Origin of the sequence: Vibrio crassostreae, from assembly GCF_024347415.1 — a bacterium.
Classification (GTDB): domain Bacteria; phylum Pseudomonadota; class Gammaproteobacteria; order Enterobacterales; family Vibrionaceae; genus Vibrio; species Vibrio crassostreae.
Genome location: NZ_AP025476.1, coordinates 1,845,489 through 2,076,174, shown reverse-complemented (window position 1 = coordinate 2,076,174; position 230,686 = coordinate 1,845,489). Strand labels below are relative to the sequence as shown.

At 45.4% G+C, this 230,686-nt stretch carries 146 protein-coding genes, 4 pseudogenes and 1 riboswitch (2 of these 151 only partly in view); of the genes and pseudogenes, 97 read left to right on the top strand and 53 right to left on the bottom strand.

Translation table 11 applies throughout. The annotated features are described in order from the left end of the window. From OC193_RS09225 to OC193_RS09205, 5 genes are all read left to right on the top strand, one after another. Positions 1 to 9 carry the 3' end of a phage tail protein gene (locus tag OC193_RS09225; RefSeq protein ID WP_017101206.1) on the top strand. The gene continues 360 nt to the left of window position 1, outside the view, so only the last 9 of its 369 coding nucleotides appear in the window; the start codon falls outside the window, past its left edge; it ends in the stop codon at positions 7 to 9. Continuing rightward, complete coding sequence (locus tag OC193_RS09220; RefSeq protein WP_048666405.1) at positions 6 to 209, top strand: hypothetical protein; 204 nt, start codon at positions 6 to 8, stop codon at positions 207 to 209. Before OC193_RS09225 ends, OC193_RS09220 begins: the two co-directional genes overlap by 4 nt. Continuing rightward, the gene (locus tag OC193_RS09215) at positions 209 to 1,183 is read left to right on the top strand and encodes a hypothetical protein (protein ID WP_048666404.1); all 975 of its coding nucleotides are present in this window, start codon (positions 209 to 211) and stop codon (positions 1,181 to 1,183) included. The genes OC193_RS09220 and OC193_RS09215 overlap by 1 nt, the downstream gene beginning before the upstream one ends. Position 1,184: 1 nt before the next feature. Then, complete coding sequence (locus tag OC193_RS09210; protein WP_048666403.1) at positions 1,185 to 2,420, top strand: tyrosine-type recombinase/integrase; 1,236 nt, start codon at positions 1,185 to 1,187, stop codon at positions 2,418 to 2,420. A 78-nt stretch (positions 2,421 to 2,498) separates the two neighbouring features. Next, the gene (locus OC193_RS09205) at positions 2,499 to 2,786 is read left to right on the top strand and encodes a MarR family transcriptional regulator (RefSeq protein ID WP_048666402.1); all 288 of its coding nucleotides are present in this window, start codon (positions 2,499 to 2,501) and stop codon (positions 2,784 to 2,786) included. 6 nt (positions 2,787 to 2,792) lie between these two features. On the opposite strand, the gene OC193_RS09200 is transcribed toward OC193_RS09205, so the two are convergent. After that, positions 2,793 to 3,023, bottom strand: coding sequence for a hypothetical protein (locus OC193_RS09200; RefSeq protein WP_048666401.1), 231 nt, complete (start codon positions 3,021 to 3,023; stop codon positions 2,793 to 2,795). A gap of 376 nt (positions 3,024 to 3,399) precedes the next feature. Between OC193_RS09200 and OC193_RS09195 the strand changes: the two genes are divergently transcribed. Then, complete coding sequence (locus OC193_RS09195) at positions 3,400 to 4,716, top strand: hypothetical protein (protein ID WP_048666400.1); 1,317 nt, start codon at positions 3,400 to 3,402, stop codon at positions 4,714 to 4,716. Positions 4,717 to 4,785: 69 nt separating this feature from the next. Here the strand turns inward: OC193_RS09195 and OC193_RS26050 are convergent, their stop codons facing one another. Together OC193_RS26050 and OC193_RS09190 are read right to left on the bottom strand one after the other, a co-directional pair. Next, the gene (locus tag OC193_RS26050; protein WP_080968107.1) at positions 4,786 to 5,055 is read right to left on the bottom strand and encodes a phage antirepressor N-terminal domain-containing protein; all 270 of its coding nucleotides are present in this window, start codon (positions 5,053 to 5,055) and stop codon (positions 4,786 to 4,788) included. Positions 5,056 to 5,258: 203 nt separating this feature from the next. Continuing rightward, a complete protein-coding gene (locus OC193_RS09190) occupies positions 5,259 to 5,846 on the bottom strand; it encodes a phage antirepressor N-terminal domain-containing protein (protein ID WP_053085072.1) in 588 nt (195 codons plus the stop codon). 431 nt (positions 5,847 to 6,277) lie between these two features. On the opposite strand from OC193_RS09190, the gene OC193_RS09185 reads away from it, so the two are divergent. The 7 genes from OC193_RS09185 (at position 6,278) to OC193_RS09155 (ending at position 11,617) form a co-directional block, all read left to right on the top strand. Further along, a complete protein-coding gene (locus OC193_RS09185; protein WP_048666399.1) occupies positions 6,278 to 7,195 on the top strand; it encodes a hypothetical protein in 918 nt (305 codons plus the stop codon). 237 nt (positions 7,196 to 7,432) lie between these two features. Then, positions 7,433 to 9,361, top strand: coding sequence for a threonine--tRNA ligase (thrS, locus tag OC193_RS09180; protein WP_048659527.1), 1,929 nt, complete (start codon positions 7,433 to 7,435; stop codon positions 9,359 to 9,361). Between the two features lie 83 nt (positions 9,362 to 9,444). Continuing rightward, positions 9,445 to 9,915 carry a translation initiation factor IF-3 gene (infC, locus tag OC193_RS09175; RefSeq protein WP_017063602.1) on the top strand — a complete coding sequence of 157 codons (471 nt, stop codon included), beginning with the start codon at positions 9,445 to 9,447 and terminating at the stop codon, positions 9,913 to 9,915. Positions 9,916 to 10,019: 104 nt separating this feature from the next. Next, positions 10,020 to 10,214, top strand: a complete 195-nt coding sequence (rpmI, locus tag OC193_RS09170; RefSeq protein ID WP_004738430.1) for a 50S ribosomal protein L35 — start codon at positions 10,020 to 10,022, stop codon at positions 10,212 to 10,214. A 42-nt stretch (positions 10,215 to 10,256) separates the two neighbouring features. Further along, complete coding sequence (gene rplT, locus OC193_RS09165; RefSeq protein WP_004733517.1) at positions 10,257 to 10,610, top strand: 50S ribosomal protein L20; 354 nt, start codon at positions 10,257 to 10,259, stop codon at positions 10,608 to 10,610. 211 nt (positions 10,611 to 10,821) lie between these two features. Next, complete coding sequence (yqfB, locus tag OC193_RS09160; protein WP_048663543.1) at positions 10,822 to 11,139, top strand: N(4)-acetylcytidine aminohydrolase; 318 nt, start codon at positions 10,822 to 10,824, stop codon at positions 11,137 to 11,139. A gap of 40 nt (positions 11,140 to 11,179) precedes the next feature. Further along, positions 11,180 to 11,617: a hypothetical protein gene (locus OC193_RS09155; RefSeq protein ID WP_048663542.1), complete on the top strand. Its 438-nt coding sequence runs from the start codon at positions 11,180 to 11,182 to the stop codon at positions 11,615 to 11,617. A 120-nt stretch (positions 11,618 to 11,737) separates the two neighbouring features. Here the strand turns inward: OC193_RS09155 and OC193_RS09150 are convergent, their stop codons facing one another. From OC193_RS09150 to OC193_RS09130, 5 genes are all read right to left on the bottom strand, one after another. Then, complete coding sequence (locus tag OC193_RS09150; RefSeq protein WP_048663540.1) at positions 11,738 to 12,976, bottom strand: leucine-rich repeat-containing protein kinase family protein; 1,239 nt, start codon at positions 12,974 to 12,976, stop codon at positions 11,738 to 11,740. Between the two features lie 114 nt (positions 12,977 to 13,090). After that, a complete protein-coding gene (locus OC193_RS09145) occupies positions 13,091 to 14,665 on the bottom strand; it encodes an ABC-F family ATP-binding cassette domain-containing protein (protein WP_048663538.1) in 1,575 nt (524 codons plus the stop codon). 491 nt (positions 14,666 to 15,156) lie between these two features. Then, positions 15,157 to 15,735: a TetR/AcrR family transcriptional regulator gene (locus OC193_RS09140; protein WP_048663537.1), complete on the bottom strand. Its 579-nt coding sequence runs from the start codon at positions 15,733 to 15,735 to the stop codon at positions 15,157 to 15,159. Beyond that, on the bottom strand, positions 15,732 to 17,168 hold the full coding sequence (locus tag OC193_RS09135) for a coniferyl aldehyde dehydrogenase (protein ID WP_048663536.1): 1,437 nt from the start codon (positions 17,166 to 17,168) through the stop codon (positions 15,732 to 15,734). The genes OC193_RS09140 and OC193_RS09135 overlap by 4 nt, the downstream gene beginning before the upstream one ends. 234 nt (positions 17,169 to 17,402) lie before the next feature. After that, a complete protein-coding gene (locus tag OC193_RS09130; RefSeq protein WP_048663535.1) occupies positions 17,403 to 18,107 on the bottom strand; it encodes a class I SAM-dependent DNA methyltransferase in 705 nt (234 codons plus the stop codon). A gap of 442 nt (positions 18,108 to 18,549) precedes the next feature. Here OC193_RS09130 and speA point away from each other — a divergent pair, with 442 nt between their 5' ends. From speA to OC193_RS09115, 3 genes are all read left to right on the top strand, one after another. Next, positions 18,550 to 20,439 (top strand): arginine decarboxylase, encoded by a 1,890-nt coding sequence (gene speA, locus OC193_RS09125; protein ID WP_184957545.1) that lies wholly within the window; start codon positions 18,550 to 18,552, stop codon positions 20,437 to 20,439. Next, positions 20,439 to 21,365: an agmatinase gene (speB, locus tag OC193_RS09120; RefSeq protein WP_017105806.1), complete on the top strand. Its 927-nt coding sequence runs from the start codon at positions 20,439 to 20,441 to the stop codon at positions 21,363 to 21,365. Before speA ends, speB begins: the two co-directional genes overlap by 1 nt. A 661-nt stretch (positions 21,366 to 22,026) precedes the next feature. Next, on the top strand, positions 22,027 to 39,936 hold the full coding sequence (locus OC193_RS09115) for a retention module-containing protein (protein WP_048666398.1): 17,910 nt from the start codon (positions 22,027 to 22,029) through the stop codon (positions 39,934 to 39,936). A gap of 70 nt (positions 39,937 to 40,006) precedes the next feature. Here the strand turns inward: OC193_RS09115 and OC193_RS09110 are convergent, their stop codons facing one another. The 5 genes from OC193_RS09110 to OC193_RS09090 form a co-directional block, all read right to left on the bottom strand. Next, positions 40,007 to 40,771, bottom strand: coding sequence for a transporter substrate-binding domain-containing protein (locus tag OC193_RS09110; RefSeq protein ID WP_048663531.1), 765 nt, complete (start codon positions 40,769 to 40,771; stop codon positions 40,007 to 40,009). Between the two features lie 300 nt (positions 40,772 to 41,071). After that, a complete protein-coding gene (locus tag OC193_RS09105; protein WP_048663527.1) occupies positions 41,072 to 42,838 on the bottom strand; it encodes a sodium:solute symporter family protein in 1,767 nt (588 codons plus the stop codon). A 782-nt stretch (positions 42,839 to 43,620) separates the two neighbouring features. Further along, a complete protein-coding gene (locus OC193_RS09100) occupies positions 43,621 to 44,247 on the bottom strand; it encodes a bifunctional 4-hydroxy-2-oxoglutarate aldolase/2-dehydro-3-deoxy-phosphogluconate aldolase (RefSeq protein WP_017069898.1) in 627 nt (208 codons plus the stop codon). Between the two features lie 73 nt (positions 44,248 to 44,320). Continuing rightward, positions 44,321 to 45,253 (bottom strand): 2-dehydro-3-deoxygluconokinase, encoded by a 933-nt coding sequence (gene kdgK / locus OC193_RS09095; RefSeq protein WP_048666397.1) that lies wholly within the window; start codon positions 45,251 to 45,253, stop codon positions 44,321 to 44,323. A 34-nt stretch (positions 45,254 to 45,287) separates the two neighbouring features. Beyond that, positions 45,288 to 45,623, bottom strand: coding sequence for a cupin domain-containing protein (locus OC193_RS09090; RefSeq protein WP_048659514.1), 336 nt, complete (start codon positions 45,621 to 45,623; stop codon positions 45,288 to 45,290). Between the two features lie 333 nt (positions 45,624 to 45,956). Between OC193_RS09090 and OC193_RS09085 the strand changes: the two genes are divergently transcribed. The 3 genes from OC193_RS09085 to OC193_RS09075 all read left to right on the top strand — a co-directional run bounded on the left by OC193_RS09085 (position 45,957) and on the right by OC193_RS09075 (position 51,958). Continuing rightward, positions 45,957 to 48,155, top strand: a complete 2,199-nt coding sequence (locus OC193_RS09085; protein WP_048659513.1) for a heparinase II/III domain-containing protein — start codon at positions 45,957 to 45,959, stop codon at positions 48,153 to 48,155. 2 nt (positions 48,156 to 48,157) lie between these two features. After that, on the top strand, positions 48,158 to 50,326 hold the full coding sequence (locus OC193_RS09080) for a heparinase II/III domain-containing protein (RefSeq protein ID WP_048663525.1): 2,169 nt from the start codon (positions 48,158 to 48,160) through the stop codon (positions 50,324 to 50,326). 750 nt (positions 50,327 to 51,076) lie between these two features. Beyond that, positions 51,077 to 51,958, top strand: coding sequence for an NAD(P)-dependent oxidoreductase (locus tag OC193_RS09075; RefSeq protein ID WP_048659511.1), 882 nt, complete (start codon positions 51,077 to 51,079; stop codon positions 51,956 to 51,958). A gap of 527 nt (positions 51,959 to 52,485) precedes the next feature. On the opposite strand, the gene OC193_RS09070 is transcribed toward OC193_RS09075, so the two are convergent. Next, positions 52,486 to 53,775, bottom strand: coding sequence for an MATE family efflux transporter (locus tag OC193_RS09070; protein ID WP_048659510.1), 1,290 nt, complete (start codon positions 53,773 to 53,775; stop codon positions 52,486 to 52,488). A gap of 204 nt (positions 53,776 to 53,979) precedes the next feature. Next, a complete protein-coding gene (locus OC193_RS09065) occupies positions 53,980 to 54,702 on the bottom strand; it encodes a FadR/GntR family transcriptional regulator (protein ID WP_048663524.1) in 723 nt (240 codons plus the stop codon). A gap of 457 nt (positions 54,703 to 55,159) precedes the next feature. On the opposite strand from OC193_RS09065, the gene OC193_RS09060 reads away from it, so the two are divergent. The 5 genes from OC193_RS09060 to OC193_RS09040 all read left to right on the top strand — a co-directional run bounded on the left by OC193_RS09060 (position 55,160) and on the right by OC193_RS09040 (position 60,136). Continuing rightward, positions 55,160 to 55,879, top strand: coding sequence for a FadR/GntR family transcriptional regulator (locus OC193_RS09060; RefSeq protein WP_048659508.1), 720 nt, complete (start codon positions 55,160 to 55,162; stop codon positions 55,877 to 55,879). Positions 55,880 to 56,092: 213 nt separating this feature from the next. Then, entirely contained in the window at positions 56,093 to 57,955 is a 1,863-nt protein-coding gene (locus tag OC193_RS09055) for a DUF294 nucleotidyltransferase-like domain-containing protein (RefSeq protein ID WP_048659765.1), read from the top strand. Continuing rightward, positions 57,955 to 58,671, top strand: a complete 717-nt coding sequence (locus tag OC193_RS09050) for a 3'-5' exonuclease (RefSeq protein ID WP_048663523.1) — start codon at positions 57,955 to 57,957, stop codon at positions 58,669 to 58,671. The genes OC193_RS09055 and OC193_RS09050 overlap by 1 nt, the downstream gene beginning before the upstream one ends. Positions 58,672 to 58,787: 116 nt before the next feature. Further along, a complete protein-coding gene (locus OC193_RS09045) occupies positions 58,788 to 59,297 on the top strand; it encodes a helix-turn-helix domain-containing protein (RefSeq protein WP_048662683.1) in 510 nt (169 codons plus the stop codon). Then, positions 59,294 to 60,136 carry an IS3 family transposase gene (locus tag OC193_RS09040; RefSeq protein WP_123961588.1) on the top strand — a complete coding sequence of 281 codons (843 nt, stop codon included), beginning with the start codon at positions 59,294 to 59,296 and terminating at the stop codon, positions 60,134 to 60,136. The genes OC193_RS09045 and OC193_RS09040 overlap by 4 nt, the downstream gene beginning before the upstream one ends. A 103-nt stretch (positions 60,137 to 60,239) precedes the next feature. Here the strand turns inward: OC193_RS09040 and OC193_RS09035 are convergent, their stop codons facing one another. The 3 genes from OC193_RS09035 to OC193_RS09025 form a co-directional block, all read right to left on the bottom strand. After that, positions 60,240 to 60,965, bottom strand: a complete 726-nt coding sequence (locus OC193_RS09035; protein WP_048659506.1) for an oligogalacturonate-specific porin KdgM family protein — start codon at positions 60,963 to 60,965, stop codon at positions 60,240 to 60,242. A gap of 852 nt (positions 60,966 to 61,817) precedes the next feature. Further along, the gene (locus tag OC193_RS09030) at positions 61,818 to 63,371 is read right to left on the bottom strand and encodes a methyl-accepting chemotaxis protein (RefSeq protein ID WP_048662169.1); all 1,554 of its coding nucleotides are present in this window, start codon (positions 63,369 to 63,371) and stop codon (positions 61,818 to 61,820) included. A gap of 510 nt (positions 63,372 to 63,881) precedes the next feature. Next, on the bottom strand, positions 63,882 to 64,493 hold the full coding sequence (locus OC193_RS09025; protein ID WP_048662170.1) for a toxin-antitoxin system YwqK family antitoxin: 612 nt from the start codon (positions 64,491 to 64,493) through the stop codon (positions 63,882 to 63,884). Between the two features lie 522 nt (positions 64,494 to 65,015). Between OC193_RS09025 and OC193_RS09020 the strand changes: the two genes are divergently transcribed. Together OC193_RS09020 and OC193_RS09015 are read left to right on the top strand one after the other, a co-directional pair. Further along, positions 65,016 to 66,788, top strand: a complete 1,773-nt coding sequence (locus OC193_RS09020) for a sodium:solute symporter family transporter (protein ID WP_048662171.1) — start codon at positions 65,016 to 65,018, stop codon at positions 66,786 to 66,788. A gap of 145 nt (positions 66,789 to 66,933) precedes the next feature. Continuing rightward, a complete protein-coding gene (locus OC193_RS09015; protein ID WP_048662172.1) occupies positions 66,934 to 68,550 on the top strand; it encodes a polysaccharide lyase 6 family protein in 1,617 nt (538 codons plus the stop codon). 129 nt (positions 68,551 to 68,679) lie between these two features. On the opposite strand, the gene OC193_RS09010 is transcribed toward OC193_RS09015, so the two are convergent. Further along, positions 68,680 to 69,174, bottom strand: coding sequence for a peptide-methionine (S)-S-oxide reductase (locus OC193_RS09010; RefSeq protein WP_048662173.1), 495 nt, complete (start codon positions 69,172 to 69,174; stop codon positions 68,680 to 68,682). Between the two features lie 239 nt (positions 69,175 to 69,413). Here OC193_RS09010 and OC193_RS09005 point away from each other — a divergent pair, with 239 nt between their 5' ends. The 3 genes from OC193_RS09005 to tnaA all read left to right on the top strand — a co-directional run bounded on the left by OC193_RS09005 (position 69,414) and on the right by tnaA (position 74,455). Further along, positions 69,414 to 70,526 (top strand): YcjF family protein, encoded by a 1,113-nt coding sequence (locus tag OC193_RS09005; protein WP_048662174.1) that lies wholly within the window; start codon positions 69,414 to 69,416, stop codon positions 70,524 to 70,526. Next, positions 70,513 to 72,201, top strand: a complete 1,689-nt coding sequence (locus OC193_RS09000; RefSeq protein WP_048662175.1) for a GTPase family protein — start codon at positions 70,513 to 70,515, stop codon at positions 72,199 to 72,201. The genes OC193_RS09005 and OC193_RS09000 overlap by 14 nt, the downstream gene beginning before the upstream one ends. A gap of 781 nt (positions 72,202 to 72,982) precedes the next feature. Then, positions 72,983 to 74,455 (top strand): tryptophanase, encoded by a 1,473-nt coding sequence (tnaA, locus tag OC193_RS08995; protein ID WP_048662176.1) that lies wholly within the window; start codon positions 72,983 to 72,985, stop codon positions 74,453 to 74,455. 100 nt (positions 74,456 to 74,555) lie between these two features. Here tnaA and OC193_RS08990 read toward each other — a convergent pair whose 3' ends face one another. Continuing rightward, complete coding sequence (locus OC193_RS08990) at positions 74,556 to 75,440, bottom strand: LysR family transcriptional regulator (RefSeq protein ID WP_048659497.1); 885 nt, start codon at positions 75,438 to 75,440, stop codon at positions 74,556 to 74,558. A 228-nt stretch (positions 75,441 to 75,668) separates the two neighbouring features. Between OC193_RS08990 and OC193_RS08985 the strand changes: the two genes are divergently transcribed. Beyond that, on the top strand, positions 75,669 to 75,908 hold the full coding sequence (locus tag OC193_RS08985; protein ID WP_048659496.1) for a hypothetical protein: 240 nt from the start codon (positions 75,669 to 75,671) through the stop codon (positions 75,906 to 75,908). Positions 75,909 to 76,132: 224 nt separating this feature from the next. Then, positions 76,133 to 76,450 carry a Dabb family protein gene (locus OC193_RS08980; RefSeq protein ID WP_170960825.1) on the top strand — a complete coding sequence of 106 codons (318 nt, stop codon included), beginning with the start codon at positions 76,133 to 76,135 and terminating at the stop codon, positions 76,448 to 76,450. A gap of 93 nt (positions 76,451 to 76,543) precedes the next feature. On the opposite strand, the gene OC193_RS08975 is transcribed toward OC193_RS08980, so the two are convergent. Further along, positions 76,544 to 77,752, bottom strand: coding sequence for a DUF3103 domain-containing protein (locus tag OC193_RS08975; RefSeq protein ID WP_048662177.1), 1,209 nt, complete (start codon positions 77,750 to 77,752; stop codon positions 76,544 to 76,546). Between the two features lie 425 nt (positions 77,753 to 78,177). Then, positions 78,178 to 78,726, bottom strand: coding sequence for a DUF3332 family protein (locus OC193_RS08970; RefSeq protein WP_026084404.1), 549 nt, complete (start codon positions 78,724 to 78,726; stop codon positions 78,178 to 78,180). Positions 78,727 to 79,048: 322 nt separating this feature from the next. Here OC193_RS08970 and OC193_RS08965 point away from each other — a divergent pair, with 322 nt between their 5' ends. Then, positions 79,049 to 79,948 carry a LysR family transcriptional regulator gene (locus OC193_RS08965; protein WP_048662178.1) on the top strand — a complete coding sequence of 300 codons (900 nt, stop codon included), beginning with the start codon at positions 79,049 to 79,051 and terminating at the stop codon, positions 79,946 to 79,948. 139 nt (positions 79,949 to 80,087) lie between these two features. On the opposite strand, the gene OC193_RS08960 is transcribed toward OC193_RS08965, so the two are convergent. Beyond that, entirely contained in the window at positions 80,088 to 81,911 is a 1,824-nt protein-coding gene (locus OC193_RS08960; protein WP_048662179.1) for a M4 family metallopeptidase, read from the bottom strand. Between the two features lie 636 nt (positions 81,912 to 82,547). On the opposite strand from OC193_RS08960, the gene OC193_RS08955 reads away from it, so the two are divergent. Together OC193_RS08955 and OC193_RS08950 are read left to right on the top strand one after the other, a co-directional pair. Continuing rightward, positions 82,548 to 83,795: a DUF3644 domain-containing protein gene (locus tag OC193_RS08955; RefSeq protein WP_048662180.1), complete on the top strand. Its 1,248-nt coding sequence runs from the start codon at positions 82,548 to 82,550 to the stop codon at positions 83,793 to 83,795. A gap of 146 nt (positions 83,796 to 83,941) precedes the next feature. Continuing rightward, on the top strand, positions 83,942 to 84,826 hold the full coding sequence (locus OC193_RS08950) for an AbiTii domain-containing protein (RefSeq protein WP_048662181.1): 885 nt from the start codon (positions 83,942 to 83,944) through the stop codon (positions 84,824 to 84,826). Positions 84,827 to 84,857: 31 nt separating this feature from the next. On the opposite strand, the pseudogene OC193_RS08945 reads toward OC193_RS08950, so the two are convergent. Then, positions 84,858 to 84,956, bottom strand: a pseudogene (locus OC193_RS08945) (IS110 family transposase); the annotation flags it as partial. 91 nt (positions 84,957 to 85,047) lie between these two features. On the opposite strand from OC193_RS08945, the gene OC193_RS08940 reads away from it, so the two are divergent. From OC193_RS08940 to OC193_RS08885, 12 genes and pseudogenes are all read left to right on the top strand, one after another. Then, positions 85,048 to 85,497, top strand: coding sequence for a GNAT family N-acetyltransferase (locus OC193_RS08940; protein ID WP_048662182.1), 450 nt, complete (start codon positions 85,048 to 85,050; stop codon positions 85,495 to 85,497). Positions 85,498 to 85,535: 38 nt separating this feature from the next. After that, the gene (locus tag OC193_RS08935) at positions 85,536 to 86,426 is read left to right on the top strand and encodes a hypothetical protein (RefSeq protein ID WP_048662183.1); all 891 of its coding nucleotides are present in this window, start codon (positions 85,536 to 85,538) and stop codon (positions 86,424 to 86,426) included. A 198-nt stretch (positions 86,427 to 86,624) separates the two neighbouring features. Continuing rightward, entirely contained in the window at positions 86,625 to 88,043 is a 1,419-nt protein-coding gene (locus OC193_RS08930) for an SLC13 family permease (protein WP_048662184.1), read from the top strand. A 6-nt stretch (positions 88,044 to 88,049) separates the two neighbouring features. After that, entirely contained in the window at positions 88,050 to 89,405 is a 1,356-nt protein-coding gene (locus OC193_RS08925) for an ATP-binding protein (protein WP_048662185.1), read from the top strand. Further along, entirely contained in the window at positions 89,392 to 89,865 is a 474-nt protein-coding gene (locus tag OC193_RS08920; protein ID WP_048662187.1) for a response regulator, read from the top strand. The genes OC193_RS08925 and OC193_RS08920 overlap by 14 nt, the downstream gene beginning before the upstream one ends. 452 nt (positions 89,866 to 90,317) lie before the next feature. Continuing rightward, positions 90,318 to 90,817, top strand: a pseudogene (locus OC193_RS08915) (opioid growth factor receptor-related protein). A gap of 198 nt (positions 90,818 to 91,015) precedes the next feature. Beyond that, positions 91,016 to 91,471, top strand: coding sequence for a hypothetical protein (locus OC193_RS08910; RefSeq protein ID WP_048662190.1), 456 nt, complete (start codon positions 91,016 to 91,018; stop codon positions 91,469 to 91,471). Positions 91,472 to 91,584: 113 nt separating this feature from the next. Then, positions 91,585 to 92,259, top strand: coding sequence for a hypothetical protein (locus OC193_RS08905; protein ID WP_230682694.1), 675 nt, complete (start codon positions 91,585 to 91,587; stop codon positions 92,257 to 92,259). A gap of 202 nt (positions 92,260 to 92,461) precedes the next feature. Further along, entirely contained in the window at positions 92,462 to 92,929 is a 468-nt protein-coding gene (locus OC193_RS08900) for a cold shock domain-containing protein (RefSeq protein WP_048662191.1), read from the top strand. Positions 92,930 to 92,976: 47 nt separating this feature from the next. Beyond that, positions 92,977 to 93,483 (top strand): GNAT family N-acetyltransferase, encoded by a 507-nt coding sequence (locus tag OC193_RS08895; protein WP_048662193.1) that lies wholly within the window; start codon positions 92,977 to 92,979, stop codon positions 93,481 to 93,483. A gap of 85 nt (positions 93,484 to 93,568) precedes the next feature. Next, positions 93,569 to 94,000 (top strand): annotated as a pseudogene (locus tag OC193_RS26020) (GNAT family N-acetyltransferase); the annotation flags it as partial. Further along, a complete protein-coding gene (locus OC193_RS08885; protein WP_048662219.1) occupies positions 93,998 to 94,480 on the top strand; it encodes a tetratricopeptide repeat protein in 483 nt (160 codons plus the stop codon). The pseudogene OC193_RS26020 and the gene OC193_RS08885, both read left to right, overlap by 3 nt. A gap of 44 nt (positions 94,481 to 94,524) precedes the next feature. On the opposite strand, the gene OC193_RS08880 is transcribed toward OC193_RS08885, so the two are convergent. Continuing rightward, on the bottom strand, positions 94,525 to 94,971 hold the full coding sequence (locus tag OC193_RS08880; RefSeq protein WP_048659477.1) for a hypothetical protein: 447 nt from the start codon (positions 94,969 to 94,971) through the stop codon (positions 94,525 to 94,527). 84 nt (positions 94,972 to 95,055) lie between these two features. On the opposite strand from OC193_RS08880, the gene OC193_RS08875 reads away from it, so the two are divergent. Further along, positions 95,056 to 95,493: a MarR family winged helix-turn-helix transcriptional regulator gene (locus tag OC193_RS08875; protein WP_048659476.1), complete on the top strand. Its 438-nt coding sequence runs from the start codon at positions 95,056 to 95,058 to the stop codon at positions 95,491 to 95,493. Between the two features lie 132 nt (positions 95,494 to 95,625). Here OC193_RS08875 and OC193_RS08870 read toward each other — a convergent pair whose 3' ends face one another. Together OC193_RS08870 and OC193_RS08865 are read right to left on the bottom strand one after the other, a co-directional pair. Continuing rightward, the gene (locus OC193_RS08870; protein WP_004733563.1) at positions 95,626 to 96,654 is read right to left on the bottom strand and encodes a methionine synthase; all 1,029 of its coding nucleotides are present in this window, start codon (positions 96,652 to 96,654) and stop codon (positions 95,626 to 95,628) included. A 69-nt stretch (positions 96,655 to 96,723) separates the two neighbouring features. Beyond that, positions 96,724 to 97,701, bottom strand: a complete 978-nt coding sequence (locus OC193_RS08865) for a DUF1852 domain-containing protein (RefSeq protein WP_048662194.1) — start codon at positions 97,699 to 97,701, stop codon at positions 96,724 to 96,726. Between the two features lie 318 nt (positions 97,702 to 98,019). Between OC193_RS08865 and OC193_RS08860 the strand changes: the two genes are divergently transcribed. The 3 genes from OC193_RS08860 (at position 98,020) to OC193_RS08850 (ending at position 103,515) form a co-directional block, all read left to right on the top strand. After that, on the top strand, positions 98,020 to 98,829 hold the full coding sequence (locus OC193_RS08860) for a sulfite exporter TauE/SafE family protein (RefSeq protein ID WP_048662220.1): 810 nt from the start codon (positions 98,020 to 98,022) through the stop codon (positions 98,827 to 98,829). Between the two features lie 221 nt (positions 98,830 to 99,050). Continuing rightward, on the top strand, positions 99,051 to 100,055 hold the full coding sequence (locus tag OC193_RS08855; RefSeq protein ID WP_048662195.1) for a metal-dependent hydrolase: 1,005 nt from the start codon (positions 99,051 to 99,053) through the stop codon (positions 100,053 to 100,055). A 370-nt stretch (positions 100,056 to 100,425) separates the two neighbouring features. Further along, on the top strand, positions 100,426 to 103,515 hold the full coding sequence (locus OC193_RS08850; RefSeq protein WP_080968106.1) for an HD domain-containing phosphohydrolase: 3,090 nt from the start codon (positions 100,426 to 100,428) through the stop codon (positions 103,513 to 103,515). A 65-nt stretch (positions 103,516 to 103,580) separates the two neighbouring features. Here the strand turns inward: OC193_RS08850 and OC193_RS08845 are convergent, their stop codons facing one another. Continuing rightward, positions 103,581 to 105,059 carry a carboxypeptidase M32 gene (locus OC193_RS08845; protein ID WP_048662197.1) on the bottom strand — a complete coding sequence of 493 codons (1,479 nt, stop codon included), beginning with the start codon at positions 105,057 to 105,059 and terminating at the stop codon, positions 103,581 to 103,583. Positions 105,060 to 105,370: 311 nt separating this feature from the next. Between OC193_RS08845 and OC193_RS08840 the strand changes: the two genes are divergently transcribed. Further along, entirely contained in the window at positions 105,371 to 106,006 is a 636-nt protein-coding gene (locus OC193_RS08840) for a LysE family translocator (RefSeq protein ID WP_048662221.1), read from the top strand. 145 nt (positions 106,007 to 106,151) lie between these two features. Here the strand turns inward: OC193_RS08840 and OC193_RS08835 are convergent, their stop codons facing one another. The 4 genes from OC193_RS08835 to OC193_RS08820 form a co-directional block, all read right to left on the bottom strand. Then, on the bottom strand, positions 106,152 to 107,630 hold the full coding sequence (locus tag OC193_RS08835) for an aerolysin family beta-barrel pore-forming toxin (protein ID WP_048662198.1): 1,479 nt from the start codon (positions 107,628 to 107,630) through the stop codon (positions 106,152 to 106,154). 550 nt (positions 107,631 to 108,180) lie between these two features. Continuing rightward, positions 108,181 to 108,642 (bottom strand): hypothetical protein, encoded by a 462-nt coding sequence (locus tag OC193_RS08830; RefSeq protein WP_048662199.1) that lies wholly within the window; start codon positions 108,640 to 108,642, stop codon positions 108,181 to 108,183. Then, entirely contained in the window at positions 108,639 to 109,460 is an 822-nt protein-coding gene (locus OC193_RS08825; RefSeq protein WP_048662200.1) for a winged helix-turn-helix domain-containing protein, read from the bottom strand. Before OC193_RS08825 ends, OC193_RS08830 begins: the two co-directional genes overlap by 4 nt. 392 nt (positions 109,461 to 109,852) lie before the next feature. Beyond that, entirely contained in the window at positions 109,853 to 111,223 is a 1,371-nt protein-coding gene (locus tag OC193_RS08820) for an alanine/glycine:cation symporter family protein (protein ID WP_048659467.1), read from the bottom strand. Positions 111,224 to 111,353: 130 nt separating this feature from the next. Beyond that, a riboswitch (glycine riboswitch) is annotated at positions 111,354 to 111,473 on the bottom strand. Between the two features lie 610 nt (positions 111,474 to 112,083). Between OC193_RS08820 and OC193_RS08815 the strand changes: the two genes are divergently transcribed. Both OC193_RS08815 and OC193_RS08810 read left to right on the top strand, forming a co-directional pair. Then, the gene (locus OC193_RS08815) at positions 112,084 to 112,818 is read left to right on the top strand and encodes a chromosome partitioning protein ParA (protein WP_048659465.1); all 735 of its coding nucleotides are present in this window, start codon (positions 112,084 to 112,086) and stop codon (positions 112,816 to 112,818) included. Between the two features lie 325 nt (positions 112,819 to 113,143). Continuing rightward, the gene (locus OC193_RS08810) at positions 113,144 to 113,320 is read left to right on the top strand and encodes a hypothetical protein (protein WP_165886700.1); all 177 of its coding nucleotides are present in this window, start codon (positions 113,144 to 113,146) and stop codon (positions 113,318 to 113,320) included. A gap of 116 nt (positions 113,321 to 113,436) precedes the next feature. Here the strand turns inward: OC193_RS08810 and OC193_RS08805 are convergent, their stop codons facing one another. From OC193_RS08805 to OC193_RS08785, 5 genes are all read right to left on the bottom strand, one after another. Then, positions 113,437 to 114,978: an alanine/glycine:cation symporter family protein gene (locus OC193_RS08805; RefSeq protein WP_048659464.1), complete on the bottom strand. Its 1,542-nt coding sequence runs from the start codon at positions 114,976 to 114,978 to the stop codon at positions 113,437 to 113,439. Between the two features lie 580 nt (positions 114,979 to 115,558). Further along, on the bottom strand, positions 115,559 to 116,740 hold the full coding sequence (locus OC193_RS08800; protein WP_048662201.1) for an ABC transporter permease: 1,182 nt from the start codon (positions 116,738 to 116,740) through the stop codon (positions 115,559 to 115,561). Beyond that, the gene (locus OC193_RS08795; RefSeq protein ID WP_048662202.1) at positions 116,737 to 118,056 is read right to left on the bottom strand and encodes an ABC transporter permease; all 1,320 of its coding nucleotides are present in this window, start codon (positions 118,054 to 118,056) and stop codon (positions 116,737 to 116,739) included. Before OC193_RS08795 ends, OC193_RS08800 begins: the two co-directional genes overlap by 4 nt. 7 nt (positions 118,057 to 118,063) lie before the next feature. Further along, complete coding sequence (locus OC193_RS08790) at positions 118,064 to 119,038, bottom strand: HlyD family secretion protein (protein ID WP_048662203.1); 975 nt, start codon at positions 119,036 to 119,038, stop codon at positions 118,064 to 118,066. Between the two features lie 3 nt (positions 119,039 to 119,041). Then, entirely contained in the window at positions 119,042 to 120,490 is a 1,449-nt protein-coding gene (locus tag OC193_RS08785; RefSeq protein WP_048662204.1) for a TolC family protein, read from the bottom strand. Between the two features lie 290 nt (positions 120,491 to 120,780). Here OC193_RS08785 and gmtY point away from each other — a divergent pair, with 290 nt between their 5' ends. The 4 genes from gmtY to OC193_RS08765 are packed head-to-tail and all read left to right on the top strand — an operon-like array spanning position 120,781 to position 125,738. Further along, on the top strand, positions 120,781 to 122,235 hold the full coding sequence (gene gmtY, locus OC193_RS08780) for a gamma-mobile-trio recombinase GmtY (RefSeq protein ID WP_048662205.1): 1,455 nt from the start codon (positions 120,781 to 120,783) through the stop codon (positions 122,233 to 122,235). Between the two features lie 2 nt (positions 122,236 to 122,237). Next, the gene (gene gmtZ, locus OC193_RS08775) at positions 122,238 to 124,907 is read left to right on the top strand and encodes a gamma-mobile-trio integrase GmtZ (RefSeq protein WP_048662206.1); all 2,670 of its coding nucleotides are present in this window, start codon (positions 122,238 to 122,240) and stop codon (positions 124,905 to 124,907) included. Continuing rightward, positions 124,907 to 125,584: a gamma-mobile-trio protein GmtX gene (gene gmtX, locus OC193_RS08770; protein ID WP_048662207.1), complete on the top strand. Its 678-nt coding sequence runs from the start codon at positions 124,907 to 124,909 to the stop codon at positions 125,582 to 125,584. Before gmtZ ends, gmtX begins: the two co-directional genes overlap by 1 nt. Next, on the top strand, positions 125,568 to 125,738 hold the full coding sequence (locus tag OC193_RS08765) for a hypothetical protein (RefSeq protein ID WP_155410754.1): 171 nt from the start codon (positions 125,568 to 125,570) through the stop codon (positions 125,736 to 125,738). Before gmtX ends, OC193_RS08765 begins: the two co-directional genes overlap by 17 nt. A 116-nt stretch (positions 125,739 to 125,854) precedes the next feature. Here OC193_RS08765 and OC193_RS08760 read toward each other — a convergent pair. After that, positions 125,855 to 126,008, bottom strand: a pseudogene (locus tag OC193_RS08760) (regulator); the annotation flags it as partial. Between the two features lie 491 nt (positions 126,009 to 126,499). On the opposite strand from OC193_RS08760, the gene OC193_RS08755 reads away from it, so the two are divergent. The 11 genes from OC193_RS08755 to OC193_RS08705 all read left to right on the top strand — a co-directional run bounded on the left by OC193_RS08755 (position 126,500) and on the right by OC193_RS08705 (position 139,104). Next, the gene (locus OC193_RS08755) at positions 126,500 to 127,186 is read left to right on the top strand and encodes a DeoR/GlpR family DNA-binding transcription regulator (RefSeq protein WP_048662208.1); all 687 of its coding nucleotides are present in this window, start codon (positions 126,500 to 126,502) and stop codon (positions 127,184 to 127,186) included. Between the two features lie 196 nt (positions 127,187 to 127,382). After that, positions 127,383 to 128,552: an L-fucose:H+ symporter permease gene (gene fucP / locus OC193_RS08750; RefSeq protein WP_230682693.1), complete on the top strand. Its 1,170-nt coding sequence runs from the start codon at positions 127,383 to 127,385 to the stop codon at positions 128,550 to 128,552. Between the two features lie 67 nt (positions 128,553 to 128,619). Further along, positions 128,620 to 130,368: an L-fucose isomerase gene (locus tag OC193_RS08745; protein WP_048662222.1), complete on the top strand. Its 1,749-nt coding sequence runs from the start codon at positions 128,620 to 128,622 to the stop codon at positions 130,366 to 130,368. A gap of 59 nt (positions 130,369 to 130,427) precedes the next feature. Continuing rightward, entirely contained in the window at positions 130,428 to 131,876 is a 1,449-nt protein-coding gene (gene fucK / locus OC193_RS08740; protein WP_048662210.1) for an L-fuculokinase, read from the top strand. Further along, positions 131,869 to 132,303 carry an L-fucose mutarotase gene (gene fucU, locus OC193_RS08735; RefSeq protein ID WP_048662211.1) on the top strand — a complete coding sequence of 145 codons (435 nt, stop codon included), beginning with the start codon at positions 131,869 to 131,871 and terminating at the stop codon, positions 132,301 to 132,303. Before fucK ends, fucU begins: the two co-directional genes overlap by 8 nt. A gap of 18 nt (positions 132,304 to 132,321) precedes the next feature. Next, positions 132,322 to 132,969 carry an L-fuculose-phosphate aldolase gene (locus OC193_RS08730; protein ID WP_048662223.1) on the top strand — a complete coding sequence of 216 codons (648 nt, stop codon included), beginning with the start codon at positions 132,322 to 132,324 and terminating at the stop codon, positions 132,967 to 132,969. 46 nt (positions 132,970 to 133,015) lie between these two features. After that, positions 133,016 to 134,164: an iron-containing alcohol dehydrogenase gene (locus OC193_RS08725; RefSeq protein ID WP_048662212.1), complete on the top strand. Its 1,149-nt coding sequence runs from the start codon at positions 133,016 to 133,018 to the stop codon at positions 134,162 to 134,164. Positions 134,165 to 134,670: 506 nt separating this feature from the next. Continuing rightward, complete coding sequence (locus OC193_RS08720) at positions 134,671 to 137,310, top strand: SMEK domain-containing protein (protein WP_048662213.1); 2,640 nt, start codon at positions 134,671 to 134,673, stop codon at positions 137,308 to 137,310. After that, a complete protein-coding gene (locus OC193_RS08715) occupies positions 137,307 to 137,678 on the top strand; it encodes a hypothetical protein (protein WP_048662214.1) in 372 nt (123 codons plus the stop codon). The genes OC193_RS08720 and OC193_RS08715 overlap by 4 nt, the downstream gene beginning before the upstream one ends. Then, positions 137,668 to 138,066, top strand: a complete 399-nt coding sequence (locus OC193_RS08710) for a hypothetical protein (protein ID WP_048662215.1) — start codon at positions 137,668 to 137,670, stop codon at positions 138,064 to 138,066. The genes OC193_RS08715 and OC193_RS08710 overlap by 11 nt, the downstream gene beginning before the upstream one ends. A gap of 3 nt (positions 138,067 to 138,069) precedes the next feature. Then, positions 138,070 to 139,104 (top strand): radical SAM/SPASM domain-containing protein, encoded by a 1,035-nt coding sequence (locus OC193_RS08705; RefSeq protein WP_048666387.1) that lies wholly within the window; start codon positions 138,070 to 138,072, stop codon positions 139,102 to 139,104. A gap of 301 nt (positions 139,105 to 139,405) precedes the next feature. Here OC193_RS08705 and OC193_RS08700 read toward each other — a convergent pair whose 3' ends face one another. After that, entirely contained in the window at positions 139,406 to 139,726 is a 321-nt protein-coding gene (locus OC193_RS08700; RefSeq protein ID WP_048662950.1) for a helix-turn-helix domain-containing protein, read from the bottom strand. Positions 139,727 to 139,840: 114 nt separating this feature from the next. Here OC193_RS08700 and OC193_RS08695 point away from each other — a divergent pair, with 114 nt between their 5' ends. The 5 genes from OC193_RS08695 to OC193_RS08675 all read left to right on the top strand — a co-directional run bounded on the left by OC193_RS08695 (position 139,841) and on the right by OC193_RS08675 (position 147,681). Continuing rightward, on the top strand, positions 139,841 to 140,353 hold the full coding sequence (locus OC193_RS08695) for a hypothetical protein (RefSeq protein ID WP_276329598.1): 513 nt from the start codon (positions 139,841 to 139,843) through the stop codon (positions 140,351 to 140,353). Then, on the top strand, positions 140,347 to 141,726 hold the full coding sequence (locus OC193_RS08690) for a DEAD/DEAH box helicase (RefSeq protein ID WP_048662948.1): 1,380 nt from the start codon (positions 140,347 to 140,349) through the stop codon (positions 141,724 to 141,726). The genes OC193_RS08695 and OC193_RS08690 overlap by 7 nt, the downstream gene beginning before the upstream one ends. Before the next feature lie 266 nt (positions 141,727 to 141,992). Next, a complete protein-coding gene (locus OC193_RS08685) occupies positions 141,993 to 142,244 on the top strand; it encodes a hypothetical protein (protein WP_048662947.1) in 252 nt (83 codons plus the stop codon). Between the two features lie 1,568 nt (positions 142,245 to 143,812). After that, positions 143,813 to 145,933 carry an ATP-dependent nuclease gene (locus OC193_RS08680; RefSeq protein WP_048662946.1) on the top strand — a complete coding sequence of 707 codons (2,121 nt, stop codon included), beginning with the start codon at positions 143,813 to 143,815 and terminating at the stop codon, positions 145,931 to 145,933. A 29-nt stretch (positions 145,934 to 145,962) separates the two neighbouring features. After that, positions 145,963 to 147,681 carry a UvrD-helicase domain-containing protein gene (locus tag OC193_RS08675; RefSeq protein ID WP_230682692.1) on the top strand — a complete coding sequence of 573 codons (1,719 nt, stop codon included), beginning with the start codon at positions 145,963 to 145,965 and terminating at the stop codon, positions 147,679 to 147,681. A gap of 101 nt (positions 147,682 to 147,782) precedes the next feature. On the opposite strand, the gene OC193_RS08670 is transcribed toward OC193_RS08675, so the two are convergent. Then, the gene (locus OC193_RS08670) at positions 147,783 to 148,349 is read right to left on the bottom strand and encodes a hypothetical protein (protein WP_048662944.1); all 567 of its coding nucleotides are present in this window, start codon (positions 148,347 to 148,349) and stop codon (positions 147,783 to 147,785) included. 554 nt (positions 148,350 to 148,903) lie between these two features. On the opposite strand from OC193_RS08670, the gene OC193_RS08665 reads away from it, so the two are divergent. Continuing rightward, complete coding sequence (locus OC193_RS08665; RefSeq protein WP_048662943.1) at positions 148,904 to 150,205, top strand: hypothetical protein; 1,302 nt, start codon at positions 148,904 to 148,906, stop codon at positions 150,203 to 150,205. A gap of 433 nt (positions 150,206 to 150,638) precedes the next feature. Continuing rightward, positions 150,639 to 151,460 carry a hypothetical protein gene (locus OC193_RS08660; protein ID WP_048662942.1) on the top strand — a complete coding sequence of 274 codons (822 nt, stop codon included), beginning with the start codon at positions 150,639 to 150,641 and terminating at the stop codon, positions 151,458 to 151,460. A gap of 576 nt (positions 151,461 to 152,036) precedes the next feature. On the opposite strand, the gene OC193_RS08655 is transcribed toward OC193_RS08660, so the two are convergent. Beyond that, the gene (locus tag OC193_RS08655; protein ID WP_048662941.1) at positions 152,037 to 153,071 is read right to left on the bottom strand and encodes a hypothetical protein; all 1,035 of its coding nucleotides are present in this window, start codon (positions 153,069 to 153,071) and stop codon (positions 152,037 to 152,039) included. Between the two features lie 1,467 nt (positions 153,072 to 154,538). On the opposite strand from OC193_RS08655, the gene OC193_RS08650 reads away from it, so the two are divergent. Beyond that, positions 154,539 to 155,651, top strand: a complete 1,113-nt coding sequence (locus OC193_RS08650; RefSeq protein WP_048662939.1) for an OmpA family protein — start codon at positions 154,539 to 154,541, stop codon at positions 155,649 to 155,651. 1 nt (position 155,652) lies between these two features. After that, on the top strand, positions 155,653 to 157,959 hold the full coding sequence (locus OC193_RS08645) for an Ig-like domain-containing protein (protein WP_048669395.1): 2,307 nt from the start codon (positions 155,653 to 155,655) through the stop codon (positions 157,957 to 157,959). A gap of 493 nt (positions 157,960 to 158,452) precedes the next feature. On the opposite strand, the gene OC193_RS08640 is transcribed toward OC193_RS08645, so the two are convergent. Then, positions 158,453 to 158,680 carry a hypothetical protein gene (locus OC193_RS08640; RefSeq protein ID WP_017099084.1) on the bottom strand — a complete coding sequence of 76 codons (228 nt, stop codon included), beginning with the start codon at positions 158,678 to 158,680 and terminating at the stop codon, positions 158,453 to 158,455. Positions 158,681 to 159,297: 617 nt separating this feature from the next. On the opposite strand from OC193_RS08640, the gene OC193_RS08635 reads away from it, so the two are divergent. From OC193_RS08635 to gnd, 5 genes are all read left to right on the top strand, one after another. Next, positions 159,298 to 160,950 carry an ATP-binding protein gene (locus OC193_RS08635; protein ID WP_048659459.1) on the top strand — a complete coding sequence of 551 codons (1,653 nt, stop codon included), beginning with the start codon at positions 159,298 to 159,300 and terminating at the stop codon, positions 160,948 to 160,950. A gap of 68 nt (positions 160,951 to 161,018) precedes the next feature. Next, positions 161,019 to 161,714: a response regulator gene (locus OC193_RS08630; RefSeq protein ID WP_019820707.1), complete on the top strand. Its 696-nt coding sequence runs from the start codon at positions 161,019 to 161,021 to the stop codon at positions 161,712 to 161,714. A 410-nt stretch (positions 161,715 to 162,124) separates the two neighbouring features. Further along, a complete protein-coding gene (gene zwf, locus OC193_RS08625) occupies positions 162,125 to 163,627 on the top strand; it encodes a glucose-6-phosphate dehydrogenase (RefSeq protein WP_029405316.1) in 1,503 nt (500 codons plus the stop codon). Beyond that, positions 163,624 to 164,340, top strand: coding sequence for a 6-phosphogluconolactonase (gene pgl / locus OC193_RS08620; protein ID WP_048662936.1), 717 nt, complete (start codon positions 163,624 to 163,626; stop codon positions 164,338 to 164,340). The genes zwf and pgl overlap by 4 nt, the downstream gene beginning before the upstream one ends. 29 nt (positions 164,341 to 164,369) lie before the next feature. Next, positions 164,370 to 165,818, top strand: a complete 1,449-nt coding sequence (gnd, locus tag OC193_RS08615) for a decarboxylating NADP(+)-dependent phosphogluconate dehydrogenase (RefSeq protein WP_004733587.1) — start codon at positions 164,370 to 164,372, stop codon at positions 165,816 to 165,818. Positions 165,819 to 165,950: 132 nt separating this feature from the next. Here the strand turns inward: gnd and OC193_RS08610 are convergent, their stop codons facing one another. Continuing rightward, positions 165,951 to 167,111, bottom strand: coding sequence for an HD-GYP domain-containing protein (locus OC193_RS08610; protein WP_048659455.1), 1,161 nt, complete (start codon positions 167,109 to 167,111; stop codon positions 165,951 to 165,953). 430 nt (positions 167,112 to 167,541) lie between these two features. On the opposite strand from OC193_RS08610, the gene OC193_RS08605 reads away from it, so the two are divergent. Beyond that, positions 167,542 to 167,955: a VF530 family protein gene (locus tag OC193_RS08605; RefSeq protein WP_010438513.1), complete on the top strand. Its 414-nt coding sequence runs from the start codon at positions 167,542 to 167,544 to the stop codon at positions 167,953 to 167,955. Between the two features lie 146 nt (positions 167,956 to 168,101). Here OC193_RS08605 and OC193_RS08600 read toward each other — a convergent pair whose 3' ends face one another. The 5 genes from OC193_RS08600 to OC193_RS08580 form a co-directional block, all read right to left on the bottom strand. After that, a complete protein-coding gene (locus OC193_RS08600) occupies positions 168,102 to 168,293 on the bottom strand; it encodes a hypothetical protein (RefSeq protein WP_048662934.1) in 192 nt (63 codons plus the stop codon). A gap of 270 nt (positions 168,294 to 168,563) precedes the next feature. Continuing rightward, positions 168,564 to 169,322 carry a sulfite exporter TauE/SafE family protein gene (locus tag OC193_RS08595; RefSeq protein WP_048662932.1) on the bottom strand — a complete coding sequence of 253 codons (759 nt, stop codon included), beginning with the start codon at positions 169,320 to 169,322 and terminating at the stop codon, positions 168,564 to 168,566. Between the two features lie 192 nt (positions 169,323 to 169,514). Further along, entirely contained in the window at positions 169,515 to 171,035 is a 1,521-nt protein-coding gene (locus tag OC193_RS08590) for a tripartite tricarboxylate transporter permease (RefSeq protein WP_048662931.1), read from the bottom strand. A 10-nt stretch (positions 171,036 to 171,045) separates the two neighbouring features. Further along, positions 171,046 to 171,546 (bottom strand): tripartite tricarboxylate transporter TctB family protein, encoded by a 501-nt coding sequence (locus tag OC193_RS08585; RefSeq protein WP_041472791.1) that lies wholly within the window; start codon positions 171,544 to 171,546, stop codon positions 171,046 to 171,048. Between the two features lie 247 nt (positions 171,547 to 171,793). Beyond that, complete coding sequence (locus OC193_RS08580) at positions 171,794 to 172,765, bottom strand: tripartite tricarboxylate transporter substrate binding protein (protein ID WP_048662929.1); 972 nt, start codon at positions 172,763 to 172,765, stop codon at positions 171,794 to 171,796. A 449-nt stretch (positions 172,766 to 173,214) separates the two neighbouring features. Here OC193_RS08580 and OC193_RS08575 point away from each other — a divergent pair, with 449 nt between their 5' ends. From OC193_RS08575 to OC193_RS08525, 11 genes are all read left to right on the top strand, one after another. Further along, positions 173,215 to 176,388, top strand: coding sequence for an HD domain-containing phosphohydrolase (locus OC193_RS08575; protein ID WP_048662928.1), 3,174 nt, complete (start codon positions 173,215 to 173,217; stop codon positions 176,386 to 176,388). 425 nt (positions 176,389 to 176,813) lie between these two features. Further along, positions 176,814 to 177,533, top strand: a complete 720-nt coding sequence (locus OC193_RS08570) for a GntR family transcriptional regulator (protein ID WP_048662952.1) — start codon at positions 176,814 to 176,816, stop codon at positions 177,531 to 177,533. 100 nt (positions 177,534 to 177,633) lie between these two features. Then, positions 177,634 to 178,530, top strand: a complete 897-nt coding sequence (gene prpB, locus OC193_RS08565; RefSeq protein WP_048662927.1) for a methylisocitrate lyase — start codon at positions 177,634 to 177,636, stop codon at positions 178,528 to 178,530. Positions 178,531 to 178,677: 147 nt separating this feature from the next. After that, entirely contained in the window at positions 178,678 to 179,889 is a 1,212-nt protein-coding gene (gene prpC / locus OC193_RS08560; RefSeq protein WP_048662926.1) for a bifunctional 2-methylcitrate synthase/citrate synthase, read from the top strand. A 101-nt stretch (positions 179,890 to 179,990) separates the two neighbouring features. Next, positions 179,991 to 182,615 carry a Fe/S-dependent 2-methylisocitrate dehydratase AcnD gene (gene acnD / locus OC193_RS08555; protein ID WP_048662925.1) on the top strand — a complete coding sequence of 875 codons (2,625 nt, stop codon included), beginning with the start codon at positions 179,991 to 179,993 and terminating at the stop codon, positions 182,613 to 182,615. 9 nt (positions 182,616 to 182,624) lie between these two features. Beyond that, positions 182,625 to 183,797 (top strand): 2-methylaconitate cis-trans isomerase PrpF, encoded by a 1,173-nt coding sequence (gene prpF, locus OC193_RS08550; RefSeq protein ID WP_048662924.1) that lies wholly within the window; start codon positions 182,625 to 182,627, stop codon positions 183,795 to 183,797. Between the two features lie 118 nt (positions 183,798 to 183,915). Next, on the top strand, positions 183,916 to 185,820 hold the full coding sequence (locus tag OC193_RS08545; protein ID WP_048662923.1) for a propionyl-CoA synthetase: 1,905 nt from the start codon (positions 183,916 to 183,918) through the stop codon (positions 185,818 to 185,820). Positions 185,821 to 185,968: 148 nt separating this feature from the next. Further along, positions 185,969 to 186,415, top strand: coding sequence for a hypothetical protein (locus tag OC193_RS08540; protein ID WP_048662922.1), 447 nt, complete (start codon positions 185,969 to 185,971; stop codon positions 186,413 to 186,415). A 236-nt stretch (positions 186,416 to 186,651) separates the two neighbouring features. Beyond that, complete coding sequence (locus OC193_RS08535; RefSeq protein ID WP_048662921.1) at positions 186,652 to 187,053, top strand: glycine zipper domain-containing protein; 402 nt, start codon at positions 186,652 to 186,654, stop codon at positions 187,051 to 187,053. 203 nt (positions 187,054 to 187,256) lie between these two features. Further along, complete coding sequence (locus OC193_RS08530) at positions 187,257 to 187,736, top strand: GNAT family N-acetyltransferase (RefSeq protein ID WP_048662919.1); 480 nt, start codon at positions 187,257 to 187,259, stop codon at positions 187,734 to 187,736. A 72-nt stretch (positions 187,737 to 187,808) separates the two neighbouring features. Then, complete coding sequence (locus OC193_RS08525) at positions 187,809 to 189,221, top strand: bifunctional NUDIX hydrolase/phosphatase PAP2 family protein (RefSeq protein ID WP_048662918.1); 1,413 nt, start codon at positions 187,809 to 187,811, stop codon at positions 189,219 to 189,221. A gap of 77 nt (positions 189,222 to 189,298) precedes the next feature. On the opposite strand, the gene OC193_RS08520 is transcribed toward OC193_RS08525, so the two are convergent. After that, on the bottom strand, positions 189,299 to 190,108 hold the full coding sequence (locus tag OC193_RS08520; RefSeq protein ID WP_048662917.1) for a Cof-type HAD-IIB family hydrolase: 810 nt from the start codon (positions 190,106 to 190,108) through the stop codon (positions 189,299 to 189,301). A gap of 184 nt (positions 190,109 to 190,292) precedes the next feature. Here OC193_RS08520 and queE point away from each other — a divergent pair, with 184 nt between their 5' ends. Then, entirely contained in the window at positions 190,293 to 190,961 is a 669-nt protein-coding gene (queE, locus tag OC193_RS08515) for a 7-carboxy-7-deazaguanine synthase QueE (protein ID WP_312030852.1), read from the top strand. Positions 190,962 to 191,023: 62 nt separating this feature from the next. Beyond that, positions 191,024 to 191,719: a 7-cyano-7-deazaguanine synthase QueC gene (queC, locus tag OC193_RS08510; RefSeq protein WP_048662914.1), complete on the top strand. Its 696-nt coding sequence runs from the start codon at positions 191,024 to 191,026 to the stop codon at positions 191,717 to 191,719. On the opposite strand, the gene OC193_RS08505 is transcribed toward queC, so the two are convergent. The 4 genes from OC193_RS08505 to OC193_RS08490 form a co-directional block, all read right to left on the bottom strand. Continuing rightward, positions 191,679 to 193,706 carry a diguanylate cyclase gene (locus OC193_RS08505; RefSeq protein WP_048662912.1) on the bottom strand — a complete coding sequence of 676 codons (2,028 nt, stop codon included), beginning with the start codon at positions 193,704 to 193,706 and terminating at the stop codon, positions 191,679 to 191,681. The genes queC and OC193_RS08505 overlap by 41 nt on opposite strands. Before the next feature lie 162 nt (positions 193,707 to 193,868). Continuing rightward, positions 193,869 to 194,219: a DUF2750 domain-containing protein gene (locus tag OC193_RS08500; RefSeq protein ID WP_017062305.1), complete on the bottom strand. Its 351-nt coding sequence runs from the start codon at positions 194,217 to 194,219 to the stop codon at positions 193,869 to 193,871. Positions 194,220 to 194,355: 136 nt separating this feature from the next. Beyond that, entirely contained in the window at positions 194,356 to 194,973 is a 618-nt protein-coding gene (locus tag OC193_RS08495) for an OmpA family protein (RefSeq protein ID WP_048659436.1), read from the bottom strand. Then, on the bottom strand, positions 194,973 to 196,238 hold the full coding sequence (locus OC193_RS08490; RefSeq protein ID WP_048659435.1) for a TolC family outer membrane protein: 1,266 nt from the start codon (positions 196,236 to 196,238) through the stop codon (positions 194,973 to 194,975). Before OC193_RS08490 ends, OC193_RS08495 begins: the two co-directional genes overlap by 1 nt. 445 nt (positions 196,239 to 196,683) lie before the next feature. Here OC193_RS08490 and OC193_RS08485 point away from each other — a divergent pair, with 445 nt between their 5' ends. Further along, on the top strand, positions 196,684 to 230,686 hold the 5' portion of the coding sequence (locus OC193_RS08485) for a VCBS domain-containing protein (protein ID WP_261978624.1). The gene runs 6,644 nt beyond the window's last position; only the first 34,003 of its 40,647 coding nucleotides appear in the window; it begins with the start codon at positions 196,684 to 196,686; the stop codon falls past the right edge of the window.

Sequence of the window (230,686 nt, the reverse complement as noted above, 5' to 3'; positions counted from 1 at the left end):
CGTGGATGAAAATATTTGCGCGTAAAGGGGAATTAATCACTGATTTACTCTTTAAACAAACAGGTCAAGACAGCGATCAGTTAGAGATCGCGTTTTATCGCCTTAATCCGCATGTCCGTGGTGATGCCTTCACTGCAGATACCCATGTCCATATTCCTGAAATATCTACGGTGAAACCCACTCAATCTGTTACGAGGTCTTGGGACTAATGTTCAAACTAGTCGGCAAAAATAGCGAACTGTTATTGGCTCGCCTTAAATCGTGGCGTCTATCTGATGGCAACGGGATTGAGGGGGATAGCCTTTCTTTAACGATCAACTCTGATGACATTGACGGCATTCCCCCGAAGGGAGAAAAGTACTCAGTCTATTTGGGTGAAGTGCTGCGTGATGAATTTCAAATATCGAAACGTTCCATCAGCTTACATCCCCGAGAAGTGACTTTGGTGTTGTCTGTCGCCCCTTTCAGTATTAAAGATGAAACCGGTTATCGAGAGCGTAAATCGATGAGCTGGGACAAGACAACACTGGCTCAAGTTGTTGCGGATAATGTGACCCCTCATGGCTTTCAAACTTTTGTGCATCCGAGATTACAAAAAATTGAAATCGCGCATGTCGATCGCACTGATGAAAGTGCGCCTTCGTTTTTGTACCGGCTGGCTAAGCAATATGATGCTGTCGCTAAACCTATCGATGGTCGCTTTATTTTTGCTCCCAAGGGGGAAGCCAGAAGCGCCAGTGGCAAAGACATTGAAACCATCACGTTATCGCAGGCCAGTGGTAATCAGCCACAACTTCCGAATTTCATCAACGTGAGTATCGACCTCGATGGACGAACGGATGTCGCCGGTGTTAAGGCATTTTATCTTTCGACTGAGGACGGCACTCGACAGGAAGTGAGAAAAGGTAAGGCGCCATTTAAATCGATAGGTAAAGACAGAAACAGTCAACAAGAAGCAGAGCAGGCATGCGCGAGCGAACTCAGACGAATGCAGCGAGAGGGACGAAAGCTCAGTATCGAAGCGCCGCCGAACCCAGCGGTATTTGCGGAGGGGCTATTGATTCTCGATAGCTCTTTCCCTGGTGCATTCCAAGGAACGTGCTCAATAGACAGCGTTTCGTTTTCAGGCCAAGGCTTACAACCAAGGCGCATGAGTATTAAAGCCACCTTAACGGGAGAATAAAATGATTAAGTTGAATGCCGGTGTTCATCATGCCGCTACTGTTCGCTGTAAGATTTCCGAAGCGCAAATTAGAAAGTACTCGAAAGACCCAAGAGTGACGCAGTTGAAAGATGAGCGTTATTCGCTTTACTTGCGTTTTCGTAAGAATCGAGATCAGGGTTCGTGGGTTTATATGGAATATAAAGACGGTGCTCAGAGGCCTCATACGCTAGGGAAGTACCCGAACCTTTCAGCCACTCATGTGTTTGATGTACTCAATTATTACGTCTTAGATCTCGCTCAGGGCAAAAGAGCGATATTTAATGAGTTTGAAACTGTTGATGAGTTGTTGGTTTGGCATCTAGACAGAGAGAACCGGTCACAGCACTTATCTGCAGAGCGGATCATCTCGCTCAAATGTATGGTTGACCTTCACCTCGTGCCCAGACTGCATGGGGAAAGAATTGCTGAGCTGACTCATCGGAAAATTGAGAAGTTGTTGATGAAACCGCTAAGGGAGAACAACTACTCAATCAGTTATATTCGATCTATCTTTCAGGCTTTAAAGGTTGCCTTCAAAAAGGCGAAGAAGTTAAAGATGATAGGGCATAACCCATTAACCGATATGGTGTTTACAGATTTCATCACGGCCAAAATTGAAGCAAAGGGATGCAGCCTTAAACCAGGCGATGTTCAAGAGTTATTGGAAGGGCTTTGCACATCAGAGCCTTTTGCCCGAGTTCTAGGTCTACTGATGCTTAGCCATGGTTCACGTATTGGTGAAACGCGTAAGGCCAAATGGTGCAACGTCTGTTTCAAAACTAAGCGATGGAAAATCCCTAAGTATGATACGAAGACAAAACGAGAGGTTATTTACCCATTAACAGACGAGATGGTCGAACTGTTAAAGGCGTTTAAAGCATGGCAGTTAGCTAACTATTACAAGGGTAACCATGTCTTTCCACAAACCAAACAAGATAAAGCACCAATATCTCGCGTCAGCGCTACGGAGTTAGTTAAAACGGTATCAAAGGGTAAATGGTGTGCTCATGACCTAAGGAAGCTAGCGAGAACTATCTGGGCTGATATAGGTATAGATTACCTAGTTGGTGAAACGCTGCTCAACCATGCCAAAGGAAAACTAGATCAGGCATACATCCATACTCACATTGAACTGCAAAAACTTGCAGCATTAAGATCTTATCATCAATGGCTAAAAAATTGCTGGCGGTCATGTTATTTGCCTACATTTGAATAATTTTGTAATGGCAAAAAGATCACCTAGATCAATCATTAATAGACTATTTAAATATGAATAGCAGGGGACAGTATTAGTATGGGTGATTTTGAGGAAAAGTGTGAGGTTAGTCACGCTTTAGTGGCGGCTGCGCGACATGCCCCACATCAGGTGAAATGGGTGAAGTTAAGCAAGACACAATTAAAGGTGTTGGATTCGATAAAACAGCATGAAGAAGTGACAGCGCAACTTATTGCTAAGCGATGTGATTTGTCACCAAGTTGGGCCAGTTCTTTACTGAGAGCATTACTTGAAAGAAGATACCTAAAAAGAACTAACGTCATCCCCCCGGAGGGGGGAATGACGTTTATTTATAGTAAAAATTAAAATTTGTTATTTTCGAGAGTTATGTTGACCCATAAAGTTTCTTTTTTGAGTTGGCCTTGGCGGACGTTTGTACCAGACTTTATTCTTAAGACTTGGTGATAATGAAGCAGGAGCACAAACTTCAGAAAGAATTTCATTTGCGCTATCCCAACTAAGTTTAATACCTGTCTGCTTGAGATGAAGCTCTATGAAGTCTGATGTTTGAAACTCAAAATTGTCTATGTTGCTTAAGTTCATAATATTTCTCTGTCTAAAGGTAATGCCGCTCCTTTTTACATGACAACTATATCCAAACAGAAAAGCTTAGTACATACTTTTTTATCTATCTAATTGTTTTATAACAATATTACACAGTGCTGTTACGATCTAGGTTCTTTGGGGCCGCTTTTATTCTCAAACGAGTCCACACCGCGCGAAATGAAAATTTTTCGGGTTGTATGGTCACCACCAGCCCTAAGATTTTTACAATCTGGCTGGAAGAACCAAGACTGAGCGTGATGCGTAACGCCAGTGAATTCGATCAATGCCTAATATTTGTCTGGTTGATTTTATAAAAATTGCAATTCCATCTCACATATGAAACAAATTGGAATATTTGGTTTGGAGGTCATAAATGGATCGAGCATATAATGAGACATCAGACAATATTGAATACGCTTTTATGCTCAAAGAGTTTCCAAAAGCATATATTGAAAAATCAAAGTACTTTTGTCCCAATCCACTTTGTCGATACGTAGCCATTCCTTGTTCATATAAAGAGCATAATGTTTATCAGCCATATTATAAGTATCTCGATGGACATAGCATGGGGTGCTGCTTCTCACCTGAATTTGGAGGTAGAGAAGCTATTGACGCTAAAGGCAGAAAGCATTGGGTTTTGCCTAAAGTCGTTGAGATCACGTTACCAAAAGATGACAGTGAACTAAAAAGAAACGGTGGACCCGGTTCCGGCAATACATTAACAAATACAGAAAATGGTAATTCGACTGGCAAGAAGGGCAACGGTAAGGGGCAGGGTAAGCTTTCAAGTAGTGTCGCAGCGGCAACAATTTTTTATATGCAAGATGTTGAGAATAACGCCTTGGAGCCATTGACGTTACCTGATGTCAAAGGTAAATATCGTTCTGTGTTTCAACAGATTTTTAATTGGAGCAATATAGAGTCTTACAAGCCGGGTCACATTTTTTACGCAGACCTTAGGTATACCTCTGAATTATTCACCTCTAAGGACGTCATTTCTATAACTCTAAATGTGAAAGAACCTCAAAGTTCAAAATGGTTTGAGTTAAAGCTATGTTGTAGCGAGTGGTCTAATCGTGAACGTAATGCAATCGTAGATGAACTGAAAAGAGCTCAGAGATTTGCGGCGCTGGCACAGAAAAAAAACGAAGTAGCTTCAGTTTACTTTATTGGTAAACAAAATGAGTCTGAGAAGCATATTTTTGAATGCGATTATGCCCAGTTCCTATATGTGTTTACGGGAGAGCGAGTAAAATTAGAAAACAATTATTGGGGCTTTAACAGAAAAGCGGAGGTAACTGTTCCGCCAGTCGAAAATTCATCACGCGTCCAACCTAACATACCTTTCGTCGAAGAAATTGAAGAAAACCTACCTCCACTAAACGAATATTTAGGGGACCCTATAGAAATCCAGCAGCTTAAACTGGATGATAACCATGAAGCGTCAACCTCTGATAATAGTTCCAATATTCAGTCTCATGAAGTCATTGATGGTTTGAACTCACAAACCTCAACAGAACCCCAAATAACTGTGGATGTCGACAAAGCAACACAAAAAACGGTGACTGTTGATGTTAAGCCAGAGTCAAGCGCCAAACTTGATAAGCATCCAATAAAGCCCGTGGTTGAGAAGCCCTCAATTTTTAAACAAGTATTTAATAAAGTGGCTAGCTTTTTTGTCGATCAATGAGCACAAAGTAAGCTGTCATTTAAAGATGCCCAACTTATTCCTACTTGGGTAAAGATTGATGACGCCCGCCTAGATGTTGCGAGGCGAGTTATGCAAGTTTTTGATTTGTATAGAGTAGAAGAGTTTTCGAAGCGGGATGCAGAGTAAATCGCGGTTTTTAGGATCTTGAGCAACTGTTGCTATAACAGCAACACTCCATCTCTCTTTATTACTACTAAGTTTGCGGGGTTGGTAACTCCAATCTAAACCCATACCTTCAACAATTGGCTTCATTGGTATGTGGGCCTCGCTATCTTGGCTGATAACGATTAGGTTTGAATCGTGGAAAGGTACATTGATTTGGCATAATAGCCTCCTGTTGAAGCAATGAGGACTTCACCACTCACAACGAGACCAACCATTGGGTGGTGAACTGAGTGAGATTGGTCTTGCCGCCCAACAGGATACGGTGCGCCGAAGCGCTCTCACCCAGCTCACCATAATTTGGATGTGCTGAACCGCACGCATAAAAAATAATAATCGGCGCCTTTATCTATTTCAACTCACCAGCTCTTTCCTTTCACCACTAGCAGCTCCGCCAATCTAGAATTCGCCGTCTCAGCAATTTTCGCGTAATCCTCAATAGAAAAGTAACCAGGCTCACGTAGCAATTCTGGAAGTCTTGAACGCTCAAACACCATGACATCATTACCAACCGGAACAGTGCCGATCACGCGGCCATTTTCTAATGTCATTAAAAGTTTGGTGGTAACACAGGGTGGAGTTGAGGTAGGGAGCTGATTGGTTTCGTTGTTCCAGTATCGCCAAAGAACATCGTCACATTCATTTTGGTATTGGATCACTTTGTCGCGGATTTCTTCACGGATTCGATTAGGTTGAAGAGTTTGGAGCCAGCCAAAAAGTTTTCGAAGTGGGATGCAGGTCGTTTCTCGATTTTTGTTATCAGAAGCAACCGTGGTCATCATGACCATACTCCAGCGATCTGAGTTTCCGGCGAGCTTTCGATATTGTGTTTTCCAATTCAATCCAATGCCTTCGACGATGGGTTTCATTGGGATGTAAGGTTCGTTGTTGTGTCCAACAACTAATAGGTTAGAGCCGTGAAAGGGTACGTTGATAAGAGTAGACATGGTTAGTCTCCTGAGCAATGGACTTTATTTCGCCACTCAAAGGGACCAAGCTTTGGGTGGTGAACTGAATCGGGTTGGTCCTACCGCTTGCTCAGGAGCGCGGCCAGCATAAGCTGCCCAATCCAGCCCACCATAATTTGGATGTACTGAATCGCACGTATAAAAAAACCAGCGAAAGCTGGCGAATATACGCCTGAACAATGAGATTTAACTCTAAACAGGGGACCAATCCCGTCACTGGATTTTGCCAGTGAAATTTAATTATGAGGCTAGGAACGCATTAAATCAAGAGATTGAGCTTAAAGAACAAGTTTAAGGCCATCTCAAATTGTGATCGACACAGTCTTTTAAAATTATATAAATGTATGAAACTAGATGTATTCATTTCGTTTTGGTTATATATGCATGTAGATGATTTTTAGGGGCTGTGTATGAGATATGTGGAATTTGAACCTGATGGTTCAGTAGTTGATACCGAAACTTTCGAGAAAGATATCGATAAGTATCAAGGCTTGATTAGATGCTTAGAGTGCAAAAAGAAAGCTTGGCACACCAAATCTTATACAGTTCGAGAGGTAACTCGCGCTGCCTGCTTTAATGCACATCATCTAAAAGGGTGTGAGAAGGCAACATCGATGTTAGTTGCTGAAGATATGGAAAATGAAGCTCACGACGATGATCTGGAAAAAAGCAATACCGATATACATGTAAACCTTGATAAAACTAAACATGACTCTATTGAAGTATCAACGCCAGCGGACAAGCATCAAGATGAGGAACATAATTGGACCCCGTCTCCACAAGCCGTAAAAGCAGGAGGTAAGAATAGTGATTTTCCGGATAGTAAATCTTTACGTCAGATATTAAGTTATTTGGTTAAAAACCCAGAATATGGTGAAGGTAAAACTATTAAGATTACCGCCGACTCAGGGCGGGAGCTTCTCAATGGTATGCTTAGGGACAACTTAGTTGAAGTCTCAAAAATTAAACAAGATGACTTTAGAACTCAGCAGATTTTTTGGGGAGAGATTAATAACTATAAAGAGAATAAAGATGGGACCCTATTTCTCAATTATGGGGGGCCTAAAGATCCATCTCTAATATTGCCAAAAGAGCTAAAAGAAGACGTTATGAGAGTTTATAGGCTGAATTCCTTAGAACGATTTAAGGGCTCTCACTTTATTATGTTCGGTGTCGCGGGAGAGAAGAAAAATGGTGGTGTATTGTTGCGATCGACTATGCCTAAGTATATGAACTTCATTAACTATCGCGAGAGGGCTAATACCAAAACCGACCCCGCTGTAGAAGAAACTTCTTCCCAAGAGAGTACAATCCTTGCTGAAACATGATTTAACCTAGAAAGAAATAAAGACATAGTTCTCATGTTTTGCTTTAAGTGCAGCATTGTTATTTCATGTTAATTCGCTACAATGCCCCGGTACTTATAAAGGCGCATCTGTATTTGTGCCTGAATTTGTACCAATTCTTACATATATCCCCATTAAGTTTTCTAACTTTTTGAATTGAATATATTAAATAATTTTCATGTGTTGCTTGGTGTGCAACACCACTGTAAAGGACAAATAATGCCAATTATTACTCTTCCTGACGGTAGTCAGCGTCAATTTGACAACCCTGTATCAACTCTAGATGTTGCCCTATCAATCGGTCCTGGTCTTGCGAAAGCAACCATTGCTGGTCGTGTAGACGGCGAGCGTGTTGATGCTTGTGATCTTATCGAAAACGATGCAAGCCTAGAAATCATCACAGCTAAAGATGAAGTTGATGGCCTTGAGATCGTTCGTCACTCTTGTGCTCACCTTTTAGGCCACGCGGTTAAGCAGCTTTTTCCAGAAGCGAAAATGGCGATCGGTCCTACTATCGATAACGGTTTCTACTACGATATCGACCTTGAGCACTCTCTAACGCAAGAAGATCTAGAAAAGATTGAAAAGCGCATGAAAGAGTTAGCGAAGACCAAGTACCAGGTTGTTAAGAAGAAAGTTAGCTGGCAGGAAGCGCGCGACGCATTCGAAGCTCGCGGCGAGACTTACAAGATTGAAATCTTGGACGAGAACGTTTCTAAAGACGATCGTCCAGGCCTGTACCATCACGAAGAATACATCGATATGTGTCGTGGTCCACACGTGCCTAACATGAGCTTCTGTCAGCACTTTACTCTACTTAACGTAGCGGGTGCTTACTGGCGTGGTAACAGTGACAACAAGATGCTTCAACGTATCTACGGCACTGCATTCCACGACAAGAAGGCGCTTAAAGCTCACCTTGTGCGCCTAGAAGAAGCGGCTAAACGTGACCACCGTAAAATCGGTAAAGCGCTTGACCTATTCCACATGCAGCAAGAAGCACCAGGCATGGTGTTCTGGCACCATAACGGTTGGACTATCTTCCGTGAGCTAGAAGTATTTATTCGTCAAAAACTGACTGAGTACGATTACCAAGAAGTTAAAGGCCCATTAATGATGGACCGTGTTCTTTGGGAACGCTCTGGTCACTGGGATAAGTACGCTGAAGCAATGTTCACAACTTCTTCTGAGAACCGTGAATACGCTATCAAGCCAATGAACTGTCCTGGCCACGTTCAAATCTTCAACCAAGGTTTGAAATCTTACCGTGATCTACCGCTACGTATGGCTGAGTTTGGCTCATGTCACCGTAACGAGCCGTCTGGCGCACTTCACGGCATTATGCGTGTTCGTGGCTTCACTCAAGATGATGCTCACGTATTCTGTACTGAAGACCAAGTTCAACAAGAAGTTAAAGCTTGTATTGATATGGTTTACGATACTTATACAACTTTCGGTTTCGAAAACATTGTTGTTAAGCTATCGACTCGTCCAGAACAGCGTGTAGGTTCAGACGAAATGTGGGACCGTGCAGAGGCTGACCTTAAGCAAGCGCTAGAAGCATTAGAGATTGCATACGAGATTCAAGAAGGCGAGGGTGCGTTCTACGGACCTAAGATTGAATTTACTTTGCATGATTGTTTGGACCGCGCTTGGCAATGTGGTACAGTGCAGCTCGATTTTGCATTACCAGAACGTTTAGGTGCTACTTACGTAGGTGAAGATAACGAGCGTCACACGCCAGTTATGATCCACCGCGCGATTTTAGGTTCACTAGAACGCTTCATCGGTATTCTTATTGAAGAATACGCTGGCTTCTTCCCAACGTGGTTGGCGCCAGAACAAGCAGTTGTCATGGGCATTACAGACAAACAGTCTGAATATGTACAAGAAATTACGAAAAAACTGCAAAAAAGTGGATTTAGAGTCAAAGCAGACTTGAGAAATGAGAAGATTGGCTTTAAAATCCGCGAACATACTTTGAAACGTGTACCGTTCATGCTTGTGTGTGGTGACCAAGAAATGGAAGCCGGCGAAATTGCAGTACGTACACGTAAAGGTAAGGACCTTGGCAAATTTAAAGTGGATGACTTTATTTCATACATCCAAGCCGAGGTTTCAAGCCGTAAGCTCAATCTGGAGGAATAGCTATTAAAGGCGGAAGACGTGGCCAACAACCGGCCAAACAAAACCAGCACCGTTTAAACGGTGACATTCGTGGCGTTCGTGAAGTGCGTCTAACTGGCGCAGACGGCGAAGCTGTTGGTGTAGTATCAATCGCTGAAGCGATGGAAGCTGCAAATGAAGCTGGTATGGATCTTGTAGAGATCAGCCCTAACGCCGAGCCGCCAGTTTGTCGTGTGATGGACTACGGTAAGTTCCTCTTCGAGAAGAGCAAAGCTGCGAAAGAGCAGAAGAAGAAGCAAAAGCAGGTTCAGATCAAGGAAATTAAATTCCGACCTGGAACTGATATTGGAGACTATCAGGTAAAACTACGCAACCTGACTGGTTTCCTAGAAGACGGCAACAAAGTGAAGGTAACAATTCGCTTCCGTGGCCGCGAAATGGCTCACCAAGAAATCGGTGTTGACGTTCTTAATCGTTTGAAAGCGGATACTGAAGAATTTGCAGTAGTCGAATCTTTCCCAACGAGAATTGAAGGTCGCCAGATGATCATGGTGTTGGCCCCTAAAAAGAAGTAATTAACGGCTTTGCAAGTAATTGAACCCTGCAGCCTCAGGTTGCGGGGTTTTATTCGCCCTAATTACTATGTTATTAACAACTCAACAATGCGGAGTTATTCATCATGCCTAAGATGAAAACCAACAAAGGTGCTGCTAAGCGTTTCCAGAAAACTGCTGGTGGTATTAAGTTTAAGCACGCTGGTAAACGTCACATCCTGACTAAGCGTACTACTAAGAACAAGCGTCAGCTACGTCCGAACTCGATCCTTCCTAAATGTGAAGTTGCTCAAGTTCTACGTATGATGCCATACGCTTAATTCTTTTTAGTTTATAAATTCGTTTAGTTTAGGAGAAGCATAATGCCTCGCGTAAAACGTGGTGTACAAGCTCGTGCACGTCATAAGAAAGTTCTAAAACAAGCTAAAGGTTACTACGGAGCACGTTCACGTGTTTACCGCGTAGCTTTCCAAGCAGTTACCAAAGCTGGTCAATACGCTTACCGTGACCGTCGCAACAAGAAACGTCAATTCCGTCAACTTTGGATTGCACGTATCAACGCGGCATCTCGTCAAAATGGTCTATCTTACAGCCGTTTCATCAATGGCCTTAAGAAAGCATCTATCGAGATCGACCGTAAGATTCTTGCTGACATCGCAGTATTCGACAAAGCAGCATTTGCTGTTCTAGTTGAAAAAGCGAAAGCATCTCTATAATTTAGAGTTAGCTTAAAGGTTTAAGAAAAGGAGAACTTCGGTTCTCCTTTTTTATTGCCTGTAATTTGGCTTTGCCATATTTTCTCGCATCTCGCATCTCGCATCTCGCATCTCGCATCTCGCATCTCGCATCTAATTTTTTATTCGCTTGAACAAGTATTCTGGTATATAAACATTTACCTAACCTTTAAATGTTAAGCGACCGAGATAAATGACCGCACCTACTACTATGACGTTCTTCGAACGTTTTGAAACCGATATCCTTTCAGGCAAAAAGACCATTACTATTCGCGATGAATCTGAGCGCGATTACCAGCCGGGCAGTGTTGTAGAAGTATCCACGCTAGAGCAGGGACGTGTATTCTGTAATCTTAAGATCATTAGCGTTGAACCAATCCTGTTTGATGACTTAGGTGAGTTCCATGCTCAGCAAGAGAACATGACGCTGCAAGTTCTGAAAGATGTGATTCAAGACATCTACCCAGGTATTTCTCAGCTGTATGTTGTCTCTTATGAGTTGGTAGCTTAAGCCTGATTGGATTAGATTGACTAGCTAGGGATGGCGATTTATGAGTAATAACCAGCAGACACTACTTCAGCTTTACTGTCGTGAACAGCAAGACCAAACGTTACTGTCTAAGAATGACCTTGATAGTGAACTGAGCGAGAGTGCCGATTATTTAAAGTGGTGCGAGAGCAAAAGAAACTTTGTTGAAGAAGATGTCTTAGGGCGTACTTGGGTAAAAAGTTGCCCAGCAGGGTATATTACTGAGGTTCACTTTCATTCGGATGGCAGTCTAACGGAATACCGCTTGTTTGATCGGTTTGAAACTCAAGGTCATTGGCTGTTGAAAAGCGGGTTGCTGCAAGTTGAAATCAGTAAAGGTGACAATCGTTACCAGTTTGATGCGGTTGCGTGTAAAGACTTGAATATCCACTCAGCGGTAGAATATAAAAACCAAGAGCTTCACTCCTACCTTAAGCTTGTTCAGGTGGAAGCTAGTTAACTCGGATTTGATTCATCAAGCTCCAAAAGCAAAAAAGCAAAAAAGCAAAAAAGCTAACGTCAAACGTTAGCTTTTTTCATTTCTATCGAACCTTGATTGGCTACTTAGGCTTGGTAGCCCTTATGCGTGATAGTTTTCAAGTTTCTTGTACAGTTCTGAATCTATATCTTCAGTAGAGCAAACCGTCAGTAGGTCTTCAATAAAGTGCTTGAGAGCACGAGCTTCGGTACTACGAATGCCTTGTTGCTGCTTTTCAGTCAGGTAACCGTAGATAGTCGCTGCGCCAAAATCACCAAAGATCATTTGGCCTTGCTCATTGACTAGGGTGTTGTGCGCATACAAGTCACCGTGACAAACCTTGTTGTCGTGTAGGTGATTAAATACATCAATCATCTGAGTCACGATGTTGTCGATCTGCGCGATCGGAAGCTCGAAACCTTCTGGGAAAGTATCACGCGTGCAAGTATCGAGTGTCGGTGGCAAGCCTAGGTTGTAATGGCAGCTTGGGATAAGCTCCATCACCAACGCAAGGTAATCTTGTTCGTCCACTTGCGCGATAGACTTCACTAAGTTGCTATGGTGACCAGCTTGAAGACACGCTTCTAGTTCATCATGTGGGTAACCGTCGCTTGTCACTTCGCCTTTGAATACTTTAACCGCCACTTCCTGAGGGAAATCAAAATCACTGTTTAACCAATTAGCATGAGATATCACGCCTGATGCACCTTGACCAAGCACTTGATTCAATGAGTAGCATTGCGAGCTTACTGCAGGCACGCTATCTAAGCTGCTCGGGTGTTTGCAAAATGGATTGCCCGCAAAGGCTAACCAAGCAAGTTTTGGTAGCTTAATAAGGAACTCAGGGAATTCAGTCAGTTGGTTTGCAGACAAGCGGACCAGTTCGAGGTTGGATAGGTCTTCCATACTCTCAGGTAAAGCGCGAAGCTGGTTGCCTGCGAGTGCTAGCTTTTGCAGTCTTGGTCTTTCACCCAGTGAGTTAGGCAGAACTTCGATGGCATTATCTGTCAGAATTAACCAGCGCAATTGAGCGGGTAGGGACTCTTCACTCACTGTTTTGATTTGGTTGGTCTTGAAACCGATCATTTCAAGCTTAGGAAGTGACCCAAGAACATCAGGAAGGTGCGTAAATAGGTTATTCGACGCAAAGATAATACGTAGATTAGTTAGCTGTGTTAACTCTTGTGGAAGCTCCGATAACTGATTCCCTGAAAGATCCAGAATCTCTAGCGAATCGGAGAGCTCTAAGATCTCTAATGGAAACTCGGTGAGACCTTCTGACAGTTTTAAGCGCTTAATACCTTTTAGTTGCCCTGATTTTAATTGTTCTAGAGTATGCAAACCTTAGCCTTATGAATAGATGTTCGAGGCGCGTAGTGTACTTGTCTCAAGTGAGAAAGGCGAGCACCGGAACGATGCTCGTTTAACTAAGCTTAGCGAATGAATTTACGAAGCTTAAAGTTGTATGTGATTTTGGCTTACGCCAACCTCCTCAACAAAATCGGTATCATGACTGACTAGGATGAACGCACCTTGATAGTCACGTAAAGCCGACGCCAATATTTGCTTTGAGTCGATGTCTAGGTGATTGTCTGGTTCATCGAGCAGCAGTAATGGCGAATCCTGTTTATGGCTGACGATCAACATCGCCAGTTTCATTTTCTCTCCACCACTTAGGTGAGCGACTTTGCGGTACACGGAGTCTCGCCTAAAGCCGATGCCAGCTAACAAGGTGCGTGCGTCACTTTCCGTCATGCTGCAGCTATGTGCCATCAGGCTATCGAACATGGTGTCGTTAGTGTCCAACAGTCCAAAGTGTTGATCCAAGTATACTGTGGTTCCTAAGCGTTTAATGGAACCTGTATAGTTCGAGTGTTGCCCATGAATGGCCTTTAACAGCGTCGATTTTCCACAGCCGTTCGCACCAGTTAGATAACACCGTTCACCTTGCGACATAGAGAAGTTGATGGGAGCGCCAGAACCAAAACTCAGGTGGCAATCTTCAACGGTTAATAGCGAGTTCTTTTTACTGTTATTACCCTGTTGCAGGTACAACGCTTGTGGTTTTAGTTGCTCCTTTTGTTCTTTAAGAGATAGAAGCTTATGTTGGTTTTGGTCCTTTAAGTTCTTTTGGCTAGTGGCTGATGCTCCTTGAGTTCGTCCTGCTTTATCTTTCATCGCATCCAATAATATCTTGGGTTGGCTGCCTGACTTTCTGAGTCGATTACCTTGAGACTCACGTTGCTGTGCTTTTTCCTTATTAGCTTGAGCTTGGCGCTCCAGACGTTTCTTTTCGGATTGGTGATGCGCAATCTGCTTGTCCAATGCTTCACTTTGGCTCGACATTTGTTTGAAGTAATCATCGTAGTTTCCTTTGTAGAAATGTACCCCCAAACTGTTGAGATGGTAGATCCCCTCCATGTGTCTCAATAAGCTTCGATCGTGACTTACGACAAGCACTTTTCCTTCAAATTGTTGGCACTGCATTAGTAGCCAATTTCGTCCGTCGTTATCCAAATGGTTGGAAGGTTCATCGAGAATTAATATGTCGTGATTCGATGTAAATAAGCGATGAAGTTGCAAGAGGGCAAGTTGGCCACCGCTTAATGTGTTGCATGGTGTAGTTAACTCACTGGTTATTTTCAATGTAGCTAAAAGCTGATGAGTGGTTTCTTGCAAACCCCAATCGTCGCCAACGATATTGAAGTGCTCAAGTTCGCAGCTACCTTGTTCGATAGCTCGCAAGGCATTGAGCTTTTCGTTGATACCTAAGAAGTCAGCAATGTTGATTTCGCTATCCAAAAGATCTGAAGGTAATTGTGAGTAAAAGCCGATCGAACCTTGTCTAGACACACTACCTGATGTTGGCTGTGTTTGCCCTGTGAGTAACGAAAGTAGCAGTGACTTTCCAGCCCCATTTCTTCCAACTAGTCCTGTAAGGCGCGTGCTCAAATTAAAGGTGATGTCTTTGAATAACCACTCGCCAGTATCAAGCTGAAATGAGAGATTATTGGCTAATATAGTAGGCATAAGAATACCTCCCTTTACGTGTAAACGAGTAAAAGGGGTGAGGCGCTTTTCTACATAGACTCCAATGCAGGACTCTAACAATAAATCGCCAAAGACGTTACTTAGGTAGATGACCAATCAAAGATAGAAAATCTGTGATGAGATGAATTCTGTCTTTGAGGTACAGTTCTGCAAGATTCATGTTGTCAAAAGACGGATCTTTAAGAACTTGATTTGTCGCGAAAATAGATGACGAAGTAACGCCCACTAACCCCGAGTGTCCAAATGATTTTTATAAAAATAAATCGGATGTCAGGATGTTAGTACTTCATTATGGCGTTATTCTCTTTTGAAATGATGGTGGGATGTTACTGAAAGAGGGTGCTTAAAGTCAATATGGTGGTGTGATTAAAATGTATCCAAATAATTAAAGCGCCTCATGCCTATATAGATATAGCCATGAGGTGCTTTAGAGTGTTCTTTGAAAGCAAGAGCTTCAAATAATGTAAAAATTACAGGTTTTGTCCGCCGACAGCTCGCCAACACATGTCAAAGCTATCGCTGATGTACTTGGCTGACTGCTCTGGTGGTAACTCATTCTGCTCAATCAACCAGTTTGCACAAATCAAAAAATGGCTGTGGATGAAGTGCCTAACGAGATTAATGTCTAACACCATTAACTCACCGGCTTCCTGTCCTTTCAAAATGATATCATCGAGTGATGCGAACATCTGCGAGACAATGACTTCGCGAGTTTGAGTCGTTGGGTCAAAATGCACATTGGTGAAAAACTTCATGGCGACTGGGTTTTCTAATGCCCACTCAATCCCTGTCATCCACATGAATTTAAAGGCTTGATAGCGATTTTGTTCAGCGATTTCTGTGTGCTGAACAAGGGTAGAAAATAGCTCTATTTTCAGTTCACGAAACAGTTCATCAATCAGTAGAGATTTGTTCTCAAAGTGATGAAACAGCGTGGCTTTTGCTACCCCTGCGGTTTTCGCTATTTGACCTGTAGATGTGCCCTCTAACCCTTGTTGAGAGAAGAGTAGGAGCGCAGCATCTAGGATTTTTTGCCTTTTTGTAATCATCGATTCAGTACTTTGAACATCATTTTTTTGATTGGGTTGTTATATGGAGGGTGCATCAACTTAGTGAAATTGATTTTGCCTCGAGTCAATACGGTTTTCGCATGGCTGAAGGTTCTGAAGCCTTCAATACCGTGGTAGTGTCCCATGCCTGACGGACCAATACCACCAAACGGCGCGTCTTCTGCTGCGACATGTACTAGAGAGTCGTTAATACAAACACCCCCTGAATGAGTGTCCGATAGGAATCGGTCTTGAGTCTGTTTGTCGTGACTCATTAGGTACAGGGCAAGTGGACGTTCTCTTGTTGTGATGTAGCTAATTGCTTCTTCAATAGAATCATAAGGCACGATAGGAAGCACAGGACCAAACAACTCTTCTTGCATTGCCACCATGTCGTCATTCACTTCGGTGAGAAGGTGTGGCGTCATTCTGTGGTTCACGTCGTCTTGCGCTTGTTCGGTGACAGTATGTACTACAGCACCTTTTGACTGCGCATCTTCAACCACACCTTTTAATCGATTGTACTGACGCATGTTAACCACTGAGGTTAAGTCTTTGCTCTCAATTCCCGCTTTATACAGCTTCTTGAAGTAGCGTTTATAAGCCGTGATAAATGCATCGACTTTTTCTCTTGGCAGCAAGATGTAGTCAGGCGCGACACAGATTTGACCTGCGTTTAAGCTCTTGGCAAACAAGATACGTTCAACGGCGTCAGCGACATCGAAATCTGGGGCAATAATCGTTGGAGACTTGCCGCCTAGCTCAAGTGTCACTGGCGTTAAGTTCGCGGCTGCAGCTTTCATTACGTGCTTACCAACAGCGGTTGAGCCTGTGAACAGGATATGGTCAAACGGCAGCTGGCTAAACTTAGCAGAAACGTCGGCTTCACCTTCGATGATCGCCACTTGTTCTTCACTGAAACCTTCGGCCAACATCGCTTTCAAAACACGGTTAGTTGCAGGAGTAAACTCAGACATCTTGAGCATTGCTGTGTTACCTGCTGCCAATGCTGTAATTAGAGGACCCAAAGAGAGCATAACTGGGAAGTTCCAAGGCACGATGATGCCAACCACACCTACCGGTTGATAATGCACAGTAATCTTGGCTGGTGTTAGCATTAAGCCGGCTTTTCGACGTGAAGGCTTCAACCACTTCTTAAGGTTTTTATCACTGTAATTGATCTGGTGTAGGGAAGGGGTGATGTCAGCAATTAAGCTGTCGTGCTTTGCTCGATGGCCATAATCTTCTGATACCGCTTCAATTAACTGCTCTTGGTAGCGCATTAATAGTTTTTTCAAGACTGAGAGATCATTTCGTCTCTGCTCAAGTGTTGGATTAACGTTGTTACGGTAGTGATCTTGTTGTCGGTTGAACAGTTGATCCATGTCGTTGGTGCTTGACGTGTTTGGTTCAAGGTCTAGATTATGGCTCATAGTATCCCCTAAATTCGAAGGCTGACCGATTGGTCGGCCAGTTAAAATTACAAGAAGTTAGGATCGAATACAAGATATGGACAAGAAAAGTTTATTTTTTGTGCAATGAACTGGCGATTTAGTTAAGTGGGCGCAACAACGGAAAAGTTGGCATTAAGGAAGAAATGACTGGTTTGCAGAGAAATGTTCGTGTGCCTTTAGTGTAGTTAAAGGCACACGCGATTTGCTTGCGGGTTAGGCTGAGACTTTCTCGCAACGCATAAAGATGAAGTTAACGTTTTTTGATAGGCGCTCGTACGTTTCTTTAGAGATGGCTTTGGCTTTCTCGTCGATTGTGCCTTCGGTGATTTGTGAAATCAGCAAGCCAGATTGACTGACAGCTTGGCAAAGCTCGGTTAATGAACGGCGGTAGAAGCTTACCTGAACGGGTGTTCCGACCGTGTTCCACTCTTCTTGAATGAATTCACGCTCGTAGTAATTACCAGAAATCGTACATTCAAAGTCAGCAAAAGGGTGGTGAGTGGAAAACACGATGTAGCCGCCCGGTTTCAGAACGCGATACACGTCTTCAAAGACAGGCTTTAGATCTTCAATGTAATGTAGTACCAATGGGCACACGATGACATCAGCGCTGTTATCAGCTTCCTTAGGTAAACCAAGAGCAGCATCTTGCGCGTATGCGGTCACATTGGGGATTTGTTTTCCGTTCACTAGGTCAACCATATCTTGAGACAGGTCGGTACACGTGACTTTGTTGGCACCTTGGTCGATAAACCACTGTGCGTATATACCTGAGCCGCAGCCAAGGTCGACAATATCGAGCCCTTTAACATCGTCTAGTAAGGCTATGGTTGATGGGCGTTCTAATAGGGCATTATAAATATTATCGCGAGCAGCAGAGTCGTATTGCTTTGCGTAGGTGGTGTACATTTCGGACATGATTTAACACTCATCAATAGGTATGGAAGAACAGGATACTGACTATCTTAGTGATAGCGAGAGTTGTGATATTGAAGTGCCGATATTTGTCACAAACCTGACTTAACATCACCAAAATGACCAAGAATTTTAGGTGTGAATGCTATTTTATTCACCTGATTTCTTGTTAGAAAGTGCTTTATATTTAATGCGCTTCAGCCTGCTTTTTGCCCTAAAACCTTGTAATTCCTTATCTGTCACTTTAAGTCGATCTGTCGATAAAAAAACGTAATCGTAACCACAAATATCAATGGTTGGACTCGCTCTTCATAATATCGGTTAATGCAGCCAACAAATCGTTTTTGAGCGTTTTTTGTTGGGTTATACCTCGCTATTCCAAAGAGGTATCTTCTGTCGATGGCCCTATAGTGTGAGGTCTCTAGAATTGGAAAATTTGGTTAATTTGGAGCGCATCCGTGCTGAGTATAATGTAAAGCACTGGAGCCAAGGTTTTTATGGAATTGATGACAACGGTGAAGTGTATGTTTCACCAAGCGAAACCGATCATCAAGTTCCTCTAAGTAAGATCGTAAAACAGTTAGAGCAAAGAAATATTGGTTTACCTGCTCTTGTGCGTTTTCCTCAAATAGTGCATCAACGTGTGCACAATATCTGTAACGCATTTAATCAAGCGATCGAAGAATATCAGTACGACAACCGTTACCTACTTGTTTATCCGATTAAAGTTAACCAGCAAAAAGAGGTGGTTGATGAGATCTTAGCGAGCCAAGCTCAATTAGAGCAAAAGCAGCTAGGCCTAGAGGCGGGCAGCAAGCCTGAGCTATTAGCGGTATTGGCGCTGGCTCAAAAAGCGAGCTCTGTGATCGTGTGTAACGGTTACAAAGACAGAGAATACATCCGCCTTGCACTGATTGGCGAGAAACTAGGGCACAAGGTTTTTATCGTTCTAGAGAAATTGTCTGAGCTTGATCTTGTTCTTTCTGAAGCGAAAGCTCTGGGTGTGAAACCTCGTTTGGGTTTACGTATCCGTCTTGCTTCTCAAGGCGCAGGTAAATGGCAAGCAAGTGGTGGTGAGAAGTCGAAGTTTGGCTTGTCTGCATCACAAGTGCTTACCGTTATTGAGCGTTTGAAAGCCGAAGACCAACTGGATGTTCTAGAGCTAGTACACTTCCACCTTGGCTCGCAAATGGCGAATATTCGTGATGTGCGAAATGGTGTGAGTGAGGCGGCTCGTTTCTACTGTGAACTGCGTGATATTGGCGCTCAACTGAAGTTCTTAGATGTTGGTGGTGGTTTAGCGGTCGATTACGACGGCACACGCAGCCAATCTTCAAACTCAATGAACTACGGCTTGCTTGAGTACGCTCGTAACATCGTGATGACAGTGGGGGACATTTGTAAGCTCTACAATCAGCCACAACCTGTGATCATTTCGGAGTCTGGTCGCTCACTGACTGCGCACCATGCCGTGCTAATCACCAACGTGATTGGTACCGAAAGCTACTCGCCGGAAGACATGGCAGCACCAGAAGCCGACGCACCACTGTTGCTAAACAACATGTGGAAGAACTTCTTGGAGTTAGATGCAGGCAATGATGACCGCGCGCTGATTGAGATCTACAACGATACGCAAAGTGATATCGCAGAAGCACACAACCAATTTGCGACAGGCATGCTGAACCTTCAGCACCGTGCTTGGGCAGAGCAGATGTCTTTGCGTATTAACTACGAACTTAGCTCTCGAATGAGCACTAAAAACCGCTACCACCGTCCAATCTTGGATGAGTTGAGCGAGCGTTTGGCAGATAAGTTCTTCGTGAACTTCTCTTTGTTCCAATCGTTGCCTGATGCTTGGGGTATCGATCAGGTGTTCCCAGTATTGCCTCTAAGTGGTTTGGATAATGCGGACGAGCGACGCGCTGTGGTATTGGATATCACATGTGATTCTGACGGTACGATTGATCAGTATGTTGATGGTCAAGGTATTGAAACAACGTTGCCAGTTCCTGCATGGAACCCTGATGAACCATATTTGATGGGCTTCTTCCTAGTAGGCGCATACCAAGAGATCTTGGGTGATATGCATAACCTATTTGGTGATACGCACAGTGTAGTGGTCAACGTTGACGAAAGCGGTGAAGCGAACATCGATTACATTAACGAAGGCGACACGGTTGAAGACATGATGCGTTATGTTCATATCGATATGGACCTAATTCGTCAGAACTACAAAGAATTGGTAACGGCGAAAGTACCAGCGCAAGAGCAGCAAAGCGTACTTGAAGAGTTAGAGCAAGGCTTGATGGGTTACACCTATCTTGAGGATTTTTAATGAACGATCTATTTACGAAACCAGATTACTCACTGTACTCCAATGCGATGACTTTCATGCGCCGTCCATTGGTGCAGAACCCAATCGATAACGATGCTGATGTGGTGGTGTTGGGCGCGCCGTTAGATATGGCGACATCTGGTCGTCCGGGTGCACGTATGGGACCTGATGCGATTCGCCGTGCGTCGGTGAACTTGGCATGGGAAGGCAAGAAGTTTCCGTGGGACTTCAATGTATTTGAACATACCTCGGTGATTGATGCTGGCGACCTTGTGTTTGATTGCGGTGACGCAGAAGATCTAACTCAACGTTTAGAAGCGGCGGCTGATGCGATTCTAAATAGTGGTAAAACTCTGTTAGGTTTAGGTGGCGATCACTTCATTACACTGCCTTTGCTTAGAGCATATGGCAAGAAGTACGGTGAGATGGCTCTGATTCACTTCGACGCGCATACTGACACTTACAGTCAGGGCAGTCGTTACGATCATGGTACTATGTTCTACCATGCACCAAACGAAGGCCTTATCTCGCCAGAACACTCGGTGCAGATCGGCATTCGTACTGAGTACAAACAAGAAGGTCATGGCTTCAATGTCATTAATGCGATGCAAGCGAATGACATGAGTGTGGACGAGATCATTGCTCAAGTGAAAGGTATTGTTGGTGATAAGCCAGTTTACCTAACATTTGATATCGACTGTCTGGACCCTGCATTTGCACCGGGTACCGGCACGCCAGTGTGTGGTGGTTTGAATTCAGATAAAGTGCTCAAAATCATCCGTGGCTTACAAGGTATCAACATGGTTGGTATGGATGTGGTAGAAGTGTCTCCAGCCTATGACCAAAGCGAGATTACAGCTTTGGCTGGTGCGACGATTGCTCTCGAACTACTTTACGTTTGGACGGCGAACCGTCTCGCTAAATAGTAGTGTGTCATTGCTAACAGCATAATGTTATATACTGATTTTAAAGCCCACTAAGGTTTAACTTAGTGGGCTTTTTTTGGATTCCTCGAAATATCTATTTGCAACTTCTACTCATTGCCCCTGCATACCCACTCAATACTCTAGCAGTTGTATATGTAATTGACGCCATATATGGTGTTTGAACGGTTTCTCATCAGCTTTGTGCTGAACCTTGTCTCAAATATGGGATTTAGTTCTTCTTTGGGGGCTAGGTATATCTCGACCTTATTAATTGCCTATAAATCCTAATGATTTATCAACTTTATTACTGTATATATTTATAAAAATTTGAGGTGTAATTAAGGTGTACATTTTATTGCATATTAATCAACACCCTATAAACTTTTGCTTAGTCCATGAACAAACTAAAGTGAATGCCTAGATTTGTGAAAAGAAGTCACTTCGCACAGACATGACATTTCGGATAAGGAAGACTAGGCTTAAGGTTAAGTAAACTATAAAAAAAACAGGCGAAACGGAACTGACTCATCAAATACATCAGTCTATGTAATTGATTGTTAATGCAGAGAATAAGTTCTGAATATAATTTAAGCCTGAAACCGTTATTACTATCATTTTCACGATGTTGAGCAATACAGCATTTTGTGACCTCGGGGGATATATGGGTATTGAAGTTTCGCGCCAAGCTGCAGTTGTAGAGGCAGTGAGTGGAGAAGTCATTGCGGTTAAGTCTGACGGAAGCGCACGAAAAATTTCAGTTGGCGATATTATTCGTGAAAACGAGATTGTTATCACTGCAAACCAAGCAGAGCTTTTATTAGGTACCCCAAACGGTGTCACTGAGGTGGCAAGTAATTGTGTTGGCTGTGTTGATCAAGACTTAGCGTGGGCTGATGCTCCTATCGCTGGAGAAGTTAATTTTGACTTACAGCAAGCCGATGCAGGAGATTTTGATGATGAATTTGCTGCTATCCAAGAAGCCATTTTAGGTGGTGCCGACCCGACCCAAATCTTAGAAGCAACGGCTGCTGGTAGCGGATTAGGTTCTGCAAACGCTGGCTTTGTGACGATTGACTACAACTACACCGAAACTCATCCGTCGACATTTTTTGAGACCGCAGGTCTAGCAGAACAAACGGTTGATGAAGACCGAGAAGAGTTCAGAACAATAACCCGTTCATCGGGCGGTCAATCAATCAGTGAAGTGCTCACCGAAGGCTCCATTTCTGGCAATACCTACCCCCAATCTATTACAACTACCGAAACGATTGTTGCTGGTAGTTTAGCGCTCTCCCCTGATTCTTTTGCTCCAGAAGCACTGTCTCTCGCTTCGCTACTCACAGAGCTAAACAGTGATATTACCTCAAGTGGTCAGCCCGTTACCTTTACTTATGATGCGGCGACCAATTCTATCATTGGTGTTCAAGGCTCCGATGAAGTACTGCGTATCGACATCGATGTGATCAGTGTTGGGAATAACATTGAGCTTTCACTGACCACAACCATTTCTCAACCAATTGATCACGTAACGTCTGTTGGTGGTGGTCAGGTTTCCATTACGGGTGATCAAATCAACATCGCCTTTGATATACAGGGCCAAGACACCGCAGGTAATCAGCTCGTCACACCAATTAATGCGCAAGTAACAGTCCTTGATGGGGTTGATCCGTCTGCCGAAAGCGTGTCTATCGATAATGTTGAAACAAACAGTGCTGCAATTGAAGGCACGTTTTCAAATATTGGTAGTGATAATCTACAGTCAGCTGTTTTTGACTCAAGCGCACTTGCTCAATTTGATGGTGTGCTCAGTGATAATCAGGCGACCGTTGCATCCTTGTCTGCTGATGGAAGTACCATCACACTGTCAATCCAAGGTAGCAGCGACGTTATTTTAACCGTTAGCTTAGATACTGACGGTACCTATCGATTTGAGCAGTTGAGACCAATAGAACAAGTCGGCACTGATTCGCTTACTTTCTCTTTACCAATCACGGTTACCGATTTTGACCAAGATATCGTAACCAATACCATCAACCTCACTATTTCTGATGGCGATAAACCAGTCATTACCAATGTCGACAGTATTGATGTTGATGAAGCGGGTATTGTTGGCGGCTCACAAGAGGGCACGGCGGCAGTGTCTGGCAGCGGCAGTATTACCGCGGATATTTTTGAAAGCGATATCATTGACCATTATGAACTTGAACCGGCAGAATTTAATACCGCTGGCACACTGATATCTAACGGTGAGGTTGTGTTACTTGAGCTGGTTGATGAAACCAATGGTGTGCGAACGTACGAGGGCTATGTCGAGATTAATGGCGCAAGAATTACGGTTTTTGATGTAAAAATTGATAGCCCATCTTTGGGTAGCTATGAATTTAACCTCTATGAAGAACTATCGCATCAAGGCGCTGAAGATGCACAGTTAACCTTTGCACTGCCTATCTATGCGGTGGATGCGGATGGCGATAGATCGGCGTTATCCAGTGGTTCAAGTACACCAGAAGCTGCCCAGGTTCTTATCAACGTTAAAGATGATGTCGTTGAACTGGTTGATAAGGTTGAATCTGTTACCGAGCCGACTTTAGCTGGCGATACCGTTGTTTCGTATAACCTGTTTAATTTCGAAGGCGCGGATGGTTCGACAATTCAATCATTCAACTATGATGGTGTTGATTACTCGCTAGATCAGAGCTTACAGCCCGATGCTGCTCAGACTTTCAGTTTTACTGAGGGTGTCGTCACTATCTCATTAAACGGTGATTTCAGTTTTGAAGTTGCTCGTGATATCGATCATTCAAGTAGCGAAACTATCATCAAACAGTTTTCATTCTTAGCCGAAGACGGTGATGGCGACACTGATACATCAACGCTTGAGTTAAGTATTACCGATGGTCAAAACCCGGCAATCAATCTGATTCCACCTGTTACTTTATCTGAAACCAACCTAGCTGATGGCTCTGCACCAAGTGGAAGTGCAGTAAGTGCAACCAACACGATCACTTTTACTTCTGGTAGTGATGACGTGGCGAATTTCCGCATTGAGCCTACAGAGTTCAATGTCGGTGGTGCTCTGACGTCCAATGGGTTTACGGTAGAGATTAAAGAAGACTCTGCTAATCCGGGCACTTATATCGGCTTTATTACTGATGGTTCGAATACTGAAGTTCCTGTATTCACGATTGCCTTCTCTACAAGTACGTTAGGCGAATACACCTTTACTCTGCTTGAAGCGTTAGATCATGCGGATGGTTTAGATAATAACGATCTGAGCTTCGATCTGCCTGTTTATGCGGTTGATACGGATGGCGACGATTCCTTGGTGTCTCAACTGAATGTGACCATCGGTGATGATGTCCAAATCATGCAAGATGGTACATTAGATATCACTGAGCCAAACCTTGCTGACGGTACGGTGACAACCAACACCATTGATGTGATGCCAAATCAAAGTGCTGATGGCGCGACGATCACTCAGTTTACCTATGACGGTGTCGTAAACACACTGGATCAAAGCATTTCAGGCGAGCAGCAATTCAGCTTCACCGAAGGCGAGCTTTATATCACCCTTGAAGGGGAGGTGCGCTTTGAACCTAATCGCGATCTAGACCATTCCGTTAGTGAAGATATCGTGAAGTCGATTGTCGTGACTTCAAGCGACTTCGATAACGATCCGGTGACTTCAACCATTACGCTGACCATTACTGATGGTGATACCCCGACTATCGATGCTGTTCCGAGTGTTGCTCTTGAAGAAGCGGATCTCGCTGATGGCTCATCACCAAGCGGCAGTGCGGTTAGCCAAACAGAAACCATCACTTTCACCAATCAAAGTGATGATGTGGAGAAATTCCGTTTAGAGCCGAGTGAGTTTAATACCGGCGGTACTCTGAAATCTGATGGCTTAGTGATTGAGATTCGAGAAGAGCCTGCGGGTTCGGGTAACTACATTGGTTTCACCACAGATACTTCAAATGTCGAGACTACAGTCTTCACGCTTGAATTTAGCAGCACGACTTTAGGTGAATACACCTTCACGCTTATAGAAGCGATTGACCACACACCAATTCAAGGTAATAACGACCTAACGTTCAACTTGCCAGTGTACGCGGTTGATAGCGATGGCGATGATTCTCTAATGTCGCCACTTGCTGTGACGATTACCGACGATATCCAAGTCATGGTAGATGGCGCGTTTACGATTGAAGAGCCAACTGTGGCTGATTTAGCAGCGGGTACGCCGACAACTACGACTGTGAATGTTCTTGATCTAGAAGGGGCGGACGGCACGACCATCACCCAAATCAATTATGACAACGGCACAGTGTTTACGCTTGACCAGAGCAATACGGGAGAGCAGAAGTTTGTGGTTGCTGAAGGTTCGCTTTATGTCACGCTGCAAGGTGATGTGCGCTTTGAACCAAACCGTAACCTCGACCACACAAGTGGAGACATCGTTAAGTCGATAGTCGTGACTTCAAGCGACTCAGATAGTGATGTTGTTACTTCTACAGTCACGTTGACTATTACTGATGGTGATATTCCAACGATCGACAATGTACCGAGCGTTACTTTATCTGAAACTAATTTGAGTGATGGTTCTACGCCAAGTGGTATCGCTGTAAGTCAAACAGAGACGATTACCTTCACTAATCAAAGTGATGATGTGGCGAGTTTCCGTATTGAACCGACAGAATTCAATGTTGGTGGGGCGCTTAAATCAAATGGGCTGGTGGTTGAGCTAAAAGCAGACCCAAGCACACCAGGTGGTTATATCGGTTTTGTGACGGATGGTTCGAACGTTGAAACCAACGTGTTCACGATCAGTTTCTCTAGTACTACCCTCGGCCAATACACTTTCACGTTGTTGGAAGCATTAGACCATGTGGATGGTTTAGCGAACAACGATCTTAGCTTTGATCTTCCTGTTTATGCGGTAGACACCGACGGCGACGATTCATTGGTGTCACAGTTGAATGTGACCATCGGTGATGATGTTCAAATCATGCAAGATGGAGCGTTAAATATTGTCGAGCCAACAGTTGCTGATTTGGCTGCGGGCACGCCCACGACAACGACCGTTAATGTATTTGATCAAGAAGGGGCAGACGGCGCGACCATCACACAATTTACTTATGATGGCGGGACTGTATTAACGCTTGACCAGAATAATACTGGCGAGCAGAAGTTCGTAGTTGCTGAAGGTTCACTGTATATCACTATTCAAGGTGACGTTCGCTTCGAGCCGAACCGTAATCTTGACCATACTAGCGGAGATATCGTTAAACAGATCGAGGTCACCTCAAGCGATTTAGATAATGATGTGGTGACGTCAACGGTCACTCTGACCATTACTGATGGTGATATCCCAACCATTGATGCCGTGCCAAGTGTTACTCTGTCTGAAACTAATCTTGCTGATGGCTCAGCGCCAAGTAGCGGTGCTGTAAGTCAAACTGAGACGCTTACTTTTACTAATCAAAGTGATGATGTGACCCGTTTCCGTCTTGAACCTACCGAGTTCAATGTCGGCGGCGCACTGAAATCGAATGGTTTTGTGGTCCAGATAAAAGAAGATTCAGCGAATCCAGGTACTTATATCGGCTTCATTACTGATGGTTCAAATGCTGAAATTCCAGTGTTCACGATTAGCTTCTCGACCTCGACTCTTGGTGAATACACCTTTACTTTATTGGAAGCGTTAGATCATGCAGATGGTCTAGCGAACAATGATCTGAGCTTTGATCTTCCGGTCTATGCGGTAGACAGCGATGGCGATGATTCTTTGGTGTCTCAACTCAATGTAACCATCGGCGATGATGTTCAAATCATGCAAGACGGTACGTTAGATATCGTTGAGCCAAATCTGGCTGATGGTACGGTAACAACCAATACCATTGATGTAATGCCAAACCAAAGTGCTGATGGTGCAACGGTTACTGAGTTTTCTTTTGGTGGAATCGTTAAGACGTTGGATCAGAGCATCGCAGGCGAACAGCAATTCAGTTTCACAGAAGGTGAGTTGTACATCACCCTTCAAGGTGAGATGCGCTTTGAGCCCAACCGTAACTTAGACCATTCCGCGAGCGAAGACATTGTTAAGTCGATAGTCGTGACATCCAATGACTTTGATAACGATCCGGTGACTGCGACCGTAACTTTGACCATAACCGATGGCGACAACCCGACTATCGATGCGGTGCCGAGTGTTGCACTTGAAGAAGCTGATCTGGCTGATGGCTCATCACCAAGTGGTAGTGCGGTTAGCCAAACAGAAACCATCACTTTTACCAACCAAAGTGATGATGTTGTAAAATTCCGCATTGAGCCGAGTGAGTTTAATACTGGCGGTACTCTGAAGTCTGATGGCTTAGTTATTGAGATTCGAGAAGAGCCTGCGGGTTCGGGTAACTACATCGGCTTCACTACGGACATTTCAAATGTAGAAACCACGGTCTTCACACTTGCATTTAGCAGCACGATTTTAGGTGAATACACCTTCACGCTTATAGAAGCGATTGACCATACACCAATTCAAGGTAATAACGACCTAACATTCAACTTGCCGGTGTACGCGGTCGATAGTGATGGCGATGACTCTCTGATGTCGCCTCTGGCTGTAACGATTACCGATGACATTCAAGTCATGGTGGATGGCGCTCTCAGCATTGAAGAGCCGACAGTGGCTGACTTAGCCACGGGTACGCCGACAACCACGACCGTCAATGTTCTTGATCAAGAAGGGGCAGACGGCACGACCATTACCCAAATCAATTACGATGGCACAGTGTTTACGCTTGACCAGAGTAATGCGGGTGAGCAAAAGTTTGTGGTTGCTGAAGGCTCACTCTATATCACGCTGCAAGGCGATGTGCGCTTTGAACCAAACCGCGATCTTAATCACTCGGGCGGGGATATCGTTAAGTCGATAGTGGTCAGTTCAAGTGACTATGATAGTGATGTGGTGACTTCGACAGTCACGCTAACCATTACCGATGGCGATCTGCCAATCATCAACGTCATTCCTGGCGTGAGTCTTTCTGAAGTCGATCTGGCTGATGGTTCTGCGCCAACGGGTAACCCAGTATCGATGACTCAAGTGATTACCTATACCGAGGGTAGTGACGATGTTAGTCATTTCAGAATTGACCCTGCTCAGTTCAATACTTCGGGGGCTTTGAAGTCGAATGGCTTAGAGGTTGAGATTAAAGAGCAGCCAGCGAACTCTGGAAACTATATTGGCTTTGTAAAAGACGGTGCTAACGTAGAAACCAACGTCTTCACAATCAGTTTCTCAACCACCAATTTAGGGCAATACACGTTTACGCTGCTTGAAGCGTTAGACCATGCGGATGGCTTGCAGAACAACTCCTTAAACTTCGATGTGCCTGTTATAGCAGTGGATACCGATGGTGATGAGTCTGCGATGTCACCAATGACAGTGACCATTACCGATGATGTACAAGGTGTACAAGACGGGTCATTGAATATTGTTGAGCCTTCATTGGCGGATCTAGTGGCAGGCACACCAACTACGCCAACCATCGATGTAATGCCGACTCAAAGTGCAGATGGCGCAAAGGTCACCCAATTTATTTACGATGGTGGTACTGCTGTCACCTTGGACCCGAATGTATCGACAGAGCAGGTGTTTACCGTAACCGATGGTTTACTGTACATCACGATTGAAGGCGAAGTTCGTTTTGAGCCAAATCGAAACCTAGATCATTCAGCGGGTGATATTGTTAGAACGATTGTTGTAACGACCAGCGACTTTGATAACGATACTGATACCGCGGATGTCACATTGACGATCCAAGATGGGGTTGATCCGGTCATCGATGTTGTTCCTAGCGTGAACTTATCGGAAGTGAACCTAGCAGATGGCTCAACGCCGAGTGGTTCTGCGGTGAGTTCAACACAAACCATTACCTACACTGTGGGCAGTGATGACTTAAGCCACTTCAGAATCGCGACCAACGAATTCAACCCAGGTGATGTGCTGAAATCAAACGGTCTTGTTGTTCAGCTAAAAGAAGATCCTGCTTCACCTGGCGACTACATCGGGTTTACTGATGACGGGGCAGGTAACGTAACTAATGTATTCACCATTGATTTTGATAGTGTCAATAAAGGTCAGTTCACCTTCACGCTGATTGAGGCACTCGATCACCTTGATGGCGCGCTTAATAACAATCTTAACTTCAACTTACCTGTTTATGCAGTTGATACTGATGGTGATGACTCTGCTAAGCGTGATGTTGTTGTCACCATTCAAGATGACCTTCAACAGATGCAAGGTGGCACGCTAACCATCACAGAGCCAAACACTGGCACACCAACTACCTCGACTGTTGATGTTTTGCCTACGCCAAGTGCTGATGGAGCAACCATTACACAGTTCACCTATGACGGTGGATCTGCGATTACCTTAAATCAAAACATCAGCGGTGAGCAGGAATTTGTTTTCACTGAAGGCTCGCTGTTTGTCACTTTGGATGGCGATGTAAGGTTTGAACCAAATCGTAATCTTGACCACTCAGCAGGCGACATTGTTAAGCTGATTGAGTTTACTTCATCTGATTTTGATAAGGATATTTCCTCTTCAACAGTCACACTCACTATCGTTGATGGTGATGGACCGACGTTGAATGTCGTTCCGAGTGTTAGCTTGTCTGAAAGCTTACTGGCCGATGGTTCAACGCCGAGTGGCAGCCCAGTCAGTGTGACCCAAACCATTACCTCACTCGCAAGCAGTGATGACATCGAGAAGATTGTCGTCGAAGTAGGGCTGTTCAATACCAGTGGTGTATTGAAGTCTGATGGCCTTGAGTTGAGCTTGCGTGAAGAGCCTGCGGGTTCCGGTGATTACATAGCATTCACAACGGATGGATCCGGTGTTGAGAAAGTTATCTTCACCCTAGAATTTGATAACACTAACCCGAGTGAGTACACGTTTACTTTGTTAGAGCGTTTGGATCATGTCGACGGATTAGGAAACAACGATCTCAGCTTTGATTTGTCGGTGTATGCACAAGACACCGATGGCGATATTTCACCGTCTAAACCGCTTTCTGTGACCATCAGTGATGACGTTCAATTAATGCAATCTGGTGCTCTTAGCATCACAGAGCCAAGCACGGGCACGCCTACCACAACGACATTTGATGTGATGCCTGCGCAAAGTGCTGATGGCGCTACCATAACTAAATTTACTTATGGTAGTCAGCCTGAAGAGTCTCTGGTGCAAACCAACACTGGTGAGCAAGAGTTCGTATTTACGGAAGGTTCGTTGTTTATCACGCTTGAAGGCGATGTGCGCTTTGAGCCTAATCGAAATCTGAATCATTCTGGTGGTGATATCGTTAAGACGATTACCGTGACATCAGAAGACAAAGACGGCGATATTGTCACTTCGACCGTGACACTGACGATTTCAGATGGTGCTCCACCGGTAATTGATACGGTTCCAACGGTGGCATTGGAAGAAGCGAACCTCGTGGATGGCTCATCTCCGAGCTTACCTGTGAGCCAAACTGAAACCATTACTTTCACAGCAGGAAGTGATGATGTGAGTCATTTCCGTATTGATACCACTCAGTTCAACACGTCTGGTGAATTGAAATCGGATGGCTTAGTGGTTCAGCTAAAAGAAGATCCTCTGAACAGCGATAATTATATTGGTTACGTTGAAAGCGGCGGTGTCCAAACGGATATCTTTACCATCACCTTTAGCAGCATGGTTCTAGGAGAGTACACATTCACCTTGTTGGAAGAGTTAGATCATTTGCCAGTTCAGGGTAATAATGATCAAATATTCACGTTACCAGTGATCGCAGTTGACCAAGACAATACTGATTCTGTGATGAAACCTCTGACCGTTACTATAACCGATGATGTGCCTGTCATTACTGACACGACAGCGACCAGCACATTTGTGGTTGATGAAGATGATCTTGGATCTGTGGTGTCTCAAGCAACAGGTGCATTTGTTACCACAGAAGGTGCAGACCAAGTAGAGGTTTACGAACTGCGTAATATCTCTGCGCTTGAAGCGACATTGAACTCTGGAACCGAAGCGATTTCTATTACAGAAGTCACAGGAGCTGCGAACACAACGACCTATCAAGGTACGACGACAAGCGGGACTCCTATCTTCACGCTCGCGCTAGCGAATGACGGCTCTTATACCTTTACGTTGCTAGGTCCTCTAAACCATCCAACAAGCCCGAATTCCAATACCTTAACGATTCCGTTTGATGTTGTTGCGGTTGATGGTGACGGTGATGACTCTAATCAGTATGTATTGCCGATCGAAGTGCTCGATGATGTGCCAGTAATGAGTGCGCCAACAGGTGAGACGGTAGTTGATGAAGATGATCTTGCTGGGATTGGTTCTGATCAATCCGAAGATACCATTATTAATGGACTATTCACCGTTGATGAAGGTGCTGATGGTGTTGTTAAGTATGAATTGGTCGATGAAAACTTAGTGATTGCAGGCTTAACTTCTGATGGAGAAAGCCTAGAGTGGCTGCCTGTTTCACAAAGCGGTACAACCTTCACTTATGTTGCACAGACGGTAACTAGCAATCAGCCTGTGTTTGAAATCATTTTTGATACCTCAAACAACAGCTATCAATTTGAGCTGTTTAAACCACTTAAGCATCCTGATGGCGCGAATGAAAACACCATAGATCTTGATTTCTCTGTCGTGGCCGAAGATTTTGACCGAGACCAGTCGAACGCGATCGATCTGACTATTACTGTGACTGATGATGTTCCATTGGTGACTACTCAATCGATAACGCGAATTGAAGGGCAGGGTTACGGTAATTCCAAAGTTAACATGTTTGCTAATGCGACAGATGTGGGTGCGGATGATGCAGCACTGACTCGCATAGAGGGCATTACCAGCAATGGCGCTGATATCGTTTTCCGTACCGGAAATAGTGGGCCTTACAGTGATGGTTTCGATTTAAACAGTGGTGTCCAGCAGGTACGAGTGTATGAACAAACCGATGATGGTAGTGGCGGCATAGATACTCGTGAGCTTGGTAGACTGCGCATAAATTCCAATGGTGAGGTGGAGTTTAGAGCGACCAACTATCTGGATCATGATGGAGACACCATCGACTTCTCGATCAATGTGATTGCGACAGACGGTGATTTGGATACGTCATCAACGCCTTTGAATATTACGATCACCGATGAAGAGTCATCAGCAGTATCGCTCAAGGTGACTACATTTGAGGATGCGGGTAGAGACTCGACAATCCCTTACGCAACGGGTGATGCTCCAAGCCTAGAGAATATTCAAGATAATCAAAGCGGTTTGCCTGATGCTCCTGCACAAATTGCGCTGCAGGTTAACATAAAGGACCAAGATAATAACGAGTCTATCGGCCAACTGACGATTCAGAGCGGTAATCACAGAGGGACGTTCTATTACTTTGATGGCGTGGAATATCACAAGTTAGTCGCTGAACCAAACGGTGATATCTTGTTTGGTCCGCCTCAAATGCAGCAGAGCTTTGCTCCAGACACGAATCAACCATTAGACACTATTGCGACAATCGACAACTTGTTCTTTGTTCCAGACCAAAACTACGGTTCGAATGACAATGGTGTGCGAATCAACTACGAACTTGAGATTGATAATAATGGTTCGCTAGACCACACCGTAAACTCGAACTTTAGAATTGAAATTGAAGCGGTAGCCGACATTGCGACTTGGGATGATGCGAATAGCGCGTATCAGTATCAAGTTAACGAAGATGAAGACAACGTTACGTTGCAGCTGAACGCAGAGTCGCAAGATAACAGTAATACTGAGACGATTACCTATGAACTTGAAGTTGTTCAGGGAGATGGCCAGTTTGAGCTTCTCGACCAAAACGGCAACGTCCTTACTCCGACCAACGGTGTTTACATCATTGCGGCTGGAGACATCAATAGTACGGTCGTAAACCCGATCGATAACTTCTCCGGTCAAATAGAGTTTAAAGCAACAGCGATAACGGAAGAGACGCGTAATCCGTACGATGATTCTGCAAATGGCGGGGTGGACAAAACGACCGCTCGCTCTGTAGAGCAAAACATCATCATTGATGTGACTGCCGATGCAGACCCTGGCTCGTTCAGCGTTAACCGAATCCGTATTAACGAAGACAATATCGATGATCCAGATTACGTCGGGCCTTTAGACAATAAAGACGCGTTCACGTTAGACGAAGTCATCACCATGACAGGTTCGGTAGATGCTGACAGTTCTGAAGAACTGTTTGTGCGCATCAGTAATGTTACGGAAGGTGCAGAGCTTTACTTCTTAGGTACCACGAATGTCGTTCCAACAGTCACTATTAATGGTATCGATTACCAAGAAATAGCGTATTCCGATTTGGCAAACGTTGAGGTTGTTCCAACTAAACACAGTAATGTCAATTTCACCTTCGATGTCACGGGTGTGGTCAAAGATACCGCAAATCTATCCACGGGCGCCCAAGTCGATGAGGAGATATTAGGAACTAAAACGGTGAACGTTGAGGTGAAAGGCGTTGCCGATACTCCTTATGGTGGAACGAATGGTACGGCTTGGACAGCAATTACTGATGGCACAACATCTGGCGTTCAAACCACAATCCAAGAAAGCCAAAATGGTGATACCTTTGCTGAGCTAGATTTCACTGTATTGTCGGGCGAGAGAAGACCAGATAGCGGCACAACACCATTACCTGACGATGGCTCAGAGTCGATAACGGTTATTCTTTCAGGCATCCCTGACGGCGTTATTCTGGAAGATGGCGATGGTACCGTGATTGACTTGAACTTTGTTGGTTATGAAACGGGACCGGGCGGTAGCCCTGATCTATCTAAACCTATCTACGAAGCGAACATCACTGAAGCGGGGAAAACTTCAGGTATCCGTATTAGACCTGTTGATTCGTCGACAGAGAATATCCATATCCAGGGTAAAGTGATCGTGACTGAGAATGATGGTCATACGCTCTCTTTTGATCAGGAAATTCGCATATTAGTTGAGCCTAGGATTGATACCTCAGCAACCTACAATACGGTAACTCGTGGGGACGAAGATACGGCGATCAACATTGATTGGCACCCAGAGGGCACTGATTACATTGACGATGATGAGCACTTCACTTCAATCGTCATCAGTGGCATTCCAAGTGGTGTTGCAAGTGTGGTTGTAAACGGTGATGTAATTTGGAATTACGATGCAGCAGCAGGCACTTTAACCATTACTCCGAAGAGTGGACAGACGGCAGAAGAGTTTACTCAAATTGCGCTGAACAATAATTTTATTCAGATAACACCCGAAGAAGATTCAAGTACAGACTTTACGCTTAGTACGGTTGTCATGATTGAAGAGCGAGATCATGAGTATGTTGATGCAACTGATCCTGGTCAGGGCATCGTTACCGCGACGATTACAGGTACGATTGATGTGCGTGTAAGACCTGTCGTTGAACCTGGCGATGCCGACAACAAGATTGTCGTTTCAAACGAAGATGGCTCTGGAGATCTCACTACGATTACGGCTGATGCTAATGGTGTCATTAAATTTACAACTAACAGTGATAACACATCAATTTCGGATGAATACGTCGTCCGATACCAAGAAACGGATTTAAGCACAGTAGAAGAGCAAGTCGACGAAGTGATTGTTCAGTTGACTAACACCGACGGAAGCGCGTTATCTGATGATATTTTAGGGCAACTTTTGGTCACAGGCGCCTCTTACGAAGGCGGTGGCCGTTGGGTTGTGACCAATGAAGATGCCTTTAGCGTCAGTGCGCCCAATGGATTAGATTTCACCCCTGAAAATGATGCGGATGATGTGGCTACTGATTTCAATGATATCAAGATGACAATTTTCACCTTAGTATCAGATCCAGGTGATGCCAACAATGAAACTTCAGCCCAAGTACAGCGCACCGGGGAAGTAACGCTTTCTTACCCTGAAGTGCTGACGGCTCCTGACAAAGTTGCCGCAGATATTGCGATTGTGCCAGACAGTGTTATCGATGCGGTCGAAGATACACAACTTGATCTCGGCGCGGCACTAAACGGCATTTTAAGCTTTACGGGTCGCGATGATTCTACTGACCAAGTGACGGTGATCATTGATGGTACTCTGGTCATTGATGCTACTACATCATTCCCAATTAGCCTGTCGGGAACAAGTGATGTTGACTTTGTGAACGGGAAATATGTTTACGAGACGACAATCGAACAGGGCGTAGCCATCGATTCATCGGGTTTATTATTGAATCTGCCACCAAACTACTCTGGTGACTTTAGGTTGCCAATGACCATCGTGACCAAAGATTTACAATCTGGCGATGAGAAGACCTTAGTGACCGAAGTTGTCATTAAAGTAGCACCAGATGCGGAGACAGATCCAACGATTGATGTGAATGTCGTTGGTTCGCTTGATGATTCATTTAATCCTGTCGATACTGATGGTCAACCTGGACAAGATCCGGTGGGTTACGAAGATACTTACATTCAACTCGACTTTAGTTCGACGATCACCGACCAAGTTACTGGAGATGAAGGCGGACGGGAGGTCTTCACCTCTATCACACTGACTTTGAATGACACGAGTGTTGGGGCTTTCTATACCAGCGCAGGTGTATCGCTTGGTACATCTGTGACGTTTACTGAAGCTGAGATTAACGCGGGTGCTCTAGATAACGTACTATTCCGACCTGCGCTAAACTACCCAACAGATAATGACGTCAATCAGGTACAAGTGAATGTCAGCGGGACGATTACCGATACTGCTACTTACAATGACGCCTCGTCTCCAGCCGGAACAGCAACCGATACTGATACGTTCAATACCAGTGTTAGCTTTGAAGTTGTCCCTGTGGTTGATGATGTGCTTGTAACAGGGCCGGGTAGTGATCCTGATGTCATTGAGATCACGGGCAATGAAGATCAAGCTATTTCTCTATCGGGAACAGGGCCAGTCTCCATTGCGCTTACTGACCTAGACGGCTCAGAGCAGTTCGTTTCGATTAAGTTCACCGGTGTACCCGATGGCTTCTTAATGAGTGCAGATCCGGGCTCTGCTTATACAGTGAAGAACAATGGTGGTGGTGAGTGGAGTGTTCAACTTCCTCAAGCTTCAGGATTGTCATTTGATTTGAGTGAGATTTCGATCCTACCGCCTAAAAACTTCAGTGGTACGGCGGAATTTGGCGTTGCTGTCTTTACTCAAGAATCCTTGTTAGGCGTGCCTACTGCAGCCTCGAACCTACCAAGCTTTAAGCTGCATGTGGTGCCGGTGGGTGATGATGTTGATACCAACCCAACGGACTCTGTTACAGGCAATGAAGGCCAAAACATTGATATCGAAATCAATGCGACTATTTTGGATAAAGAGCTATCTGCAACAGGCAGCGGCACGTATACCGAAAATGCGCCAGAGACACTTCGTGTAGAGGTGGCTGGTGTACCTCAAGATGCATCTATCTACTATCCAGACGGAACCACCTTGGCTAGCTATGATCCTGCGACGCAGATCTGGACGCTGGATGTTCCTACACAGTCACTAGATAAGATCGTATTCAACTCTGGTGAACATAACAGTGATGCAGGCAATGCACTGGGTATCAATGGCCCGCTGCAGATTACCGTTCGCTCTGTTGATACTGATGCTGATAACACGGAATACTTGGGGACTCCAACGACCTTCGATGTTGATTTGGTGATTGATCCTATCAACGATCAACCGATCTTTGTAAACGTGACGAATATTGAAACATCTGAAGACATCAGTGTTGCCATCGACAACTTTAGTATTTACGACGTTGACGCTAATTTTGATAATCCAGATGCGCCGTATGTTCTTACGTTGCAAGTGGATCAAACACTGCCGGGAGCGCAAGGTGTGTTTGAGTTTACCAGCTCACCTGACGTAACGTTTGTATTGCAGCCTGACGGCTCATTGGTGATTACTGGTAAAGAAGCCGATATTAATACCGCGTTGGTGAATGGGGCTGTTACTTTCAAACCAGACCCAGATCAGAACTATCTCAACCAGAGTGGTTTAGTCACGATCAATGCAACGCTCGATGACGGTGGTAATAACGGTCTGATTGACGCGGGTGACCCGAATACCGCTCAAACCAATGAAGCTACCTTCACCATTAAGGTGACGGAAGTGAATGACGCTCCTTTGGCAAACAACGTTGATCTAGGCTCGATTGCAGAGGAAGGACAGCTTGTTATCGTTGAAGGTGACTTAATTGCTGCAAGCTCAGATCTTGAAAACCATAACCTCACCGTCACGGGTGTGACCCTTACTCAAGGCCAAGGTCAATTACAGCGCTTTGAAAACGCTAGTGGTGCTGACAACGCTGCGATTACGGGCCCATTCTGGATATTTACGGCTGCTGATGATTTTAACGGTGACGTTAAACTCGATTACAGCATTATCGATGATGGTACAACCAACGGCGTGGATGACTTCTTAACAGACACTGCTGAAATAAGTCTTGTAGTAACAGAAGTCAATGACCAACCAGCAGCAACCAATGTTGACTTGGGCACCATGCCAGAAGAAGGTCAGTTGATCATCAAAGCTGAAGACCTGGTTTCTGCAACGACAGACCCTGAAGGCGATGCGATCACTGTGACTGGAGTTGTTATCGATGAAGGTCAGGGGCAGCTTCAGAAGTTTGAAAACGTCGGTGGTTCTGACGACAACTCGATAAACGGTCCATATTGGGTATTCACTGCCGCTGATGATTACAATGGCAACGTTAAGTTCACTTATACCGTAGAAGACAATGGCACAACCAACGGCGTTGATGATTTCTTAACGGATACCGCTGAAATAAGCGTTGTTGTAACTGAAGTGAATGATCAGCCAGTGGCAACCAATGTTAACTTGGGTACCATGCTTGAAGAAGGCCAATTGATCATCAAAGCTGAAGACCTGATTGCAGCGACGACTGATCCTGAGGGGGATGTTGTTACAGTGACTGGAGTCGTTATCGACCAAGGTCAGGGACAGATTCAGAAGTTCGAAAATGTCGGTGGTGCGGATGACAACTCGATCAATGGCCCATATTGGGTATTCACAGCAGCCGATGATTACAATGGCGACGTTAAATTCACTTACACAGTGGAAGACAATGGCACAACCAACGGGGCTGATGACTTCCTAACGGATACAGCAGAAATCAGCGTTGTGGTGCAAGGCGTTAACGATACGCCTATTGTAAATGGTGACAACGTCACTGATTTGATTGATGAAGACGTCGGTCAGTTGTTGAGTGGCATCAATGTCAGTGACCCTGATTATGTAGATGCATTCTCTGATGACTTAATGACAGTCACGCTGACGGTGGATTACGGCATATTGAATGTAGCTCTCCCAGCAGGGACGACGGTGATGGTTAACGGCAACAACACGGGTTCAGTCATCTTAGTCGGTACTCTTAACGATTTGAATGCTCTAATTGATACGCCAACCAGTCCAAGTGGTGTATACCTCGATGCGAGTTTATCTCCAACCAATAGTATTGGATTAGAAGTCATCGCTAAAGACAGCGGAAACCCTTCTGGTATCGCAATAGAAACGACACCTGTGATCTATGATATTGCAGTGACACCTGTGGCGAATGCGCCAACCTTGTCTATCGACCCGACATTTAACTACGTGAGAAACATTACGACCAGCTCATCAGTGGTCGCTAATAGTGGAGTCGCTTTAGTCGGAATTGTCGCTGCATTGACGGATATTACTGAAGAGTTAACGTTGAAGATCAGTGATGTTCCGGATGGTGTTAATGTGGCCAGTGATGCGGGTACGGTTTCGCTAGTAGGTGACACTTGGATAGCGACAGCTGATGCGATTGATAGTCTCAGACTCGTCGAGCAACCATCAGCTGGTAAGCCGTTAACTCCTGGTAACTACACGTTGAAGGTTGAGGCGGTATCTGAGGAAACGGACAATAACGATATTGCGATATCTCAAAACATTGATCTCAACCTCAATATTGTCGCGAACCCATTAGACCTCGATCTGTCTTCTGAAACAGAGGATGTGCAACTTTTAGCGAGTAGTTTTGATACCAATCTTACTGGTGGATCTGGCAATGATCGTCTTGAGGGCGTTTCAGGAGATGATACGCTTGTTGGTGGCGATGGAAACGACACCCTGATCGGCGGTGGAGGCTCAGATATTCTAACCGGTGGCGATGGTATGGATTCGTTCGTGTGGCTGAACATCGAAGATGGTGTTGAAGATACGATTACCGACTTTGATTTGTCTGAAGGGGACAGTATTGATTTGCGCGAAGTCTTGCCAGAGCTTAAGAATTCATCTCCAGACATGACTGCATTGCTACAACAGATAGATGCGAAAGTGGAAGGGGATGATATTGAGCTTACGATCAACCCAGATGGTATAGGAACCACAGAGCAAGTGATCGTGGTTGAAGACCTTGCTCCTCAGTTAACACTAAGTAGCACTATGCCTTCGGATATACTGGATGCATTAGTACAGCAGAATGTGATCACTCACGGTTAACGCGAACCATTAAACCAAAACGAAATAGGCCAGCAATGCTGGCCTATTTTTTATCTAGAACGATAGAAGATTATTTCAGAGAGTTGTGGATCAGAAACTCTTCCTCAACGCCTTTCAATTTCATCTCATCCATAATGAAGTTGACTGTGTTCAGCAAGCGCTGCTCACCTTTAGGAATCAAGTAACCGAATTGGCTGTTAGTAAACGGCGTTTCACAGCGAGCTGCTTCAAGGCGCTCGTCCGTCACTTGATAGAACAGGCCTTCAGGGGTTTCTGTCACCATCACATCAACTTTGCCTTCTGCAACGGCTTGCGGAACGTCTAGGTTGTTTTCGTAACGTGTGAAGCTTGCGTTCTGCAAGTTAGCATCTGCAAACATCTCGTTAGTGCCGCCAATATTCACGCCCACACGAACCGAAGACAGATTTACCTTCTCAATGCTGTCGTATTGTTCTGCTTTACCTTTCGTGACTAAGAAGCACTTACCAAAGGTCATGTAACCCTGAGTTTGTTCTGCGTTTAACTGGCGTTGCATTTTGCGCGTAATACCACCCATCGCGATGTCGTATTTATCGCTGTCGAGGTCGGTCAGCAGATCTTTCCATGTGGTACGAACAATCTTTAATTCGACACCTAGCTGTTCTGCTATGTGCTGTGCGACATCGATATCGTAGCCAGAGTATGTTTTACCGTCGAAGTAAGAGAAAGGCTTGTAGTCGCCTGTGGTGCCCACACGAAGGGTACCTGATTTTTGAATGTCTTCTAACTGGTCAGCTTGTGCGACACCAGAAAGTGCCAGAGCAATGGAAGCAAGTAATAGTGATGTTTTTTTCATTGTAATTATCTGTTGTGTTTGTCTAGTTGTTAAAAGTAACAGAAAGAAAAGCAGAAAGAGATCAAACCATTGGAAAGTTAAAAATAAAGTGGGATTTTGATAAATCGGGATAAGAAAACTCTGCCTGAACGAGCTCTTGAACTGGCGAAGTCGAAAGGTTTGGAGAAGGGGATAAGACTTATCAAAGTGTCACTTAGAGTAAGAACGATAACTAAGGAAAAAAACAAAAAGCCCATGCTATCGAATAACATGGGCTTCATTATTGGTTTAACGTGTTAGATGCTTTCTTTAGCGATTGAGCTATTTAGCAACTGACTCATTGTTCATCTTAGCTGGAGCCTTAGATGCGTTAACCAGTAGGATACCAACGGTGAGTACCATCGAACCACATAGTAGGAACAACAAGCGTCCTGTCGGTTCGTTTGGAATCAGAGCCATTGCTAGGATACCGAAACCTGCTGTGCTGATAAGCTTACCAAGCATTGAACGCTGTTTAGTATCTAGGTTTTGCTGCTCTTCACCTTCCGCTACTAGCGGCGTGTTCCAGTTAGTGAATAGTTGGTCAACTTCTTTCTCACGCTCTGGCGTTAGGCCTTTGTAGAAGCGAGAAGTCATGATGAAGTAACCACCAGTGAACACTACGTGAGCTGCTAAGCTTAGACCAACTTTCAAGTCGCTCCATTCACGGCCAGTAAGTGCTGTTTCTAGACCAAATAGGTTCTCGATGTCTTCTGCTTGAAGAGAGATACCGAAGATGTAAGAAACGAAACCACCAACCACTAGAGTAGACCAACCAGCCCAGTCAGGTGTCTTACGAATCCACATACCTAGTAGTACAGGGATAAGCATTGGGAAGCCAATCAACGCACCTACGTTCATCACGATATCGAACAAGCTTAAGTGACGTAGAGAGTTAATGAATAGACCAATCGCGATGATGATAACACCCATCATGATAGTCGTTAGCTTACTTACAATAACCAGCTCTTTCTGAGTCGCGTTTTGACGAAGAATCGGGCTGTAGAAGTTCATTACAAAGATACCAGCATTACGGTTCAAACCTGAATCCATAGAAGACATCGTTGCAGCGAACATTGCTGACATAAGAAGACCAACCATACCTGCTGGCATTACGTTCTGTACGAATGCTAGGTAAGCAGCATCACCGGCTTTGTCGCCCATTGATGTGTATTGCTCAGCAAACTCAGGCATGAATGCACTTACGTACCAAGGTGGTAGGAACCAAATTAGTGGACCAACAACCATAAGGATACATGCTAGGCCTGCCGCTTTACGTGCGTTTTCACTGTCTTTCGCACATAGGTAACGGTAAGCGTTGATGCTGTTGTTCATTACACCGAACTGCTTCACGAAGATGAACACAACCCAAAGGATGAAGATGCTCATGTAGTTTAGGTTGTTACCTAACATGAAGTCGCCGTCGAAGTTAGCAACGATGTTAGTTAAGCCACCACCGTGGAAGTAAGCTGCAACCGCACAAGTAATTGTCACGGCCATGATTACAAGCATTTGCATGAAATCAGAAGCAACAACCGCCCAAGAGCCGCCCGTTACTGCCATCAATACTAGAACCATACCCGTTACCACAATGGTTGCTTCCATTGGGATGTTGAATACAGCTGCTACGAAGATAGCTAGACCGTTTAGCCAGATACCTGCAGAGATGAGGCTGTCAGGCATACCTGCCCATGTGAAGAACTGTTCAGACGTTTTACCAAAGCGCTGACGAATAGCTTCGATCGCCGTTACCACACGAAGTTGGCGGAACTTTGGAGCGAAGTACATATAGTTCATGAAGTAGCCAAATGCGTTGGCTAAGAATAGGATTACAATAACGAAACCGTCATTGAACGCGCGTCCTGCGGCACCTGTAAACGTCCATGCTGAAAACTGTGTCATGAAGGCAGTTGCACCAACCATCCACCACAACATTTTGCCGCCCCCTCTGAAGTAATCACTAGTCGACGTGGTGAACTTACGGAACATCCAACCAATAGCGATTAAAAAGAAGAAGTAGGCGAGAACAACAAAAGTATCAATAGTCATCTTTTCAGCCTTTTAAATATCATAATTAACTGGGCTTAGATTAACGCGTCCAAAGGTTTATTTGTACTACAATATGCCTTTAGTATGATCCAGGTCGCATTGATTTTTTATGGAATATTAATTTTAAATCTAAGTGTTTGTTTTTAGTTAATTTAATTGGTTTTTGATTTTATTTTTATTTGAAGTTTATCGACCTTGTAAAGGCATATATGTATGACAATATAAGTCAAGACTAATAAGAAGTGTCACCCATAATATTTTAGTTATAACCGTAACAAATGTGCTACAAGTAAGCTCAACTTTGCGACACTTTTCATGATTAAAATTACGATAAAACTAGCAACCATCACGTTGTTGCTGTTGAGGTAGCTTATTGTTTTTAAGTACTTATTTAATTTTTATGAGCGGGTGCATTGTCCCTAGATTTATTTGATATCAATGTAAGTGAAGGTGAGTGATATTTTGCTCGAACAGTGCTCTTAAAATGCAAGCTAGCCCATTACTTAAGATTTGGCTGCTCACAATTGTGAAATAAAGCGGTCAACAAGCAGAGCGAATTATGGAGCTCCTAGGAGAAAGTTAAAGTGGTTCGTGGTGAATTAGATTTGTATTTACTTGTACGACAAAACCTAAGAGGCCGGGAGTGTAAATGGTTGGAGAATTGGCATTTATGTATACTGCCAACCACAGGCGATCATATAACGCCAAGAGGGGCGTTAGCTAAAGCATAGATAACAAAAAGCCCCACCGAAGTGAGGCTTTATCACGAAACCTAAAACAAATTAAGCGTTAACGTGATCAACTGCGTCACGAACAAGCTTGCCTAGTTCGTCCCACTTACCTTCGTCGATAAGGTTAGTTGGAACCATCCAAGTTCCGCCACACGCAAGTACAGAAGGGATAGATAGATATTCGTCTACATTCTTCAAGCTTACGCCGCCAGTTGGCATGAATTTAACAGGGTAAACCGCGGTTAGTGCTTTAAGCATACCAGTACCGCCAGAAGGCTCAGCAGGGAAGAACTTCAACGTGCGAAGACCCATTTCCATTGCTTGTTCAACTAGGCTTGGGTTGTTTACACCCGGTACAATAGCAACACCTTTGTCGATACAGTATTGAACAGTGCGAGGGTTGAACCCTGGGCTTACGATGAAATCAACGCCCGCTTCGATAGATGCGTCAACTTGCTCGTTAGTCAGTACCGTACCTGAACCAATTAGCATGTCTGGGAATTCTTTACGCATGATGCGAATCGCTTCGATTGCACATTCTGTACGTAGTGTGATTTCTGCACATGGCATGCCGTTTTCAACCAGTGCTTTGCCTAGGGGGATGGCATCTTCAGCACGGTTGATAGCGATTACAGGGATTACTTTTAGGTTTGCTAGTTGTTCATTTAATGTAGTCATGAATTCTTTCTCACGTTAATAATGGGCCTGCTTTCAACTAAGCAAACCCTTGATTAATAGTTAAAGTGCGCAATTATAGAGACAAATCAGGCGTCGCTTCTAGAGGTATGATAGCACCTGGATGCTGAATCACAGTCCCTGCCACAATATGACCTGATAATGCTGCATCGCTAGCGTTGCCACCGCTCAAGCGTTTAGCTAAGAAGCCTGCACTGAACGAGTCGCCAGCTGCGGTAGTATCAACGATGTTGTTTACAGGGTGGGGTGCAACGTATCGAGCACTTTGGCTTTCCACTACTAAGCAATTTTTTGCACCACGTTTAATTATGATCTCTTTCACTCCACACTCAGACGTACGTGCAATGCACTGTTCAATACTTTCGTCGCCGTACAGCTCTTGTTCGTCATCGAACGTGAGTAAAGCCGTGTCAGTGTACTTAAGCATTTTCAAGTACCAAGAAATTGCTTCTTGTTGGCTTTCCCAAAGTTTAGGTCGGTAGTTATTGTCGAAGAATACTTGACCGCCTTGAGCTTTGAACCTGTCTAAGAAGCTGAATAGCTGCGCACGTCCGTTCTCAGTCAAGATAGCAAGCGTAATACCACTTAGGTAAACCGCGTCAAAAGAGAATAGCTTATCAAGTAGAGCAGGGGTGTCTGGCTGATCAAACATGAATTTCGCGGCAGCGTCACTACGCCAGTAATGGAAACTGCGTTCACCCGTTTCATCGGTCTCGATGTAGTAAAGCCCTGGTTGTTTGTGATCAAGCTGAGCCACTAGGCTGGTGTCAATACCTTCTGCTTGCCACTTTTTCAACATGTCGATACTGAATGGATCAGTACCTAACGCTGTTACATAGCTTGTTTGGATATCTTGCTCTTTTGTTAAGCGTGACAAGTAAAGTGCAGTATTCAGCGTATCGCCACCAAAACTTTGCTTAAGCCCGTCTTGTTTCTTTTGTAGCTCAACCATGCACTCGCCAATGACCGCGATGTTTAATGATTTCATATGCTTACCTTAGCAACTGAGGTTGCGCTATTAATTATTTTAGGAAATCTTCACGCGCAGGGTTGAAGATATCAAGAAGGATGCTGTCTTGCTCTAGTGCAATTGCACCATGCATCATGTGTTTACGAGCGAAGTAAGCATCGCCTTCTTTAAGCACTTTCTTTTCGCCTTCGATTTCAGCTTCGAAGCTACCACGGACAACATAACCGATTTGGTCGTGAATTTCGTGAGTATGAGGATGGCCAATCGCGCCCTTATCAAAACATAGGTGTACAGCCATAAGATCGTCAGTGTAAGCAACGATTTTACGCTTAATACCGTCGCCCAATTCTTCCCATGGGTTTTCATCTAGAATAAAGAAAGAGTTCATTGTGTATCTCCTAATTTGTATAAATCTATTAAGTGTTACCTAACTTGCGTTTATCATAAGGGAATAGGTTTAATTGTAATACAATATATCTAGAATTGTGTGATATTGATCAAGCGACACTTTATATAACGTAAATAAATCAACAACTTAACAAATGCCTGTTATTTACCATTAGCTATTCATATCAATAGCTTACGGTGAATTATGTGATTCTGCTCATCATTTCGTTACGAATAGGTATGATTAAAGCTCATATTGTATTACTTTATCCGGAGTTTGAAAATTTAATCAAAGTTTAAATAGATAAACTCTTTATTGAGGGTGACAAAGAATATGACGACGAAACCAGTATTGTTGACTGAAGCAGAAATAGAGCAACTTCATCTTGAAGTGGGCCGTTCGAGCTTAATGGGTAAAACCATTGCAGCAAACGCGAAAGACCTAGAAGCGTTCATGCGCTTAGCTATTGATGTTCCTGGTCACGGAGAAGCGGGTGGTTACGAACATAACCGCCACAAGCAAAATTACACGTACATGAACTTAGCTGGTCGCATGTTCTTGATCACTAAAGAGCAAAAGTACGCTGACTTCGTTACAGAGTTACTAGAAGAGTACGCAGACAAATATCTAACGTTTGATTACCACGTGCAGAAAAACACGAATCCAACAGGTCGTTTGTTCCACCAAATCCTGAATGAACATTGTTGGTTAATGTTTTCAAGCTTAGCTTACTCTTGTGTTGCTTCTACATTGACACAAGAGCAACGTGACAACATTGAGTCTCGTATTTTCGAACCAATGCTAGAAATGTTCACGGTTAAATACGCACACGACTTCGACCGCATTCACAACCACGGTATTTGGGCAGTAGCCGCTGTGGGTATCTGTGGTCTTGCTCTAGGCAAGCGCGAGTACCTTGAAATGTCAGTCTACGGCATCGACCGTAACGATACTGGCGGCTTTCTAGCTCAAATTTCTCAGCTATTTGCACCTTCTGGTTACTACATGGAAGGCCCTTACTACCACCGTTACGCGATTCGCCCAACGTGTGTGTTCGCTGAAGTGATTCACCGTCATATGCCTGAAGTGGATATCTACAACTACAAAGGCGGCGTGATTGGTAACACAGTACAAGCAATGCTGGCGACAGCGTACCCGAACGGTGAATTCCCGGCTCTGAACGATGCATCTCGCACAATGGGCATCACAGACATGGGTGTTCAAGTTGCCGTCAGTGTTTACAGCAAACATTACTCGTCAGAAAACGGCGTAGATCAAAACATTCTTGGTATGGCCAAGATTCAAGACGCAGTATGGATGCACCCATGTGGTCTTGAGCTATCTAAAGCTTACGAAGTGGCTTCTGCTGAACAAGAAATCGGCATGCCTTTCTGGCCAAGTGTTGAATTGAACGAAGGTCCTGAAGGTCACAACGGCGCACAAGGCTTTATCCGCATGCAGGATAAGAAAGGCGACGTTTCTCAGCTAGTGATGAACTACGGTCAACACGGCATGGGCCACGGCAACTTCGATACGCTGGGTATTTCTTTCTTCAACCGCGGTCAAGAAGTGCTACGTGAATACGGCTTCTGTCGTTGGGTTAACGTTGAGCCAAAATTCGGCGGTCGTTACCTAGACGAAAACAAATCTTACGCTCGTCAGACGATTGCTCACAACGCAGTAACGATTGATGAAAAATGTCAGAACAACTTTGATGTTGAACGTGCAGACGCAGTACACGGTTTACCTCACTTCTTTAAAGTAGAAGACGAGAAAATCAACGGCATGAGCGCATTTGCTAACGACCACTACCAAGGTTTTGACATGCAACGCAGCGTGTTCATGCTAAACCTTGAAGAGCTTGAATCTCCGTTATTGTTAGACCTATACCGCTTAGATTCTACAAAAGGCGGCGAAGGCGAACACCAATTTGATTACTCTCATCAATATGAAGGTCAAATTGTTCGTACTAACTTCGAATACCAAGCGAACAAAGAGTTAAACACGCTGGGCAGCGACTTCGGTTATCAACACCTATGGAACGTAGCGAGCGGTGAGGCAAATGGTACGGCCCTAGTTAGCTGGCTACAGAACAATACTTACTACACATGGCTAGGTACTAGCTCGAATGACAATGGTGAAGTGATCTTCACTCGCACCGGTGCTAACGATCCAAGCTTCAACCTACGTTCAGAACCTGCATTCATTCTACGTAGCAAAGGCGAAACAACCTTGTTCGCTTCTGTTCTAGAAACGCACGGTTACTTCAACGAAGAATTCGAGCAATCGGTAAGTGCACGTGGTGTTGTGAAAGACATCAAAGTAGTGGCTCACACGAATATCGGTTCAGTAGTAGAGATTACGACAGAGAAATCAAACGTGACAGTGATGATCAGCAACCAACTTGGCGCGACTGACAGCACTGAACACAAAGTCGAATTGAACGGCAAAGTATACAGCTGGACGGGCTTTTACTCAGTAGAAACAATTTTAAACCCAGAATTAGCAAGCACTGCAGAGCAGGGGAAATAATAATGAGCTATCAACCACTTTTACTTAACTTTGAAGAAGCAGCAGAGCTTCGTAAAGAACTTGGCAAGGATAGCCTTTTAGGTAATGCACTGACTCGTGATATTAAACAAACTGACGCTTATATGGCTGAAGTGGGTATTGAAGTACCAGGTCATGGTGAAGGCGGCGGTTATGAACATAACCGTCATAAGCAAAACTACATCCATATGGATCTAGCGGGTCGTTTGTTCCTTATCACTGAGGAAACAAAGTACCGTGATTACATCGTTGATATGCTAACAGCGTATGCGACGGTATACCCGACATTGGAAAGCAACGTCAGCCTTGACTCTAATCCTCCGGGTAAGCTGTTCCACCAAACGTTGAACGAGAACATGTGGATGCTCTACGCTTCTTGCGCGTACAGCTGCATTTACCACACCATCTCTGAAGAGCAAAAGCGTCTGATCGAAGACGATCTTCTTAAACAAATGATCGAAATGTTCGTTGTGACTTACGCACACGACTTCGATATCGTACACAATCACGGCCTTTGGGCAGTGGCAGCGGTAGGTATCTGTGGTTACGCAATCAATGATCAAGAGTCGGTAGACAAAGCACTATACGGCCTGAAACTAGACAAAGTAAGCGGCGGTTTCTTAGCGCAACTTGACCAACTGTTCTCGCCAGATGGCTACTACATGGAAGGTCCTTACTACCACCGTTTCTCTCTACGTCCAATCTACCTGTTCGCAGAAGCGATTGAACGTCGTCAGCCTGATCTTGGCATCTACGAATTCAACGATTCAGTGATTAAGACAACGTCTTACGCGGTATTCAAAACGGCATTCCCAGACGGTACATTGCCAGCTCTGAACGATTCATCGAAGACGATTTCTATCAACGATGAAGGCGTTATCATGGCAACGTCTGTGTGTTACCACCGTTACGAACAGACTAAAACGTTACTTGGTATGGCTAATCACCAACAAGATGTTTGGGTTCACGCTTCTGGTAAAACACTGTCTGACGCTGTTGATGCAGCAGACGACATCAAAGCATTCAACTGGGGTAGCCTGTTTGTAACGGATGGCCCTGAAGGTGAAAAAGGCGGCGTAAGCATCCTTCGTCACCGTGATGAGCAAGACGACGACCCTAAGACCGCAGATACAATGGCGTTGATCTGGTTTGGTCAGCACGGCAGCGATCACCAGTACCACTCTGCACTAGACCACGGTCACTACGATGGCCTGCACCTAAGTGTATTCAACCGCGGCCACGAAGTGCTGCATGACTACGGCTTTGGTCGCTGGGTAAACGTTGAGCCTAAGTTTGGTGGTCGTTACATCCCAGAGAACAAGTCTTACTGTAAGCAGACAGTTGCCCACAACACAGTAACGGTTGATCAGAAAACACAAAACAACTTCGATACCGCATTGGCTGAGTCTAAGTTTGGTCAGAAGCACTTCTTCGTCGCAGACGACAAATCTCTACAAGGTATGAGCGGTACGATTTCTGAGTACTACACTGGCGTAGACATGCAACGTAGTGTGATTCTTGTTGAACTTCCTGAGTTCGAGAAGCCACTAGTCATCGATGTATACCGTATTGAAGCTGACGCTGAGCACCAGTACGACCTGCCAGTTCACCATTCTGGTCAGATCATCCGTACTGATTTCGATTACAACATTGAAAGTACGTTGAAGCCGCTAGGTGAAGACAACGGTTACCAACACCTTTGGAACGTTGCTTCAGGTAAAGTGAATGAAGAAGGTTCTTTAGTAAGCTGGCTGCATGACAGCAGTTACTACAGCCTAGTAACAAGCGCGAATGCGGGCAGCGAAGTGATTTTTGCTCGCACTGGCGCTAACGACCCAGACTTCAACCTTAAGAGTGAGCCTGCGCTTATCTTACGTCAGTCTGGTCAAAACCATGTGTTTGCTTCTGTACTAGAAACGCATGGTTACTTTAACGAGTCTATCGAAGCCTCTGTAGGCGCTCGTGGTCTAGTTAAATCAGTGTCTGTTGTGGGCCATAACAGTGTCGGGACTGTTGTTCGCATTCAGACTACTTCTGGCAACACTTACCACTACGGTATCTCAAACCAAGCTGAAGACACGCAGCAAGCAACTCACACTGTTGAGTTCGCGAGTGAGACATACTCGTGGGAAGGATCATTTGCTCAACTGTAAATGATTAACATACAAGCCGTTTAACGATGGCTTGTATTGATGTGGTGCTTTGCGGGAACGAAGTACCATGTCTGTTCGGTTGTTAGGGTGTTCGCATCTAAGTAACTGAACAAAATTAATGTCGATAACAAAGAATATCGGAAATAAGTCAAACCGAGTAGCTCGTTGCGAGTTGCTCGGTTTTTTTATGCGTGATTTTGGCTACGAGGATACGTGTTAGATAGTGTGAGCTTGGAGTCCGCACCCCGGGGAGCACACAGCAAGTATGGTTTATCAGAGCCTATACTCATTATATCTATGACATGGTGATGACGTAGATAAAGCTAATAAGTCATACAATTGGTGGTTATTTTAGTATTGAACATGAATACTAGAACCTTGACGAGCTAATGAAATACTAGAGTGAAATGTTGTGTTTTGCTGTTGAAATTAGCTTTATCTCAACGGTTTTCAACGTATCTGATTAACCGGAGACAGCGTGCCATCAATGGTTACTCAACTTGCAGAGGCTATACGCTAAGATTGAATTAATAAGGGGATTAGCCGAGTAAATATCGATTTGTTTGATCGTTTCAGGCCAAACCTATCGCCGTGGATTATATCAAGTCGATTCCTCAATTTATGGTGGTATTCGTATATGAAATTCATGCGCTGGATCACTAATAGGAGCTCTAAAACGGTTGCCTTAAGAGCTGCGGCTAGTTACTATAATGAGCATATAATCATACAATAACATATTTGGAGTTAAGCATGACTAAACCTGTAATTGGTTTCATTGGCCTAGGTCTTATGGGCGGAAACATGGTTGAGAACTTACAAACTCGTGGTTACCACGTAAACGTAATGGATCTAAGTGAAGAAGCTATGGCTCGCGTTACAGATCGTGGTAATGCTACAGCGTTCACTTCAGCAAAAGAGCTTGCAGCTGCAAGTGACATCGTTCAGTTCTGTCTGACAACTTCAGCTGTTGTCGAGAAAATTGTTTACGGTGAAGATGGTGTTCTAGCGGGTATCAAAGAAGGCGCAGTTGTTGTTGACTTCGGTACGTCAATTCCTGCATCTACTCGTAAGATTGGTGAAGATCTAGCAGCTAAAGGTGCAGGCATGATAGATGCGCCTCTAGGTCGCACTCCTGCACACGCTAAAGATGGTCTTTTGAACATCATGGCTGCGGGTGACATGGATACTTTCAACAAAGTTAAGCCTGTTCTTGATGAGCAAGGCGAAAACGTATTCCACCTGGGTGCTTTGGGTTCTGGTCACGTGACCAAGCTTGTGAACAACTTCATGGGCATGACAACGGTTGCGACTATGTCTCAAGCTTTTGCTGTCGCTCAACGCGCTGGTGTTGATGGTCAACAGCTGTTTGACATTATGTCTGCAGGCCCGTCTAACTCTCCGTTCATGCAGTTCTGTAAGTTCTACGCGGTAGACGGCGAAGAGAAACTAGGTTTCTCTGTTGCAAACGCGAACAAAGACCTTGGTTACTTCCTCGAGATGGTTTCAGATCTAGGTACTGAATCTCTAATTGCTGAAGGTACTTCTAAGAGTCTACAAGCTGCTGTTGATGCCGGTCTTGGTCAAAACGACGTGCCAGTTATCTTCGATTACTTCGCTAAATTAGAGAAGTAGGCTCAAGGCGTTAATGGTGTAAGTTAGGTTTAAGAATTTGTGATCTGATTAGTAATTCACCAACGCCAGCCTCAAGATTATTAGACAAGCCCGCTCATTTGAGTGGGCTTTTTAGTATGTGGTTTATGTTTTATGTGATTGACTTCGAATGTGGCTCCTTTCGTGTGTGAATGGTGCTGGAGGGGAGAGCTGTATTGATGCTCTGGTTGCTAAGTGGCTTTGTTGTTATCACGGGCAAGGCATATGAATGAGGCTGCCTGATAATCTGAGATCCTTTAGAGCTTGCGAAGGGCATTGTTCGCTGTGAAGCGAGGCTTTAGATTGAGTGTTAACCACTGTCCGTTGACTAAGGCAAACCAGCCATTATCTAACAAAACGGTTAACCTTATATGGCTGCTAGCTGGCTCATCGAATGTGATGGTATGGCGTGGTTAGAGAGGAAAGATAGGGGAGGACGCTGAACGCCAATCGCCACATCTATCGTGTACAAGACAAATGTGGCTTGTTGTGACAACTTACTTGAGCACTTAATCGTACATTAATTTATCGGCTTTACTGGCGTTGAACTCTCGCAAAGATTTACGAGCGAGGTGTCTAAAAGGCAGTGCTTTGATGATCTCTTCGAAAGGTTGAATTGCAAAAGCCCAGAAAATCGAACCATCAAAACCCAAAATAATCAGAGCACACAAAGGAATTGAGATAACCCATTGGCCTGTAAAGTTGATTTTGAATACGTCAGTGGTATGTCCTAAAGCTCTCAATACATGGCCATGAACGGTGTTGTAACCACGTACTATCGGTAAGAATATATAAAGAGGCGCGATTACCGCGAGAGCGTGATAGGTAGATGCATCAAGGTCGGGGTAAATGTCACCAATGACCAAGCTTAAGCCTGCAAACATCAGTGCGCAAACAACGGAAATTCCGACAGCAACATCAATACTGGAGTCCACATTTTTGGCCAGATCATCCATTTTCTTAGAGCCTATCGCTTGGCTAATGGTGATGGCTGAAGAGTGAGCCCAGGCGGTGATGAATTGGGTTCCTGCGCGTAGCCATGGCATTACCAAGGTGATCGCTACATAAGCATTGATGTTGAGCTGTGAGTACAGTAACTGATAGATCGTCGCACCGATAGACAGCATGGTGACATTGGCGGCGACTGGGAATATCTCAATGAAGTGGCGACGGATGTTAGTGATGAACTCGGACTTTTCAGTGTCTAATTTAAGTGACACCGATGAATCGTAATGCACACAGAGCGCTAGGTAGAGGAGTCGAATGATGATTGCGATAAGGCTACCCAGCGCAGCACCTTGTACACCAATACCGTCAAAGTTCGAGAAGCCATGTATCAGAATATAAGAGAGCACAGCGTTAATCGGTAGCTCAATTAAGTAGCCTTTAAACGGAACCTTGGTTCTGCCCAACCCGTTAAAGAGGGCGATGACTACCTGCGTTAACGCCGTAAAAATCACGAGGTATTTGGAGATATTCAAATAGTGACTAATTTCAAGATGAAGCGATTTGTCGTCGGTTAAGGCTTGAATCAAAGGTTGTTCAAAAAAGGTGAGCAGCACCCAAAACATGGATGCGACGGCTAAGTTGATGAACAGACCAGCCCAAAATGCTTTGGATAACGAAGACGTGATTCCAGATCCAACCGCGCGGCTGAGAACTAGCTGTGTACCATTAGCCAACGCCATTTGAATACCCAATACAAACGCGATAATGGTGGTGGCAATCCCCATGGCTGCAAGAGGAATTTCACCAAGCGGTGAGACCAATAGCGTGTCGATCATCAGCATCGACTGCATCAAGAGGGCGTTTAAGGCTAAGGGCCAAGCTAACGAAAAGTTCTTTCTAACGTACGATTTGGAAGACACAAGTTATACCTTGTTGATTTAGCTAGAGTGTAATGGGCAGAGGTAAACGAGTGTGCCTGACTACAGGTACACTCTGGTTAAGTGATGTGGCTATCAGCGATTGAATAAGTACGCCAGAATTACGCGGTGTCTATGTTACGCACTTGCCAGTGAAGCCCTTGAAAGCTTCTGGTTTTCATCATCAAGTAGAATGGCTGACGCAATACGTGCTTGTTTTTCATTGCCAGACATTATCGCGTCGTAAATCGCCTTATGCTCTTCTAAACAAAAGCGTCCACCTACCGCAGAATGATCGATAAACTGCTTAAAGATCGTCGATAAAATGTTGGCGAACGGTATGTAAAACTGATTACCTGTTGATAAGAAAATGGTTTGATGAAACAAGTGATCGTTAGTTGTCCATTCTTCATACTCAAAGCTGTTAGCCGCTAGGGTCATCTTCTGAAACAGAATAGACAGTTCTTTGCGTTGCTCTACGGTCGCATTGGTTGCAGCCAGTGCACATGCTTCTGGATCAATGGCTTTTCTTAGACCAAGGAATTGAGAAAGAAAGGGCTTAGTGTCTTCTAGATCTTGAATCCAATAGAGTAATTGAGGGTCTAGGAAGTGCCAATGAGAGCGCGGTTTTATATGGGTCCCGACTTTAGGTTTGGACTCGATAAGCCCTTTTGCTGACAGTAGCTTTGTTGATTCTCTTAGTGCCGTTCGGCTGACACCGAAAACTTCACATAACTCTATCTCGCTGGGTAGCTTTTCGTTTTCCTTTATCTCACCAGATAGGATTTTGCGCGCGATTTGTCGTGCGACTTGAACATGAATTCGGCGGCTTGAATCTTCCACCAATGAAAATATAGCCATATAACCACCTGAGGCTGACGTTTTAATATAGAAGTCGGGAAATACTCGGCTTAGGTGTTTGTTGGACAGCCTTAGTAAAGGCGGTTATTTCGTTCATTATGGTTCGCCTGATCACTTTGTAACTACACCCACGCCTCACTGTTCGTGTGATAAATAATACAATAACATATTATGTATTCAAGTGAATTAAGGCCAAAATGTTGTGTGATCGTACTTTATAGGGGGGGTAAGGGTTTTTTTGTGACAAATCGCATAGAATCAATGGGCGTAATAAGAACCATTTGTATGTATTAATCGTGTGTTATTCGGGCAGGGTTTAGTTAAAGTGATGTGGCTGAGAGTGTAAAAGCCAGAGACCATAAGGGAGTTCACGTAATTTGCAACTTGATTTGGTGCATTATACTTTCAGTGCTATAGTCCGATTTAAATAATACATATCAAATAAGTAATTAAACACATGGCAGGCACTTTTAATTCTATTTCAGGCTCTAAGCGAAGCCTTCATGTGCAAGTTGCACGTGAAATCGCTCGTGGTATCTTGTCGGGTGATTTACCTCAAGGGTCCATTATTCCTGGCGAGATGGCTCTGTGTGAACAATTTGGCATTAGTAGAACTGCATTACGAGAAGCGGTTAAGCTTCTGACTTCAAAAGGTCTGCTAGAATCTCGTCCTAAGATTGGTACTCGTGTTGTTGACCGCGCATTCTGGAACTTCTTAGATCCTCAGCTTATTGAATGGATGGATGGCCTAACTGACACAGACCAGTTTTGTCATCAATTCTTAGGCTTACGTCGTGCGATTGAGCCAGAAGCTTGTGCATTAGCTGCGACGTTTGCAACGGCTGAGCAACGTATTGAATTATCAGAGATCTTCCAAGAAATGGTTGAGATTTCTAGTGAAGAAACGCTTGATAAAGAGCGTTGGTTAGATGTTGATACTAAGTTCCATAGTTTGATTTTCAATGCGACAGGTAATGACTTCTACTTACCGTTTGGCAACATATTGACGACGATGTTTGTGAACTTTATTGTGCACTCTTCTGAAGAAGGCAGCACATGCATTAACGAGCACCGCGCAATATACGAAGCAATTATGGCTGGCAATAGCGATAAAGCACGCCAAGCTTCGGCAAGCCATCTGCAAGAGTCAAACCACCGGTTGCCTGTAGCGAGCTAATCAAGAGGGCACATAGAGTGCTCTTCTCAACTTTAAAGCACGCATTTAGCGTGCTTTTTTGTATCTCAATCTTATATTTTTACTGCTCTAATCGCTTTAACGACGTATTGATCTCTAATAGTTAAGTAATTATTACTCCGAAACTGAAAATCTATTCGCAACTGATGTTATTGGTTATATAATAATACTAATTAAACTGGTGTGAGTATGGTTATGCCCCAATCCCTTTTGCCAAATATTCTTCAATTTATCGGTCAGATAGACCCTTTCGATAAGATCCCTAAACAAGCGATGCGCGAACTTGCCGCTAATGTTCAAATTACCTATCTTGGTAAGGGAGATGTGGTTGATTTGTGTGAGTCGGGGAAGGAAAAGTCGCTCTATATCATTCGAACGGGCTCGATGGAGCAAAGAAAATCAGACGGCGTACTTCGTGCGCGTTTAGGCAGTGAAGATTTGTTCGGCTTTACGTTCTTAGATTCTGAAGTTAACGACGAGAAAGGCTATCGAGCCGTCGCCATCGAAAACACCTTACTTTATGTGATTCCACACTCGGCACTTCAAACGTTGTTCAAAGCATTTCCAAGCTGTGCTGAACACTTTGCATCACAGGCTCAAGTTCGCTTGAAGTCGGCGCTTGATGTGGTGTGGTCAAATAAAGAGAAGGGCTTGTTCATTCGTAAGGTTGAAGAGGTGGCAAGCGGGCAGGTGGCCATCGTTAAGTCTGAGCAAACCATCCAATCGGTCGCGGTAGAAATGCTTCATCAACGTTCTCCTTGTGCGGTGATCTATGAAGGTGAAACCATTGTCGGTTTGATCACTGACCGTGATATGACCAAACGCGTGATTGCGCACGGTGTTAGCACTGAAAATTTAATCTCTGAGGTAATGACGCATTCTCCACTCACGGTGAAACCGGACGATCTTGTGTTGCATGCCGCATCTATCATGATGCAATTCAACATTCGTAACCTGCCTGTAGTGAAAGAGAACAAAGTCGTTGGCCTTCTGACTACCTCTCACTTGGTTCAAAACCACCGTGTTCAAGCGATCTTCTTAATCGAGAAAATCAAATACGCGGGCAGCGTGAAAACCATGTCTTCCTTCACTTCAGAGCGACAAGCAATTTTTGAAGCGCTGGTGGAAGGTAAAGTTGCACCGGAAACGGTCGGCAAGGTAATGACCATGATTATGGATGCCTACACACGCCGATTGATTCAGATAGCGATTGATAAGTTAGGTCCGCCGCCGTGTGACTTCTCATGGATTGTCGCAGGTTCGCATGCTCGTAACGAAGTTCACATGCTCTCTGATCAAGACAGTGCGATCGTACTAGCTGACGATGCAACTGACAGTGACCGTATTTACTTTAAACACTTAGCCATGATGGTGACCAACGGCTTAGCGAGCTGTGACTACCCACTCTGTCCGGGTAAATTCATGGCAGCGACGCCAAAATGGTGTCAACCGCTCAGCGTATGGAAGCATTACTACAAGAAGTGGGTGGCAAACCCAGAGTACGAACGCTTACTTAATATCAGTGTGTTCCTAGAGATTCGTACAATTTACGGCAACAGTGAGTTTGAAGGCATTCTTCGTGATGAACTGCATAATAATATTCGCAGCAATCGTGAGTTCTTAAGCACGTTAGTGAAAGATGCGGTGAATACCAACCCGCCTTTGGGTATCTTCAATAGCTTGGTACTTGAGAAGTCAGGTGAGAACAAGAAAACACTTAACGTGAAGAAGTACGCTATTAATTTGATCATCGATTTAGCGCGTATTTACGGTCTGGCGGTGGAGTGTGATTTGTCGGCAACGGACGAACGTTTCGCTGCTGCTAATGAAAAAGGCATGCTGAGCGATGATGCGTTCAAGAACATCCTTGGCGCGTATCAGTTCATTCTGTCTTTCCGTTTCGGCCATCAATTAGAAGCTTTGAAGAACGGGGAAGTGCCAGACAACAACATCAACCCAGACAGTTTTGGTAGCTTTGAACGTAAGCACTTGAAAGACGCCTTTAGAATCATTGCCGACCTTCAAGAAGCGGCGAAAATTCGTTTCGGAGCGCGTTAATGAAAGCCTTGTTGAACTACTTTCATCCGCTTGAGCGAATTAAACGCAAGCGTAAGCAATATCTGGGTACGGTTAAGCTGCCAGAAGCGTTACATGATCTGGTAGAACAGCCTTGCCCTGAAATGACGGATCTGGCTAAAGACAGCGACTATATTGTGTTGGATCTTGAGACTACTGGCTTAGACAGTGAGCAAGATCTTATCTTGTCTATGGGATGGGTCGATGTGGTGAAAGGACGAATCGATTTGGCTTCGGCCAAGCATATCTACCTGAACAATGATTCTCAGATCAACGCTGAAACTGCGGTAATTAACCACATCACACCACAGATGTTAGAAGAGGGGGCATCCATTCATGATGCGATGCTCACTTTCTTCGAAGCAGCGAAAGGCAAGATTATTGTTGCACACGCTTGTGTGGTCGAAGAGAAGTTCATTAGCCAATATTTGCTGAGATGTTATGGCTTAAGGCAACTGCCTTTACTTTGGTTGGATACACTGTGTATTGAGAAGAGCATGGAGAAAGCGATCAGCAACCATGAAGAGGTAGACTTAACTCTGGCTGGGACGCGTGCAAGGTATGGGCTTCCGGAGTACAACAGCCACAATGCACTAGCCGATGCCGTCTCGACCGCAGAGTTGTTTTTAGCTCAACAGAAGAGAGTCGTGCCTAACGATGAAGTGACCGTTTCATTTCTTTATCGGATCAGTCACTAAGGGCAGAAGCCCCACGTACTCGATTCTTGTTTGAATGAGCCGAGTTTAAACGATAAAAAGCCAGCGATTATGAACTGACCCCCAATAGTTGGACACCAATTATTGGGGGTCTTTTTATGTCCAAATATAGCCGAGAGCTAAAATGTATCATTGCTAAGCAATATTTAGATGGCACGTCATCTCTCTGCTTAGCAAAACAATATTCAATCTCTTCAAGACAGATACGGTATTGGGCTCAAGTCTTTGCCATCCATGGTACTGATTCATTTTTACCAACTAAGCATGCTGCCTCTGCTCAGACAAAGCGAAAAGCATTGAATTTAATGTGGACGAATGAATGGTCTCTCACGCACACTAGCGCTGTATTAAACCTCTCATCCCCTGGGATACTCTCTGTCTGGCTCAAACGATTTAATGAGCTGGGTATCAAAGGGCTCAAAATGCGCCAGAAAGGAAGACCCTCAATGAAACAGCAACCTCAACGTACCACTAAGCCTGATAATGAAATGACGCTTGAGGAGCTAAAAGAGGAGTTGGTCTACTTACGAACCGAGAATGCCGTTCTAAAAAAGTTGGAAGAGTTGGAGCAGGAAAAAAACCGTCGAACAAAGAAAAAGCGGTCATAGCTCTAACTCTTAAAGGCAAGTACCCACTAAAGCACTTACTGCACACTCTACAGCTGGCAAAAAGTGTCTTTTATTATCAGGCTCAAACGAGCAAGCGCCCAAATAGCTACGAACGTGAGCTGCGGTTGATAAAGTCAATTTATCATGAACATAAGGGTCGATACGGCTACCGCCGTATTCACTTGGAACTAAAAAATCAGGGGGTCGTGCTTAATCACAAAACGGTTCAAAGACTTATGGCTCAGCTGAACCTTAAATCGACAGTCAGGATTAAAAAGTATCGTTCATACCGAGGAGAGTCTGGAACAGCAGCTCCCAACGTGCTTGAAAGAGATTTTAGTGCGACTCAACCCGACGAAAAGTGGGTAACTGATGTCACGGAGTTCAAAGTCAAAGAGCAGAAAGTATACTTGTCTCCCATTGTCGACTTGTTTACTCAGGAAGTGGTTGCTTATAGAGTGGCCCAAAATGCCTGCTTGCCGCTTGTCACGGATATGCTGACGGAGGCTATATCAAAGCTGAAACCCAACTCAAAGCCAATTATACACAGCGATCAAGGTTGGCAATATCGCCATCGACAGTATCAGAAAAAGGTAGCGGAGAGTGGGTTAACGCAAAGCATGTCGAGAAAAGGTAACTGCTTGGATAATGCGGTTGCTGAAAACTTTTTTGCTTTACTCAAAACAGAGATGTATCACAACCAAAGCTTTGAAGATGCAGATGCTCTGATAGAGCAAATTAAAGAATACATCGAGTACTACAATACCAAACGTATAAAAGTGAAACTAAAAGGCCTGACTCCGATAGAATATCGAACTCAGGCCTTGAAAGCCGCTTAACAGAAATGTCCAACTTTACGGGGTCACTTCATTAAGCTGGCTTTTGTTTAGGTCTTAGAAAATTAGGACAGTAATTATCTTAGATTATTCATATAGCTATCGATTAGAAGCTGTAAGTTAGACCAACACGGCTACGTAGTTCGCGAGTCGCTTTAGTCGATGAAGTGCTCACATCACCAAACTCTACATATGGTGCCCACTGACCCATCATGTGACGAATACTAGCGTTTAACTCGTAGTTGGTATCGTCGTTGTCGTAGATGTCATATCCATCCGCTTTGTAGTAGTTACCTTCTAGACCAAAGCGCCAGTTTTCCATTGAGTAGTTAACGTTTGCCGTTAGACGATGGCGACGTTGGTTTTCAATGTTTTTCTCAACACCGACAATGTCACCATTATCGTCGATCTGGTACTCAGTAGTACTAGTGTTTTGTCTCATATCGTAACGGTAACGAGCACTTAGGCTTAGACCATCAACGCTATCCACTTTGTATGTTGCACGAACTTGAGGCTTATATGTAACGCCTGATTCACGGCCTTCAATTGGCATACCGTAAGTCATTGTCCAGTTATCGTTGAGAACATGGCGGTAATTTAGACCAAGTTCCCAACCATTGTTCTTTAGATCTTCCATGAATTTACCGTCTTCTCCCTTGAATTTTGCTTCGATATCTACAAGGAAGTTGCCAATGCTATCGCCAAGTTTTACACGAGTAGCGTGTTGATCTGTATGACTTTTGTATTCGTGTCTTACATCGAAAGACGCCGCTGATACAGAGCCAGCAGTTAATACAGATGCCACAGCAATCACGATTTTAGTTTTATTCATGGTATTAGTTCCATATTTATAGGTTTAGTAATGGCTTAAGTCTCAAGCCAAATAGAGTAGTTCTAGCTTTCATTGCATCCAGTGGTTGAGGTTATTAAGTTTTCCTCAATTCTAGATTTGCATTTAAATAATACAAATATGGTAACGATCCGAGGCGTGATGATCTGTGAATTAGATCGTGTTGTAGTGATAAAACCATTATTTACAAAGGGTTACAAAGTTGAGTTGATCTAGTAAGTTGATGATTTTTAGCGACTTATTTGGCTGTTGATAATGATTTCGAAGAGTTTTGTTTGTCAATAAATGTGCGCTACAACAAAGAATTGAACCTTTAGATATTATTTTTATTTGTAATACATTATTATTTACTAGCTTTCTGTAGCAACACATAACTTTGCTATGTTGATTGTATGAACAGACGGTGTGAAGCCGAATAAGTAAGAGTGGTCTTGAAGCGAAATGGATTAAATCCAACCGCTTTAAAAGCATGAGGCATTTACTTGAGGTGATTTAAAGCTCAATCAGAGAAGGTTTGAAATGTAGTAGGCAAGGCAGTGACATAGCCTGCTATATGAGTACGAACTTGATAGGAATGAACAGGGTTCGAATAGTTACCCTTTGTTCTCATCAGCGACAAAGAAGAAATCGTTGAAGTGCTTGCGAAAGCATTTTGATTATTGCTCCCAACTATTCTAATTATAACTTCTGCTTTCGTTTAGAAAGGTAGGAGATGGTAGTCGAAGATCTGCCCTTGCGCTCATGTTGATACAGGCAACATGAGCGTTTTTTTATCTGGAATTTGAGTAAAGAGTCGTTTGAGGCTCAATAAGCGTGTAAACCGCGGTTTAAAAGCTAGGCTCTTAGGTTGATGACAGCTCGCTCAAGTGAGTCGGTTTGTTCTACCACAGACGTTGCAGAAGCGGCGTTTTTCGACGCTCCCGTTACATTAGCTAATGTTAGCTGCTTAATGGCACCCACGTTTTCAATGATCTCTGAGGTAACAGCGCTTTGTTCTTTCATTGCATTCGCCACTTCCAAACTGTTGTTTAAAATCGTTTCCATGTCTGCGATAACAGAAGTGATTCTTGAATGCGCAGTCTCACAAGAGTCGACGCTGCTGTTGCCTTTCTCACAACAACTTTGAATCGTATTTACGACCGTTTGTGTTTGGTCCTGAACGCCTTGGATTATCTTTGAGATCTCTTCAGTAGAAAGTTGTGTTCGGCCAGCCAACGTTCTTACTTCATCAGCGACCACCGCAAAGCCACGGCCTTGTTCTCCCGCGCGAGCAGCCTCGATGGCTGCATTAAGAGCAAGTAGGTTGGTTTGTTCTGCGATGTCTTTAATCACTTCTAATACAGTATTAATCTTCTCTGAGTGAACAGAAAGGCGATTCACTTCTTCACTGGCACTGACAAGATCAGTCGAAAGGGTATTGATGGTGTCTCTGGTGAATGCCACATCATTTAGACCTTCGTTCGCCGTAGCGAAACTGGTTTGCGCATTGGATGAGGCGTTTTCACTGTTGGTTGCTACGTTTTGAATATTGCTGCCCATCTGGTTTATCGCGGTCGCAATGTTCTCAGTTTGTTGCTGCTGCTTGTTTAGCGCGCTTTCAACTTCCATTCCGTCGTGTTGTAGCTGGTTCGAAATATTGCCGAGCTCTTGAATAGAGCCCTGAACTTGGCCGACAAGCTGACGAATATCGGTGAGGACTGTATTAAATGCCTTTGCGATATCGGCAATCTCATCCGATCCCTTGTCTTCAGCTCTTACGGTAAAGTCGCGTTGTTGAGCAACGAGCATCATGGTTGAGTTCAGCGAGGCTATTTTCTTTGCTACGCGAGATGAGATGCCGAAAGACAGCGCCATCAATAATGCAGCGACGGTAATAATGGAGCTTACAATGAAGGTGGTAATGGTTTGCTGAATCGATTCGACTTGCTGTTCTAATCGGCCTTCAACGTTGATGAATATAGAGATGATATCTTCAAACAGCATTTTCATTTCTGATTTCAGTTCAGCGACCTTGGCGGGGTTGCGGTCGATGGCATCGACCATTAACGAGAAGTCTTTGTTGTATTGCTTTACTTCAAGTGTCAACTTCTCTAACTCAGGGACTGCGATATCAGACTCTTTAAGCAAGACTGAGAAACCGCCCATCAGTTGTTGAAAGTGAGAGTACTCTTGAGCAAACACTAGCTTGAGCGTTTTATCGTGGCTTATCAGAAGCTCTAATTCTGTTCGATTGAGCTGAAGCATAGAGACTTCGAGTGACTTTACCTTGATCAGCGTTTTCTCAAGTTTGATCAGTTTTAGATTGGCCAGTTCTGTACATGAAACCACGATCAGTAAAGACAGGATGGATAAAAAAACAAGGCTAATTAGGGAAGTTTTAATTTTCATAGACGGGTACCAAAGCAAACAATATTACTCAACAACGTATTTGGAATCGTGTTTCTCTTATTTGCGTGTTAAATAGCTTATGAGAACGAAAAATGAGATCTGACTCGCAACGGAAACGTTTGCTAACAGTATTTTATAAAATGATTATTAACAAGTTAAATATTTATTATTTCAATGACTATTGGTGATTGTTTTGTCACTAATAGGTTATTTTGTCACTAAGCGATTGTTGGAAGTCAGCTGGAAGAGAAAGGAAAACAACAAGCGGGAGAGGGAAGGCACTGTCTAGGGGCAAAAAAATACGAGCATTCACGTCGGTTTACATGAATGCTCGTTTCTAGTGTCGATTTGTTTGAGAGAAAGGTTATCTAAGAACCATAGTATGAGTTTTTGTGGCTATGTTTTAGGTTACGAATCTCTCTATAAGCGACATAAAGTAGGCTTAGTTTTTATGAAGACCTAGCGACTAAGCCGATCTAGCTTTTATGCGAATCTAGCTATTATGCAGACCTAGCTTTGAGTCGGCATCCACACTTGTTTTGACGTAATTTTCTGGTTTTTGAACGTCAGTTCTTCGACCTTGTCGCCGTTAGAGTTCCAGTGAGTCAGTTTCCCGTTCGCCATTTCACCGTCACTGAATTTCGCTTGGCTCGCTTTATTGCCATTAGTGTAGTAATCAGTCACCAGACCATCTTTTTGTCCGTCACTGTATTCTGCCGTTAGGCTTTGCTCGCCATTTGGATACCATCGAGAGGCAACACCCGATAGTTCGTTGTCTTTATAGTTGAGCTCGGCTTTCTTCTGACCGTTGGGATACCAGGTTTCTGCCTTGCCTTGTAATTCACCTTTAACGTAATTCACTTTAGAAGCGACTTGGCCATTTGGATACCAACTGGTTTCTAAACCAAGTTCTAGGCCGTCGGCAAATTGAGCTTGGGTCGCGACTTGTCCGTTATCGAACTTCTCTTCAAACTGACCAGTAAAGGGTTTTGAATGGTTTACTTGATAAGCCAAGCCTTTACGCATCTGTAAATAGTCGACAGCATCTTCGCGTGGTGTAGCTGCATAACTCATAGAAGACATCGTACTAAGAGCAATCAATATAGGGATGTATTTCTTCATAATGACACCTTTTTATTGGACAGGGGAAAGTGTAACCGGTGTGTTAAAAGCATTTCACTTCAATGGCCAACTGTCAGTATCTATTAGTGGTTTTCAAGTTTTCATTATTAGCGGTCTAATGAAGGGAACTTTTCAAAGCAAAACCTGACTATAAATTCGCTATATTTGTAATACAAACGTGTCGTGTTTATTCATTTTTATAAACTATATCACGCGGTGTTTCCGTTGTTCTCATATAAAAATTTTCCGTAACGATTAACCGTTTTTAACGTCTGTTATCAGTATTTTAGTGACTTTGTTCTTATTTTACGGGGTTTTTGTGGGTTTCTGGCGCTGGAGTCTGCACTAAGTTGATGAAAAGGTGCTCCCAGGCGGTGCAAATTTGAACTCGATCACTTGTATGATTACTTGAGAGTCAGACTGTAAGATCATTGTCACGCATTTAAATTATTGTAGTACAAATACACTTGCCATCTATCTATAGTGACCCTAACAAAAAACATAAATAAAAAGGTCTTAAAGATGGAACTCAATACCCTGATAGTTGGCATCTATTTCCTATTCTTAATTGCGATAGGGTGGATGTTTAGAACGTTTACAAGTACGACAAGTGATTACTTCCGTGGGGGAGGTAATATGCTGTGGTGGATGGTAGGTGCAACAGCATTTATGACCCAGTTCAGTGCGTGGACATTTACCGGCGCCGCAGGTAAAGCTTTTACCGATGGTTTTGCGGTAGCGATTATCTTCATTGCTAACGCGTTCGGTTACCTAATGAACTACCTTTACTTCGCTCCGAAGTTCCGCCAACTGCGTGTTGTTACGGTAATTGAAGCGATTCGTATGCGTTTTGGTAAAGTGAATGAGCAAGTCTTCACTTGGTCTGGTATGCCAAACAGCGTTATCTCAGCAGGTATTTGGTTGAATGGTCTAGCGATCATCGCATCGGGTATCTTCGGCTTTGATATGACAACAACGATTATCCTTACGGGTCTGGTTGTACTGGTCATGTCAGTGACGGGCGGCTCTTGGGCGGTAATCGCATCTGACTTTATGCAGATGGTTATCATCATGGCAGTAACGGTGACATGTGCAGTCGTTGCTATTTACCACGGTGGCGGTGTTACACAGATCGTTAGCGACTTCCCAACGGATTCGTTCATCACGGGTGACAACCTTAACTACATGAGCATCTTCAGCATCTGGGCTGTGTTCATCTTCTTAAAGCAGTTCAGCATCACCAACAACATGCTTAACTCTTACCGTTACCTTGCTGCGAAAGATTCAAACAACGCACGTAAAGCCGCTCTACTTGCATGTGTACTAATGACGCTTGGTCCAATCATCTGGTTCATGCCTTCTTGGTTCATGGCTGGTCAAGGTGTTGATTTAGCAGCCGCTTACCCTGAAGCTGGCAGCAAAGCCGCTGACTTCGCTTACCTTTACTTCGTTCAAGAATACATGCCTGCAGGTATGGTTGGTCTTCTGATTGCCGCTATGTTCGCAGCAACCATGTCTTCAATGGACTCTGGTCTAAACCGTAACTCAGGTATCTTCGTTAAGAACTTCTACGAGCCGATTCTTCGCCCTAAAGCGAACGAAAAAGAGCTAATGGTTGTTTCTAAACTAACGTCTACTTTCTTCGGCATCGCTATCATCTTGGTTGCTCTGTTCATCAACTCTCTTAAAGGTCTGAGCCTTTTCGACACTATGATGTACGTGGGCGCATTGATCGGCTTCCCAATGACGATTCCAGCATTCTGTGGCTTCTTCATCCGTAAAACACCGGATTGGGCAGGTTGGGGCACGCTAGTTGTAGGTGGTGTGGTTTCTTACTTCGTAGGTTTCGTTATCACAGCTGACATGATCCAAAACTGGTTCGGTCTAAACGAGCTAACAGGCCGTGAATGGGCTGACCTGAAAGTGGCTATCGGCCTTATCGGTCACATCGTATTTACTGCTGGCTTCTTCGTACTATCAACACTGTTCTACAAGCCTCTTGCTGAGCACCGTGAGAAAGACGTAGACAAGTTCTTCAACAACCTAGCGACACCATTGGTTGCTGAAAGTAACGAGCAGAAGAAACTGGATAACAAGCAACGTCGTATGTTGGGTTCACTTATCGCAGTTGCGGGTGTGGGCGTGATGACAATGTTCGTACTGCCTAACCCAATGTGGGGACGCATGGTGTTCGTTCTTTGTGGCTTGATTGTATTCTCTGTTGGTTTGCTGCTTGTTAAAGCGGTGGATGACAAGGTCGAGAAGCAAGACGAAGTAACACCAGCTGCAAGCTAAGTTCTTATCCCTCAAGAGATACGGCTTTCAATAAGACGACAAGTCTTAAGAAATTATAAGTTCAAACAAAGAAAACTTTAATAAAACGGTCACCAGTTTGGGTGGCCGTTATTTTGGTAATCCATTATTTAATGTGAGATGTAAAATGAAGAAAAAATTAATTTCGGTAAGCATTATTAGCGCGTTTACGTTAGCTTTCGCGACAGGCTGCACGACTCAAGAAAAAGCAGCACCCGTGATCAGCGCGGTTGAGCAAGCGGTGCCTTCGATCAGCGAAATCGATCGTAGTTACTTACTAAGCAGTGACCGCTTAACTGAGGTTGATGGCAATACACTAGATGTTGCTTCAGAAGAACACGTGGCTGCACTTAAAGCACAATTTGAAAACCTAAAAGATGGCGACGAAGTGGTTATCCCTAACGGTAAATACGCGAACTTAGGCCAAGTGACAATTACCGCGAATGACATCACTATCAAAGCTGAGCAGGCGGGTTCTGCATGGATCACTGGCTTGATCCAGTTTGAATTGAAAGGTGATGACATCACGCTTGATGGCCTAGTGTTTACGGAAGGCGGTCCAAACGAACGTTTTGGCGCAGTACGTATGATGGGTAATAGCAACACGCTACAAAACTCAACATTCTACTACTTCAACCACTATTACACGTACGAGCCAGATGAGCGTCGCTCTGAGTATCCAAAGTACCTTTGGGTTTCTCTATGGGGTAAAGACGGCAAAGTGATCAACAACCGTTTCGAAGGTAAGCAAAAGCGCGGCACTTTGATTGGCGTTCAAAAGGATGACACGTCAGACAACCACTTGATCGCGAACAATATCTTTATGGATCAAAAGCCAAATCAGTTTAATGAGTTCGATATCAAAGAAGCAATTCGCTACAACGGCAACAGCTGGGAAGCGATCCGTATCGGTGACTCTAAGTCTTCGCAGTGGGATTCAAGCTCCAAGTTCGTGAACAACCTGATGATCGATATGGATGGTGAGCGTGAGCTTATCTCTATTAAGTCGGGCGACAATACGATTTCAGGCAACACGATCTTCCAAAGTGCGGCACTGATTTCACTGCGTCACGGCAAAGGCAACACGGTTGAGAACAACATGATCTTGGGTAACGAGAAGCGCCTGACCGGCGGTATTCGTATCTACGATGAAGATCATGTGATCCGCAACAACTACATTGCTAACACTCGTGGCCGTGATGGTGTGATTGAAGGTAACGCTGACTTACGTGGTGGTATCGTGATTAACACGGGCATCATTGATGTCGCGAATGGCGAGCAGTTAGATCAATCGGTGAAAGGTAAAGAGCTTAACAAGCAATGGACACCGAAAAACATCACCATCGAAAACAACTCTCTAGTCGATACGGAGTGGGGCATTGTTTACGGTAATCAAAGCCATCGCGTAAGCCTGTTTAATAACGCAGAAGTAGAAGGCATTTATGCCGGTGTTGATATTGCGTTCAAACACAACGTGGTTGATAACTCGCAATCACCTGAGTTTGTAAGTGTTCGTGCTACTCAAGACTTCCCGCTAGTTGGCGCATCTTACACGGACGAAACTTACGTTGGTCAAGTCACAGGCTCTGAACTGATTGAAAGCTACTCGGTTGAGCTACCAAAAGTAACGGTCGAGAATGGCCTGAATGCTTACCAAGGTGAGGGCGCAGATGTGTCTAAACTCTCAGTTGTGACCGCTGAAACAGCAGGTCCAGATTACGTACTTGAGAACACAACTAAGTAACTTATTTATTAACGCTAAATGCTTAATGGTATGAGTTATCGAATTGGTTCACAATAGCTCGTACCAATCAAAACCAAAAAAGCCTCAACGGCTAATGCTTGTTGAGGCTTTATCGATCTTGGGCGTTCACTATGATTTGTATTTATGCAGCAGATCCCAAGGGATATGACATAAGTGATGATCTTCAGGGAAGTGACTTAAGTGATGCTGATGGATGTTGTCGCTGGCAACATAATGGGTCAATGGCAACACCTCAACAGCAATACGGTCGGCATCATCTCGCGCGGCGATATAACACTTAGCTTCTGTTAAGTGTTCGGCATTAGTGCTGTATACGCCAGTTCGGTATTTCTCTCCGACATCGATACCTTGTTTATTCACACTGTACGGGTCAATGATCTCAAAGAGGTGGCCCATTAGCGTGGTTACTGAAGTGAGGCTTGGGTCAAACTCAATTTGTACACATTCTGCGTAGCCATCGTATTCGCTTGGTTTGCTTTGGTTATCCTTTGTTTGAGAACTTCCATTGGCACGGCCCGCTTCTGTGTTGATCACGCCAGGCACATACTTAATGAACTCTTGTACACCCCACAAGCAACCACCCGCTAAATAAATTTGTTCCATACTTCTCTTTGAGCTCTCTGTGTTTGTTGATGTTCGTTAGGTACGTGAATCAATACGATGATACCCGTACGTATAAAAAAGCGTCTATAAAAATGAGTGCGCAAATAAAAACAAGCGTTTAGGCATTGTAAACCTGTGCGACTGAACAAACATAAGTTTAATATGATTTGTGGTTATATAAGTCAGTATTGCTTTGTCATCAACCCGAATCTCAACATCAAGTGAGCGTTACTCTAAACATGTTTGATCAAATAAAAGACTTCATTAATCCGAGCAAGAATCCTGATCTTACTCAGGCCCATGAATATCAGCGTAAGCATCTTCCTACATTGTGGCTGTTGGGCAAAACGGGCGCGGGCAAGTCATCGTTTATTCAAGCGGTTACTGGTGACTCTTCTGTTGAAGTCGGCAATGGATTTGCTCCGTGTACCATGACGGCGATGTCATATGAGTTTCCGCAAGACAAACCCGTGATGCGCTTTCTCGATACCAGAGGTCTAAGTGAAGCGAATTATGATGCGAAAGAAGATCTGGAAGAGATTGGTCAGGCAGGTAATGCGCTCGTTGTGGTGATGAAAGCCGACGAGCCTGAACAATCCGCCGTGCTTGCTGCTCTAAAACAGATTAAGAAACAGAAGAAGATTAAACACTTGCTGCTTGTTCATACCGCTGTGTTGTCTTCCAGTGAAACAGATCGAGCAAGGCAAATTCAGTTCAACACCAACCAAGTAGAAAAGGTTTGGGGTAAAGGGTTTGAATCGGTCGCAGTGGATTTCGAAACGGATGACGAGAGCAACAACAGTGGCGTAATCTACAATTATGAAGCCCTGATTGAACAGCTGACTAATATGCTTCCTGTTATCGGAATGATGGTCGTCGACAAAGAACATTCCACCCAAGAAGAAGCCAACTTTGACCAAGTAGAAAACGAAGTGCTCTGGTACGCAGGAAGTGCAGCGGCCAGTGATTTGATTCCGGGTGTTGGCTTGGTATCGGTACCTGCGATTCAAGCCAAAATGCTTCATAGCTTGGCAAACCAATATGGTGTTGAATGGAACAAGAGAGTCTTTAGTGAGTTGATAGGTACTCTGGGAAGCAGCTTTGCTGTGCAATATGGAATGAAACTGGGTACTCGACAGTTGATAAAGCTGATTCCCGTTTATGGTCAAACGGTCGGCGCGGTTGCTGCTGCGGCAATGAGTTTCGGCACCTCTTATGGTTTAGGTCGCGCGGCCTGCTTTTACTTCTATCATAAGAACAAAGGCGAAGAAGTGTCTGAACAAGAGATGCAGAAGATCTACAAAGAATCCCTGAAAAAAGGTAAGGCGGCGTCGGGCTATGAAGAAAATTAGAAACTTATTTCGATTACTGGCGGTGCTATCGAGTGGCCGCTGGGGTATTGCTCTGATTTCGGCGATCTTCCCAAGCCTCATCATGATGGGCTTTGGCCTGTTTTTGGCCGTCAAATACGGCTATCTGTTGGAAATGTCGATTGCCATTGCCGTGAGTACATTGGTATTTACCATTCCTTTATACATTTCTAGTCGTTCTTCACGCGATTCTTCAAGCCGATCTTCAAGTACGGAGCCCTTCCCAAATAAAGAGAGCGATGACCTTGGCGAGGATATTGCTGAAGCTGAATCACAACATAAAAAAGCTGATATCAACGATGCATTGGTTAAGGCTTCGACTGATTGGTCTCAAAAAGAACTGTCGATCTGGAATGATTCAAAACATCATGTACGCCAACAATTAATGGTCGACATAGAGTGGGGCAACCTAGACCAAACCGGTTTAGAGGTACTTGAATTCGTTGCGAAAAAGTTTGATAAGAAATCGCTCGATTTTTCGATTCCTGAAGGGCTAAAACTGTTCGAAGAAGTAAGTCGACGTTACAAGTTGGTAGTGCGAGAGCATATACCCGGCATTGAGTATCTTAAGGTTTCCTACATCAAAGCGGGCTATGAAGCTTATGATAAATACGGCGAGCTAGGTCAGAAGATCTTCAAAGCGGCTATTTGGGGCAACCATCTTAAAAACCTATATTTGAATCCGCTAAAAGTGATTTCCGATTTGGGTCGAGAACAGGCGACGGCATCGATGACAAGAGGTGTGGTTGATGACATGCAATACGCCGCTAAACAAGCCTTGTTAGATGAAGTCGCTGCGGTTGCGATTGATCTCTACAGCGGACGGTTCAGCATTGAAGACGAAGCTCTAAGGGCGTCGGATGTGTCTGAAACCGATGAGAAACGCTTTGCTCCTGAGTTAGAGCCTGTGCGAATCGTGTTGGTGGGGCAAACCAGTTCTGGTAAATCTTCACTTATCAATGCACTCAAGCAAGAGTTGGTTGCTGAAGTCGATGTACTGCCATCAACCGACACTTCAACGGTATACAACGCGTTTGTCGACGACAATGATGTTCGCGTTGTTGATCTTCAAGGGCTTGATGGCAACCCTAAAACTGAAGCCTTAATGTTGAAAGAGATGACCCAAGCCGATGTGGTGCTATGGGTACTAAAAGCCAATCAGTCTGCACGTGAGTTGGATAAGCAGTTGAAAGATAGGTTTGACGCTTTCTATGATGATCCTAAGAATATCTCACGTAAGAAGCCGATAGTTGTCTCGGTTGTCAATCAGGTAGACCGATTAAAGCCTGTAGACGAGTGGAAACCGCCGTATGACTTAGAGAATCCAACATCGGCCAAAGCGAAGATCATTGCTCAAGCGCTCGAATACAATCAAACACTGCTACAACCCGATATTGCATTACCGCTGGCGATTGCGCCAGAAAAGGTACAGTTTGGTTTAGATACTTTAAGGCAGACGTTGATTGAGGGTATTGCTGATGCAAACAACGTTCAGAGAAATCGCCAACGTTTGGAAGCCATGAAAAGAGGCACATCGGTTAAAGGCCAACTGAATAAAGCGGTCAATGCGGGTAAGAAGGTTGCCCCTAGTGCATTGAAAGCAGCGACCCCAAAATTGGCTGAAATGGCCATCAAGCAAGTCGTGAAGAAAAAGTAACCTATGACTGCGTTTGCAATACGGTTCTGGTGAGGTTTGAGCCTCATCAGAATCTTAATTTTTAAAGCTTATCTTATTTAGTTAGAGCGGAGAGTTTTAGAGCTCGGATTTTTAGAAGGTGACCTTTATAGAAATAGCTACCTTTGTCCTTTGCTAGAGATCATTGAATTTAAAAAGTAGCCACAATTATTAGCTCTCTCTTTGAACTAGTTTAATAGTATATAAACTGATGCTAATCACAGTTTATATAACACGCCATCATCTTTAATTACCATTATAAATATTGATCACATTTATACTTTTCTATGCTTTATTTATAAAACAATTGCACTATATTTAAATTTCGGATCATCTTGATTTCAACGTAGGGATATATTGTGAACATGTATCTGAAATGGCAATCAACAACATGGCTAACCCTGTTAGCTTGGTATACTTTAGATCATCAGCTCTCGTTCCACCTTTCTTCAGAGTAGTACCCTCTAGGCGTCACGCGCCAGCAAAGCAGCGTGCTTTGTTTACCTATCAGCAGCTTTGATAACCTTTGAACACATGAATGTCGCACTTATTATTCCGTGCAGGGTGTTCGTTGTTTTGTCGTTTTCGTTAATTATCTTAGCGTCTGTTTAGGTTTGATTAATAAGTCATTATTTAACTTGTTTATTTTCACTGTTAATTCTTCGTGTGTCTTTATACGGACCGATTAATTTAATGGTGAGGATTCGTGACATCTAAAGAAAGTATATTTGGACCTAACCGGAATATACTGAAAGGTATTATTATGGAAAACTTCAAACATCTACCAGAACCGTTTCGTATTCGCGTTGTAGAGCCAGTAAAAAGAACGACTCGCGCTTATCGTGAGCAAGCCATTGTCGAAGCAGGAATGAACCCATTTTTGCTCGACAGTGATGATGTGTTTATCGACTTACTGACAGACAGTGGAACAGGATCTATTACTCAGCGTATGCAAGCCGCGATGCTAATGGGTGATGAAGCTTATAGTGGCAGTCGCAGTTACTACGCACTGTCGAATGCGGTGAAAGATATCTTTGGTTATGAGCTGACTATTCCTACTCACCAAGGGCGTGGCGCAGAGCAGATTTACATTCCTGTTTTGATTAAGAAGCGTGAAATGGAAAAGGGACTCGACCGCAGCAAAATGGTCGCTTTATCGAACTACTTCTTCGATACAACACAAGGTCACACCCAAGTGAATTGCTGTGTGGCGAAAAACGTTTATACCAAAGAAGCGTTTGATACCTCAGTGAACGCAGATTTCAAAGGCAACTTCGATGTGGTGAAGCTGGAAGAAGCGATCTTAGAAGCGGGAGTGGCAAATGTTCCTTACATTGTGAGCACCATTACTTGTAACTCTGCTGGTGGACAGCCAGTGTCTATCGCCAACCTAAAAGCCGTTTATGAAATCGCTCAGAAGTACGATATTCCTGTGATCATGGACTCGGCACGCTACGCTGAAAATGCTTACTTCATTCAGCAACGAGAAGCCGGTTATCAAGATTGGACTATCGAACAAATCACTCGTGAGTCTTACAAATACGCGGATGGTTTAGCCATGTCTGCCAAGAAAGACGCGATGGTACAAATGGGCGGTTTGTTGTGCTTTAAAGACGACTCTTTCATGGATGTATACACAGAATGTCGAACACTGTGTGTCGTACAAGAAGGTTTCCCAACCTATGGTGGCTTAGAGGGCGGTGCAATGGAACGCCTTGCGGTTGGCCTTTATGACGGCATGCGTCAAGACTGGTTGGAATATCGTATTGGTCAGGTTCAGTACTTAGTCGATGGCTTAGAAGCGATAGGTATCGTGTGCCAACAAGCAGGCGGTCATGCTGCGTTTGTGGATGCGGGTAAACTGCTTCCTCATATTCCAGCAGGCCAATTCCCGGCGCATGCTTTGGCGTGTGAACTGTATAAAGTGGCGGGCATTAGAGCGGTTGAGATTGGTTCTTTGCTGCAAGGTCGCGACCCTGCCTCGGGCGAGCAACATCCATGCCCTGCAGAGTTATTGCGCTTAACCATTCCACGTGCCACTTATACGCAAACCCATATGGATTTCATTATTGAAGCGTTCGAAAAAGTGAAAGAGAACGCAAGCAAAGTGAAAGGGCTCGACTTTACCTATGAACCGCCAGTGTTAAGACACTTTACTGCGCGCTTGAAAGAGGTAGAAATAAGCGAGAAACAAGCAGGAAAAAAGAATGAACAAACGCTCGAAGAAGCATTTTAGAATAAAAACATAAGCGAATAGTCACTAGAAATATAATCAAAGGCTCCCTCGGGAGCCTTTTCTTTTGGACCTTAAAATCGCTAATCCATTAGGGCTTAAACTACGCTTGTTTGTTTTTCAGGGTCGCTTTCAGTATGCGTAATAACCACTGATTTAACGGTGCATCTTGTTGCGAACGGCGGCAGCTCATCACATAGCTCACATCAATGAGCAGTTTCTCAGGCAGGTCAATACTGCGACAGCCCTCTGGTACGCTGCCACTGAGTGTGATGCCGTAATAGTCAGACTTGAGGACTACATCGTGAATCATCGCAGGGTGGTCGACTTCTACTTTCGGAGTTACATCAAACCCGATGTTTCTCAGGCGCTCAAGGATCGGGTACTTGTTGTCATTCCACCCTGGGGTTTTAAATAGAACCGTTGGAAAGTTTGCGAGTGATTCGAACTCTTGCGCGGGGTGATCGTCCCTTACAAAGAACACCACTTTTTCTTTTCCGAACTCCACTTGAGAAATCGACTGCGGCATAGTTTCATCAAAGTAGTGAACCGCGATTGATTCTTCGCCGTCAATCAATCGGTTCTTAACATTGCTTCCCCATCGAACAAATGAATAGTTTGCGTGCGGCGCTTGTTTACTCAAAGCAAAGTAGAGCTTCGAGCCAAAGCGCTCCCAAAATAGCGTATTCGCGTAGATCTTTATGTCGCCTTGGTAGGACTCTGGGGAAAACTCTTGGTGTTTTATGGACTCGATGCTACTGAGTATTTGTTCAAAATTACCGATATTACTTTCAACAAATGTTGTGGGTTCAAACCCTTGCTTAGATTGAATGAACAAAGGATCACCGAGTTGGGCTTTGAGCTTGGCTAGGTTTTTACTGATCGCCCCCGGCGTTTTACCTAATGACTCCGCCACTAAGCTAACATTACGCAGTTCATACATTCGCTTTATAACAAGGATATTTTGAATATCTAGATTGAGGTCCACAGGCTCTCCAAATCGGTCCTTAATAGGCAGAAATTATGTGACCTCAATATCATAGTGGTAATACCAAACTTTTAAGACAGCACAGCGTCAGAACTTCGCTAATCCCTTGATTTTCCATTTGGTAAATCTTGCTTTTCCTCGAATGGTCCATGTTCGATTGTTAAAGTTACTCCAACAAAAACACAGATACCAAACGAACAAAGAATTAAAAATACAACGAGGTGATGTATGAACAAGTTAATCGCACTTGGATTGATGGCTCTATCAATGAACACAGCTTTCGCGGCTGACGGTACTTATGCGAGTACTCTCGATATGACGAGAAGTGAAGGTAATCAAGTAAAGGCTGAGCGTGTTGAATCTGAGCCAGTACTGGAAGGACGAAATGAAGCTTCTAATGGTGGAATCCAATTCCAAAAGAATGTTGATCAAAACCAACCGATCCAACTTACAGGTCGTCGTGATTAACGTCTAAAGTGTGCTTACCACTTTAAACGTGCTTACCATTGTCATGAGAAGTGCTGTGCCTTCGGGTACAGCGTTTTTCGTTTTAGAGTCTTTTATAAAATTCAGCCATCTAGCCTTGGCAGTATCTGTAACCTGTGGCATTTTGTTTTTCTATTAACGTTAACTTGCGACTGGGTGTGTGCTCGAATGACACACCAGTAAACAAGACTCGAAAAGGACTAGCAATGAATCGAAAAGAAACGGGAATGATTCGTCATATTTTGCTGATTAAGTTTAAAGAAGATGCAGAAGAATCTGAAATAGAGAAACTGAAACGACTGTTTGAAGCGATGCCAAGTAAGGTTGAAGGCGTAACTTCAGTCGAGTGGGGGCTAAACGACAGCCCAGAAAACAAGAACCAAGGTTATACCCATTCGGTGCTAATGACGTTCGCTGATGAAGAAGGCCGTCAGAACTACCTTCCACACCCAGAGCATGATGCGCTGAAAGATGTGTTTCGTCCGCTTCTAGACGATATCATTGTGTTTGATTACTCCCTGTAACCAGCTTCTCAGTACGTCTCTTATGTTTTAGCCACCTTTGATAATGAAGAGTTAGGGCTTGTGTGATTAAGCCCTAACTAAACAAGGATCGATTTACTCTGTCGGTGAAATCGTAACAGGGGTGAACGAAGCAACCGCATTACCGCCAGCACCCGGGCGATCAACATAAGGAGTGTTTTGCATTAAGGTGTAATACACGTCTACGAAGTCATCATCATTCACTAATACGCCTTCAGGAATCACATCAATGATCTTACCTGTGATTTGAGGAATGATCGCATACCCCTGAACTTCAGGATCTGGAATCATCTTCAATATCTCTTCTGCGGCTTCAACTAGCAGTTTGGCTAGCGCTTTATAATCGGTGCCGTCATCGTGCTCCATCAAAATCATATCTGCTGCGCCCCAACGGTAGCGAGGCCAGAAGATTACCGTTTGATTTGGGTAGTATGTCTGTTTGTCGTAATCCAGATAAGGCATCTCAACCAGGTCGATCTGTGGTTCTATACGGCTTGCATTAACCCCAGTGACAATAGCGTAGATTTCAGCTTTGCCAGAGATCCACGGTTCTCTATCAATGGCCAAACGAATCTTAGACAATTGGGTGGTGTTCAGTTCTTCAGGTTCAGATTCTGAAATAGAGCGACGAACTTTATTCATTAAAGGCTGTTTTTGAGACTTGTGGGCGCTGATTTTATCACTGTTGGCATTGATTTGAGTTTCAGTACCTAGTTTGTTCATCTCAGTCTGCATCGCCATTAGGCCTGCTTTGAGTTCTTCTGCGCCGTTACTATCAATAACAAACACAGGAACGTCTGGTGTTTGGTAAACGTCTAGTTCGTGAACTTGCCCATACACATCATAAGCTTCGATGTATTGCCAGTTTGAATCATCGCCTGATGGTTCGAAAGCAAACAGCGGGCTCTCACCGTTTTTCCAAGCTTCAATCATCGCTTCATCAGCCATGCGAATTTCTAACACAGAGTCACTGAAGTCGTTGATCCCTTTCATCGTGCGATAACCAAGATCGGCTTTCTGCATTTTGCTTGAAAACGCGGAGTAGGGCTTGTCTGAGCTAAGCTTGTCTATCGGTGTAGACAGCTGTTTTTCTGTTATCTGGTCTTTTAAAGAAAGCTCAAGATCAGAGTAGCGGGTACTGATTTGCAACGCCAAAGATTGCTTTTGTGCTGAGGAGTTCTCTGAAAGAGAGAGTGCGTTTGTCGTGTCGATATTGTTTGCATAGGACTGGAAGCCAACCACTGTTGTTGCAAGCATCATACTGATTGAGAAAGATGGTCTCATAAATAATCCTTATTTTAATTTTTATCATTAATAGAGCATTTGCCCTATAAGGATTAACCTATCAGTAAGGTGAATGTGTTTAAAAGTTAGACAGCTGATTTTTATTTCGTTGTGCAGCACAGGATCTCAATTTAAGTAATTTATAAAATATTAAGTGTGTGACGACTTGATATATCCAAATTTATAAACCAATCAGTAGTTAATTAACAAAATTATTAACTGTATAGGCTGTGTATATAGGTCTGTACGTTCAAAAGAGTGCGCTTAGGTATGAGGGTATCTGTTGGCTTATATAGGGCAGATAAGAGAAAGGGCTAGTGCTTGGCTAACCCTTTTATGTTTATAAGCGAACGGCAATGCTTATAAAGACTGACTGTTGTTGGTGTATCTATTATCTCATTACAGAGCGGCGTTATATAAGCGCTTTAGCCCTGAGATTGCTCTGCGGATGCCATGTACATCTGCATCTCTTCCAGGCTTGTTTTTGCGATAACTTGGTTATCAATAGAGTAGTGAACTTCATCGCCAAAGCGTTCGCCCGTTAATGTCGCGTGAGAACCGTCGTTGTAAGTTAACTCAATTGCGATTTGGTCTTCGTTGATCACTCTCATTTCACTGTGGTCAATCACATGCTTTGCCAGCGGGTCGATAGGCGCTTCTGTTAGGCTGTCATCCAGTTGGTCATTAACATCAATGTAGGTATCCACTTTGGTGTCAAAGATGTGTGGTTTTTTGTTGATTGGGTTCTTACCCGTCCAAAATTCCAGTGAGTTAAATACGATGTAATCGGCGGCAACGGTAATACCGTAAGCAGGGGCAAGTAACATGTTTAGGCCACCACGAGCGTAACGGTTATCAACGGCTTTCACGTTAAATTCCATTAGTTTTCCGGTTACGGCATTGCTGCCCACACAACCAAATAAGGTCACAAGGCTCATTGAGATTATTATCGGTTTTGCAAATCGGTTAATCATTATCTATTTCTACACGTGTCTGTTTAGGAACGGATAATTATGTCAAAGTCATCTGCGTTCTAATATAACGCCACGCCTATACTTGATATCAGGAAATCCTATATCTCTATATAAACCAATACCTTGCTTATTCGCTTTGTTTGTTTCCTTTGCTATTTGGTTCGATCCTACCGTACTAGTTCGTGTTATTTGTACTCGGTGTTTTTACAATGAACTGTCATGACCATAACTGAATGATGGAAATTGAACACGATAATAGAGGGTAAGTTAAACGATATTAACTCTCCGTTTATTCATATAAATGACCGCCTAAAGGGCTCGAATGAAACGATTTAATCTGAACCTCATCTATTACTTTATTGCGATATATGAAGAAGGAAACTTAACGTACGCAGCAGAGCGGCTTAACATCTCACAACCCAGCCTCAGTGCTCACTTGAAGCAGCTTCGAGACGAGTATCGTGATCTGCTATTCGTTAGAAAATCGTACACGCTTGAACCGACACCTGTTGCTAACGATTTATACCCAATCTTTAAGCAAGCGCACAAACTTGTCTCTCACTCATTGCCTGAAACACACGACTTTGAACCGAAAGAGTGCAGTTACACGTTTCGAATTGCCGCGATGAGTATTTCAAGCAGTGTGACGCTGCCGCAAGTTCTGGATAGGATTCAGAAAGAAGCACCAGACTGCGTGATTGAAATCGTTAACATCAAAGAAGACATGGCGACCGACATTCGAGAGAAAAAGATCGACCTTGTTGTCGACTTAACCAGCGCACATCCAACCTTATTAAGCCAAGAGGTATGGAGCGATGAGTTGTGTATCGTGTGTAGCCAAAACCACTCGAACATCGACCAGCAAGTCAGCTTAGAGCGATACCTTGCAGAAAAGCATGTAACACTCACACATGATAACTACCGAGTGAATCAACTTTCCGAGTTTCACAGCCCAATCTTTTCTGAGCGAAAAGTAGCAAGAAAGCTGAATTCGATCGCTGACTTCTCAGAGACCATCTACAACAGTGATTGGATCGCAACCTTCCCTAAAAGTGTGGCGAAAGCGTATTTCGATGAAGAAAAAATAAAGATGTTTGAACTGCCATTCGAATACAACAAGCCATCATTGAGTGTGTATTGGCACAGCAACCGTAACGACGATATCGTGAACCGATGGCTAAGAGAACTGTTTACCAGTGAGATCTTAAAACTGTCTGCGTGAACAATGTGGCTTCTTAATCAGTCGTCTAAGTCTCTAGAGCAGTCCAGCCTGTTAATAAGCCAGCCTGTTAATAAGCAATCAAGCCTACTCATGTGAGTAGGCTTTGTTATTGGTTGCGACCTTCACGGTACGTTCTAACTCAATCTAAACGCAATGTGAGGCCAGAGTAGTTAGAGTACCCACGTAGCAACACATGATAAGTCACGCCCGGTTGCGCGCTCACACTGCACTGCTCATTGTTGCCAGCACGATAAGGGCGACAATCGTAACTCGATGTCGTTGGCTTGCTGCTTGATTTCACGTAAAGGTCGGCATCACCTGAACCACCAGACATTGAAACCGTCGCGTTTGATGCAGAATCTACAGTGAAGGTGTAGAAGCTCTCTGAGGATTGATTCCCGCTTAGGTTCGCAATCGGTGTGCCTTTCGTTAATACATTGCCAGTTGGAGGCGTGACACCACAGCTTGCATTCACGCCTACGGTGTTAAAAGCATCTTCAACATCGGCAACCACATAGCCCATGTCTGCTGCAGCTTTTGCTACGCCACAGGCACCGGCATCAAAGGTACTGTTTGCCGTCCAATACAGTTGGTTTGCGACTGTGAATATTTCGAAGCCCTTACGCACATCCCAACCCGATTTGTTCGCTAAAAGGTAAAAGGCGCGGTTATAAACACCGCTAGATAAGTGAACGTTCAAACCGTCGTAGTATTGAGAGGCATGATCAATCGAGCGGCCATCTTTTGATGGTTGGTCAAAGTAACGCAAGCCACCTTCCGATTTGAATATATCGCTACCCACAATCCAATCCACATTGCCACGCAAGTAGTATTCAGCCGCTTCGCCCGCAATATCGGAGAAGGCTTCATTCATACCGCCCGACATGTTTCTGTAAACAAGCCCCGAGTTCTGCTCTGTGAACCCGTGGCTGACTTCGTGAGCACTCACGTTAATATCGACCAACGGATAAAAGGTGCTGCCACCATCGCCAAACGTCATTGATGAACCATTCCAAAACGCATTCTCGTAATTCGAGCTGTAGTGAACTCGCATCGTCAGCTGGAAAGTTAAAGGCGAGGTGTTCATCCACTCTTTGTACATATCAAACACGACATTACCGAAGTAGTGCGCATCGTTAAGAGGCGAGTAAGCACCGTTAATGTACTTATGATCGGTGTAGTTGGTTCCGTCGGCACAGTTGTAGCTGTAGGCTGCGCTGCCGGACGTTCCGTTCCTCAAATCGACTGTCTTAACTGATTCATTTTCTAACTTACAAGTCGTGCCTGTTTTGTCGATGGGAAAGCTAGGGAAGTCACTGCCATATTCATATCGAGTGGTTTTAAGGTTACCACCGGGGCCAGTACCAGACGATTTAGCATGGTTTAAACCATTCCATTTTTGGAGCACATCGCCAGTCATGGCATCAATAAAGTAAAAAGGGCGTTCTGGATAAGAGGAAGCGATAAAGAAATCGACCAGATACACCATTTGTGCGGTTTGGTTCTCGTCCAGTCTCACCATGAGCCTTGCATTTTTGTTTTCAATCGACTTTTTGCCGACAGTAAACGTGCGGTGAGAGGAAATAGCAGCTTCAATCGCTTGTTCCTGATTCAGTTTTGGCGCGATGCTGGATAGATCACCGCTGATCCCTTGTGCCATGGAACCGAATACTTGAGTGGGTTGGTTCTTGGAAAGGGTGGCCACAACCGAAGTATCAAAGACGGGTAAACCTAGGTGAGTTTGTTGATAGCGTACTTTTGTTTTTCCATTGGGCAGTACCACCCGTTTTACTTCAGAAAAACCTAATTCTAGTGGGGCAACACTCTTCGACTGCGCGATGAGGCTCTGTTGGAGTAATGCATCATCATCGACCCTGACCATTTCTGCAGCGTGTGCATTAAAGCCAAAAGATGTACCTAGAATAGCTGCTATTTTCCAGCTTAGTTGACGTTGTTGGTTCATTATTCGTTCCTGATTTTAATATAAACTCCTTCTTCCCAACGGCTTTATAGGAAGTCTATATGCAACACGCTAATGCCATGTGTTGCGAATCAAGATTGGAAGAGCATTTGGATTTATGACAAGTTTATCAGGGAGATTGAATTTTATGGTATGTAATTCAAAGTTTACAAAATATCTTATTGATCAAATTGTTTTTATAAAATTAAATTTTATTATTTATCGTAAACATATGAAGGGTCGGGAGTTATTAAAATCCGCTTTGTTTGAATCTAGAGAATACATTTCTTTAAGTTAACTTCGATATTTCTCCATTTTTATCTTAATTATAAATGAGTAAATAAGTAGTTTTTTGGAAGTGGAAATATTGTCTTTATTATCAATAGTAAATTTGTTTTAACAATACGATCCATAGAATTTATCAAGTTTTCTTCATTTGGTTATGTTAGGAAGAGAATTTCTACATTTTCTTGTTCAATTACAAACTAATAAACATAAGTCATTGTTATGAAATGAGTTGGTCGTTTAAGATAGAGCCTAAAGGAAACTAGACGGAAAAATTATGTATTTAAATACAGAATTTTTCTGTCTAATCGCTGTTAATTGGCTCAATAAAATTTAGCCTACAGGAGGTAGAAATTGGGTAGATATGCTCAGGTAGATTTAGCTTACTCATTTCTTGCTGCAAAAGAGAATGCAGGCGAGTCTTTTACTATCGATGAGTTAGCCACTGCTACAGGTTGGAAAAAACAAACGTGTGGAACATATCCATCTAAGCGATGGCATCAATATGTTCAAAAAGATGGCTCTCATTATCTGACATCAGGAATTAAATCCCTTAGTAAGGAAGAGTTTAGAGCAGTTCATAGCCAAAAGTTGCAGCAAGTTAATGATCATTCCGTGAAAGGCATGCTTTTGCATAAGGCAAGGGAGTTTGCGCTACTTGCTGTTTCAACCTACAACAATCCATACACAGAATTTAAAACCTATGGCTATATCGTCAATATTGTCATTGCATATACGGCATTGCTTCACGCGATCTTTGAAAAAAAGGGGACAAACTATTTTCACCTGAAGGATGGCAAGCCTATTATCATCGACGGTGAAGAAAAAGCATGGGAGTTAATGGAGTGCTGTAATGAATATTGGAAAGGGGTTGAACGTCCTGAAAAATATAACCTTCAATTCCTCATTGGATTACGCAACAAAATCGAACATAGAAGCCTTCCTGCAATTGATTTAGCTGTGGCTGGTGAGTGTCAGTCTGCATTAATGAATTTTGAAAATTTGCTTGTTGAGGAATTTGGCGATTCGCATGCGTTGTGCGCTAATCTTGCAATAGCTATGCAACTTAGCCGAGTGTCTGAGCAGTCTCAAGTAGATACACTTAAGCAATTACAGCGTGATAACTATAAAATAGTGCGTCACTACATGGAAAGTTATAGAGCTGATTTGAGTGACGATATAGTTGAGAGCCAACAATATCGAATAAGAGCTATGCTAGTACCTAAACTGGGTAATCATGCTAAGTCAGCTGATTTAGCAGTTGAATTTATAAATGTAAACAACCTCTCTGAAGAAGAGCTAAAAAACTATGAGCAAGGGGTTGCGTTTATCAAAGGGATTGAAAACCCGTTTAAATTGAAGCCATCAAAGGTCATGCAATCTGTTAAAGAAAAAATCCCAGAATTCAACATGCTACTGCATACGAAATGTTGGAAGTACTACGAGGCTAGGCCTCGTGATATTAAATCAGATTTTAAGGGTGAATACGCATCTTACGTGGAAGGGTTTGATGGCTACTTATATACGAATAAGTGGGTTAAGTTCTTAATCGAAGAACTGCATAAGCCAGAGGTGTTAGCAAAGGTGCGAAGCGCCAATTAACAAATTGCCTAATAGTGACGTCTAACCTTTGGCATTTTTGGTTCGGTTGAGTTTAGTGATTACGGTGGCTTTGCTCAGGTTTCGTGGATTTAGCCGCACCTTAGCAAAGCGTTATGCAGCTACGATAGATTAGAGGAATAGAAAATATGTCAGGGTTGGTTTTAGAGCTTCAAAAAGATGCACTCGATCCTACGGTTAATGTATCCGTTTTACTAAGAAAAGCTTTAGTCGTTTCTAGGAAACTGTCTATCGCAGACATCGAGGTGTGGTTAAATAATGAGCTTAACGGCTATAGCGTAAGCTCAGATCAAATCCCTGATTACCGAGAAATAAAAGGGGAGGTTAAGGTATTCAATCCATATCATGGTTTTCAACCACTTCATATTCAGAGTCAGCCAATAGCTGATGAGTTATCAAAGAGAAAAATTGGTCAATCAGTTGGAGAGTTAGATTCGATCTTAGAAGGTGGATCAAATGACCTCAGAGTGCCTTTCGATCAATCTACAAAAAATCAAATAATGGAATGGATGGATTATCCATTAGAACCTACTCTCGTTGCTCAGAAAACGAGTGTAATCTCAATATTGGAGTCTGTTCGCAATGAAGTCCTTAACTGGGCATTGGAGCTTGAGTCTAAAGGAGTAATCGGTGACGGTATGAGTTTTTCTAAAGAAGAGAAGCAGGCGGCTTCTAATGTTACTTACCAAGTTACAAATAATATTCAGAATATGACGAATTCTCAGCTTCAGCAGGATTCTGCCGGAGCTTCCCAGACCTTGACGGTGAATGAATCAGGTGTCGATAACTTAAAAGAGTTTATTGAGCAGTTTAATAAGTACAGTACTCAACTAGAAATCGATGCACCATTAAAAGAAGAGCTTCAAGCTGAAGTATCAACTGTTGAAGTGCAATTAAACTCCCCGAAGCCAAAACCTGCAATTATTAATGAGTCTGTAAAAACTATACGTAATATTCTTGAAGGAATATCTGGTAGCCTCATTGCGTCGGGGTTGTTAACAGTATTGGGTTAAGCTGCATAACAAACGACTATGGCGTCAATGATTAGTTTTTGGTTGTATTTTCATCCCACATGGCGCCATCTCTCAGCAGAGAATTAAGGGTCACAACCATCTTTCGAACACACGCGATTATTGCGACTTTTTAGGTTTCCCAGTTACTAAAGTCGAGCATAAGTCGCTCTGCAATATTGTATTTTTGATCATGCTGATTGAGTTGGCATTATGTGGCAGGTATGGAATTCGAATATAAGAAAGTAGAACCAAATCATAGAGATTTTCAGTCATTAATCACAGAGCTGAATTTGTCACTTCGCAAGATTACTAATGACACAGGCGAAAGCTCTTTTGTATCTGACGCTTTTGACCCATCAAAAGATGGATGTATCGTGGTGTATCTAAATGATAGTGCTGTGGCATGTGGGGTATTTAGATATCATGAAAGTGAAGTTTGTGAACTTAAGCGGATGTACTCTAACAAAGCCGGTGCGGGCTCTTATTTATTGAAAAAACTCGAATGTTTTGCGATTGAAAAAGGGTATCGAAAAGCTATTTTATCGACACGTAAAGTTAACTCAAAAGCGGTGACCTTTTATTGTCGTCACTCTTACTCAGAATCCGGTGCGTATGGTAAATATGTCGGTGTAGACCGTTCGATTTGCTTCTCAAAGATGCTAGTCACATAACCACCACCTTTATCCAGCATCAGTTTCAAGGAGGAAACATGACAAGCGACCAACTATTGGGAAAGGCACTTTATAGCAGTGCCAGCATCCATCAACCTCATTCTTTAAAAGCTTATTTGGCTGCGAATTATTTGAATGGGTATTTCGCTAAATCAGACAATGTCTGGCTTAAAACGAGTGAGCTGATAAACCAAACTGAGATTGAAGTTTTAGGCGAGTACTCAGCAACGGTACAAGCGCCAAAGTTCTCAGAATTTCGTATTCACAGGATATTGGATAACGGGGTATACCCAGCGGCGTATGCTGCTTTAATGCAATGGTATGAGAATAAGGGCTTTCAAGATATCTTCTCGTATTACGTTTCGCGGGCTTCTAAAACAAGCGAATACCTTTCCCACAATGTGACTATCTTATTGGCGCTGAATCGTGTTTACCATGAGTTAGATCCGTCTCAAGTTCCTGCATTCCTTAACCGCTTTACTGAATTTGTCACATCGACCCGTTCTGATGACGACCAAAGCACTGACACGAGTGAAGTCCTAGAACTCAATAGCGTATTAAAAGCGTGCTTAAAACAGTTTGGTTTCTTTGGACACAACCTAATTACGCTTACGTGGATATTGCGTTGTAAGGAAGAGCTGTCGAAAGAGCAATATGACTCGATGCTTTCTAATCTTTATCGACAGGCCAATAGTCCATTGGAAGATCCTGATGATGAAATTGATCAAGCTATCTTGGCGCAGTGTCAAAGCTCAGATAATTCAGATGAGCTCTATGACAATGTCCACCGGTTGGTTTTTGGGTATACATCGAATCTACACCAGATAACGCTAGCGGATGCATTGTGCTTTCTTCACGAGCAATTCCCTGCACATACTGCTGAGCTAAAATGTGTCGCAGAGTATCAGTGTCGTTTGTTAGAACAGTAAATTTAATTGCAACAATAAATGACATACAAACGTAGAGGTAGCGCACAGAATCGACAAAGGGGATATCGTGATCACGTAATCATTGATCTAGCCGAGAGTGAGATAGTGACAAGAGTTCGATAATTCGTTGTCGGATCCAAATTAGAACTGTAAATCTAATTTCTAAGTAGTTGTTATCTCAGGAAGAGTTTTTGTGCTATGCGCCCCTATATTAAATACATTATCCCTATTTTAATTCCTTTCATTATCCTCGTAATGCCGCTATCAGCGTTTCCATTTGAAGGGCTCACGATTATTCAACAACGCGTTATCGCGATCTTTTTATTAGCGGCATTGTGCTGGGTGTTCGAGCCCATCCCAATTTACGCGACGTCTGTTGTTATTATCGTTCTGCAATTATTGATGTTGTCGGATAAAGGGCTGATCTTTTTAAGGTTTGAGCATGGGGAGGAACATTTTGGTGAGCTGTTAAAATACAGCGATATTATGGCGACATTCGCTAGCCCAATCATCATGCTGTTTTTAGGTGGTTTCTTCTTAGCGATGGCGGCCACTAAATATCGATTAGACGTAAACTTAGCTCGTGTGTTGTTGAAGCCATTTGGACAAGATCCAAAGTTTGTGATGCTCGGCTTAATGTTGATCACTGGTATCTTTTCGATGTTTATGTCTAACACGGCAACAACGGCAATGATGCTCTCTATTTTAACGCCGGTACTGGCTGTGTTTGGTCCGAAAGACCCCGGTCGTGTAGCGTTTGCGCTTTGTATTCCTGTTGCCGCTAACATCGGTGGCATTGGCACCCCGATCGGTACCCCTCCGAACGCTATCGCACTTAAATATTTAGTTGGCGATAACCTAATTACGTTCGGCGAATGGATGGCATTTGGTGTGCCGTTTGTCGTGATTATGATGGCGTTAGCGTGGTTTTTAATCGGCTTTATGTACAAAGCTGACCAAAAGAAAATCGAACTAAGCATTAAAGGTAAATTCCTTAAAACACCCAAAGCCATTGCGGTATACGTCACTTTTGCGCTGACCATCATTCTTTGGTTAATGGGTTCAAGCCATGGCATGAACTCTTATACCGTCGCTCTGATTCCTGTTGCTGTGTTCTCCCTTACTGGGATCATCAATAAAGAAGACCTGAAGAAAATTTCTTGGGACGTATTGTGGCTTGTATCAGGTGGTATTGCGCTTGGTTTAGCGCTCGATAAAACTGGCTTAGCAAAGCTGGTGGTACACAGTATTCCGTTTGATGCTTACTCACCCTATGTGGTGTTGTTCGGAGCGGCGTTCTTGTGTTTGGTAATGGCAAACTTTATGTCTCATACCGCAACGGCTAACTTGTTAATGCCAATTATGGCTGCATTAGGTTCGTCTATGGCTTCACTCACGCCACTAGGTGGTGAGTTAACGTTAATTCTGGTTGTGACTTTTGCCGCTTCATTAGGTATGTCGCTGCCAATCAGTACGCCACCGAATGCGTTGGCTCATGCCACGGGTCATGTGCAAAGTAATCAAATGGCCAGAATCGGTATTATCTTGGGTGTGGTTGGTGTGCTACTGAGTTTTGTTATGGTGTGGGTGCTACATTCAATTGGTCACATAGGATAACGATACGTGTATCAACAAAAGCTAGAAGCACTTATCGATCGCTATTTTAATCAGACAGAACGTAGGGTGACGTGCCGTGCCGGTAACACCATTATTGAACAATCAGCGTTAAACACTCGTTTGTATTATGTGTTTAGTGGAGAACTGGAAGGCTTTTATACCGATGCGAATACACCGCAAGTGCGAGTATTTAGCGCGGGTAGTGGGGCTTTTATAGGCGTTCACAGCTTCTTTTCAGGTAATTGGACTGCATCTTCAACGGTTGTTGCCAAAACCGATGTTGAGTTAGCGTGGATTGATAAAGACACGCCTGCAGAAGATGAACGTCAGTTTGGTCCTCTTACTGCACAGTTCACACCTGTGATCGTCAATGAGTTGTCGCGTCGTCAACGCCGTGCAACACAAGAAGCGATAGCGAAACAAAAAGCGCTAGAGAAGTTACATACTGCTGAGCAAATGACGACCTTGGGTCAATTGGCTGCAGGGATTGCCCATGAGCTTAACAACGCTATTGGCGTAGTAAATAGTAAATCTGGCCGACTTGAAACGGTCATCATGGATCTACTTGAAGAAGTGCATCCAGAAGCCAGTCAATTTTTTGATTTTGGGTTAATGCATGGTCAGAAAACGTCGTCGTCAGAAGCACGAACACGTGGGCGACAATTTGAAAGAAAATATGGTTTGGACAAAAACATTGCTCGCTCTCTTGCGAAGGCGATTCCAATTGACGCTTTATCTGCAACAGACGTTATTTCAAAACATTGGCTGAAAAACCCAGAAGAAGCGATTCGCTTTTGGCAGATGGGCTGTGATTTACATGATTTACGCTTGGCATCTAGACACACTGTCGGCATTGTAAAATCGGTTAAACAACTTGGCAGAGTTGATATTGACACCGAAGAAGCGGTTGATATTAACGACTCCATTAACCATGCCTTATCGTTGTTACAAAGTGAGTTACGTAGAGTATCTGTGCGATTGAGCCCTGCAGATTTGCCGACTTTTAAAGGCTCGAAAACAGAGCTCGTTCAGATTTGGGTCAACATTGTAAAGAATGCTTGTGATGCAATGTCGAATTCAGACGATGCTGCAATAGAAATTCAAACCAGATTAAGTAAGAAAAGAATATTAGTTACGATCACGAATAACGGCCCTGAGATAGACGAGGTGACTCGTAGAAAGGTATTTCAGCCCAACTTCACTACTAAAAAAGGTGGTTTATCGTTTGGATTGGGCTTGGGTTTATCAATAGTTAAGCGGATTGTGGCGGGTTATGGCGGAAGTATCGTTGTGAAAAGTGATGCTTCTAAAACTGTATTTAGAATCAAGTTACCAGTAGAGGGTGAACATGGAGAAGCTTAATTTAATCTGTGTCGATGACCAGAGAGAAGTACTGAGCGCAGTGGTACAAGATTTAGAGCCGCTGGCGAGTTGGCTGAATATTGAAGATTGTGAATCAGCGCAAGAAGTGCTTGATCTCATTGATGAACTTGACGCAGAAGGCGAACACATTACCGTCATCGTGTCTGATCATGTGATGCCAGGGAAAACGGGTGTGGAGTTACTCACGGAAGTGTTCCATGACAGCCGCTTTCCGAATACAAAGAAAATTCTTCTTACGGGGCAGGCCACTCATACTGATACCATCAATGCGATTAATGCAGCAGGCATCGACCGTTACTTTGAAAAGCCTTGGCAAGCAAACACATTAGTTGAGTGCATTCGTACTCTTGTCACTGAGTACATATTTGATCAAGGGCTTGATTACACGGACTATCAGAATGAGCTTGACCAGCAGGTTGTGTTGAGACGCTTACGCTAGTCTCTTATGTTAGCGACTTACGCTAGTCATTTATGTCAGTCGCTTGAAATTGTATGCACCGAAAGACGCTTTCTGAAGGGTTTTTTCTTTGAAAGATGTAACCTTTCGGTGCATATATTACCTATCTCTTTTAGTCGTTCAGGTTTTAGTACTCAGTTATTAACACACGGGTTGCTGGCTTAAGTCTAAAACTCATACGCCAACGGATGCCTTGTGTTTTCTTCACGAACGATTCCCTGAACATGCAGCAGAGCTAAAATGTGTCGCAGAATATCAGTGTCGTTTTGTTAGAAAAGTAAGTCGAAAGTATGCAAAAGTGATTCCTAATGCGTGGTATGTGGAGTTCGAAGTCAGATCTGTACTTACAACGTAAAGGACTAGGCTTTTCACGGCTTACTGCGTAATAATGCATTCGCCCACAAGTGGGGGTTTATAGTCAGTAGGATTTAAAAATGAGTGAGATTGCTCGCTTTATATCTGGTGAAGTGCCAGACAAATTTGGTCGTAATATTGAACAGTTGTTAGCTTATAATCACTTTTGGTTGGAGCATGACCATAAGTATATTCAAGTCTTTTTCCCAATAGATGAAGGGACTAAGTTTAATCAACATGCCCCGTTGGTTACTCAAGAAGATAGGGCGCTTTTTGCTAACTCAGAAGATCTTCGCACAGCTCATCTACAAGTGCTTGACCTGATGCTTGAGTTTTGGGGAATGCAGCGAGACGGAAGTGAGATATCTTCATTGTTGCCACTTAGCCCTGCGAACCATGTATGGTTGAAGAATCACGACCATAACCAGCTTCGACTAACACGAGCCATTCGCAGTTTATACTTGCTAGGCAATGAAGAGGTTGCAACTCGGTTATGCGACTTTCTAGTATCAGCGGCGAGCGAGACAGGCTCGGTGTCGGAGAAAACCGTTCAGTATTGGGCAATGCCTTGGAAGGTTAGTTTTTCTGTGCAGAGTTTTCGGCACTGCACATCATTGATTCTCAATGCGCGGCATTTTTGTACGGTGCCGCTTTCTCTATATTCAACATTTGAATGCAATTTGTGGAATATATCAAAATTAATTAAATTGATAGTAAGTTATTATTTTTCATTATGTTAGGGTTCTTTTCTTAAGGTCAGCGGATTAGGAAGAGGCTAATGAAAAAGGGATTTGTGATAGCGATATCAATCGGCTTTGTTGTCTTCTTCCTTGTTGGTCGTGAGCTTCAGTGGTTCGGGTCCAGTAATTCCGAGTCGTTTCCTAAACTTCCTGATAGTCCGCAATTTGTGCCATCTACTGATTTCGACGGTGAGTGGCTAGGCCGTCGTATTAATACCACTGGCAATAATATGTGTGAACGTACAACCATCACTGGAATCATTCATGAAGGTAAAGTCACGCTAAGGCTTACCTACAACGGAACACCATTAGAAGGTTGGGTTACAGAAAGCGGCGACTTACGGTTATATGCCAAACATCGCCAGTGGGATTATCGCTTTTCAGCAACTGGCAACAGCAAGCGATTTGATGGTCGTTGGCATTTAACCAACGGCCCGTGCCAAGGGACTTGGTTTATAGAAAAGCTGGGTGACAATCTTGGTGTTGACCAATAAAGGACAATTTTCATGATATCCAACATTTGGCACTTTCGATACGCATTTGCAGAAGGTAATTACGTTAGGGAACTCTGCCTTTTTCCGTTCTCAATTAAAGTTGGTCTGCGCTGATGAATAATGAAGTAATGAAAAAGCTAGGTTGGTTCATGGTACGGTCAGTCATTGCGTACTTATCTATCGGAGTTTTACTGGGCGTTGTCATACTTAACAATACCTACGCTCCGCGCTTTTTCTCAATGGACTGGGACATTATGGTGTGGTTTGCCGTCTTGGTGACCATATTAAGTTATGTCCTATTTCGGATAAAGAGGACGACTAATATCGGCAAACTTATGTTTGCAAGTATTTTGGGAACCGTTGTTTTGTTTATGTATGCTGAAGAAAGTTATTGGATTGCCAATATTAACGTGCGCTCTTGGAGTCTGTTTCTTAGTGTATTGTATGTGTCTATGCTTTTATATTTCTTATTTCCTCACCGATGGTTAAAGCCGTTTCTGTTTTTATCACCTGTTGCTGCTAGCTCATGGGTTTTATTCTGGATAGGTTATACGCCGATTAACGTCACCTTGAGCATCATGGAAGTGCAAGGGACAATTCCAGACGAAAAATATCACAAGGCAATCTCTATGCTCCCCGATATTTATAGTACTTGTCTGATATCGGCTTTACTTTGGACTTCACAGGTACTAGGCGTTTACGCCTTGGCGTATTGGGGAAACAACCCACGAGTGAGTTACCAAAATACGGTGCGATCGTTAAAATCAATGGTTAGCTCTTCAAGTTAGCCACTCTTAATTTTGCTTTGTGGGTTTCAGCCTACTTTGGTTTATCTCTTGTTTATGGGAAGGGCAAAGACATTCTGACTAAAATGAGTAAAGTTAAGAGTCCATCGAGTAATTTGCCCCCATATTAAGCTGTCATAATGTAATCTGCATATTGTTGGTGATACTAGTCAAGAGTTGAAAGCGGTTTGAAGAAGGAATAGCTATGAATGGAAAAATTGTTCGCTGGGTTGATGAGAAAGGCTTCGGGTTCATTAACTCCGATGAATTAGAGGGCGATGTTTTTGTTCATATATCGAAGTTTACGGACGGTTATCGTCGTCCTCAAATTGGGGATGAAGTTGAATTTCAATTATCGAATAGTGGCTCTAAACTCAGCGCTTCGAGTGCTCAACTAGTTGGTATAGAAACATCCCAATCTAACCCTCTTTCAATTATTTTGTCTGCACTTTTCGTCGGGCTTATTGGCGCAGGTTTGTATCTTTTGGTATTGGAGCCTAAGTTAAATCCTGCATATGAGAATATGGGATTTAGTTGCCAAGGTAAAACGCATTGTAGTGAGATGCTATCTTGCGATGAAGCAAAGTTTTATTTGGCAAACTGTCCCAATGTGAAAATAGATGGTGATCGTGATGGTATTCCTTGCGAGAGTCAGTTCTGCAGTCACTATTGATGCCTGTTTATTAGTCATTCAAAAATAGACAACTAAAAGGACATTACATGGAAATCAGAGTAGGGACATTACCTGATATTGCAGGCATCACCGATATCTTCAACTTTTATATTGAACATACCAATGCGCGCTTTGAAGAAGAGAAGTTGTCGTTGGAAAATCGCCAGCAGTGGTTTTCTCAATTTTCTAGTCAAAGTAAATATCAACTTTATGTCGCGACAGAAGGTGATGCGTTATTAGGCTTCGCGTGTTCTCAGCAATACCGGGTTATGTCGGCATTTGAAGATACCGCAGAGGTCACTATTTATCTTGCGACAGAAGCTCAAGGTAAAGGCTTAGGCTCTAAGCTTTATTCTCAGCTATTTGCATCGATTAGTGATTATGGTGTTCACCGCGTACTCTCAGGTGTTGCTTTACCTAATGAGGCTTCAATAGCACTTCATAAACGTTTTGGATTTCGAGAAGTCGGAGTGTTCAATGAATATGCGAAGAAAAACGGTCAATACATCAGTTCAATGTGGTTAGAGAAGGCGTTACACAAGGAACCAGATTGATTAGGATGGTTCAAACACGATGCAATACTCTTGGTACTTAAATTACGTATTGCTTAATGTTTGATTTAGAAACAAAGGACACAATATGGAAGTAAGGTTGGTCAAAGGTTCAGATCCTATGTTCGCTGAATCGATCACTAAAACGAATATGGCGAGTTACTATCAAGCTCGTGGAATCGCTTGGGGTCATAGTCAGTTTTTACGTAGCTGGGATGAACTGGATAACTATGAAATTTATGTAGAGGGTAGCCGTATTGGTGTTATCCGCTTCAGTTACACCAGTGATACAACGTTTCTTCGGGACTTGCAGATATTAGCTGACTATCAAGGTAGAGGCTTTGGCTCTAAGTGTCTCGATTTAGCTATTGAACATGCGAACAATCAATCATCGGCTTATTTAGTGCTGCGCGTGTTCAGTGAGAATCCCGCGATTAAGCTTTATCAAGCAAAAGGTTTTACTCAGTTGTCTGAAGTGAAAGGACTCGTTGAAATGGAACTGATTTTAGGAAGAACTATGGACACCATTATCAAACAAGCGATCGAATTGCGAAAAGAAGCCAAGTATCAAGAATCACGAGAGTTGCTGGCGATACTACTCGATGATGAAAAGTATGCTGCGAAAGCGCACTTGCACATAGCTTGGTCTTACGACAATCAAGGAAAAGAGCAACAGGCGATTGAGCACTATGTATTGTCTCTGTCTGGCGTGCTTTCTTCAGTAGAGCGTTTTGATGCGTTGTTCGGCTTGGCGAGCACTTATCGAAGCCTAGGCCTTTATGCAGAGGCTTTAAGCTATTTCGAACAGACTATGGCTGAGTATCCTGATTCCCTTGAAGTTCAGCCTTTCTACGCGATGTGCTTGTATAATTTGGGTCGCCATAAAGAGGCAACGTCTCTGTTGCTCGAGTTGTTGGTTTCTACGACTAATAGCGAAGCGATCAAAGAGTACCAAAGAGCGATCTCTTTATACGCTCAAGATTTAGATAAAACTTGGTAAGCTGCCAACTATAAAGCTCATCTGCTTGCTTAAAAACGATGAGCTTAGCTTAGCTTTACTTTCTTAGGACGAAACTTTCTGCCGTCCATAATATTCAAAGACATCAGTGTTAGGTTGGTTGCGCCTGCTATCAGTTCTAAAATCTGAACGCCATAAAACACAGAGTCGAACTCTCCTAAACTTGCCCACTGATTCAAAAAGTACGCGGCTGGAATCAAAATAACGATCCCGTTGAACGCGATAATTGGCATGCGTTTACTTTTACGCTCAACTATTTTCCCTTTACGTTGTTTTGCCATAGCTGCACCGGTCGCACCAGTAATAGCAATGGCTGGGACAAGAATAAACAAGCCTGGAAAAACGATCATCGACTTAACTAGCTTCACTGATTCCAAAGTGCCAAACAGCTCCACAAGCAATGTGCTAGTAAAAAATGTAGCGACACACAGTGTTGCTGTTAATGCCGCTGTTCTGTGGATTATTGGTTTCATATCATTCTCTCCATTAATTTGGTAACATGTTGTCAATTTGGTTTAAGTCTAATTTAATGACAGCATGTTGTCAAAGTGGGTGTTATGGATACGAATGGAGAAGTTTTCACAAAGATCGCACTAGAGATCTTTAAGGTCAGTGGTTTATTGAATGCTGAGGGTGACAAATTAACTGAAGAGTTAGGGCTAAGCAGTGCCAGATGGAAGGTGATGGGGGCGATCGAAAAGTCTGATGATTTGGTCACCGTTTCTCAAATTGCTCGTATTATGGGGCAAAGCAGACAAGCGACACAGCGTGTTACCGACATCATGGTGAAAGATGGCCTGCTAACTTGGCTTGATAACCCGAATCACAAAAAAGCAAAGTTGGTTAACATGACTGAAAAGGGCAAGGAAGCGTATTCGCTATTAGATAAAAAACAGGAATTATGGGCAGAAAGTGGCGCTGAAGGCATTGAAAGAGACGAGCTGGATAAGGCACTAATTACTCTGAAGAAGATGGCTACCTTCTTAGATAGATAAGAGGTTAGTTCGATAAGAGGTGAGATAGATAAGAGATTAGATAAATAGAGAGTGGCAGTTGAGAAGAATACAGAAGCCTAAGCATCAATGTGATACTTAGGCTCCAGGTATATTTGTGTCGCTCGTGAAGCGTTACGCTGAAAGCTCTTTACGAACGATCTCTGCGCCAGCGCTGAGTGCATTCAACTTAGCTGAGGCGATCTCGCGAGGCAGGGGAGCCATGCCGCAGTTAGTGCAAGGGTAGAGCTTGTCTGCATCAACGTACTTAAGTGTTTCTCTAAGAGTGCTGGCCACTTCTTCCGGTGTTTCAATGGAATCGGTAGCCACATCGATCGCACCGACCATTACTTTCTTGCCTCGCACCAGTTCAAGTAGTTCAAGAGGTACATGAGAGTTGTGACACTCTAATGAGATGATGTCGATATTGGATTGCTGCAGTTTAGGGAAGACTTCTTCATATTGGCGCCATTCAGTGCCTAATGTCTTTTTCCAATCTGTGTTTGCTTTGATGCCGTAGCCATAGCAAATATGTACAGCCGTTTCGCATTTCAGTCCTTCAATGGCTCTTTCCAAACAAGCGATACCCCAATCGTTCACTTCATCAAAGAACACGTTAAATGCAGGTTCATCGAACTGAATGATATCAACGCCTGCAGCTTCAAGTTCTTTCGCTTCTTCGTTGAGGATCTTTGCAAATTCCCACGCCAGTTTTTCACGGCTTTGGTAGTGCGCATCGTAAAGCGTATCTATCATGGTCATAGGCCCCGGTAGAGCCCATTTAATTGGTTGATCCGTTTGCTGACGTAAGAACTTAGCATCTTCGACAAAAACGGATTTCTGGCGAGAAACTGGGCCAACCACTGTAGGTACACTTGCATCGTAACGGTCGCGGATTTTAACGGTTTCACGCTTTTCAAAATCAACGCCATTCAGATGTTCAATGAAAGTCGTTACAAAGTGCTGACGTGTTTGTTCGCCGTCACTTACAATATCAATGCCTGCTTGCTGTTGCTCGTGTAGAGAGACACGCAGCGCATCTTGTTTGCCGTCTGTGAGTTCAGCGCCTTGCAGTTTCCATGGAGACCAAAGTGTTTCTGGTTGTGCTAGCCAAGACGGTTTCGGCAAGCTGCCTGCTGTTGAAGTCGGTAATAGTGTTTTCATAATAATTCTGCCTGTCCTTAGATTCCTAAAGTGGATCGTACGTTTCCTAATGCGCGTAAAGTAGAGCGATTACAGCGCGTAGTTGGCAGACCAGTTTTCTAGTACCGACTGGTATGGCTTAATGAAGTTTTCTTCTGCGAACTTACCTTGTTCAACAGCTAGTTTGCTTCGCTCTTCTCGGTCATAAACGATTTGAGTCAGTGAGTGATCCAAGTTTTTCAAGTTTGGTTGGTAGCAGTTACCTGCAACAGCATTCGCGTTGTAGATTTCAGGGCGGTAGATCTTCTGGAACGTACCCATGGTGCTGATGGTGCTGATAAGCTCTAGGTTAGAGTAATCGTTCAGCAGATCACCAAAGAAATAAAAGGCCAAAGGTGCAACATTGTTTGGCGGCATGAAATAACGAACCTGTAAGCCCATCTTCTTAAAATATTGCTCAGTTAAAGAAGACTCATTCGGTTGGTATTCAAAACCTAATACTGGGTGTTGGTTTTCAGTGCGGTAATAGGTTTTATTATCTGACACGCTTAAGCAAATAACAGGTGGCTTATTAAAGTTCTTTTTGTAAGCGTCAGAGTTAACGAAATACTTAAATAGCTTGCCGTGTAAATCACCAAAATCGACTGGAATGCTGAATTTATCTTGGCCTTTATTATGATCCAATAGACGTACGCTGAAGTCATAATCACGAACATAAGAAGAGAAGTTATTACCGATAATACCTTCAATGCGCTCGTTCGTTTTGTGGTCCAGGATATTGGTTTTCAGCACTTCAATTGAAGGGAATGCTTCGCCGTTGCTTTCAATGTCCATATCAACAGAAATGATTTCAAGCTCTACAGAGTAGCGGTCGCCCTTTGGGTTGTCCCAATGTGCTAAGGCATTGAAACTGTTGTCTATCATCTGTAGTGCATTACGTAAATTCGCTTGACGACTGTCGCCGCGAGCCAAGTTAGCAAAGTTAGTTGTGATACGCGTGCTGTCTGCAGGCTGGTAGTTTTCGTCGAGGCTAATGCTCTTAATCGTAAAGTTAAATTCATTATTCATGTTGATCTGGTATCCCAATTCGTTGTCTGATTCTCTCGGTCTTTAATATTTAAATGCTTTATGTTTGCGTGTGACCGGATTAAGAATCGAGGCTGTCTTCACTAAAAGTGTCGTATAAGTTTATTTGCTTAAAGTTTTTATACGTGGATGGGAGTGGGATTAATAATGGTATTACTTCACATTCATCATGAAGAATCTTCATGATCTATATGTTTGAATATTCAAGTCGGTGTCAGTTATATTAATTAGCTTAATGGAAATATAACCACATTAATACTGTGTTATTTAAGATAATTAATTGAATAAGAGATGGATGAAATGAGTGAATTGCTGTTGTTGATTTTCTACTGTGCTTTACTAGGCAGTGGTGTTGGGTTTCTCGCCGGTTTGTTAGGTATTGGCGGAGGGCTGATCATTGTTCCCGTCCTAAGCAGCATTTTACTTTATTTAGACGTTCTACCGTCTGATCAAGTGGTTGTCGCTGCGATCGCGACCTCACTGGCTTCGATTCTATTTACTTCAACGTCTTCTGCACTTGCTCACCATAAGAATGGAAACGTGCCTTGGGATCTGGCGCCTTGGATCATGTTGGGTGTTGCTCTGGGTGCACTGATTAGCGGCTTTATGGCGGCTCTGTTGCCAGAAAAAGTCGTTCGTATTGTGTTTGCTGTGAGTGTGGTTCTCATTGCAATCAAGATGTTCTTAAGCAGCAAAAATGATGCACCTAAAGAACGAAAACTGCCAAACAAAGGTGTGCTAACTGTTCTGACAACCATTACGGGTGGTTTGTCTGCCATGATAGGGATTGGTGGCGGTGCATTGCTCGTTCCATTGCTCACGTTCTTTTCTGTCGATATGAAAAAGGCGATTGGCTGTGCGTCGGCTTGTGGCATTGTCATCGCGTTATTTGGCTCTATCGGTTACATCACCTCGGGCAGCAGCCACTTTGCTCTAACTGATGGCTTTGCGGGTTTTGTTTATTTACCAGCACTTCTGGGTATCGTGTGCACGTCTTGGTTTACGGCCCCGTTAGGCGCAAAAGCGACAAACCATTTACCCGTTCCAACCATCAAGAAGATATTCTCAGTGCTGTTGGTTGTTATCGCGGCAAGCATGGTGGCTCGTTAATGATGGTTAGAGACCTTTCCCCGCTCGTAAATATGAACACTTGATGAGGTGTCCATAAACGAATAAAGAGCAGTCATCAGGCTGCTCTTTTTTGTTTGCCTGTCTACATTTATACGATTATGTCTATGAGTATGTTGACAAAATCTTGTTGTTTAACTGGATTCACTGCTATAGCTAAATGTACTTGTTCAGATCAAGGGAATGCTAAAAGTGGGTGATTTATGGATCCGTTAACGCAGGGCGTGCTAGGCGCTTCTTTGTCACAATCGGCGAGTAAAAAACAACATTTGGTGGTCGCTGGGGTTCTAGGTTTGCTATCTGGAATGGCGCCAGATTTAGATGCATTTATTCGATCGGAGAGCGATCCTTTACTTGCATTGGAGTTCCATCGACAGTTTACCCATTCACTTCTATTTATTCCTATTGGCAGCTTGATTTGCGCTCTGGTTTTGTACCCTTTGATTGCAAAAAGGCGTGGTCTCTCGTTTAAACAGAGTTGGCTGTATTGCGCGTTAGGTTATGGCACACATGCTTTACTCGATTCTTGTACTACGTATGGCACTCAACTGTTCTGGCCGCTCACCAATGAACGTTATGCTTGGAATACCATTTCGATTATCGACCCTGTCTATACCATTCCTATCTTAATATTGTTGGTGTTGGCGACATGGAAGCGAACTCCATGGCTAGCACGCGCTGCATTTGCTTGGGCACTGATTTATCCAACATTGGGGATGATACAAAGGGATAGAGCAGAAGCGGTAGGATGGCAATTAGCACAAGAACGCCAACATACGCCTATTCGCTTAGAGGCTAAGCCGAGCTTTGCGAATATCTTGGTTTGGAAAGTAGTGTACGAAACAGAGGCTCATTATCATGTAGACGCAGTGCGGGTTGGTACATCGGTAAGCACGTATCCCGGAGAGTCGATCGTTAAGCTGAACGTTGGCAGGGATTTGCCTTGGCTTGACCCTGACTCTCAACAAGCCAAAGACATTGAACGTTTCCGCTGGTTCTCGAATGGTTATATTACTCAGGATCCAACAGACGATCTACGTATTATCGATGTCCGATATTCAATTGTACCTAACCAAATGAAAGCGCTTTGGAGCATCAAACTATCAAAAGCAGTTGATGCAAACACGCATGTAAGATACGAAACTCATAGAGACAACACACCTGAGTCGAGACAGATCTTCTTAGATATGCTTACTGGCGATAAATGATCTAGGTCTAAAAAGTAAAAAGGCTGAGTCAGATAATCTGCTCAGCCTTTATTATTCGTTTATTCCTAAGCTACCGAGCGTTTAAGACTTAATACGACCTAAAATTAGTTCTTGAATATCAATATTCACGATACTCAAATTAATAGAAGCAGAAAGACTTGATTCCATTGTTGGCAATTTTGCTTGGTTGTCAGGATATAGGTGCCTCATTACGAACGAATTTTCGTTGATGCATGGGAATACTCATCATTGGCGTCAAAGTTGTTCTTGAACGATACTTTAGTCAGTTGAAATATTAAGGCACTGAGCTGAGCCAATAAAAATGAAGAAAAAATACACACGCATATCGTTAAGGACAGTGTTAGGGGGTATGTTTGTCTTTTGCACTCTCGTGACGGCCAGTGTTGCTATTCTCTTGCAATACCATTTTGCGAAAAAAACAGAGCTGCAACACACCCTTACTCAATATCAAACCATTGCAACTGGTGTATCGAGCCATTTGTCTAGTCTTCAAAATTTAGCTGACAACATAACGCGGAGGGGCGCTCAACTGGTATCTCTGATCGGCGTGGATACACCGGAAGAGAGTATCATTGTCCCTTTGTCTCAATTGTTAGTGAGAGAGTCTAGTATCCATAGTATTTTTGTGGCTAAAGAAAATAACGATTTCTTCCAGCTGATTAATCTTTCTTCTAAGGAGGTTCGTTCGCGTGTGAAGGCGAAACCCGGTGATAAGTGGTTGCTTATAGTTCACCGCGGAGTGAATCGAGAACGTAGTAAGGTGAGTATCTATTACGATGAGAATTTTAATTCACGACATACCTCGAATGAGTCGAGTAATTTTATCCCCACTCAGCGTAGTTGGTTTGAAAATGCTGAATATGATGAAACTTATAACACATCGCCTTACTTGTTTAATACGCTAAAAGTCTCAGGTGAAACTTTTTCAATCAAAGTACCGGGTTCAAAAACTGTGGTGGGTGTAGATATCCTCCTTTCCTCTTTAGAAGCGCAATTGACTAATCGATTTGTTAAAAACAAGAAAGCCCCAGAGGCTGAAGCCTTTATCTATCAAGAAAATGGGCAGTTGATTGCAACGAATAAAGTGGTGGATCTTGAAGGGCGGTTACCATCAGTCTCTCCAGTGGATTTGACCGATGAGCAGCGAATGTTAGTCGATCAAGCTCCGGAACTAACAGTGTCAAACCAAAACAACTGGGGCCCGGTCGACTTTGCCGTGGGTGGGCGTCCGAATGGATTCGCAATAGACTTATTCAAAATGATATCGGAAATGACAGGCTTAAAATTTAGGTTTGTGAACGGCCGTAGCTGGAATGAGCTTGTGAAAGACTTTGATAGCGGAAATATTGACATTCTTCACTCTGTTGCCGATCAAGACGATCTTTCTAGTATTGGTGTGGTTGGTAAACCTTTATATCACGCTAAGTTTGCTTTTCTGACTAAGAAGGAAAACCAACACATCAATACCCTAGAGCAAGTAAAGCAAACTCGGATTGGTTTGCTGAAAGGGTGGAGCATTCAAGATGATTTGGAAGAAGCTTATCCCCAAATGACCATCATTAGTTACGCTTCATTGCACGACGCGATTGATGGTGTATTGAATGGCGATATTGTTGCTGTGCTTGATATTCAAAAAATTTTGACAAACAAGATACGCGAAACGTTCCGCCAAAATTTGGTAATTAATTTGCTTAAAGGGCCCAATATTCCGAACGCCTTTTATTACTTAATAAATGAAGATCAAAGAGCTTTAGTTGAGATAATTAATCTTGCGGTCAGCGCTATTACGCCAGAGCAGAGAACTGAGCTGCGTGAAAAATGGTTTAAGGGTAGTACAGCCCAGTCAACTTATACTTTTGTGCCATACGAGGAACTTCTTGAATTCGCAAAAGATCCAACATTTGTTAATTCAGTGCGCTTGGTATCAGTCCATGGTGTCGAGAAATATGTCTATGTTGCTAAGTTGACACATAAAGAGGGGCGTTATTTTGCTGTTGTGATTCCTAAAGCCCACTTAATGGCAGGCGTAAATGAAACGGTAGTTTACGCAGTTGGTGCGTCATTCCTTGTGCTTACTCTCTTAATCCCAATTGCGTGGGCAATGGCAAAACCTATTTCGGAGCCAATTAATGCATTAAGAAAACAGGTCAGGTTCGTTAAAGATCGTGAGTACGAAAAAGTGCAGCGTGTTCATTCCCGTATTGAAGAAATTCATCAGCTTGGTTTATCTCTGATGAGAGGTAGTCATTCGCTACAGCAATTTGAGCAGCGTCAAAATGAGTTTTTTGAGTCTGTGATTCAACTTATCGCGCGCGCGATCGATGAAAAATCTCACTATACAGCGGGCCATTGTAACCGTGTACCAGAGATTGCTCTGATGTTGTCTGAAGCCGCCGAGAAATCCGAGCAAGCTTTGTTTAAAGGGTTTGCTTTTGAAAATGATGAAGAACGACGTGAGTTTCGTATCGCCGCTTGGCTACATGATTGTGGCAAAATTGCGACGCCAGAGTTTGTGGTCGATAAAGGCAGTAAATTAGAAACCAACTATAACCGAATCCACGAAGTTCGTATGCGCTTTGAGGTGCTGTGGCGAGATATACAAATCCAATACTTACTCAAAAACTTGCAAGAACTGGGCGTTGATGGGCAGCCAGAACAAGCATTACAACAAGAATTTGCAGTACTTACCGAAGAGTTTAATTTTATTGCCAACGCTAACGTAGGGGCAGAATTCATGTCTGATCAAGATATTGCACGTCTGCATGAACTGGCTGAAAAAGAGTGGGTGCGATACTTCGATCGTGGATTGGGTTTATCTCCATTAGAGGAAGCGCGTTATCAGTTTAAAGCGACACCAGCAGTAGAGAAATTACTGACCGATCGCCCTGAACATGTGATTGAACGTGAACAGCCGTTTTATATCGACCCTGAGTTTGGTATCAATATGAAGGTGCCCGATATTCTCTATAACCATGGTGAGTTATATAACTTAGCTGTACAGCGTGGCACATTATCGGCAGAAGAGCGCTTTAAGATTAATGAACACATGAGAAGTGGAATCAAAATGTTGGAGAGCATCCCATTCCCGCCCGAGCTTGAGCGCGTTCCTCGCTATGCGACGACTCACCATGAGGCGATGGAAGGCTTTGGTTATCCGAGAGGCTTGACTGGGAAAGAGTTGTCGATTCCTGAGCGTATTCTTGCAGTAGCCGATATTTTTGAGGCGCTAACCGCTGCCGACCGACCTTATAAGAAAGCCAAATCGCTAAGTGAGGCTATCCACATCATGTCTAAAATGGCATTAGGCGGGCACATTGATAAAGACGTGTTTAAATTATTGCTCACTAGCGGAACTTACCTAAGTTATGCTAAGCGCTACTTACCAGACGGGCTAATTGATGATGTTGATATCGAGGGATATATAGACAAGCTTTCATAATCCCAAAAGGTTTGTCCAGAAACGAGCCAGTAGATCATTGTTCTAACGTCTACTGGCCGCTATGCTTAACCTTTCAAATAACGGTTCATCAAATGCTGTTTAAAGTGCTCAGCATTGAGTGTTTCACCCGTTGCGCCTTTCACCAAATCGTCGGTACTCAGCAGGCTACCTTTGCTCCAAATGTTCGATTCTAGCCAAGTGAAGATAGGGGATAGATCACCGCTTTCAATCACTGAGTTCACATCCACCGTTTTCTTCATTGCCGCCATGAACTGAGCTGCGTACATCGCACCTAGTGTGTAAGACGGGAAGTAGCCGAATGCGCCGTCTGTCCAGTGAATGTCTTGCATACAGCCATTAGTGAAGTTGCCTTGAGTGCTTAAACCAAGGTAAGACTGCATCTTAGTGTTCCAAAGTTCTGGGACATCAGTGTGTTTGATTTTGCCGTTGATCAAGTCACGTTCAATTTCGTAACGTAAGATAACGTGCGCTGGGTAGGTCAGCTCATCGGCATCAACACGGATGAAGTCTTTCTTCACGCGAGTGTAGATCTTCTGGAAGTTATCTTTCTCAAATTCTGAGCCTGAGAACTGTTGTCCTGCTAGGTTGGCTAAGTGTCCGATGAATGGATCGCTGCGACCAACTTGCATTTCGAAGAACAGAGACTGAGATTCATGGATACCCATAGAGCGAGCCTCACCTGCTGGTTGGCCCGCTAGGTGTTTAGGTAAACCTTGTTCGTAACGTGCATGGCCCGTTTCATGGACGATGCCCATTAAGCTTTGAACGAATTCAGCTTCATCGTAGCGAGTTGTGATACGCACGTCTGAAGGCACGCCGCCACAGAACGGGTGAACACTTTCATCTAGTCGGCCGTGTTCAAAATCGAATTGTAGAAGCTTCATCACTTCTAGACCAAGTGCTTTTTGCTTCTCTGTCGAGTAGATACCAGATGGCGCGTTAAATTGCTCGCTCGACTGTTTTTCGATGACTTCGTCAATCAGGTTTGGTAGCCAGGTTTTAACGTCTGCAAACAAGATATCAAGCGAAGCAGAGCTGGTGCCCGGTTCGTAGATATCCAGCATCGCATCATAAGGGGTTAAGTTAGCGGCGTCTGCGCGGATTTGTGCTTCTTCGCGCGATAGCTCAACCACTTCACGCCAGTTCTTTTCAAAACCAACCCAGTCGTTTTCCCCACGTTGGCTACGCCACGCATGTTCACATTTTGAACCCGCTAGAGATTTCGCTTCAACCAGTTTTTCTGGAAGTAGGTTAGCTTGTTGCCATTGGCGTTTGATTTCACGTAGGGACGATTGTTGCTCGTTGTTTAATGCTTCGTTTTCAGCGTCTGCAATCCAATCGCCGAGTTGTGGCTGAGTCATTAGACCGTGAATATGAACAGAAAGCTCGGCCATCGCTTCACTACGTGCTTGATTGCCACCAGTCGGCATCATGGAAGCTTGGTCCCAACCACAAATAGAGGCTAGGTGCTGAAAGCGTGAACATTTTTGAGAGTGTTCGACTAGTTTTTTGAATGCGCTCATTTGACTACTCTTAATTTGGTTTCTTTAAATGACCCATAAGGCTGCATCAGTTTAAGGGGCATCTCGATGTTAAGTACTTTGAAGTTGGTCACTTCACTTTGTTTCTGAGGCAGTTCTTCTTAGTAGAAGATATAGCCTAAACAAGGTAGGGCAGTGATATGCCAGTAATTTACTATTTGTTAACAAATTAAACTGTACCATTGTGCACAAAATCAGTGAGTTGTATAGCTGATGGCAATTGTTGCTTGCGAATTGTTCAGATAAGCGGTATTGATGATGGATCGCTGAACAACAATGACAATGACAATGATATGGATATTTTGAACTTTGAGGCATTTCTGATTGCCATCACTATTTTAACGCTAACGCCGGGCTTAGATACGGCATTGGTAATTCGCAATACGAGCCGTTCTGGCTTAGCTGACGGTTGTATGACCAGCTTTGGTATTTGTAGCGGCTTGTATGTACACGCGTTTTTCTCTGCTGTGGGTATATCTGCAATCCTCGCCCAGTCAGCTGAACTCTTTCAAGCCGTTAAGATGGTAGGTGCGGTTTACCTGATCTGGCTTGGTTTAAGCAGTTTACGCGCTTTGATGAAAAATGGCGGCGGGTTGAAAGTTGGTGAGCAAGCGCATCAAGCCTACAGTGCCAAACGTTCTTTGCGTGAAGGTTTCTTATCTAATGTGCTTAACCCCAAAACAGCGGTTTTCTATTTGGCTTTTCTGCCTCAGTTCGTAAACCCTGAAGGTTCGCCGTTATTACAATCTATGTTGATGGCTTCGGTCCACTTTATGATTGCGATGGTGTGGCAATGTGGCTTGGCTGGTGCGCTTAACTCGGCTAAAAACTTGCTAAAGAATGCGAGCTTTATGAAGTGGATGGAAGGCGTGACTGGTATGGTGCTGGTGGGGCTGGGCGTTAAGCTTCTGATGGAAGAACCTGTGTAGTTCACTGTTTGTTAATAGAACATATGAAAGCCCACGACGTGTCGTGGGCTTTTGCGTTTTATTGCTTGTAGATTTGTGCCGCGCTTATTAAACAACGAAGTTCTTCACAGCGTAGTTATTTGCAGCCTAATTATTGACGGTGTAGCTATTCCACGACACTGATGTTCATCTCAGCACCTTCGAAACCTAAGTCACTCAACTCATCAGCATTGAAGTTGGTAGTGACTTCAATATCGCCAATGCGCTCAGTCGTTTCGTTGACGGAATCAGTGCTTCTTTTGCTGCGTAGATTGTTGGCAATCGGTGTTGCTTGGCCAATCTCAATGGTGCCTGCAAATTGAGAGTCTGCGTAGAAATCACCCGATACGTAAGAGTGGAAGGGACGTAAGCTTCCGCCTGTTGCGTATTGCATGCTAGATAAGCCCGCTTCTTTAATTGCCCAGCCCCAGTCCCACCATTTGGTTTCACCTGGAATGTATCGGTGATCCCATTGGTAGCGAATGTCTGCAGATTTATCACTGCCGCGACCCATAGTGAAGGTGTGGGCTTTGTAAGGGCGGTTATCCGGATGTGTGTGCCATGCGTTGCCACTCCAACGAAGGAAACCGTTAAACTCAACGTCGTAACTAATGTCGGCGTTGAATCGGTAAGGGTAGGAGATACTTGAACGATACAACTCAACTCGAATCGGTAGCTCTGAGTTTGCTGGAACCATAGGGCGCGCTTGAAGTGTCACTTGCTCGCTAGTGGAGCCACCATTGGATTTAGAGAAGCTTTGGTTGGCTTCGAACTTAATGGTGAGCTTAGTTTCGCCAACAAGAGGCCACTTAAACGTATTCTCTGTTTGAACACTTTGTGAGAATCCGTAGCTGTTCGTTTTCGACCAGTTTGTTGATTCATCTACTTTCAGGTCGACAACCACTTGTTGCGCGATATTACTGTTGTTTCTTGCTGTCGCGTAAACGGTCTTCACTAGTTCACGGTCAGATTCAACAACATCGCCATGCCAAAAATTGTCGTCGTTAACGGTGTAGGCAAAGTTGTCGACGGTGATTTTGGTTTTCTCCCCACAGCGATAACCACTACAAGAACCACCATTGTTTCCTTGTATCACCCAGCTGTCGCCAGAGCGGTTGATCGTCATGTCTTCACCCACGTACTGACTATTATTGCCGCCAACCCATGCGTAACCAAGGTTGTGAGCTAAATAGCTTAACGGACGAACAAAGTCGTTACGGTTATTGACCAACTCGTATTGAACATCCAACTCGCTGCCTTCTGGAACCGATTTAGCAGAGTAGTTTGGAATTTCAGACTGGTCATTGTTCGGATAGCAGAACGTTTTGCCGTTGGTTGTGTCTTGTTTAATAAGGCCGTTGTATCCCGGGCCCATGATCACCCAGTTTCCTTTTAAGCCTGTGATCTGCCAAGTGCCCATTCTAGCCAGTAAAGCACTCTTTTGCTCTTCCGCTTCAAAACGGTCTAACGGGCGATAGCCAGAGCGACATACATCGTCACCAAGTTGGTCATGGACTATTTGGTCTGGGTAAATTTTTGCGTTTACGCCAGTAGATAGAACAGACAACACTGCGGTTGCTAAGAGACTTCTGTTTATTCGGATCATTAACAATTCCCTCATTTGTAGTTTTTCTATTTTGATAATGTTTTTTGTGCCGTGCAATTAACAAGACAAGTTCACTTTTTCATGTTGATAAATAGATAGATACTGAAAAGGGTTGAATTAAATTACCCTTTTAATTCAATGGTTTGTATTGTCTCAATTGTTTTTTCGGTGAAAGAGGCTGTAACTAAAAAGAAAATGTTTGATAGGGCTCAAACCGTTTTTAGAAAAATGAGGCGTTATGATTGATACATTAACGTCAAATAGTTTTTGACGTGGTCAATCGCGAGCGAAGTGAATGGTTAATTACGAAATGAGATATATTATTCACATCGTTTTTATTTGATGTAAATGTCAACAGTAAAGCGATAAATGAGACTTGGATGTTTAAATTTAATCCAGTGTTTTAAACGTTCGATTAATTTAATGCTCAAAATGCAAGAGATGTTTATTGATGCAGTAATAAATATAACCATTCGTTTTTCATGTGTAATATTCAGAACGGTGTTAATTAAAACGGAATGAATTCATCTGATGGCCAAACGGCGATAAATTATCGTTTAGCCAAAAGTTGAGTTCTTCCTGTATTACATGTTCGAATGATAGCAAATAGATCATTTGAACTTAATATATCAACCTTCAATGTTAAAGGGTCATTGTTGATAAGTAGGTAGGGCGACAATAAGCTGTCATTCATCGTTTTATTTATTTTTTGCACCGAGACTAAGTCGATAGTGCCAGCTATTGAAAAGAATAGGGATTGAGAAGGGCCTGCCTCTCCTCTAAATCGTAGAACAATCGGGTCGGGCATGTTGTCATCTTGGACGGACATAAGATGCAGAACCTTATTATCACTTATTTTGGTGAGTCCATCAGTTCGTAATACATTTCCATCTAACACAAGGTCTACCACGCTATGTTGATAACGGTGCTCTTTTTGGGGAGGAGAAGAAGGAATACTCCATATACCAATCAATAACGCTAACGAGGAAAACAGAGCTACGAATGGCATCATAATTGGCCTCTCTTTAGGAATAAAGCTATCTCTTCACTCGCTCGATCTAATTGTGTGGCTGTGTAAAAGATATTGATGGATTGACGTGTTGTCTTGTTGAGCATGGAGAGTTCTGAATAGCCTGGCTCATCGCTGATGTATGCCACGCAATCACATTGGTATTTGTAGAGAATAGCCTCGAGTTCTGGGCTCAAAGACATCTCTGTTTCTTGAAAAACTTGTACCTGCCCAACCCATTGTTCATTAAGTCGGTTAAAGGGAGTGATATCACCAAGGCTTTTATCGTGAACCTTAGCAAAAGCCAACAGTGCCGAGGACAACAGCAAACAGCCCGTTATGAAGTAACACAGTCTGTTTTTGTATAAGCTGACTTGAGAATAGCTAAGTGGAGAATAGGCAAGTGAAGTCGATTTGGATTCAGGTGTATCGTTGCTCGCAATAGAGGCAGCAATACTACTATGACCGAGTGGAACTTTGTCACTCACAGGAGTGAGAGGAACAGTGGTTTCGCTTTGTGGTTGCGAGTCAATAAAGACGCATTCGTCGATAAGGCGGTAACCGACCTTCGGCACCGTGACGATGGGTGTTTCTCTGATACCAAGCTTAACGAACCCTTGGCGAAGTAAGCTGATACACTTCGCAAGTGACGTATCCCCAATGAACTCGCTTCCCCATGCGAAGCTAATAATATCTTGTTTGTTCACAATCTCAGGTGAGTTTTTAAGTAATAACTCTAAAACGCGAGTCTCACGATATCCTATCTTAATAGAACGTTCGTCGTTATAAATACGGTTTTTAATCGGGTCGAATCTGATCATATAGCCAACGTTTTATTTTTATTATAATTCTCTCAACAATTTAGATGACTATAAACTGACTATTATATGAATTAAAGTCACATGTTTTATTCTGGTGTGTTTTTGAGTGGTCATAACAAAAGCGTTCTTTATTTGTTTATGAAAGAAACTCTGCCATTTAGTCACAATCTGTTAAATATAAGTAACATCTAATTAAGTGATGATTTTATTAGCGAGCTTTTAATTAGAGGGTTTTGGTTCAATCTTTACCAATAAATTAATTAGAACAGTGGTCTAATTAAAATCTTATTTTATTTGTGGATATACGATAGTAATAATTCAATCAGTTTAAGTATCGAAGGGATATAAAAAAGCCCGCATTTGAATGCGGGCTTTGGTTCAATCAATTCTGATTATGCTTTAACAGCTTCACAATCTTTTGAAGACGTTAAAGGTTTGAAGAACAGCTTAGTTTCTTCGATAACAACATGGCGTAGTAAGATAAGGCCGATTAGGTTTGGAATTGCCATCAGGCCGTTGACGATATCTGCCAATATCCAGATCATGTCGAGCTTCAAGAATGCACCAGAAGCCACCAACGCAATGAAGATGATCTTATAAGGTAAGACTGCTTTAGTACCCAGCAAGAAAACAACACAGCGCTCGCCGTAGTAGTTCCAGCCTAAAATCGTAGTAAACGCAAAGAAGATTAGGCCAACTGAAACCAGCATAGGGCCAAGCGTGTCTGCATTCAGACCAACAGCAAATGCATGAGTGGTCATCGCAGCACCAGAAAGGTCAGTCTGCCAAGCGCCTGTTAAGATAAGTGCCAAACCTGTCATCGTACAAATGATGATGGTGTCGAAGAAGGTACCTGTCATAGAGACAAGACCTTGTTTTACGCATGAATCTGTTTTTGCAGCCGCCGCAGCCATTGGTGCGCTACCTAAACCAGATTCATTAGAGAATACACCACGAGCAATACCAGATTGGATAGCAAGCATGATGCTCGCACCAAAGAAACCGCCTGTTGCCGCAGTATTTGTAAACGCAGAGGTAACAACAAGGGTAATGGCATTCAGTAGTTGGTCTGCATTTGAAATCAGAACGCTTAAACACGCGACGACGTACATCACCGCCATAGTAGGAACAACTTTCCCTGCTACTTTAGCGATAGATTGGATACCACCAAGGGTTACCACCGCCACCAATATCGTAAGCACGACAGCAGACATCTCACGAGAAGCGCCAAATGAGATTTCAGTTGCATCTAAGATAGCGTTAACTTGTGGGAAGGTACCAATACCGAAGCAGGCAACACCCAAAGCGAACACAGCGAACATCACCGCCAATATTCTTGAGCCAACACCGTATTGAAGATAGTACATAGGGCCGCCAACCATTTCGCCATTGCTATCGGTTCTGCGGTATTTAACAGCAAGTAGACATTCTGCGTATTTGGTCGCCATGCCAAATACAGCGGCAAGCCACATCCAGAACAGGGCACCAGGGCCACCAATCTTGATTGCGGTCGCTACACCAACGATGTTACCAGTACCAATGGTCGCTGAAAGCGCGGTACACAAAGCGGCAAAACTGGATACATCACCCGTACCGGATTTGTCTTTGCTGAATACCATTTTTAGTGCGGTTGGGAGGTGTCTAAACTGGAGTAAGCCTAAGCGAAAAGTAAAGTAGATACCTGTACCCACTAGCAGAATAAGCAGTGGTGGTCCCCAAACGAATTGGTTGATGGTTTGTAGTGTAGCTTGTAGGTGGTTCATAGATTCCCCTTAATAAATTAAAAAATTTAAGGAGAAGAGGGAAGGCAGTGCAGATCACAGGGATCGGTAGCACTACTTAATACATACGGATTTCTAGATAGAATTCTTTTGTTAATTAAGGCTTGTTGCTTTCCACTCCTCTGTCCTTTTGCCTGAGAGTTTCACTTAGCGAATCACTTATAGATAAGTAACGGGCACTAAGCTTGCTCCTTCGGCGACCGATCTAACGGTTCTCTCCAGAGGTTCCTCCAACGACAGTCCTCACTTTTCTGGATTTCTCCAGCATAAAGCACCTGAAAGATTTACTTCTTCGGCGGGTCAAGCTAACTAAATGTTAAAATTTAGTTAAAAACCACTCTCCTGCAGTCTTCATCGGAACAATTACCTAAATAATTAGGTAATCTGTAGGCGTATCCTAGATCATATAAAATGTGATGTCAGCTACAAAATATCTGTTTGCACAAATGTTGTTCAATTAAATGATCAAACAACGAGTCTCTGACGTAACTTGCTTATTTAAATGGTATAAAATAGAGAAACAAGGAGGAGTTATGACACGACTAATAGCGATTGTTTTTTTATTGGCTTTGGCATTTGTACTATTTCGTTACCGGACAAACGAAAAACTGCAAAAAGGGGTAGTGATAGTTATCGTTAGCAGCTTCCTTTTGTATACTGCCAGCTTGATGATTTCGGAGTTAACTCGTTAAACCTCTCTGTGAGCAGTTGGGATGAACGTGTTGGCAAAAGCTTAAGTGCTTCTGACTTGAGCGATAGGTTTAACTGAACCTACACTATCAGTATTGGTATTAGTACCAGTGACCGCGTAACGTTAAACATATTTTTGGGAGTACCCGCTAGTGAACCAGCAATCTGGACAAAGCGAACAAGATGAAGTGGTTGTTATTGAAGAACGCGATAAGCGCAGTCAGCTCTATATCGGCATTGCTGCGGTTATAGGTTTAGCTCTGGGTGGCTTAATCGGTTCTACAGTCACGGCTTCTAAGTGGGAGTCCACTTATCAGGTACTCGAAACTCGTTATCAAGAACTGCGTGATAGCAAAACAGAATTGATGACGTCGGTTGAAGCTAAGGTGGCAAAAGTTGATACCGAGATCGACGCCAAAGTCGAAGTCGCGCTAGCAAAACAAGCTGAAGAGCATCAAAAAGAGCTCCAAGAGTTAGCCAAACAGTCTGCGGTTTTAGAGAAGGCGAACTACTCGTTAGAACAGCAAATAAACGAACAAAAGCAAACTCTAGACAAAACAGAGCAAGATAATCAAAAGCTAAACCGTCAGGCGGATATGCAGTCGACCTTGTTTGAACGTTCTCGTGAACTGTTCCGTAAAGAATTGCAAATATCTCAAGAGCTTGAAAAGCTTGAGAAAGAAAGAGACGAGCTTGAACAGAACCTTGGTTCACTTAAGAAAGCGTGTGATGTGTTCTTAGACGGCACATCATGGGATGCGAAATCTGACGCATGTGAGAAGCAAGACAACGCAAACTCTCGACTAAGCGATATCAGACAAATGATTGAAGTCCACACCATGGATCTCAAGCAAATCAAAACGCTAACCGAAGAGATGGGTTTATAGACTCAAACCTTTAACTCATTCGTCTTTAGCTATAGCTATTCAAACGCCCACATCATGCAAATGGTGTGGGCGTTTTTCGTTCCAAATGGCTTATTTATGCTGTTAATCTGTTCCGTAGCTTAGTGCATAACCGTTTTCACACTATTACTAAGCTATCCGTGATTAGAGCCGTAAAATAGTTTTAATATGTAATTAATTGAATACTTGGTGACTTTGCACGCATATTTATAAGGTTGAGAAACAGCATAATAGCGGTGTTCTAGGATGAACACGTGGTCTGTTGTAGTTCTGTGATTAGACCATCTCAATGGACAGGGATTAAACCATGAATGAATATCTGTGTGAGAACTGCACCGTAGCCTACTGTTTTGATGATTGTAACTCGCCATTAGCGCAACGAGATATGATTGAAGTAGAAGAGGCGGTAGATCGTAAAAAAGTAAGCCAAGCTCCTGAACGGCTTGAGCAAGAAAATTCAGATACAAAAATCCCTACGAGCTAAACCATAAGCCGGTAGGGATTTCAGGTTAATTGCAGTACTGTTCTCGCTTTCTCAAGCAAAGGGTATTACAAAAATTTTTAGAACAGTGTTATTTGACGATAAGCACTGAAGAGAAGTTATTTCTCATAAGTTTTGATTTCGCCAGATTTCACGCGAGCAACAAATGATTGCAGTTCTTTCTTAACAACAGGCATCAAGAAGTACAGACCAAGAATGTTGAAGATAGACATCGCAAAGATAGCCGCATCAGAGAAGTCGATTACCGCACCAAATTGAATCGTGGCACCAATAACAACAAACACACAGAACATCACTTTGAAAATCAGCTCCGTTGTTTTGCCTTCACCAAATAGGTAAGTCCAAGCTTTAAGACCGTAGTACGACCAAGAGATCATGGTAGAAAACGCAAACATGATTACCGCGAGAGCGAGTGTGTATTTGAATACTTCTGCCGTTTCAGTAAACGATGCAGCAGTCAGCGTTACACCCGTTAAACCAGAACCATCGAATGGACCTACGTTTAAGCCAGCGATAGTGATAACCAATGCGGTCATTGTACAAATGATTACTGTATCAACGAACGGTTCTAATAGTGATACTAGACCTTCGGTGATTGGTTCTTTTGTTTTAACCGCTGAGTGAGCGATAGCTGCTGAACCTACACCTGCTTCGTTCGAGAACGTTGCACGCTTCAAGCCTTGAATTAACGCTCCAATGAATCCACCAACAACACCTTCACCAGTAAATGCACCTGTAAAGATTGCGCTGAACGCAGGACCAACTTGATCAAGGTTAGAACCGATAACAATCAGAGCCATACCGATATACAGAGCAGCCATCCAAGGAACAACTTTTTCCGTTACCGATGCGATAGAAGGCATACCACCAACAATCACAGAGAAAACTAAAGAGGCAAGTACAAGGCCAGTGATTACACCGTATTCACTTGGTACGTCAAATGCGTAAGTTAACATGGCGTGTGCTTGGTTAGCTTGGAACATGTTACCACCGCCCAATGCGCCCAAAATACACATTAATGCGAAACCAATAGCGAGCACTTTACCTAGTCCGCCTAAACCTCTTTCACCAAGACCTTGGCTTAGGTAGTACATTGGACCACCCGAAACAACACCTGAAGGTAGGACAGTTCGGTATTTCACACCTAAGGTACACTCACAGAACTTAGAAGCCATACCCAGAAGGCCACACAAGATCATCCAGAATGTCGCGCCAGGACCACCAATCGCGAGTGCAGCACCCACACCAGCAATATTACCAAGCCCAACAGTACCAGAAAGCGCAGTTGTTAACGCTTGAAAGTGAGAAACTTCCCCTTCGTGTTTAGAGTTAGGATCGGTGTACTTGCCTTTGATAATATCTATTGCCATCCCTACACGTTTAAATTGAACAAAGCCAAAGTAAACAGTAAAGATGATCGCAGCGAGCAATAGCCAGCCTACAATAATCGGGAAGCTTGCTTCACCTACCGGTACGCTTTTAAATATTAGTCCAACGAACCAACCTGTGTATTCGTTGAAAAATCCATCAACACTTTGACTTAAGTTGCTGATAGCTTGGTTAAATGATCCTTCTTCTGCAAATGCACTGGAACTAAACAATAATATAAACCCAAAAAATAATTCACGTATGTTTTTCATGGTTTTCCCTGCTTTTTATTAAATTATGTTTGTTGCTGTTGTGTTTGTTATGTATTTCAATAGCTTATATATTTCTTTGGTAGCGACAAAAGCTCTGTTACTAAGTCAAAATGCGAAATAAATATAACTACTAATCACGTTTTATATGGAGATCCTTTCGGTACATCCATCAATCAGACTATGATATTCGGCCTATCAAGTCTTACTGATAACCCTATACATAAAAATAATGCCATCAAAGAAATTTTTACAATAAATTTACAATTATTCGGGTTTTGTCATCATTTTGGAATAAGTCGATGATTTTCGCACTAGGAAAGGCATATGCAGTGATAGCAATAGCGGCAGGCGAATTCTGTTAGGTGGGCGGTTTATTCTTGTTTAAAACGATTCTATGGATCTTGAGATGTGATTTTCAAATAAAGCGTTCGCAACCTGTTAGCAGTGAGTGAAGCGAGCTTGAAAACTTGATATGTTTTTGGCGGCTGATAACCGTTCGACGGTTAATGTGCACCAAGCTTGAAGGCATTAAAAAGCTCTTTAGCAGAGCTTTTTAATGGTTTTCGATGAGCCAAACAGCTTAATGGCTGTTGCTATTATTGGTACTAGCGCTGCTAATAACGACACTTTTACTCGATTTGTGGTAGAGCTTAAGTGCCAGCAACGAACCCCATAGAACAACTTGTCCCCATAACAGCGTCCATTGAGGTGCTACTTCTTGCCAGGAAGCGCCCATCTGATTCAGCGCCAAGAAGCCTTGAATCGCAGGGGTACTTGGAAATAGATCCGATAGCAGTACTAACCACTGTGGCATCATTTCTACAGGCCAGATAAAACCTGAAGAAAAGATCAGTGGCATTGAACTGATTAACACCACAACCGTGACTAACTCTCTTCGTGGTACTAACTCACCAATAAAAATCCCGATCAAACAGCCTGCCAGTAAGAAGGGCAGTAATAAGGTTAAGATCTGTGTTGTTGAGGCGAGTAGGTTTATCCCATACATCGAAAAGCTTGCGCCGAAATAGTACATCGACAAAAGGTAATAAATGCCGACTAAGGTACAACAACGAGCAAGAATCAGTTTCGCCGGAGAGGTTTTACTCCAGTAGCCAAACGTTGATTGAGCGTTTTGGGTTGCACCAACTAAACCAGAAGCCATGGCTAGGGTTTGTTGCAGGATCAACACAAAGACGGCTGGGACTACGTAATCGATGTATCCCATGCGACTGTTAAACGTTGGTTTTAGGTTCAAGCTGAATGCACTATAGCCTTTGGCTGCAGACTCTAAAGGCACCCCTTCGACTAACAAATGTCTGACCTTAACTTGCGCAGCTAACGTGCCACCTGCCTTGGCAAGCCCTTCAACAATGGTTCCGTAGACTAAAAAGTAAGAAGCATCGCCAGCGTAAGAAAGCGTCGGGCTCTTGCCAAGCAACAAATCTTTATAGAAGTCTTCTGGAATGACAAGGAATCCGCCAATCTCTTGGTTAAGCACGGCTTGTTTAGCATCGGCGATAGTGGAGTCTCGACGAACCAACTCGATTTGAGAGGTGGCATCCACCATTCGTTCTAATTGGTAGCTGCTTTGACTCTTATCCAAGTTCACAACCGAGGCTTTCAGTTGTTGAGGCACTTGATTCGCGTAAGGCAATGGGTACAAGAATGAATAGAAGACCACACCACCAAATACCGTAAGAAGCACGACAGGGTTGCGCAGGACCGCTAAGAGTTCTTGTTTGAGTAGCTGAGTAAAGCTCATCGTTTTACTCCTTGTGGTGCTGATACTTCTGGCTGTGTTGACGGCGTTGTTTTTGCAGATAAAGCCGCTTTTGCTGATATAGCTGCTTTTGCAGACAGAGCCGTTTGTGCAGACAGAGCTGCTTGCACCAAGTGTTTCTTAATTAACAATATCACCACGAAAGCAGGAACCGCGTACCACAACATAGAAGAGAGGCTGATCAGCGACTCTGCTGCGCTCACGCCATAACTAGATTGTGCTGTTTGTACTTCGATGTAATGACTCACAGGCAATAAGCTTCTCCAGATTTGCGCTGCAGTGTTCATGTCGGTTACTGGAAAGGTAATACCCATGAATGCAAAACTTGGTGCCGTAAATGCGCCAGCGAAACTCATCGCCCTTGCAGGATCAAGTGTTAAGAAGAAAAACAAACAACCCATGATGATACAACTAATCACAGTAAGCAGTTGGGCGATGGTCAATGCCCCAAAGTTGCCGTTAAATGGCCAGTCTAAGAGCACATAGAACCAAAAGCTAAACGCGATACCAAACATCAAAAACAAGACAAGGTAGGGCGTTAATGTTGATGCGAGTGACTTCACAGGGGCGTTGGATAACCAAGCGTGAAGGCCACGAGCTCTAACGTTCGCCGTCAAAACCAATATCGTGCCCACCACAATCATGATCTGCCACAGTGCAGGGATAACCGCAGACACCAAGAATTGAGCATAACTGGTGTTTTTGTTGAACAGTGGCGTGATCTGGCTTTGCACTGTTACTGCTTGGCCTAATGCTGATTGCACCGTGGTATCGCCGTGTGACAGCTGTTTCACGACTTCAAGTTGCGCGTTAAAAGTCCCTTGAGCCTGCAGCAACGCAGAGTTCACTAGCTTACCGATTAAGATAAATTGGCTGTTATAGAACACAGACACTTGCGGGTTTAAGCCTAGGTAGAGATCACGGTCGAAGTGTCTTGGTATCACAACATAGCCATAGATATCGCGTTCAATCATCGCTTTTGCCGCATCACTCGGAGAGTTGTATTTCTGAGAGACTTGCAGCGTTGGTGACGCATCAACAAGGCGTGTGAACTGTTGCGAGATTTGACTGTGCTCAAGGTCGACAACTGCAACGGGTAAGTCACGAGCGATCCCTTGTGAAAAAATCAGCCAGATACTGGCAGCAAGCAGCAAAGGAATCCAAGTTAGGCAAGACAACAACCATTTGTCTTTGCGGACAATCGCCCACTGCCTAAGCAAGGTATTCTTCGCTCTATGATGCTCAGTTGATTGCGAGCCTCTAGATTGCGATCCTGTATATTGAGAGTTAGTAGACATACGTCACCTAAAGTTCAACCACTAGGCTCATGCCCATACGCAGTGTTTCGCTCGTGTCGACAGGGTGCGCTTCTACTTCAAAAGTACGTAAGTCGAAGCCTTGTGCTGCGTCTGTTGAGCGCCAAGTTGCGAAATCACCCATTACAGCGATGTGTGTGACTTGGAAAGTTAATGATTTATCCAGAGCCGGTAGGTATGCCTCAAACTGACTGCCTTTCTCGAAATGCTTAAGCATATCTTCACGCACATTGAGCACGGCCCAAGCATCCTTGGTGTCGATGACAGTCACAACAGGGAATCCTTGTGGTGCGAGTTCACCGCTGCTCAATAGAACTTGAGACACTTCGCCATTAAACCAGCTGTGGATCTGTGTGTCTTTTGCGTAAGCTTCAACTTCCGCCACTGCGCCCGCCGCCATTAACGCTTTTTGAGCGGCTGCCACTTTGGTTTCGTCACGAGCACCTTCTTGCGCCAATTGATACATTTGGAACGCAGCACTTTCGGTGTACTTCGCTGCTTGCCATTGAGTTTTCGCTTCATCACGCTTCTGCTCGGCAACCACACCATCGTTGTAAAGGTTGTTTACACGTTGGTAAGTTTTGTCCATGAGATCGGCAGCTGCTTTGGCTTTTAACCATTGATCTTTAGCTGCTTGAATCTGTTGAGTACGCGCGCCATTCTCGGCTTCTTGAGCTAATGCCCCCGCAGCTTTCTGACCGGCTTTTGCTTGTTCTAGCTTCGCATCAATTTCAGGGCTAAGAAGAGAAAAGATCAATTCGCCTTTTTCAATCGAATCGCCTTTACGCACGAATATTTCATCAATTCTGCCAGGCACTTTCGATGAGATACTGTATTGCTGTGCATCGACTTGACCTTGAAGCTTAACAGGTTGAGGTTGATAAGCTTGGTAAAAACTGTATCCGACCCAGCCAATAATGCCGATACCAACTATAGATAGAAGAAGGGGCTTAATAGGTTTCATGAGTTATCCTTTTGACTGGCTAGCGGTGTCTGTTTTTGAGTCGAAATCAGACGTAACAGAAGAAGTTAAGTAACTTGAGTAAGCATTCATTTCGCTGGTAAGCGCCAAAAGCTTGTTGAGAGAGATAAGATATTTGAATCGAGCAGCAGATTGCTGTGTCTTAATGCTCGCAAGATATAGCTCGGCATCAACCACTTCTAATGAGTTAGAGAGACCTTGTGTGAAGGCTTTTTTACGAAGGAATAGGTTTTCCTGAGCCAAAGACAAGCTTGAGTTTAGGCCTTGAACCTCTTCAATCGCTTGGTTTGCTTCAAGGTAGGTCTTTTGTACCAATACGGTTAAGTCTTGTTTGGCTTGCGACTTAAGGAATTGAACCTGCGATACGGCACTGTGAGCCGCAGCGACTTTGTCGGAACGGCCTGTAGTGTCAATCAACGGCACATTTACACCAATACCAACTAACCAATCGGGTTTCATTTCACTGGCTAGAGAGTCATCTTCATACAGGCTGTAGTCACCGTAAAGGTATACCTCTGGGTAGTACTTACCTTTCTCGGCTTTAATTAAGCTGCTTGCTTGTTTCTCTTTTGCATCAAGAATTTTAAGGCCGGGGTAGGTCATGAGAGTTTGGTCAATGAACACGTCCATATGAGGCAGGTTCTTATTGATAAACAGTTGCTCTGAGGGTTCTACACTTTCATTTTGACCAAGGATCTGAGTCAGTGCTAGTTGAGCAATCTTGAGATCGTTCTGAGCTTTCGTGCGCTCTACAATCGCTTTATCTAAAGAAGCATCGGCTTGTAGGCGTTCTACTCGTGCGATTTGCCCTTGCTGTTCAAGCTTAATTGCGAAATCACGGTGCTGAGTTAAGCCTGTTTCGACGGCTTGACGCGTTCTCACGACGTCTTCCGCTAAGATCACAGAGAAGTAATATTTACTCAAGTCTTCGTAGCGAGCTTGCTTCTCCATCAATAACTGGCTCTGCGCTTCTTCGCTTTTACCTTCTGCAGCATTTTGCGCAGCGGTAATTCGTCCGCCAGTAAAGATAGGCCACACCGCACGAATGGATGAGCTGAAGATATCTTGCTCGGTAATCGTGGAAGTAATCCCACCAAGCGCACTGATAATTTGAGGCGGCACGGGAAGACCAATTGAAGGTACGCCACTTAGGCTATCTGCGAACTGTTCGCCATTGATAGTCACATCACTATCAAGGTGAGTGTAGTTCGCGCCAAGCGTTACAGAAGGCAGGTTAAGACTTCCGGTTGCATTTTGAAGGTGTTGATAACGCTCAACGTTAGCTTGTTGAGCTGCAAGAGAGTTATTGTTCTCTTGGAGTATTTGCCACGCCTCAGAAAAAGTGAGCGGAGCAGCATAGCTTGGCGAGCTGATAGCACCGATAAGAATACTGGCAATCGCAAGGCGTCGGAATGTCGGTTTGGTCATCTGCATTAAATACCAAATTAGAGTATTAGCTCTAATGTTAACAGGGGGATAATCATTTGTCTTGAACAGATTACCTCATATGAACAATTAGCATAGCCGCTCGTTAATATAATGTGAATGCTATTAAGGGTTTAATTGTTGTCGACATAGAAACAAAAAGAGCACGATAACGTTATATACAGTAACCTAAAGGGTGTATAATGTGTACTAAGGCAGAGAGAACTGCCTTTTTCTTGCTCAATTATACATGTAGATATACAGTGTTTAATGTGTATTGTGTGTATGGGGAATATAATTTGTCATCAGTTAAAGTCAGGGCGACTATTGTAGAAGACAATACAGGTATCAAAAGCCAGATTCCTATCTTACTGACAGAGCAAGGAGAACTGAGTACTGTAACTGACTACCTACTCAAATTAGAGGCTGACGGTGTGAGTCACTCTGTAATGAACGGGTTTCTTCAAGCGGTGTCCTTGCTGTTAGATTACATGGAAGCGAATAGAGGGTTGTTTGACGATCCGAAGTTACTCTTTCAGACCTTTTCTAAGCGTTTATATACGGGAACTGTTGGCGAGGATGGGATTGATCCATCTTGTTTGTATTGGTTGCCAACTTCAACCCGTAACGTGAATGCGCACATCCATCGACTGACTATATTCACCGATTGGTTGGCAGAAAAACAAGGTACTGTAACAATGAACCCTTTGCGTGATGCCATGCCTCATGAGCAACGACTCAATTACGCTGCATGGTATCGCAAAAACCAGAACGACTTTCTTGGTCATATCAAAGATAAGACGGTCAATAAAACCATCCGTAAGGCACGAACTATTAAAGGTCGAACGGCGCTCACAAAAATCGAAGATGACGCAATTGCATTCCCTGAAAGTCATTGGGAAGATTTTTATATGAATGGTATCGGTGGTGCTAAAGACCCGCGTGTGGTGCTCAGAGATAAGTTAATTCTACTGCTCATGCATGGTGGCGGGTTGCGGGGAAGCGAAACGTTAACGCTTTGGGTGACCGACGTATTTGAAGATCCGAATAATCCTGATTCCGCAATTGTCAGAATTTATAACGAAATAGACGGAAAAGCCCCGGATGGTTGGCGTAGTCGCTCTGGTACACAAAATAGAGAGACCTATCTAAAAGAACAGTATGGTCGTATCCCTCGTCAGCGCATGAAAGGCACAATTCACCTTGGGTGGAAGAACCGTGTGGCTGACCATAAAGATAACTACATACAGGTTCAGTGGTTCCCTACAGATTATGGCAAAGTGTTTATGTCACTTTGGAAAGACTATCAAAAGTACCGTGCCAGTGTTGACTGTCACCACCCTTATGCGTTTATTTCCTTTCATCACAGCGCACTAAGTAATCCTTACACAAAGTCTGCTTTCTACGACAACTATGCCAACGGATTAAAACGTATTGGCTTAGAGCCTAACAAAACAGAAGGTTTAGACCCCCATGGACATAGACATAATTACGGTAGACGGTTGGATGATTCAGGACTTAACCCTTTGGTTATACGCCGCTGCATGCACCACAAATCCCTAGACTCACAATTACCCTATACTGGTAAAAGTCAGAAAAAAATTTCTGACGAACTGACCCAAGCTACGCTGCGATTGGCAAACCTTGAATCCAAAATCAAACCCTTAGATTGGAAAGAGTTGGTCGAGTATGGATTCGATGACATTGACCCACAAGGGTATTTCACTGGTAAGCATCCAAAGATGAGAGGTTAATAATGGAAAAACTAAAAGCCCAAAAACGTGGTGAACGGACATCAGATTTCAGCTTTTCTTGGATGCTCACTACACATGGCACCAAGTGGATTCAGTGGCAAGAATTCGCGGCTGAATGGATGGCAAAGCAAACTGCCGGAATTAACCATAAGAGTGATGCGCTAAAAATATTTTTTGAAACCTACATCCTAAATTATGCCCCCTACGCCATCGATGTGGGGCTGTTTTTCAAAGGATATAACGGTCATATATGCAGCAGTGCCGAGTTAGAGAGGGCAGCGAGAACGAGAGTTAATTATCCGACCAATGTACGACAAGCGGTAAACTATCCTAAAGATTTTGTCGACTTTATCATTACTAAACATTTTTCTGAGGAAGATGATAAGGGAAATATAATACCTTTGGTTAAAAACCCATTAAATAAAATTACAGTGACTCATTCATCCATTGAAACTGTGCGCAATCCGTTGCCCTATCGCTATATTCAGGACTTACGCCAAATTTTATGCCCACTACCAAATAAAGCAAAACTGGCAGTTATTGAGCAAAACCTTCAGCAACGCGAAACCTTGCATCAGGCCTTTCATTACCGTCATTTTAAACACTGGACATGGGCACAGCAACAAACTGGGCAAGGTAAAGCAGGTAGAGATGGTGACTGGTTCGAGGTTGAATCAGAGCAAGTTGATAAATCCGACCCTGATTGCGTGTGGCGCTCGAAAGAAGTTATTCGGAACAATAAAACAATCACAATTTATCAACTCTGGTCTCCCGTCAAATCGATGGCGATTTTTATAAAGCTACATTTACCACTTCGTACTTATCAGGTACGCATGTTAGATAGTGGAGAAGCCGACACATGGCGTTATAAAAACGGACGATGGGGGCTCAACGATAAGAACGACTTCGTACTAGGTAACCCCAAGCGCCCTTTTGGAAAAGGGGTATTTCGTCGCATGCACGACACCATAACCGGGCAGTATTCGACTGGACTGTATATTAATACCAATAAGACAGCCGATCAAAATAAAAATGAGCTTGAATGCGGCTACACTATTCCTTGGCAAAATGAGGAAGTGCTGTATTGGCTGGAAAAACTGCGCAATTGGCAAGAAAAATACAATCCTATTTACAAGCCAACGAATTGCACCACGCTGCTTAAAAAGCATACAGGAAAACCTAAAACTAGCCAGCAGCTAGAAAACATGGGAGAAACTGCGTTTTTGTTTCGCGATGCCTCAGCAAAAGGTGACGATAAGAATAAGCCGCTAACCGGGGACTCAAACATAACATCGTTGTGGTACCAACTTTTACTAACCCTAGAAAATAAAATTGCAGCTCAAGGGGATACTCTTGATAACGGCGAACGTTTAAAGCTGGTTATAGATTATCCTGAAGATAAGTACGATGGTTCTAAGCTTGCTACGCTTTTCCCATTACATAGCTTACGTGTCTCGCTAATCACCGCTTACACGATGGATACGCAATTACCACTACCTGTTATTTCTAAACTGCTAGCAGGCCATACACGTCTATTGATGACCATTTACTACAACAAAATCACCCCGTCTGTGATGGCTGAGAAAATGGATGAAGCGCATGATGCATTGAATGCCAAATCCAAACAATCGGTACGCAACTTCCTCAAAGATGCCTCAATGGAGCAAATCCAATGCAAGATGGTGTATAGAGATGATGGCAGCATCCAAGCGGCGCTGGTTAACCGAAACCCGATCGGTTGGGAAGAGCGCTCTTATGGTTTGTGCTTGGTCGGTGGTAACACCGTAAAATCGGATGAAGTCAGCACCCTTGGAGGCTGCTGGAATGGGGGGGAGTTGATTAAGGATGCAAGAGTTGCTATCAATCGTATTCATGACAGCGTTCCACATGGCCCTGAAAACTGTATTCGCTGCCGTTGGTTTATTACAGAGGCTCGATACCTCCCTGCGCTCAATGCCCACTTCAATCAACTGAGTTATAAAGCGCATCAGACGGCAAACCTGTCGGTGGAAATCGAACGCGAGATGGAAACCCTAAAGGATGAGCAGTTCTTCAGTGAAGAGCAAGGCAAACCGTTCATCAAGCACGATCAACTGCAAGCACTGCAGCGCCGCTACGAAAAACAGCAAATCGAAGCCAATGAATACGCCAAAGACTGGATTGCGTGTTTTGAACTTATTGGCAAAATCATTCGTGTCGAAGAAGCCAGGAAAGAGGACGATACTACAGATAAACTGATTGCGGTTGGTTCCAAGCAAGATATCAGTCACGCCTTGAAGTTTGTCGAAACCGACTCTGAGTTGCTACACCTATCCTTGATTTGTGAAGATGCAGAATTCTATCCTGATTTGCAGGATGAACTACGCAAAACCCCTGTAATAGAAAAGCGTTCACGCAAGCTTAGTCGTGTTCTGATGAAAAAAGGCTTTGAGCCTATTTTTATGGAAATGGATGATAAACAGCAACTTATCGCAGCCAATGCCATGATGCGCCAAATGGCGAAAATCGCTGATCCAAACGATAAGCTTGAAGGCTACCGTAAAGTTGCTAGTTATATCGAAGCAGATGAATACATGGCCGATAATAAGCTGCTTTCTGAGGGTATCCTCGCTCTTACCGATAAAGCTATTCACCTAAACAGCATCGCTCTACTGAACTTATTGGAGGACTAATGGAATTAGATATTGATGTCATTCTTGCTGACTTAAAAGACGGTAAAGTGCCACGCACTCAACAAAACCTCGATAAGTTAAACGGTATCCTGAAAACATATGCGAAGTCGGGACAACGCGATTTCTCTATTACGCAAATGGGGCGAGTGTCGTCAGCGGAAGGTGGGCCGGGTTATGAAGCCTTACGTGCCACTCGTAACAAGCACTACCGAACCCTAATCGAAGCGTGGGCGCAAAAGTTCAATACCAACACTAAAATGCCGGTATCCAACACCTCTCGGTCTAAGTCTATCCCTGCGGATCATAAGTTGCTAGAACGTATTCCAGATCCTGCTGTTCGTGCCTTGTTTGGTCAAATTATCGCTGAGCGTAACCGCTATCGCAAAGAAGTGAACCTGCTTAAACAGTACGCCAATATTACTATCGATAAACGCCCTGTACGCCAGTTTTGTGCCACCACAGAGCCAAGCGTCGAAGTACTATCACCCATATCGGCTGTGCTCACCGAATCAGAGAAAAAAGCCCTAGTCTATGCCATTTCTGATGAATGTATGGACAAGAACGACTGGCAAACCACTATGGCAGGTCAGGTGAAAGACATGGAGTACAGTTGCGAGGTTTTTCCACGAGGCTTTGTCACAGGGCTTCGCAAGCTATTAGTTGAGATTGATAAGTAATGGCGAGTGGGCAGCAAAAGGCGTAATAAACCTTGATGTATTTGAGAGCTGGAAAGTCCCACAGACGGAAGGTGACTGTAAACAAATCGTGTTCAGAGGTCAGCTTAATCGTATCGAAGTGGCAAAAGGATTGGTTGTGGGTGAGCCGTATTAAATTAAAGTTCTACCCTAAAAAACCTTCAAAGCACTAGAAGGTGAACTACACGCTAAAGGCGTTCTGCTACATTTGACTGATTCTACCAAGAATAATACGGATAAGCCCAAAATTTACGACAATATCCCCAAAAGTGCAATCCCTGCTAATATTTGTTGTGGCTTCACCACTTGGCCAGTTCAAAATGTTATGTAACATTTTGAACTGTACTCAATCCTCACTAATGCTTAGTACCCGACCTTTTGCAATTCTCACAAATCTTTTGCACTCTGACTTTCTAAAACGTTATTCATGAATTGCTAATGTTCGATTTTTCGTAACGCATTTTTGTCCAAATCCGTGCTGACGGGGTAGATCACCGTAACGCAGATCTGCCCCAAAGTTTCTTAGAGTACTAATCCTCCTGTTTTTACCCACTTTAGTTAGCCAAGTTCAGCCAATCATTGTTTCATGTTTACTTTGTGGATACTTATTACTGTCTCTGTGCAGACATTTCGTGTCCTCCCCTGAGTTATACGCTTTGGTCTAAATAGGCAAGTATTCGCAATATCACTCAATCTATGTAAGTGGTGATTACAAGCTGTTCTAACAATTATAATTCCTTATTAATGAATGACTGTTTTTATAAGTTGCGGGCATTTGTGTTTAATAGTCCACAATATCAGTCACAAATCGGTCAATAACGGGCTTGATGGCGATTTCGTCACAGTTTTGCCATTTTTTCATTGGTAAATTAATAATCAAGCAAGCGGGAGACCATTATGAGAAGCCTACAAATTGTTGAACTAATAAATGATCAAAGAAGTGCAACCGTCGAAGAAATAGCAGAAGCCTTTAATGTTTCTGTGGAAACCATTCGTCGAGATTTAAAAAAGCTTGATGAATCGGGCGCACTTAAAAGAGTTCATGGTGGGGCTATTAGTGTTCAAGAAATTGATGAAGGTCTTTCTTTTCATGCGCGTTCTAAGGACTATATAGAAGAAAAGGAATTACTGGTAAGCAAAGCGTTAGATTATATTAAAGAAGAAATGGTAATAGGTTTAGACGCAAGTTCATCGAGTTGGTGTCTCGCTCGAGAGATTCCAAATATCAGTTGCACTATTATTACCAATTCTCTTCAGAATGTTATTGCCCTTGAAGGTAAAAGTAATATTAATGTAATTTGTACTGGTGGCAGTTATTCCGAGAAGTACAGTAGTTTCTATGGTCCACTAGCAGTGGAGACACTGGCTAATATGTCTTTGGACGTCTGCTTCTTTTCCTGCGTTGGGTTTGATTATGACTCAGGAGTTTGGGATTCAAATGAATATAACTATCAAATAAAAAGAAGTTTTATCGATATATCTGATCAAGTTATTCTAATTGCCGATAAATCTAAATACAAAAAAAGAAGTCTTCTTAAAATATGTGATAACGAATCGGTAGATGTAGTAATAACTGATTTGTAATAACGTGAAACAAAACAAACTTTAAAATAAAAATAAATAATTTAATTAATAATAAGGATATCTTATGAGTGATACTCTCAATATAAGTTCGTCTGAAACACAGAGGAATAATAAAGTAGAGGTAATACCAAAGGAAATTAAATTTGCTTTTTGGCTACTATGTTGTTGTTTTGCCATGTGGGGTTTGGCAAATAACATGACTGATGTACTTATTGCACAGTTTCGAAAAGTATTTACTTTAACCGATATGCAATCGGGTTTGGTACAAACGGCTTTCTATGGCGCTTATTTTTGTTTGGCTCTTCCCGCTGCGCTTTTCATACAGCGATACAGTTATAAAGCCGGAGTGCTTTTGGGCCTTGGATTGTTTGCAACCGGCGCACTGCTATTTTATCCCGCCGCGCAAGCAATGGAATATTTACCTTTCTTGCTGGCATTATTTGTTCTAGCTGGCGGTCTCTCCATTCTAGAAACAAGTGCCAACCCATACATATTAGCGATGGGTCCTGAAGAAACCGCAACTCGACGTCTAAATATTGCTCAAGCTTGTAACCCTATTGGTTCGATCACTGGGGTGTTAATTGGCAAATTTTACATCTTATCGCAACTAAACCCTGCAACGGATAGTGAACGTGCGGCCATGGCTGCTGACGAACTAGCGAAAATTCAATCTGACGAACTGTACGCAGTAATGATGCCCTATATGGGCGTAGCAGTTGTTATTGCTTTAATTTGGCTATTGATTCTTAAAACTAAAATGCCGGCCGCAAAGGACACAAGTACTACCGGTGAGTCTACATTTGGTCAGGCGTACCGCCGTATTGTCAAGCGAAGCCACTTCACCAAAGGCGTGTTAGCTCAGTTTTTCTATGTCGGTGCGCAAATTGGTTGTTGGTCATGGACTATTCGTTACGTGATGCAAGAAGTCGGCGGTACAGAAGCAGAAGCATCAACATACCTACTGACATCTATTGTGATTTTCTCTGTCATGCGCTGGGTTTGTGTCGCGCTAATGAAACACATTGAACCACAAAAACTACTTGCTGCTTTGGCTGCGATCGCTGCGATTTTAGTTGCTGTAATCATGGCAGTGGGTGGGTTAGCAGGAGCTTATGCACTAGTCGGTGTGTCTGCATGTATGTCTCTGATGTTCCCAACTATTTTTGGGCTATCACTGAGAGATTTAGGGTCTGATTCAAAGTTTGGTGGAAGCTTCCTAATCATGGCAATTCTGGGTGGTGCACTGCTAACCGCCATCATGGGGCAAATCTCAGATGCAGCAGGCATTGGCGCCGCATTTGTTATCCCATTCATTGGCTTCGTTTACCTAGTGTACTACGGCGCAAAAGGTTACCAAGTTAAGTAAAGAATTATCCACAGGGGCAGCATTAACCTGCCCCCCTGAATTAAAGAAATAATAAGGAACATCAATGATGTCACAGTTAGTTAAAATCGGTATTCGTCCTACCATCGACGGTCGTCAAATGGGTGTACGCGAATCTCTTGAAGATCAAACTATGGGAATGGCTCAGCGCGCAGCTCATTTTATTCAAGAGAATATTCGCCATGCTAGCGGAGAGAAAGTGGAGTGTGTCCTTGCCGACTCTTGTATTGGTGGTGTAGCAGAATCTGCTGCGACGGCTGACAAATTTAAACGTGAAAATGTGGGCCTTGTACTGACAGTAACACCGTGTTGGTGTTATGGCACAGAAACCATTGATATGGACCCGCATACACCAAAAGCCATCTGGGGCTTCAATGGTACTGAGCGTCCAGGTGCAGTATACCTAGCCGCTGCGATGGCAGGCCACTCACAAGTGGGTTTACCGGCATTCTCAATTTACGGCAAAGAAGTGCAAGACGCAGGAGACGAGTCAATCCCAAGTGACGTACAGGACAAGATTCTTCGCTTCTGCCGTGCAGGTTTAGCCGTCGCGTCAATGCGCGGTAAATCTTATCTCTCGATGGGCTCTGTATCTATGGGCATCGCGGGCTCTGTGGTTAACCCTGAGTTCTTCCAGAAGTATCTGGGCATGCGTAATGAATATGTCGATATGACAGAAATCAAACGCCGTTTGGATCGAGAAGTCTATGACAAGAAAGAGTTTGAACTGGCGCGTGCTTGGGTACGAGACTGGTGTAAAGAAGGTAAAGATTATAACGGCACCCCTTTCACCGAAGAGCGTAAAGCAGAGGATTGGGATACCGTCATTAAGATGACCATGATCATGCGCGATTTGATGCGAGGCAACCCAAAACTTGCAGATCTAGGCTTTGGTGAAGAATCGCTAGGACACAATGCTATTCTGGCTGGCTTCCAAGGTCAGCGTCATTGGACCGATCATTTGCCCAATGGCGATTTTTCAGAGGCCATCTTGAACTCCTCATTTGATTGGAACGGCATTCGTGAACCAATCTGTGTGGCAACAGAAAACGACGCGTTGAACGGCGTAAATATGATGCTTGGTAAGCTACTGACGGGTGAGGCTCAGGTTTTCCATGATGTTCGTACCTACTGGTCTGAAGATGCGGTAGAGCGTGTGACAGGAACCCGCCCAGATTCCGGTTTCTTGCACCTGGTTAACTCTGGCTCAGCAGCGCTCGATGGGGCAGGTAAAGCGAAAACAGCTGATGGTAAGCCGGCGATGAAACCGCACTGGGAACTGACACAAGCTGACGTTGAAGCGTCTCTAAATGCAACGAAATGGTGCCCAGCCATTGAAGAATACTTCCGTGGGGGCGGCTTCTCGTCTCAGTTCCTAACTGAAGGTGGCATGCCATTTACCATGCATCGAATCAACATTATCGCGGGTATTGGTCCAGTGCTGCAAATTGCTGAGGGGCACTCTATCGAACTGCCAGAAGATGTTCATAACACCCTAAATGAGCGCACTAACGCGACTTGGCCAACGACCTGGTTCGTCCCTCGCTTGACTGGCCAAGGCGCATTTAAATCGGTTTATGAAGTTATGGCAAACTGGGGCGCTAACCACTGTGTTATCACTTCAGGCCACGTTGGCGGCGATTTAATCTCTCTCGCTGCAATGCTGCGTATTCCGGTATCGATGCATAACGTGGATAGCCAAGACATCTTTCGTCCGCATACTTGGTCTGCATTTGGTCAGGATGTTGAGGGACAGGACTATCGCGCTTGTCAGAACTTCGGCCCTATCTATAAGTAATTCAATAGGTAACTAATTTTGCCTGCCCCAACTTGGGGTAGGCCTTAAAGGGGTGAGTTATGTCGATTGCTATTATTCTTGATTGCGGAGCCACCAACGCCCGCTCTATTGCGATTAACCAGCAAGGTGAAATTGTTGCGTCGCACTATATTGCTAATGAAACGCTACAGAATGGCACTAAACATGTTTGGGATTTTCAACAGATTTGGAAAAAGCTTGTTGAGTGTTCAAAGCAGGTAACGGCTCAAATTAATTCGACGGATATTGTTGCCGTTTCTGTCACTACCTTTGGAGTGGACGGGGCGCCCTTCGATAAAGATGGAAAGCAGATCTATCCCATTATTTCTTGGAAATGTGCTCGTACCGCGCCTGTGATGAGCCAGATCTCGCAAGATATTGACCGCGATGAACTGTATTTGACCAACGGCATCGGGGACTATTCGTTCAATACCTTATTCAAGCTTAAGTGGTTGAAAGACAACGAACCAAAAGTCTATAGCAATATGGATAAGTGGGTGTTTATTTCGTCGATGTTGACACAAAAGCTGACGGGCGAATTAACAACCGATCGAACCATGGCTGGCACGTCGATGATGACGGACCTAGACAGCGGTGACTGGAATGAAGGGGTATTACAGTACCTAGAGCTGACGAAGGCGCACTTCCCTCCCATGGTTGAAGCGGGCGAAATAGTGGGTTGTTTAAAAGACGATGTCGCCTTCCTGCTTGGCATTCCAAACAGAGTTCCAGTGATTTCAGCAGGTCACGACACTCAGTTTGCTTTGTTCGGCTCTGGTGCCAAAGAGAATCAGTCTTTCTTAAGCTCAGGGACTTGGGAGATCTTGATGGCTCGTTCGCCACGTCCTCAGTTAAAACCTGACTATCTCAAAGAGGGCATGACAACAGAGCTTGATGCTAAAAATGGTTTGTTTAACCCAGCAATCCAATGGCTCTCTAGTGCAGTAATGGAATGGGTCGCCAACACCTACTTTACGGATATTGCCGAGAGCAGCAGTAAATACGCGGTGATGGTTTCGGAAGGGGAAGCGGCCCCTATCGGTGCAAATGGCGTTAGGTTCGATCCATCCTTTTTACTTGGTGGTGACGGTAAAGGAAATGGTGCGATTACTGGCCTGTCCATTAATGCCACAAGGGGCGAGATATACCGCGCCGCTCTAGAAGGACTGGCCTTCAAACTCAAGAGCAGTCTGCACTATCTTTCCACGACTTGTCGCTTAAATACCAAGTGTTTAATGGTGGTGGGTGGTGGGTCTAAAAATAGACTGTGGAACCAAATAAGAGCTGACGTTGTTGGCATCCCTATCCATGTGGTTGAACAGTCTGAAGCCACAGTGACGGGGGCAGCGATGTATGCCTTTGCAGGGGCTGGGGTATTTATTGATGCCAATCATGCCCAAGAAAATATGAAGCCTGCTTACCAAGTCGTCACCCCGTCTGAGAGCCGTGAACAATACGCCCAGTTATTGGAGGAAATACACAATGCTTAAAGGAATCCATCCGGCAATAAGCCCAGAACTGCTTGCCGTATTAAGTCGAATGGGGCATGGCGATGAAATTCTGTTTGCCGACGCCCATTTTCCTGCGGAGACGTTTGGATCGCATGTGGTGCTAAGAGCCGATGGCGTGAATATCGATACGCTGTTAGAGGGCACAATACCGCTATTTGAGCTCGACGCGTACTGCCAAAGCCCGCTGATCATGATGCAAGCCGTAGAGGGTGACCAGCTCGACCCAACAGTTGAATCGAAATACATGGCGGCAATCACAAAGACCACTAAAGACAAGCCTGCATTAGAACACATGGATCGTTTTGATTTTTACGACCGCGCCGAAAAATGCTTTGCAGTTGTACTGACGGGCGAAACCGCTAAATACGGAAACATCATTTTAAAGAAAGGCGTAACGCCAGCTTAAGGAAGTAATACGATGACAATAACAAGAAATGAACTAGCACAAGACATTATCGATACATGCTTAGAGATGACTAAGCTGGGATTGAACCAAGGCACCGCAGGTAATGTCTCGGTGCGCTATGAAGATGGTTTATTGATCACTCCAACGGGTATTGAATATGAGAATCTGACACCGGAAAAGATCGTTTTTGTCAGCGAATCCGGAGAATTTGAGGAAGGCAAAATTCCATCAAGCGAATGGGCTTTCCACCTAACCTGCTACCAAGCGAGAGAGGATTGCCATGCCGTTGTTCACAACCACGCCATTAACGCGACAGCAGTGTCTATACTCAATCGTCCAATCCAGGCGATCCACTATATGGTTGCAGCATCGGGCGCGGCAGAAATACCTTGTGTACCTTATGCTACCTTTGGCTCTCCTAAGTTGGCTGATTATGTAGATGCTGGCATTCGTCAAAGTAAATCTATTCTTCTTCAACATCATGGCATGATCACCGTTGGTGAAAATCTGAAGAAAGCATTGTGGTTAGCACATGAAACCGAGGTATTGGCTGAGCTTTATCTCAAATGTGCAGCGATTCAGCCAGACGTTCCAGTGCTTCCAAACCAAGAGATGGATCATGTACTCGATAAGTTCAAGACGTATGGATTGCGAGTTGAGAAGTAATTGATATCGGCCCGATCCGTCGGGCTCTTACCGTAAAGGAATGACTATGGTGTTTGCATTAAATTTACCAAAACTATCATTATCCGGCGTAGGTGCGGTGGCAGAATCTGTTGCAGTGTTGGACTGTCGACCCGTAAAAAAAGCAATGATAGTGACAGATAAAAACCTGATTGAATTGGGGATATTAGATTCTCTTTATCGTGCACTCGATGATAAAGGGTTCGACTATGTCACCTTTGATAAGGTCACCCCTAACCCGACCGTTAGTTTGGTTAATCAAGGTGCTGAGTTTTACCAACAGAGCGGGTGCGATTGTTTGATTGCGGTTGGTGGCGGTAGCCCTATTGATTGTGCGAAAGCGATTCGTATTGTCACATCAAATGACGGCGAAATCACCGATTATAATGGGGTCGGCCTGGTTAAGAATAGCGGTGCGTTCTTTATTGCCATTAATACAACGGCGGGAACAGCGGCGGAGATGACGTCCAATTCGGTGATTACCGATGAGAAGAATCTCGTTAAGATGGTGATCGTCGACACCAAACAGATTCCAGATGTTGCGGTTAACGACCCATCATTGATGGTTGGTTTGCCTGCCTCTGTTACCGCTGCAACGGGTATGGATGCGCTGACCCATGCCATTGAGTCGGTTGTGACTCCTGGCGCCCATCGTTTAACACTTCCGACCGCACTTGAGGCGGTTAAGCTAATTGCCAAATGGCTGCCTATGGCAGTAAAGGATGGAGCGAACATAGAAGCTCGGTCGGCACTTGCTGATGCGCAATTTTTAGCGGGGATGTCGTTCAACTCAGCCGGATTAGGCGCGGTTCATGCGTTGTCACATCAGCCTTCGGCAACACACAACCTAGCGCATGGCGTTTGTAATGCTATCTTGCTGCCTGTGGTGAGCGCATTCAATGCTCAAACGGTTCCAAGTGCGTTTAGGGAAGTAGCTGAAGCGATGGGTGGGGATACGTCTCAGTTAGACGACACTAATGCAGCCCTATTAGCGGTGGACCTGATTTGCACGTTGTCTCGTGAAGTGGGTATCCCTTCTGGGCTGGCTCACCTTGGGGTTAAGCATGCAGATATTGATGGTTGGGTTCAAAAAGCCATGGATGATGTTTGTATGGGAGGCAACCCAAGAACGTTGACCAGTGAAGACGTTTATCACCTTTACGAGTTGGCGTTATAGCAACAGTGTAGTGGTACTGTAGTGGCTGAGTGAATTTGGCCACTTGATTGGAGGTTTGCAATACTTGAAGTGATTCATAAATCACTAATTTAGGAAACTCGCTGACACGTTTCTGTCCAAAAAACTCTCAGGTTGAATTTTACCCGTGGCATTTTCTAACTAGAAAGTGCCCCAAACCGTGTTTGGGCAGCAGTAAACCTTCATAACAAAAATTAGGTCAATAGGCCGTTGACTAAAATCAGTACCGCTTACTTCGTGAAAGAGACCACTTCCAAAGTGCTGTTAGGTTAACTCCAGCACCCAATAGTGCAATAGGTTATTGCACAATTAGTTCAGTAGAATAGTGACACTAGATACAATCTTAAGTTATCTATTGAAACATAGTATTCAACTCTCATCATTAGATACCAAATTTGTTGATCTATACACAGACCATACTCGGGCATTAGTGTACTGTTGAGCATGTAAATATGATTTTAAATTAATAGCTTAGATTTCATTTGGATATGACTCGACAAGAACTTCTGCAACAATCAAGTACTCTTTTAGGCCGTTTTGCTCATGAGGTGAAGGTAGCGAATGCGATGGGGCAATTTGACATAAACACTGTCGCGGAGGACTTCTTGATTCCTATTTTAGCGACAGCTCTAAACTGCCCCGATCTACAAAATCAAAATCGAATCCGAATGAATTTTCCGGCAGTTGACCTTGGATGTAAAACTAGTAGGGTTTCAATCCAAATTACTTCTGATGCTTCAAGCGCTAAAATCTGTGAAACGTTGAAGAAATTCGATTCTCACAACCTTGGCAGTGATTTTGACGACATCTACGTTTATGTAATAACTGAAAGACAGAAGTCGTATACCTCACAGCAATTGATGCAATCAGTGGAGAATCTATCTATTGCGTTTGACCCATCGAATAATATTCTCGACTACCAAGACTTGGCTCAATTGCTCAATGAAATTAGTAATGAGCAACTTGAATACATCAATGGCCATCTTGAAAAGGAATTCCAACGGACGGATGTTAACCTCCAATTTCGTAGAAATCTGGATGAGTTCTTAAGGGTTAATCAGCTAAAAATAGAGGATGAAAAGCGAACAAGAAAATACATACCATCAGTGTTTGTTGAAACCTCAGAAACGAAAGAGGAGATGAGGTACTTCGCAAATCCAATGTTTTTCTTCAGAAAGATTGATGACGATATACGGCGAATCAACCTAGTTCATTTTAATGAGCTTTTAAGAAAAGCGAAAATTGAACCTGTAATAGATAGTTTACTTGAAATAACAGCTTTAGAATCGCCAAGTAGCATGCATGAGCTTCAAGAACGTCTGACTAAGCAACGTGCTGCGCTCGAAGACATACAAGAGTATCTTTCTCCGTTCTCTTGGTATGGTGAACGAGCTGAACGGTTTGTACCTGAGGGTTACTTGTCAGGCTACTGGGATGTCTTTCAACACAGTATCGAATCGAGCGGAAGCGGAGTGTTCAGCTCTATCGAAAAGGTTTCAAAAAAAATTGGAATTACACAAGCCAAAATATTTTTAATCACGGGCATGGCAGGGCAAGGGAAAACAAACTTCATTTGCGATTTAATTGAAAACCAATTTAGATCATTTGAGATTCCCACAGCCTTTATTCCTGCACGTGCACTGAATGATCATCCGGGTCCTAATCGCATTTTGTCGTACATCAAAAACAACCGATATGCTCCAGATGTCCAAGACCTCCATGACCTTTTAACACTATTAAACAAAGTTGCCGAAGAGTGTCAAAAGCCTTTTGTGATAGCCATTGATGGAATAAATGAAGTTGGCGATCTTGATAGATTTGCTGCTGAGCTTCGAATTTTCCTAGATGCAATGTGCCAGTATGAATATGTAAAGATCATCTTTACCTGTAGGAATGAATTTTTCGATCATAAGTTTGCTAGTGTATTCGAATCTCTACACTCCAATCTCGTATACCGTGTCAAAGATCTTCGCCAAAAAATGTCGGACAAAAATAAAGTTAGACTTCTTGATGCTTATCTAAGCCACTTCAATATCAAAGGCAAGTTCTCAAATAATGCATCTGAGTTCTTAAAAAACGATCTTATTTTACTGCGAATTTTCTCAGAAATTAACGAGAACAAGAATATTGGATATGTTCCGGATATCTACAAAGGAGATATTCTAGAGAAATACTTGATGATGAAGGTGAATGAGTTCCCTCACCACTCTAAGCGTAACGTATTGAACTCATTGTATAAGATATGTAGACGAATGTTGGAAGATGGAATTTTTTCTCAGATACCTGTTGAAGGGGATGAATCCGAGAGGCAGATTCTTGAACAACTGATTGGGGAAGATATCATTTTGCGAAGAGAGGTCCCATCAACAGGGCTTGCATCTTTAGGTATTGAAAATATTTCATTTACATACGATGAACTGCGTGATTTCTTACTTGCGTTTTATACTGTGACTGAACTTTCAGCGCATCAATTAAAAGTTGATAGTATTTTTGAAAAAATCATCGAATGGCCAGTCTATGAAGGTTTTTTCCGTTACGCGTATATTTTGGCACGGAAGCAAAGAAACGATACAGTTTTGTCTGCATGTGAATCTTCAAAAGACTTCTCAAATCACTATCTGAACAATCTTTCACTTTTATCAGCAGATATTCAAACCCCCGAAGACGTGGTTAGAGTCGAAGGTACTTTGAAGAATAGATCCGAGGAAAGTAACCTTCGGGCTGTTGCTTGGTTCTTGTTTAGAAAAAGAGAAGAGTCGGACCACCTAAACATTCGAATTTTACTAGATCATGTTAGCAAACTTGATGAGATAGAATCCGAACATTTCATGAAAGTAATGTTTTCTAGCTCTAGCTATTATGGCGGACGCCATATCTGGCGGGATAACGTTAGCAACCTGCTAAATAGCTTGAAGGATCTTAGAGAAGAGCAACAATTGGGGTTGGGTATTCCGGCTTTAGCTATGGCATTACATTTTGTTCCATATGCTCATTGGGATGTGAAAGAAAGTACTCTCAATTTCTTTTCTAAGTTTCAACACACACCAGAAGTTCTGGGTGCAATTGAAGTATGCAGAAATGCTGTTTCTACAAAAGTGCAGAATTGTTTGAAGGAAATAGAAGAATGAGAGGCGACATAGCGCTAATTTTGACGACCTCATGGAAGCCAAATAAAGAGGAGTTTCTTATAGCATTGGGAATATCTCCTCGAGGTCTTGGCGAGCAGCTTTTTGGAACTGTTTTCGATGCACTTTTTGTAGCATCTATTGAAGCCAAAGCTGAATTCAAAAAGTATTATTGCGTGGAGTATGCAAACTTCACAGATTACCTGATAGCACGTTATGGCAAAACTCTAAGTGAAGACGAGCTAGAAACAAGTAGTGTGTTCATTGTGGATTGGTTACCGCAGATCATCAATGAAGACTTTGAAGATAATAAGCTAGGTACTGTTCTGGAATGTATTAAAAAGTTAGAAGAGGCTAATAATGAAGGTTAAATTTGATTTTATATCAAATAGCTCGTCCACATCGTTTGTGTACATTTCAGACGAAGAGTTGAACGAGGAAGCTTTTTTCGAAGCCGTTGGAGTAGACAGAGAAGGCCCTGTAGGAGATTTATTTTATCAAATGTACAACGAAATTAAAACTTCGCTACGTGATTCCGGAAAGCAGGTATTAACAAAAGAAGATGCCGAAAGCTTTGCCGCATATGAATTTACTCCGGATGTTGTAAATAAAATGAAAGATGCCATTGAACAAGGAAAAATTGTCACAACATCAAAACTTAGCAGCGATGGCTCCCTTGCAGAATCGTTGTTGTGTGTGTCTATGTTTGAGGTTGAGTCAGACAGCTTCTACATCAACGCTTACAACAATGTGTGGTAGATAATGTTAAAAGCTATTCGATATAATAATTTGGGTTATACATCCTTTTTCAATCCAGATAATGGTTTCTTCGCTCGGGTTCCTGACAAAGGGAAGAGAGAGCCGTTCTGGTCACCACACGGACCTGAGTTGATGGATATTTCAATCACAAATTGGTGTGATAAAGGTTGTCCTTTTTGCTACAAATCATCAACGAAATACGGCAAACATATGGCGCTAGATGATTACAAGAAAGTGATTGACCAAGCAGCAGACATGCATACATTTCAGGTGGCTTTAGGAGGCGGAAACCCTAATCAGCATCCTGATTTTTTAGAGATTTTAGAATATACATATTCCAAAGGAATAGTGCCTAACTATACAACGAACGGTCGTGGATTGAGCGATAAAATCCTTAGTGCTACTCGCAAGTATTGTGGTGCTGTAGCTGTTTCTGCGTATCCACCGTACGATGAGGCAGCTAGGACGCTAAAGAAGCTGAACAACCTCGGTGTCAAAACCAATATTCATTTTATCTTGGACGCCAAGAGCGTTGACACCGCAATTGACTGGCTAAAACAGCCCCCTGAATTTCTTACAGGAATAAACGCTATAATATTCTTAAATTACAAACCATCTGGTAGAAAAGTTTTTGAAGAAAGGCTCTTGCGTAATAGCCCTAGGCTAAATGAGCTTTTTGAATTAGCTACCTCTCAGCAAAGAAAGCTGAAAGTTGGTTTTGATGCTTGTTGCGTCAGCGGCGTCTTTGCGCGAACGAACGCTAATACGTCAATGGTGGACGCATGCGATGCAGGTAGATTTTCGTTGTATGTATCAGAAGATTTAAAAGTATATCCCTGTTCTTTTCAGGCTGGATTAGTAGAAGGAGAGCAGTTAAATAATAAGACAAAGCTTCTAGATATATGGATAAAATCTAAAAACTTCAAATCTTTTCGACGTTATTTCAGCTCGGATCGCTGTGGGGTCTGTAGCCACAGCTCAGTTTGTATGAACGGCTGCCCACTATTCGATGAGCTTGTAGTTTGTGGAAACAGGTAAATACCAATTACGTTGTTTTCTTAAACAACGGTACTGCTGTGGTTCGATGAATTGGACCACAGCGTTAGAGTAATGATGCCTTAATGGTTCAAAACTCTTTGCGATACTTGAGCTAATCCGTTATCCGTAAAATTAGCAAAGTCTCTAACTCAGAAATGTCCAGAAACGTTCTAGCGCCGATATAAACCAGTGTGTGATCACCAAGCGACTTTGAATTCTGCCAACAAGAAACAGTAAAGGAAGATCCTAAATAGTACCTATTTAGTCAGGCCGCAGACCAAATCTAAGTCTGGATATGCAACTAGACTTCACGTTTACTTTTGGCTAGCAATGATGAAATTAATTCTTTCCTCTCACTCTCTGTCATTTGAGAAACAATACATGCTAGTTCTGCGGCGCTTGCATCTTCACAGAAAAAGTAACTTAAAGGCACACCTAGTTCATCGGCCAATAGCTTTAAGGTTTGTACGTCTGGGGTGTGTTTACCCTTCTCGTATTGATTCATTCTTGGGCTAGCAGAGCTTTCATCCATACCTATACGTACTCCCAATGCTTTTTGAGAGAGGTTTGCTTTTTTGCGGGCTTCTTTGAGCCGCACTGGAATTGGGTTTTCGAATGGCACTTAAGTTTCATTTCTTTGATTTCACGGTAACTAAGATTTTCTTAGTTTTACTGATTTCTGTATACTAAGCAATCCTTAGTATTTTAGTGGTATATGCGGTACATGAAGCGTTCTTTGAAAATCAGTGATGAAATGCACAACCTATTGATTGAAAAAGAGATGGATGGTTTTTTAGTTGTTGAGCTAAGAGATGCATTTGTTTCGATTGATGACTCCTATGTTGATTTGGATGATGCTCGTCGTAAGGTTTATCGACAGCTCCTTCGTTTGGTGAAGAACAATTGGCTTCGAGTTGAAGGGACGGGGCAGCAGAAACGATACTTTCAAACAGACTTATTTAAAGGCCTTCAAATCGATACTGCATCAGACAAAACTAAGGTTACTTTTTCCACCTCGTCTGATTACTCGGTATTAAGACATGAACGCAATCAGTACAAAGGTGAGCTAGAGATTGTTTTTGGGGAGATTAATGAGTATCAATCTCTCTGTAGCCGCTTTCCTGAACTCGAGCCGAGGTTGCTTCCACTTCTTGAGCAAGCAAGAGAGCATTCAGCGCAGTTGTTAGGAAGAGTGAATGTACTCACCAGTGTTCTCAAAACACTTTGTGAGGATAACCAGTCGTGCTAAGGCCATGGCAGGCAGAATGCTCAGAGAAGGCATTACAGAAATACAGCTCAAACCAGCAGCACTTCTTCTGCCAAGCAACTCCAGGGGCTGGAAAAACGGTACTGGCTGCGACGGTCGCTTCAAGGTTGATGCAAGAGGACAAGATCGACCTTGTATTATGTTTCTCACCTTCTTTAACGGTTTCAAGCGGAATAAAGAAAACCTTTTCACAGATTCTTAATTGTACCTTTAATGGAGGGTTAGGTTCTATTGGACGATCTCTCACTTATCAGTCGATTCAATTTCTAAATGAGGAGTTTTGGCTGACGCTAAGAAATCATCGAGTTTTTGTGGTCTTTGATGAGATACACCACTGCTCTGGTACAGAGGTTGAAAATGCGAATGTTTGGGGGCAACAAGTCCTTGCAAAGATTCAAGGGCTGGCAACGTATACCCTTGCTCTTTCAGGGACTCCGTGGCGTTCAGACTCTTTGCCGATAGTATTGGGACAGTACAGCGATCCTGACGGAATACTTTTGGTTGATTATCAATACACGTTAAAACAAGCAATCGGCGATAAGGTTTGCAGAGCCCCTAAGATTGTTTTGGTTGATAATGAACATTTGACCGTGACGAGCGATGAGAAGGTGGAGTCTTTTTCTTCAATATTGGAAATGATTAAGCAGACTAAGTCCTCATATCAAAGCATCATTCATAATAAAGATGCAATGGAGTACTTACTTGGATTGGGTTGCAAAAAGCTTGAAGAAATCCGTTCTCGATCCCCGACGGCTGGAGGGTTAATTGTTGCTGCATCAGTTCAACACGCACAAACAATTAAAAAGGTACTTTTTGAAAAGTATGCTCAATCGGTCTCAATAGTGACCTATCGGCATGAAGAGCCTTTAGCAGAGATTGAACGTTATAGACGAAGCGATACTCAATGGATTGTTAGCGTTGGAATGATTAGTGAGGGAACCGATATTCCGCGCCTTCAAGTGTGTTGTCACATGAGTTCAGTCAAAACCGAATTGTACTTCAGACAGGTGCTCGGGCGAATTCTTCGTGTGAACGGCGCGACAAATCAACAAGCGTGGTTATTCACCTTTGCTGAACAAAGCTTGATTGACTATGCAGAAAGGATTGAACAAGATATTCCTGAGTCGTGTATATATGCAAAATGGGAAAAGTTTGCAGAAGCCGAGCCAGATACTAAGCACAACCGTCTTAGCGAAAAGGGGCTGCTAGAAGAGCGAGGAGGACTTAGCTCTAAGCTGGTATGGAATAGCACGACAAGGAACACTGAGAGTATTGATGTCGCACTTGGCGCGTTTGATGAGCTTCGGCTCGGAGCTTTTAGACAGCGGGTAATATCGGCATTTTTGGCTTCTTGAGTAGGCTTATTGTTTTACCAAGTCGTTTAACTCAATCAAAATTCAGCGTTTTGACTCTGGGTGGCGCGGCTTAGAGGCTCGTTAATACCACACTTCAGTTTTGGATTACTCCTACCCGAAAGAGCTAGTAAATGCTGCTAGCTCAAAAATGCCCCCAAGACGTGTTTAGAGCGCATGAAACTATTTGAATAAGGTTCTACATTACGGCTAGTAGTCCATTGTGCTATAAACTAATCTAATGTCATTTTCGAATCGAGAAACGACTTATGAGCAAGAAAAAGCTATCAGAAAAAGAACTGCTTAAGGGTATTACACCTAATACTGCCCACGCTGATGGGCTTGCTACAGTTTCATTAGATGAAGTGGGACTAGAACCCTCAGAAAGCGACTATAAAGCCGTTTTGAAAAGAATTGAATCCTTGTTTGATGTGGCTGAACCAGGCACACCCGAGGGTGATGAGCTTGAAAAGCTAGTAACTTGGGTTGAAGGGTATGAAGAAGATCACTTCCCATTTTAAACTAGCTAACCTTCAGTTTTAACTCAATCAATTTAGATGGCAGTAAAATAATTTGTGCAAGAAGTCCTTGCACAATTGCTCTTTCTTTCAGATACGACAAAGCCACAGGTTGTTGTATAACAGCTACGTACAGAATGTTTTCATTAATTTGAATTCTGGGTGCGGTGCCTGGTATTTCATCACCAAATATGGGAGGGAGAGTACCTTAGGCCTATCGTATGTCCTCGGTGGGCTGCTTTGCAATTACGCTAGATTCAAATTGATACCATTACTTCTGGCCAGACAGTAAATAGTAACTCAAAGAATAAAGCAGGGATAACCGAGGCTCTCGCTATCAGTGTAAAGCGAAGAACCGAATGCAGCAAGCTTACTTCCTCAAACAAACAAGCTAACGCAGTTCATAGCTATCACGCCTCTGACCAAAGAGGTTAATTCAAATAGTCACTCGACTAAAAGGTTTAATTATCCTGGTCGAACACAGCACTCTATTAGTTGACCCTTTTGGTCGAAGTTAGGATTTGAGCATAATCTCGACCAGAAAAGTAAATGTTATTTCTTTTTCGACTAAAAAGTTTAAAAGAATTGGTCGAGAGATTGCCGGCTTTGTCGCGTCTCATGAAAATGCCAGCATTGTTAGAGTGGCCTCAGTTATTGCTCCTGAAACATTCAATATCGATAAGCATTAATCCTCCTCCGGAATGCAGAAGTGAAGTTTTTGAGGTTTTCTATGTGGGCCTATTGGTACTAACTACTTCCAGGGAAACTTCTCCAAGCTCTCGCTACTAATTTACTTATATAATGCCATGGGCTCTTTAGCTAACCTATACGAAGACAATTCGCTGAATATATGATCTAGCGAAATTAGGAACATAACTCGAAGTGTCAAAAGCAACGCTACTAATAAACTAGCAAACCTCTCTGTTTAGGACCGTTTTTTAAGTGATATGCTCGCCCTCTAATGCTTACTATTATCAACAATGGTCCAACGGGGTTCATCCTTAAGGTTATGATTTTTATTTATTAAAATCTTTAATCTTACTTTGAGAACTTTTAAGTAATCACACATCGCAAGTTGCGATGCGCAAGTTGCGATGTGGAGTGAAAACTAGAGGTACCTATCATCGTAACTCAGAGATACCCCAATGCTTCAGGAGCCACAGTAAAACCATAGGATTAGCTAATGAACAATTACCGAGGAATCCTCAGTAGTTGCAGAGTTTGCAACAACCCCTACATGGCCAAATTGTCCAACAACCTGTTGGACAAATTTTAATACCTAAATTTTGCAAGAGGGTCTTGCAAAAATGCGAAACAAGTTGTTTCGTAAATCGTCTTTGCCCCATTTCCACTTAGAGCCATTAATCAAAACAATCCTGAGCATCATATTTAGACAAACTTTCCTAATGATTCAATCTGGTGCAGGTTACATACTGATATGGTCGGCATGTGCCTACTGATACGGTGGTGATTCAAAAATGCGATAAATCGAGCCTCGTCACACGTACAGTAGCTAAAGTAGTTTATTATCGCTTAATTCGAAAAAAGCCAATCTTTAGAGCTTAATACTCATGTATATCAGTCAGTTGTCCATTGTTAATTTCAAGAACTTTGAACGTTCAAACTTTTACTTCGAAAAAGACTCAGTTAATACAGTTATTGGAGAAAATGCGTCTGGTAAAACAAACGTATTCCAAGCTATGCGTCTTATTCTAGATGACTCCTTACCAGCAAATTCAAAGTTTCTAAGTGCCGATGATTTCCATCGTGGAATCGGCGAGCCATTTGGGCATTGGGTCGTAATAACTCTGCACTTTGAAGGGTTGACTGATTCTGAAGAGCAGCAAGTTTTGTCGAACTATATCTTGAATGATGAAGGCAAAAAAGTTGACTCTTCTAATGGTACATACTCGTTTATTTATCGCCCTAAGTTTTCTATAAGACAAGATCTGTATGAGCTAACTTGTAAGCACGATGACAAGATTGCACGCTCTGAAGCAATCCAAGGCTATCTAAAATCAAAGGCAATTACACGCGATACGTATGAGCCAGTCGCTTTCGTTAGAACTAAGCTCGATTTCACCGATGATAATACGTATAAGGCTACGGTAGGCGACTTTGATGAGTATAAGTTCCCTGACCCAAGCAAAGAAAGTGAAGCTACATTCGGTAATAAGAAACCACCGTATTTCTCATTGTTAAATGAAGTTGCTTGTACATACGTCAAAGCATTGAGAAATGTTGTCGCAGACCTTCGCTACTATAAAACGAATCCACTGTATAAGTTACTAACCCTAAAAAGCAAAGAGATTGAAGATGATAAGAGTGTTGTAGACGACATTATTGATATAAACAACAAGATATCGTCGATCCCTGAGATAAAAGCCCTGAGTGAAGATATATCCAGTTCTTTAGTTAGTACGATAGGGTCTACGTATTCTCCGAAGATCAGAGTGTCATCCCAACTACCTGAAGATTTTGTAGAGTTAGTTCAATCATTAGGCTTGGTCGTTGAAGATTCGTTGGACTACCAAGGTACTGGAAGAATTGAAGACCTCAGCTTGGGTGGAGCGAATTTAATATACTTGGCTTTAAAACTCTACGAATATGAGGTAATCAGAGATAGTGATGATCACATCACACACTTTTTGATGATTGAGGAGCCTGAAGCTCATATACATACGCACATTCAAAAAACGCTCTTTGAGAACTTCAACTTCAAAAACACTCAGGTATTTGTATCCACCCATTCAACTCAGATTAGCTCTGTGTCAAAGATTTCATCTATGAACATTTTGTCGAGAAAGCAGACAAAAACAGAGGTGTATCTACCTTCCAATATGCTAGAAAGGGACAATATTCAATGTATTGAGCGTTATTTAGATGCAGTGAGGAGCGACATACTCTTTGCAAAAAGTGTGATTTTAGTCGAAGGAGATGCTGAGCTAATCCTCATACCAGCGCTTGTTAAATCTACTCTTGGAGTAAGTTTAGATGAGATGGGGGTTAGTCTGATAAAGATGGACGGTACAGTTTTCAAACACATATCTGACCTTTTCCATAAGGAACGAATAAGGAATTATTGTGCAATTCTTACAGATCTAGACGAAGCTTTTGTAACCGAAACCAATGATACATTCGCCACTGACGACTTTGTGAAGTCTCAAATGAATGCAGATAAGTCGGGGAAGGAACGAAAAGAAGCCTTAGATGAATATGTAGAGGATAATCCATATGTTAAAGCATTTTATGCACAGAATACCTTTGAAACAGAATTGGTAAAACTTACTCAAAACTTTGATTTATTTACAAAACTTATGGATTCTAACTATAAAAAAGGCAAGCGACTGACTAGTGTTAAGAGCGAAATCAAAGATAAGGATCTGCGTGTTAGATATAACCGTGCTCTTAAGTTTGCTAAGAAGATTGGCAAGGGGTGGTTGGCTACGCAAATGGCAGGGCACACACAAATTAATAATCTGCTACCTGATTATATTTTACGATCGATTAAGTTCTCTCTTACTGGAAAAAACTTGGACGATATATTGTTGAAAATGATGGCGTTTAATCTCGAGGAAATGAATGCGGAGGAAAAAGCTGCAATCAACGAAGTAGATACTTTTGACGAGAAACTGAAGGTGTATAAATCTTTCTATGATGGTGATACTTTTGTGAGGTTTGTCGAAATATAATGCCATATCGAAACCTAACTCTAGAGCAAATGGATGCAGTTACTTACGTTGACGATATGCTACTTTCTGCCTGCCCTGGCTCAGGCAAGACCAAAACTCTGGTTTCTAAGCTTTATCATATCTTAGATAACTCTGACGATTTGTTAATAGGTAAGCGTAAAGTAGTAGCTATCACTTATACAAACATCGCAGCAGATACTATCACTGAAAGGTTGCTTTCATACGGAGTAGAAAGTAACTCTTTATGGGTGGGAACCATACACGCCTTTTGCCTTCAATGGATTGTTAGACCCAATATTAATAATATACCTCGTTTATGTGGCGGGTTTGTGGTCATCGATGAGCACGAACGAGAAGCCAAGTTAGTAGAGCTAAAAATACACTACAAGAAAAAAGGTTATGACCAGATAGTTACTTCACTTAACTGCGATTATGAACCCGTGTATAAAAAAGGCTCGGTTGAGTATAAGATCGTAATTGATTACCATCGTTATTTGGCCACTAACGGTTACATAGACTTTGACCTAATTCTCAACATCAGCTACCGATTACTTGTCGCCAATCCACAGATAGCACGCCGTTTAGCAAAACTTTTATACCACGTTCTAGTCGACGAATATCAGGATACGTCGGCGATGCAGTATGAGATTCTCAAGCTAATTATTTCTCACAAACAAACTAAACTCACTATGATTGGGGATAAAGAGCAGGCTATTTACACGGGATTAGGGGCTGTAGTAAAAGGTAAGAAAGAACTAGAACATTTTTTTGATCTAGATAAGGGAATAGAAGAGAAGCGCCTTACTGGTTGTTTTCGTAGCAGTCAAAAAGTCATCAACCACTATCTTAGGTATCAAGATGCTGGTTATGAGGTTAGTGCTCTATCTGAACTTAAGGAATTCCCGTCGGTGGTTCACTTAGAGTCTACTGTTGATAAAACTCAATTGCCTGAGTATGTCAAAGGTATTATTGAGACTCATTTAGCGCAGGGAATTGAAGGGCAAGATATAGCAGTAGTTTGTCCTAGTTGGTTCGATGTGATGGCATTATCTACAGGAATTGATGCACTAGCGAAATCCTTCGACATTGATGGTTTTTTGATTTCACCAATTCCAAAGAATCAAGACAACCTATGGCTTCCATTGATTCGGTTAGTGTTGCTTAAAGTTAATATGAATAACTTTGTTAAGCGTCGTAGGTTGGCTATCGAACTATCCGATAAATTGTATGATGCGGGTTCTACTCAGGATAGAATTGACCCAAGAGTGCTACTAAAAACGGTTAATTCCATATCGCTCAATATGAATAGTGAAATTGAACCTTGGATAGAGCTAGTTATTGAGAAAGCTTGCGAAAATCTGGAGATTGATCTTTATGAGACGACTGAAGCTTGTAAAGCTAAACAAAGCATACTAAGTGCTACTACGGAACGAATGGCTAAGTATGGGATGGATTACAAGGCATCAGACTTGAGCAGATTCTTTTCATCTTCGAATGGAGTAAAAATCACTACATGCCATTCAACGAAAGGGGATGAATATGACGTTGTTATCTGTACAGGCCTGCTTAATGGTAAAGTCCCGCATTGGAATGACATTATCGACTGTAGTAGGTCACATCAGAACTATGTTGCGAGAAGATTACTTTATGTGATTTCGTCTAGAGCGAGGAAGCACTTGTATCTAATTTCTGAAAGTGGGCACAAAACGACCAATGGAAACCCTTACCGACCAACCAGTCAGCTTTAAGGATAAGAACTGGCTTGGCAAAGTAGCTCTTAAATGATTATCTCCTTACTCTCATGGTAAGCAGTTTCTCTTTAGGAGGATATTTAAACTCGATAGTGCAGCTAAATTGCCTTTTTTGTATACGATACGATCAATGCGTAGGTTTTTCTATACGACTGTTTTTCTTGGATCTGTATCGAAACATTTAGATTTCTATTTTTTATTTCAAATTCTTGCAAGATACGACTGCTCCCATTGTCATCTTTTATCCATTCTTTTTTATGATTAGGTATGGATAACTCAATCGATGAGCCATATTTTTTTTCTAAGTTAGAAAAAACTCCTTGTGCTAATTCTAAAGTCATATTTTCCCAAATATCCATATAAAATCCTACTTGGTTATTTGAAATAAGGGTTTTTCTTGTTACTGCATGACTGCCTAGAAGCATGTCTTTGTTAGATTGGCTATCATCATTGACTACTAAATCTATAGTACTAACAGCGATATCCAAACTTATATCGGCATTAAGTAGAACTTCGGGATCCTGTGTCATTAAGCTTATTATATCTATACTTTTAGGTTCATTAATGCCAAAAAGCTTATTTATATCCCCATTACGAATAGCCATAGTCAAAGCAATAGATATCAATAAAACTGGACCGATAATTTTCTTAAAGTTTATGTACATTAAATTAACCCTAAATGTTAAGTTACTATATTTATGGTTCATCGTACTATATAAAGTGTGCTGATGGTGTAACTTTTGGTGTTCGGTACCAGAAAAACTGTACACCTTGCTAAGTCATATGGGACAGGAACGTCGTTGGGCGCAGATGGTCAATTTAACGTAATTGACCATCTGCATACCGAAACTAATCTTTTTGCTAGCGCTACTTTACTCATCGCACTAGCTTTGCCATACCTGTAGTTATTGGTGGTTTTCTAATTTAGCAAACGCACTGGCACATTTATGTCCATCAATGAGTCAGTGTGTCTCCGCTGACTCGAGTTTTCCCCATTGCTTACTTAGAGTAAAAACGCTCAGTTACCCCGTATAATCGTCTTTGGCTTACCAAAAGTTATTTATTTTCTAACTTTGTTTGTAAACCCGCGTGTAAAAGTCCTTCCTTATGTTCATAAAATTTCGACTTTATAACGCAAAATTAGACAGATACTCATCACTTTGCATTGTACTTCTTTTTATGGGATGCTATTCCAGATTTCAGTAATATTGGAAAAGGTATGGTATCCACAAAAAAAAACTTACTTAGTAAAGTGATAGCATCTAGATTAACTGATTTTAATACTGACGATTTGCATCGATTGATAGAAAGGTATGAAATACAGAAAACATCCTTAACTATTTCAAAGGCATACGAGTTTGCCATTAAATTAATCTCTCAAATTACTCTTACGGCTTTGTCGGAGCAGGGTGTTAAGAACGGTGCGAAGAAGCAACCTATCATTGGCGCAAAACTAGGCTGTTATTACTTTCTAGGTGTAGCTCATCGTCTTTCATCTATTGCGGGCCTCACCGATACCGATCTAAGGAAACTAAGAGAGGCAATCTATATTGCTAACGCGATAATCAATGATTCATTTAGAACTGGAGTACAGTTCCGTCTGCCTGCTGACATTCGTAGTGGTGAAGTGTCTTTTCAATATGATGATAAAAAGTTTAATGTTACGTTTGAGCCATTAAAAATTGGAGGAATGCTTCAAGCTGTACAAATTGCTGATGACGCTTATGGCCTTGGCTGCAACACTGGTGTCGCGATAATAACTAATAAAATAGTACCTGATTATAAGTTGTTTATAGAGGCATTTAATCACTTTTTGGATTGCTATCGAGTTGCTATAAATTCAGAGTGGGTTAACAACATCAGTATCAGAGCTTTTCCTGCAATAAAGCTGGATTATTTCATAGGTAATCAGCTAGTAAATTCAGGCCAGTACTTGTACCCGAGTGCTGTGTTGCTTGGTCAGCCACGAAATCCAACAATTGAAACGAGTGCTATTCAGCGAGAATTAGACTCACCAACGACTGAGATATGGAGAAGATCATACTTAGACTCAAAGTTGGCTTATGAGTTGGGGAAATACGATCGTGCAATTCTTGATATAAACCGAGCGTTGGAAAGCTTTATTGAAATCGAAGCACCAAAATATTTATTACAAAATGGCGTATCTCAAGATGAAGTGGATGAGTTTTTTCGAGGCAGAAATTACGATGTTCTGAATGATTTTTATAAGGACTTGATCTCCGAAGAAGATTTTAATCAGAAGTTAAATTCAGATAAAACTTTCCGCAGTCAACCTAGTGTTAATGCGACGGTTAAACGGTGTAATAAAGCGAAGAGATTAGATTTGGTTCCAAATAAATCAGACGGTCATAATCTAAGAAAGTTAAATAGTTTAATTTATAAGATTCGTAATCACCGTAATGATATAGCTCATGGGAGAGATTTCGATAAAGTCTCATTGAAGTCTCACTTTCCTTTAGCTCTATCGTCATTTGAGGGATTTATAGAGTTATGGACTTAATGAAAAAATCCTTCAGTTAGAGCTTATACCTTTTTCCATTCACGGATAAGAAAGGGGTTAGTAGCTGAGTAAGTTTGGCCACTTGATTGGTGATTTTCAATACCTGAAATTATCCGTGAGATGCTAGTTTAGTAAAACCACTAACAAGGCTTTGTCCAAAAAACTCTCAGGTTGAATTTTACCCGTGGCATTTTCTAACTAGAAATTGCCCCAAAATGCTTTAGATAGACTTGTTAGTATCAACTAGCGAGTGGCGAAATGGTTCACTTTCCCTAGCTCAAATTCAATCCAGTAGTACGAATTATTGTTAGATTCTAACGGTTGTTTCTTTGGTACATCTTTCTACCTTCGTTACAAGTCACCGATTTATCTTGCGTGTTGTGCTAAATGTAAACCTGAATTAAAACATTAGGGCAATCACAAGGAATGAATAATGAGTGACGAAATTGATATCACCAAAGATAACAAGCTTCCTGAAAGCGGAAAAGTATCCAAAGTAACTCGTGGCGTGTTATCAGCAGTTGGCGGAGCTATACCTATAGCTGGCGGTATTTTCTCAGCAATCACTGGTGCTTGGTCTGAACATGAACAAGATAAGGTAAACCGCTTCTTCAACCATTGGGTTCGGATGCTAGAAGATGAGCTTAAAGAAAAAGAAGAAACTATAATCGGAATTATGGGAAGGCTAGATCTGCAAGATGAAACAATTTCGGAACGAGTCGAAAGTCGCGCCTATCAATCACTGGTAAAGAAAACGTTCAGGGAGTGGTCCTGCGCTGAAAGTGAAGAGAAGCGCGAATACATCCGTAATATTCTTGCAAATGCGGCAAGTTGTCAGGTCTCCAGTGACGATGTTGTACGAATGTTTATTGACTGGATTAACCTCTATTCAGAAATGCATTTTCAAGTTATTGGTGCAATCTATAATAGTGATGGGATCACTAGAGGCGAGATCTGGAGAAAAATTGGTAAGGGCCAAGTTCGTGAAGACTCAGCAGACGCTGATCTATACAAACTTTTATTTAGGGATCTCAGTACTGGTAGCATAATTCGCCAATATAAAGAAAGAGACTACATGGGGAATGTAATAACTAAAACGCCACAAAGACGTCCGAAAGGTAGTGGGCCTAAACCACCTGTATCCGCTTTTGATGAACACGAGGGTTATGAACTTACAGCGCTAGGTAAGCAATTTATACACTACGCTATGACTGATCTGCCAATGAAGATTGAGTTCAATACCAAACCGCAGTAAAAGCCTATCAAGGTCAAACAGAGCGACCCAGCCCCGAGTTGCTCTATTTTTTAGCCCCCCAATTTGCTAATTAACAAATAGGGCCTATAGGTGGTGGTGCTTTAGATATTCTACGGCTACCTACATATACTAATATTTGATTTAAAGCTAATTCAGCCTCTTGTCTGTAGCTACTACCAAACCCTTTCACATCCTGTTCAACCGACGCTAACGTTCATTATGATTCGATAGGGGCATTACTGTAAAAACAAGCCCAATCATCGAAAAATCATCAACCTGGGCTGCTAGATTTCTGCTGTCGCAGGCCTTTCAATATCTATATAGAAATTGAAAGGCTCACTTTTATGATCATTCTGATCCTAAAAGGAGAGAACACTTCCAACTCGAAAACCGACAGATTCCTACACAAGTTCAGAAAAAGTATCCGCTATACTTGAAGAGCCAAGCCGTAATGGAAAGCAACAGCATGAATAAATCAGCGTGCGACATTTACGTATGGCTACACGTGAACGATATGCGTTTCAACGTCATTTTTCCTATTGTTCATATAGGCTTGTCTGGAAGCTTAGAAGGTATCTATTTATGCTTCTTAGTTGTGGGAGTTGCTTTCTTGTGATGATACTCCTTAAACCAAACATTTAGACCATGGTTTGAAAGAAGATCTACTGACGACATTCCCAGCATCCTTAACTCTAATCCCTTTTGCTTATCCTGCTTTAAGTTTTTTGCTGAATTTTCGGTTCCTACAATACTAAATCCAAAGTTTAACATTTCTTTGCTGTTATCAATTGAAACAGTAGGTATCATAATTTCGACTATATTTGGATTGATAAGTAATGTTGATATGATTTTTTCCAAAACGAAGTCAAACCATGCGCGACTAAAGTGAAGAATAGGGCGCATCATCATGATTAATGGCTCTGTTATTTCTGCGTTTGATGTCATTAACTTTTCTTGTATAGGTATTATATCCTCACCTCCATTCAAAAGACTGTTAGCGACGACAGCCCTTCTACTAAAAGGAACCAAAACCCATCCACTATGAGCAAGCAATTCTCCTTGCCTACTTTTACAAGTTAAAAGCGTCATAACTCCAACTTTTTGCAAATGTATCTTTTCGTTAGATGATTTTCTTGGCAAATTTTCAATGTGTAAAAACTTCCTAAGGCTTGTTTGTATCTTCTCTGTGTCCGGAAATGGGTCGTCTCGACCATGTTTAGTAAAAACAGGATAGTCTTCCGAATTGTATGAAAATAACGCCCAATAATCGTTAAAGTAATGATTATAAGATAGAAACCGATTAAAAGCTTTTACTTCTACCAACGATGGTTTGAATGATGTAGTAATATAAAAATCAAAAATATTTTCTTTGAAAAATATGAGTATCTTCAATATCTTTCTTATGACTGGGACATTAACATTACACTCCCAACGACTATATGTGACTACACTCAAATCTTTAAATTCATCATCTAATAATGATAACTGTACAGTCATCTCTTGTTGGTTATATTTGAACTTTTTACGGTTTCTCAATAAATATTCAGAAAATTTCATTATATCTATACCTCCCTCAAATTGTTCCAAAACTAGCTTAATAAAATACTTCATTCATAATCTTTCCTCAGCCACAAGTATGCTTACTTTTGACCACCTCTTTAACTTGTCAATCGCTCACGTCTACAATTTCTTCTATTGACACAAACCAATGAAAGTATAGATGTTGACGATCAGAACGCTCAATTCAGTTCAATTCTCTCTTCTATTAAAATGTTTAATTGTATTGCGTTGCCTTTCCTGTCCTATCATAGACAGAAATTGCCGGTTGTAACATAGCCTAAACACAGCGCGTAAGATTAAAAAAAACTTGATATCGAAACCGAAACGACACTAATTTAGGCTCTTCCTTTTTGAATTTTAATAACAAATTGAAATAAATTTTATTTCAATTGTTATTTTACTTGTGACATTCCTTGTTATGATCTTATCAGTAGAATGATTGAAAGAAAATTGTTTGATTATGAAATTCTCACGCGTAGTAGAAGGCAGCACAGAAGGTGACTTGATTTGATAGTAATTAATCAACTTCTATACGTCTTTGACAAGTGTATGAGAGTCTTACAAAATTGGCTCGTAATTTGATGGGATGTAGATTTGGGTCAAGCTCTAAATTGGGTCAATGAAAATACGAACTTTTTGCTTTCTGGCTTAGGTGTTTTCCTATTGATCGTTGATATTGTAATAGGTATCGGTTACTTCGTCTTTAGGTATAAAGTGCCTTTTAATAAAGCAACGATGAGGAGTATTAGGGTTGATGATGGTGAAAAATCTAACAAATTGTAGCCATCTGTACTTTCGGATGCTGAAACGTTGCTTCTATTATTTAATTAGTGATTTTCACTTATTTACATTCCCAATAAATGAATTTATACGCTAAAGCACAATATACAAAACCTAATAAGGAGTGCTGATATAGTCAGATAAGAAATCTTCAATTGATTTTATTAATTTAATGAAACAGCATAATAAATCAAGGGCCTAGTTACTGAAAAAGAACTAATGCCAATTAATGTTGGTTTTTTTTGTAATTGGGGTTCTGGTAAGTCAACAATACTAGAATTAACCAAAAACTCCCTTGAGAAAGATAGTAAAAAGTACATTTAAACACACTTCGAGGCATAGATGTTTGAAGGTTTTGATGACGCTAAAGCAGCGCGGCTTGAAACAATTATCTCTGAACTGCTTAAAGAAGCAAAAAAACGGAAGACAATAAAGGGCTAGTCGAGAAGCAACAGATTTTTCGAAGCGTGTAGACAAAATACGACTTTTGGAAATGTTGGCTGAAGGAGGAGTTGCGCTATTTTGGCGTTTTATTCAAATTGACTAGTGCTTAAAACATAACACCTCTTTGAAATAGCTTAAGTTATCATCATGGTGACGGGTTCTGTGTTTTCTAAAACCAGAGTAAATAAATTTTACTGACTTTGCTTAACGACGATGACGCCAGTTCCAATCTGACGTGTCCTCCATGGATGGAATAATGAAAACGATTAACAATAAAAGCACATAGGTATTATTATGAAACTAGCGTTTCCATATTTGTTTGCCGTCATCGGTGTGGCGTTGGGAACGCCCGTTCAGGCCGAACTTTCATCGCCCTCCGGCGATGCTGACTTAACATCAGAAACGGCCTCCTCGCTTCCTCCTTACCAAAATGGTCATTTCTACTTAGGTGGTCGTGTCGGCTGGACCGCGTATCAAGATGCGTGCGGTGACGATGCGCTAGATTGTACGGATGACACCATGGGTTTTGGTGCCTATGGCGGTTATCAATTCAATCATTGGTTCGCACTGGAAGGTGGCATAACGTCTTATGGCTCACCAAGCGCACACTATAATGCAGGAAAAGTGGGCGCCGACGTCTATGGTGGCGAAATTGCCATGAAACTCAGCCTACCACTCACGGAGCGTTGGGATGTCTTCACTCGCCTCGGCGGTGCCTACCAATCCATTGAGAAAGATTTCTCTCCAATGCCAGACGACATAGACAGCCATCAGTGGAATGTGATGGCGTCCGTGGGCATGAGCTATCGTCTCTCTCAACGTTGGTCGCTGCGCGGTGAATACCAGTTCATCGACGGCATTGGCGATAATGATGTCGACCAAGCCGATTTGCATTTCACCTCGCTTGGGCTAACGTACCACTTTGGTCAACTGGCTCCTGTGGTTAATAGACCACCGACGACTGAAACGCCACCAGTGGTTCCGCCTCGCTACGTTACGGTCGACAAGCCATTGTCCTTGAATGCCGAGTCTTTATTTGGCTTTGATTCATCCAAGCTGCAAAGTCATGCGTCACTCGACTTGTTGGTTGACCAACTTCAATCCTACCCAGACGACACCATTCGTATCGAGGGCCACACTGATGCCTCCGGTCGCGAAGATTACAATCAACGCCTATCTGAGCGCCGAGCACAGACTGTCGCAAACTATCTAACGGATAACGGTATCGACACCTCACGCCTCACTGTGATTAGTATGGGGGAAAGCCACCCTGTTGCACCAAATGACACCAAAGAAGGTCGAGCAATGAACCGCCGTGTGGAAGTTTTGTTTGACACCACCATTCACGAAACACAGCAAGTCATCGACAACACGCCGACGATGAACGAATCAACAGAGGGGAAATAACATGAAGCGATTATTGGTCTATGCCCTCTCGTTATGCACGGTATTATTGGCCGGGTGTAATAACGGAAATGATGGACTACTGGATGTACCCGGAGGTTGGTCACATAAAGCGGAGTCACTCGCGGTGACCCCCAAAACTGCCGATATCCCTGTGGGATTGACGCAACAGTTGCAAGCTGACGCGATATTAGAAAACGGTCAAATTGTTCGTGTCACCACCGACAGCTTCCTTACCTGGTCATCCAGTGACGATACCGTCGCATTTATCGATGAGCAAGGTTTGGTGACAGGCCTCACCACCGGCACAGTCACCATTATCGCACTGGGTACCAATAATGATGGGACCACCATCTCTGATACAGCGACCATCACCGTCTCCGATGCGATGGCGGTATCACTCACCGTCACACCAAAGACCAAAACGTTGGTGAAAGGCTTAACGCAAGCTTATCGTGCGGACGTATTAATGTCTGACGGTCGCGTAATTGACGTCACCACCAATACAGCGTTAACGTGGTCGAGCACCAAAGTGGGTGTGGCCACCATCAGCAATGGCACCGATAAAGGCTTAGCGCAATCCGTCGACAGAGGCACGACCACCGTCAAGGCAGAAGGAACGGTTAATGGCGTCACTTTGTCTGACACCGCGACCCTAACGGTCAGCGATACCACCGTCGCTCGATTGGAAGTCACTCCGGTCAGCGCATCAGTACCGGTTGGACTAGAACAACAGTTCACAGCAGAAGTGGTAATGACCGACAATACCACTCAAGATGTGACTGAGCTTGCCACATGGAGCTCAGATAGCCCAAGCACCGCACTAGTCAGCGATGATGTAGGCACCAAAGGGATAGCGACGGGTAAAGGCGTAAGCCCAGCGAACGCCCCTGCCACCATCTCCGCATCGATTGATGTCGAGGGGACGACATACACCGACAGTGGCACCCTCACTATTACCGATGCCGTTGTCACAGAATTTCACGTGACACCTGAAACGGCTTCGATACCTAACGGTTTAAGTCAAGACTTCATCGCAAAAGTAACGCTGTCAAATGGACGCGTCCTTGACGTCACCTCTAATGCTAACGTGAGTTGGACGTCATCGAACAATAACACCGCCAGTGTCAGTAATGACACGGCGACAAAAGGGAAAGCGACAGGCCATGCAGTGGGTGGTCCAGTGACTATCACTGCAACAGGCATCGTGAACGGTCAAACATATCAAGATAGCGCACAATTAACGGTTACTAATGCGACAGTGTCGAGCCTTCAAGTGACTCCATCAATTGAAAGTACTCCCATCGGACTGTCTAAGCAGTTCACTGCAACGGCAACGATGTCCGATAGCACAATAATAGATGTGACTGAAAGCGTCGATTGGATGACTGATGATTCAGACATCGCCACCATCAGCAACATTCTCGGCAGCAAAGGAAAAACCAAAGGAGAATCTGAAGGCACTGTTGTTGTAACAGCTATGGACAGTCTTACGTCGATATCAGCTATAGCCGAACTGACGGTAACACCCACAGTTCTCACCTCTTTACAAGTTACCCCATCATCAGCGAGCATAACAAAGGGACTAACACAGCAATTTATTGCAACAGCATTTTTTTCGGATAGCAGCCATCAAGATGTCACTACCGACCCTGCAGTAAGTTGGACTTCTTCAAATCCAACAAATGTTACTGTGGCGAATACGGGGGCTGCAACAGGCAATGAAACTGGAGGTCCTTTCTCAATTACAGCTACTAAAATCACTTCGGAAGGTGAGCCTATTAGCGACTCAGCTCAAATAACGGTTACCGACGCTTTAGATAATTACTATTATATTATTCAAGTCGGTGAAAAAGAGATAACAGATACTAGTGACCCGTCATATTGGCAATCGCGTCCAGTAGGGATAACTGACTACCCTAAAATAATTCCACAAATGTTCAATGAATACCCAATCAGTGTCTGGGCATATAAGGTTGAAGTAAGGGACAGTACATTAATCTCAAGAACACCAATGGCTTGTACATTTGAAATTCCTGAAACATTTCCTCTATTTAAAGTGGATGATGGAAGTAGTGATGCCTCTGATATCACAGGTGATGCCTTCGCATTTAAATATGGCGGTATAAACGGAGGAACGGTTGAAACAGAACATTACAAGGAAGTGGCCATTCTTTTGCGTGACTATCTTACCAATGACTTAACGAAGCGAGACGTGAAAATAAGAGGGAAAGCGACATGCGGAGAAGGGGAACAGAAAATTGAAATTCCTTGGTTAACTCGAACCATATGGGCTGGTCGTTCCGAATAATAATTCCGCGCCCAACAACGGAAACACGTTAATGTATTGCTCTTACACTGACAGGGTAGATGATGTAGATAAACTCGCTGTAAGATAATGGTTTTTGCATTTTAAATTCAGTCGAAAACTATTTCGAGCGACATAAAACCGTAAAATAGTCACCATATCATGCTTAATGCGGTGAGCCGTTGTCCCCAAATATCACACAATTGATGAATTCTAAGCACGCACATTGAAAACCCACCGGCTATGCCGGTGGGTTTTCATGCGAGCGTTAGGATTGACTTTTTAACATCATTTACCTAAATACGCTGTTAAGTCTCAATGGACAAAAAGCGTACACACAATTATACATAGTGTGTACGCTTATAGACCTTACCATAAGCTTTGTCTGTCAAGACTTGTAACTCACTCGTAGGTTAAAATACATACTTTTCACTCTATACTCTCTGTAGCGTGCTCTTTAAGTCCAGTATAGAAGTGTTTTACAAAATGAAGCGGCTTATTTAAAGCTAGGACAATGGTGATCGGCGCGCCATACCAATTGTCTTGAACCTTGCATTGTTTGTAATAAATCTCTACCTGACATTTGCGGGAATGCTAACAACACCTTGAGATCGGGAGGGGAGGTGCCATCTTTCTCATAGGCTCTTACGTGAGTAAAAGTCGATTGTAAGTGTTTGAACAGCATAGTCTTAGTAAGACAAATTCCAAAGTTATCGCGTTTCATTGCCTGGTTTCCTTTTCAACAATGTTTATACGTTATGTTTTTTATCCTGTTTCTATTGGACGTTGCCACTGATCGATACTTCCTGCTCATCAATGCTTTGTTATTGGGTGCTGCTTTTATCCGTCACCTCATCGTTGTCTGGCTAGCCGAGTGTGAAATAGCGATGGATGAATAGGGGAGAATACTTAATCCGTTTGTCCATCACTCGTAACGGCGAGCGAGTAACTTTTACTTATCGATACGTCCAGTGAGTGAAGAGTTGTTGCCTTTCTGTTAACCGAAATTCCGGCTTAAAGCGCTGTCTTAAAATTGCAACGTATAGCTTGGCAACAATAAACTCCTTCATATGCAACCATTATAATTGTATTTATTTTAAACAACCTAAAAAACACCTAAAAGCTTAGTGATCTAGCTCAATATTTATTCGTTTATTTTGGTTTTTAAGCTAATCCGTTCTAAAAATGAACGATTAATCGAAATGAACAACGTAAAGGATTATCAATTAACAATCTGCTCAATTATTTAGTTGAGTAGCAGTCACAAATTCACGTCCCTAGAAAGGTCATGCGATTAACTTGGTGTTAACATTGATCGTCTAACACTAGGGACGGTGGAATATGAAATGGAGCAGTATCAGTTTCCGTAAAAGGTTACTGATTATCATGACGGTCACTGGCCTCGTTGAACTTTTGATTCTTGCAGCGGCTGGTTTTTATTACATCAAACAATCTCAAGAGCAAGAGATGGGTTTGAAAGCGTTAGGTGTTGCTGAATTTCTATCTGAATCGCCGCTTGTCACCAGCATTATTCAAGAAAATGGAACGTTGGATCCTAATGGCGTTCGCTACGTTCTGTCTGAAGAAACCCAAGTTAAGTTTCGTAACCTTACTCAGCTCATTGGCGCAGCGTTTATCGTTGTGGGAGATGATAAAGGTATCCGCCTGATTCACCCTTATGATGACAGGCTCGGTAAACCCATGCGTGGTGGCGATAACCAAAAAGCGTTGGTATTGGGTGAGTCTTATGTGTCGACAGCCAAAGGGTCGCTTGGTTTTTCAGTTCGTGGTAAATCCGCGGTAAAAGACACCCAAGGTACCGTTATTGGTGTGGTGTCAGTTGGTTACTTATTGGATTCTTTGCAAGATCGAATCGAACCTTACTTAGCCTTTTTGATTGTGATGGCGTTGCTGGTGGTTGCGGTCAATGCTTTGATTTCGAGCTATGTATCTCGTCGTTTTCAGCGCGCTATTTTAGGCTTTGAGCCTGAAGAGATAGGCCGACTGTATGTTGAGTTAGATGTAACCATGAGTACCGTGAAAGAGGGTATTCTGAGTATCGATAAGCACGGCATTTTACGGTCAATTAATAAGAGTGCCTGCGATATTTTATCGATAGACAGAGATAAAGCACTCAATCAACAGCGCCTTTCTGACGTATTGCCCGGTAGTGATTTAGAGCAACTGCTATCAACAGGCGATACCGACCACGACGTTGAGTTGTACTTAAACAATAAGCGAATCATTGCTAACCGAAGCCCGATTATAGTGGCTGGTGAGGTGGTCGGGGCGGTGTCCAGTTTCCGATTGCGAGACGAGATCAACGATTTAACAGACCAACTCTCACAAACTAAAGAGTATGCAGATCTACTCCGTTCACAAACCCATGAACATCAAAACAAGCTTAACACCATCAGTGGCTTGATCCAGATGGGCGAGTTGGACTCGGTACAACAACTGATTGGCCAAGAAACAGAACATTATCAAAGCCTTATCGAGTTCTTGCGTGAAACTGTTAAAGACCCGCTCATTGCAGGTATGCTCCTTGGTAAAACGGAGCGTGCGAGAGAAATTGGTTTAGAGCTCAAGGTCGAAGAAGGCTCAAGACTTGAAGCGCTGCCTAGCTGGCTGAATGCGGATGACGTTGTCACCATTCTTGGCAACCTGATCGATAACGCCTTTGACGCCACTATGACGGCTATTAAGCAAGAAGGGCAAATTGCTCCAGCTCGTCGGGTGATTGAAGTTTCAATCAGTGATTTTGGTAATGAAATTATCGTAGAAGTAGAAGATAAAGGGTGTGGTTTACCGAAAGACTTGGCCACCAAAGCACTCACCGAAAAAGGCGTATCGAGCAAAGCGAAGCAAAATCGCGGTGTAGGTTTGTATCTGATAAAGCAACTGGCAGACCGATACCAAGGGCAGCTGGAAATGGTCGACAACCACGATTTTGGTACACGAATGACGGTTTATTTACCAAAAGAAGAACAATAATAATTAAGCACGAAGTGATCTTGCGAAGATCATCGTGACGGAAAAAGCATGGTTAAAGGAAGAACTAAATGAACGCAATCACGAGAGTCATGGTCATTGAAGATGATATTGCGATTGCAGAGCTGCACCATCGTTATTTAGAACAGATGGGTGGCTTTGACGTGGTCGGCATTGCCACCACACAGTCTGAAGCGCTTATGCAATTAGACATCTTAAAGCCTGATTTGGTTTTGTTGGATGTATATCTGCCGGACGGGTGCGGGCTCGATATTCTCAATCACGTTCGCGGCAGCAATCAAGGCTGTGATGTTATCTTGATTACCGCGGCACGCGACGTCGACACTTTGCAGCAAGCAATGCGTGGCGGAGTGGTCGACTATCTACTAAAACCTGTAATGTTTCCTCGCTTGGAAGCGGCGCTGAAAAAATACCAATCACAGCAGCAAGAATTTGAAAGTGTGTCGGATTTGAACCAAGGTTTGGTTGATAAAATGCTGCAAGCCAATGCGAAAGCAGACTCGGCTAAAGTATCGACGTTACCTAAAGGAATCGATGGTGTAACGCTCGATAAGATTCGTGCGATATTTCAACAAGCTGACGCGACGAATATTACGGCTGATGAAGCGGGTGAGCGCATTGGTGCAAGCCGAACCACAGCCAGACGTTACCTAGAATTCTTGATCACGACGGGTGAGTTAGTCGCGGACTTGAATTACGGTACTGTAGGTCGCCCGGAACGCTGCTACAACAAAGCGCAAAGATAAACACGACACCATCAAAATAAATATAAAGCCAGTTGAATAAGCTGGTTTTTCCTTTCTCTCCCTTTCCCATTGCCCACTCCGCCGACCAGATACCGTTCTTTCTTGATTACAATGTTTGAGAATGCCGATTTGCTTCTCCCTCGGTCCTAATGAACTGAGCTATCGATTAGAATTTGTTCGAAATGAGTCAATATTTAATCGATTGCTTTCACAGTGGTTGATGTAAATCAAATAGTCATAGACAATACTGTCCCGAATAGAGGTGATAGCTTTCACCCTCGTTTACCAAACGCATTCTCAAATTTAATAGGCGCTTACTATTGATGTAATAGTTAAGACCTATTATCTATTTTCGTATGTCGCTGATACCTTTGGCGAATACTAAAAACCTTGTTTTTATAGGAAAGATGATGGTAATACCTGAAAACAGCAGCATCGTTATTTTTGGTGCGTCGGGAGATTTAACTTACCGTAAGTTAATTCCTGCTTTGTACCACCTGTATGCTAGCAATCAACTACCAGAATCCTTTGCGATTCTTGGAGTGAGCCGTACTGAGTACAGCGATGAGTCTTACCGTGAGAAGCTGAAGAAGTCTCTTCAGGAAATGGAAAAAACTGAGCCAGAGACGCTGAATGCATTTATTGAACATCTGCATTACCAAGCGATCAACACTTCAGATGTAGACGACTACGCTCGTTTAGCACAACGTCTAGATAAGCTTGAGCAAGACTACCAATTTGAAAACCATAACACACTGTTCTACTTGGCAACCCCGCCAAGCCTATACGGTGTTATTCCAGCAAACCTTGCTGCGCATGGCCTGAACGATGAAACGAACGGCTGGCGTCGTCTGATCATCGAGAAGCCATTTGGTTACGACTTAGCTTCTGCTCAAGCGTTAGATGAAGAGATCCATCATCACTTCCAAGAACACCAGATCTACCGTATTGACCACTACCTTGGTAAAGAAACGGTACAAAACCTTCTAGTGCTTCGTTTCTCAAACGCGATGTTTGAACCACTGTGGAACCGTAACTTTATTGAATACGTTGAAATCACAGGTGCTGAGTTCCTTGGCGTTGAAGAGCGTGGCGGATACTACGACGGTTCTGGCGCTGTTCGTGACATGTTCCAAAACCACCTGCTGCAAGTGCTAGCAATGGTGGGCATGGAGCCGCCTGCACAAATTAACGCTGATTCTATTCGTGATGAAGTGGTTAAAGTGCTTCAGTGTCTTAAGCCTCTTGAGGAAGAAGACCTGCGTAAAGATCTAGTCTTAGGTCAATACACAGCGTCTGATGTTCGCGGCCAGCATTTGCTCGGTTACCGTGAAGAGCACGGTGTAGCGGATGATTCTCGTACCGAGACTTACATCGGCTTGAAAGCTCACATCAATAACTGGCGTTGGAATGGTGTTCCTTTCTACGTACGTACAGGTAAACGCTTACCAACACGTGTGACTGAAATCGTGATTCACTTTAAGAACACGCCACACCCAGTATTTGGTCAAGATGCACCAGAGAACAAACTGATTATCCGTATCCAACCGGATGAAGGAATTCAGATGAGCTTTGGTTTGAAAGAGCCGGGCGCAGGCTTCAAAGCAAAAGAAGTGAAAATGAACTTCTCTTACTCTGACTTGCCTGAGACTCAGATGCTAACGGCTTATGAGCGTCTTCTTCTTGATGCACTGAACGGCGATGCGACTCTGTTTGCACGTACCGATGCAGTAGAAGCATGTTGGAAGTACGTTCAACCAATCTTAGACTTTAAACAAGATCCTCAAGCACTGTTTGGCTATGCTTGTGGTACTTGGGGCCCACAGGAAGCGGATGAACTTCTGCAACGCGATGGCCGCGCATGGCGTTTCCCATGCAAAAACTTAACAGACACGGATTACTGCGAACTATGATCAATCACAAGATCTTTGCAACGCCTGAACTGGTTGTTGAAAACCTAGCAAATGAAATGAAAGCATACAGCGAGCAGGGCAAACCTGTTCACATTTCACTGTCTGGTGGCAGCACGCCAAAAATGCTTTTCAAGCTTTTAGCTGAGGCGCCTTACGCGGAAGGTATTCAATGGAATAACCTTCACTTCTGGTGGGGCGACGAACGTTGCGTGGCACCAGACGACGCCGAAAGTAACTACGGTGAAGCAAACGCATTGTTGTTTACACAAGTAAACCTTCCTGCTGAAAACATCCACCGCATCCGTGGTGAAGATGAGCCAAAAGCAGAAGCAGAGCGTTTTGCAAAAGAGATGGCAGACGTGATTCCAACAGAAAACGGCACACCTGTTTTCGATTGGATCCTGCTAGGTGTTGGCGCAGACGGCCACACAGCTTCACTATTCCCGGGTGTAACTGACTACCAAGATGAGAACCTATCTGTATTAGCTTCTCACCCTGAGTCTGGTCAAATCCGCGTTTCTAAAACAGCAAAAGTTTTAGAAGCAGCAAAACGAATCAGCTACCTAGTACTGGGTGCAGGTAAAGTTGAGATCGTTAAAGAAATTCATACAACTCCTGCTTCAGAGCTGCCTTACCCGGCAGCGAAAATCCAGTCTAAAACTGGCGAAACAGAGTGGTTCCTAGATTCAAATGCAGCAAGTGCTATCGCATAAGTGCGACTAGCCGCAAGGAGATATAAATAATGAAAGGTGATATCGGTGTAATTGGCCTAGCAGTAATGGGTCAGAACCTTATCCTAAACATGAACGACCACGGCTTCAAAGTGGTGGCTCATAACCGTACTGCTGCTAAAGTAGACGAGTTTCTAGAAGGCCCAGCTAAGGGTACTAACATTGTTGGTGCTTACTCTCTAGAAGAGCTAGTTGAGAAGCTAGAAGCGCCACGTAAAGTGATGCTTATGGTTCGTGCTGGTGACGTTGTAGATACGTTCATCGACAAGCTTGTACCACTTCTAGACAAAGGCGACATCATCATTGATGGTGGTAACACTAACTTCCCAGACACTAACCGTCGTGTTGCTGCTCTTCGCGAGAAAGGCATCCACTTCATCGGTACGGGTGTTTCTGGTGGTGAAGAAGGCGCTCGTTTCGGTCCTTCTATCATGCCAGGCGGTTCTCCTGAAGCTTGGGAAGCGGTTAAGCCTATCTTCCAAGGTATCTCTGCGAAAACTGACGCAGGTGAGCCTTGTTGTGATTGGGTTGGTAACGACGGTGCTGGTCACTTCGTTAAGATGGTTCACAATGGCATCGAATACGGTGACATGCAGCTTATCACTGAAGCATACCAGTTCATGAAAGATGGCCTAGGTATGAACCACGACGAAATGCAGGCTGTATTTGCTGACTGGAACAAAACTGAGCTAGACAGCTACCTAGTAGAAATCACTGCTGACATCCTTGGCTACAAAGATGAAGACGGTGAAGCGCTTGTTGAGAAGATCCTAGACACTGCTGGCCAAAAAGGTACAGGCAAATGGACTGGTATCAACGCACTAGACATGGGTATCCCACTGACTCTAATCACTGAGTCTGTATTCTCTCGTTGCCTATCTGCACTTAAAGACCAACGTGTTGAAGCTGAAAAACTGTTCGGCAAGACTGTTGCTCCAGTTGAAGGCGACAAGCAAGAGTGGGTTGATGCAATTCGTCAGGCTCTACTTGCTTCTAAGATCATCTCTTACGCTCAAGGTTTCATGCTAATGCGTGAAGCGTCGAACGAAAACGGTTGGGATCTAAACTACGGTAACGTTGCACTTATGTGGCGTGGCGGTTGTATCATCCGTTCTGCATTCCTAGGCAACATTCGTGATGCTTACGAAGCGAACCCAGAAATTGCATTCCTAGGTTCAGATGCATACTTCAAAGGCATCCTAGACAACTGCATGGGCGCTTGGCGTAAAGTTGCAGCTAAGTCTATGGAATCTGGTATCCCAATGCCATGTATGACTTCTGCACTAACGTTCCTAGACGGCTACACTACAGCTCGTCTTCCAGCGAACCTTCTACAAGCTCAACGTGACTACTTCGGTGCTCACACTTATGAGCGCACTGACCGTCCACGTGGTGAATTCTTCCACACAAACTGGACTGGTACAGGCGGCGACACTGCTTCTACAACTTACGACGTATAATCGTTAGTTAGAATCAGTTAAGAACCTTGTTGTTCTTATCAGCTGTAAACTAGAAAACAAAAGGATGCCGATTGGCATCCTTTTTTGTAGGTTCTGAAAGAGAGTCACGTACAGTAAATTTAATACAACCCGTTAAGCGAGCGCAGCTTGTGGACTTTGCACATCATTGTATTGCTCTCGTATCGACATGAAGTAATCAAGGTTTTGCTTCAGTGCAGACACACACTCTGGATCAAACATCAGCCCTGTATGCGCTTCAATGTAGTCCATTACCTTAGATGCTGACCATGCGTGTTTGTAAGCTCGTTTACTCAGTAAAGCATCGAACACATCCGCTAGCGTGACAATTCTTGCCTCTAGTGGGATAGCTTCTCCAATGAGCGCATCTGGCAACCCAGAGCCATCAAACCGTTCATGATGGTGACGTACAATATTCTTGATGAACTGAACTTCTTCGTTACACATTGAGCTGTGGTGGGAAAGGGCAACCACGTCATCAATCATCTCTTCGCCATATATCGTGTGATTGTTCATGATGTTTCTTTCTTCTTCCGAAAAACGCTCAGTACTGAAGAGCACTTTGTCTGGGATTCGGTACTTACCTATGTCGTGAAATGGGGCATATAAGCGAATGCGGTGAACGAATTGGTGGGTAATCTCATTGTTACTGTGCGAAAGCGTACGTGCGAGTTGCTCGCTGTATTTTCCCATGCGAATCAGATGCTCCTTGGTTTCAGGATCACGTGCGTGCCCCATGTTTAGGGCGATTGCTAATGAGGACTGAAAATTTCTCTGACGTTCGAAGAGTTGCACAAACAGGTTCGAAATCGCTTGAGTGAGGTACGCGATGTCACTTTGTATTGTCTGCGTAGCAAAAAAGTCAGTGCATGATGCGTTGATGAAAACGAACCCGAGGTTACTCTCTTGGTAGTGGATTGGAGTGGTATAGCTACTTTGGTGACCAAGCTCGAGTAGATGAGAGATTTGCTTAGTCGGATTCATCAAAGAGAGGTCATCAACAATTCTTGTTTCTAATGATTCAGCCAGACGACTCAAAGCAGAGTTGGGTTTGATCTCTTGTTCGATGTAGTGATGCTTAGCGTTTTGGCACAGTGAATCTGAAACAAAATAGTTGGATGCTTTATTTTCACTGCACAGCACCACGGATAGCCGAGATAATATGGGGTAGTGTTCGCGAGCTAGCTGGAAGAGATCATCGACTATGGCGACGATGTCCTTGTCTTGGGCCGCTGCTCTACTGAAATGGGAGTAGTCAAACATGTGGCAAGCCAACCTTTATTTATAATTATGTTATTGTTTAATTGGGGGTTTTTACCGTTTCGATATTCAATAAAACCATAGCACTGTGTTATTAAAATGTAATACTGCGTACTGAAAAACTTTAATGTCATCACTAAATGTATGGTTTTTGCATATGGTTACCGTAGGTTTTGTTAAGTTGAACCAGTTTCATAACCGTTGGGGTGAAGGTTTGTTTGTAGAATATGCTTAGTCTGTATAGCGAGCTAAGGTAGGGTGTTAAGTGACCAATTCGAAATTAATTTCAAAGATAAATAGGATAACCAGTATGCTTTATGCCATCATAAAGGCATAAATAAGGGCAACGGATGTAATGCCCAAGTGATTGAGCTAGAAATGGTCAGTGATGACGGTGTTCTAGAGTAAATTCAAGGCCTTTAGTTGCCTTGAAAAAGGTAATGTTATGACTGAAGAAGAAAGAATCGAACTGCAACAAAATAACCCGCTACATGGCTTAAAGCTTGAAACCATGATCACTGAATTAGTGGATCATTATGGTTGGGAAATTTTAGATGCAGCAATGCGTATGAACTGCTTTAACACTAAGCCGACTGTGGCAAGTGCTGTTAAATACCTGAAGAAAACGGAATGGGCTCGTGAGAAGGTTGAGAACTTCTATCTTTACCGTTTCAAGCGTATGCCTAAAGCGTCGGACATTGAATACCAAATGCCTCCGCGTTCACGTACATTCCGCCATGGGCTAGAGCCTCGCGAACCAATGGAATTGACGGTAGAGTCTATCCACGCTTCACAAGCTAAAGCTGCGTCTGCATTTAAAGAGCGCCGCGGCGGTAACGGTCGTAACTTCCGTCGTTAATAAGAAGCCGTCGTTAGAAAGAGGCGTCATTAATAACGCCGTCTAATCAGCTAAAGCGATAAGCATAAAAGACAAAAGGAGCCTAAGTGCTCCTTTTTTAACGTGTGTACTTTATTCAAGCGTGTAATGCCTGCTGTACTTGAGTCTTAAGCTTCGCGGTTCTTTCTTTGATTCTTCCAAAGATCGGTGAGATAAACGATCGCACTGACCAGTAAGAATAGCGCTGACACAGAAAACAGAGCGGGCATTTTTAGGATCCACGCGAATGTGGCAGCAAGAAAAGCGACAAAGCAAATGAGTCGACTTGATGACATGACATGACCGAGTTTAATGTTCATAACGCCTCCTAATGAAGTATCACTTTCGACAGGAGAATTATCCCACCTTTGGCAAAATAAAGGCTAAAAAACAGTCTAAATTATTATCAAATTTACTAATTAAAGGACTCGTCTCACATATATAGTTATGGCTATTTTATAAGCAATAAAATAGTGAGATAGGAAATTTGAGAGTCAGTTTTTCCGCTATGTTTCCCAGTTAGAATAAAGCTCAATCTCGGGTTTAATTAACGCAAACCGGGTTGGTATAAAACCGACTTAGCATCAAACCTAGTTAGTATAGAAAAAGTAAGCGGTGATTAAGAAACTCGCGATGATCACTGTGTTACGAACATAATGTTGTGGGATGCGGCGAGAGATTTTTGCTGAGTAATAACCACCAACCAAAGTCCCCATTAAAACGGCCATGCCTGATGGCCAATCAATCGAGCCATTTACGATAAAAAACACGATTGCCGCAAGTGATGCACAAGCGGATACAAGCAGTTTGATGCCATTCATCACGTTGATGTTGGTGTAACCAGCCAAAGCCAGGTAACTCAATGTGACGATTCCTAGTCCGGCATTAAAGTATCCACCATAGATACAAACAATCAAAAGCAATAAAGCGGAAAAGAAGGCGCCAGCGCTGGTGGCGTGTTTGTGTTTTGCTGTTGCTTGTTTCAGCCATTTATTGAGCGTGCCACCAAAGGTGAAAAGCAATGCGGCAACAAGCAGTAACCAAGGTACGGATTGAGTAAACAATGCTTCTGGTGTGTGCAGCAGTAAGAAAGCACCTATGCCACCGCCAATCACACATAGAGTAATGGTCAGTTTAAGTTGTTTGGTACCAGATTGAATTTCGTGGCGCAGCGCATAAGCACCACTGATGTAGCCTGCACATGATGCAAAGGTATTGGTCGCGTTGGCTGCTATTGGTGGAACACCAGCAAACAATAGAGCAGGGAAGGTGATGAAGCTGCCTCCGCCTGCAATAGAGTTAAGCACGCCACCAATCACGCCTGACAAGAATAGAATCAACCAATCCATAGTTTTAGAATCCAATACGTTAACTGATGAGTTACCTTACTTGAATTTGTTATGAATATCAGAGCTGTGCGTCTTGAAAGTGCGAGTTTGTGAGTTTGCTACCATCTTTAACTGTTGGTTCGAATTGACTAGCTAAATCAAAAAAGGAGCCAATGGCTCCTTTCGTTTAGGTTCAGTTGATTTGGTCGAGCTTTACACTTCTACTGGTTTTGCTCTAAAGCTCTTGAACAGCTTAACCAGAATCGGGCTAGACAGAACCAATATCGCCAGAATAGTGAAGGTCATGGTGATTGGGCGTTCCCATAGGAAGCTGAGCTCTCCGTCGCTGATCATCAGTGCGCGTCTTAAGTTCTCTTCCATCAAGCCACCTAAGATAAAGCCAAGCAATAATGGAGCGAGTGGGAAGTTGGCAAGCCTTAATGCTATTGCTGCCATCGCCACTAGTAACATCACAAATACATCCATGGTGTTGAAAGATACTAGGTACACGCCTGTGATTGAAAAGAAGATAATCATTGGCAGTAGAACCGTTCTTGGTACCGCTAATAGCTTAGAAATGTAAGGGATCAAAGGCAGGTTCAAGATAACCAGTACGATGTTGCCAAAGTACATAGAGATGATTACCGACCAGAATACATCAGGGTGCTCAACGAACAGACGAGGACCCGGTTGGATGCCATAAGCGATTAATGCACCTAGCATGATAGCTGTTGTACCAGAGCCCGGGATACCCAGCGTCAGTAGCGGAACGAATGAACCACTTGATGCTGCGTTATTTGCCGATTCTGGAGCAACAAGACCGCGAATACTGCCTTTACCAAACTCTTTCTGTTTGTCTTTCGGTGCAAGACTACGCTCCATGCCGTAACTTAAGAAAGCAGCGATAGTTGCGCCAGCACCTGGAAGTACGCCGGTAAAGAAGCCAAGAATCGAAGAACGAATCGAAACCGGTGCGACTTCTTTGATCTCTTCTTTGGTCACTTTCATGCTGCCAATATCGGACATCTTTTTGCTTTCTTCAGCGCTGTTGTCTTGCTCAGGCTTAAGAATGCCCATTAAGGTTTCACCCAGTGCAAACGTTGCCATTGCTAATAATAGGAAGCTGAAGCCATCCATCAGATCCGTTAGGCCAAAAGTGAAACGTTCAACGCCAACCCCTTTGTCGATACCTACTGTTGAAAGCATCAAACCTAAGATAGTCATCATCCACGCTTTGATAACCTGTCCTGGGCCTGCAAACGCCGCTACAGCCGATAGACCTAATAGCATCAATGCAAAGTAGTCAGAAGACTGGAAGCTCAATGACACGCTTGCTAGAGCCGGAGCCGCAATTAAAAGCATGATCGCTGAAAGTGTACCGCCAGTGAAAGAAGAGTAAGCCGCGAGTGCAAGTGCTTTACCTGCTTGCCCTTTTTGAGCCATCGGGTAGCCATCAAACGCGGTTACTACCGTTGAAGAACAACCCGGAGCGTTGATTAAGATTGATGACGTCGAGCCACCAAATACTGCGCCGTAGTACACACCAGCCATCAAGATTAAACCAGAAGAAGGGTCTAGGCCGTAAGTGATAGGGATCATCAGAGCAATGGCTGAGATTGGACCTAGGCCCGGGAGCATCCCGATGAAGGTACCTACGAAACAGCCCACGATTACCATCATGATGTTCATTGGCATCACAGCGGTAGAAAGTCCTTGTAAAATTCCGTCTAACATAATGTTATCCCTACCAAAGAGTGAAGATTAAACCAGGCTCTAGGTAGATATCTAAGCCTTGAGTTAATAAAAGAAAGAACGCGATAACGAAAGGAAACGACGCGCCAAATAAAACAGCTTTACGACGCTCACCCAATAGGTAAAAGCCTGCAAGTAAGAAGAAGCTGGTTGCTAAAACAAAGCCAAGATAAGTCAGCCCAACACCGTATAGTGCCATTAACACCAAGAATCCAATCAGCAGTTTCCAGTTCAACGGCGTTGTGTCACATGTGACTTTCTTATCCGGTTGTCCTGTGATAAGAAGGATCAACGAAAGGCCAATGCCGATAAACGTCAACAGGGTAGGTAATGTTCTTGCTGTGAAGGGTTCGTACTCGTCACCGGGAAACAAAGGAATTAGCGTGGTTTGGTAGCCATAGCACAAGCACGCCAGCATAAAGATCATGGCTCCGATGCGATCCTTTGAAAGCAAAGATTCCTTACTCAGAAATTTGGTTGGTAAGTCCGACATATCCAACTCCATTTGGGGTGGTATAAATAGTAAAAAAGCCGTACATGAGCGAGTTAATGAAGAATGTCTGGGATCACTAACCAAAGGTAAGCGAATTACGGTACTGGTTTATCAGCCACTTGCGTTTACAACGAATCGGCAAGCGTTAGTAATACGTCTACGAATAAACAAAGGAGTTTGAAGTTAACTCATGTACGGCGAAACAAGGAAAGAGTAAGAGGGCACATAAGCCCTCTATGGTTGTTGGTTATTTCAAGAAACCAAGCTCACGCATTAGGTCGCCCATCTGTTTTTCTTGATCTTCTAGGAAGGCGTAAAAATCTTTGTCAGCTTTGTAGTTGTCGATCCAACCGTTACGGTCACGAACCACTTGCCACTCATCGGTTTTGTACATTTTGCCAAGCGCTATATTCCATTCGTCGATCTTCGCTTGGCTTGTGCCTGGTGCTGCAAAGAAACCACGCCAGTTAGCGAATACGGTTTCGTTGCCGTACTCAGTCAGTGTTGGGATATTAGGTGCAGCGTCAAGACGTTTTGGCGCCGTCACAGCAAGCACTTTTACTTGGCCAGATTTAGACATCTCTAGCACTTCACCAAGGCCAGTAGAAAGCAGCTGTGTTTCGCCAGAAAGCAGTGCCGCCATCGCTTTACCGCCAGCATCGTAGGCAATGTAGCGAACTTTTTTCGCATCAAAACCTTCGCCCTTGAACGCCGCAGCAACTACAAGGTGGTCCATGCTGCCACGAGCTGAACCGCCAGCAATTTTTACTTTACGAGGGTTTGCTTCGAATTCTTTTACTACGTCTTCCCACGTGTTGTATTTAGAATCTGCAGAAGCCACGATTGCGCCGTAATCGGCAATGGTTGCAGCAACAGGTGTTAGGTCACGGAAAGACTGTGGGAAAATACCCGTTAGAGAGCGCACAACGATAGGTGTTGAGTTCACCATCAGCGTGTCTTCTTGGCGTTGAGCCGTTTCAATTAGGTGTGCAATGGCTTTACCGCCGCCGCCACCAGATAAGTTTTGGAAAGAGACATTTTCTACGATGTCTGATTTGACCAATACATCACCCGTACCACGAGCTGTCATATCCCAACCGCCACCAGCGCCGCCAGGGATTAGGAAGTGGATTTTTTCTACGTCAGCAGCAAAAGTGTTGAAAGAAAAGGTTGCTGCGATGATAGAAGCCGCAAGAGTAGGTTTCAGTGCCTTGAACATGGTTCACGTTCCTTATGTAGGGTATCTCTTCAATGGAGAGAAACTTATGTTTTATTTCCAGCTACTAAACAGATGAGTAGGACATTGCTTAGCAGATGCAACTAAAGTTAACGGTGTGTTAACGAAATGTCTGTAATGCGGCGATATTGAGAATAAAGAACATTGGAATAATATTGTTCATAAAGTTCACAGTGGCGTGGCTATAGGATTCTGCCAGCCATAATAATTAGGTTTTCCTTGAGTTTATGTGAGCAATTTTTTGACTGTTGGTCGCTTTATACAGCTATGTATCATCAAAGAGGGAACTTATTGTGACGCAAAGAGTGATATGGAGAGACGATCTTGGATATATGGAATAATGTGTTGCTAGGTTGGTTATGCTACTGTAATAATATAAATATTGCTGGCATGTTACATTTCTGGGCTAGTGGTTATTCAAGGATCGAATAATGACAGACAAAAAAATTTCTTTACGATTTACTGTTGGAGGAATGTTTTTACTCGCGACTTTTCTTACCGCTGTTGTTGCGGTTTCACTGCAATATTACTTCAGTAAAAAAATGGCGACTGAGAATACCTTATCCAAGTTGACGATGGTGTCCCAAGAGTTAAGTAACTATATCGGCGCGGTTGATTCTGACGCAGCCAACACCGCGCGTTTACTTGCTTCAGTGAAACGGTCTATCAGTAACAAAATATCAAAAGAAGAGTCGCGTAGTATTCTTTCTGAAGCCATTAAAGATAACCCTCTCTTTTATAGTATTTACATTGGCTCATCCAATGAAAACTTCTTCCAAATTATTAATCTAGAGTCTGCCCCTGTCGTTAGAGAGAAAATCGGTGCACAACAAACGGACCGTTGGGTTGTGGTTGAGATTCATAATAGAGGGGAGGAGCGCGTCCGTACGACGAAATATTTTGACCAAGAGTTTACGCTAAGAGACTCAACTACGGAGCAGAGCAACTACTTTCCAACAACCAGGCCTTGGTATGTTTCTGCCAATGTTCAGTCGGTCGAAAAAACTCAGCCATATCTTTTTCAGCATTTACAAATTACCGGGCAAACTTATTCTTTAGCGTTTGATGCGAAAATCGAATCTGAAGTTCAACATGTGATTGGTATTGATATTGTGTTGTCTTCTTTGGCTAGCAAACTCTCAGGTACGGCGCTTGGTTTAGCAGAAGACAGTAAGGTTGAGTCTTTCTTATATTCGAAATCGGGTAATATTATTGCGTCTAACCTCAAGGTTAACAATCAGGAATTGGAGTTTGATGTATCCACATTGATGCTATCGTCTGAACAACAAACCTTGGTTAACGATACCCCTCCGCTGTTAGTGTCTAATCAAAATGATTGGGGGCCGATGGACTTTTCAGTGGCGGGAAAGCCAAACGGCTATGCGATAGACCTTCTCAAAATGATTGGTGATATGACTGGGATCAGGTTTGAATTTGTGAATGGTTTTTCTTGGGGGGAGCTTGTCAATAAGTTTCAAGAAGGAAGTATTGATGGCCTGCAATCGGTGCAAAATTATAAAAATAATGGCATAAACGGCCTCTACACCACTCCAATCTATGATTTACCGTTTGCTATCGTGACCAGAGAAGACGTGAAGATTATTACTAATTATGCCGAGCTTGAGGATAAAAAAGTGGCCATTTTATCTGGGTGGTCAATTATTCCTAAGTTAAGGGAAGACTTTCCGAATATTGATTTAGTTGAGTTTGAAAACCTAGAGTCTGCATTTAATTCAATTGAAAGCGGAGAGAACTTTGCTTTTTTAGACGCTGAACCCGTACTCTCGTTTGCATTAGATAGGTTTTTCCAGCCTGGCCTTAGTGTCAATGGGACTCTAGAAGATCTAGACCAGAACTACTCAAACCAATTCCACTTAGTGCTGCAGAGCAAGCATCAACAATTGCTTCCAATCATTAATCAAGCTATCAGCAAGTTAAGTGGTGAACAGCTTGATGCCTTAGCGAAAAAGTGGCTCCATGATACCGGCTTTAATACAAATACGACGGTCCCTTATACTGAACTTTATGATTTGACTAAGGAAGCAACGGTTGAAGGCAGTATGGTAAGGGTAGAGATGAATGGCGAGATCAAACATCTCTATTTAAAGAAAATCGACATGGGCGAACACTACTCTGAGTATTTTGCGGTATTGATTCCCGAAACTGAGATCTTTAGTACAGTCAATAAACGTCTAGCAACCTCTGTTGGCGTAACGATGTTACTGATGAGTTTGACGTTGCCTATTGCTTGGGTTTTTGGTGCACCGATAGTGCGTCCTATTCGTCAATTAGAGGAGGAGACTCATAAGATCAAGATGCGTGATTATGACAGTGTCGAGCTTGTTGAGACTCGAATTAAAGAAGTATGGGAGCTATCTGTGGCGGTAAAAGACATGGCGATGGAACTCAAGCAACATGAGCTAACCCAAGAAGCCTTTGTTGAGTCGTTCATTAAACTTATCGCCCAAGCTATCGATGACAAGTCCCCTTATACGGCTGGGCACTGTAACCGTGTACCAGAGCTAGGTTTGATGCTAGCTGACGTGGCTGAGAAATCACAATCTGATCATTTTAAAAATTTTGAGTTTAAAAATGATGATGAGCGCCGTGAGTTTAGAATTGCGGCTTGGTTGCATGACTGCGGAAAAATAACAACGCCGGAACACATCGTCGATAAAGGTACGAAGCTTGAGGCCAACTACAACCGAATTCACGAGGTGAGAACTCGATTTGAGGTATTGTGGCGTGATGCTGAAATAATAGCATTAACGAAACAGCTTGAAGGCAAGCTAGCGAACAAACAAATCCAAACAGAGTTGGCTGAAGCGCAACAGAAGCTACAAGATGATTTTGAGTTTATCGCGACGTCTAATGTTGGTGGTGAATTCATGAGTGATGACAAAGTTGCTCGTATTCGCTTGATAGCTGAAACGACTTGGACGCGTAACTTTGATGATCAACTTGGTCTATCACCGATAGAGGCGTTGAATCGAGCACCGAGTTCAGGCTTGCCAGCGACAGAGCCACTGTTAAGTGATAAACCAGAGCATATAGTGAAAAGAGATAGGCCGTTAGAATTTGACCCGAAACATCAAATTAAAATGGATGTGCCTGAGTATTTATACAACCTAGGCGAAGTCTACAATCTGAGTATTGCACGCGGCACATTGACTGCTGAAGACAGATTTAAGATAAACGAGCACATGCTTGCTACGATTAAGATGCTTGAGAACTTACCATTCCCGAAAGAGTTAAGCCGCGTGCCTCGTTATGCGTCGACTCACCATGAAACCCTTAAAGGTACAGGCTATCCAAGGAAGTTGACTGGTGGCGACCTTTCAATCCCAGAACGCATTCTGGTGATATCAGATATCTTTGAGGCGTTAACCGCTGCCGATCGACCTTACAAGAAAGCGAAGCCAATCAGTGTTGCTGTCGACATCATGCACAAAATGGCGCTGGATGAGCATATCGATATTGAACTGTTTAGGCTGTTCTTAACCAGTGGGACCCACCTGCGTTATGCAGAAGAGTATCTGAAGCCGGAACAAATTGATTTCGTTGATATCAACAAATACCTAGAAGTTACTCGTCAGATTGCTTGACTAAAACTTGCTTCGTTAGAGCGAGTTCTATGAATGAAAGGCGCACATGAGTGCGCCTTTTTCATACCTGTGGTTTGGAGTTAAACGGAGAGGAAAGGTGTTGATGCCTATATCTTGGTTGACATCATTGATGGATGGATCTGCGTTTTAAAAGTTGACTGTCAGTTGTCGACACATTGCTTTCGACCAACTTTGGGTTGGCAAGGGTTTTGTTTACTCATTTATGTTTAAGCTTATGAATAATATGTTTTTATTTTCTTTTGTTGCTTCGTTTTACTATTTGTCTGCCGATTAATAAAAATACTACCTTAGTCTAAATTGTCGACAATTCACTTGATTGTCGACAATTTAATCGTGTATTTTATGTTCATGTTATGGAATTGTTGACAATTAAGAATCAGCAATCAGAAGTGAGCAGCGTAAATATGAATACTGCGATAAAAGATCTCACCTTAAGTGCAAACACGAAAACTCGTGTTGGCGACAAAGAAAACACCAAGTCGGAAAGCCTGACTGAATACCTAGTCGAGGCGATTGTTAGCGGTGAATTAGCTCCGGGCAGTAAGATCTCGGAACCTGAACTGGCTAAACGCTTTGAAGTAAGCCGAGGTCCATTACGTGAAGCGATAATGCGTGTGGAAGGGCTAGGGCTTATTGAGCGAATTCCTCATGTCGGCGCTCGAGTTATTACTTTTTCGGCAGACAAACTGCTAGAGCTTTACGCCGTGCGAGAGGCATTGGAAGGCATGGCTGCTCGATTAGCGGCGAGACACATCACACAAGAAGAGTTGATCGGGCTTGAAGGCTTATTGTCGACACATTCTAAACACATCGATGAAGTCGAAGGTTCTTCTTATTTTCATCAACATGGGGATTTCGATTTCCATTACCGCATTATTAAGGCTAGTCGCAACAGCAAACTCATTTCTCTGCTGTGTGACGAGCTTTATCACTTATTACGCATGTATCGCTATCAATCACCTAGGTCGCAGTCTCGTCCAAAAGAGGCGCTTGATGAACATAAATACATCCTACAAGCGATTCGTAACCGTGATGAAGAGCTAGCAGAAATGCTAATGCGACGACACATTTCGGGCAGTCGACTGCTTATAGAACAACAAATTCAATCCAAAGGTCTTGATTAACCGGCGACTGGTATTTGCCAACGGTTCTTCGTTGGCGAAAGCTAAACATCAAAAGTCATAAAGATTAGATAGAAATAAACAATTAACAGGGAGCGTCATTATGAAGTTATCAGCAGGAGCTAAGTTCCGACAAGCTGTGCAAGACAACGACCCATTGCAGATCGTCGGCACGGTGAATCCGTATTGCGCGATGATGGCAAAGAACTTGGGACATCAGGCGATCTATTTGTCTGGTGGAGGTATCGCCAATGCGTCTTACGGTTTGCCTGACTTGGGCATTACTACATTGAACGATGTGTTGGTGGATGTGGAACGCATTACCAACGCGTGCGATTTGCCCTTGCTGGTGGATATCGACACGGGCTTCGGTGGCGCGTTCAATATTGCACGTACCATTCGCGCAATGGAGAAGGCAGGTGCAGCGGCAGTCCACATGGAAGACCAAGTGGCTCAGAAACGCTGTGGTCATCGACCAAATAAAGCGATTGTAAGTCAGCAAGAGATGGTCGATAGAGTCAAAGCGGCAACAGATGCTAGAACCGATGACAGCTTCGTGATTATGGCGCGTACCGATGCATTGGCTGTTGAAGGCATTGATAGCGCGATTGAACGAGCGATTGCGTGTGTTGAAGCGGGCGCAGACATGATTTTCCCTGAGGCTATGAATCAACTCGACCAATACGTGAAGTTTTCGGCGGCGTTGAAATCAGCAACAGGTAAACATGTGCCTATTCTTGCGAACATCACTGAATTTGGCCAAACACCCCTCTACAACTGTAACGAGTTAGCCCAATCAAGTGTCGACATGGTGCTTTATCCATTGAGTGCATTCCGTGCGATGAACAAGGCCGCGGAGAATGTTTACAAACACTTGTTAGTTGAAGGCAATCAAGAAGCTCTGTTGGATTCAATGCAAACCCGTAAAGAGCTTTACGGACACCTGAATTACCACGAATACGAGAACAAGCTTGATCAGTTGTTTTCAAGCGAAGGGTAAAACCAGTTTCAACTAATCAAAAATCAACTTAATCCAATAACGTGAAATGGTTAGTCGCCATATCCAGTATCGATGATAAAGATCACCGGACACATAAACAGGTAGCACCAAAGAGTGCGGGCGACTAACACAGAAAAGGAGTTCACCATGTCTGTATCTTTGAGTGATAAAGCCGCTGTCGAAAATGCTTCAAATGTAGAACAACAAAGTGAAAAAACAGCAAACAAACCAGCCAGCGCACCGGCAATCGGTGGTGCTGGTCTACGTGGCCAAAGTGCAGGGTCGACTGCGCTATGTACGGTAGGAAAATCAGGAACAGGTTTAACTTACCGTGGCTATGACATTACCGACCTTGCTAACCACGCTCAGTTTGAAGAAGTGGCGCATCTGCTACTAAGAGGCCATTTACCCACTGAAAAAGAGCTAGACGATTACAAAACACTGTTGGTTGGCCTACGCGGCTTGCCTCAACCTTTGAAAGTAGCATTAGAGCTTATCCCTGCAGACGCTCACCCAATGGATGTGATGAGAACAGGTTGTTCAATGCTAGGTAATCTAGAGCAAGAGTCTGATTTTTCTGAGCAATTGCCTGCGACTGAACGAATGCTCGCGCTTTTCCCTGCGATTATTTGTTATTGGTATCGCTTTAGCCATGATGGCGTGCGCATTGATACGGAAGATCAAAGCGAAGCATGTTTGGGTGGCTATTTCTTGAAGATGCTGACTGACAAAACGCCTAGTGAACTGCATAAAAAGGTGATGCACTGCTCGCTAACCCTTTATGCGGAACATGAGTTTAATGCCTCTACCTTTGCCGCTCGTGTTTGTGCCTCAACACTGTCGGATATTCATTCTTGTGTAACGGCTGCGATTGGCACACTAAGAGGCCCACTGCACGGTGGTGCGAATGAAGCGGCAATGGAAATGATCCAAGATTGGAAAACCGCTGATGAAGCCGAAACCAACATCATGCAGATGCTTGCTAACAAAGACAAAATCATGGGCTTCGGTCATGCCATTTATCGCGAAAGTGATCCTCGAAATGCCTTAATCAAACGTTGGTCAAAAGAGCTAGCTCAAGAGGTGGGAGATGAACAGCTTTATGCCGTTTCAGAACGTGTTGAAGCGGTAATGAAGCGCGAGAAAGGGCTGTTCTGTAATGCTGACTTCTTCCATGCATCGGCCTACCACTTCATGGACATCCCAACCAAATTATTTACTCCGATCTTCGTGATGAGCCGCCTCACAGGTTGGACAGCACACGTGTTCGAACAAAGAGAAAACAATCGCATCATTCGTCCAAGTGCAGACTACACCGGGCCAGAGCACCAAGACTGGCTACCTATCCATTTACGTTAGTCCTCTATATCGAGCCGACTTAAATCTCGAGGTGACTGTTATCTTCATGTGATAAGGCCTCGTGAACCAACGAATAGAATTTAACAGATAATGGTGGATGTATGTCTGATGTAAAACTTGAAAGAAACCAAGAGCTTGATGAAAACAAGTATCGAAAGGTTTTACCGGGAACGAGTTTAGAATATTTCGACGCTTGCGAAGCGGTAGAAGCACTATCTCCGGGCGCTTATAAAACCTTGCCTTATACGTCGCGAGTGTTGGCAGAGCAATTAGTAAGACGCTGTGATCCTGAAACCCTTGAAGACAGCTTAAAGCAGATCATTGAACGCAAGAGCGACTTAGATTTTCCTTGGTATCCTGCGCGAGTGGTGTGTCATGACATTCTAGGTCAAACAGCCCTAGTAGATTTGGCTGGATTAAGAGACGCGATTGCCGACCAAGGCGGAGACCCTGCCAAGGTGAACCCAGTGGTCGAAACTCAACTGATTGTTGATCACTCTTTGGCAGTGGAACATGCCGGGTTTGATAACGAAGCATTTGATAAAAACCGCGCGATTGAAGAGCGCAGAAACGAAGACCGTTTTCATTTTATTGAATGGTGTAAAACCGCGTTTAAAAACGTGAGTGTGATCCCAGCGGGTAACGGGATCATGCACCAGATTAACTTGGAGAAAATGTCTCCAGTTATTCAATCTAAAGATGGCATCGCGTTTCCTGATACTTGTGTTGGTACCGATAGCCATACACCGCACGTTGATGCCCTGGGCGTTATTGCGATTGGTGTGGGCGGCTTGGAAGCTGAGACTGTGATGCTAGGTCGGCCTTCGATGATGCGATTGCCGGACATCGTCGGCGTGAAGCTAACGGGTCAACGACAAGAAGGGATAACGGCAACGGATATTGTGCTTGCGATTACCGAGTTTCTTCGAAATGAAAAAGTGGTTTCTAGTTATTTAGAGTTCTTTGGTGAAGGTGCTCGTGCACTGACTATTGGCGACCGTGCCACTATATCGAATATGACGCCTGAGTACGGTGCGACTGCGGGGATGTTCTACATCGATGAGCAGACTATTCAATACCTTAAACTCACGGGACGAGAGCCTGAACAAGTTGAACTAGTCGAACGCTATGCCAAGCAAACCGGGCTATGGGCTGACGATCTAGACTCTGCTCAATATGAGCGTGTATTAGAGTTTGATTTATCGAAGGTTGAGCGCAATCTTGCAGGGCCATCCAATCCACATCGTCGTTTGCCAACCAGAGAGCTGGCTGAACAAGGCATTAGTCAAGCATCTTGGAAAGAGCAGTACAGCGATGATCAAATGCCCGATGGTGCCGTGATCATTGCGGCAATTACCTCTTGTACTAACACCAGTAATCCAAGAAACGTGGTAGCCGCAGCATTGGTGGCTAAGAAAGCCAATCAGCTTGGATTAGTTCGTAAACCGTGGGTGAAAACGTCATTTGCTCCAGGATCTAAAGTTGCCAAGCTCTACCTCGAGTCAGCAGGATTGTTGCCAGAATTGGAACAATTAGGTTTTGGTATCGTCGGTTATGCGTGCACTACCTGTAATGGTATGAGCGGAGCCCTAGATCATGCAATTCAACAAGAGATCATCGACCGCGACCTGTATTCAACCGCTGTGTTGTCAGGGAATCGAAACTTCGATGGTCGAATCCATCCTTATGCAAAACAAGCGTTTTTAGCCTCACCGCCATTGGTGGTTGCTTATGCCTTGGCTGGCACGATTCGCTTTGATATCGAGAAAGACAGCTTAGGCACTGACAGCAACGGTAAGCCAATCTACTTAAATGATTTATGGCCGAGTGATGCGGAGATCGATGCTGTTGTCGGTGAGCATGTTAAACCTCAGCAATTTCAACAAATCTACGTAAAAATGTTCCAGCCAGATGAGGATCAGGTAACGACTGAACCGCTTTATGACTGGCGACCTCAAAGTACCTATATTCGCAGGCCACCTTATTGGGAGGGGGCTCTTGCAGGAGAACGAAGCCTTTCAGGGATGAGACCTTTGGCTATTCTGGGTGACAACATTACCACCGATCACTTATCTCCATCAAATGCGATTCTCGCTTCGAGTGCGGCGGGGGAATACCTCACCAAAATGGAAGTGCCGGAAGAGGATTTTAACTCTTACGCGACCCATCGAGGTGATCACTTAACCGCGCAACGAGCAACATTCGCCAACCCTAAGCTGTTCAACGAAATGGTGAAGGACGCAGGAGAAGTCGTGCAAGGTTCATTAGCAAGGGTTGAACCCGAAGGTCAAGTTACGCGAATGTGGGAAGCGATAGAAACCTACATGAACCGTAAACAACCTTTGATTGTTGTTGCTGGTGCTGATTATGGACAAGGTTCATCACGTGACTGGGCAGCTAAAGGGGTGCGCTTAGCGGGTGTTGAAGTGATTGTTGCCGAAGGCTTTGAACGAATCCACAGAACCAACTTAGTTGGAATGGGTGTGTTGCCTTTGCAGTTTAAAGCGGGAACCAATCGCAATACCTTACAACTCGATGGCACCGAGCTTTACGACGTTTACGGTGATATTGAAGCGGGTTCTGATTTGGCTCTAGTCATTACTCGTAAAAACGGTGAAAAGCTGGATGTGCCTGTAACCTGCCGACTAGACACGGCAGACGAAGTGAATGTCTATAGCGCTGGTGGCGTATTGCAACGTTTCGCCAAAGACTTTCTCGCACAGTAGGACCTGGTTATGAACATCAAACAGATAAAAGTACCTGCTACCTACATGCGGGGCGGAACAAGTAAAGGCGTTTTCTTCAACCTAAGTGACTTACCTAAAGCGGCGCAAGTTGCTGGAGAAGCTAGAGATACATTGTTGTTGAGAGTGATTGGCAGTCCAGATCCTTATGGCAAACAAACCGATGGTATGGGTGGGGCAACATCCAGTACCAGTAAAACCGTGATTGTTTCGAAAAGCAGTAAAGCCGATCACGATGTTGATTACTTATTCGGTCAAGTAGCAATAGACAAGCCGTTCGTTGATTGGAGCGGTAACTGCGGTAATTTGTCTGCTGCAGTAGGCCCATTTGCTATTCATAGTGGATTGGTCGATTCGAATCGTATTCCAGAAAACGGCGTGGTCGAGGTGCGAGTATGGCAAGTGAACATAGAGAAAACCATTATTGTTCATGTACCTATCGCTGACGGGGAAGTCCAAGAGTTGGGTGACTTTGAGCTCGATGGTGTCACTTTCCCAGCTGCTGAAATCCAAGTTGATTTCCTAGATCCGGCCGATGCGAATGGTTCAATGTTTCCTACAGGGAATGTTGTCGATTTTTTAGATGTTCCCGAATTGGGCTGCATCAAAGCGACATACATCAATGCAGGAATACCAACCATTTTTGTTGATGCAGAATCGGTCGGCTATCAAGGCACAGAGCTTCAATCGGATATCAACAGCGATTCAAAAGCCTTGGCATTGTTTGAATCCATCCGAGCACATGGCGCAGTTGCAATGGGGCTGATTGATTCTTTAGAACAAGCGGATTCACGCCAACACACACCGAAAGTCGCGTTTGTTGCTAAGCCTCAAGCGTATCAAGCTTCAAGTGGTAAATCGGTATTAGCTGACGATACCGACCTTCTGGTGCGAGCTTTGTCTATGGGGCAACTGCATCACGCCATGATGGGCACAGCTGCAGTCGCCATTGCTTCAGCGGCGAGTGTTCCGGGTACGTTAGTGAACTTGGCAGCAGGTGAGGGTTCCCGTGATTTTGTGACCTTTGGGCATCCATCAGGAACCTTAAAGGTGGGAGCTAAAGCTTTGCAGACCGAAAACGGTTGGAAAATAGAAAGGGCGATAATGAGTCGTAGTGCCCGAGTGATCATGGAAGGTGCCATCCGTGTGCCTTTTCCTAAGTAAAGCGATTGTCGTGAACGGTTAAATGTTCACGAACACAACGCTGAGAAAAGAGTGCTATCAAGTGCTACAGCCAAAGGCTAGGCACTTGGAGAAATGGATAAATCATGGAGGAGGCACTATGTCTGCTACGAATCGAATGAACAGAAAAACAGACTATATAACCGAGTATCAATGGGCGAGGGAAGATCCAAATTCGTTCTGGGAAACACAATCACAAGCGATAGATTGGTTTGAGTCACCAAAAACGATATTACAAACTGACGATAACGGTATTGAGCGCTGGTTTCCTGATGGGGTGATGAACACGTGCTGGTTGGCTTTAGATTATCATTGCGAAAATGGTCGTGGTGATAAAGTGGCACTGATTTACGACTCTCCAGTTACATGGACTCAATCATCGTACACTTACAATCAATTGCGTGACCAAGTGGCAAAAGTCGCTGGTATGCTAGCTATGCAAGGCGTTACTAAAGGCGATCGTGTTGTTATCTACATGCCAATGATTCCTGAAGCGGCGATGGCAATGTTGGCCTGTGCAAGACTAGGCGCGGTTCACTCGGTGGTGTTTGGCGGGTTCGCTCCTCATGAGCTCGCCGTTCGTATCGAAGATGCCGAGCCGAAGGTGTTGATTACTGCCTCTTGCGGTGTCGAGATAAATAAAGTACTGCCATATAAGCCTATGGTCGACAGAGCGATCATGGACAGTCGTTGGAAGCCTGAGAAAGTCGTCGTATTTCAAAGAGAGCAAGCTTTAGCTGAATTGAGCAATGAACGCGATGTACTTTGGCAGCAAGCGGTTAACGATGCATTGCCGCACAGTTGCGTTCCTGTTTTGGCAACCGATCCTTTGTATATTCTTTACACGTCAGGCACTACGGGTAAGCCAAAAGGTGTGGTGCGTGACAATGGTGGTCATGCGGTCGCGATGAAATACTCGATGAGCACTATCTACGATATGCCGCAAGATGGTGTATTTTGGGCAGCTTCTGATGTCGGCTGGGTCGTGGGACATTCCTATATTGTTTATGCACCATTGATTCATGGTTGTACTACGATTCTGTTTGAAGGCAAGCCAGTACGAACACCCGATCCCGGTGCGTTTTGGCGTGTGTGTGAAGAATACAAAGTCGATGTATTGTTTTCTGCGCCAACCGCATTTAGGGCCATTAAGAAAGAAGATCCCGAAGGCGAGTTACTTACCAAGTATGACTTAACATCGCTCAAGTCGATTTTCATGGCCGGTGAACGTTTAGACCCGCCAACGTTGGATTGGGTAGAATCTCACACCAATAAACCGGTTATCGACCATTGGTGGCAAACCGAAACGGGTTGGGCTATTTCTGCCAATCCGACAGGGCTGGAATCTTTGCCAGTGAAAGCGGGTTCTTCCACTAAACCTGTTCCGGGTTATCAAGTGGAGATTCTTAATGAACTCGGTGAAGTAGCACAGCCGAATCAGCAAGGCTTTGTTGCACTTAAACGTCCACTACCACCCGGTTGTCTGCCAACGGTTTGGCGTAATCATGATCGATTTGAGTCTGGCTATCTGAGCCAATTCCCGGGCTATTATGTTTCGGGTGATGGCGGCTACCTTGATGAAGATGGTTATCTGTTTATCATGGGGCGTATTGACGATGTGATCAACGTAGCGGGGCATCGTCTTTCTACCGGTGAAATGGAAGAGATCGTTGGCGGTCACCCAGCTATTGCAGAGTGCGCGGTAGTCGGGGTTCATGATGACTTAAAAGGGCAGCTACCTCTTGGTTTAGTTGTGCTGAAAGATGGCGTAAAAGTCGATGGCACTGAGTTACAAGCGGAGTTGGTTGGTAAAGTTCGTAATGAGATTGGCGCGGTAGCCTGTTTTAAGCAAGCCTTGGTTGTTGAGAGACTTCCCAAGACACGCTCCGGTAAGATTTTACGCAGAACCATCCGGCAGATCGCTGAAGGTGAGCAGTACGTGGTGCCTTCGACGATTGATGATCCGACTAGCTTAACGGAAATTGCTGAAAAGCTCGGCAAATAGGTTTTGCTGTTTGGGTAATTTGATCGTCGGCTCGTATATTAATACATAAGCCAGCGTGATGGTTTACCTAAACTCTACTTTATTCATCCGTTTATCCATTGCGTTTACTATGACCTCATTATGAACCCCACATATTGAGGTCTTTTTTATGCGATCTTACTTTTTGTTGATTGCTTTACTGGTTAGTGGTGCTGCTAGTGCCAGTATTTCAAAGGATGAAGCGAGCAGAGCGTTGTTAGAACCCTTGAGTCACCCCAAGGTATTTAAGTGTGTGTCCAAAACTGGCGTCGATCTCTATCAAGCGGTTTTTGATATTGGCGTGGGGTATGAAGCCGACCCGATTAACTCGAAGATGATCGTTAATTCAAGGAAAGGCCGCTACGAATATCAAATCTTGGGGGCGGTAAGGTCTGAAAGAGCCGGTGAAATTGTCGTGTTGACTCGCCATGTGGGAGACGGGGTAAAAGTGGCTGCTATGATCGATGAGGAAAGTGGCAAGGTCCTTGGGATTGGTGATAAACACCACTATCGAGACTGCGGTGTAAGACCGCCACCTAGTGCAGAAAATATGCAAAACTTTTGGTCCAATGACTAAGAGCGACATCTGAAAGACAAGAATTATAGAGAACGAGCGATTGAGGCGACCTTATTGGTCGCCTTTTTGTTGGTGAGGATAAAACGATCTCAAGATAGGTATCATTAAGTAGTTATACGATGGCTGGATAATACATAGCTGCACATGATGTATCGTCTAAACGTGGCTTTATTTATCTCATTAACGGACCTGCTTAAGATGGCTTTACTCCAAACGAAGAACTAAGCGAGACTCCTATGAAATTCACTAAACCTTTTCTTTTAGCGACACTGATTGTGACTATTTCTGGTTGCGCATCACCAGCAATGGATAACGAAAATGAGAATGCTGCACGTAATCGTGGTGCTGTAGGTGGTGCTTTGTTAGGAGCAACAGCAGGCGCTCTAACTGGAGATGCGAGTTTAGCCGTGAAGGGTGCTGCATTAGGCGGTGTGACCGGTGGTGTTGCTGGTTCAATGAAAGATACGGACGATGCAAGAAACGCACAACGAACCCAAGTTACTGCCGATGGCCTAGCGCAAGACAATCGCACAGATGCAGAAAAGCGAGTTGCTGAAGTTGAGGCTGAAATTAAGCTTATTGAACTAGAACAACAGCTTGCTGATCTCAAAGAAGATAAAGAAGATAACGGTGCATAAAGCGACAGCTTCAGCAAAAACCACAGCTTCGATATTCGTTTAATTCAAAATGATTCACACAGAATGGCCACGCAATGTGGCCGTTTTTGTATCTAAAATACGCACTTCAAACAATGAATTAATTCAATAACTTGTATAGATACTCACGGCAAGTAAACTAGACTCAGTTTAGATATTAATTTGGTTTGAGAAGCGCAATAGTCATGAACGTCACTTTAAGGGCTGCAAAACACACGGATTTGGAACAACTTAACGAGTTAATGTTCGATCTACATCATCACCACCACCTTGCTAGCCCAGAGCACTTTAAAACGGCAGAAGAGATTGAGCAGGAAAAAAGCATTGCACGATACTTAGATGATCCTGAATGCTTGGTTTATGTGGCATTAAAAGGCGATCTCATTGTTGGTTTTATCTCTGGACATTTTTGTGAGCTTATCTCAACGGTGAGTAAACCAGTGCCGATGGGGAGTGTCGATGAGCTGTTTGTCTTACCTGATTATCGAAAAGAATCCATTGCTGAAAAGTTGTTTAACAAAGTTGAAAGTACTTTTGATGATTATGGGGTAGAACAAGTCTTTGTAGAGGTTTGGGACTTTAATTCACCTGCCAAGGACTTCTATCAAAAAATGGGGTTCACACCTCACATTCAATGGATGAGGAAGGCTTTGCACAAAACGTAGGCAGCGATTTTGTGCGTGTTTGATTACACTAGAGCAGTCTTTAACTTTTTCTCTCATTTTTAGGTAAACTCGTTGGCTATTCGATATTTATTAGTTTTCATACTGTCTCTTTTGAGTACTACTTCCGCTTGGGCAAACAATACTTTGCCCGATCATATCGCGGGCGCTTTGTGTGTAGTACGTGCTGATAACCAAATCGTGTTGGTTGATGAGTTGATCACAGGTCAATTGTCTCTACCTGGAGGTACTGTGGTTTCAGGTGAGCCGCCAGCCGTCGCGGCGCAACGTGAAACGTGGGAAGAGGCGGGTTTGTCGGTAACGGTTGGTGGTGTACTGGGTTACACCGATAGCGCCGTTGTGTTTGATTGTGTCTCTGATTCTGAAGTGATCAGCTATCAAGCTCGAAATGAGCTAGGTGGTTTTGAACTTCCTATCTGGTTTGCTCCTCACTATGGAGTAGAGGTCAGCAGAGCGATGTTACTTCCTCCTACTGAGTTGGAAGCAAACCAGTACCGTTATCCAGAACAGTGGTCTGAGATTAACGAACTGTTTTTATCTGCTACAGATCAACCGGTGACTTATGTGACTGAGCTGGTGGGCGCGGCGCCGAAAGTTCATCAAGTTGAATTGAGCTGGATTGTTTCACTTCAAAACGCGTTCGATAGAATGCCGAGCGTGTTCGTGAATACTGTGCTTTTGACTGACTTGTTAGCGAAGCCATGGGTTTTCATCGTGATATTGCCGCTAATTGCGTGGCGTTTTGGTCGTAACTTCGCGTTGAAGTTTGGCTTCACTTTGATTTCGGTGACACTGCTAACTTTGATCGCACATCAAGGTTTTGGTTTTCCACGCCCGCATGCCTACTTGCCAACATTGAAGTTGGTAATGAGCAGTGGCTATAGTTTTCCAAGTTTACTGGCTGCTTTATGGGTGAGCTTAACCTTGTTAGTCTTTTGGAAAATAAAGCGTCTCTTAGAAAAAAAATCAATATTGATTGTGCTTGCTGGCTTACTTTGGATCATGCTGTTTAAGTCGTATTCAGGCAGTGCGTTCTTTAGTGATGTATTAATGGGGGGCGTCTTAGGTGCCTTAACGACGTGGCACATCGTGAGGTTAGATGCAAAACCAGATGTTGATATTAGTGTTTTATTGAGTTCTAAGGGCGTGTGGTGGGCATTATGCTTATTGTCGATTGTTCTCACGGTGATATGGCCACTGCCTACATTCTCATTCTGGGTGGCTATTTTGATGACGATTGCATGCCTAGTGACGTTAACAGACTCGAAACCTTTGGTCGGTCAGTTCTCATTCAAGATCGTGGTTGGAGTGATGGCGATGCTGTTAGCGGGAAATCTGCTGATTAGCTGGGCAGGAAGTTTTGTCTCTTTCAGTGGTATTGCTTCATTTATTATTGAAACGTTACGTTTCCCAATATTGATTCTGTTTGGTGTGGTGGCATTTCGTCTGCCTTGGGCTAGAAATTAAGTAAAACGACTCATTTAAAAAAGAGAAGGCTGTGCAGTGCACAGCCTTTTTAGTATTAATTTTACAGAATCGAATGATTATGAGTTGAAGATAAACTTTTCAATTGCTACGGCTACGCCATGGTCGTCGTTACTCGCGGTAATGTGATCGGCGATTTTCTTGGTTTCATCCATCGCGTTGTCCATTGCAATACCAAGGCCAGCGTATTCAAGCATATGGTGATCGTTTTCAGCGTCACCCATGCAGATTACTTCTTCCGCTTTAATGCCTAAGTGTTTCGCAATGGCTTCGATACCGACACCCTTGTTTGAGTTTGGGTTTAGGAACTCTAAGAAGAATGGTGCACTTTGCACGATAGTAAACTGAGTCTTGAGCTCTTGTGGCAACTTGCTGATGATTTCAGTTAGCTTGCTGGGTTCAGCGACAATCATGGTCTTGATGATTTCGTGGTCATCTTCTAATTGAGAAAAGTCGAACTCGGTAATATCTAAGCCATTAATACGCGCTTCAATACCCGTGTACTCGTTGTTCTCTGGCGTAATTAAACCATGAACCTTGCTGAATGCATGAACGTAACCCCCAAGCTTCTTAGCAAGTGCTGCGATTTCTTTCGCGGCTTTACCATTGCTGATCTCGCTGTGAATGATCTGTTTTGTCGACACATTCTGAACCATAGAGCCGTTGTAGAAGAGCACAAAGTCATCTTCGCCGTTGATTGAAAGCTCATCTAGCTTACTCTGCATGCCTTCTAAAGGGCGGCCAGAAGCCAGAACCACTTTGACACCTGCAGCACGAGCTTTAGCAATCGCGTCTTTGTTCTCTTGAGAAATCACTTTTTCACTGTTAAGCAGTGTGCCATCCATATCAAGAGCAATCAGTTTGTACATGTTGTTCCTTACTAAAAATTAAAAGCTAACGAAATCTAATGGGCGAAAGGATAAGGGAACTTGAAACTTCAGGCTAGGGCTTTGATCAACTGATTTATCAGTACTCATTTGTTTGACCAAAAGAGGTAAGTGCTTTAAGGTCTGCGGTTGATTAATTTCATCAAATGATTGAGCTGAGGGAAAGTTGTACAAGATTAATGAAATGTTTGAAACCATCCAAGGCGAGGGCGTGTTTACTGGCGTTCCTGCTGTTTTTGTTCGTCTGCAAATTTGCCCGGTTGGCTGTTCTTGGTGTGACACCAAACAGACTTGGGAAGCATTGCCAGAAGATGAAACTAGCCTTGGCGATATCATGCTTAAGACAGAGGATTCACCCACTTGGTCAGCCATTGATGCCCAAGGAATCGTCAATGAATATATCAAGCAAGGTTACACGGCTAAACACATTGTGATTACTGGTGGTGAGCCGTGCATTTATGATCTTGTCCCTCTTACTCAAGCGTTTGAGCAACACGGTTGTCGTTGTCAGATTGAGACTAGCGGTACGTCAGAAGTTAAAGCAACAAGTGATACTTGGGTTACGGTGTCACCGAAGGTGGCAATGAAAGCGAAACTGGAAATTTTAGATAGTGCCTTACAACGCGCTAATGAGATTAAACATCCAGTAGGAACAGGAAAAGACATCGAACAGCTAGATGCTTTACTAGAGCGAGCAGATGTTTCGAGCGACACTGTGATCGCATTGCAACCGATTAGCCAAAAAGATCGCGCGACGCAGCTTTGTATTGATACCTGCATTGAGCGCAATTGGCGTTTATCAATCCAAACTCACAAGTATTTAAGCATCGCATAGTTGGTTAGAGCGCATAGTTGGTTAGATTGTAGATAGCTCGTCAGTTTTAGGTAGGAATGGAAATGAAAAAAGCAGTTGTAGTATTCAGTGGTGGTCAAGACTCAACAACATGTCTTGTTCAAGCATTAAAAGAGTATGACGAGGTTCATGCGATTACATTTGATTATGGTCAGCGCCACCGATTAGAGATTGAAGTGGCTGAGTCATTGTCAAAAGAACTGGGTGTGAAAGCACATAAAGTGATGGATGTGACTCTGTTGAATGAGCTAGCGATCAGCTCTCTAACGCGTGACGATATTCCAGTATCACACGAGCTTCAAGAGAATGGTTTACCGAACTCATTCGTTCCTGGTCGTAATATTCTTTTCTTAACGCTGGCTGGTATTTACGCGTACCAAATCGGCGCTGAAACTGTGATTACCGGTGTGTGTGAAACAGACTTCTCTGGCTACCCTGATTGTCGCAATGACTTCGTGAAAGCGATGAACTCTGCGTTAGTGCAAGGTATGGACAGGCAGCTTGATATCAAAACACCACTAATGTGGTTGAACAAGGCTGAGACATGGGCGTTGGCCGACCAATACTCAGCACTCGAGCTTGTTCGTAACAAAACCCTGACTTGCTACAACGGCGTTATCGGCAATGGTTGTGGCGATTGTCCTGCGTGTGAATTACGTAAAGTTGGCCTTAACGATTACCTAGGTGATCGCGAAAGCATTATGGCTGAGTTGGTTCGCAAACAGGCTGAGAATAAATAATCTCAGGTAAATCAATCGGCTCGTTATAGGCATCAATAATGCAGTTTCGGCCGTTGCTTTTGGCTTGATAGAGCGCTTGGTCAAGCACTGAATACAAGTCATCAAAGTCACTTAATGCGTTTGAGGTTGCTAGATAAGCAAAACTCGCGGTCACATTAAGTGACTTTTTGCTTTCTGATAAGAAGACAGTGCTGGAAATGGCGTAGTGTAATTCTTCAACGCGTTCTCGTACCTCTGCTGGTGTGGTATCGGTTAGCATGATGACAAATTCTTCTCCCCCTAAGCGACCAAACAATTCACCATTTACTAAGTGTTTTCTAATTTTCTCACTAATATGGATCAGTGCTCGATCACCGGTAGGGTGCCCATGCTCATCATTAATCTTCTTAAAATTATCTAGATCGAGCAGCACGAGCACATGCTGTTTTTCCATCCCTTTACAGCGTTTCACTCTTTTGATTCTTCGAATTATCTCAGTTCGGCTATATGCTTTCGTTAAGCCATCAATTGCGGCTTTTGCGCGAACCGTTTTGTTTACCAATACCGTAAAGCTTGCAGCACAAAGCAACAGAATAACAACGATGTTGTACATCCATCTTTGATGTTCCATTTTTTCAATTTGAACGCGGTCGAGTTTCGTCTGATGTGTCAGGAAAGAGTTCTCAAGTTCCTGCTCATATTCGGCATGCGTCAGGCCGAGGGCTTCGAGTGCGAGTCGATTGTCGATGTCTCTAGCTTCCATTTGTATTGATGAGTATCGCTGGTAAAAATAGAAAGCTTGTTGGTAATCGTTGAGTGATTGATTAATATCAGAAAGCTGTAGAAGTGACTGCGTTATGTATTTATGCCTTGCGACTTGTTCCGCTAATCCTAGCGCTTGTTGAGCATAGTTGAGCGCTTCCGTTGGCAATTTTTGTTCTTCAAACATATCGCTGATAGCCAAGTAAGCATTGATACGAATGACATCATTGCTCAGTTCGCTCGAAGCCGATAGAGATTCGACCAAGTAGGTTCGCGCCAAATCATAATCTTTCGTTTGAGTGTACGCTTTTCCTAAGCCAAGACTTGTTAGTGCGATACCGTAGCTATGTGATGACGAGCTCAGTAGTGTTCTTGCTGTCTGAAAGTGGTGAATTGCTAGGTCACTTTGCTCTTGGTTAAGGTTGAGATCCGCAAGGCTGTGATGCACTTGTGCTTTCATTAAATCTGAAGCGTTTTCTCTGAGAGTTAGAGCTTCATGTAGATACTCAGCCGATTTTTCATATTGCTTTAATTCTTTGAGCAAGTTACCTACATCGTTGTAAACTCCCGAAATATCATGTCCTTGTGGGAAGACATTTATCAGTGATAGGTAGGTATCTAGTGCTGCTTGATAGTCACTTCGAAAATGGTGATTGTTTGCAATGACTCGATAAGTTCCAAACTTTGGCAATACTGGGTCAGCGATGTTATATAAATCTGATTGAAGCGCAGAACAGTAATAGTTAGCTTGATGATATTTAGCTTGCTCGTTAAGTGATCGGCATAGCTGGTACTTTAGCAATGCTTTTCCAGCTAAATCGCTGCGAGATTGCATTTTCGCCAAAAGTGTTAAAAAGCCTTGTTGTGCTTCCTCATATTGGCCTTTGCCGTCTTTCATAAGAGCAGAAATAAACGCTGCTTCTATCGCTTGGTAGTCACTGTCGTTTGAAGCGATTCCGTAGAACGGCTGATCTCGGTGGCTCATGTATTTATAGAGAAGAGACGCAAGGTAAAGCTTATCTCCGTAACTCGTTGACCCGATATAGCGTGTTTGCAACATGTTTAATGCGCGCTCAGGAGAGTGGTTTAAAGTAGAAAGATAAAGCGCGTTCCAATCAGCATTAGGAGTAGGGCTTAAATGGGAAGCATAGATTGATGAGTTTTGGTCACGATCTGACGGTAATACTTGGCTATAAGAACAAAAGCTAATGAATAGCAGAAAGGTAACAAAAAAGGAGTGAATCACAAGAGACTATCAATCAGATAAAGAACGATATTCTATTATTAGTTTGATATTGCTTCAAATTTTGAATTCTATAGCTATAAGGTTATGCGAGGTAGGTCTCTAATTTGTTGATACTAATCAGAGGTATATCGGTCGCACGATTCGCGCGACCGATATCAGAAATTAGATGTATAATTTCGCTAGGTCAGAAGGCTCAAGTTCTTTGCCTTCTAATGTTGCATTCCAGTTAGTACCAACAAGAACGCCGTCTTCAGCAAGAGTTAGTAACCAATCTTCTACAAAGATATCTAGTGGAATTTCTAATACTTCGAAGTCAGCCCACTCTTCAACGTTGTGAGTCTGAGCATCTTCTTTTGAAGACCAGAACGGCATCACTTCGCTGTTTTCGAATTCACTTGAGTCACATGCTAGCCAACCTTCTTCGTTGCGAAGGCCCCATACCAGTTTAGTTTCCTGTGTTTCAGAAACGAAAAGTTCTAGATTTGCTTGAGTATCAGCTGTTAGTTTGCTCATGGATTAATTCTCTATGTTGATAACGTGGCAAGATTAACATTATAGACGGCTTAGGTATATGCTATTCAAGGAATTATCACCATACTGAAACGTTAACTTAAGATAACGTTTCAGTATGGTAAAAGCAGGGGAGAGCTTACTTTTTAATTTTGGTGAAAATGTGCCATTCTTCTTTGATATTACCCTTAAATCCAACAACGGAAGCGACAACTTTTCGATGTAGTGCGTGATTGATTTGGGTATCATCACTGCTGAATTCAGAATCACCATGACCGACAATGTTGACTCTAGATGGCTGAATACCGTTGCTGATCAGCGCACGTCTGACATGCGATGCACGTTCTTTTGAAAGCTTTAGGTTGTGTGCTGCGTTACCTACTTTGCTGGCATAACCTTGCAATTCAATCGATGTACTCTCGTAACGCTTCAAAAACGCAGCCATTTGGCGTATCTGCCCTAAGAAAACCGGGTTGATCTCCGTAGAGTTATTAGCAAAGAGTATGTGGAGCTCTTTCTTTTCTGAAGATTCGAAATATGAACCACAACCGTCGTTATCTATCTCAGCACCCATTTGCGTATCGGGACATAGATCTCTAGCATTGATTACTCCATCATTATCATCATCTTCGAGATCATAAATTTGTGTGATCTCAGGAAGAGCTCGATATTCAAATTCTTCATCGCTTGTTTCAGCTAAAACATTGGCAGAGACAACCATGATACAAAGCGGAAATACAGTCTTTATCAGCTTCATTAGTATTCTACCTTTTCATTCCATTCTTGAGGGGTTTCGACGCGTAGTCCGGTCAACAAGTTTCCTGTTGCGTTCATTACTCGGTATTTCGCGTATTGTTCGTCGTACTTGGCATCCAAATACCCTTTACGAGCTTCGAACAATTCATTCTCAGTGTTAAGTAAGTCGAGAAGGGTACGTTTACCGATGCGGTATTGTTTCTCATATGAGATAACCGTGTCTGATGCCGAGTCTACGTGGTCAGATAGGAACTCTTTTTGCTGAACGGTCAAATCCAGAGCGCTCCATGAAAGACGCAGGCTCTCTTCTACATTGCGGTAAGTGCTCTCACGTAGGTCTTTTGCTTTATTGAGTTGGTAAGCGGCACTTTCAGCACGATCTTGATCTGAGCCTCCGTTATAGAGGTTATATCTCAAACGAACCATTGCTGAGAACTCATCGCTACTACCTTTAGTACCACCGGCATCATCACGCCAGGTTTGAGCCGCTTCAAAAGAGACGGTCGGGTAGTTGGTGCTTTTAGATTGTTTGTACTGAAATTTCGCTGAATCCACATCCGCTTGTGCAATCTTAATAACTGGGTGCTGATTAAACGCTTTCGCTAGTGCGCCATCGACGGTGTAAGGAATTGCGCCAGCATCTGCACGAGGGAAGGTTAATCCTAACGGAGATTGGCCTACAAGCCTTTTAAATTGAGTATGGGTATCAAAAAGATTATTTTGCGCAGCAAGTAAGTTTCCGTGTGCCTTCGCAATACGTGCCTCTACCTGTGACATATCTGCGGTTGATCCAATGCCTGATTCAACACGTTTGCGGATATCACTGTATATTTTTTTGTGTGTCGCGAGGTTGTTTTCTGACAGTGACAGCACTTCATAGGCTTTCACTGCATCAAGATAGACCTTTGTGACTTCTAAAGCGATGTCCTGTGCATTTGATAGCAATTGATAGCGCACAGATTCTGCATCAGCCGCGGTACGATCGATATCATTTGATGTATTCGCGCCATCCCATATTAGTTGGGTTAACGTAATTGTCGCTTCTTTCCGAGTCAGATCGGTCGTGCTTGAGTTAGTTGCTAGATCGGTATGCTCGTAACCAATACCTCCATCCAAGTCTATACTTGGACGATAAGCACCGCCAGAAGCATCATTCAGATATCGCTTACTGACATATTCATTATAAGCACTTTTGATTTCAGGATTACTTTCTAAAGTGAACGCAACGGCTTGCTCTAGGGTTTGTGCTGTCGTCGGTAAGCTCATACTTATAGCTAACCCTAATGTTGTCTTTTGAAGCCTATTCAATGTGCATCTCCCTAAAGTTAGCTCGCATCTAAGTCTTGAATTTGTGCTGTTATATACGAAATTTAGATGAACCGCCAAAAAAATTACGATCGCTAAGCTGGCGTTCGCAAATGGTTGTCAAAATGTTAACCGATCAACGTGCGTTTTATGGTGTTTTTATACGCGTCAATCTTACGTTTTTAAATCTATTATTTTCCGCAAACACAATAACTTATATTGCTGGTGTGAGCACTAAGATTGTTGTGCGATGTGATCACCGTCATTAGCTTGTCACTCGAGTTGTTAAATACTAGATTCATAACTAGGAATTATATGACTTTAAGTGTTATATTTTAACTAATATTATAAATATAATGTCACTATTTTGACGTTAATGACAAGAAATGCTTTTTTAGGGGTTTATATGGACATGACAACATTGAATTTGGGTGGTGCATTAGCACTTGGCCAGCGCATTGTTATCTCGGTAGATGGTACGATTAAAGTCTTAGAAGAAGGCCAACCACTACAAGCAGGGGATGTCGTTCTTGAATCTCAGAACGGGTCCAATGAACCTCAGGTATCGGCAAAACGCTTCTCATCAGAAGAAGGCGAAATTGAGCTCGACCAAGATATCGCGAATATCTTTGCCGCATTAGAAGAAGGTCAAGACCCGACCGAGCTAGGTGAGGAGTTCGCAACGGCAGCAGGTGAAAGTGGTTCAAGCCTAGTAAGTAGCGGGACTATTGAGCGCGACGGTGAAGAAACTATCCCTGGTACAGAGTTCATTACTACGGGTTTCGAATCATTGGGCTTATCTCGAACTCAAAGCCTAAGTCTACTTGACGCTTATCGTTCATTGACTGAAGCAGCAACGCCTTTAAATAGCAACCCATCTTTTGTTGACTCAAACAATGCTGAAGCTAGTGACGTCGTCACCTTTACGACAGATGAAGATACACCTGTTAGTGGTATTTTTAATGTTCTTGACGAAGACAGTGATGCTTTGACGTTCTCGCTTTCTCAATCCTCAAACAATGGTTCCGTTGTTCTAAATAACGACGGTAGCTGGACGTACACACCAGATAATGACTTCAACGGCAATGATAGTTTCACGGTAGTTGTGTCTGATGGCCAAGGCGGTACAGATACACTGACCGTGAATGTTGGTGTGACTCCAGTTAATGACACCCCAACTCTTGTTGATAGCAATGGCGACCCACTCGGTGACAGTGTTGCCGTCACGACTGACGAAGATACGTCAGTCAGCGGGTCTCTTTCTGCATCAGATGGTGACAATGACTCACTAAGCTTCTCAAAAGGCAGCGAACCATCTAATGGCTCAGTGACCGTTGATGAAAACGGAAACTGGACCTACACACCAAATGCTGATTACAACGGTAGCGATAGCTTCACCGTCGTCGTGTCTGACGGTCAAGGCGGTACAGATACATTGACGGTCAATGTTGGTGTGACTCCAGTTAACGATGCGCCAGTTGCGGCGGCGGATGTTGAGACAGGCGCGACCGAAGGTGGCGATGAGATAAGCGGCACGGTTACGGCGACGGATGTTGATGCGACAGATACCCTGACTTACAGCGTGTCTGGTAAAACGCCAGCAGGCTTCACGTTGACAGGAAATGCTTGGACGTTCGATCCAACGAATGCGGCTTACGACTCACTAGCGGTAGGCGAAACGACAGACGTTGAAGTGACAGTCCTAGTAGACGATGGCAACGGTGGCACAGACACCCAAACGATCACCATCACAGTGACGGGCACGAACGATGCGGCGACGATCGCAGGCGACACAGAGGTCGTGGCCTCTGAAACCGATGCGGCGGATAACACCGCGACGGGTACGCTGTTGTCGGACGATGTCGACAACACCAACAACGTGTTCCAAGTTCAAAGTGATGTGGCGGGCGATTACGGCACGTTCAGTGTGGACGCGAATGGCGAGTGGACCTACGAGCTGGATAACAGCAACGAGACGGTCGATGCGTTGAACGTGGGCTCAGAGCCACTGACTGAAACCTTCACGGTGAAATCGGAAGACGGCACCGAGCAGGTGGTGACCATCACCATCAATGGTGCGAACGACGGCGCGGACATCACAGGCGATGTCGCAGGCGACGTGACCGAAGATGCGGCGGATAACACCGCGACGGGTACGCTGTTGTCGGACGATGTCGACAACACCAACAACGTGTTCCAAGTTCAAAGTGATGTGGCGGGCGATTACGGCACGTTCAGTGTGGACGCGAATGGCGAGTGGACCTACGAGCTGGATAACAGCAACGAGACGGTCGATGCGTTGAACGTGGGCTCAGAGCCACTGACTGAAACCTTCACGGTGAAATCGGAAGACGGCACCGAGCAGGTGGTGACCATCACCATCAATGGTGCGAACGACGGCGCGGACATCACAGGCGATGTCGCAGGCGACGTGACCGAAGATGCGGCGGATAACACCGCGACGGGTACGCTGTTGTCGGACGATGTCGACAACACCAACAACGTGTTCCAAGTTCAAAGTGATGTGGCGGGCGATTACGGCACGTTCAGTGTGGACGCGAATGGCGAGTGGACCTACGAGCTGGATAACAGCAACGAGACGGTCGATGCGTTGAACGTGGGCTCAGAGCCACTGACTGAAACCTTCACGGTGAAATCGGAAGACGGCACCGAGCAGGTGGTGACCATCACCATCAATGGTGCGAACGACGGCGCGGACATCACAGGCGATGTCGCAGGCGACGTGACCGAAGATGCGGCGGATAACACCGCGACGGGTACGCTGTTGTCGGACGATGTCGACAACACCAACAACGTGTTCCAAGTTCAAAGTGATGTGGCGGGCGATTACGGCACGTTCAGTGTGGACGCGAATGGCGAGTGGACCTACGAGCTGGATAACAGCAACGAGACGGTCGATGCGTTGAACGTGGGCTCAGAGCCACTGACTGAAACCTTCACGGTGAAATCGGAAGACGGCACCGAGCAGGTGGTGACCATCACCATCAATGGTGCGAACGACGGCGCGGACATCACAGGCGATGTCGCAGGCGACGTGACCGAAGATGCGGCGGATAACACCGCGACGGGTACGCTGTTGTCGGACGATGTCGACAACACCAACAACGTGTTCCAAGTTCAAAGTGATGTGGCGGGCGATTACGGCACGTTCAGTGTGGACGCGAATGGCGAGTGGACCTACGAGCTGGATAACAGCAACGAGACGGTCGATGCGTTGAACGTGGGCTCAGAGCCACTGACTGAAACCTTCACGGTGAAATCGGAAGACGGCACCGAGCAGGTGGTGACCATCACCATCAATGGTGCGAACGACGGCGCGGACATCACAGGCGATGTCGCAGGCGACGTGACCGAAGATGCGGCGGATAACACCGCGACGGGTACGCTGTTGTCGGACGATGTCGACAACACCAACAACGTGTTCCAAGTTCAAAGTGATGTGGCGGGCGATTACGGCACGTTCAGTGTGGACGCGAATGGCGAGTGGACCTACGAGCTGGATAACAGCAACGAGACGGTCGATGCGTTGAACGTGGGCTCAGAGCCACTGACTGAAACCTTCACGGTGAAATCGGAAGACGGCACCGAGCAGGTGGTGACCATCACCATCAATGGTGCGAACGACGGCGCGGACATCACAGGCGATGTCGCAGGCGACGTGACCGAAGATGCGGCGGATAACACCGCGACGGGTACGCTGTTGTCGGACGATGTCGACAACACCAACAACGTGTTCCAAGTTCAAAGTGATGTGGCGGGCGATTACGGCACGTTCAGTGTGGACGCGAATGGCGAGTGGACCTACGAGCTGGATAACAGCAACGAGACGGTCGATGCGTTGAACGTGGGCTCAGAGCCACTGACTGAAACCTTCACGGTGAAATCGGAAGACGGCACCGAGCAGGTGGTGACCATCACCATCAATGGTGCGAACGACGGCGCGGACATCACAGGCGATGTCGCAGGCGACGTGACCGAAGATGCGGCGGATAACACCGCGACGGGTACGCTGTTGTCGGACGATGTCGACAACACCAACAACGTGTTCCAAGTTCAAAGTGATGTGGCGGGCGATTACGGCACGTTCAGTGTGGACGCGAATGGCGAGTGGACCTACGAGCTGGATAACAGCAACGAGACGGTCGATGCGTTGAACGTGGGCTCAGAGCCACTGACTGAAACCTTCACGGTGAAATCGGAAGACGGCACCGAGCAGGTGGTGACCATCACCATCAATGGTGCGAACGACGGCGCGGACATCACAGGCGATGTCGCAGGCGACGTGACCGAAGATGCGGCGGATAACACCGCGACGGGTACGCTGTTGTCGGACGATGTCGACAACACCAACAACGTGTTCCAAGTTCAAAGTGATGTGGCGGGCGATTACGGCACGTTCAGTGTGGACGCGAATGGCGAGTGGACCTACGAGCTGGATAACAGCAACGAGACGGTCGATGCGTTGAACGTGGGCTCAGAGCCACTGACTGAAACCTTCACGGTGAAATCGGAAGACGGCACCGAGCAGGTGGTGACCATCACCATCAATGGTGCGAACGACGGCGCGGACATCACAGGCGATGTCGCAGGCGACGTGACCGAAGATGCGGCGGATAACACCGCGACGGGTACGCTGTTGTCGGACGATGTCGACAACACCAACAACGTGTTCCAAGTTCAAAGTGATGTGGCGGGCGATTACGGCACGTTCAGTGTGGACGCGAATGGCGAGTGGACCTACGAGCTGGATAACAGCAACGAGACGGTCGATGCGTTGAACGTGGGCTCAGAGCCACTGACTGAAACCTTCACGGTGAAATCGGAAGACGGCACCGAGCAGGTGGTGACCATCACCATCAATGGTGCGAACGACGGCGCGGACATCACAGGCGATGTCGCAGGCGACGTGACCGAAGATGCGGCGGATAACACCGCGACGGGTACGCTGTTGTCGGACGATGTCGACAACACCAACAACGTGTTCCAAGTTCAAAGTGATGTGGCGGGCGATTACGGCACGTTCAGTGTGGACGCGAATGGCGAGTGGACCTACGAGCTGGATAACAGCAACGAGACGGTCGATGCGTTGAACGTGGGCTCAGAGCCACTGACTGAAACCTTCACGGTGAAATCGGAAGACGGCACCGAGCAGGTGGTGACCATCACCATCAATGGTGCGAACGACGGCGCGGACATCACAGGCGATGTCGCAGGCGACGTGACCGAAGATGCGGCGGATAACACCGCGACGGGTACGCTGTTGTCGGACGATGTCGACAACACCAACAACGTGTTCCAAGTTCAAAGTGATGTGGCGGGCGATTACGGCACGTTCAGTGTGGACGCGAATGGCGAGTGGACCTACGAGCTGGATAACAGCAACGAGACGGTCGATGCGTTGAACGTGGGCTCAGAGCCACTGACTGAAACCTTCACGGTGAAATCGGAAGACGGCACCGAGCAGGTGGTGACCATCACCATCAATGGTGCGAACGACGGCGCGGACATCACAGGCGATGTCGCAGGCGACGTGACCGAAGATGCGGCGGATAACACCGCGACGGGTACGCTGTTGTCGGACGATGTCGACAACACCAACAACGTGTTCCAAGTTCAAAGTGATGTGGCGGGCGATTACGGCACGTTCAGTGTGGACGCGAATGGCGAGTGGACCTACGAGCTGGATAACAGCAACGAGACGGTCGATGCGTTGAACGTGGGCTCAGAGCCACTGACTGAAACCTTCACGGTGAAATCGGAAGACGGCACCGAGCAGGTGGTGACCATCACCATCAATGGTGCGAACGACGGCGCGGACATCACAGGCGATGTCGCAGGCGACGTGACCGAAGATGCGGCGGATAACACCGCGACGGGTACGCTGTTGTCGGACGATGTCGACAACACCAACAACGTGTTCCAAGTTCAAAGTGATGTGGCGGGCGATTACGGCACGTTCAGTGTGGACGCGAATGGCGAGTGGACCTACGAGCTGGATAACAGCAACGAGACGGTCGATGCGTTGAACGTGGGCTCAGAGCCACTGACTGAAACCTTCACGGTGAAATCGGAAGACGGCACCGAGCAGGTGGTGACCATCACCATCAATGGTGCGAACGACGGCGCGGACATCACAGGCGATGTCGCAGGCGACGTGACCGAAGATGCGGCGGATAACACCGCGACGGGTACGCTGTTGTCGGACGATGTCGACAACACCAACAACGTGTTCCAAGTTCAAAGTGATGTGGCGGGCGATTACGGCACGTTCAGTGTGGACGCGAATGGCGAGTGGACCTACGAGCTGGATAACAGCAACGAGACGGTCGATGCGTTGAACGTGGGCTCAGAGCCACTGACTGAAACCTTCACGGTGAAATCGGAAGACGGCACCGAGCAGGTGGTGACCATCACCATCAATGGTGCGAACGACGGCGCGGACATCACAGGCGATGTCGCAGGCGACGTGACCGAAGATGCGGCGGATAACACCGCGACGGGTACGCTGTTGTCGGACGATGTCGACAACACCAACAACGTGTTCCAAGTTCAAAGTGATGTGGCGGGCGATTACGGCACGTTCAGTGTGGACGCGAATGGCGAGTGGACCTACGAGCTGGATAACAGCAACGAGACGGTCGATGCGTTGAACGTGGGCTCAGAGCCACTGACTGAAACCTTCACGGTGAAATCGGAAGACGGCACCGAGCAGGTGGTGACCATCACCATCAATGGTGCGAACGACGGCGCGGACATCACAGGCGATGTCGCAGGCGACGTGACCGAAGATGCGGCGGATAACACCGCGACGGGTACGCTGTTGTCGGACGATGTCGACAACACCAACAACGTGTTCCAAGTTCAAAGTGATGTGGCGGGCGATTACGGCACGTTCAGTGTGGACGCGAATGGCGAGTGGACCTACGAGCTGGATAACAGCAACGAGACGGTCGATGCGTTGAACGTGGGCTCAGAGCCACTGACTGAAACCTTCACGGTGAAATCGGAAGACGGCACCGAGCAGGTGGTGACCATCACCATCAATGGTGCGAACGACGGCGCGGACATCACAGGCGATGTCGCAGGCGACGTGACCGAAGATGCGGCGGATAACACCGCGACGGGTACGCTGTTGTCGGACGATGTCGACAACACCAACAACGTGTTCCAAGTTCAAAGTGATGTGGCGGGCGATTACGGCACGTTCAGTGTGGACGCGAATGGCGAGTGGACCTACGAGCTGGATAACAGCAACGAGACGGTCGATGCGTTGAACGTGGGCTCAGAGCCACTGACTGAAACCTTCACGGTGAAATCGGAAGACGGCACCGAGCAGGTGGTGACCATCACCATCAATGGTGCGAACGACGGCGCGGACATCACAGGCGATGTCGCAGGCGACGTGACCGAAGATGCGGCGGATAACACCGCGACGGGTACGCTGTTGTCGGACGATGTCGACAACACCAACAACGTGTTCCAAGTTCAAAGTGATGTGGCGGGCGATTACGGCACGTTCAGTGTGGACGCGAATGGCGAGTGGACCTACGAGCTGGATAACAGCAACGAGACGGTCGATGCGTTGAACGTGGGCTCAGAGCCACTGACTGAAACCTTCACGGTGAAATCGGAAGACGGCACCGAGCAGGTGGTGACCATCACCATCAATGGTGCGAACGACGGCGCGGACATCACAGGCGATGTCGCAGGCGACGTGACCGAAGATGCGGCGGATAACACCGCGACGGGTACGCTGTTGTCGGACGATGTCGACAACACCAACAACGTGTTCCAAGTTCAAAGTGATGTGGCGGGCGATTACGGCACGTTCAGTGTGGACGCGAATGGCGAGTGGACCTACGAGCTGGATAACAGCAACGAGACGGTCGATGCGTTGAACGTGGGCTCAGAGCCACTGACTGAAACCTTCACGGTGAAATCGGAAGACGGCACCGAGCAGGTGGTGACCATCACCATCAATGGTGCGAACGACGGCGCGGACATCACAGGCGATGTCGCAGGCGACGTGACCGAAGATGCGGCGGATAACACCGCGACGGGTACGCTGTTGTCGGACGATGTCGACAACACCAACAACGTGTTCCAAGTTCAAAGTGATGTGGCGGGCGATTACGGCACGTTCAGTGTGGACGCGAATGGCGAGTGGACCTACGAGCTGGATAACAGCAACGAGACGGTCGATGCGTTGAACGTGGGCTCAGAGCCACTGACTGAAACCTTCACGGTGAAATCGGAAGACGGCACCGAGCAGGTGGTGACCATCACCATCAATGGTGCGAACGACGGCGCGGACATCACAGGCGATGTCGCAGGCGACGTGACCGAAGATGCGGCGGATAACACCGCGACGGGTACGCTGTTGTCGGACGATGTCGACAACACCAACAACGTGTTCCAAGTTCAAAGTGATGTGGCGGGCGATTACGGCACGTTCAGTGTGGACGCGAATGGCGAGTGGACCTACGAGCTGGATAACAGCAACGAGACGGTCGATGCGTTGAACGTGGGCTCAGAGCCACTGACTGAAACCTTCACGGTGAAATCGGAAGACGGCACCGAGCAGGTGGTGACCATCACCATCAATGGTGCGAACGACGGCGCGGACATCACAGGCGATGTCGCAGGCGACGTGACCGAAGATGCGGCGGATAACACCGCGACGGGTACGCTGTTGTCGGACGATGTCGACAACACCAACAACGTGTTCCAAGTTCAAAGTGATGTGGCGGGCGATTACGGCACGTTCAGTGTGGACGCGAATGGCGAGTGGACCTACGAGCTGGATAACAGCAACGAGACGGTCGATGCGTTGAACGTGGGCTCAGAGCCACTGACTGAAACCTTCACGGTGAAATCGGAAGACGGCACCGAGCAGGTGGTGACCATCACCATCAATGGTGCGAACGACGGCGCGGACATCACAGGCGATGTCGCAGGCGACGTGACCGAAGATGCGGCGGATAACACCGCGACGGGTACGCTGTTGTCGGACGATGTCGACAACACCAACAACGTGTTCCAAGTTCAAAGTGATGTGGCGGGCGATTACGGCACGTTCAGTGTGGACGCGAATGGCGAGTGGACCTACGAGCTGGATAACAGCAACGAGACGGTCGATGCGTTGAACGTGGGCTCAGAGCCACTGACTGAAACCTTCACGGTGAAATCGGAAGACGGCACCGAGCAGGTGGTGACCATCACCATCAATGGTGCGAACGACGGCGCGGACATCACAGGCGATGTCGCAGGCGACGTGACCGAAGATGCGGCGGATAACACCGCGACGGGTACGCTGTTGTCGGACGATGTCGACAACACCAACAACGTGTTCCAAGTTCAAAGTGATGTGGCGGGCGATTACGGCACGTTCAGTGTGGACGCGAATGGCGAGTGGACCTACGAGCTGGATAACAGCAACGAGACGGTCGATGCGTTGAACGTGGGCTCAGAGCCACTGACTGAAACCTTCACGGTGAAATCGGAAGACGGCACCGAGCAGGTGGTGACCATCACCATCAATGGTGCGAACGACGGCGCGGACATCACAGGCGATGTCGCAGGCGACGTGACCGAAGATGCGGCGGATAACACCGCGACGGGTACGCTGTTGTCGGACGATGTCGACAACACCAACAACGTGTTCCAAGTTCAAAGTGATGTGGCGGGCGATTACGGCACGTTCAGTGTGGACGCGAATGGCGAGTGGACCTACGAGCTGGATAACAGCAACGAGACGGTCGATGCGTTGAACGTGGGCTCAGAGCCACTGACTGAAACCTTCACGGTGAAATCGGAAGACGGCACCGAGCAGGTGGTGACCATCACCATCAATGGTGCGAACGACGGCGCGGACATCACAGGCGATGTCGCAGGCGACGTGACCGAAGATGCGGCGGATAACACCGCGACGGGTACGCTGTTGTCGGACGATGTCGACAACACCAACAACGTGTTCCAAGTTCAAAGTGATGTGGCGGGCGATTACGGCACGTTCAGTGTGGACGCGAATGGCGAGTGGACCTACGAGCTGGATAACAGCAACGAGACGGTCGATGCGTTGAACGTGGGCTCAGAGCCACTGACTGAAACCTTCACGGTGAAATCGGAAGACGGCACCGAGCAGGTGGTGACCATCACCATCAATGGTGCGAACGACGGCGCGGACATCACAGGCGATGTCGCAGGCGACGTGACCGAAGATGCGGCGGATAACACCGCGACGGGTACGCTGTTGTCGGACGATGTCGACAACACCAACAACGTGTTCCAAGTTCAAAGTGATGTGGCGGGCGATTACGGCACGTTCAGTGTGGACGCGAATGGCGAGTGGACCTACGAGCTGGATAACAGCAACGAGACGGTCGATGCGTTGAACGTGGGCTCAGAGCCACTGACTGAAACCTTCACGGTGAAATCGGAAGACGGCACCGAGCAGGTGGTGACCATCACCATCAATGGTGCGAACGACGGCGCGGACATCACAGGCGATGTCGCAGGCGACGTGACCGAAGATGCGGCGGATAACACCGCGACGGGTACGCTGTTGTCGGACGATGTCGACAACACCAACAACGTGTTCCAAGTTCAAAGTGATGTGGCGGGCGATTACGGCACGTTCAGTGTGGACGCGAATGGCGAGTGGACCTACGAGCTGGATAACAGCAACGAGACGGTCGATGCGTTGAACGTGGGCTCAGAGCCACTGACTGAAACCTTCACGGTGAAATCGGAAGACGGCACCGAGCAGGTGGTGACCATCACCATCAATGGTGCGAACGACGGCGCGGACATCACAGGCGATGTCGCAGGCGACGTGACCGAAGATGCGGCGGATAACACCGCGACGGGTACGCTGTTGTCGGACGATGTCGACAACACCAACAACGTGTTCCAAGTTCAAAGTGATGTGGCGGGCGATTACGGCACGTTCAGTGTGGACGCGAATGGCGAGTGGACCTACGAGCTGGATAACAGCAACGAGACGGTCGATGCGTTGAACGTGGGCTCAGAGCCACTGACTGAAACCTTCACGGTGAAATCGGAAGACGGCACCGAGCAGGTGGTGACCATCACCATCAATGGTGCGAACGACGGCGCGGACATCACAGGCGATGTCGCAGGCGACGTGACCGAAGATGCGGCGGATAACACCGCGACGGGTACGCTGTTGTCGGACGATGTCGACAACACCAACAACGTGTTCCAAGTTCAAAGTGATGTGGCGGGCGATTACGGCACGTTCAGTGTGGACGCGAATGGCGAGTGGACCTACGAGCTGGATAACAGCAACGAGACGGTCGATGCGTTGAACGTGGGCTCAGAGCCACTGACTGAAACCTTCACGGTGAAATCGGAAGACGGCACCGAGCAGGTGGTGACCATCACCATCAATGGTGCGAACGACGGCGCGGACATCACAGGCGATGTCGCAGGCGACGTGACCGAAGATGCGGCGGATAACACCGCGACGGGTACGCTGTTGTCGGACGATGTCGACAACACCAACAACGTGTTCCAAGTTCAAAGTGATGTGGCGGGCGATTACGGCACGTTCAGTGTGGACGCGAATGGCGAGTGGACCTACGAGCTGGATAACAGCAACGAGACGGTCGATGCGTTGAACGTGGGCTCAGAGCCACTGACTGAAACCTTCACGGTGAAATCGGAAGACGGCACCGAGCAGGTGGTGACCATCACCATCAATGGTGCGAACGACGGCGCGGACATCACAGGCGATGTCGCAGGCGACGTGACCGAAGATGCGGCGGATAACACCGCGACGGGTACGCTGTTGTCGGACGATGTCGACAACACCAACAACGTGTTCCAAGTTCAAAGTGATGTGGCGGGCGATTACGGCACGTTCAGTGTGGACGCGAATGGCGAGTGGACCTACGAGCTGGATAACAGCAACGAGACGGTCGATGCGTTGAACGTGGGCTCAGAGCCACTGACTGAAACCTTCACGGTGAAATCGGAAGACGGCACCGAGCAGGTGGTGACCATCACCATCAATGGTGCGAACGACGGCGCGGACATCACAGGCGATGTCGCAGGCGACGTGACCGAAGATGCGGCGGATAACACCGCGACGGGTACGCTGTTGTCGGACGATGTCGACAACACCAACAACGTGTTCCAAGTTCAAAGTGATGTGGCGGGCGATTACGGCACGTTCAGTGTGGACGCGAATGGCGAGTGGACCTACGAGCTGGATAACAGCAACGAGACGGTCGATGCGTTGAACGTGGGCTCAGAGCCACTGACTGAAACCTTCACGGTGAAATCGGAAGACGGCACCGAGCAGGTGGTGACCATCACCATCAATGGTGCGAACGACGGCGCGGACATCACAGGCGATGTCGCAGGCGACGTGACCGAAGATGCGGCGGATAACACCGCGACGGGTACGCTGTTGTCGGACGATGTCGACAACACCAACAACGTGTTCCAAGTTCAAAGTGATGTGGCGGGCGATTACGGCACGTTCAGTGTGGACGCGAATGGCGAGTGGACCTACGAGCTGGATAACAGCAACGAGACGGTCGATGCGTTGAACGTGGGCTCAGAGCCACTGACTGAAACCTTCACGGTGAAATCGGAAGACGGCACCGAGCAGGTGGTGACCATCACCATCAATGGTGCGAACGACGGCGCGGACATCACAGGCGATGTCGCAGGCGACGTGACCGAAGATGCGGCGGATAACACCGCGACGGGTACGCTGTTGTCGGACGATGTCGACAACACCAACAACGTGTTCCAAGTTCAAAGTGATGTGGCGGGCGATTACGGCACGTTCAGTGTGGACGCGAATGGCGAGTGGACCTACGAGCTGGATAACAGCAACGAGACGGTCGATGCGTTGAACGTGGGCTCAGAGCCACTGACTGAAACCTTCACGGTGAAATCGGAAGACGGCACCGAGCAGGTGGTGACCATCACCATCAATGGTGCGAACGACGGCGCGGACATCACAGGCGATGTCGCAGGCGACGTGACCGAAGATGCGGCGGATAACACCGCGACGGGTACGCTGTTGTCGGACGATGTCGACAACACCAACAACGTGTTCCAAGTTCAAAGTGATGTGGCGGGCGATTACGGCACGTTCAGTGTGGACGCGAATGGCGAGTGGACCTACGAGCTGGATAACAGCAACGAGACGGTCGATGCGTTGAACGTGGGCTCAGAGCCACTGACTGAAACCTTCACGGTGAAATCGGAAGACGGCACCGAGCAGGTGGTGACCATCACCATCAATGGTGCGAACGACGGCGCGGACATCACAGGCGATGTCGCAGGCGACGTGACCGAAGATGCGGCGGATAACACCGCGACGGGTACGCTGTTGTCGGACGATGTCGACAACACCAACAACGTGTTCCAAGTTCAAAGTGATGTGGCGGGCGATTACGGCACGTTCAGTGTGGACGCGAATGGCGAGTGGACCTACGAGCTGGATAACAGCAACGAGACGGTCGATGCGTTGAACGTGGGCTCAGAGCCACTGACTGAAACCTTCACGGTGAAATCGGAAGACGGCACCGAGCAGGTGGTGACCATCACCATCAATGGTGCGAACGACGGCGCGGACATCACAGGCGATGTCGCAGGCGACGTGACCGAAGATGCGGCGGATAACACCGCGACGGGTACGCTGTTGTCGGACGATGTCGACAACACCAACAACGTGTTCCAAGTTCAAAGTGATGTGGCGGGCGATTACGGCACGTTCAGTGTGGACGCGAATGGCGAGTGGACCTACGAGCTGGATAACAGCAACGAGACGGTCGATGCGTTGAACGTGGGCTCAGAGCCACTGACTGAAACCTTCACGGTGAAATCGGAAGACGGCACCGAGCAGGTGGTGACCATCACCATCAATGGTGCGAACGACGGCGCGGACATCACAGGCGATGTCGCAGGCGACGTGACCGAAGATGCGGCGGATAACACCGCGACGGGTACGCTGTTGTCGGACGATGTCGACAACACCAACAACGTGTTCCAAGTTCAAAGTGATGTGGCGGGCGATTACGGCACGTTCAGTGTGGACGCGAATGGCGAGTGGACCTACGAGCTGGATAACAGCAACGAGACGGTCGATGCGTTGAACGTGGGCTCAGAGCCACTGACTGAAACCTTCACGGTGAAATCGGAAGACGGCACCGAGCAGGTGGTGACCATCACCATCAATGGTGCGAACGACGGCGCGGACATCACAGGCGATGTCGCAGGCGACGTGACCGAAGATGCGGCGGATAACACCGCGACGGGTACGCTGTTGTCGGACGATGTCGACAACACCAACAACGTGTTCCAAGTTCAAAGTGATGTGGCGGGCGATTACGGCACGTTCAGTGTGGACGCGAATGGCGAGTGGACCTACGAGCTGGATAACAGCAACGAGACGGTCGATGCGTTGAACGTGGGCTCAGAGCCACTGACTGAAACCTTCACGGTGAAATCGGAAGACGGCACCGAGCAGGTGGTGACCATCACCATCAATGGTGCGAACGACGGCGCGGACATCACAGGCGATGTCGCAGGCGACGTGACCGAAGATGCGGCGGATAACACCGCGACGGGTACGCTGTTGTCGGACGATGTCGACAACACCAACAACGTGTTCCAAGTTCAAAGTGATGTGGCGGGCGATTACGGCACGTTCAGTGTGGACGCGAATGGCGAGTGGACCTACGAGCTGGATAACAGCAACGAGACGGTCGATGCGTTGAACGTGGGCTCAGAGCCACTGACTGAAACCTTCACGGTGAAATCGGAAGACGGCACCGAGCAGGTGGTGACCATCACCATCAATGGTGCGAACGACGGCGCGGACATCACAGGCGATGTCGCAGGCGACGTGACCGAAGATGCGGCGGATAACACCGCGACGGGTACGCTGTTGTCGGACGATGTCGACAACACCAACAACGTGTTCCAAGTTCAAAGTGATGTGGCGGGCGATTACGGCACGTTCAGTGTGGACGCGAATGGCGAGTGGACCTACGAGCTGGATAACAGCAACGAGACGGTCGATGCGTTGAACGTGGGCTCAGAGCCACTGACTGAAACCTTCACGGTGAAATCGGAAGACGGCACCGAGCAGGTGGTGACCATCACCATCAATGGTGCGAACGACGGCGCGGACATCACAGGCGATGTCGCAGGCGACGTGACCGAAGATGCGGCGGATAACACCGCGACGGGTACGCTGTTGTCGGACGATGTCGACAACACCAACAACGTGTTCCAAGTTCAAAGTGATGTGGCGGGCGATTACGGCACGTTCAGTGTGGACGCGAATGGCGAGTGGACCTACGAGCTGGATAACAGCAACGAGACGGTCGATGCGTTGAACGTGGGCTCAGAGCCACTGACTGAAACCTTCACGGTGAAATCGGAAGACGGCACCGAGCAGGTGGTGACCATCACCATCAATGGTGCGAACGACGGCGCGGACATCACAGGCGATGTCGCAGGCGACGTGACCGAAGATGCGGCGGATAACACCGCGACGGGTACGCTGTTGTCGGACGATGTCGACAACACCAACAACGTGTTCCAAGTTCAAAGTGATGTGGCGGGCGATTACGGCACGTTCAGTGTGGACGCGAATGGCGAGTGGACCTACGAGCTGGATAACAGCAACGAGACGGTCGATGCGTTGAACGTGGGCTCAGAGCCACTGACTGAAACCTTCACGGTGAAATCGGAAGACGGCACCGAGCAGGTGGTGACCATCACCATCAATGGTGCGAACGACGGCGCGGACATCACAGGCGATGTCGCAGGCGACGTGACCGAAGATGCGGCGGATAACACCGCGACGGGTACGCTGTTGTCGGACGATGTCGACAACACCAACAACGTGTTCCAAGTTCAAAGTGATGTGGCGGGCGATTACGGCACGTTCAGTGTGGACGCGAATGGCGAGTGGACCTACGAGCTGGATAACAGCAACGAGACGGTCGATGCGTTGAACGTGGGCTCAGAGCCACTGACTGAAACCTTCACGGTGAAATCGGAAGACGGCACCGAGCAGGTGGTGACCATCACCATCAATGGTGCGAACGACGGCGCGGACATCACAGGCGATGTCGCAGGCGACGTGACCGAAGATGCGGCGGATAACACCGCGACGGGTACGCTGTTGTCGGACGATGTCGACAACACCAACAACGTGTTCCAAGTTCAAAGTGATGTGGCGGGCGATTACGGCACGTTCAGTGTGGACGCGAATGGCGAGTGGACCTACGAGCTGGATAACAGCAACGAGACGGTCGATGCGTTGAACGTGGGCTCAGAGCCACTGACTGAAACCTTCACGGTGAAATCGGAAGACGGCACCGAGCAGGTGGTGACCATCACCATCAATGGTGCGAACGACGGCGCGGACATCACAGGCGATGTCGCAGGCGACGTGACCGAAGATGCGGCGGATAACACCGCGACGGGTACGCTGTTGTCGGACGATGTCGACAACACCAACAACGTGTTCCAAGTTCAAAGTGATGTGGCGGGCGATTACGGCACGTTCAGTGTGGACGCGAATGGCGAGTGGACCTACGAGCTGGATAACAGCAACGAGACGGTCGATGCGTTGAACGTGGGCTCAGAGCCACTGACTGAAACCTTCACGGTGAAATCGGAAGACGGCACCGAGCAGGTGGTGACCATCACCATCAATGGTGCGAACGACGGCGCGGACATCACAGGCGATGTCGCAGGCGACGTGACCGAAGATGCGGCGGATAACACCGCGACGGGTACGCTGTTGTCGGACGATGTCGACAACACCAACAACGTGTTCCAAGTTCAAAGTGATGTGGCGGGCGATTACGGCACGTTCAGTGTGGACGCGAATGGCGAGTGGACCTACGAGCTGGATAACAGCAACGAGACGGTCGATGCGTTGAACGTGGGCTCAGAGCCACTGACTGAAACCTTCACGGTGAAATCGGAAGACGGCACCGAGCAGGTGGTGACCATCACCATCAATGGTGCGAACGACGGCGCGGACATCACAGGCGATGTCGCAGGCGACGTGACCGAAGATGCGGCGGATAACACCGCGACGGGTACGCTGTTGTCGGACGATGTCGACAACACCAACAACGTGTTCCAAGTTCAAAGTGATGTGGCGGGCGATTACGGCACGTTCAGTGTGGACGCGAATGGCGAGTGGACCTACGAGCTGGATAACAGCAACGAGACGGTCGATGCGTTGAACGTGGGCTCAGAGCCACTGACTGAAACCTTCACGGTGAAATCGGAAGACGGCACCGAGCAGGTGGTGACCATCACCATCAATGGTGCGAACGACGGCGCGGACATCACAGGCGATGTCGCAGGCGACGTGACCGAAGATGCGGCGGATAACACCGCGACGGGTACGCTGTTGTCGGACGATGTCGACAACACCAACAACGTGTTCCAAGTTCAAAGTGATGTGGCGGGCGATTACGGCACGTTCAGTGTGGACGCGAATGGCGAGTGGACCTACGAGCTGGATAACAGCAACGAGACGGTCGATGCGTTGAACGTGGGCTCAGAGCCACTGACTGAAACCTTCACGGTGAAATCGGAAGACGGCACCGAGCAGGTGGTGACCATCACCATCAATGGTGCGAACGACGGCGCGGACATCACAGGCGATGTCGCAGGCGACGTGACCGAAGATGCGGCGGATAACACCGCGACGGGTACGCTGTTGTCGGACGATGTCGACAACACCAACAACGTGTTCCAAGTTCAAAGTGATGTGGCGGGCGATTACGGCACGTTCAGTGTGGACGCGAATGGCGAGTGGACCTACGAGCTGGATAACAGCAACGAGACGGTCGATGCGTTGAACGTGGGCTCAGAGCCACTGACTGAAACCTTCACGGTGAAATCGGAAGACGGCACCGAGCAGGTGGTGACCATCACCATCAATGGTGCGAACGACGGCGCGGACATCACAGGCGATGTCGCAGGCGACGTGACCGAAGATGCGGCGGATAACACCGCGACGGGTACGCTGTTGTCGGACGATGTCGACAACACCAACAACGTGTTCCAAGTTCAAAGTGATGTGGCGGGCGATTACGGCACGTTCAGTGTGGACGCGAATGGCGAGTGGACCTACGAGCTGGATAACAGCAACGAGACGGTCGATGCGTTGAACGTGGGCTCAGAGCCACTGACTGAAACCTTCACGGTGAAATCGGAAGACGGCACCGAGCAGGTGGTGACCATCACCATCAATGGTGCGAACGACGGCGCGGACATCACAGGCGATGTCGCAGGCGACGTGACCGAAGATGCGGCGGATAACACCGCGACGGGTACGCTGTTGTCGGACGATGTCGACAACACCAACAACGTGTTCCAAGTTCAAAGTGATGTGGCGGGCGATTACGGCACGTTCAGTGTGGACGCGAATGGCGAGTGGACCTACGAGCTGGATAACAGCAACGAGACGGTCGATGCGTTGAACGTGGGCTCAGAGCCACTGACTGAAACCTTCACGGTGAAATCGGAAGACGGCACCGAGCAGGTGGTGACCATCACCATCAATGGTGCGAACGACGGCGCGGACATCACAGGCGATGTCGCAGGCGACGTGACCGAAGATGCGGCGGATAACACCGCGACGGGTACGCTGTTGTCGGACGATGTCGACAACACCAACAACGTGTTCCAAGTTCAAAGTGATGTGGCGGGCGATTACGGCACGTTCAGTGTGGACGCGAATGGCGAGTGGACCTACGAGCTGGATAACAGCAACGAGACGGTCGATGCGTTGAACGTGGGCTCAGAGCCACTGACTGAAACCTTCACGGTGAAATCGGAAGACGGCACCGAGCAGGTGGTGACCATCACCATCAATGGTGCGAACGACGGCGCGGACATCACAGGCGATGTCGCAGGCGACGTGACCGAAGATGCGGCGGATAACACCGCGACGGGTACGCTGTTGTCGGACGATGTCGACAACACCAACAACGTGTTCCAAGTTCAAAGTGATGTGGCGGGCGATTACGGCACGTTCAGTGTGGACGCGAATGGCGAGTGGACCTACGAGCTGGATAACAGCAACGAGACGGTCGATGCGTTGAACGTGGGCTCAGAGCCACTGACTGAAACCTTCACGGTGAAATCGGAAGACGGCACCGAGCAGGTGGTGACCATCACCATCAATGGTGCGAACGACGGCGCGGACATCACAGGCGATGTCGCAGGCGACGTGACCGAAGATGCGGCGGATAACACCGCGACGGGTACGCTGTTGTCGGACGATGTCGACAACACCAACAACGTGTTCCAAGTTCAAAGTGATGTGGCGGGCGATTACGGCACGTTCAGTGTGGACGCGAATGGCGAGTGGACCTACGAGCTGGATAACAGCAACGAGACGGTCGATGCGTTGAACGTGGGCTCAGAGCCACTGACTGAAACCTTCACGGTGAAATCGGAAGACGGCACCGAGCAGGTGGTGACCATCACCATCAATGGTGCGAACGACGGCGCGGACATCACAGGCGATGTCGCAGGCGACGTGACCGAAGATGCGGCGGATAACACCGCGACGGGTACGCTGTTGTCGGACGATGTCGACAACACCAACAACGTGTTCCAAGTTCAAAGTGATGTGGCGGGCGATTACGGCACGTTCAGTGTGGACGCGAATGGCGAGTGGACCTACGAGCTGGATAACAGCAACGAGACGGTCGATGCGTTGAACGTGGGCTCAGAGCCACTGACTGAAACCTTCACGGTGAAATCGGAAGACGGCACCGAGCAGGTGGTGACCATCACCATCAATGGTGCGAACGACGGCGCGGACATCACAGGCGATGTCGCAGGCGACGTGACCGAAGATGCGGCGGATAACACCGCGACGGGTACGCTGTTGTCGGACGATGTCGACAACACCAACAACGTGTTCCAAGTTCAAAGTGATGTGGCGGGCGATTACGGCACGTTCAGTGTGGACGCGAATGGCGAGTGGACCTACGAGCTGGATAACAGCAACGAGACGGTCGATGCGTTGAACGTGGGCTCAGAGCCACTGACTGAAACCTTCACGGTGAAATCGGAAGACGGCACCGAGCAGGTGGTGACCATCACCATCAATGGTGCGAACGACGGCGCGGACATCACAGGCGATGTCGCAGGCGACGTGACCGAAGATGCGGCGGATAACACCGCGACGGGTACGCTGTTGTCGGACGATGTCGACAACACCAACAACGTGTTCCAAGTTCAAAGTGATGTGGCGGGCGATTACGGCACGTTCAGTGTGGACGCGAATGGCGAGTGGACCTACGAGCTGGATAACAGCAACGAGACGGTCGATGCGTTGAACGTGGGCTCAGAGCCACTGACTGAAACCTTCACGGTGAAATCGGAAGACGGCACCGAGCAGGTGGTGACCATCACCATCAATGGTGCGAACGACGGCGCGGACATCACAGGCGATGTCGCAGGCGACGTGACCGAAGATGCGGCGGATAACACCGCGACGGGTACGCTGTTGTCGGACGATGTCGACAACACCAACAACGTGTTCCAAGTTCAAAGTGATGTGGCGGGCGATTACGGCACGTTCAGTGTGGACGCGAATGGCGAGTGGACCTACGAGCTGGATAACAGCAACGAGACGGTCGATGCGTTGAACGTGGGCTCAGAGCCACTGACTGAAACCTTCACGGTGAAATCGGAAGACGGCACCGAGCAGGTGGTGACCATCACCATCAATGGTGCGAACGACGGCGCGGACATCACAGGCGATGTCGCAGGCGACGTGACCGAAGATGCGGCGGATAACACCGCGACGGGTACGCTGTTGTCGGACGATGTCGACAACACCAACAACGTGTTCCAAGTTCAAAGTGATGTGGCGGGCGATTACGGCACGTTCAGTGTGGACGCGAATGGCGAGTGGACCTACGAGCTGGATAACAGCAACGAGACGGTCGATGCGTTGAACGTGGGCTCAGAGCCACTGACTGAAACCTTCACGGTGAAATCGGAAGACGGCACCGAGCAGGTGGTGACCATCACCATCAATGGTGCGAACGACGGCGCGGACATCACAGGCGATGTCGCAGGCGACGTGACCGAAGATGCGGCGGATAACACCGCGACGGGTACGCTGTTGTCGGACGATGTCGACAACACCAACAACGTGTTCCAAGTTCAAAGTGATGTGGCGGGCGATTACGGCACGTTCAGTGTGGACGCGAATGGCGAGTGGACCTACGAGCTGGATAACAGCAACGAGACGGTCGATGCGTTGAACGTGGGCTCAGAGCCACTGACTGAAACCTTCACGGTGAAATCGGAAGACGGCACCGAGCAGGTGGTGACCATCACCATCAATGGTGCGAACGACGGCGCGGACATCACAGGCGATGTCGCAGGCGACGTGACCGAAGATGCGGCGGATAACACCGCGACGGGTACGCTGTTGTCGGACGATGTCGACAACACCAACAACGTGTTCCAAGTTCAAAGTGATGTGGCGGGCGATTACGGCACGTTCAGTGTGGACGCGAATGGCGAGTGGACCTACGAGCTGGATAACAGCAACGAGACGGTCGATGCGTTGAACGTGGGCTCAGAGCCACTGACTGAAACCTTCACGGTGAAATCGGAAGACGGCACCGAGCAGGTGGTGACCATCACCATCAATGGTGCGAACGACGGCGCGGACATCACAGGCGATGTCGCAGGCGACGTGACCGAAGATGCGGCGGATAACACCGCGACGGGTACGCTGTTGTCGGACGATGTCGACAACACCAACAACGTGTTCCAAGTTCAAAGTGATGTGGCGGGCGATTACGGCACGTTCAGTGTGGACGCGAATGGCGAGTGGACCTACGAGCTGGATAACAGCAACGAGACGGTCGATGCGTTGAACGTGGGCTCAGAGCCACTGACTGAAACCTTCACGGTGAAATCGGAAGACGGCACCGAGCAGGTGGTGACCATCACCATCAATGGTGCGAACGACGGCGCGGACATCACAGGCGATGTCGCAGGCGACGTGACCGAAGATGCGGCGGATAACACCGCGACGGGTACGCTGTTGTCGGACGATGTCGACAACACCAACAACGTGTTCCAAGTTCAAAGTGATGTGGCGGGCGATTACGGCACGTTCAGTGTGGACGCGAATGGCGAGTGGACCTACGAGCTGGATAACAGCAACGAGACGGTCGATGCGTTGAACGTGGGCTCAGAGCCACTGACTGAAACCTTCACGGTGAAATCGGAAGACGGCACCGAGCAGGTGGTGACCATCACCATCAATGGTGCGAACGACGGCGCGGACATCACAGGCGATGTCGCAGGCGACGTGACCGAAGATGCGGCGGATAACACCGCGACGGGTACGCTGTTGTCGGACGATGTCGACAACACCAACAACGTGTTCCAAGTTCAAAGTGATGTGGCGGGCGATTACGGCACGTTCAGTGTGGACGCGAATGGCGAGTGGACCTACGAGCTGGATAACAGCAACGAGACGGTCGATGCGTTGAACGTGGGCTCAGAGCCACTGACTGAAACCTTCACGGTGAAATCGGAAGACGGCACCGAGCAGGTGGTGACCATCACCATCAATGGTGCGAACGACGGCGCGGACATCACAGGCGATGTCGCAGGCGACGTGACCGAAGATGCGGCGGATAACACCGCGACGGGTACGCTGTTGTCGGACGATGTCGACAACACCAACAACGTGTTCCAAGTTCAAAGTGATGTGGCGGGCGATTACGGCACGTTCAGTGTGGACGCGAATGGCGAGTGGACCTACGAGCTGGATAACAGCAACGAGACGGTCGATGCGTTGAACGTGGGCTCAGAGCCACTGACTGAAACCTTCACGGTGAAATCGGAAGACGGCACCGAGCAGGTGGTGACCATCACCATCAATGGTGCGAACGACGGCGCGGACATCACAGGCGATGTCGCAGGCGACGTGACCGAAGATGCGGCGGATAACACCGCGACGGGTACGCTGTTGTCGGACGATGTCGACAACACCAACAACGTGTTCCAAGTTCAAAGTGATGTGGCGGGCGATTACGGCACGTTCAGTGTGGACGCGAATGGCGAGTGGACCTACGAGCTGGATAACAGCAACGAGACGGTCGATGCGTTGAACGTGGGCTCAGAGCCACTGACTGAAACCTTCACGGTGAAATCGGAAGACGGCACCGAGCAGGTGGTGACCATCACCATCAATGGTGCGAACGACGGCGCGGACATCACAGGCGATGTCGCAGGCGACGTGACCGAAGATGCGGCGGATAACACCGCGACGGGTACGCTGTTGTCGGACGATGTCGACAACACCAACAACGTGTTCCAAGTTCAAAGTGATGTGGCGGGCGATTACGGCACGTTCAGTGTGGACGCGAATGGCGAGTGGACCTACGAGCTGGATAACAGCAACGAGACGGTCGATGCGTTGAACGTGGGCTCAGAGCCACTGACTGAAACCTTCACGGTGAAATCGGAAGACGGCACCGAGCAGGTGGTGACCATCACCATCAATGGTGCGAACGACGGCGCGGACATCACAGGCGATGTCGCAGGCGACGTGACCGAAGATGCGGCGGATAACACCGCGACGGGTACGCTGTTGTCGGACGATGTCGACAACACCAACAACGTGTTCCAAGTTCAAAGTGATGTGGCGGGCGATTACGGCACGTTCAGTGTGGACGCGAATGGCGAGTGGACCTACGAGCTGGATAACAGCAACGAGACGGTCGATGCGTTGAACGTGGGCTCAGAGCCACTGACTGAAACCTTCACGGTGAAATCGGAAGACGGCACCGAGCAGGTGGTGACCATCACCATCAATGGTGCGAACGACGGCGCGGACATCACAGGCGATGTCGCAGGCGACGTGACCGAAGATGCGGCGGATAACACCGCGACGGGTACGCTGTTGTCGGACGATGTCGACAACACCAACAACGTGTTCCAAGTTCAAAGTGATGTGGCGGGCGATTACGGCACGTTCAGTGTGGACGCGAATGGCGAGTGGACCTACGAGCTGGATAACAGCAACGAGACGGTCGATGCGTTGAACGTGGGCTCAGAGCCACTGACTGAAACCTTCACGGTGAAATCGGAAGACGGCACCGAGCAGGTGGTGACCATCACCATCAATGGTGCGAACGACGGCGCGGACATCACAGGCGATGTCGCAGGCGACGTGACCGAAGATGCGGCGGATAACACCGCGACGGGTACGCTGTTGTCGGACGATGTCGACAACACCAACAACGTGTTCCAAGTTCAAAGTGATGTGGCGGGCGATTACGGCACGTTCAGTGTGGACGCGAATGGCGAGTGGACCTACGAGCTGGATAACAGCAACGAGACGGTCGATGCGTTGAACGTGGGCTCAGAGCCACTGACTGAAACCTTCACGGTGAAATCGGAAGACGGCACCGAGCAGGTGGTGACCATCACCATCAATGGTGCGAACGACGGCGCGGACATCACAGGCGATGTCGCAGGCGACGTGACCGAAGATGCGGCGGATAACACCGCGACGGGTACGCTGTTGTCGGACGATGTCGACAACACCAACAACGTGTTCCAAGTTCAAAGTGATGTGGCGGGCGATTACGGCACGTTCAGTGTGGACGCGAATGGCGAGTGGACCTACGAGCTGGATAACAGCAACGAGACGGTCGATGCGTTGAACGTGGGCTCAGAGCCACTGACTGAAACCTTCACGGTGAAATCGGAAGACGGCACCGAGCAGGTGGTGACCATCACCATCAATGGTGCGAACGACGGCGCGGACATCACAGGCGATGTCGCAGGCGACGTGACCGAAGATGCGGCGGATAACACCGCGACGGGTACGCTGTTGTCGGACGATGTCGACAACACCAACAACGTGTTCCAAGTTCAAAGTGATGTGGCGGGCGATTACGGCACGTTCAGTGTGGACGCGAATGGCGAGTGGACCTACGAGCTGGATAACAGCAACGAGACGGTCGATGCGTTGAACGTGGGCTCAGAGCCACTGACTGAAACCTTCACGGTGAAATCGGAAGACGGCACCGAGCAGGTGGTGACCATCACCATCAATGGTGCGAACGACGGCGCGGACATCACAGGCGATGTCGCAGGCGACGTGACCGAAGATGCGGCGGATAACACCGCGACGGGTACGCTGTTGTCGGACGATGTCGACAACACCAACAACGTGTTCCAAGTTCAAAGTGATGTGGCGGGCGATTACGGCACGTTCAGTGTGGACGCGAATGGCGAGTGGACCTACGAGCTGGATAACAGCAACGAGACGGTCGATGCGTTGAACGTGGGCTCAGAGCCACTGACTGAAACCTTCACGGTGAAATCGGAAGACGGCACCGAGCAGGTGGTGACCATCACCATCAATGGTGCGAACGACGGCGCGGACATCACAGGCGATGTCGCAGGCGACGTGACCGAAGATGCGGCGGATAACACCGCGACGGGTACGCTGTTGTCGGACGATGTCGACAACACCAACAACGTGTTCCAAGTTCAAAGTGATGTGGCGGGCGATTACGGCACGTTCAGTGTGGACGCGAATGGCGAGTGGACCTACGAGCTGGATAACAGCAACGAGACGGTCGATGCGTTGAACGTGGGCTCAGAGCCACTGACTGAAACCTTCACGGTGAAATCGGAAGACGGCACCGAGCAGGTGGTGACCATCACCATCAATGGTGCGAACGACGGCGCGGACATCACAGGCGATGTCGCAGGCGACGTGACCGAAGATGCGGCGGATAACACCGCGACGGGTACGCTGTTGTCGGACGATGTCGACAACACCAACAACGTGTTCCAAGTTCAAAGTGATGTGGCGGGCGATTACGGCACGTTCAGTGTGGACGCGAATGGCGAGTGGACCTACGAGCTGGATAACAGCAACGAGACGGTCGATGCGTTGAACGTGGGCTCAGAGCCACTGACTGAAACCTTCACGGTGAAATCGGAAGACGGCACCGAGCAGGTGGTGACCATCACCATCAATGGTGCGAACGACGGCGCGGACATCACAGGCGATGTCGCAGGCGACGTGACCGAAGATGCGGCGGATAACACCGCGACGGGTACGCTGTTGTCGGACGATGTCGACAACACCAACAACGTGTTCCAAGTTCAAAGTGATGTGGCGGGCGATTACGGCACGTTCAGTGTGGACGCGAATGGCGAGTGGACCTACGAGCTGGATAACAGCAACGAGACGGTCGATGCGTTGAACGTGGGCTCAGAGCCACTGACTGAAACCTTCACGGTGAAATCGGAAGACGGCACCGAGCAGGTGGTGACCATCACCATCAATGGTGCGAACGACGGCGCGGACATCACAGGCGATGTCGCAGGCGACGTGACCGAAGATGCGGCGGATAACACCGCGACGGGTACGCTGTTGTCGGACGATGTCGACAACACCAACAACGTGTTCCAAGTTCAAAGTGATGTGGCGGGCGATTACGGCACGTTCAGTGTGGACGCGAATGGCGAGTGGACCTACGAGCTGGATAACAGCAACGAGACGGTCGATGCGTTGAACGTGGGCTCAGAGCCACTGACTGAAACCTTCACGGTGAAATCGGAAGACGGCACCGAGCAGGTGGTGACCATCACCATCAATGGTGCGAACGACGGCGCGGACATCACAGGCGATGTCGCAGGCGACGTGACCGAAGATGCGGCGGATAACACCGCGACGGGTACGCTGTTGTCGGACGATGTCGACAACACCAACAACGTGTTCCAAGTTCAAAGTGATGTGGCGGGCGATTACGGCACGTTCAGTGTGGACGCGAATGGCGAGTGGACCTACGAGCTGGATAACAGCAACGAGACGGTCGATGCGTTGAACGTGGGCTCAGAGCCACTGACTGAAACCTTCACGGTGAAATCGGAAGACGGCACCGAGCAGGTGGTGACCATCACCATCAATGGTGCGAACGACGGCGCGGACATCACAGGCGATGTCGCAGGCGACGTGACCGAAGATGCGGCGGATAACACCGCGACGGGTACGCTGTTGTCGGACGATGTCGACAACACCAACAACGTGTTCCAAGTTCAAAGTGATGTGGCGGGCGATTACGGCACGTTCAGTGTGGACGCGAATGGCGAGTGGACCTACGAGCTGGATAACAGCAACGAGACGGTCGATGCGTTGAACGTGGGCTCAGAGCCACTGACTGAAACCTTCACGGTGAAATCGGAAGACGGCACCGAGCAGGTGGTGACCATCACCATCAATGGTGCGAACGACGGCGCGGACATCACAGGCGATGTCGCAGGCGACGTGACCGAAGATGCGGCGGATAACACCGCGACGGGTACGCTGTTGTCGGACGATGTCGACAACACCAACAACGTGTTCCAAGTTCAAAGTGATGTGGCGGGCGATTACGGCACGTTCAGTGTGGACGCGAATGGCGAGTGGACCTACGAGCTGGATAACAGCAACGAGACGGTCGATGCGTTGAACGTGGGCTCAGAGCCACTGACTGAAACCTTCACGGTGAAATCGGAAGACGGCACCGAGCAGGTGGTGACCATCACCATCAATGGTGCGAACGACGGCGCGGACATCACAGGCGATGTCGCAGGCGACGTGACCGAAGATGCGGCGGATAACACCGCGACGGGTACGCTGTTGTCGGACGATGTCGACAACACCAACAACGTGTTCCAAGTTCAAAGTGATGTGGCGGGCGATTACGGCACGTTCAGTGTGGACGCGAATGGCGAGTGGACCTACGAGCTGGATAACAGCAACGAGACGGTCGATGCGTTGAACGTGGGCTCAGAGCCACTGACTGAAACCTTCACGGTGAAATCGGAAGACGGCACCGAGCAGGTGGTGACCATCACCATCAATGGTGCGAACGACGGCGCGGACATCACAGGCGATGTCGCAGGCGACGTGACCGAAGATGCGGCGGATAACACCGCGACGGGTACGCTGTTGTCGGACGATGTCGACAACACCAACAACGTGTTCCAAGTTCAAAGTGATGTGGCGGGCGATTACGGCACGTTCAGTGTGGACGCGAATGGCGAGTGGACCTACGAGCTGGATAACAGCAACGAGACGGTCGATGCGTTGAACGTGGGCTCAGAGCCACTGACTGAAACCTTCACGGTGAAATCGGAAGACGGCACCGAGCAGGTGGTGACCATCACCATCAATGGTGCGAACGACGGCGCGGACATCACAGGCGATGTCGCAGGCGACGTGACCGAAGATGCGGCGGATAACACCGCGACGGGTACGCTGTTGTCGGACGATGTCGACAACACCAACAACGTGTTCCAAGTTCAAAGTGATGTGGCGGGCGATTACGGCACGTTCAGTGTGGACGCGAATGGCGAGTGGACCTACGAGCTGGATAACAGCAACGAGACGGTCGATGCGTTGAACGTGGGCTCAGAGCCACTGACTGAAACCTTCACGGTGAAATCGGAAGACGGCACCGAGCAGGTGGTGACCATCACCATCAATGGTGCGAACGACGGCGCGGACATCACAGGCGATGTCGCAGGCGACGTGACCGAAGATGCGGCGGATAACACCGCGACGGGTACGCTGTTGTCGGACGATGTCGACAACACCAACAACGTGTTCCAAGTTCAAAGTGATGTGGCGGGCGATTACGGCACGTTCAGTGTGGACGCGAATGGCGAGTGGACCTACGAGCTGGATAACAGCAACGAGACGGTCGATGCGTTGAACGTGGGCTCAGAGCCACTGACTGAAACCTTCACGGTGAAATCGGAAGACGGCACCGAGCAGGTGGTGACCATCACCATCAATGGTGCGAACGACGGCGCGGACATCACAGGCGATGTCGCAGGCGACGTGACCGAAGATGCGGCGGATAACACCGCGACGGGTACGCTGTTGTCGGACGATGTCGACAACACCAACAACGTGTTCCAAGTTCAAAGTGATGTGGCGGGCGATTACGGCACGTTCAGTGTGGACGCGAATGGCGAGTGGACCTACGAGCTGGATAACAGCAACGAGACGGTCGATGCGTTGAACGTGGGCTCAGAGCCACTGACTGAAACCTTCACGGTGAAATCGGAAGACGGCACCGAGCAGGTGGTGACCATCACCATCAATGGTGCGAACGACGGCGCGGACATCACAGGCGATGTCGCAGGCGACGTGACCGAAGATGCGGCGGATAACACCGCGACGGGTACGCTGTTGTCGGACGATGTCGACAACACCAACAACGTGTTCCAAGTTCAAAGTGATGTGGCGGGCGATTACGGCACGTTCAGTGTGGACGCGAATGGCGAGTGGACCTACGAGCTGGATAACAGCAACGAGACGGTCGATGCGTTGAACGTGGGCTCAGAGCCACTGACTGAAACCTTCACGGTGAAATCGGAAGACGGCACCGAGCAGGTGGTGACCATCACCATCAATGGTGCGAACGACGGCGCGGACATCACAGGCGATGTCGCAGGCGACGTGACCGAAGATGCGGCGGATAACACCGCGACGGGTACGCTGTTGTCGGACGATGTCGACAACACCAACAACGTGTTCCAAGTTCAAAGTGATGTGGCGGGCGATTACGGCACGTTCAGTGTGGACGCGAATGGCGAGTGGACCTACGAGCTGGATAACAGCAACGAGACGGTCGATGCGTTGAACGTGGGCTCAGAGCCACTGACTGAAACCTTCACGGTGAAATCGGAAGACGGCACCGAGCAGGTGGTGACCATCACCATCAATGGTGCGAACGACGGCGCGGACATCACAGGCGATGTCGCAGGCGACGTGACCGAAGATGCGGCGGATAACACCGCGACGGGTACGCTGTTGTCGGACGATGTCGACAACACCAACAACGTGTTCCAAGTTCAAAGTGATGTGGCGGGCGATTACGGCACGTTCAGTGTGGACGCGAATGGCGAGTGGACCTACGAGCTGGATAACAGCAACGAGACGGTCGATGCGTTGAACGTGGGCTCAGAGCCACTGACTGAAACCTTCACGGTGAAATCGGAAGACGGCACCGAGCAGGTGGTGACCATCACCATCAATGGTGCGAACGACGGCGCGGACATCACAGGCGATGTCGCAGGCGACGTGACCGAAGATGCGGCGGATAACACCGCGACGGGTACGCTGTTGTCGGACGATGTCGACAACACCAACAACGTGTTCCAAGTTCAAAGTGATGTGGCGGGCGATTACGGCACGTTCAGTGTGGACGCGAATGGCGAGTGGACCTACGAGCTGGATAACAGCAACGAGACGGTCGATGCGTTGAACGTGGGCTCAGAGCCACTGACTGAAACCTTCACGGTGAAATCGGAAGACGGCACCGAGCAGGTGGTGACCATCACCATCAATGGTGCGAACGACGGCGCGGACATCACAGGCGATGTCGCAGGCGACGTGACCGAAGATGCGGCGGATAACACCGCGACGGGTACGCTGTTGTCGGACGATGTCGACAACACCAACAACGTGTTCCAAGTTCAAAGTGATGTGGCGGGCGATTACGGCACGTTCAGTGTGGACGCGAATGGCGAGTGGACCTACGAGCTGGATAACAGCAACGAGACGGTCGATGCGTTGAACGTGGGCTCAGAGCCACTGACTGAAACCTTCACGGTGAAATCGGAAGACGGCACCGAGCAGGTGGTGACCATCACCATCAATGGTGCGAACGACGGCGCGGACATCACAGGCGATGTCGCAGGCGACGTGACCGAAGATGCGGCGGATAACACCGCGACGGGTACGCTGTTGTCGGACGATGTCGACAACACCAACAACGTGTTCCAAGTTCAAAGTGATGTGGCGGGCGATTACGGCACGTTCAGTGTGGACGCGAATGGCGAGTGGACCTACGAGCTGGATAACAGCAACGAGACGGTCGATGCGTTGAACGTGGGCTCAGAGCCACTGACTGAAACCTTCACGGTGAAATCGGAAGACGGCACCGAGCAGGTGGTGACCATCACCATCAATGGTGCGAACGACGGCGCGGACATCACAGGCGATGTCGCAGGCGACGTGACCGAAGATGCGGCGGATAACACCGCGACGGGTACGCTGTTGTCGGACGATGTCGACAACACCAACAACGTGTTCCAAGTTCAAAGTGATGTGGCGGGCGATTACGGCACGTTCAGTGTGGACGCGAATGGCGAGTGGACCTACGAGCTGGATAACAGCAACGAGACGGTCGATGCGTTGAACGTGGGCTCAGAGCCACTGACTGAAACCTTCACGGTGAAATCGGAAGACGGCACCGAGCAGGTGGTGACCATCACCATCAATGGTGCGAACGACGGCGCGGACATCACAGGCGATGTCGCAGGCGACGTGACCGAAGATGCGGCGGATAACACCGCGACGGGTACGCTGTTGTCGGACGATGTCGACAACACCAACAACGTGTTCCAAGTTCAAAGTGATGTGGCGGGCGATTACGGCACGTTCAGTGTGGACGCGAATGGCGAGTGGACCTACGAGCTGGATAACAGCAACGAGACGGTCGATGCGTTGAACGTGGGCTCAGAGCCACTGACTGAAACCTTCACGGTGAAATCGGAAGACGGCACCGAGCAGGTGGTGACCATCACCATCAATGGTGCGAACGACGGCGCGGACATCACAGGCGATGTCGCAGGCGACGTGACCGAAGATGCGGCGGATAACACCGCGACGGGTACGCTGTTGTCGGACGATGTCGACAACACCAACAACGTGTTCCAAGTTCAAAGTGATGTGGCGGGCGATTACGGCACGTTCAGTGTGGACGCGAATGGCGAGTGGACCTACGAGCTGGATAACAGCAACGAGACGGTCGATGCGTTGAACGTGGGCTCAGAGCCACTGACTGAAACCTTCACGGTGAAATCGGAAGACGGCACCGAGCAGGTGGTGACCATCACCATCAATGGTGCGAACGACGGCGCGGACATCACAGGCGATGTCGCAGGCGACGTGACCGAAGATGCGGCGGATAACACCGCGACGGGTACGCTGTTGTCGGACGATGTCGACAACACCAACAACGTGTTCCAAGTTCAAAGTGATGTGGCGGGCGATTACGGCACGTTCAGTGTGGACGCGAATGGCGAGTGGACCTACGAGCTGGATAACAGCAACGAGACGGTCGATGCGTTGAACGTGGGCTCAGAGCCACTGACTGAAACCTTCACGGTGAAATCGGAAGACGGCACCGAGCAGGTGGTGACCATCACCATCAATGGTGCGAACGACGGCGCGGACATCACAGGCGATGTCGCAGGCGACGTGACCGAAGATGCGGCGGATAACACCGCGACGGGTACGCTGTTGTCGGACGATGTCGACAACACCAACAACGTGTTCCAAGTTCAAAGTGATGTGGCGGGCGATTACGGCACGTTCAGTGTGGACGCGAATGGCGAGTGGACCTACGAGCTGGATAACAGCAACGAGACGGTCGATGCGTTGAACGTGGGCTCAGAGCCACTGACTGAAACCTTCACGGTGAAATCGGAAGACGGCACCGAGCAGGTGGTGACCATCACCATCAATGGTGCGAACGACGGCGCGGACATCACAGGCGATGTCGCAGGCGACGTGACCGAAGATGCGGCGGATAACACCGCGACGGGTACGCTGTTGTCGGACGATGTCGACAACACCAACAACGTGTTCCAAGTTCAAAGTGATGTGGCGGGCGATTACGGCACGTTCAGTGTGGACGCGAATGGCGAGTGGACCTACGAGCTGGATAACAGCAACGAGACGGTCGATGCGTTGAACGTGGGCTCAGAGCCACTGACTGAAACCTTCACGGTGAAATCGGAAGACGGCACCGAGCAGGTGGTGACCATCACCATCAATGGTGCGAACGACGGCGCGGACATCACAGGCGATGTCGCAGGCGACGTGACCGAAGATGCGGCGGATAACACCGCGACGGGTACGCTGTTGTCGGACGATGTCGACAACACCAACAACGTGTTCCAAGTTCAAAGTGATGTGGCGGGCGATTACGGCACGTTCAGTGTGGACGCGAATGGCGAGTGGACCTACGAGCTGGATAACAGCAACGAGACGGTCGATGCGTTGAACGTGGGCTCAGAGCCACTGACTGAAACCTTCACGGTGAAATCGGAAGACGGCACCGAGCAGGTGGTGACCATCACCATCAATGGTGCGAACGACGGCGCGGACATCACAGGCGATGTCGCAGGCGACGTGACCGAAGATGCGGCGGATAACACCGCGACGGGTACGCTGTTGTCGGACGATGTCGACAACACCAACAACGTGTTCCAAGTTCAAAGTGATGTGGCGGGCGATTACGGCACGTTCAGTGTGGACGCGAATGGCGAGTGGACCTACGAGCTGGATAACAGCAACGAGACGGTCGATGCGTTGAACGTGGGCTCAGAGCCACTGACTGAAACCTTCACGGTGAAATCGGAAGACGGCACCGAGCAGGTGGTGACCATCACCATCAATGGTGCGAACGACGGCGCGGACATCACAGGCGATGTCGCAGGCGACGTGACCGAAGATGCGGCGGATAACACCGCGACGGGTACGCTGTTGTCGGACGATGTCGACAACACCAACAACGTGTTCCAAGTTCAAAGTGATGTGGCGGGCGATTACGGCACGTTCAGTGTGGACGCGAATGGCGAGTGGACCTACGAGCTGGATAACAGCAACGAGACGGTCGATGCGTTGAACGTGGGCTCAGAGCCACTGACTGAAACCTTCACGGTGAAATCGGAAGACGGCACCGAGCAGGTGGTGACCATCACCATCAATGGTGCGAACGACGGCGCGGACATCACAGGCGATGTCGCAGGCGACGTGACCGAAGATGCGGCGGATAACACCGCGACGGGTACGCTGTTGTCGGACGATGTCGACAACACCAACAACGTGTTCCAAGTTCAAAGTGATGTGGCGGGCGATTACGGCACGTTCAGTGTGGACGCGAATGGCGAGTGGACCTACGAGCTGGATAACAGCAACGAGACGGTCGATGCGTTGAACGTGGGCTCAGAGCCACTGACTGAAACCTTCACGGTGAAATCGGAAGACGGCACCGAGCAGGTGGTGACCATCACCATCAATGGTGCGAACGACGGCGCGGACATCACAGGCGATGTCGCAGGCGACGTGACCGAAGATGCGGCGGATAACACCGCGACGGGTACGCTGTTGTCGGACGATGTCGACAACACCAACAACGTGTTCCAAGTTCAAAGTGATGTGGCGGGCGATTACGGCACGTTCAGTGTGGACGCGAATGGCGAGTGGACCTACGAGCTGG

What these genes read in the sequence shown, in the direction of transcription:
- OC193_RS09220 (WP_048666405.1), top strand. Translation starts at nt 6, where the DNA reads ATGAAAATATTTGCGCGTAAAGGGGAATTAATCACTGATTTACTCTTT.
- OC193_RS09215 (WP_048666404.1), top strand. Translation starts at nt 209, where the DNA reads ATGTTCAAACTAGTCGGCAAAAATAGCGAACTGTTATTGGCTCGCCTT.
- OC193_RS09210 (WP_048666403.1), top strand. Translation starts at nt 1,185, where the DNA reads ATGATTAAGTTGAATGCCGGTGTTCATCATGCCGCTACTGTTCGCTGT.
- OC193_RS09205 (WP_048666402.1), top strand. Translation starts at nt 2,499, where the DNA reads ATGGGTGATTTTGAGGAAAAGTGTGAGGTTAGTCACGCTTTAGTGGCG.
- OC193_RS09200 (WP_048666401.1), bottom strand. Translation starts at nt 3,023, where the DNA reads ATGAACTTAAGCAACATAGACAATTTTGAGTTTCAAACATCAGACTTC.
- OC193_RS09195 (WP_048666400.1), top strand. Translation starts at nt 3,400, where the DNA reads ATGGATCGAGCATATAATGAGACATCAGACAATATTGAATACGCTTTT.
- OC193_RS09190 (WP_053085072.1), bottom strand. Translation starts at nt 5,846, where the DNA reads ATGTCTACTCTTATCAACGTACCCTTTCACGGCTCTAACCTATTAGTT.
- OC193_RS09185 (WP_048666399.1), top strand. Translation starts at nt 6,278, where the DNA reads ATGAGATATGTGGAATTTGAACCTGATGGTTCAGTAGTTGATACCGAA.
- thrS (WP_048659527.1), top strand. Translation starts at nt 7,433, where the DNA reads ATGCCAATTATTACTCTTCCTGACGGTAGTCAGCGTCAATTTGACAAC.
- rpmI (WP_004738430.1), top strand. Translation starts at nt 10,020, where the DNA reads ATGCCTAAGATGAAAACCAACAAAGGTGCTGCTAAGCGTTTCCAGAAA.
- rplT (WP_004733517.1), top strand. Translation starts at nt 10,257, where the DNA reads ATGCCTCGCGTAAAACGTGGTGTACAAGCTCGTGCACGTCATAAGAAA.
- yqfB (WP_048663543.1), top strand. Translation starts at nt 10,822, where the DNA reads ATGACCGCACCTACTACTATGACGTTCTTCGAACGTTTTGAAACCGAT.
- OC193_RS09155 (WP_048663542.1), top strand. Translation starts at nt 11,180, where the DNA reads ATGAGTAATAACCAGCAGACACTACTTCAGCTTTACTGTCGTGAACAG.
- OC193_RS09145 (WP_048663538.1), bottom strand. Translation starts at nt 14,665, where the DNA reads ATGCCTACTATATTAGCCAATAATCTCTCATTTCAGCTTGATACTGGC.
- OC193_RS09140 (WP_048663537.1), bottom strand. Translation starts at nt 15,735, where the DNA reads ATGATTACAAAAAGGCAAAAAATCCTAGATGCTGCGCTCCTACTCTTC.
- OC193_RS09135 (WP_048663536.1), bottom strand. Translation starts at nt 17,168, where the DNA reads ATGAGCCATAATCTAGACCTTGAACCAAACACGTCAAGCACCAACGAC.
- OC193_RS09130 (WP_048663535.1), bottom strand. Translation starts at nt 18,107, where the DNA reads ATGTCCGAAATGTACACCACCTACGCAAAGCAATACGACTCTGCTGCT.
- speB (WP_017105806.1), top strand. Translation starts at nt 20,439, where the DNA reads ATGAACGATCTATTTACGAAACCAGATTACTCACTGTACTCCAATGCG.
- OC193_RS09115 (WP_048666398.1), top strand. Translation starts at nt 22,027, where the DNA reads ATGGGTATTGAAGTTTCGCGCCAAGCTGCAGTTGTAGAGGCAGTGAGT.
- OC193_RS09110 (WP_048663531.1), bottom strand. Translation starts at nt 40,771, where the DNA reads ATGAAAAAAACATCACTATTACTTGCTTCCATTGCTCTGGCACTTTCT.
- OC193_RS09105 (WP_048663527.1), bottom strand. Translation starts at nt 42,838, where the DNA reads ATGACTATTGATACTTTTGTTGTTCTCGCCTACTTCTTCTTTTTAATC.
- OC193_RS09100 (WP_017069898.1), bottom strand. Translation starts at nt 44,247, where the DNA reads ATGACTACATTAAATGAACAACTAGCAAACCTAAAAGTAATCCCTGTA.
- kdgK (WP_048666397.1), bottom strand. Translation starts at nt 45,253, where the DNA reads ATGAAATCATTAAACATCGCGGTCATTGGCGAGTGCATGGTTGAGCTA.
- OC193_RS09090 (WP_048659514.1), bottom strand. Translation starts at nt 45,623, where the DNA reads ATGAACTCTTTCTTTATTCTAGATGAAAACCCATGGGAAGAATTGGGC.
- OC193_RS09085 (WP_048659513.1), top strand. Translation starts at nt 45,957, where the DNA reads ATGACGACGAAACCAGTATTGTTGACTGAAGCAGAAATAGAGCAACTT.
- OC193_RS09080 (WP_048663525.1), top strand. Translation starts at nt 48,158, where the DNA reads ATGAGCTATCAACCACTTTTACTTAACTTTGAAGAAGCAGCAGAGCTT.
- OC193_RS09075 (WP_048659511.1), top strand. Translation starts at nt 51,077, where the DNA reads ATGACTAAACCTGTAATTGGTTTCATTGGCCTAGGTCTTATGGGCGGA.
- OC193_RS09070 (WP_048659510.1), bottom strand. Translation starts at nt 53,775, where the DNA reads ATGCAGTCGATGCTGATGATCGACACGCTATTGGTCTCACCGCTTGGT.
- OC193_RS09065 (WP_048663524.1), bottom strand. Translation starts at nt 54,702, where the DNA reads ATGGCTATATTTTCATTGGTGGAAGATTCAAGCCGCCGAATTCATGTT.
- OC193_RS09060 (WP_048659508.1), top strand. Translation starts at nt 55,160, where the DNA reads ATGGCAGGCACTTTTAATTCTATTTCAGGCTCTAAGCGAAGCCTTCAT.
- OC193_RS09055 (WP_048659765.1), top strand. Translation starts at nt 56,093, where the DNA reads ATGCCCCAATCCCTTTTGCCAAATATTCTTCAATTTATCGGTCAGATA.
- OC193_RS09050 (WP_048663523.1), top strand. Translation starts at nt 57,955, where the DNA reads ATGAAAGCCTTGTTGAACTACTTTCATCCGCTTGAGCGAATTAAACGC.
- OC193_RS09045 (WP_048662683.1), top strand. Translation starts at nt 58,788, where the DNA reads ATGTCCAAATATAGCCGAGAGCTAAAATGTATCATTGCTAAGCAATAT.
- OC193_RS09035 (WP_048659506.1), bottom strand. Translation starts at nt 60,965, where the DNA reads ATGAATAAAACTAAAATCGTGATTGCTGTGGCATCTGTATTAACTGCT.
- OC193_RS09030 (WP_048662169.1), bottom strand. Translation starts at nt 63,371, where the DNA reads ATGAAAATTAAAACTTCCCTAATTAGCCTTGTTTTTTTATCCATCCTG.
- OC193_RS09025 (WP_048662170.1), bottom strand. Translation starts at nt 64,493, where the DNA reads ATGAAGAAATACATCCCTATATTGATTGCTCTTAGTACGATGTCTTCT.
- OC193_RS09020 (WP_048662171.1), top strand. Translation starts at nt 65,016, where the DNA reads ATGGAACTCAATACCCTGATAGTTGGCATCTATTTCCTATTCTTAATT.
- OC193_RS09015 (WP_048662172.1), top strand. Translation starts at nt 66,934, where the DNA reads ATGAAGAAAAAATTAATTTCGGTAAGCATTATTAGCGCGTTTACGTTA.
- OC193_RS09010 (WP_048662173.1), bottom strand. Translation starts at nt 69,174, where the DNA reads ATGGAACAAATTTATTTAGCGGGTGGTTGCTTGTGGGGTGTACAAGAG.
- OC193_RS09005 (WP_048662174.1), top strand. Translation starts at nt 69,414, where the DNA reads ATGTTTGATCAAATAAAAGACTTCATTAATCCGAGCAAGAATCCTGAT.
- OC193_RS09000 (WP_048662175.1), top strand. Translation starts at nt 70,513, where the DNA reads ATGAAGAAAATTAGAAACTTATTTCGATTACTGGCGGTGCTATCGAGT.
- tnaA (WP_048662176.1), top strand. Translation starts at nt 72,983, where the DNA reads ATGGAAAACTTCAAACATCTACCAGAACCGTTTCGTATTCGCGTTGTA.
- OC193_RS08985 (WP_048659496.1), top strand. Translation starts at nt 75,669, where the DNA reads ATGAACAAGTTAATCGCACTTGGATTGATGGCTCTATCAATGAACACA.
- OC193_RS08980 (WP_170960825.1), top strand. Translation starts at nt 76,133, where the DNA reads ATGAATCGAAAAGAAACGGGAATGATTCGTCATATTTTGCTGATTAAG.
- OC193_RS08975 (WP_048662177.1), bottom strand. Translation starts at nt 77,752, where the DNA reads ATGAGACCATCTTTCTCAATCAGTATGATGCTTGCAACAACAGTGGTT.
- OC193_RS08970 (WP_026084404.1), bottom strand. Translation starts at nt 78,726, where the DNA reads ATGATTAACCGATTTGCAAAACCGATAATAATCTCAATGAGCCTTGTG.
- OC193_RS08965 (WP_048662178.1), top strand. Translation starts at nt 79,049, where the DNA reads ATGAAACGATTTAATCTGAACCTCATCTATTACTTTATTGCGATATAT.
- OC193_RS08960 (WP_048662179.1), bottom strand. Translation starts at nt 81,911, where the DNA reads ATGAACCAACAACGTCAACTAAGCTGGAAAATAGCAGCTATTCTAGGT.
- OC193_RS08950 (WP_048662181.1), top strand. Translation starts at nt 83,942, where the DNA reads ATGTCAGGGTTGGTTTTAGAGCTTCAAAAAGATGCACTCGATCCTACG.
- OC193_RS08940 (WP_048662182.1), top strand. Translation starts at nt 85,048, where the DNA reads ATGGAATTCGAATATAAGAAAGTAGAACCAAATCATAGAGATTTTCAG.
- OC193_RS08935 (WP_048662183.1), top strand. Translation starts at nt 85,536, where the DNA reads ATGACAAGCGACCAACTATTGGGAAAGGCACTTTATAGCAGTGCCAGC.
- OC193_RS08930 (WP_048662184.1), top strand. Translation starts at nt 86,625, where the DNA reads ATGCGCCCCTATATTAAATACATTATCCCTATTTTAATTCCTTTCATT.
- OC193_RS08920 (WP_048662187.1), top strand. Translation starts at nt 89,392, where the DNA reads ATGGAGAAGCTTAATTTAATCTGTGTCGATGACCAGAGAGAAGTACTG.
- OC193_RS08910 (WP_048662190.1), top strand. Translation starts at nt 91,016, where the DNA reads ATGAAAAAGGGATTTGTGATAGCGATATCAATCGGCTTTGTTGTCTTC.
- OC193_RS08905 (WP_230682694.1), top strand. Translation starts at nt 91,585, where the DNA reads ATGAATAATGAAGTAATGAAAAAGCTAGGTTGGTTCATGGTACGGTCA.
- OC193_RS08900 (WP_048662191.1), top strand. Translation starts at nt 92,462, where the DNA reads ATGAATGGAAAAATTGTTCGCTGGGTTGATGAGAAAGGCTTCGGGTTC.
- OC193_RS08895 (WP_048662193.1), top strand. Translation starts at nt 92,977, where the DNA reads ATGGAAATCAGAGTAGGGACATTACCTGATATTGCAGGCATCACCGAT.
- OC193_RS08885 (WP_048662219.1), top strand. Translation starts at nt 93,998, where the DNA reads ATGGACACCATTATCAAACAAGCGATCGAATTGCGAAAAGAAGCCAAG.
- OC193_RS08880 (WP_048659477.1), bottom strand. Translation starts at nt 94,971, where the DNA reads ATGAAACCAATAATCCACAGAACAGCGGCATTAACAGCAACACTGTGT.
- OC193_RS08875 (WP_048659476.1), top strand. Translation starts at nt 95,056, where the DNA reads ATGGATACGAATGGAGAAGTTTTCACAAAGATCGCACTAGAGATCTTT.
- OC193_RS08870 (WP_004733563.1), bottom strand. Translation starts at nt 96,654, where the DNA reads ATGAAAACACTATTACCGACTTCAACAGCAGGCAGCTTGCCGAAACCG.
- OC193_RS08865 (WP_048662194.1), bottom strand. Translation starts at nt 97,701, where the DNA reads ATGAATAATGAATTTAACTTTACGATTAAGAGCATTAGCCTCGACGAA.
- OC193_RS08860 (WP_048662220.1), top strand. Translation starts at nt 98,020, where the DNA reads ATGAGTGAATTGCTGTTGTTGATTTTCTACTGTGCTTTACTAGGCAGT.
- OC193_RS08855 (WP_048662195.1), top strand. Translation starts at nt 99,051, where the DNA reads ATGGATCCGTTAACGCAGGGCGTGCTAGGCGCTTCTTTGTCACAATCG.
- OC193_RS08850 (WP_080968106.1), top strand. Translation starts at nt 100,426, where the DNA reads ATGTTTGTCTTTTGCACTCTCGTGACGGCCAGTGTTGCTATTCTCTTG.
- OC193_RS08845 (WP_048662197.1), bottom strand. Translation starts at nt 105,059, where the DNA reads ATGAGCGCATTCAAAAAACTAGTCGAACACTCTCAAAAATGTTCACGC.
- OC193_RS08840 (WP_048662221.1), top strand. Translation starts at nt 105,371, where the DNA reads ATGGATATTTTGAACTTTGAGGCATTTCTGATTGCCATCACTATTTTA.
- OC193_RS08835 (WP_048662198.1), bottom strand. Translation starts at nt 107,630, where the DNA reads ATGATCCGAATAAACAGAAGTCTCTTAGCAACCGCAGTGTTGTCTGTT.
- OC193_RS08830 (WP_048662199.1), bottom strand. Translation starts at nt 108,642, where the DNA reads ATGATGCCATTCGTAGCTCTGTTTTCCTCGTTAGCGTTATTGATTGGT.
- OC193_RS08825 (WP_048662200.1), bottom strand. Translation starts at nt 109,460, where the DNA reads ATGATCAGATTCGACCCGATTAAAAACCGTATTTATAACGACGAACGT.
- OC193_RS08820 (WP_048659467.1), bottom strand. Translation starts at nt 111,223, where the DNA reads ATGAACCACCTACAAGCTACACTACAAACCATCAACCAATTCGTTTGG.
- OC193_RS08810 (WP_165886700.1), top strand. Translation starts at nt 113,144, where the DNA reads ATGAATGAATATCTGTGTGAGAACTGCACCGTAGCCTACTGTTTTGAT.
- OC193_RS08805 (WP_048659464.1), bottom strand. Translation starts at nt 114,978, where the DNA reads ATGAAAAACATACGTGAATTATTTTTTGGGTTTATATTATTGTTTAGT.
- OC193_RS08800 (WP_048662201.1), bottom strand. Translation starts at nt 116,740, where the DNA reads ATGAGCTTTACTCAGCTACTCAAACAAGAACTCTTAGCGGTCCTGCGC.
- OC193_RS08795 (WP_048662202.1), bottom strand. Translation starts at nt 118,056, where the DNA reads ATGTCTACTAACTCTCAATATACAGGATCGCAATCTAGAGGCTCGCAA.
- OC193_RS08790 (WP_048662203.1), bottom strand. Translation starts at nt 119,038, where the DNA reads ATGAAACCTATTAAGCCCCTTCTTCTATCTATAGTTGGTATCGGCATT.
- OC193_RS08785 (WP_048662204.1), bottom strand. Translation starts at nt 120,490, where the DNA reads ATGCAGATGACCAAACCGACATTCCGACGCCTTGCGATTGCCAGTATT.
- gmtZ (WP_048662206.1), top strand. Translation starts at nt 122,238, where the DNA reads ATGGAAAAACTAAAAGCCCAAAAACGTGGTGAACGGACATCAGATTTC.
- gmtX (WP_048662207.1), top strand. Translation starts at nt 124,907, where the DNA reads ATGGAATTAGATATTGATGTCATTCTTGCTGACTTAAAAGACGGTAAA.
- OC193_RS08755 (WP_048662208.1), top strand. Translation starts at nt 126,500, where the DNA reads ATGAGAAGCCTACAAATTGTTGAACTAATAAATGATCAAAGAAGTGCA.
- fucP (WP_230682693.1), top strand. Translation starts at nt 127,383, where the DNA reads ATGACTGATGTACTTATTGCACAGTTTCGAAAAGTATTTACTTTAACC.
- OC193_RS08745 (WP_048662222.1), top strand. Translation starts at nt 128,620, where the DNA reads ATGTCACAGTTAGTTAAAATCGGTATTCGTCCTACCATCGACGGTCGT.
- fucK (WP_048662210.1), top strand. Translation starts at nt 130,428, where the DNA reads ATGTCGATTGCTATTATTCTTGATTGCGGAGCCACCAACGCCCGCTCT.
- fucU (WP_048662211.1), top strand. Translation starts at nt 131,869, where the DNA reads ATGCTTAAAGGAATCCATCCGGCAATAAGCCCAGAACTGCTTGCCGTA.
- OC193_RS08725 (WP_048662212.1), top strand. Translation starts at nt 133,016, where the DNA reads ATGGTGTTTGCATTAAATTTACCAAAACTATCATTATCCGGCGTAGGT.
- OC193_RS08720 (WP_048662213.1), top strand. Translation starts at nt 134,671, where the DNA reads ATGACTCGACAAGAACTTCTGCAACAATCAAGTACTCTTTTAGGCCGT.
- OC193_RS08715 (WP_048662214.1), top strand. Translation starts at nt 137,307, where the DNA reads ATGAGAGGCGACATAGCGCTAATTTTGACGACCTCATGGAAGCCAAAT.
- OC193_RS08710 (WP_048662215.1), top strand. Translation starts at nt 137,668, where the DNA reads ATGAAGGTTAAATTTGATTTTATATCAAATAGCTCGTCCACATCGTTT.
- OC193_RS08705 (WP_048666387.1), top strand. Translation starts at nt 138,070, where the DNA reads ATGTTAAAAGCTATTCGATATAATAATTTGGGTTATACATCCTTTTTC.
- OC193_RS08685 (WP_048662947.1), top strand. Translation starts at nt 141,993, where the DNA reads ATGAGCAAGAAAAAGCTATCAGAAAAAGAACTGCTTAAGGGTATTACA.
- OC193_RS08680 (WP_048662946.1), top strand. Translation starts at nt 143,813, where the DNA reads ATGTATATCAGTCAGTTGTCCATTGTTAATTTCAAGAACTTTGAACGT.
- OC193_RS08675 (WP_230682692.1), top strand. Translation starts at nt 145,963, where the DNA reads ATGGATGCAGTTACTTACGTTGACGATATGCTACTTTCTGCCTGCCCT.
- OC193_RS08670 (WP_048662944.1), bottom strand. Translation starts at nt 148,349, where the DNA reads ATGTACATAAACTTTAAGAAAATTATCGGTCCAGTTTTATTGATATCT.
- OC193_RS08665 (WP_048662943.1), top strand. Translation starts at nt 148,904, where the DNA reads ATGGTATCCACAAAAAAAAACTTACTTAGTAAAGTGATAGCATCTAGA.
- OC193_RS08660 (WP_048662942.1), top strand. Translation starts at nt 150,639, where the DNA reads ATGAGTGACGAAATTGATATCACCAAAGATAACAAGCTTCCTGAAAGC.
- OC193_RS08655 (WP_048662941.1), bottom strand. Translation starts at nt 153,071, where the DNA reads ATGAAGTATTTTATTAAGCTAGTTTTGGAACAATTTGAGGGAGGTATA.
- OC193_RS08650 (WP_048662939.1), top strand. Translation starts at nt 154,539, where the DNA reads ATGAAACTAGCGTTTCCATATTTGTTTGCCGTCATCGGTGTGGCGTTG.
- OC193_RS08645 (WP_048669395.1), top strand. Translation starts at nt 155,653, where the DNA reads ATGAAGCGATTATTGGTCTATGCCCTCTCGTTATGCACGGTATTATTG.
- OC193_RS08640 (WP_017099084.1), bottom strand. Translation starts at nt 158,680, where the DNA reads ATGAAACGCGATAACTTTGGAATTTGTCTTACTAAGACTATGCTGTTC.
- OC193_RS08635 (WP_048659459.1), top strand. Translation starts at nt 159,298, where the DNA reads ATGAAATGGAGCAGTATCAGTTTCCGTAAAAGGTTACTGATTATCATG.
- OC193_RS08630 (WP_019820707.1), top strand. Translation starts at nt 161,019, where the DNA reads ATGAACGCAATCACGAGAGTCATGGTCATTGAAGATGATATTGCGATT.
- zwf (WP_029405316.1), top strand. Translation starts at nt 162,125, where the DNA reads ATGGTAATACCTGAAAACAGCAGCATCGTTATTTTTGGTGCGTCGGGA.
- pgl (WP_048662936.1), top strand. Translation starts at nt 163,624, where the DNA reads ATGATCAATCACAAGATCTTTGCAACGCCTGAACTGGTTGTTGAAAAC.
- gnd (WP_004733587.1), top strand. Translation starts at nt 164,370, where the DNA reads ATGAAAGGTGATATCGGTGTAATTGGCCTAGCAGTAATGGGTCAGAAC.
- OC193_RS08605 (WP_010438513.1), top strand. Translation starts at nt 167,542, where the DNA reads ATGACTGAAGAAGAAAGAATCGAACTGCAACAAAATAACCCGCTACAT.
- OC193_RS08600 (WP_048662934.1), bottom strand. Translation starts at nt 168,293, where the DNA reads ATGAACATTAAACTCGGTCATGTCATGTCATCAAGTCGACTCATTTGC.
- OC193_RS08595 (WP_048662932.1), bottom strand. Translation starts at nt 169,322, where the DNA reads ATGGATTGGTTGATTCTATTCTTGTCAGGCGTGATTGGTGGCGTGCTT.
- OC193_RS08590 (WP_048662931.1), bottom strand. Translation starts at nt 171,035, where the DNA reads ATGTTAGACGGAATTTTACAAGGACTTTCTACCGCTGTGATGCCAATG.
- OC193_RS08585 (WP_041472791.1), bottom strand. Translation starts at nt 171,546, where the DNA reads ATGTCGGACTTACCAACCAAATTTCTGAGTAAGGAATCTTTGCTTTCA.
- OC193_RS08580 (WP_048662929.1), bottom strand. Translation starts at nt 172,765, where the DNA reads ATGTTCAAGGCACTGAAACCTACTCTTGCGGCTTCTATCATCGCAGCA.
- OC193_RS08575 (WP_048662928.1), top strand. Translation starts at nt 173,215, where the DNA reads ATGACAGACAAAAAAATTTCTTTACGATTTACTGTTGGAGGAATGTTT.
- OC193_RS08570 (WP_048662952.1), top strand. Translation starts at nt 176,814, where the DNA reads ATGAATACTGCGATAAAAGATCTCACCTTAAGTGCAAACACGAAAACT.
- prpB (WP_048662927.1), top strand. Translation starts at nt 177,634, where the DNA reads ATGAAGTTATCAGCAGGAGCTAAGTTCCGACAAGCTGTGCAAGACAAC.
- prpC (WP_048662926.1), top strand. Translation starts at nt 178,678, where the DNA reads ATGTCTGTATCTTTGAGTGATAAAGCCGCTGTCGAAAATGCTTCAAAT.
- acnD (WP_048662925.1), top strand. Translation starts at nt 179,991, where the DNA reads ATGTCTGATGTAAAACTTGAAAGAAACCAAGAGCTTGATGAAAACAAG.
- prpF (WP_048662924.1), top strand. Translation starts at nt 182,625, where the DNA reads ATGAACATCAAACAGATAAAAGTACCTGCTACCTACATGCGGGGCGGA.
- OC193_RS08545 (WP_048662923.1), top strand. Translation starts at nt 183,916, where the DNA reads ATGTCTGCTACGAATCGAATGAACAGAAAAACAGACTATATAACCGAG.
- OC193_RS08540 (WP_048662922.1), top strand. Translation starts at nt 185,969, where the DNA reads ATGCGATCTTACTTTTTGTTGATTGCTTTACTGGTTAGTGGTGCTGCT.
- OC193_RS08535 (WP_048662921.1), top strand. Translation starts at nt 186,652, where the DNA reads ATGAAATTCACTAAACCTTTTCTTTTAGCGACACTGATTGTGACTATT.
- OC193_RS08530 (WP_048662919.1), top strand. Translation starts at nt 187,257, where the DNA reads ATGAACGTCACTTTAAGGGCTGCAAAACACACGGATTTGGAACAACTT.
- OC193_RS08520 (WP_048662917.1), bottom strand. Translation starts at nt 190,108, where the DNA reads ATGTACAAACTGATTGCTCTTGATATGGATGGCACACTGCTTAACAGT.
- queC (WP_048662914.1), top strand. Translation starts at nt 191,024, where the DNA reads ATGAAAAAAGCAGTTGTAGTATTCAGTGGTGGTCAAGACTCAACAACA.
- OC193_RS08500 (WP_017062305.1), bottom strand. Translation starts at nt 194,219, where the DNA reads ATGAGCAAACTAACAGCTGATACTCAAGCAAATCTAGAACTTTTCGTT.
- OC193_RS08495 (WP_048659436.1), bottom strand. Translation starts at nt 194,973, where the DNA reads ATGAAGCTGATAAAGACTGTATTTCCGCTTTGTATCATGGTTGTCTCT.
- OC193_RS08490 (WP_048659435.1), bottom strand. Translation starts at nt 196,238, where the DNA reads ATGAGCTTACCGACGACAGCACAAACCCTAGAGCAAGCCGTTGCGTTC.